This window comes from Burkholderia metallica (assembly GCF_001718555.1).
Classification (GTDB): Bacteria; Pseudomonadota; Gammaproteobacteria; order Burkholderiales; family Burkholderiaceae; genus Burkholderia; species Burkholderia metallica.
In genome coordinates this window covers 57,672-284,920 of record NZ_CP013401.1, presented here as the reverse complement: position 1 = coordinate 284,920, position 227,249 = coordinate 57,672, and the positions used below count along the sequence as shown (strand labels likewise).

Here is a 227,249-nt window from a genome sequence, read left to right as displayed (position 1 = left end):
TGCGCCTCGCGGACAACGCGCTGATTCTCGGTCAGCGCAACGCCGAATGGTGCGGCCACGGCCCGATCCTCGAGGAAGACATCGCCCTCACCAACATGAGCCTCGACCTCATCGGCCAGGCGCGCATGCTGTATTCCCATGCCGCCGAACTCGAGCGCCGGGTGAACGGCGCGGCGAAGACCGAGGACGACTACGCGTACTTCCGCACCGAGCGCGAGTTCGCGAACTTCACGCTCGCCGAGCTGCCGCACTATGGCCCGGTCGCCGGCACCGCGCATGCGGACAAGGACTACGCGGTGACGATCGTGCGCAACTTCCTGTACTCGGCGCTAATGCTGCATGTCTGGACCGCGCTCGAGACGTCGGCCGACCCGCAGCTCGCCGCGATCGCCGCGAAATCGGTGAAGGAAACCCGCTATCACGTGCAGCACGCACGCGAGTGGCTCGTTCGCCTCGGCGACGGCACCGACGAATCGCACCGTCGCGCGCAAGACGCGCTCGACTACCTGACGCCGTACACACGCGAATTCTTCGCCGCCGATGCGATCGACGACGCGGTCGCCGCCGAGGGGATCGCACCCGCACCGGCCACGCTCGAAGCGGCGTGGCGGGCGGACGTCGACGACGCGCTCGCAGAAGCGACGCTCACGCTGCCGGCCCCCGTGCAGCACGTAACCACCGGCAAGCAAGGCGAGCACTCGGAGCACATGGGCTACCTGCTCGCCGAAATGCAGAGCCTCGCGCGCCAGCACCCCGGCGCGACCTGGTAACCGGCCCACGCCACGGAGCCCGACGATGTCCGTCCAGACCGCCGCCCCCGCCCACGCCGCGCCCGCCGCGCACCGCGACGATCCGCTGCTCGCCCGTGCCTGGGACGTGCTCGAAGCCGTGCCCGATCCCGAGATTCCGGTCGTGTCGATCCGCGAGCTCGGCATCCTGCGCGACGTCCGTCGCGCGGACGACGGCCTGCTCGAAGTCGTGATCACGCCGACCTACTCGGGCTGCCCGGCGATGTCGCAGATCGCGGAAGACATCGCCGCCGCGCTGCAGTCGGCCGACCTGCCGCCGCACCGGATCGAGACGGTGCTCGCCCCCGCGTGGACAACCGACTGGATCACGCAGGAGGCGCGCGACAAGCTGCGCGCATACGGCATCGCGCCGCCGGTCGGCCAGTGCGGCAGCGCCGCACCGCAGGAAAACGTCGTGCGCTTCGTACCGCGGCCGGTCGCCGCACCCGCGTGCCCGCGCTGCGGCTCCGCCCGTACCGAACGCCTCGCGCAATTCGCGTCCACGGCCTGCAAGGCGCTGTATCGCTGCGTCGACTGCCGCGAACCCTTCGACTACTTCAAACCCTATTAATCGATATGGCGACCCCGCAATTTCATCCGCTGCGTATCCGTGACGTGCGGCCCGAGACCGCCGACGCCGTGACCGTCTCCTTCGACGTGCCGCCCGAGTTGCGCGACGCGTACCGTTTCACGCAGGGCCAGTTCGTCACGCTGAAGACCCACATCGACGGCGAGGAGACGCGCCGCTCGTATTCGATCTGCGTCGGCACGACGGACTACGACCGTGACGGCGAACTGCGCATCGGCATCAAGCGCGTGCGCGGCGGCCGCTTCTCGAACTTCGCGTTCGATACGCTGAAGCCCGGCCACACGATCGACGTGATGACGCCGGACGGCCGCTTCTTCACGCACCTGAACGCCGACCACGGCAAGCAGTACGTCGCGTTTTCCGGCGGCTCGGGGATCACGCCGGTGCTCGCGATCGTGAAGACGACGCTCGAACTGGAGCCGCGCAGCACGTTCACGCTGATCTACGGCAATCGCAGCGTCGACGCGATCATGTTCGCGGAAGAGCTCGAGGACCTGAAGAACCGCTACATGAACCGCTTCGTCCTGTATCACGTGCTGTCGGACGACCTGCAGGACGTCGAGCTGTTCAATGGTGTGCTCGACCAGGCGAAATGCGCGGAATTCCTCGACACGCTGACGCCGGCCGACGCGATCGACGAGGCGTTCATCTGCGGCCCCGCGCCGATGATGGACGCGGCCGAAGCCGCGCTGAAAGCGGCCGGCGTGCCGCAGGCGAAGGTGCACGTCGAGCGCTTCGGCACGCCGCTGCCGCAAGCCGGCGCGCCGGTCGTCGAAATCACCGACCGGACGCCGGCCGCCGACCTCGAAATCGTGCTCGACGGCAAGAAGCGCAAGCTGCGGCTGCCGTACGAAGGCGTGAGCCTGCTCGACATCGGGCTGCGCGCGGGCCTCGCGCTGCCGTACGCGTGCAAGGGCGGCGTGTGCTGCACGTGCCGCGCGAAGGTGCTCGAAGGCGAAGTCCGGATGGAGAAGAACTACACGCTGGAAGAACACGAAGTGAAGGACGGCTTCGTGCTCACGTGCCAGTGCCACCCGGTCAGCGACAAGGTCGTCGTGAGTTTCGACGAGCGTTGAGCGACGTCGCGTCGCGGCGCCGGACGGTTTCTCGCCGTCACACATCTCGCTTACACTAGGGGCCGCCGGCCGGCTGGACATCGCAACGTCCGCCCGGCCGGCGGTTTTCTTTTGTTGACGACAGGCCGATGAGCACCATTCATGTGATTCAGGGCGGCACCGCCGCCGCGTCGCTGCGCGAAGCGCTTGCGCAAGCCGGACGCCACGACGAGCACGTCGTCGGATTGCTCGACGACCTCGGCTTCGGGCCGCTCAAGGGCGCCGACGAGACGCCCGACACGCGCGCCGCCTTCTGGCGACGCGTGCTCGGCGACCAGATTCCCGACTGGAACGCGGAAATCGAAGGCGAGTTCGCGCGCCTCGACCAGCTTGCGATGGATACCGGGCAGGTGGTCGTGTGGCACGCACCGAGCGTCGGCGACAAGCTGCTGCTGCGGCGCGTCGCCTATCACCTGCGCAACGTCCCGCAACGCCTGAACGAAGTGCGGCTGTCGGCCGCCGATTTCGACCCGGCGCAGCGCGCGTCGCTGTCGCGCACCGACCAGGCATGCGCGACCGGGATGTTCTCGCCCGCCGAACTGGCGCGCAAGCGCCCCGTGGCCGCGCCGATCTCGGTGCTGCGCATCGGGCGCCTCGCGCTCGAATGGCAGGAGGCGAAGCACCTGAACGCCGAGCTGCGCTACTGGGTCAGCAACACGATCAAGAGCGGCCACTACGAGGATCTCGACGCGCTGATTCTCGCTCGTGCGCAAGCCGACTGGCTGCCCGCCCGGCGCCTCGTCGGTGGCATCATGGCCGATGCAGACCGCGGCGGGCTGTTCGTCAGCGACGCGATCGCCTGGTGGCGCTGCCGCGAGCTCGCAGCCGCCGGCCGGCTCGAGCTGCAGGACGACACGCCGGACGCCCTCTCTTTCACGCAGGTGCGCACGGCCCGCACGGCCACCCCGCACCGCTAATCTTCCCCATTCGACCATGGCCCGAACCCGAGCGCCCGACCACGAATCCCAGCGCGAGCAGATCCTCGATCTGGCCGCCGAGAAATTCGCGCAGACGAGCTACCCGAGCACGTCGATGTCCGATCTCGCGACCGCGAGCGGCACGTCGAAGGCGCGGCTTTATCACTATTACGAGAGCAAGGAAGCGATCCTGTTCGACCTGCTCGACCGCTACACGAAACGGCTGATGCTGATCATCGCCGAGGTCGAGGGCGCGAGCCAGCGGCGCGGCCTCAGCGAGCGCGACGCGTTTGCCGAGCTCGTGCGCGCGTTCCTGGCCGAATACGAGACGTCGCACAGCCGCCACGTCGCGCTGCTCAACGACGTGAAGTATCTCGAGGACGCGCAGCGCGAAATCGTGCTCGACCGCCAGCGCGACATCGTCGCGGCGTTCACGCGGCAGCTCGCGCGCGCGTACCCGGACCGCATCTCGAAGGAAAACCAGACGTCCGTGACGATGATGGTGTTCGGGATGATCAACTGGACCTTCACGTGGCTGAAGCCGGGCGGGCGCCTCGGCTACCGCGACTTCGCCGAACAGGTGATCGACCTGATCGAGCGCGGGCTGTCGACGGGCGCCTGATTGCCGCGCAGCAGCATGCGTTGCGCGACGGGCACAGTGCGACCGCCCGCCGCGCATTTCATATGACGAACTTTAAATCCGTTTAAAATCATATAGATAGAGAATGAACTAAGCGGATTTAGAATTCCTCCTCAGCACAAACAACGTCAAATGCGGGTTTTCCCCAACCCCGCTCGGGTAAAATGCTGTTGCATTGCACAACCGACTTGTGCACCCACACTGAGGAACCCACGATGAACACGCAATTCAACGGCCGTGCCGATGCTGTCGGCAACGCCGGTAGTGCGCCGGTTCTCGTCAGGGAACTGGCTTCCAAAGACCGTGAGCAAATGCTCACCCACTTTCTCTCGCTCGACGAAGAGGACCGCCTGCTGCGCTTCGGCCAGATGGTGCCCGACCACGTGATCGAGAACTATGTCCGCACGATCGACTTCGGTCGCGATACCGTGTTCGGCGTGTTCGACCACGACCTCGAACTGATCGGCGTCGGCCACCTCGCCTATCTGCCGGCCGACGGCGACAAGCGCACGGCCGAATTCGGCGTGTCGGTGCTCGAAAGCGCACGCGGCCGCGGCGTCGGCTCGAAGCTGTTCGAGCGCGCGGCGATCCGCAGCCGCAACACGCACGTGACGACGCTGTACATGCACTGCCTGTCACGGAACGCGACGATGATGCATATCGCGAAGAAGTCAGGGATGCGGATCGAGTACGCGTACGGTGAAGCGGATGCATACCTGTCGCTGCCGCCGGCCGACCACTCGACGATCATCGCCGAGATGCTGCAGGAACAGGCCGCGGTGTTCGACTACGCGATGAAGCGCCAGGCGCGCCGCACCACGAAGTTCATCGAATCGCTGATGCCCGCCGCGCTGACGGCGTAACGTCGGCCCGCCGGGCCGCGCCCGCCGCGCGCCCGGCCCCCTCTTCCCTTCTGCCCACCACCGGCCCGCTAGCGCACCGACCGAATCGGCAACGCGGTCGTCTCCTTGAAGCAGTCGAGCGAGAAGCTCGTCTTCACGTCGATCACCGACGGGTGATGCAGCAGATGCTCCTGCACGAAGCGGGAGAAATGCGCCATGTCCTCGACCTGCACGCGCAGCAGGTAATCCATGTCCCCCGTCATCGCGTGGCATGCGACCACTTCCGGCCACGCCTGCACGGCCGCGCGGAACAGTTCCGCGTGGGTTGCGCCCGCGCGCGCCGACGTCTCGTCGACCCGCACCGGCGCGAGGCCGCCGCGCTTCTCCAGCCGCACGCTCACGTACGCGAGCAGGTCGAGCCCGAGCTTCTGCGGATTCAGCAGCGCGACGTAGCCGGTGATCACGCCGATCTCCTCGAGCCGCCGGATCCGCCGCAGGCACGGGCTCGGCGACAGGTTCACGCGCTCGGCGATCTCCTGGTTCGACAGGCGCCCGTTCTCCTGAAGAATCGCCAGAATCCGCCGGTCGATGGCATCCAATTCGGCTTGCGCCATCTTCTGCCCTCCATTGATTATTTCGAGACTGGAAATTGCGCCATCGTAGGGTCAGGCGATCAAGTTCGCAAGTTTCCGCTCGCGGCTGCCCGCTACACTTTGTCGCACGTACCGATTCGTCGCGCACGCGCCGCGTGCGCCACGTTCGACATCGAACCAGGCCGGGCATGCGCACGTCGCTCCGGCCGATCGCCCCCACTGGAGACACGCCATGCAGATCCCGAACTGGGACAACCCCGTCGGCACCGACGGCTTCGAATTCATCGAATACACGGCACCGGACCCGAAAGCGCTCGGACAATTGTTCGAACGGATGGGTTTCACCGCGATCGCGCGCCATCGCCACAAGGACGTGACGGTCTACCGCCAGGGCGACATCAACTTCATCATCAACGCGGAACCCGACTCGTTCGCGCAGCGCTTCGCGCGCCTGCACGGCCCGTCGATCTGCGCGATCGCGTTCCGCGTGCAGGACGCCGCGAAGGCGTACAAGCGCGCGCTGGAACTCGGCGCATGGGGCTTCGACAACAAGACGGGCCCGATGGAGCTGAACATCCCGGCGATCAAGGGCATCGGCGATTCGCTGATCTACTTCGTCGACCGCTGGCGCGGCAAGAACGGCGCGCAGCCGGGCGCGATCGGCGACATCAGCATCTACGACGTCGACTTCGAGCCGATCGCCGGCGCGAACCCGAACCCGGTCGGCCACGGCCTGACGTACATCGACCATCTGACGCACAACGTGCACCGCGGCCGCATGCAGGAATGGGCCGAGTTCTACGAGCGCCTGTTCAACTTCCGCGAAGTGCGCTACTTCGACATCGAAGGCAAGGTGACGGGCGTGAAGTCGAAGGCGATGACGTCACCGTGCGGCAAGATCCGCATCCCGATCAACGAGGAAGGCTCCGACACGGCCGGCCAGATCCAGGAATACCTCGACGCGTATCACGGCGAAGGCATCCAGCACATCGCACTCGGCGCGAGCGACATCTACCAGGCAGTCGACGGCCTGCGCAGCAAGGAAGTGAAGCTGCTCGACACGATCGACACGTATTACGAACTGGTCGACCGCCGCGTGCCGAACCACGGCGAATCGCTGGAAGAGCTGAAGAAGCGCAAGATCCTGATCGACGGCGCGCGCGACGACCTGCTGCTGCAGATCTTCACCGAGAACCAGATCGGGCCGATCTTCTTCGAGATCATCCAGCGCAAGGGCAACCAGGGCTTCGGTGAAGGCAACTTCAAGGCGCTGTTCGAATCGATCGAGCTCGACCAGATCCGCCGCGGCGTCGTGCAGGACAAGGCCTGACGCAGCTGGCGCGCGGCTGCCCGGGGCAACCCGGCAGCCCGCACGATCCGGCGGCACAAAGAAAAAGGGCGGGAATCCGAGGATTCCCGCCCTTTTTGCATTCCGGCGCGGCCCGCTGGCCGCGCGACCGGATCAACGCGCGTTCGCCTTCGACTCGACGGCGCGCTCGGCCGACGGCTGCGCGACAGCGTCCTGGGCCGGCACGATCTGCTGCATCTGCGCGCCGGCTGCCGCCAGTGCGCTCGCGCCTTGCGCGCGCACCGGGCCGGTCATCGAGAAAAACGCGGCGGACACGATCAGGAAACTTTGAATATGACGTGTGTTCATTGCACCTCCTTTAAAACTGCCGGCGCCTCCCCGATTGCGTCGAAACGACCCCACGCGACCGGGCACCTCCGGCAGGCCGACAAGATTAACGGCATTTGCTCGCAGATGAACGCGGCTTTACATGCTTTTACATGATGTAACGCATCATCGCGCCCTCTTTTCTGCCGCGCCACCGCCATTCGATCCGTATCCCGCCCCATGGGCGGCGGGTTTGCCCCAGTGCTACCATCACTTAAAACCGGCCAATATGCCGGCCACTGCAGACGCATCCACAAGATGGCCGACGCATTCGAGTTTTGGTGATCCCAAACTGGGTGGAGGAGACAGTTAATGAATGCCCCGCTAGACGCAGACCAACGCGCGTCGCTGGAAGCCGCGCTGAAGTCCGTCACGCTTGACGACAAATACACGCTGGAACGCGGTCGCGCGTACATGAGCGGCATCCAGGCGCTCGTGCGCCTGCCGATGCTCCAGCAGGAACGCGACCGCGCCGCCGGTCTCAATACGGCCGGTTTCATCTCCGGCTACCGCGGCTCGCCGCTCGGCGGCCTCGATCTGTCGCTCTGGAAAGCCAAGCAGCACCTGGCGGCCCACCAGATCGTCTTTCAGCCCGGCCTCAACGAAGATCTCGCCGCCACCGCCGTGTGGGGCTCGCAGCAGGTGAACCTGTACCCCGGCGCGAAGTACGACGGCGTGTTCGGCATGTGGTACGGCAAGGGCCCGGGCGTCGACCGTACCGGCGACGTCTTCAAGCACGCGAATTCGGCCGGCTCGTCGCAGCACGGCGGCGTGCTGGTGCTCGCCGGCGACGATCACGCGGCGAAATCGTCGACGCTCGCGCACCAGTCCGAACACATCTTCAAGGCTTGCGGGCTGCCCGTGCTGTTCCCGTCCAACGTGCAGGAATATCTCGATTTCGGCCTGCACGGCTGGGCGATGAGCCGCTACTCGGGCCTGTGGGTCGCGCTCAAGTGCGTGACGGACGTCGTCGAATCGTCGGCCTCGGTCGACATCGACCCGCATCGCACCGAGATCGTGCTGCCGACGGATTTCATCCTGCCGGAAGGCGGGCTGAACATCCGCTGGCCCGACCCGCCGCTCGTGCAGGAAGCGCGGCTGCTCGACTACAAGTGGTACGCGGCGCTAGCCTATGTGCGCGCGAACAAGCTCGACCGGATCGAGATCGACTCGCCGAACGCGCGCTTCGGGATCATGACCGGCGGCAAGGCCTACCTCGACGTGCGCCAGGCGCTGACCGACCTCGGCCTCGACGACGAAACCTGCGCGCGGATCGGCATCCGGCTCTACAAGGTCGGCTGCGTATGGCCGCTCGAAGCGCAGGGTGCGCAGGCGTTCGCGCGCGGACTCGACGAAATCCTCGTCGTCGAGGAAAAGCGCCAGATCCTCGAATACGCGATCAAGGAAGAGCTGTACAACTGGCCCGACGGCCAGCGCCCGCGCGTGTTCGGCAAGTTCGACGAGAAGGACGGCGCCGGCGGCGAATGGTCGGTACCGATGGGCAACTGGCTGCTGCCCGCGCACTACGAACTGTCGCCCGCGATCATCGCGAAGGCGATCGCGACGCGCCTCGAGAAGTTCGAGCTGCCGTCCGACGTGCGCGCGCGCATCGCCGCGCGGCTCGCGGTGATCAACGCGAAGGAAATGGCGCTCGCGAAGCCGCACGTGCAGACGGAGCGCAAGCCGTGGTTCTGCTCGGGCTGTCCGCACAACACGTCGACCAACGTGCCGGAAGGCTCGCGCGCGATCGCCGGCATCGGCTGCCACTACATGACCGTGTGGATGGACCGCAGTACGAGCACCTTCAGCCAGATGGGCGGCGAGGGCGTGCCGTGGATCGGCCAGGCGCCATTCACGGACGAGAAGCACGTGTTCGCGAACCTCGGCGACGGCACCTACTTCCACTCGGGCCTGCTGGCCGTGCGCGCGGCGATTTCGTCGAAGGCGAACATCACGTACAAGATCCTGTACAACGACGCGGTCGCGATGACGGGCGGCCAGCCGGTCGACGGCGTGCTGACGGTGCCGCAGATCACGCACCAGCTCGCGTCCGAAGGCGCGAAGAAGATCGTGATCGTCACCGACGAGCCGGAGAAGTACGACAGCCAGAAGGCGCTGCTCGCGCCGGGCGTGACGATCCATCACCGCGACCAGCTCGACGACGTGCAGCGCGAGCTGCGCGAGATCGAAGGCACGACGATCCTGATCTACGACCAGACCTGCGCGACCGAGAAGCGCCGCCGCCGCAAACGCGGCACGTATCCGGACCCGGCCAAGCGCGTCGTGATCAACGACGCGGTGTGCGAAGGCTGCGGCGACTGCTCGGTGCAGTCGAACTGCCTGTCGGTCGAGCCGCTGGAAACCGAATTCGGCACGAAGCGCCAGATCAACCAGTCGAGCTGCAACAAGGATTTCTCGTGCGTGAAGGGCTTTTGTCCGAGCTTCGTCACGGTCGAGGGCGGCCAGTTGAAGAAGCCGAAGGCCGTGTCGGTCGACGGCAGCGCGCTGCCGCCGATCCCTGAACCGACGCTGCCCGACATCGACCGCGCGTACGGCGTGCTCGTCACGGGCGTCGGCGGCACGGGCGTCGTCACGATCGGCGCGCTGCTCGGGATGGCCGCGCACCTGGAAAACAAGGGCGTGACCGTGCTCGACGTCACCGGCCTCGCGCAGAAAGGCGGCGCCGTGATGAGCCACGTGCAGATTTCGCACGCGCCGACCGACATCCACGCGACGCGGATCGCGATGGGCGAAGCCGACCTCGTGATCGGCTGCGACGCGATCGTCACGGCCGGCGACGAATGCACGTCGCGCATGCGCCATGACGCGACGCGCGTGGTGGTCAATAGCGCGCAGACGCCGACCGCCGAGTTCATCAAGAACCCGAACTGGGCGTTCCCGGGCCTGTCCGCCGAGAACGACATCCGCGCGGCGGCGGGTGACGCCGTCGACTTCATCGACGCGAACCGTTTCGCGGTCGCGCTGCTCGGCGACGCGATCTACACGAACCCGTTTGTGCTCGGCTACGCGTGGCAGAAAGGCTGGCTGCCGCTCACGCTCGCGTCGCTCGAACGCGCGATCGAGCTGAATGCGGTGTCGGTCGAGAAGAACCGCGCGGCCTTCGACTGGGGCCGCCGCGCCGCGCACGACCTGGCGAGCGTGAAGCAGGCCGCGGCCGGCGACGCACGCCCCGCGCAGGGCGCCACGGTGATCGCGCTGCACACGAAGAAAGCGGTCGATGCGCTGATCGCGAAGCGCGTGGAATTCCTCACCGCGTACCAGAATGCCGCGTACGCAGCCCGCTATGCGGCGTTCGTCGACAAGGTGCGCGCCGCCGAACGTGCGCTGGCGGACGGCGACACGATGCAGGAGCCGCTGACCGAAGCGGTCGCCCGCAACTTGTTCAAGCTGATGGCGTACAAGGACGAATACGAGGTCGCGCGGCTGCAATCCGATCCGGCGTTCCTCGCCCGCCTGACCGCACAGTTCGAAGGCGACTGGAAGCTGAAATTCCACCTCGCGCCGCCGCTGTTCGCGAAGACGGACGCGCACGGCCATCTCGTGAAGAAGGCGTACGGCCCGTGGATGATGTCGGCGTTCCGGCTGCTCGCGAAGGCGAAGTTCCTGCGCGGCACGGGGCTCGATCCGTTCGGCCGGACCGAGGAGCGTCGCACCGAGCGCGCGCTGATCGGCGAGTACGAAGCGCTGATCGACGAAGTGACGGCCAGGCTGAACGCGGCCAACCGCCCGCTCGCACTCGAGCTCGCGGCGCTGCCGGACGGCATTCGCGGCTACGGCCACGTGAAGGAGAACAACCTGCGGGCGGTGCGCCAGAAGTGGGACACGCTGCTCGCGAAGTGGCGTTCGCCGGCAGGCCAGTCGCACCAGCAGGTCGCGTAACGGCGCGCGCGTCGGGCATTCGCGGTCCGGATGCCCGACGCGCGAGCGGCAACCGGCTCACGTCACGATAAAAAAACGCCACGGAACGCAGGTTCCGTGGCGTTTTTCATGGCGCCGCGCGTGAAGCGCGGCACACGCGGGCGTGAACTTACTTCGTGTTCACGTTCGCGGCGGCAACGGCCGTCATGTTGATGATCCGGCGCACGGTCGCAGCCGGCGTCAGGATGTGGACCGGCTTTGCCGCGCCGAGCAGGAACGGCCCGACCGTCACGCCTTCGCCGCCGACCATCTTCAGCAGGTTGTACGCGATGTTCGCCGCTTCGACGTTCGGCATGATCAGCAGGTTCGCTTCGCCCGACAGCGTCGTGCCGGGGAACGCCTGCTTGCGGATCAGTTCCGACAGCGCCGCGTCGCCGTGCATTTCCCCGTCGACTTCCAGGTTCGGCGCCCGTTCGACGATCAGCTTGCGGGCCTCGCCCATCCGGCGCGACGACGCCGACGGCGCGCTGCCGAAGTTCGAGTTCGACAGCAGCGCGGCCTTCGGCACGATGCCGAAGCGCTCGATCTCGGCCGCGGCCTGAATCGTCATGTCGGCGAGCTGTTCGGCGCTCGGCAGCTCGTTCACGTACGTGTCGCACACGAACAGGTTGCGGCCCGGCAGCATCAGCAGGTTCATCGCGGCGAAGTGCTCGGCGCCCTTCGCGCGGCCCAGCACCTGCTCGATGAACTTCAGGTGGCTGTGGAACGTGTCGATCATCCCGCAGATCATCCCGTCCGCGTCACCCAGGTGCACGAGCATCGCGCCGATCAGCGTATTGAACTTGCGCATCGCGGCCTTCGCGACTTCCGGCGTCACGCCGTCGCGCGCGCCGATCTCCTGATACGCCTGCCAGTAGCGGTGGTAGCGCGCATCGTCTTCCGGATCGACGATTTCGAAATCGGTGCCGGCCTTCAGCTTCGAGCCGATCTTCGCGAGACGCATGTCGATGACCGACGGGCGGCCGACGAGGATCGGCTTCGCGATCTTTTCCTGCAGCACGAACTGCGCGGCGCGCAGCACGCGCTCGTCCTCGCCCTCGGCGAACACGATGCGGGCCTGCTTCTGCTTCGCGGTCGCGAACACCGGGCGCATCACCATGCCGGTGCGGTAGACGGTCGCGCCGAGCTGCTCGCGGTACGCGTCCATGTCCTGGATCGGGCGCGTGGCGACGCCCGAATCCATCGCGGCCTGCGCGACGGCCGGCGCGATCTTGATGATCAGGCGCGGGTCGAACGGCTTCGGAATCAGGTAGTCCGGCCCGAATTCGAGCGAGTGGCCTTCATACGCCTTCGCGACTTCCTCGCTCTGGTCGGTTTCCTGCGCCAGCTCGGCGATCGCGCGCACGCACGCGAGCTTCATTTCTTCCGTGATCGTCGTCGCGCCGACGTCGAGCGCGCCGCGGAAGATGAACGGGAAGCACAGCACGTTGTTGACCTGGTTCGGGTAGTCCGAACGGCCGGTCGCGACGATCGCGTCCGGGCGCACGGCCTTCGCGTCTTCCGGGCGGATTTCCGGTTCCGGGTTCGCGAGCGCCAGGATCAGCGGCTTGTCGCCCATCGTCTTGACCATGTCCTGCTTCAGCACGCCCGCGCTCGAGCAGCCGAGGAACACGTCGGCGCCGACGATCGCGTCGGCGAGCGTGCGCGCGTCGGTGGTCGCCGCATAGCGCTGCTTCGACGGATCGAGGTTGCCGCGCCCTTCGTAGATCACGCCCTTCGAATCGGTGACGAGGATGTTCGACTTCGTGAGGCCGAGGTTCACCAGCAGGTCCAGACACGCGATCGCCGCCGCGCCCGCGCCCGAACACACGAGCTTCACTTCGGACAGCTGCTTGCCGACGACCTTCAGGCCGTTCAGGATCGCGGCCGAGGCGATGATCGCGGTGCCGTGCTGGTCATCGTGGAAGACGGGGATCTTCATGCGCTCGCGCAGCTTCTGCTCGATGTAGAAGCATTCCGGCGCCTTGATGTCCTCGAGGTTGATGCCGCCGAGCGTCGGCTCGAGCATCGCGATCGCCTCGACGAGCTTGTCGGGGTCGGACTCCGACAGTTCGATGTCGAACACGTCGATGCCCGCGAATTTCTTGAAGAGGCAGCCCTTGCCTTCCATCACCGGCTTCGCCGCGAGCGGGCCGATGTTGCCGAGACCGAGCACCGCCGTGCCGTTCGTGATGACGCCGACGAGGTTGCCGCGCGACGTGTACTTCTGCGCGTCGAGCGGATCGGCGTGGATCGCCTCGCACGCGGCGGCGACGCCCGGCGAATACGCGAGCGACAGATCGAGCTGATTCGACAGCGGCTTGGTCGGGGTGACCGAAATCTTGCCGGGTTTCGGGTTCAGGTGATAAGCGAGTGCGGCCTGCTTCAGTTGTTCGTCCATGATTGACCTGCGAGAGACATGCGAAATATTGACGGTTCAGTACGCAGCACCTTCGGCCGCGTCTGCTTGAATCGAGGGGATGATCGACTGCGAGACGGCACGCGACGCGCCGGGTCGGCACGCCATCGAACCTTGGCGGGTGGCAAGAGGAAAGTACAAAGTACTGAACGATTTCTAAGGGCCGCCTAGTGTACACCCCCTAAATGACGTCCGTTGGTGCAGCGCCGCATCCCCGGCATCAGCAGCGCGCCCGGCGGCCCCCGCTTGTTTCGCCGGTGGTGAGCCGCGCGGCGAACCCGCGCGAATTCCGCCGAAAACCGCCCTGAATCGGGTAAAATAGCCGGCTACGCGCGCAGCGATGCGATTGGCCCTCCGATCGCGCCCCGGCCCTTCGGGCCGGTTCCCCTTGCTGCGCCACCGGGCCCGCGCCCGCTCTTCGCTCATCACCCAAGGAACGCCCATGACAGGCTACGATCGTCAGTCGATCTCGGATACGACCGCCAAAATCCTGCTCGAAGTACAGGCAGTGCACTTCAACGCAGAAAAACCGTTCATCTTCACGTCCGGCTGGGCGAGCCCCGTCTATATCGACTGCCGCAAGCTGATTTCGTATCCGCGCGTGCGCCGCGCGCTGATGGAAATGGCTGAAACGACGATCACGCGCGACATCGGCTTCGAACAGATCGACGCGGTGGCGGGCGGCGAGACGGCAGGCATTCCGTTCGCGGCCTGGATCGCGGACCGGATGATGGTGCCGATGCAGTACGTGCGCAAGAAGCCGAAGGGTTTCGGCCGCAACGCGCAGATCGAAGGCCATCTGGAAGAAGGCTCGCGCGTGCTGCTGGTCGAAGACCTGACGACCGACAGCCGCAGCAAGATCAACTTCGTCAACGCGCTGCGCACCGCCGGCGCGACGGTGAACCACTGCTTCGTGCTGTTCCACTACGACATCTTCAAGGAAAGCGTGTCGGTCCTGAAGGACATCGACGTCGACCTGCACGCGCTCGCCACGTGGTGGGACGTGCTGCGCGTCGCGAAGGCATCGGGCTACTTCGAGACGAAGACGCTCGACGAAGTCGAGAAATTCCTGCACGCACCGGCCGAATGGTCGGCGGCGCACGGCGGCGCGACGGCTCCGAAGGAATGACGCCATGCCGGCGCACGCGCCGGCACGCTAGCTGAACAAGCCGCCCGCTTCATCGCGGGCGGTTTTTTTTCGTCCGTCGATTCGCGCGATGACCGATCGCAATTGCGCGCGCCGGCGTGCATCGCTCATCGAACCCTAATGCTAGACTTGATCCATCGTCGCCATCAGCTGCGCAGCAACGCACAACGCCAACAATGCCGGGCGCGTCGGTCCGGCCCACGTGACGGGAGAAGCGCCATATGCGTGTGGATCGCCGGATCACTCCGCCTGCGCCATCGGGTCGCCCTTCTCCGTTTCGCCTCTCCGCCCTTCTGTGCGCCGCCGTTTTCGCGACGCTGCCCGCGCATGCGGAAGGCCCGTTCACCGTGACGAGCGACGACCTGACGCCGGGCGCCCGCGTGCGGCTCGCGAACGTGTTCGACCGCGGCGACTGCAAGGGCGGCAACCATTCGCCGCAGCTTGCGTGGCACAACCCGCCGCCCGGCACGCGCGGCTACGCGGTCACGATCTTCGATCCCGACGCGCCCGGGCACGGCTGGTGGCACTGGGCCGTCGCGGGCATCCCCGCGACCGTCACGAGCCTGCCAACCGACGCGAGCGCGTCCGGCTTCCTGCGGCGCATCGGCGCGAGCGAGGCGCGCAACGACTTCGGGATCGACGGCTATGGCGGCCCGTGCCCGCCGCCCGGCAAGCCGCACCGCTACGTGATCACCGTCTACGCGCTGAAAGGCACCGACCTGCGCATCTCGCAGGGCCGCCCCGCGCCGATGTTCGAGCACGAGATCGGCACGCTCGCGATCGGCACCGCGCAATTCACGGTCACTTACGGGCAGTAAGCGCTCGCGCGCCGCCCGTCGCCCGTCGCGATTGCCCGCGCCCGCGAATTTCCGCGCGCGGCCTGCGCGCCTGTTTCCCGTCATTTCGACTTGCTAGACTCCGTTGCACCGGTCGCGGCATTCCGCCGCGCATCCGTCGCGCCGCCCGAGTGCGGCGCGTGACACGGCGAGCCAGCGGTCCGCCGTTCCCGTCCCTTTCCGGAGAACGCTTCATGTCGAACATCGTCATCGTCTATCACAGCGGCTACGGGCACACGCAGAAACTGGCCGAAGCCGTGCACGCGGGTGCGCAGGATGCCGGCGCGAACGTGCGCCTGCTCGCCGTCGGCGACCTCGACGACGCGGGCTGGGCCGCGCTCGACGCGGCCGACGCGATCGTCTTCGGCGCGCCGACCTACATGGGCGGCCCGTCCGCGCAGTTCAAGCAGTTCGCCGATGCGACGTCGAAAGCGTGGTTCACGCAGAAATGGAAGGACAAGATCGCCGCGGGCTTCACGAACTCCGCGACGATGAACGGCGACAAGTTCTCGACGATTCAATATTTCGTCACGCTGTCGATGCAGCATGGGATGGTGTGGGTCGGCACGAGCCTGATGCCGGCCAACTCGAAGGCGGCCACGCGCAACGACATCAACTACCTCGGCGGTTCGACGGGCCTGCTCGCGCAATCGCCGGCGGATGCGACGCCCGACGAGGGCCCGCTGCCGGGCGACCTCGAAACCGGCAAGGCGTTCGGCCGGCGGGTCGCCGAAGCGACTGCCCGGTGGGTCGCCGGCCGCGATTGAGCCTCGCGCCGGCTGACGCCAAAGGGACACAAGACGGCCAGCCGGCCGTCTTTTTTCACCCCGCGCGGTGCAGGCCCGTCGAATGACGTCTTAAAATGGCGGTTTCAGGGCGCGGGCCCGCGTTTCATCCAGTGAGAGCGAAATGAGCACCAAAGTTTTTGTCGACGGCCAGGAAGGCACGACCGGCCTCAAGATCTTCGAATACCTGTCGGCACGCAGCGACATCGAGATCCTGCGTATCGAAGAAGCGAAGCGCAAGGACGTCGACGAGCGCCGCCGCCTGATCAACGCATCGGACGTCACGTTCCTGTGCCTGCCGGACGTCGCGTCGCGCGAATCCGCGTCGCTCGTCGAGAACCCGAACACCACGCTGATCGATGCGAGCACCGCGTTCCGCACGAATGCCGACTGGGCCTACGGCCTGCCCGAGCTGACCCGCGCGCAGCGCGAGAAGATTCGCACATCGAAGCGCATCGCGGTGCCGGGCTGCCACGCATCGGCGTTCGTGCTCGCGATGCGTCCGCTCGTCGATGCGGGCATCGTCGCGCCGACGTTCGCCGCGCACAGCTACTCGATCACCGGCTACAGCGGCGGCGGCAAGTCGATGATCGCCGACTACGAGAACGCGGCGCCGGGCGGCAAGCTCGCGAGCCCGCGCCCGTATGCGCTCGGCCTCACGCACAAGCACCTGCCGGAAATGGCCGCGCACACGGGGCTCGAGAACCCGCCGATCTTCACGCCGATCGTCGGCCCGTTCCTGAAGGGGCTCGCGGTGACGACCTACTTCACGCCCGATCAGCTCGCGAAGCGCGCGACGCCGCAGGACGTGCAGCGCGTGTTCGCCGAGTACTACGCGGACGAAGCGTTCGTGCGCGTCGCGCCGTTCAATGCGGACGCGAACCTCGACGGCGGCTTCTTCGACGTGCAGGCGAACAACGACACGAACCGGGTCGACCTGTTCGTGTTCGGCAACGAAGAGCGCTTCGTCACCGTCGCGCGCCTCGACAACCTCGGCAAAGGCGCGTCGGGCGCGGCGATCCAGTGCATGAACCTGAACATCGGCGCGGCCGAGGACGCCGGTCTCAAACGCTGATTCCGCATCGCACGCAATGCAAAGCCGGCCACTGGCCGGCTTTTTATTTATCCGCATCGCGCAATAATTAAAAAATTCCGGCTCGCGCATTTACAAATATTTACAAGCTTTCCATTGCGCGATTACCAGTGAATTAATCCCACCCGTTCTTTATCCAGTCAATCCCGAATAGGGATAAACCGGATACCGCCGCTTCAAACGCTGCCGTTATACGCAGGAAGGCTCGCCGCCGACCCGCCCGGCGTCGTACATTCCCCACTCCGCCCGCTTTCGGCCGCCTGTCTCACGTTTTAATTCTTACCGAATGCCATGCCGGACAAGGATTCAAAACACGCTTCCCGTTTCAATCGCCTTTTTTAGACGGGTTCATCAATTGACAGCAAAAATCCAGGCGGCGACATTAGCTCGCACAATTAAACGATTGGAGACAGCGGCATGTCGCACGCCTTAACGAAGGGGGTGGCAACGGCCTTTGCCATTGCCCCTTTCCTGGTTGCATGTGGTGGGGGGGACTCCGGCGGCGCACTCGCGCCGATCGATGCGCCCCAATGTTCAGGTTCCAGCTGCGGCACGCAAGGGCCGCCGCCGTCGCAGCCCGTCAACGGCGCGCTGTGCCCGGCCACCGCGGACATCGTGAAGAGCACGTACCTCGGCGGCGCCGGTAGCGGCGAGATCGTCAGCGTCAACATCGACGCCGTGGCGATGACCTACACGCTCAAGTGGCTCGAATCGCCGATTCCGCTCGCGACCGGCACCGTTACGCCGAGCCGCGCCGGCACGACGATCACCGGCAAGGTCGTCCATCCGCCGGCCGGCACGCTGCCGACCGCCGAACAAACGCGCTGCGCATTCGTCCTCACACCGGGCACCGGCACCGCGCCGAACGGCTCGACCTATTCGACGGCCGCCGACTTCAACCAGGCGAACCCGCCGATGCTGCTGGTCGGCATGGGCGTCGCGGGCGGCGGCATTCCGGGCGCGACGATCCAGTACGACGGGCTGACGATCATCCCGGGCATCGTGCAAAACGTCGGCCAGGTGCCCAATCGCCACTTCGATTTCTATCCGTTCCTCGGCTTCGCGAGCACGACGACGGACATCTCGAAGCTGCCGGGCACGTACAACGCACTGATCTACCACCTCGTGCCGTCGGGCAACTACGCGACGAAGGGGACGAACTCGAGCGAGACGTTCGATGCGAACGGCGCGTGCACGTCGACAGGTTCGGGCGGCTGCCAGACGACCGGCAACCCATGGACCGTGAACACCGCGAACGGCGGCTACTTCGACAGCACGAAGGCGCCGCAGACGCTGCCGCAAACGTCGCTGCCGATCGTCGGCGCGACCGGCAAGTCGGCGACCGCGCACATGGTGATCGGCCAACTCAACGGCGCGACGGTGCCGGTGATCGTGCGCACGGGCAACGTGAACCTCGGCACGCCGCCGCTGCACACCGACGCGCAGGTCGACGACGAATCGGGCATCGCGGTGCTCGGCAGTGCCACCGCGATCCAGTCGGGCGCGATCGACGGCGGCTACGCGGGCGCGGACTCGAACTTCAAGTACACGGCTGCGCTGATCCGCGGCAGCAACGCATCGTTCATCAATCCGAGTACGCAGGCCGAGGAAGACGGCTTCACGCTCGACTACGGCCAGACGACGCCGGGGCTGCTCAACGCGACGACGATTCCGAAGAGCGGTAGCGCCGCGTCGGGCGTGGTGATCGCAACGGGCGGGCTGTACGCGGCGCTGATCCAGGGCACGGTGAATGGCGGCGTCACGTCGACGTCAGCGAATTCGACGACGTCGTCGACCCCGTACTTCGGCGTGGGCGCGCAGATCAGCAAGTAACGAGGACGCGGCGGCGGCCGGCCCGCCGCCGCGTGATGCAGGGAAGGCACGAAAGCGCTCGGCACGGCGCAAGCAGGACGAGCACAAGCAACAGAAGCGGCCGACAGGGAGCTGGCCGCCGTACAAGACAAATCTGGAGGAGCAACATGAAGCGCAACCTCATTCTGGCGGCGGCCCTTGCCGCCCCCCTTCTTTCCGCATGCGGCGGCGGCAGCGACAATCCGCCTCCGCTCGTCGAAGACCGGCTCTGCCCTGCCACGCTCGACTACAACACCGTGTTTACGGGCGGCGCGGGCAGCGGCGAACTCGCGAAGGTCCAGCTCGACACGACCAAGATGACCTGGCAGATCACCTATGTCGAATCGGCGGTGCCGCAAAAGACCGGCACCGTCGTGCCGACCCGCGCGGGCACGGTCGACAGCGGCACGCTCACGCAGGAAACGCTGCTGCCGACCAACAAGCTGAACCAGTGCGCGTTCCGGCTGAACGGCGCGAGCCTCGATGCGTCGCGTCCGGCGCGCATCTTCGTCGGCTTCGGCGTCGCGGGCGGCACGATTCCCGGCAAGGAGATCCAGTTCGACGGCGTGCTCGGCCAGGCCGCGGTGCCAGACACGAAATTCCCGTACTACCCGTTCATCGGCTTCTCGTCGATCGAAACCGACATCACGAAGGTCGCGGGCACGTACAGCCACATCGGCTTCGGCGAAGTGCCGTCGCAGAAATTCGCGCCCGCGTCGATCGACGCGAAGGTGACGATCAACGCGGACGGCACGTGGACCAAGTGCGACACGACCGGCCAGTTCGCCGGCGGCGCGTGCACGCAGCAAGGCACGAACTTCGTGCAGTCGGCCGACGGCAGCGGCGCGTTCCAGTCGAACAACTACGCGAGCCAGCTGAAGCCGACGCTGTCGGCGACGCCGCAGGGCAAGGGCTTCATGATCGTCGGCAAGCTGCGCAACCAGTTGGTGCCGATCCTCGTGCGCACGGGTGTCGCGAACCCGAACCCGACGCCGGACAGCAACGGCGTGCCGGGCCTGACCGCCGACGACGAATCGAGCATCTCGATCCTTGCGCCGCAGACGGCAGTGGCAGTCGGTTCGCAGAACGGCGAATACATCGGCGTCGACAGCCAGTTCGATTACCGGACAACCGCGCTGACCGACAAGCAGGCGACGCTGCTCGATCCGTTCCAGCCGTCGCAGGCGTCGCTCGCGACCGCGCTCGATCTCGACTACACGCAGAAGGTGCCGGGCACGGTCACGACGATCCACACGGGTTCGGGCAGCACGTCGCCGACCGGCAAGTTCATCTTCACGGGTGGCGTGTTCGGTTTCCTCGACAACGCGGGATCGACGCCGTATTTCACGATCGGCGCATTCGTCCAGTAAGCGGAGGGTGAGGCCGTGATCAAGAAAACCCTTCTCTGCGCGGCAGCCGGCGCCGCCGTCGCGGTGCCGTTCGCGGCGCACGCGCAGAGCGCCGGCAGCAACGTCGTCACGCTGGGCTGGTTCCACATCATGCCGCAGCAGAGCAGCACGCCGATGACGACCAACGTCGCGCCGACGCCGATCAACACGCCGCTGCGGCTGCCGCCGTCGTTCACGTCGCCGGGCACCGGGCTGCACACCAGCGGCGCGGATACGGTCGGCCTGACGGTCAGTCACTTCCTGACCGACCACATCGCGGTCACGTCGGTGGCCGGCGTGCCGCCGGTGTTCAAGGTGTCCGGCCAGGGCACGATCAAGCCGCCCGGCCCGGCCGGCGCGCTGGGCACGCAGAACATCGCGCTCGCGTCGGTCAACCCGATCGTGAAGAGCGTGCGGCAGTGGAGCCCGGCGATGATCCTGCAGTACTACTTCGGGCAGGCAAACGCGAAGTTCCGGCCGTTCCTCGGCCTCGGCGTGTCGTACAACTGGTTCAGCGACCTGCAGCTCAACACGAACTTCATCAAGCAGACGCAGGACAACCTCGGCGCGGTGCTCGCGGCGGGCGCGGGCAAGCCGGGTACGACGTCGGTGGAGGCGAAGGCGTCGTCGTCGTGGCAGCCGGTGTTCAACGCGGGCCTGCAGTACAACATGACGGAACACTTCGGGCTGGTCGCGTCGGTCACCTACATCCCGCTGAAGACGACGTCGACGGTGACGATCAAGGCGGCCGACGGCACGGTGCTCTCGGAGTCGAAATCGGACCTGAAGGCGGACCCGATCATCAGCTACGTCGGGATGACGTACAAGTTCTGAGCGCGGCGAGCGCCGGCGAATGGAACGCTGCGACACAATCGCAGGCAAAAAAAAGCCCGCCTAAGAGGCGGGCTGAATCCATATCAGAGGAGACATGGAGGAGACAGGTACAACTATAGCGAATCGATTTCTGCATTGCAACATTTCCGTAGAGAAAATAAGGATTTTCCCTCGAATGTCGCCTCTAGATCGCTAGTCCGAACCCGACCCCTTCAGGATCTCCCGCTCGAGCACCGCGCCGAGCGCATCGCGCAGCAGCGCGACGGGCCGCACCAGCCGGCCCGGCAGCGCGCCGTGCACGATCCACACGTTGATCCGCGTCTCCAGCCCCACCGTTTCCACCACCCTCAGCGCATCGCGCTGCGCGCCAGCGCGCTCGGCGCGGCGCTGGCGGGCAGCGCGTGGGCCTCGGGCGGGTGGAGCGCGGTGTGCGGCGTCGGCTTCGCGTTCGCCGGCGCGGCTGCCGTATTCGGGCTCGCGGCCGGGCACCGGGCCGGCGCGGCGACATCGACGGGCCCGAGCACGTAACGTCCGCGCCGCGAAGCAGCCGCCCAAAGCCGAACGCCCCGCCCTCTGGCGAGGGACGGGGCGTTCGATACGCGGGATTCAGCGTGAAATCAGTGACGGACCAGCGCCATCATCGCGCCGAAGCCGACGAACAGCCCGCCCGTCAGCCGGTTGAAGATCTTCGCGACGCTCTGGCTCTTCAGCGTCGCGCCGATGCGCGTGCCGAACGACGCGTAGACGAGATACCAGCTCACCTCGATCACCGCGAACGTGACCACGAGGACGCCGAACTGCGGCAGCGTCGGCTCGGCCGCGTTGATGAACTGCGGCAGCAGCGCGGCCGCGAACAGGATCGCCTTCGGGTTGCTGCCCGCGACCAGGAAACCGTTGCGGAACAGCGTCCCGCGAGACGCCGGCGCGGCCTGGCGCGACACGGTGTCGACGTCGGCGGCGGGCTGCTCGTCGTCGACGCGCGCGCGCCACGCCTTCACGCCGAGGTAGATCAGGTAGGCCGCGCCCGCGAAGCGCAGCGTGTTGAACATCGCCGGCCACGCCTCGAGCACCGCGCCGAGGCCCGCCGCGGACACCGACAGCATCAGCACCAGCGCGGTGAGGCAGCCGGCCATCGTCCACATGGAGCGGCGCAGCCCGTGCCGTGCGCCGTGCGTCATCACGAGCAGCATGTTCGGGCCCGGAATCGCCGACACGACGAACACCGTCGCCACGAAAAGCCACCACGTATGCAAGTTCATGACCGCCTCTGCCTCGATGAAAGGAAAAACGAAACGTCGATTATGCCGATGCGCCGGACTTCTGTCGCGCGCGGATCAGCGGCCCGCGCGGCGCAGCGCGACTTCGCCGAGCACCGCGAAATCCTGGTCGCCGCCGCCGTGCGCGAGCGCGTCGAGCAGGTTGTCGCGCACGACGCTCGCCACCGGCAGCGGCACCGACACGGCGTCGCCGGCTTCCAGCGCGAGGCGCACGTCCTTCAGCCCGAGGCGCGCCTTGAAGCGCGCGGGCTCGTAGCGCCGCTCGGCAATCATGCCGCCGTAGCCTTCGTAGACGGGGCCCGGAAACACGCTGCCGGTGATCACGTCGAGGAAGTCGCGCATCGCGACGCCGTGCGCGCCGAGCAGCGCGGACGCTTCGCCGAGCGTCTCGATCGCCGACGCGAGCGTGAAGTTCGCGGCGATCTTCGCGACGTTCGCGTGCTGCGGCAGCGAACCGAACCGCCAGGTCTTCTGGCCGATCGCGTCGAACAGCGGCTGCACGCGGTCGATCGCCTCGGCCGGTCCGCCGGCCATGATCGTCAGCCGCGCGGCGGCCGCGACGTCGGGCCGGCCCATCACCGGCGCGGCGACGTAATGGATGCCGCGCGACGCATGCGCGTGCGCGAGCGATTCGGCCAGCGCGACCGACACCGTCGCCATGTTCACGTGAATCAGGCCGCGCGGCGCCTGCGCGAGCAGCGCGTCGTCGAAGATCGCGCGCGCGGCGGCGTCGTCGGCCAGCATCGAGAACACCGCGTCGCCGCGAAACGCGTCGGCCGGCGTATCGACGATCTGCGCGCCGAGCGCGGCGAGCGGCTCGGCGCGCTCGCGCGACCGGTTCCAGACCCGCACCGTGTGTCCGGCTTTCAGCAGGTTCGTCGCGATTGCCTGCCCCATTTCACCCAGCCCGATAAACCCGAGATCCATTTCCCGCTCCTTCGCTCCGTGAAGCGGGGAGTTAAACACAGATGCGACGCGTCTGCAGGCCGCGCGGCCGGCCATGCGCGGTGCGATACTGCGCGCATGGCGACCGCGACCTTCCGCTTCCACGGCGAACTGAACGCCTTTCTGCCGCGCGCGCAGCGCGACCGCGCGTTCGGGCACGCGTGTGCGCGCGACGCGACGCTGAAGCACGCGATCGAGGCGCTCGGCGTCCCGCACACGGAAATCGGCCGGCTCTGCGTGAACGACGCGCCGGCCGTGCTCGACCGGCCGCTCGCCGACGGCGACCGCGTCGAAGCCTTTCCCGAGCGCGCGCAACCGGCGGCGAGCGGCGCCGCGATGCCGCCGCCGGCGCCATGGCGCTTCGTCGCCGACGCGCATCTCGGCGGCCTCGCGCAACTGCTGCGTCTCGCCGGCTTCGACACCTGCTACGACAACCACTACCGCGACGACGAACTCGCGGCGCTTGCCGCCCGGGAGGGCAGGATCGTGCTGACCCGCGACCGCGAGCTGCTCAAGCGGCGCGCGGTTGAGCGCGGCTGCTACTTGCATACGCTGCAGCCGGCCGACCAGTTGCGCGAACTGTTCGAGAGGCTCGATCTCGCGCCGCACATGCGGCCGTTCCGGCTGTGCCTGCGCTGCAATGCGCCGCTGCATCCGCTCGACGCGGCGGCGGCCGCGCCGCGCGTGCCGGCCGGCGTCCGGCAGCGGCACCGGCGCTTCGCCGCGTGCGACGTGTGCCGGCGCGTGTTCTGGGAAGGTTCGCACTGGCGGCGCATGCGCACGGTGGTCGACGCGATGCGCATGCCGCCGCCCGTGCGGCTGGACAAACCGGGCGAATCCGGCGAATCCGGCGAATCCGGCGCCTGAAAAAACAAAACCCCGCATGCCGGAGCATGCGGGGTCGGCCGACCGATGACCGGCAACGCCGGCCGTGGCGGCGAACCGCTTCTTAGTTCTGCGTACCTGCGTCGTTCGTGCCGGCGGCCGATGCGGCTGCAGCCTTCGCCTGGCCCTTCTTCGAACCGTGGTGCTTCAGCTGGTGCTTCGGCTTGCTGTGATCCTTCTTCATCGGTGCGGAAGCGGGTGCCATCGCGCCCGCCGGAGCCGATGCCGTCTCCTGTGCGAATGCCGAAACCGATGCGAGTGCGAATGCTGCGGTCATGATCGAAGCGAGCGTCTTCTTCATTGTTCTTCCTTTAGCGGAGAAAAAATCCAACGTACCGGTAGTCAAAGATGCGAGGCATTCGCATCGGAGCCCCAGGCCGCGCGGCCGGCTTTCGCCGTTCCGCCGCGATGAAACCTGACGCACTGGTTCCATAACGCACCGCGTTCGCGGCAAGTTGACACGTTGCTTGCATCCTCGGGTTTCCCCGGGGGCGAGCGCGCCGGCCTGCGCCGGCAGGCCGGACAGGCCACCGCCCCACGGCCCCGCAAACCGGCTCGCGCGCCGTCGGGGCCACGCTTATACTGGCGTCCATCCGTCCCTTTCCCCGGAAACCGGATCGCGGCCGGTCGCCAGACCGCCGCCGTCTCGAGGCGCTCAAATTGCCCGATCACAATCTGGACAAACTGAAAATCGACCGGCGTCCGATCGCACCGGTGCCCCGCCGGCGCCGGTGGATCCGCTATGCGGCCGCCGCCGCGTTCGTCGTCGTCGCAATCGTCGCCGGCCTCGCGCTCACCGGCCGGCCGACCGTCGAGACCACCTCCGTCACGTCCGCCTACCCGTACCAGAACGACACGCAGCTCAATGCGACCGGCTACGTCGTGCCGCAGCGCAAGGCCGCGGTCGCGTCGAAGGGTCAGGGGCGCGTCGAATGGCTCGGCGTACTGGAAGGCACGCGCGTGAAGAAGGACGACATCATCGCGCGCCTCGAAAGCCGCGACGTCGAGGCGTCGCTGGCGCAGGCGCTCGCGCAGGTGAAGGTCGCCCGCGCGAACCTGGGCGTCCAGCAGGCCGAGCTGAAGGACGCCGAGATCGCGTTGCGCCGCACCTCGGTGCTCGCGCCCAAGGGCGCCGTGCCGGCCGCGCAGCTCGACACCGACACGGCCCGCGTGAACAAGGCGCGCGCGTCGGTCAACAGCGACCAGGCCGCGATCGCGTCCGCCGAGGCCAACGCGCTGGCCGCGCAGGTCGCGGTCGACCAGACGGTGATCCGCGCGCCGTTCGACGGCATCGTGCTCGCGAAGCACGCGAACGTCGGCGACAACATCACGCCGTTCTCGTCCGCGTCGGACAGCAAGGGCGCGGTCGTGACGATCGCCGACATGGACACGCTCGAGGTCGAGGCCGACGTCGCCGAATCGAATATCGCGAAGATCCGCGCCGAGCAGCCGTGCGAGATCCAGCTCGACGCGCTGCCCGACATGCGCTTCGCGGGCCGCGTGTCGCGCATCGTGCCGACCGTCGACCGCTCGAAGGCCACCGTGCTCGTGAAGGTGCGCTTCGTCGAGCGCGACGAGCGCGTGCTGCCCGACATGAGCGCGAAGATCGCGTTCCTGTCGAAACCGGTGACGCCGCAGGACCGCCAGCCGGTGACGGCCGTGCAGGCGAGCGCGGTGGTCGAGCGCGACGGCCGGCCGGTCGTGTTCGTCGTGAAGGACGACACCGTGCGCGCGGTGGCCGTCACGCGCGGGATGCGGATCGGCGAACTCGTCTCGATCCGCGGCGTGCAGGCCGGCGACACGGTCGTGCTCGCGCCCGGCGCGAAGCTGAAGGACGGTGCGAAAGTGACCGTCGCGAAGAAGTAGCGCACGCGTGAACGACGCCCCGCCGCCCCTCGTCGAGATCAGCCACGTCGCGAAGTCGTACCGGCGCGGCAACCAGATCGTGCCCGTACTGACCGACATCACGCTCGACATCGGCGAAGGCGACTTCGTCGCGCTGATGGGGCCGTCGGGCTCCGGCAAGAGCACGCTGCTGAACCTCGTGGCCGGCATCGACCGACCCGACAGCGGCGAGCTGCGCGTGGGCGGCCTCGACATCTCGCTGCTCGCGGAGGCGCAACTGGCCGAATGGCGCGCGGCGAACGTCGGCTTCATCTTCCAGTTCTACAACCTGATGCCGGTGCTCACCGCGTTCGAGAACGTCGAGCTGCCGCTGATGCTCACGCACCTGTCGCGCCGCGAGCGGCGCGAGCGCGTCGAACTCGTGCTCGACATGGTGAACCTCGGCGACCGGACGAGCCATTATCCGTCCGAGCTGTCGGGCGGCCAGCAGCAGCGCGTCGCGATCGCGCGCGCGCTGATCACCGATCCGGTGCTGATCGTCGCCGACGAGCCGACCGGCGACCTCGACCGCGCGTCGGCCACCGACGTGCTCGCGATGCTGCAGCGGATGAACGCCGAACTCGGCAAGACGATCATCATGGTGACCCACGACGCGCACGCGGCCGGCGCCGCGCGCTCGCTCGTGCATCTGGAAAAAGGGGAGCTGATCGATGGGCACGCCGGCTGACCGGCGGCGGGAGCGCGCGCGATGTACGTGCTGAAGCTGATCGCGCGCAACGCGCTGCGGCACCGGCTGCGCACGCTGCTGACCGTGCTCGGGCTGACCATCGCCGTGCTCGCGTTCGGGCTGCTGCACACCGTGGTCGACGCGTGGTACGCGGGCGCGGCCGCCGCTTCGAGCGGGCGACTCGTCACGCGCAACGCAATCTCACTCGTGTTTCCGCTGCCCGTGAGCTACGAGAACCGGATTCGCGGCGTCGACGGCGTGACGGCCGTGGTCCGCTCGAACTGGTTCGGCGGCATCTACCGCGACCCGAAGAACTTCTTCGCGAGCTTCGCGGTGTCGGACAACTATCTCGACCTGTATCCGGAATTCATCCTCCCCGCGCAGCAGCGCGCCGACTACGACCGCGACCGCCGCGGCTGCCTCGTCGGCCGCCAACTCGCGACACAGTTCGGCTTCAAGGTCGGCGACGTGATTCCGCTCAAGGGCACGATCTACCCCGGCACGTGGGATTTCGTCGTACGCGGGATTCTCGACGGCCGCGACGATTCGACGATCACGCGCCAACTGGTGTTCCACTGGGACTACCTGAACGAGACGGTGCGAAAGCGCACGCCGAAGCAGGCCGACCAGGTCGGCGTATTCGTGCTCGGCGTCGCGAACCCCGACGACGGCCCCTCGATCGCGCGCCACGTCGACGCGGTGTTCAAGAACTCGCTCGCCGAGACGCTGACCGAGACCGAACAGGCGTTCCAGCTCGGCTTCGTCGCGATGTCGAACCAGATCATCGCGGCGATCCGCGTCGTGTCTTACGTCGTGATCCTGATCATCATGGCCGTGATGGCCAACGCGATGGCGATGAGCGCGCGCGAACGCACGGCCGAATACGCGACGCTGAAGGCGCTCGGCTTCGGCCCCGGCTTCCTCGCGCTGATCGTGTTCGGCGAATCGGTCGTGATCGCGGTGGCCGGCGGCGGGCTCGGGATCCTCGCGACACCGCCCGCCGCGAGCCTGTTCAAGCAGGCGGCCGGCGGCATCTTCCCGGTGTTCAAGGTGTCGAGCGAGACGATCGCGCTCCAGGCCGCGTGCTCGGTCGCGGTCGGCTTCGCGGCGGCGATCGTGCCGGCATGGCAGGCGGCGCGCGTGCGCGTCGTCGAAGGGCTGAGGGCGATCGGCTAGGCCATGGCGATTCCGCTCAACTACATCGCGCGCAACCTGTGGACCCGCCGGCTCACCACCGCGCTGACCGCCGGCGGGATGGCGCTCGTGATCTTCGTGTTCGCGACGGTGCAGATGCTCGACGCGGGGCTCACGAAGACGCTCGTGTCGACCGGCGAACCCGACAACGCGGTGGTGATCCGCAAGGGCGCCGAAACCGAGATCCAGAGTTCGATCGACCATCAGCAGGCCAACGCGCTCGAGATGCACCCGGCCGTCGCGCTCGGCGCCGACGGCCGGCCGCTCGTGTCGAAGGAAGCGGTCGTGCTGATTTCGCTCGTGAAGACGTCGACCGGCAAACCGTCGAACGTCGTGATCCGCGGCGTGTCGCCGGCCGGGCTCGCGCTGCGCCCGCACGTGAAGCTCGTCGCCGGGCGCCCGTTCGCGCCGGGCTCGTCGGAGATCGTCGTCGGCAGCGCGATCGCGAAAGGCTTCAGCGGCACGCAGCTCGGCGACAGCCTGCATTTCGCGCAGCGCGACTGGACCATCGTCGGCGTCTTCGACGCGGGCGGCAGCGGCTTCGATTCGGAAATCTGGGGCGACGTCGACCAGTTGATGCAGTCGTTCCGGCGCACCAGCTATTCGTCGATGGTGCTGCGCATCCCGAGCGCCGACGGCTTCGCGCGCTTCAAGGCCGACATCGACGTCGACCCGCGGCTGACCGACGAGGCGAAACGCGAACAGACCTTCTACGGCGACCAGTCGAAGGCGCTGTCGACGTTCATCAACATCCTCGGCATCACGCTGTCGACGATCTTCTCGATCGCCGCGATGATCGGCGCGATGATCACGATGTATGCGTCGGTCGCGAACCGTGTGGCCGAGATCGGCACGCTGCGCGCGCTCGGCTTCAAGCGCACGAACGTGCTCGCCGCGTTCCTGCTGGAAGCGCTGCTGCTCGGCTTCGTCGGCGGCGTCGCGGGGCTCGCGTGCGCGTCGCTGATGCAGTTCGCGTCGTTCTCGACCACCAACTTCCAGACCTTCGCGGACCTGTCGTTCCGCTTCGTGCTGACACCCGCGATCGTCGTGAAGACGCTGCTGTTCTCGCTGGTGATGGGGCTCGTCGGCGGGTTCCTGCCGGCGATGCGCGCCGCGCGGCTGAAGATCGTCGACGCGCTGCGCGCGCAGTGACGCGCCACCGCGCCGCTCACTGCTCGCGCGGCACCCATGCACCGTGGAAGCCGGCCGGCACGCGGCGCGGCAGGTGCACGGTCGCGACCGGCCCCGCGTCGATCGCGCGCGCATCGAGGATCACGACGTCGCTCGTATCCGTCGCCGCGCGGTACACCAGCACCAGCAGCCAGCCGTCGTCCTCGTCGGTGCCGCCCGGGCGCGGCACGAACACCGGCTCGCTGTTCTGGTCGCCGGCCGGCACCGCGTAACGCGTCGTCGTGCCGCTCGCCTGGTCGAAGCGCGTCACGCCGCGCATTTCCGCGGGGTTCGGCTGCTCGACCGCATACAGGTAGCGATAGCGGCGCCCCGTGCGGCTTTCGTTGATGCGCGGCAGCTCGATGCCGCCGTCGGCGAGCGGCCCTTCGTCGATCAGCCCGTTCGCCGTGTCGATCACGTAGCGCCACAGCTCGCCGACCGGGTTGTCGGCGAAGCGGCCCGTGCGCGGATCGAGCCGCAGGAACGACGGATAGCGCACCGCATCGAGCACGATGCACGACGCGTCGCAGTCGTACGCGTTCACGACGTGCATGATGAAACACGGCTCGACCTCGAACCAGCGCACCGCGCCGCCGTGACGCGCGATCACGCCGATGCGCGCGGGCCGGTCGTCGTGCCAGCGCAGCGGCATCCGGTGGCCCTGCTTGAGCAGCGAGAAGTCGTAGCCGACGTTCAGGTCGAGCAGCAGGCTGCGGGTTTCGGTGATCGCGAGGTCGTGCATCATCGACGGCGCGCGCAGGTCGATCTCGATGTCGACACGCTGCACGCCCTGCGCGTCGGCGACGCCGTAGCGCAGCCACGGCGCGCGCCAGTCCGCGCGGAATGCGATCAGCTCGCCGGTTACCGGGTCGACCTTCGGATGCGCGGTCATCCCGCCGCCAAGGCCCGTGTGCCGCGCCGGCACGCCGAGCGAATCGAGCGCGGCCGTGATCGCGAACGGCGCGCCGCCCTCCGACAGCGCGAGCAATTCACCCGCGTGCCGCAACACGCTCACGTTCGGATTGGTGTCGGGCAGTTGCGGCGCCTCGTGCGGCGCATGCACGGCGGCCCAGCGCTGCGTGCGCGCCCAGCGGTTCCGGTAGCCGGTCGCCCGCCCGCCTTCGAACGCGATCGCGTGCAGCATCGCGGCTTCCGGCCACCACGACAGCATGTCGTTGCCTGCGAAGCGGCCGCCCGGCGGATTCGGGCCGTTGCGCAGCAACGTGCCCGCGAGTTCGGGCGGAACGGTGCCGGTCACGCGCAGGTCGACGAGGTCGACTTCGTCGGCGACCGGCGCGGTCGCGCCGCGGTTCAGGTCGAATACGGTCATCGCGTTCGCTCCGCGTCTCAGCAGTCTTCGGCGGACGGCGGCAGGTCGCCGCGCGCGAGCGCGAGCGCATGGTCGCGCACGTCGTCCGGCCAGCCGGCGACGAGCTCGGCGAGCCGCGCCGGATCGTTCGCATACAGCGCGCGCGCGGCTTCCTCGAAGCCGGGCAGGTCGCCCGCCATCGCCGACATGAAGTGGTAGGCGCGGGTTTGCGCGTCGCGGAGACGATCGGCCGCCGCATGCGTGCGCCGCGCGTCCTCGACGAGCTTGCGCAGCGCGACCGACGCACCACCCGGCTGCGCGGCCAGCCATTCCCAGTGACGCGGCAGCAGCGTGACCTCGCGCGACACGACGCCGAGCTTCGGCCGGCCGCGGCCGCGTTGTTCGCCCGCGCCGGCCGGCTCGCCGGCGGCCGCCAACGCGTCGCCCGACGGCGGCGCGTAGCGCGCGCGGATGTCGTCCGCCGTGCCGCGCAGGTCGAGGTCGATCGAGCGCCCCGTCGCATCGTCGAAGATCAGGATCGTGGCGGACATCGCATCGCCGGCAGCCTGCCGGACCGCGAGCGCGACCGTCGCGAGCGGGCCCGACGCGAGCCGCCGGTGGCCGTCGAAGGCCGTGTAGGAAGGAACAAGCGTGGAAGTCGTCATGGGAGTCGCCCGCGGGCAGGAATCGGAATGACGCCATTTTTACCCGGGTGTAAATTGGATGTCAATATCACCCGGGTAAAATTTAATGGCAGACTCCGCTTGCTCGGGCGACCCCGATGCCGGTCAGCGGTCAGATCGCACGGGCCGGAACCGCGAGGACGCGCGTGCTGGCCAGCGCGTCGTCGAGCGACACATGCCCTTCGAAGGCCGACGAGGCCGGCAGCGACAGGTTTTCCTCGATCGCATGCGCGAACTGCACGCCGGCGTCGTCGGCGAGCCGCGCACGCAACGCGGCGATGCGCGGGAACGCAGCGCGCTCGAACACCGCGTGATAGTCGGCCCAGCGCGCGATCCCGGCGAAGTACGCATCGGCCAGCGTGCGCCGCGCGCCCAAGAGCCACGGGCCTTCGCCGCGCTCGAGCAGCGCTTCCAGTTGCCGGTGCGCCTTCAGCACCTTGCCGCGGCCGTACGCCTGCAGCGCCGCTTTCTCGTCGCCTTCGGTGTCGTGCTCGTACACGTACCAGAGCGCGCCGAACGCGCTGAAGAACGTCGTGTTCAGCCACGCCAGCATTCGGTTCAGCCGGTCGAAATCCGCGCTGCCCTGGCGGAACGCCAGGCCGCCGTCGAGCGCCTGCGCGCCGATGTGGCCGAGGATCGCGACGCTTTCGGTCAGCACGTCGCCGTTCGCGGTGACGAACGCCGGCGTCTCGGCGACGGGGTTCAGCGCGAGAAAGGCGTCGCTCGTCACGGCGCCCGGCATCGTGATGCGCGACAGCCGGTATGGGCGGCCGGCCCATTCGAGCGCGACGATCGAGCCGAACGAGCAGCCGGCGGGAACGCCGTAGAGAAGGATCGGAGACATCGGGAAATTCCGAGAAAGTTGAACGAGCGATCATGCTCCCATGACGAACGATGGCGCAGTAGCCGCTAAAATCGAAACCCGTCGTTTCTTCATGTGGACGCTGAAAGTGAATCTGAACGACCTTTACCTGTTCGTGCAGGCGGTCGACGCCGGCAGCATGTCGGCCGCCGCGCGCCGCCTCGACCTGCCGAAATCGACGGTCAGCAAGCGCGTGGCCGAGCTCGAGCGCACGCTCGGCGCGCGGCTCGTGCATCGCACGTCGCGCAGCTTCCGGCTCACGCCGGTCGGCGCCGAATTCTTCGAGCATGCGCGTGCGGCCGTGATCGAGGCGGAAAGCGCGCGCGATGCGGTGCTGCGGCAGGCCGCCGAGCCGGCCGGCGTCGTGCGGATCACGAGTTCGGTGCCGGTCGCCCAGCACATCCTCGCGCCGTGCCTGCCGGCGCTTGCGATCGCGCATCCGAAGCTGCTGCTGCAGATTCATGCGAGCGACCGCCTCGTCGACATCGCGCAGGAAGGCTTCGACATCGCCGTGCGCAGTCATTTCGCACCGCTGCCCGACTCCGCGCTCGTGCAACGGCCGCTCGCGGCATCGCCGATCGTCGCCGTGGCGTCGCCGGCCTATCTCGCGCGGGCGGGTGTGCCGGACGAGCCCGCCGATCTCGCCCGGCACGACGGACTCCATCCGGGCCCGCAAGCGTGGCGGCTGCAGCGCGGCGGCGACACCGTCGACGTGACGCCGCGCCTGCGCCTGCAGGCCGACGAATCGACGCTGCTGCTGCAGGCCGCGACGGCCGGGCTCGGCATCGCGTGCCTGCCCGACTGGATCGCCGGCGCGGCGCTCGCGTCCGGCGCACTCGTGCGCGTGCTGCCCTGCTGGCGCGCCGGCACCGTCACGACGACGCTGCTGATGCCGCACCGGCGCGGTCAGTTGCCCGGCGTGCGCGCCGCCGTCGAGTTTCTCGCGCAGCATGTGGCGCGGCATCATCGCGCAAGCGCCGACGACGCGCGCGCCTGACCGGTTCGCGCCCGAACGATCGATTCAAATGCTGAATCGATCAAGTCAGCAATTGGCATGAAAGCGCAAATTTCGACATGACAGAATGGCCCGGGCGCCCTGCCTGCATCGGCGCTCGGGGCCGGCCCGAACCGGCGGCACCCACACACATCACGCGCGCATCGACGCGCCTGCCGCACGACGGCACCTTCCGCCCTTCGGAGGAGACAAGTCATGAATCCGCTTCACGCGCTGCCGGCGTCCGCATCGGCAACGGCCCGGCGCACCCGCGTGCGCTGGCTCGTGCTGGCCGTCCTGTTCGCGGTCACGACGATCAACTACGCGGATCGCGCGGCGATCGCGATCGCCGGCCCGAGCCTCGCCCGCGCAATGCACCTGAGCCACGTGCAGATCGGCTTCATCTTCTCCGCGTTCGGCTGGTCGTACGTGCTCGCGCAACTGCCGGGCGGCTGGCTGCTCGACCGCTACGGTTCGCGCATCGTCTACGCGTTCAGCATCTTCTTCTGGTCGCTCTTCACGCTGCTGCAGGGTTCGATCGGCTTCTTCGGCGGCGCGGCCGCGTTCGCGCTGCTGTTCGGGCTGCGCTTCCTGGTCGGCGCGGCCGAGGCGCCGTCGTTCCCGGCCAACAGCCGGATCGTGTCCGCGTGGTTCCCGGCCGCCGAGCGCGGCACCGCGTCGGCGATCTTCAACGCCGCGCAGTACGCGGCGACCGTCGTGTTCGCGCCGCTGATGGGCTGGCTCGTGCACGCGTTCGGCTGGCAGTCGGTGTTCGCGGTGATGGGCGTGCTCGGCTTCGCGTTCGTCCTCGTGTGGAACCGCACGATGTACGACCCGAAGGATCATCCGAACATCAATCGCGCGGAGCTCGACTACCTCGCCGAAGGCGGCGCGCTCGTCAACATCGACCAGGCGACCGGCGAACGCGCCGGCGGCCCGTCGCTGCGCCACGTGAAGGCGCTGCTGCGCAACCGGATGCTGGTGGGCGTATACGTCGCACAATACTGCATCAACGCGCTCACCTATTTCTTCATCACGTGGTTTCCCGTCTATCTCGTGCAGGCGCGCGGGATGTCGATCCTCAACGCGGGGCTCGTCGCGTCGATCCCGGCCGTGTGCGGGTTCCTCGGCGGGATACTCGGCGGCGTCGTGTCCGACGGGCTGCTCAAGCAGGGCCGCTCGCTGTCGGTCGCGCGCAAGGTGCCGATCGTGGTCGGCATGCTGCTGTCGATGTCGATGATCGTCTGCAACTACACCGATTCGCACGTGCTCGTCGTGCTGTTCATGGCGCTGTCGTTCTTCGGCAAGGGACTCGGCGCGCTCGGCTGGGCCGTCAACGCCGACACCGCGCCGCGCCAGATTGCGGGCCTGAGCGGTGCGCTGCTCAACACGTGCGGCAACCTCTCCAGCATCACGACGCCGATCGCGATCGGCTACATCGTCGAGCGCAGCGGCTCGTTCAACGGCGCGCTCGTCTACGTCGTCGCGCACGCGCTCGTCGCCGTGATCTGCTACCTGTTCGTCGTCGGCGAGATCCGCCGCGTCGAGCTTCAATGAACGGCGCGGGCCGCGCCGGCGCAGCCGGCCGCCCGCGCGTCACCGGAATCAGGAGCGAACCGATGCCAGAATCCCGCCGTGCCGGCACCCCGCGCGTCACGCGCATGCAGGTGATTCCCGTCGCCGGCCGCGACAGCATGCTGCTCAACCTGTGCGGCGCGCACGCGCCGTACTTCACGCGCAACCTCGTGATTCTCGACGACAGCAGCGGACACACCGGGGTCGGCGAAGTGCCGGGCGGCGAAGGCATCCGCCACGCACTCGAACGCATGACGGATCTCGTGGTCGGCCAGTCGATCGGACGCTACCAGGCAACGCTCAACGCCGTGCGCGCGGCGCTCTCCGGCGCGCAGGCCGGCGCGGGCCGCACGATCCGGCACGAAGTGACGTCGGCCGGCGAGGCGGCCGTGCTGCGCCAGCCGCACGAGATCAACCTGCGGCTCGACAACGTGATCACCGCGATCGAGGCGGCGCTGCTCGACCTGCTCGGCCAGCATCTCGACGTGCCGGTCGCCGCGCTGCTCGGCGAAGGACAGCAGCGCGACGCGGTGCCGATGCTCGCCTATCTGTTCTACGTCGGCGACCGGCGCCGCACCGATCTGCCGTATCGCGACGAGATGCACGCCGCGCATGCGTGGTTCCGGCTGCGCAACGAGGAAGCGCTCACGCCGGCCGCGATCGCACGGCAGGCCGAGGCTGCGGTCGAGCGCTACGGCTTCGCCGATTTCAAGCTGAAGGGGGGCGTGATGGCCGGCGCCGACGAGATGGAGGCGATCGCGGCGATCAAGGCGCGCTTCCCCGACGCGCGCGCGACGCTCGACCCGAACGGCGCGTGGTCGCTCGACGAAGCCGTTGCGCTGTGCCGCGGACAAGGCCACCTGCTCGCGTATGCGGAAGATCCGTGCGGGCCGGAAGGCGGGTATTCGGGCCGCGAGGTGATGGCCGAATTCCGTCGCGCGACGGGCATCCCGACCGCGACCAACATGATCGCGACCGACTGGCGGCAGATGGATCATGCGGTGCGGCTGCAGGCGGTCGACATCCCGCTCGCCGATCCGCATTTCTGGACGATGCAGGGCTCGGTGCGGCTCGCGCAGCTGTGCCGCGACTGGGGGCTCACGTGGGGCTCGCATTCGAACAACCATTTCGACGTGTCGCTCGCGATGTTCACGCATGCGGCGGCCGCCGCGCCCGGCACGATCACCGCGATCGACACGCACTGGATCTGGCAGGAAGGCGATGCGCGGCTCACGCGCGAGCCCCTCGAGATCGTCGGCGGCAAGGTGGCCGTGCCGGAGCGGCCGGGGCTCGGGATCGAACTCGACATCGCGCAGGTCGAGGCCGCGCATGCGCTTTACCGGGAAGTCGGCGGCACCGCGCGCGACGATGCGGCCGCGATGCGCTATCTCGTGCCGGGGTGGACGTACGATCCGAAGCGGCCGAGTTTCGGGCGGGGGTGAAAGGAGGTGGCGGGGGGTGTCAAATGTCGAAAACGGCTGCGTCCCGCCGGCGGCCCGGATCGTCGGCCATCACAGCGGCATTCGCCGGGCGGCTGGCGGTGCCGATATTCAAGCTCGTGCATGAACGGATGACCTGACCGGTTGCCGGTCGCCGCTCGCGCCATGACGAGCGCGGCGCGCGGACGGGACCGTCATCGCCGAACCGCAAAAACAAAAAGGGCTCGGTCTGACGACCGAGCCCTTCGAATCCCGTTGGTGGAGCGGAGGAGGATCGAACTCCCGACCTTCGCATTGCGAACGCGACGCTCTCCCAGCTGAGCTACCGCCCCAACAGTCAACTATCATACACACGCATTTCTGCGCTTGGCAATAGGGGTTGAGTCGCCCCCAAAGCGTTACTTCGACGGCGCGCCCGCCAGCACCCATTCGACCACCGAACGGACATCGGCGTCGCTCATGCGCGGGTGTGCGGGCATCGGAATCGCGCCCCAGGCGCCGGAGCCGCCGTCCTTCACCTTCTTCGACAGCTTCGCGACGGCCTGCGGATCGGACTTGTAGCGGGCGGCGATATCCTTGAACGACGGGCCGACGAGCTTGCGATCGACCGCGTGACAGCCCATGCATGCGTTACCGCGCGCCACCTTCAGGCCGTCGCCAACGTCCGCTTGCGCGGCGCCCAGCGTCCCCGCCACGAGCGCCGCGGCTGCGGCGCCCCGCACCATCCACCGTTTCATCTGCTTCATCTGCACGCTCTTCATTGCGCGGGCGCCTTCGGGTTGCCCGGGTGCACGCTCGACGAATTCGAGATCGGCGCGGGCGGCTGCAGCGGCGTGGACTGCACCGACGCATCGGGCACCGCGCCCACCGTCGCGCTGTCCGCCGGCACCGCGGCGGCCTGCGCACCGGACGCGCCGCTCGCGGGCGATGCGTTCTGCAGCGCCTGCGCGTCCTGCGGCTTCACGTACTGAAACACCTTCACGACCTTCTCGACGCCCGGCACCTGGCTCGCGGCTTCCGCGCCGCGATTGCCTTCGTCCACCGTCACGAGCCCCATCAGGTAAACGTTGCCGCGCTCGCTGACGACCTTGTAGTAGTTCGCCGAGATGCCCTTCGTCGCGATCAGCTCGGACTTCACGCGCCCTTCGAGGTACGAGTCGTTCGCACGCGACGACAGCGACGACGCCGGCTCGACGGACAGCTCGTTGACGATGCCGTTCACGTTGTTGATGCCGCGCACGATTTCCTCGGCGCGCTGCTTCGATGCATCGTTCGGCACTTCGCCCGTCAGCAGCACGCGGCGGTTGAACACCGTCACGTTCACGTGCGACTGGTCAGGCAATCCGTTGTTGATCTGCGTGAGCGACTTGACCTGGATCTCGCGATCCTCCGTCTGCGCACCGAGCGTCCGGCGATCGGTCGCGATCAGCGCGCCGCCGCCGGCCGCGGCGCCCACGACGCCAAGCACACATCCCTGCAGCGACACGGCGAGGCCCGCCGTCAGTGCAGCGAGCAGCGTGGTTCTGACGAGCGTCTGTTTGACGCGGCTTTGATTCATCGACGGCTCTCCTTCGTTCAATCCTCACCCAGCAGCATCGCGTCGATGCCGTCGCACAGGCAGTGGATGGTCAGCAGATGGACTTCGTGGATGCGTGCCGCGCGAACGGCGGGCACGCTGATCGGAATATCGGTGTCGGACAGCGCGGCGGCGATCGCATGGCCGTCGCCGCCCGTCAGCGCGACGACGGTCATCTCGCGCTCATGCGCTTCGTCGATCGCGGCCAGCACGCGCGGCGACGCGCCGCCCGGGTCGAGCACCAGCAGGATGTCGCCGGTCTGGCCGAGCACGCGTACCTGCTGCGCGAACAGTTGCTCCGGGGCGGCCGCGCCCGCGAGGCCGCCTTGCGACGCATCGGTCGCCAGCGCGATCGCGGGCAGCCCCGGGCGTTCGCGCTCGAAGCCGCCGACGAGCGACACGGCGAGGTAATGCGCGGCGGCGGCCGACGGGCCGTCACCGCACGCGACGATCTTGTTGCCGTTCGCCAGCGCGGCGAACATTGCATCGACCGCGGCTGCGATCGGCAGCGACAGCGCGTCGGCCGCTTCGGCGTGAAGCGCGGCGCTGTCGCGAAAATGTTGCTGAATACGTTCGACTGACATCGATTCCTGGTGAACTGGGCGCGTGGCACGCATCGCGCGACATCGTGGGTGCGGCGAGTTTACCGTACTCCGGCACCCTCTCCCGCGGTCCGGCAAGAACTCTTTACATCTCGTCACAGCTCGCCGCTACGCATCGTCGGCACGAAATGCGTCGCGCAGCCACGCGAGCCGCCCGGCCTCGAACGCGACGACGTCGAAGCGGCACGCGGCACCGGCGCCATGCCGCGCCCAGAACTGGAGCGCGGCCGCCACCACGCGCCGCCGCTTGCGCCAGCCGACGCTCGCGGCCGCGCCGCCATGCCGGACGCTGCGCCGCGCGCGTACCTCGACGAACACGAGCAGGCCGTCGGGCTCGCGCATCACGAGATCGAGCTCGCCGCCGCGCATCGTCACGTTCGCCGCGACGAACGCGAGGCCGCGACGTTCGAGGAACTGCCGCGCACGTTGCTCGAACGCCGCGCCGACCGGTTTGGATCGCGCCGCGCCGGAAAAGTTGTCGCCCGCGCGCGGCAAACCGCGCCCGTCGCCCGGCCGGGCCGGCGCCGCGTGGCACAATGCCGTCCTTGTTCCGCTTGCGCCGCGATTGCGTGCATTGCCTGCCATGACTGCCCTCCTCGAACTCGCGCACACGCAGCACTACCCGGACGCCGCGCTCTACGTGGTCGCCACGCCGATCGGCAACACCGCCGACATCACGCTGCGCGCGCTGCATGTACTCGGCCTGGCCGACCGCATCGCGGCCGAAGACACCCGCAACACGGGCCAGCTGCTCGCCCGCTACGGGATCTCGAAGCCGCTCGTCGCCGTGCACGAGCACAACGAACGCGAAGCCGCGCAGCGCGTGATCGAACTGCTGCGTGGCGGCGACCGCGTGGCCTACGTGTCGGACGCCGGCACGCCCGGCATCTCGGACCCCGGCGCGCGGCTCGTCGACGCGGTGCGCGCCGCCGGCTTCGCAGTGATCCCGCTGCCGGGCGCGAGCGCGGCCGTGACCGCGCTGAGCGTGGCCGGCGACTGGGCCGGCGCGTTCACGTTCGCGGGCTTCCTGCCACCGAAGGCGAAGCAGCGCGCGAGCGCGCTGCAGGCGCTGGTGTCGCACCCGTACGCACTGGTGTTCTACGAGGCACCGCACCGGATCGCCGACACCGTCGCCGCGCTCGCCGACGCGTTCGGCCCCGCGCGCCGGCTGCTGATCGCGCGCGAGCTCACCAAGCTACACGAGCAGTTGTTCCAGGGCACCCTGGCCGAAGGACAGAGCTGGCTCGCCGGCGATGCGAACCGGCAGCGCGGCGAATTCGTGCTGGTCGTCGAAGGCGCGCCCGCGACGAGCGGCGAAGCCGACGACACCGCGCACGACGCGCTGCTCAGGCTGCTGCTGGAAGAGGTGCCCGTGAAGAGCGCGGCCAGGCTCGCGACCGCCCTGACGGGCGCGTCGCGCAACACGCTGTATGCGCGTGCGCTTGCGCTGAAGGAAGAGAACTGACGCGCGGCCCGACCGGCCCGGGAAACCGGCGCCGGCTGCGCGGTGCGGAAAAGACGAAGGGCTGCCCGCGGGCAGCCCTTTTGCATCGGCGGTCGATCCGCCGCGTGGTTACTTAGCCGAGATCGACGCGAACATTTCGTCGCGTGCCTCGCGCGCTTCCTGCGGCGACAGCCCTTCGATCTTCACGCGGCCCGTGCCGGCATGCACGAGGCCGATCACCTTGGCGGCGGCATACGACAGGTCGAGCACGCGGCCACGCTTGAACGGCCCGCGATCGTTGACCTTCACGACGACCCACTTGCCGGTCGATGCGTTCGTCACCTTGATGTACGACGACAGCGGCAGCGTACGGTGCGCGGCGGTGAACGCGTTCATGTTGAAGCGCTCGCCGTTCGCGGTGCGGCGGCCGTGGAAATCCCGCCCGTACCACGATGCGCGGCCCGTCTGGCGGAAGTCGGATACATCCTTGCCGTCGATCGGCTCGGCGTCGGCCAGCGACGACTTCTTCGCGTCCTTGCTGTCGGCGGCCGGCAGCGACGCCAGCGCGGAATCAAAACTGAGTTGCTGCTTGTCGTCGTCCGCTTTCGCGGCAGCGGCCGTCTTGTCGACCGCCTTCTTCTGGTTCGCGCCGCTGGTGGTCTGGCTGGGTGGCACCGCACAGCCCGTCAGCGCGAAAAACAATGCAATGGTTCCGAATCGGCTCGGAAAACGTAAATTCATCGACGTGTCGCCTTCTGGTTCGGGCCGCACCGATACAACGCTGCGTCACAACGCAAACATGCGGCCCGGACGGCAAATGCGTGCACGCCCCGCTCGAATACGAGCAGGCGGCTAGCATGGGCGCGGCTTTCTCTATGCCGCAACCGTCCTGATTAGCTTTCACGTCTGGCGCAACCTGTCCCCAACAGCCTGACCAGACCCCACATGCCGCCATCGAACATGGTTTCACGTTCGCGCGCGTCGAAACGACCAACGCACGGGAACGGCGGCACAGGCCTCATCCGGCGGCGCGGCAGCAGGGCCGCAGGCGGGCGCGCAGCACCCGGCCGGACAAGACGTGAGCACCGACTACGCGGTGCTGGATACACCGCCGGACTCCCCGGCGGCTGATGCTTGACGGTGCTTCCGGTGCCCTCGTTTAACGGGGCCGAAACACCAGCGAATGGCGTGAAATTCACGCGCAATGGGGCGCATTATACATAAGTCAAAACGCTGTCTCGAAAAGTGCCCGCGGCAGACCATTGATTCTCGCTATGGCGGTAACAATCGGCATGCTCCGGGAATGCCCTCATCCGCGCGCCGCGGCGCGCATCGCACGCGCGGCAGGCCGTGCGCGCGACCGGTACAATCGCTCCTTTTAGCCGCCGGTGCCCCCATGAAAGTCACGCTCATTCCGGTCACGCCGTTCCAGCAGAACTGCTCGCTGCTCGTCTGCGAGAAAACGGGCCGCGCCGCCGTCGTCGATCCGGGCGGCGATCTCGACCGGATCCAACAGGAAGTCGCGCGGCAGAACGTGCAGGTCGAGAAGGTGCTGCTCACGCATGGGCACATCGATCACTGCGCGGGCGCGAAGACGCTCGCGACGCACTACGGCGTGCCGATCGAGGGGCCGCAGGAAGAAGAGCGCTTCTGGATCGAGAAGCTGCCGATGCAAAGCGAGCGCTTCGGCTTTCCGGCCGCCGAAACGTTCGAGCCGGACCACTGGCTGAACGACGGCGACACCGTGCGATTCGGCGACGAGACGCTCGAGGTCTATCACTGCCCGGGTCACACGCCCGGCCACGTCGTGTTCTTCAGCCGCGAACATCGCGTCGCGATCGTCGGCGACGTGCTGTTCGCAGGCTCGATCGGCCGCACCGATTTCCCGCGCGGCAATCACGCGGACCTCGTCAAGTCGATCAAGGAGAAGCTGTGGCCGCTCGGCGACGACGTGACGTTCGTGCCGGGCCACGGCCCCGTGTCGACCTTCGGCGACGAGCGCCGCACGAACCCGTTCGTGTCCGACAAGGTATTTGGATGAACCAGACCGCCATCCCGGAAATCTACGTCAGCACCGATGTCGAGGCCGACGGCCCGATTCCCGGCCCGCACTCGATGCTGAGCTTCGCGTCGGCCGCCTATACCGAGGACAAGCAACTGATCGCGACGTTCTCGGCCAATCTCGAAACGCTGCCGGGCGCCCATGCGCACCCGGTGCAGGAAGCGTGGTGGAAGACCGAGCCCGAAGCATGGGCCGCGTGCCGCAAGGATCTGCAGGCGCCCGAGGCGGCGCTCGTCGCGTACGTCGACTGGGTCGAGGCGCTGCCCGGCAAGCCGGTGTTCGTCGCGATGCCGGCCGGCTTCGACTTCACGTTCATGTTCTGGTACATGATGCGCTTCGCCGGACGCTGCCCGTTCTCGTGGTCGGCGCTCGACATCAAGACGCTCGCGTTCGCGATGACGGGCCTGCCGTACCGCAAGGCGATCAAGCCGCGTTTTCCGAAGCACTGGTTCGACGACCATCCGCACACGCATGTCGCGCTCGACGACGCGATCGAGCAAGGCGCGCTGTTCTGCAACATGCTTGCCGACCTGCGCCGCCAGCAGGCCGCGCTCGCGGGCCTCGCGGTGGCCGGCACCGATCGGTCGGACAGCGCGGGGGCGGGACAAAATCCCACGGATCCGCGAGCAAATTAGCGAATCTCGCTCAACAGCGCGTCGCCAGATTGCCTTTCCTTTCCCGGCCCTCTAACATTCAGCGTGTTGTAGCTGCCGCATGGAGGCGCAGGTGACGCTCGATTCCTTTTCGCAAAAAATCCTTCGCCTGTTGCAGCTCGACGCGCGCCGTTCCGTTCAGGAAATCTCCGACCAGGTCGGCCTGTCGAGCACGCCGTGCTGGCGCCGCATCAAGGACATGGAACAGTCGGGCGTGATCCAGCGCTATACGGCGCTGCTCGATCGCGAGAAACTCGGCCTGCACGTCTGCGCGCTCGCGCACGTGCATCTGACCCGCCACAACGAAGGCGGCGTCGAGCAGTTCGAGCGCGAGATCGCGACCTGCCCGGAAGTGACCGAGTGCTACAGCACGACCGGCGAAGCCGATTACATCCTCAAGATCGTCGCGCCGGACATCAAGGCCTACGACGTGTTCCTGCACGAACGCATCTTCAAGATCCCCGCCGTGTCGCAGGTGCGCACGAGCGTCGTGCTGCGCGAAATCAAGTTCGATACGCAACTGCCGCTGTGACGCGCACGCACGCCCAGCAGGCCCGCCGGCGGCGGGTCAGGCCTGCGCGGGCATCGTGCGCGTGAAGCCGATCCGGCGCGCGCCGAACTCGCGCTTCAGCGTGTCGGCATCGAGCCGGCCGGCCAGCGCCGCATCGGTGTCGTGCGGATCGCACGCGAGCGTCACGTCGATCTCGAGCCCCGTACTCAGGTAATGCAGGTTGATGGCCGCCGCCCGCAGCCCGCGCTGCGCGAGCGCGGCCTCGATCCGTGCCGCGATCTCGCTGCGCGGCGGCAACGCGAGCGCCGGGCGGCGCGCCGCGTCGTTCTCCGGGTCGACGTGGATCAGCGCGTCGAGCACGCGCGAGTCGGTCAGCACGCGCGCACGCGCGGTCTCGGCGATGTAGTGCCCTTCGGACACGGAGATTTTCGGGTCGACGAGGATGTGCGCGTCGACGAGCGCGGCATCGCCCATCTTGCGCGTGCGCAGATCGTGCACGTCGCGCACGCCGGGTGTCGCCGCGAGCAGCGCGCGGATGTCGGCCGTGTCGCTCGTATCGAGCGCGCGGTCGGAGAGGTCCTGCAGCGCGTCATAGCCGAACATCCAGCCCATGCGCGCGACCATGAAGCCGACGATCGCCGCCGCGATCGGGTCGAGCAGCCGCACGCCGGCCAGGCTGCCGACGATACCGATTGCGACCACGAGCGACGATGCGGCATCCGAACGCGCATGCCATGCGTTCGCGACGAGCATCGCCGAGCGCACGCGCCGCGCTTCGCGCAGCATGTAGCGAAACAGCGCCTCTTTCGACACGAGCACCGTCAGCGCGACGATCAGCGCGGAAAAATGGACTGCCGGAATGTTTTCGAGATTAACGAGACGGTCGCCGGCCCGCCAGAGCATGCCGACGCCGACCGCAATCAAGATTGCACCGAGAAACAGCGAAGCGACGGTCTCGTAGCGGCTGTGCCCGTAATTGTGGTCGGCGTCCGGCGATGCGCCGCTATGCCGATTCGCAACCAGCACGACAAAATCCGAGATCAAATCGGAAATCGAATGCACGCCGTCAGCAATCAATGCCTGCGAATGCGCAATCACGCCAACGGCGATCTGAAATGTCGCGAGGACGACATTCAGCACAATACTGACGAACGTGCTCTTGCGCGCAACGGTGTGCTTATCTGCGCTCTGCGCGTCGCCGGAAAACGTGGACATGAAATATGAGATATCGGTGTGCGATACCCGATTCTATCAAGCGCGGCCGGCGAACTCCGCCAATACCCACAAATTTCTTATTTAAATCAACCGCTTATGCGAACAGGTCGCATTTCCATTCGCACCGGATCATTACATTTTCATGACAGCGGCATGCGCGGCGACCGCTGGAAACAAAAAAGCCGCGCTCCTTCACGGACACGCGGCTTTTTTGAAGCGCAGGCAACTTAAACAAACGTTTAAATCGCAAACTGTTCACGGTTCTTGCCCGCGATCCAGCGCGGCGGCTTGCCGCGGCCCGACCACGTCGCGCCCGTTTCCGGATCGCGGTATTTCGCGGCGACGCCGGCGCGCGGACGGCCAACCTTGCCTGCCTTCGCGCGGCTGAGGCCGAGTTCGGCGAGCGAAAAGCCGTAGTCGGCAATTTTCTGCTTCACGTCATTCAGCACTTCAGCGTATTCACGCGACTTCGCTTCTTCGATTTGCTTCTCCAGCTTCTCCCGCTGGGCCAGCAGGTCCTTGTAAGAAGACATAGTTTCCCTTTCTATCTGACTAATGGCGCCGGTCTGAGCCAGCTCACCATTCATGAAATATATGTGCCTCGGATTTTCGAAGGCAGAGATTAGCACAAAAAAGATTTGATAGAAGCGAGATTCATGAAAATCCCGAGGTGAATTGAAATTCACTCGTGTCATTTTGACCGGTCGCGGCCTTTTCTCAAATTTTTACGTTCTTACACAGAGATCAGGACATTAGCCATTGGCTATTCGGTCTATCAACATACGCAATTACCCGCATTCGGAAAAATCGAAGCTTTCATCGGACGACAACTTTACGAAAATCGGATGGCGCGGTTCGGTAAACGGACAAAACGCGGACGAGTCGCTACCCGCGACGTCACGTCACATCTCGCGCGCAGGCGATCAGCCGTTCGCGCAACGCGCCCGCGTCGGCCGATGGCATCTCGAACGGTGACCGCACGCGGCGGCCTTCGTATCGCCAGTCGGCGCCGTGGCGATCGACGCCGAGCAGTTCGAGCCCGTCGCGGCGGCCCTCGCCGGTTTCGTATGCGTCCCACAACGCCTGTTCCTCGTCGAAAGCCAGCGGCGGCAGCGCATCGAGATGCGTGCCGTCGACCCAGCCCATGCGCCCGAAGCCGCCGATATAGCGCAGCCGCTCGACATCGAGCGCCCAGAACGTGAAATCGCCGAGCGCGAGATAGCGCGCGGCGTCCGGCTCGTAGCGAAGGTAGCGCGCGGTGACGTGCGGATCGTCGCCGAGCGGCACGAACCGGCCGAGCAGCGTCGCACGCTCGGCGTTCAGCACGTCGCCGCCGGGGGCGTCGACGACGAGGAAGCCCGCGCGCGGATCGCAGACCAGATTGCGCGTGTGCTCCGCCAGGCCGCTCACGAGGATCACGGGGCGATGGCTTGCATCGGGCGCAAACGGGACGACCGTCGGATACGGGAAGCCCTGCGGATCGCGCGCATGGGTGGCGAGCGTGCCGAGTGCGCAGCGGTGCAGCAGATGCAGGGCGAGAGCGGGATCGATGTTCAAGGGGACTCCTGCGGTCGAAGGGCGGCGCGCCGGGCACGCCATGCGCTTCGATGTTACCCGCGGGCGCGGGGTGTCGCGCATCGGTCGAACGGCCGACGGGGGCGAACACGGGCGACGGGTCGCAGCGCTGCCGCGCCACCCGGTCTCCACCCACCGCCCCCTCCACCAAACGGCCATCGCCCGGCACGATCGTAAGCGGTTCGATAGAATCGGACAGGTCCGACGGGCGCCGCGTGCGTCCGCGCATTCCTTTTGACGAGCCTTTCCGTGTCCGAATCCTCTTCCCCCGAATCGTCGTCCCCGTTCGCCGCGCCGCCCGACGCGCACCACGTGCTGTCGCTGCCGGCCCGCCAGCGCGCGCGCACCGCGTCGATGGCGCTGTTCTTCGTCGCCGGCATGATGTACGCGTCGTGGGGCGTGCACGTGCCGACCGTGCGCGACAAGTTCGCGCTGAGCCCCGGCCTGCTGTCGATCGCGCTGTTCGCGGTCGCCGGCGGCTCGATCGCCGCGATGCTGACCATCGCGCGCTGGATCGCACGCGTCGGCTCGCGCACCGCGTGCCTCGTCGGCGGGCTCGTGATGTCCGCGTGCGCGGCGCTGATCCTCGTCGTGCCCGACTACTGGATGCTGCTCGGGGTGCTCGCGCTGTTCGGCTTCTCGATGGCGACGCTCGACGTCGCGATGAACGCCGAGGCCAGCGCGGTCGAGATCGCGCTCGGCAAGCCGATCATGTCGTCGCTGCACGGGATGTTCAGCATCGGCGGGATGTCGGGCGCGGCGGCCGGCGGCGCGCTGCTGTCGGCCGGCATGGCGCCGGCCGCGCATCTCGCGCTCGCGGCGGCGGTGAGCGCCGCGGTGCTGGTGGCGGCGAGTCCGGCCGTGCTGCCGCATGTGCCACATCACGAACAGGCGCACGGCGGCGGCAACCGCTGGCGCTCGCCCGCGTTGTGGATGCTCGGCGGCATCGCGCTGATCGCGTTGATCGCCGAAGGCGCGATGTACGACTGGGCGACGGTCTACATGCGCGACGTCGTCGCAGCGAGCCCCGCGCTCGCGAGCGCCGCGTATGCGGCGTTCTCGGGCGGGATGGCCGCCGCGCGCTTCGCGGGCGACGCCGTGCGCGCGCGCTTCGGCGCGCCGCAGCTCGTATTCGCGAGCGCGTCGCTCGCGTGCGCGGGGATGATCGGCGCGCTGCTGCTGCCGAATCCGGCGGCCGTGCTGATCGGCTTCACGATGATGGGCCTCGGCCTGGCCAACATGATGCCCGTGCTGTTCGCGGCCGCCGCGCGCGTGAAAGGCATCCACGCGGCCGAAGGGCTCGCGCATGTGGCCGGGCTCGCGTATTTCGGACTGCTGTTCGGTCCGGTCGTGATCGGCGCGGTCGCGCAGGCCGCGAACCTGACGATCGGCCTGTCGGTCGTCGCGCTGTGCGCGGCGCTCGTCGCGATCATCGCGCCGAAGGTGCTCGCCCACCTGAAGATCTGACGGCGCGGCGGCCTCCGCCGGCCCAAAAGAAAGCGCGCATGAGTTACCGCATGCGCGCTTTCACCCCTCCTGCGACCGCTTGTTGCGTTACATCTTCACTTCGTCGAGCAGCGACTTCTTGCCGCCCTTGTAGTTGTACAGCGAGATCACGCCGTGCTGCAGGTCGCCCTTCGAGTCGAAGGTCGTCGTGCCGATCACGCCCGTGTAGTTCGTCGCCGGCATCGCCGCGAGGATCTTCGCCGGGTCCGTCGAGTTCGCGCGCTTCATCGCGTCGGCGATGATGTACACGGCGTCATACGTGAACGGTGCGTAGATCTGGATCGGCTGGCCGAAACGCTTCTCGTACTTCGCCTTGAACGCGCCGCCGCCCGGCATCTTCTCGAGCGACGCACCGGCTTCCGAGCACACCACGTTGTCGGTCGCGTCGCCGGCCAGGTCGGCCAGCTTTTCCGTGCACACGCCGTCGCCCGCGAAGATCTTCGCGCGCAGGCCGAGCTGCTTCGCCTGTTTCGCGAACGGGCCGCCGGTGGCGTCCATGCCGCCGTACATGATCGCGTCCGGGTTCTCGCCCTTGATCTTGGTGAGAATCGCGCGGAAGTCGACCGCCTTGTCGTTCGTCGCGTCGTGCGACATCACCTTCAGGCCGAGCGCCTTCGCCTTCTTCTCGAACTCGTTCGCGAGACCCTGGCCGTACGCGGTCGAATCGTCGACCACGGCCACGCTCTTGATGCCCTTCGAGTGCGCGTAGTTCGCGAGTGCCGGGCCCTGCTGCGCATCGGTGGCCACCACGCGGTACGTGGTCTTGAAGCCCTGCTGCGTGTAGGCCGGGTTGGTCGCCGACGGCGAGATCTGCACGATGCCCGCATCGCTGTAGATCTTCGAGGCCGGGATCGACGTGCCCGAGTTCAGGTGGCCGACCACCGCGACGACCTTGTCGTCGACGAGCTTCTGCGCAACCTGCGTAGCCTGCCGCGGGTCGGCCGCGTCATCCTGCGGGTCGAGTTGCAGCGTGATTTTCTGGCCGCCGATCGTGAGACCCTTCGCGTTGATCTCCTCGACTGCGAGACGCGCACCGTTTTCGTTGTCCTTGCCCAGGTGTGCAATGCCGCCCGTCAAAGGCGCGACGTGACCGATCTTCACGACTTGATCGGCGGCCGCGTTGCCTGCAGCTGCAACGCACAGCATCGCCGCTGCGGTGATCGGCAACAGCTTCTGCATTTTGATATTCATGTAAGTCTCCAGTTTCGGTCCCAATAAACGCCATCGCCCGGTGCCCCGTTGCCATCCCTGTGCTTGCATTCACTGGACGATTCGCCGGTTGCATCGTTCATGCACTTGGCCTCAAGCACGTGAAAACAGCCGCTTTTAGCAGCCGCCCGTCCGTACTTGCGCGCAAGTGTAGGTGATCAAATTAATTTGTGGGACTTTTTTGGGGTAGTGGTAACACTACCGATACGCGCACTTTGGAACGACTCCTCGAATATCCCTGCGAGGCCCGCCGGATAAGGGTTTCCGCTAATTCCAGGCGACTCGATGAAAGGTCGTTTTAAAACATTCCCGCGGCATTTCGATTCGGTATTTTGTGCCCGGGATCATTGAATGAAACGCGCGTGACAACGCGCGTTTCGTCGTCCGATATGAACGATTCAGGCCACCGCCGCGCGCCATTCGGCATCGAGCGCGGCCACGAGCTGCGACGTCGTCGGCGCATCGCCGCGCCGCCGCGCGAGCGGTGCGCCCTGCCCGGCCCACAGCGACAGGTAGTCGCCGTCGTTCGCGCGTGCGGCGGCCTGGCGCAGCGGCTGCGTCAGCGCGTTCTGCACCGGATACGGCGCGACGTCGGCCAAGCGTTCGCCGAGCCGGGCCATCAGCGCGTTGCGCAGCCCGCGCGCGTGGCGGCCGGTGATCGCGCGCGTGACCTGCGTCGACGTATCGGTGCTCGCGAGCAGGCGCGCCTTCCAGTCCGGCGCGATCGCGCTTTCCGCGCAGGTGAGGAACGCGGTGCCGAGCTGCGCGCCCTGCGCGCCGAGCGCGAGCGCGGCCGCGATCCCGCGCCCGTCCATGATGCCGCCGGCGGCCAGCACCGGCAGGCCGGTCGCATCGACCAGTTGCGGCACGAGCGCGAACGTGCCGATCAGCGCGTCGGCGGCCGAACCGATGAACGTGCCGCGATGCCCGCCCGCCTCGGCGCCCTGCGCGGACAGCGCATCGGCGCCGGCCGCCTGCCACGCGAGCCCTTCGGCCACGTGCGTCGCCGTCCCGATCACGTAGGTGCCGGCGGCCTTCAGGCGCGCGACGTCGGCCGCATCGAGCACGCCGAACGTGAAGCTCGCCACCGGCACGCGCAGCGCGACGAGCGCGTCGAGCTGCGCGCGGAAGTCGGGCGCGTAGCGGGCGGGCGCGGTGCCCGGCGGCAAGCCGAGCGTCGCGTTCAGCGGGTCGATCGCGGCCAGTGCGCGCGCGACGGTCGCCGCATCGGGCGCGGTGTCCGGCAGCACGAACAGGTTGATCGCGAACGGGCGATCGGTCGCCGCGCGGATCGCGTCGACTTCGGCCGCGATGCGCTCGGGCGCGAATGCGCCGGCGCCGAGGCTGCCGAGCGCGCCGGCATTCGATGCGGCGACGACCATCGCGGTCGTGGTCGACCCGACCATCGGCGCCTGCACGAGCGGCAGGCGCAGGCCGAAGCGTTCGGAAAAGGGGGTGGAGAGCAGACGGGCGGACATGGCGAATCCTTCGATGACGATGCGCGAAAGCGCTTTGTAAAGGCCGGCACATCGACTCTATCGAAGCGGCCCAGCGCCGAAAAATGAATAATCGAGATTGAAACGATCGCTGCGCGAGAAGCGCTCGCGTGCCCTGCACCGACTCACGATCGGTGGCACACTAGGCCGCCCTATTCCACCCCGGGGCGCGCACCGCGCACCCCGTTCGCCAGGAGTTCAGAACGTGACTGCCCAATGGATCGACATCCCGACCGGTAACGACAGCTTCGGCGGCTATCTCGCGCTGCCCAAGCGCGGCAAAGGCCCCGCCGTCATCATCATCCAGGAGATCTTCGGCGTGAACTCGCACATCCGCGCGGTCGCCGACCAGTACGCGTCCGACGGCTTCGTCGCGCTCGCGCCGGACGTGTTCTGGCGCACGCAGCCGCGCGTCGAGCTGACCTACGAAGGCGCGGATCGCGACAAAGGCATCGAGCTGATGAAAAAGACCGACGTGGGCCTCGCGGTCGCGGACATCGGCGCAGCGGCCGACGCGCTGCGCGCACGCCCGGAAGTGGACGGCAAGGTCGCCGCGATCGGCTACTGCTTCGGCGGCCAGCTCGCCTACCGCGCGGCCGCGACCGGCAAGATCGACGCGGCCGTCGCGTACTACGGCGGCGGCATCCAGAACGCACTCGACCTCGCCGGCAAGATCACGCAGCCGATCCTGTTCCACTACGCGGAAAACGACCACGGCATCCCGCTCACGGCGGTCGACCAAGTGAAGGCCGCGTTCGCCGGCCACGGCCATGCGTCGTTCCACGTGTATCCGGGCGCCGAGCACGGCTTCAACTGCACGGACCGCGCGTCGTACCATCAGCGCGCGTCGGCGCTCGCGCACGGCCGCACGCTGACCTTCCTCGCCGAGCACCTCTAAAAACGGCCGTTCGCGGGTCCGCGCAGCGGGCCCGCGTTATGCTGCCGACATCGCCACGAGTCACAACGGGGGTGACAGCGATGCACTCGGACTATCTCGCGCACGACGCGATCGGCCTCGCCGCACTGGTGCGCGAACGCAAGGCGAGCCCGCGCGAGCTGCTCGACGCCGCGATCGGCCAGGCCGAAGCGGTCAACGGCGCGATCAACGCGATCGTGCTGCAGGACTATGAAGCCGCGCGCCAGCGCGCGGCGGCCGCGCCCGACGGCGGCGCCGGCGCGCCGTTCGCCGGCGTGCCGTATCTCGTGAAGGATCTCGGCGCGGCGGTCGCCGGGCTGCCGTTGTCGATGGGCAGCCGGCACTACCGCTATTTCGTGCCCGCCGACGATTCGCCGGTGATCGCGCGCAGCCGTGCGGCCGGTCTCAACGTGTTCGGCAAGACCAACACGTCGGAGATGGGCCAGATGCCGTACACCGAACCCGAGCTGTTCGGCGCGTGCCGCAATCCGTGGAATCTCGATCACACGCCCGGCGGCTCGAGCGGCGGCGCGGCCGCGGCCGTCGCGGCCGGCATCGTGCCGCTCGCGCACGCGTCCGACGGCGGCGGCTCGATCCGCATTCCGGCGTCGTGCTGCGGGCTGTTCGGCCTGAAGCCGAGCCGCAACCCGGTACTCGTCGACCTGCCGTCGAACGGCGAGCTGGTGGTCCAGCACGCGGTCACGCGCAGCGTGCGCGACAGCGCGCTGCTGCTCGACGTGACGACGGGCCAGACCTTGCCGAGCGGCGCGCCCGGCACGTTCCTCGGCGAACTCGACACGCCGCCCGGCCCGCTGCGGATCGGCCTCGTGCTCGACCCGATGCTCGCGCCGGCGCTCGCCGACGACACGCGCGCCGCGCTCGACGACGCCGCGGCGCTGCTCGAATCGCTCGGCCACCACGTCGAGCCGGCGACGCTGCACGTCGACTACGCGCGCGCGGCCGAAACCTTCCTCACGCTCTGGGCGACGATCGCCGAGGAGATGGTGCTCGGCGCGCGTGCGCTGACCGGCCGCACGCCGAAGCGCGGCGAATTCGAAGCGGCGACGTGGGCGATGGCCGTGGTCGGCCGGCGCCTCGCGCGCACGCGGCTGCCGGACGTGCTCGAATGGCAGCGCCAGCTCACCGTGCAGGTGTCCGGCCTCGTGTCGCGCTACGACGCGATCCTGTGCGCGTCGCTCGCGGGCCCGCCGGTGAAGATCGGCGAGCTGCAGCCGACGCCGTACGAGACCACGCAGATGAAGGTGCTCGCGGCGCTCCCGGTGAAGCCGCTGTTGAAGGAAATGCTCGCGAGGTCGTCGGAAAAGGCGTTCACGTGGGCCGGCTGCACCGAGCTGTTCAACCTGACCGGCCAGCCGGCGATGTCGGTGCCGCTCTACTGGAACGCGCGCGGGCTGCCGATCGGCGTGCAGTTCGCCGCGCGTCACACCGACGATGGATTGCTGCTCAGGCTCGCGCGGCAGCTCGAACAGGCTCGGCCGTGGTTCGACCGCCGCCCGCCGCTGATGCAGGCGCAGCGCTGACGCACGCGGCCCCGCCGCGCAGGCGGGCCGAAAAAAAAAGCCCCGCCGGCACGAACCGGCGGGGCTTTCACGCAGGCAGCGCGTGAGCGCGCTTACCCGTCGAGCCGTTCGCAGATCGTCCGCGTCGCGGCCGCCGCGTTCAGCGTATAGAAGTGCAGCCCGGGCACGCCCGCGTCGATCAGGCGCTGGCACAGGCCGGTGACGACGTCCGCGCCGAACGCGCGGATCGATTCGCGATCGTCGCCGAAGCTCTCGAGCCGGCGCGCCACCCAGCGCGGCACTTCGGCGCCGCACATCTCGGAAAAGCGCATCAGCTGCGAGAAGTTCGTGATCGGCATGATGCCCGGCACGATCGGCACGTCCACACCCAGCTTGCGCGCATCGTCGACGAAGCGGAAATACGCGTCGGCGTTGAAGAAATACTGCGTGATCGCGGAATTCGCGCCGGCTTTCACCTTGCGCGCGAAATTCTCGAGATCGGCCTTCGGCGAGCGCGCCTGCGGGTGGTACTCCGGATAGCCGGCCACCTCGATGTGGAACCAGTCGCCATGCTCGGCGCGGATGAAGCTGACGAGCTCGGACGCGTAGCGCAGCTCGCCGACCGCGCCCATCCCGGACGGCAGGTCGCCGCGCAGCGCGACGATGTGCCGGATGCCGTACGAGCGGTACTGGTCGAGGATCGCACGCAGGCTGTCGCGCGACGAGCCGATGCACGACAGGTGCGGCGCGGCCTCGAGGCCGTCCTTCTGCATGTCGAGCACGGTATCGAGCGTGCCCTGCTGCGTCGAGCCGCCGGCGCCGAACGTCACGGAGACGAATTTCGGCTTCAGCGGCAACAGCTGCGCACGCGTGGCGCGCAGCTTCTCGACGCCTTCCGCCGTCTTCGGCGGGAAGAATTCAAACGAGAGTTCGATCGGTTTCATGATTCGGTGGGAACACGCCCATGCTCAGCCGATGTCGCGCTGACCGAAGATCAGTGCGGACAACAGCCACGACACGATGCTGTACAGGATCGAACCGAAGAACGCGGACCAGAACCCCGACACCTCGAAGCCCTTCAGCAGCGACGACGCGAACCAGAAGCACAACGCGTTCACGACGAGGATGAACACCCCGAGCGTGACGATCGTGACGGGCAGCGTGAGCAGGATCAGCACCGGACGGATCACCGTGTTGATCAGGCCGAGCACGACCGCGACGATCAGTGCCGTGCCGAAGCTCTTGATGTGGATCGACGGCACGAGGTACGTGATGATCAGCAGCGCGAGCGCGTTGATGACCCAGGTGAGGATGACGCTCATGGAGTGCTCCGGTTCGGTTGTCGATCGGTACGATCAGTGGCCGCCGCCGGCCGCCGCAAGCGCCCGAAGGCGCACCGCGGCAGCCGGCGGCGCATCGGATCAGTAGCGGTAGTGGTTCGGCTTGAACGGGCCGTCCTTCTGCACGCCGATGTACGCGGCCTGCTCGTCCGACAGCACGGACAGGTTCGCGCCGATGCGCGCGAGGTGCAGGCGCGCGACCTTTTCATCGAGGTGCTTCGGCAGGACGTACACCTTGTTCTCGTACTCGCTGCCGCGCACGAACAGCTCGATCTGCGCGAGCGTCTGGTTCGCGAACGAGTTCGACATCACGAACGACGGGTGGCCGGTCGCGCAGCCGAGGTTCACGAGGCGGCCTTCCGCCAGCAGGATCACGCGCTTGCCGTCCGGGAAGATGATGTGGTCGACCTGCGGCTTGATGTTTTCCCACTGGTACTGGCGCGTCGACGCAACGTCGATTTCCGAGTCGAAGTGGCCGATGTTGCAGACGATCGCGTTGTGGCGCATCGCCTTCATGTGATCGTGGTTGATCACGTGGTAGTTGCCGGTCGCCGTCACGAAGATGTCGGCCTTGTCGGCCGCGTATTCCATCGTCACGACGCGGTAGCCTTCCATCGCCGCCTGCAGCGCGCAGATCGGGTCGATTTCGGTGACCCACACGGTCGCGCCCAGGCCGCGCAGCGACTGCGCGCAGCCCTTGCCCACGTCGCCGTAGCCCGCGACGACCGCGACCTTGCCCGCGATCATCACGTCGGTCGCGCGCTTGATGCCGTCGACCAGCGATTCACGGCAGCCGTACAGGTTGTCGAACTTCGACTTCGTGACCGAATCGTTCACGTTGAATGCCGGGAACGGCAGGCGGCCGTCCTTTTCCATCTGGTACAGGCGGTGCACGCCGGTCGTGGTTTCTTCGGTCACGCCCTTGATGTGCGCGAGGCGCGTCGAGTACCAGGTCGGGTCCGCGTCGAGGTGCTTCGCGATCGACTTGTACAGCGCCACTTCTTCCTCGTTGGTCGGCTTCGCGATCACCGAACGGTCCTTCTCGGCCTTCGCGCCGAGGATCAGCAGCAGCGTGGCGTCGCCGCCGTCGTCCAGGATCATGTTCGCGAATTCGCCGTTCGGCCATTCGAAGATGCGGTGCGAGAACTCCCAGTATTCGTCGAGCGATTCGCCCTTGAACGCGAACACCGGCGTGCCGGCTTCGACGATCGCGGCAGCCGCGTGGTCCTGCGTCGAGAAGATGTTGCACGACGCCCAGCGCACGTCCGCGCCGAGCGCCTTCAGCGTCTCGATCAGCACGCCCGTCTGGATCGTCATGTGCAGCGAGCCGGCAATGCGCGCGCCCTTCAGCGGCTGCTGCGCCTTGTATTCGTCGCGGATCTGCACGAGGCCCGGCATTTCGGTCTCGGCGATGTTCAGTTCCTTGCGGCCCCAGCCGGCCAGCGCCATGTCGGCGACGACGTAATCCTGGGAAGCCTTGGAATCGATAATGGCGTTCATCACGCCCTCCTTTCTAAAAAGTTTCTAGATTGGTGACGTGAGCGCCGTTCAGGAAGCGGAGCCGGCGCGGTTGTGCCGCACGACTGCTTGGTGAAGCCTTCCGAGCCTGGCGGACACAGGAGGTCCGTCGCAACGCTCCTCGGAAAACGGAGGGGATTGTAGCAAATCGGCGCGCGAAATGCGCATGCGCCGCGCGGCAGCGGCGCGCGCGGGCGTCAAGAAAGGGTCAGGACTCCGCGCCGACCCACGCCTGTTCGCGCAGCCGCGCGCGCAGGCGCGCGACGGCCTGGCTGTGCAGCTGGCACACGCGCGACTCGCTCACTTCGAGCACCGCGCCGATCTCGCGCAGATTCAGACCCCGTTCGTAGTACAGCGACATCAGCAGCTTCTCGCGCTCCGGCAGCCGCTCGATCGCCTCGACGAGCGCTTCGCGCAGGTGCTCGTCGAGCAGCGCCGACAGCGGATCGGCGTGATCGACACGGTAGCGGTCGAGAAACGGCTCGTCGTCGGCCGCGCGGTCGAAATCCTCGTAGTAGATGAGCTGGCTGCCGTGCAGGTCCTGCAGCATCCCCTGATACTCGTCGAGCGGCATGTTCAGGTGCTGCGCGATCTCGGTCTCGGTTGCCGAGCGGCCCAGATGCTGTTCGATCTGGTGCACCGCGTGCTCGACTTCGCGCGACGTCTTGCGCAGGCTGCGCGGCAGCCAGTCGTTGCTGCGCAGCTCGTCGAGCATCGCGCCGCGGATGCGCTGCGTCGCGTAGGTCTCGAACTGCGCGCCCTGGTCCTCCTTGTAGCGGCCGGCCGCGTCCATCAGGCCGATCATGCCGGCCTGGATCAGATCGTCGAGGTCGACGCTCGCCGGCATCTTCGCGACGAGCTGCAGCCCCAGGCGCCGTACGAGCGGCGCATATTGCGCGAGCACGTCGGCCTGGGACATCTTTCCTTGAGCGTTGTACATCATGGCCCCTCTCCTTCCGATGGCGCTCACGCGGCGTGTGCCGCGCCCGCCTCATACGACGGCTTGCCGCCCGCGTGCACGGCGCGGCCCGCGCCCGAGCGCGGGCGCATCGGCCAGTACAGCAGGTCGGCGGCAATCTGCCGGTAGTCGCGCGCGGCGGCCGACGACGGGAACGCGTCGACCGCGGCACGCATCAGCTCGCGCGCATGTTCGACGAGCGGATCGGCGCTCACGCAGCCCGCATCGGCGATCGATACCGCCAGGTAGCGGCTCGCGACGCCCGCGAGATTGTCGAACGCGACCTTCGCGTCCGCGGGGCTGCCGACGTGATTGGTCAGCACGCGGAACTGCGCGACCGCATGGGCGTAATGAAGCCGCTTCATGCACGCGTACGCCTCGGTGATCGCCTGCGCGGCGACCCGCGTGACGACCAGCACGTCGTGCGCTTCGCGCGCGAGCGCCGAGAACGATCCGTCGGCGCCGAGCTGCGCGTCGACGAGCACGATGTCGGACGGCCCGTCGATGAAGTCGCTCAATTGCGCGCCGGTGTAGCCGGCCCGCGCGAGCCGCGCGGCCGCGCACAGGCCGAAGCCGGCCGCGACCCGCGTGCGCTCGCCGTCGCGCAGCCATGCGCCCGCGAGCGTCGCGCTGGCCGAATGCACGTCGGCGCGCTCGTCGACGACGAGCACGTCCTTGCCGAGCGACGCGAGCGCCGCCGCCAGGTTCACGACGGTGGACGTGCAGCCGACACTCGCCGGCCCGCCCGTCACCGCGACGATGCGCGACGCGCGCCCGGCCAGCAGGCGCCGCAGCCCTTCGGCCTGGTCGATGGTTCGTTTATCCAAATCGCACCTCGTGCAGCTCGGCGGTGGAACGTGCGGTCAGTGCGGAAAGCAGCGTCGGCATGTCGTCGTCTTGCGGCACGAAGGGCGAGCCGTCGCGCGGTACACAGAACGCGCTCTTCAGCAGGAAACGGGTCGATGCGACGTACAGGTTCTCCGGCACCTTCTGGCCGGTCGACACGTAGTGGACCGGCAGCTTGTAGCGGATCACCGTGTCGAGCACGCCGCCGAGGTGGGTCGCCTCGTCGAGCTTCGTGAGAATGCAGCCGGCGAGGTCCGGATGCTCGCCCGCGCTGCGATACGCCTGCACGACTTCGTTGAGCGTGTCGCCGTGGCTCGTTGCGTTCAGCAGCAGCAGGCGCTGCACCGGCGCGTTCGCGCCGTGCAGCATCGCGATCTGGTCGGACACCGCGCGGTCGCGCTGGCTCATGCCGATCGTGTCGATCAGCACGATGTGCTTGTTGCGCAGCTCGGACAGAGCGAGCGCGAGATCGCCCGCGTCCTTCACCGCGTGCACGGGCACGCCGAGGATCTTGCCGAAGATGCGCAGTTGTTCGTGGCCGCCGATCCGGTAGCTGTCGGTGGTCAGCAGCGCGACCTTGCTCGCGCCGAAGCGCATCACGCAGCGTGCGGCCAGCTTCGCGGTGGTGGTGGTCTTGCCGACGCCGGTCGGCCCCATCAGCGCGAACACGCCGCCGCGCTCCATCAGCGCGTCCTCGCTGTCGAGCACCGGCAGGTTCGACGCGAGCACCGACTGCGCCCAGTCGACGGCCTGCTCGAAGGTCTGCGCGCCGTCGCCCGCCGGCAGGTTGTCGACCAGCATCCGCACGAGCTGCGCGGAGAAGCCGGCGGCGAACAGGTGCTTCGTCAGCGCGCCATGCACGGCGCTGCGACGCTGGCGGTCGTGCCACATCAGGTTGTCGAACTGCGCTTCCATCATCCCGCGCAACTCGCCCAGCTCCTGCATCACCGTATCGTTGACGATCCGCTCGATGCGCGACTTCACCGCATCGGCGACCGCGGCGGCCGCATCGGCGGACAGGCGCGTGCGTTCGGCCGCCTTCGCGGCGTGCGTCGCACCCGGGTCGGGCGTGCGCACGGCCGCGGCCGGCATCCGGCGCTCGGCGTCGCGCACGATGTCGCGTGCCCAGTCGGGCGGCGTCGCGCTCGCGGCGGCCGGCGCGGCCGGCGCGCTCGCCTGCGGCACGGCGGGCGCCGCGTGCGCCCGGGCAATCAGCGCGTCGCGCTGGTGCGTCAGGCGCTTCGCGTGCTCGACCAGCCACGGCGCGGGTTCGGAGGTCGCGGCCGGCGCACCGGCGGCAGGCGCGGCGACCGACGGCATGTCCGCGGGCGCCGCCGCGTCGATCGAAGGCGGCGCGACCGGGTCGTGCGCATCGTGCGCATCGGCGCTGGCGCCGAATACCGACGAGAACACGTCCGGCAACCCGCCTTCGCCTGCCGCATACGGATTGGCGACCACCGGGCGGGCCGGCGTCGCACCCGGGCGCGCGACGATGCCCGGCACCGCGGCGGCCGGCACGGATTCCGGCGCGCGCGACGCGGCGATGCGCGGGCGCGCCGCGGCCGGCGGCGTCACGGCGGCCAGGTCCGAATCGGCGAGTGCGACGATTTCCACGCTGCCGTCATCGAGCGTGCGGTTCGACAGCACGACCGCGTCGGCGCCGAGCGCCTCGCGCACGAGACGAAGTGCGTCGCGGCTCGTTGCGCCGGTGAATTTGCGAATGTTCAAGCGGAACCCCCGATGACGTTAACGACCTTGATCGTGCGTGTGTCCGGCACTTCGGCATACGACAGCACTTTCAATTGCGGCAGGCTGCGGCGCAGGAAACGCGCGAGCATCGCGCGCAGCGCGTGCTGCACGAGCAGCACGGGCGGCAGCCCGAGATTCTGTTGACGCAGCATCGCCTGTTGCGTGCCGGTCAGAAGGTTGTGCGCGAGGCCGGGTTCGAGGCCCGGGTTCGCGCCGGTGGCGAGCGCCTGCGACAGCACGCGCTCCAGATTCGAGTCGAGGCCCATCACCTGCATTTCGCCGGCGCCCGGATACCACTGCTGCGTGATCGCGCGGCCGAGCGCGAGACGCACCGCGGCCGTGATCTCGAACGCGTCGCCGCGGCCCGCATGCTCGGACACGGCCTCGAGGATCGTGCGCATGTCGCGGATCGGCACGCCTTCCTCGAGCAGGTTCTGCAGCACCTTCTGCAGCGTCGTCAGCGAGATCGTCTTCGGCACGAGGTCCTCGACGAGCGACGGCGCATCCTTGCCGGTGCGCTCGACGAGCGCCTGCACTTCCTGGCGGCCGAGCAGCTCGGCCGCGTGCTGGACGACCAGATGGTTCAGGTGCGTCGCGACGACCGTGCTCGCGTCGACCACCGTGTACCCGTACACCTGCGCCTGCTCGCGCATCGCGACGTCGATCCACACGGCCGGCAGCCCGAACGCCGGGTCCTGCGTGGCGGCGCCCGGCAGCGCGGCCGTCACCTGGCCGGGGTTGATCGCGAGCCACTGGCCGGGGAACACTTCGCCGACGCCGATCTCGACGCCCTTCAGCGCGATCCGGTACGCGTTCGGCCGCAGTTCGAGGTTGTCGCGGATATGGATCACCGGCGGCAGGAAGCCGATTTCCTGCGCGAATTTCTTGCGGATGCTCTTGATGCGCTTGAGCAGCTCGCCGTCGCTGTTCTTGTCGACGAGCGGGATCAGCCGGTAGCCGACTTCCAGCCCGAGCGGGTCGATCAGCTGCACGTCGTCCCAGGTCGCCTCGTGGCTGTCCGACGGCAGCACGGCGGGCGGCGCGATGTCGGTCAGGTCGCCGGCCGCCTTGCGGGCCGCCGCGCGCCGGGTCTGCGTGCGCGCCAGCCAGATCGCGCCGGCGCCGAGCGCGAGGAACGCGAAGTGCGGCATCCCGGGGATCAGCCCCATCAGCACGATGATCGCGCCGGTGATGTTCAGCACGCGCGGGTTCGTGAACAGCTGGCCGGTGATCTGCGTGCCGATGTCCTCGTCGGTCGCGACGCGCGACACGATCACGCCGGCCGCGGTCGAGATCACGAGCGACGGGATCTGCGCAACGAGGCCGTCGCCGATCGTCAGCAGCGTGTAGTTGGTGCCGGCGGCGGCGAACGTCATGTCGTGCTGGACCATCCCGACGATCAGCCCGCCGATCACGTTGATCGCCATGATGATCAGACCGGCGATCGCATCGCCGCGCACGAACTTCGACGCGCCGTCCATCGACCCGTAGAACTCGGCTTCCTGCGATACGGCGAGACGCCGCTTGCGCGCCTGTTCCTCGTTGATGAGGCCGGCGTTCAGGTCGGCGTCGATCGCCATCTGCTTGCCGGGCATCGCGTCGAGCGTGAAGCGCGCGGACACTTCGGCGATCCGCCCCGCGCCCTTCGTGATCACCATGAAGTTGATGATCATCAGGATCACGAACACCACGATGCCGACCGCAAAGTTGCCGCCGACGAGGAAGTGGCCGAACGCCTCGATCACCTGGCCGGCCGCGTCCGGGCCCGTGTGGCCCTCGAGCAGCACGACACGCGTCGACGCGACGTTCAGCGACAGGCGCAGCAGCGTCGAGAACAGCAGCACGCTCGGGAACGCCGCGAAATCGAGCGGCTTCATCGTGTACATGCTGACGAGCAGCACCATCACCGACAGCGCGATGTTGAACGTGAACAGCAGATCCAGCAGCAGCGGAGGCAGCGGCAGGATCATCATCCCCAGGATCATGCAGATGAGGATCGGGCCCGCGAGCGCGCGCAGGTTGGTGCCCGCGAACGGGTTCGCGCGTTTGGCGAACAGGCCGGTGGTCGGGGTGCTCATGCTGCGTTCCCCGGCTGGCCGAGCGTGTCGTCGGCTTCTTCGCGCTCGTCGGCGGCGGACACCGACGCGCCCTTGTCGAGTTCGGCCGGCACGTCGAGATCGACCGGCACCGCCGGGAACGCGCCGCCCTCCGAACGGAAGCGCTTCAACTGGTAGACCCACGCGAGCACTTCGGCGACGGCCGAGTACAGCGAGCCGGGGATCTCGCGTTCGAGTTCGACGTTGTGGTACAGCGCACGCGCGAGCGGCGGCGCTTCGAGCAGCGGCACGTTGTGTTCGGCCGCGAGTTCGCGGATGCGCGCGGCGACGAGGTTCACGCCTTTCGCGACGACCTTCGGCGCGCGCATCTCGCCGTCCGTGTACTGCAGCGCGACGGCGAAGTGCGTCGGGTTCGTGACGACCACATCGGCCTTCGGCACGGCCGCCATCATCCGGCGGCGCGCGATCGCGCGCTGCTGCTGGCGGATGCGCCCCTTCACGTGCGGATCGCCTTCGTTCTCGCGATGCTCGCGCTTCACTTCTTCCTTCGTCATGCGCAACTTCTTGTTGTACTGCCAGATTTGGTAAGGCACGTCGAGCCCGGCGACCACCAGCATCCCGGCGACCGTCGTACCGCAGCACACGGCGACCAGGTGCAGCGCATCGGGCAGCGCGACGCCGAGCGGCTGCGTCGCGAGGCCGAGCAGTTCGTCCTTGCTGCGCCAGATCGCGATGCCGCCGATCCCGCCGACCACCAGCGTCTTCGCGACCGACATCCCGAGCTGGATCGGCCCCTGGATCGAGAAGATCCGGCCGAGGCCCGAGATCGGGTTGAGGCGGTCGAACTTCAGCTCGAACGTCTTCTGCGAGATCAGCCAGCCGCCGAGCGCCATCGGCGCGAGCAGCGCGGCGACGCCGGTGAGCGCGAGGATCGGCAGCAGCGCGGCGAAGCCTTCGAGGCTCGCGCTGCCGGCTGCCGACAGCATCCGGCGGGTGTCGAACGCGGTCGCGCGATCGAACGTGAACGCGCCGCGCAGCATCGCCTGCAGATGCCCGCCCGACGGGCCCGCGAGCAGCCACGCACCGTAGAATCCGGCCGAGAGCAGCGCGAACGAAGCCAGTTCGCGCGAACGCGCGACCTGCCCCTCCTCGCGCGCCTTCTCGCGGCGCCTGGGAGTGGCGGCTTCGGTCTTGTCGAGATCGCTCTCGTCTGCCACGGGGCCTCCAGTCGGGTACGGCGGAATGCCGCTTTCCAGTGACACCGATTATTCATGGACGCGTCAAACGCCGATCGGTCGAGCAAAGCCGGGAAAGGGGGGTATTTCGGGGAATCGGGCGGGCCCGGTGCGAACCCGGCCGGACGGGGGATGCGGCCGCGTGCGGCGCGGCGGAAAGACGTGTCGCCGGAGGCGCCGGCGGGGGCCGGTTCCGGACGCGGCGGCGGCCAGTGAAGCGGGGAAAACGCGCGGAAACGGGGAATGGCGGGGCACGCCCGCGAGGCGGGGGGTATGCCGGTCGTCGAGATCGAGTCGGTGGCGGTCGATGCCGCCGGCTGCGCCGGCCGACGCGATCCGGATCGAACACCGCGTACAGGGCCGCCCATCGCCTCCTCGACCCTCCGCGCGGTGCGCGAAGGCCGGCCACCGCTCCAGCGTCCGTACCCGCCGGTCACGGGCGCCCGCGGCGCCCGGAGCCCGTTCTCACACGCGGCAGCCGGCGCGCGCCCCCTAGCCTGCCGCCGCTCGCCGCAGCACGCCGAGATCGAGCTTCTTCATCGTCATCACCTGCGCCATCACGCGCTCCGTGCGCGCCGGATCGCCCGTCATCAGCTCGGTCATCTCGACCGGCACGACCTGCCACGACACGCCGAAGCGGTCGCGCAGCCAGCCGCACTGCTGCGCGCGTTCGTCGCCGCCTTCGGACAGGCGCGCCCAGTAGCGGTCGATTTCGTCCTGGTCGCGGCAGTTGACGACGAACGACACGGCCGGCGTGATCTGGAACGCGGGGCCGCCGTTCAGCGCGACGAACGCCTGTCCGTCGAGCTCGAACGCGACGGTCATCACCGCACCCTCCGCGCTGCCGGACGCGTGCGCGCCGGCCTTGCCGTAGCGCGCGACGTGCACGATGCGCGCGTGATCGAACACCGATACGTACAAACCGGCGGCCGCCTCGGCGTCGCGGTCGAACCACAGGAATGGCGTGATGCGTTGTATGCGCGGGCTCATGGCGCTGCCTCCTCGATGTCGTGCCGGCACGGGTGCCGGTATTACATCGTAGGCGCCAGGTCCGTACCCGGCAGCGCGCCGGTCCGCCCCGTCGTGCCGCACGCGGCGCGCGGATAAAAAAGGGGGCGATCGCTCGCCCCCTTCATCCTGCGTCCGGCCGCGCCGCGTCAGAACGCGACGAAAGGCTGCGCGCCGCCGCTCGCGGTCTTGTCCATCCCGAAGTAGATCGTCTTGCCGTAGAAGTGCGGCATGCCGATGTCGAGCCAGCTGGACGAACCGAACGGGCCCGCGATGTCGTTGAACGCGAACGTCGACGGGTTCGCGAACAGCGAATCCGCGTTCGTGACGGGCATCGATACCGCGCCGGCTGCGCCGTTCTGTCCGCTCAGCGTCGCCGAATAGGTGGTGGCCGCCGCCGGGCAGTAGAACTGCGTGTTCTTCGAACAGACCGTCTGCGACGAATCGTTGAAGAAGTACGCGTTCGAACCGGTATCGAAGAACGCGGTCACGTTGCGCCCGAGGAACGACGCACTGACGTCGCCCGTCGTGGTGGACGTCAGTACGGTCTTCCCGCTCAGGTCGGGCAGGCCGAACGTCAGCGTCCCGGTCGCGCTCGCCTGGCCGTTGTTCGAGATGGCCGGCATCGCCACGCTCACGCCGCTGCTGTCGGCGAAACGATGCACCGGGTTGGCCACCTGCTGCGCGATCGGCACGAGCGCGACCGTGCAGCTCGCGTTGTCGCCGTTCGGGCACGCGTAGTAGTTGTTGTTCGTCGACGTCGACGTCGCGCAGGTGGTGCCGCAGTCGACCGGCGCCGGCCCGATGCCGAGGATCCCGTTCGCGCCGAGCGCGCTCGCCGAATTGGCCGATGTGCCGCCGTTCGTGCACGAGCTGGGCACGTTCGTCGTGCCGAGATCGCCGATGATCTGCACGGGCAGCGAGCCCGCCTGCTCGGAGCCGATCGACAGGTCGACCGTGCGCACCGACCCCCACGTATAGCTCGACACGAACTTGCCGCACTCGGCCACCGGCGCGCCGCCGCTCGTCACCTGCGGGAGACTGCCGAGCACGCCCGACACCGCGCTGCCGACGAGCCGCAGCCCGTAGGACGCGGTATCGACGAGCACGTTGTTGACCACCTGGCAGTTCGACGTACCCGGCGCACAGACCTTCAGGCTGATGGTCGGGATGTTGATCACGTTCGCGACACCGGTGTTGACGGTGATGACGGCCGTGTTGCCGGAGTTGCCGTCGGAGCCGCCCGAACCGCCGTTGCCACCGTTGCCGCCGTTGCCCGCACTGCTGCCGCCGCCACCACCGTCGCCGCCGCCGCACGCCGTCACGAGGACGGCCGTCGCCGCCGCGAGGCCCAGCACGCGCAGCCAGCGCTTGAATGTACGAGGAATTCTCAAGATCGCTCTCCCGCTGTCACTGGATGTCGGTGCCGGCCAGGCCGGCAGGCAGCGCCGCCGGCAGCCATGCCTGGCCCGAGAAGGCGCCCATGTGGCCGCCGGTGCGGATCACGAGGCCGCTCGTGTCGACGGACACCGGCGCGCGCCAGCCGCGCGCCTTGTGCGCCGCCTGGACGCCGGCGGTGTACTGCGGGAAATAGCTGCCGAGCAGCGACGCGAGATCGGGCATCGTCGGCCCCTGCCACGCGAGGCCGAACACGCTGCCCGCGGCCGACGTGTATTCGTGGATGACGGTGCCCGATCCGAGCGTGATCTCGCGGACGGTATAAGCGGCCGTGCTCGTCTGCACGCCGTCTGCCGACCGCATCGCGCGCTGCAGCGCACGCACGGTCGCGGCCTGATCGTCCGACGGCGGCGACATCGGCGCGCCGCCCAGTTCCGCGTGTGCGTGGACGCTCCACAGCACACCCACTGCAGCCGTCGCATGCGCGACGGTCCAGCCCAAACGTTTCAGCTTCACGTTCCCCCCCAGGGACTGGCTTCGTAGCCGGCGGCACGGCCATCGGGCCCGCGCCGCCTGCCAACATATGAAATCGTACGAATGACGCTCCGTTGCTGCTGACGCGTAGTATGCCTGCTGCGTGTGTCGAAGTGTCAATTTGACGCAGGACGCACCGGGCTGCGCGGCACCGAGGGGGCGGGAACGCGGGGCGGGGAACGCGGGGCGCATGCACCGGGCGGCGCCGTCACAGGCGGCGCGCCGATGCATGCGGCCGGGTCAGAAGCCGAGGCTGGCGAGCAGGTCGTCCACCTGCCCCTGGTCCTGGACCACGTCGGATTTGCCTTCCGGCGCGATCTGCGGGCCGTTCAGCAGCGACTCGGGGCTGCCGGTCGAGCTCATCTGCTCGGCCGCGAACGCGGCCGCGGTGGCCGCGAACTGCTCGCGCCGCTCGGGCGCGATGTTCTCGACGAGCACGGTGAGGAGCTGCTGCTCGATCAGGTAGACCATGTCCATGATCTTCTTGATCACCTGCCCGGTCAGGTCCTGGAAGTCCTGCGCGAGCATGATTTCGAGCAGTTGCGCGCGGGTCGCCGCCGTCGATTCGGGCAGCGTGCGCAGGAACGCGCGCGTATCGTCCATCAGCTCGCGCACTTCCGCGTGCTCGATCGGCGCCGCGTACCACTGCGCCCAGCGCGTGTCGAGCGCCTCGGCCTCGTTCTGGATGCGCTCCTGCATCGGCTTCGCGACCTCGATCGCATTCAGCACGCGCTCGGCGGCCTGCTCGGTCATCGTCGCGACGTAGCGCAGCCGGTCGCGCGCGTCGGGCACGGCTTCCGCCGCCCGCTCGACGTGCTTGTCGAGCCCCAGCTCGCGCATCGAATCGCGCAGCGTGCGTGTGACGTGGCCGATGCGCGCGAGGATGCGGTCGCTCGCGAAATCGGCGCCTTCGGCCTGGCCGTCGGCGCTGAACCCGGCGCCCGTCAGCGCGGCATGGATCGGCTCGTTCACGTCAGCTCCCGGCCTTCGCCATCTTGTCGATGATCTTGTTCAGCTTCTCGTCGAGCGTCGCGGCCGTAAACGGTTTCACGACGTAGCCGCTCGCCCCCGCCTGCGCGGCCGCGATGATGTTCTCCTTCTTCGACTCGGCCGTGACCATCAGCACCGGCAGGTGCGTGAGCGTCGCGTCCGCGCGGATTTCCTTCAGCATCGCGAGACCGTCGAGGTTCGGCATGTTCCAGTCGGAAATCACGAAATCGAAACCGCCGCCGCGCAGCCGCGCGAGGCCGGCCGCACCGTCCTCGGCCTCGTCGACGTTCGAATAGCCCAGTTCCTTGAGCAGGTTGCGGACGATCCGGCGCATCGTCGGGAAATCGTCCACCACCAGGATTTTCATGCTCTTGTCCATCGTCGTTCCTTTCCAGATTCGTTTCCGTCGGGACGCGTATCGTGGCACGCGCCCCGTGACATTCCATTCAGACGCGCTGTACGCGCTCACCCATCGTCGCGAGACGCGCCATCACGCGGCGGCTCATCTCGGCGAGCGGCACGATCTCGTCCGCGCCGCCGAGCGCGATCGCCTCGCGCGGCATCCCGAACACGATGCAGCTGGCTTCGTCCTGCGCGAACGTGTGGGCGCCCGCGCGTTTCATCTCCAGCAGGCCGGCCGCGCCATCTCGGCCCATCCCGGTCAGGATCACCCCGATCGCGTTCTTGCCCGCGTGCGTCGCCGCCGAGCGGAACAGCACGTCGACCGACGGGCGGTGCCGGTTCACCGGCGGCTCGTCCGACAGCTGCGCAATATAGTTCGCCCCGCTTCTCGCGAGCAACAGATGCGCGTGGCCCGGCGCGATATACGCGTGGCCCGGCAGCACGCGCTCGCCGTGCTCGGCTTCCTTCACCGCGATCCGGCACAGGCCGTTCAGCCGCTGCGCGAACGATTTCGTGAAGCCGGGCGGCATGTGCTGCGCGATCAGCACGGCCGGCGCATCCGGCGGCAGCGGCGTGAGCACTTCGCGAATCGCCTCGGTGCCGCCCGTCGACGCGCCGATGATGATCAGCTTCTCGGTACTGACGAGCGGGTTGTTGATCATCGGCGCGGCCGCGGCGCTGTCCGCCGCGCGCGCGACGGCCTGCGGCTGCGGCGCCTGGCGCACGCGCGCACGCGACGCCGCGCGGATCTTGTCGGCGAGCTTTTCCGCGTAGTCGAGCATCCCGTCGCGAATCCCGACGCGCGGCTTCGTGACGAAGTCGACCGCGCCGAGTTCGAGCGCGCGCAGCGTGATCTCCGAGCCGCGCTCGGTCAGCGACGACACCATCACGACCGGCATCGGCCGCAGGCGCATCAGCTTCTCGAGGAAGTCGAGCCCGTCCATGCGCGGCATTTCGACGTCGAGCGTGAGCACGTCCGGGTTGTGCTGCTTGATGAGCTCGCGCGCGACGAGCGGATCGGGCGCGGTCGCGCACACCGTCATGTCGGGCTGGCTGTTGATGATCTCGGTCATCAGGCTGCGGATCAGCGCCGAATCGTCGACGCACAACACTTTGATCTTCTGCACTGCGGTCATGCCTCCTGCTTTCTTGATAGGTTCGCCGCCCGCACGCCGCCGGCCGGCGCCGCGCCGCGCGCGCCGAACAGCTCGATGCGCGGCCGCGCCGGCTGCGGCGGAGCCGCACGCTTCGCCGCGAACAGCTCGACCTGCGGACGCGCCCGGGCCGCGCCGGCGCGCTCGGCCTCGCGGGCGAGCGCCGCTTCGCGCTCGGTCACGCCCGGCACCTGCAGCCGCAGCTTCTTCACCATCGCGCGCCCGTCGTGCGGCATGAACGCGACCTTGCGCGGATGGACGCCCTGCAGGTCTTCCGCCGTGATGCGGATGCGCTCCAGCGCCAGGTAGCGGCGCACGAAATCCGCGTTGCGGTCGCCGATGTTGATCGTCGTCATCCCGGCCAGCACGGCCGCCCCGCCGAACACCTTCGCCTCGAAGCGTTCGCGGCGCCCGCCGGCCTTGATCATCTCGTTGATCAGCACTTCCATCGCATACGCGCCGTAGCGCATCGATTCCGACGCGGCCGCGCCCGGATCGGCGCCGTCGTCCGGCAGCATGAAGTGGTTCATCCCGCCGATGCCCGCATACGGGTCGTGCAGGCACGCGGCGACGCACGAGCCGAGCACGGTCATCAGCACCATGTCCTCGGACGTCGTGTAGAACTCGTTCGGCAGCAGCTTCACGCCGGGACGGCCGAAGTGGTTGTCGAAGTAGCGATTGGTCGCGATCGGCAGGGCGCTCATCCACGCGCTCCAGATGCCGCCGCGGCGCCGGCGGCAGCGCGCGCGGCGGACGGCATCGCCGGCGCCGGCGCGCCGCGCGAGCGCAGGCCCGGTGCGGCATCGCGGGTCAGTTCGTACACGGTCTGCCCGCGCAACCGGAACGCCTGCGTCACGTACGTGAAGTTTTCCGAATGGCCGGCAAACAGCAGCCCGCCCGGCTTCACGAGCGGCTCGAAGCGCGACAGCACCTGCCCCTGCGTCGGCTTGTCGAAATAGATCATCACGTTGCGGCAGAAGATCGCGTCGAACGGCTTCGCGATCCCGTAGTCCGCATCGGTCAGGTTCAACTGCTCGAAGCGGATCATCGCGCGCAGCTCCGGGCGCACCTTCACGCGGCCGGCCTGCGCGCCGGTGCCCTTCAGGAAGAAGCGCTTGAGCCGCTCGGGCGCAAGGTGCTTGACCTGGTCGTACGTGTAGATGCCGGCCTCGGCCTTCGCGAGCACCTGCGTGTCGAGATCGGTTGCGAGGATCGACGCGCCGCGCGCGGCCGATTCGCCGAGCGCCTCGATCAGCGTGATCGCGATCGAATAAGGCTCCTCGCCGGTCGACGCGGCCGAGCACCAGACCGATACCGGCGCCGGCCGCCCCTTCACGAAATCCGACAGGATCGGGAAATGGTGTGCCTCGCGGAAGAACGCGGTCAGGTTCGTCGTCAGCGCATTGGTGAACGCTTCCCACTCGAGCGGATCGTCTTCCTGTTCGAGCAGGTCGAGGTAGTCGCGAAACGTGTCGAGGCCGCGCGCCCGCAAGCGCCGCGCGAGACGGCTGTACGCCATGTCGCGCTTGTGCTCGGACAGCGAGATCCCCGCGCGTTGGTGAATCAGCGCGCGAATGCGCGCGAAATCCGCGCCGGTGAACGCGAAGTCGCGCCCCGGCTCGCCCGCGCGAGGCGAGGCGTCCGGTGCATCGGGTCGAAACGGCGCGCGCGCGTGCGGCATGGTTTAGAAGGTCTCCCAGTCGTCGTCGGACGCGCCGGCCGTGGCCGCCGCCGGCTTCTCGCCGTTCAGCGCCGGGCGCACGAGCGCGGGCTTCGCGGCCGGCGCGGCGGTTTTCGCGAGACGCGGCCCGTAGCCGCCCGCGGCCGTGCCGCCGGCCCCCGGTGCATCCTTCTGCGCGTGCGCGCCGGCATCGGCCGCGCGCTTCGGTTCGCGACCCGCGCCCGCCGCAGCCGCAGCGGCGCCACGCGGCGCCGGCGCGGCGCGCCGTGCCGGTTGCGCGGCGCCCGACGGGGCCGGCAGCGCGGCGACCGGCGCCGCGTCGAAACGCGGCTCGGACGTGAGCGCCGGCGCGGGCGCCGGTTCATGCGCGAGCGGCCGCGCAACGCCGCGCGACGGGGCGAGCACGATGCCGCCCGACACGCGCCAGCCCGACACGATCGCCTTCATCTGGCGCGTCTGCTCCTCGAGCGACGCGGCCGCGGCCGCCGCCTGCTCGACGAGCGCCGCGTTCTGCTGCGTGACCGAATCCATCTGGCCCACCGCGCGGTTGACCTGCTCGATGCCGGTCGACTGCTCGTCCGACGCGGCGCTGATCTCGCCCATGATGTCGGTCACGCGGCGCACGGCCTGCACGATCTCGTCCATCGTCGAGCCGGCGCGCGACACGAGCGCCGATCCGCTTTCGACCTTCTCGGCCGAATCGCCGATCAACTGCTTGATTTCCTTCGCCGCGCTCGCGCTGCGCTGCGCGAGCGAGCGCACCTCGCCCGCGACCACCGCGAAGCCGCGGCCCTGTTCGCCCGCGCGCGCGGCTTCGACCGCCGCGTTCAGCGCGAGGATGTTGGTCTGGAACGCGATGCCTTCGATCGTGCCGATGATGTCGACGACCTTGCCCGAGCTCGCCGCGATGTCCTGCATCGTCGCTACGACCTGGCCGACCACGTCGCCGCCCCGCGTCGCGATGTCCGACGCGTTCACCGCGAGCTGGCTGGCCTGCCGCGCGTTCTCCGCGTTCTGCCTCACGGTGCCCGTCAGTTGCTCCATGCTCGACGCCGTTTCCTGCAGCGATGCGGCCTGCTCCTCGGTGCGCTGCGACAGGTCGGTGTTGCCGGTCGCGATCTCGCGCGCGCCGACGTCGATCGACTCGGTGCCGCGATGCACGGCCTGCACCATCGTCGTGACGGCGTCCTGCATCCGCTTGATGCCGCCGAACAGGCGCCCGATCTCGTTCGTGCTGAACACGTCGACCGGCTGCGTGAGGTCGCCGCCGGCGATGCGCTCGAAGTGCGCGATCGCGTCCTCGAGCGGCTTCACGATCAGCCCGCGCAGCGCGAAGCGGATCGCGATCACGACGACGAACGCGATCGCGATGCCGGCCGCAATCAGCGCGATCATCAGCGAGATCTGCGATTGCGTCGCGGCCTGGCGATCTTCCGCGCGCCGCTGCAGCGACGCGATCACGGCCGATGCAGCCTGGTCGTACGCGACGAACATCGGGCTGATCTTGGTATCGGCGACCGCGTGGTACGCGGCCATGTCGCCCGCGCGCGCGGCCGCGAATTCGGGCTCGACGCCTTCCTTCACGATCGTCGTGTAGCGCGCGGTCAGTTCGTCGACGAGCGCCTGTTCGACGCCGAGTTTCGGCGTCGACTGGAACGCCTGCCAGTTCTGGTTCGACTTCGCGTACAGCTCCTGCGCGCGGTCGAGCACCTTGGCCGCTTCGGCCGCGTTGCCGGCTTCCGTCAGCGACCGGAAGCGGTCGAGCGACACGCGCGCGCGCAGCAGGTACGACGACGTATCGTCGAGCGTGTGGATCGCCGGCAGGTCGACGTGCGCGATCTCGTCGAGCGAGCGGCTCGCGTGATTCAGCGCGTAGAGGCCGAGCCCGCCGACGGCGGCGGCCAGCGCCACGAGGATGAGTCCGACCGCCGTGAGCGTCGTGCGGATCGACCAGTTATGCAACATTGCAGATTCTCCCGAAATTCCTGCGCGCGCGGCGCGCTTATGCGCCGAGCGTCTCGATCAGCGCCATTTCACGGCTCGACATCAGCTTCTCGATGTCCATCAGGATCAGCATCCGGCCGTCGACCGTGCCGAGGCCCGTCAGGTACTCGGTCGTCAGCGTCGCGCCGAATTCCGGCGCCGGCATGATCTGGTCGGTCTGCAGCGTCAGCACGTCCGACACGCCGTCCACCACCATCCCGACCACGCGATGCGCGACGTTCAGGATGATCACCACCGTCTGGTGGTCGTACTCGACGCGGCCCAGATGGAACTTGATCCGCATGTCGACGATCGGCACGATGATCCCGCGCAGGTTGATCACGCCCTTGATGAACTCGGGCGCGTTCGCGATGCGCGTGACGCTGTCGTAGCCGCGGATTTCCTGCACCTTCAGGATGTCGATCCCGTATTCCTCGTCGCCGAGCGTGAACACGAGGAATTCCTGGCCCGTCGCGTCGCCATGTTCCGCGTCGCGGCGGCTGGTTGCCGCGTTCGCCGCGGCCGGATTGATCATTTGGACTTCAGCAGACACGTTTGCCCCCAATCGGTTGTATGGCGAGAGACATCAGAACATCGCGAGCTCGGCGCCCGCGCGGGCGCCGTGCATCGCACGGGTTTCGCGGTTCAGCGCCGCGACGTCGACGATCAGCGCGACGCTGCCGTCGCCGAGGATGGTCGCCGCCGAGATGCCGTGCACCTTGCGGTAATTGGTTTCGAGGTTCTTCACGACCACCTGCTGCTGGCCGACCAGTTCGTCGATCAGCATCGCGAAGCGGCGCCCCTCGGTTTCCATGATCGTGACGATCCCTTGCGTCGGATCGGTGCGCGCGTCCTCGACCGAGAACACCTCGTGCAGCGCGACGAGCGGCAGGTATTCGCCGCGCACCCGCACCACGCGCTCGCCGTTGCCGACCGTGTAGATGTCGTCGTTCGACGGCTGCAGCGACTCCATCACGAAGTTCAGCGGCAGGATGAAGATCTCGTTGCCGACCTTCACCGACATCCCGTCGAGGATCGCGAGCGTGAGCGGCAGCACGATCCGCGTGGTCGTGCCGCGGCCGGCCTGCGACGAGATCTCGACGTGGCCGCCCATCGACTGGATGTTGCGTTTCACGACGTCCATCCCGACGCCGCGGCCCGACACGTCGGTCACCGTTTCGGCCGTCGAGAAGCCCGGCGCGAAGATCAGTTGCCAGACTTCGTCGTCGCTGATGTTGTCGGACACCTGCATGCCCTGCTTCGCGGCCTTCGCGAGAATCCGTTCGCGGTTCAGGCCCGCGCCGTCGTCGCTCACCTCGATCACGATGTTGCCGCCGTGGTGCGCGGCCGACAGCACGAGCTGGCCGACCGCGTCCTTGCCGGCGGCGACGCGCTTGTCGACCGTCTCGATCCCGTGGTCGAGGCTGTTGCGCACGAGGTGCGTGAGCGGATCGATGATCCGTTCGATCAGGCTCTTGTCGAGTTCGGTCGCCTGGCCGAACGTGACCAGTTCGACCTGCTTGCCGAGCTTGCCGGCGAGGTCGCGCACGAGCCGCGGGAAGCGGCTGAACACGTAGTCCATCGGCATCATGCGGATCGACATCACGGCTTCCTGCAGGTCGCGCGCGTTGCGCTCGAGCTGCGCCATCCCGTTGAACAGGCGGTCGTGCAGCGCCGGATCGAACGCGCTCGCGGTTTCCGCGAGCATCGCCTGCGTGATCACGAGCTCGCCGACGAGGTTGATCAGCTGGTCGACCTTCTCGACGCCGACGCGAATCGAGCTGCCTTCGGCGCCCGATGCGGCCGCGGCGGCCGGGCGCGCGCGCTTGTCGTCGTGATGCGCGGCGGCGTGCGACGCGAGGTCGGCGTGTGCTTGCTGGGCCGGTTGCGGCGTCTGGGCCTGCGCTTGCGCGGCCGGCTCCACGGCTGCCTGCGCCGGTGCGGCCGGCTGCGGGGCCGCGGCCTGCGGCGCGAACATCTCCACGCGCGCCGGTGACGCGGCGGCGGCCGGTTCCGCCCCCGGTGCCGCTGCGTCCTGCGCGGCAGCCGGCGCGGCCGGCGCCGTACCGTGCCCGACGCGGATCTGGCTTTCGTCGATCACGAAGCAGCACACGGCGACGATGTCGTCGGACGGCACGTCCGATTCGACCCACAGCGTCAGGTCGGCGCCGGCTTCTTCACGGCCGACGATCCGGCCGAGATTGCCGAGTTCCTCGGTGAGCAGTTCGCGATCCTTCGCGTCGACGCCCACGAGCGTGATCTTCAGGTGCGGGCCGCTCTCGCCCGCTTCGGCGTCGGCCGCCGGATGCGCGGCCGCGACGGCCTGCTCGACCACGTGGTCGGGCGCGCGGTCGCCGCCGGCGGCCGGTTCCGCAATCGGCGCGGCGGGAGCGGCGGCGGCGACCGGTGCAGCAGCCGGCGCACCCGCGCCGCTTTCGGCCTGCAGGCGTTCGAGCTTCGCGCAGATCGCCGCGGCGGCGGCCGCGTCCGGTTCGGCGCTCGCGCGGTAGTCGACCAGTTGGTCGGACAGCACGTCCTTGGTCTCGAGGAACGCGTCGACCATGTCCTTGGTCAGCGTCAGCTCGTGATTGCGCGCGCGATCGAGCAGCGATTCGAGGATGTGCGTCGTATCGGTCAGCGCGGAAAAGCCGAACGTCGCCGCGCCGCCCTTGATCGAATGCGCGGCGCGGAAGATCGCGGCCAGATCCTCGGGGTCGGGCGCGCCGACGTCGAGGTTCAGCAGCAACTGCTCCATCTGCGCGAGCAGTTCGTCCGCTTCGTCGAAAAATGTCTGATAGAACTGAGTGATGTCGAGAGTCATGCCCGGTCCCGGGTTGAATGCGTCGCGTGAATGTCAGGAAGCGGCCGGTTCGGACAGCGTCGCGACCAGGTCGATCAGCACGGCGGGGTCGATCGGCTTCTCGATCCAGCCGGTCGCGCCCGCATCGCGTGCGGCGTCCTTGAACGCGTCGCTGCCTTCCGTCGTCAGCACGAGGATCGGCGTTTCCGTATAGGCGGTCAGCTTGCGCAGCGCGGCGATCACTTCGAGCCCGCTCTTGCGCGGCATGTTCTGGTCGGTCAGCACCAGGTCGTACGGCACGGTGGCCGCCAGGTCGAAGCCGGCCTCGCCGTCCGGCGCCACCGTCACGTCGTAGCCGGCCTGCGCCAGCGTCGCCTGGAGCAGCGCACGCATGGTCGCGGAGTCGTCGATGGCGAGAATGGTTCGGATCATGTCTGTCTCGGAATCGTGTAAGCGTTATGGTTTCGGCACGGCGAGCGCGGACGCCGCGAGCGCCGGGCGCGCGGCCGGCGCCGCGCCGCCGAGCTGCTGCGCGAGCGCGTGCGAGCCGGCCGCATCGGCCGACAGCGTCGTGGTCGTCGCATCGTCGCGCATCAGCGCCTCTTCGGATTTGCGGTTCAGCACGATCACGCTGATCCGGCGGTTTTCCGGATCGAGCGGGTCGGCCTTGTTCAGGTTCTGCGTCGACGCGAGGCCGAGCACGCGCAGCACTTTCGCCTCGTCCATGCCGCCGGCGATCAGCTCGCGGCGCGACGCGTTCGCGCGGTCGGCCGACAGCTCCCAGTTGCTGTAGCCGCGCTCGCCGCCCGCGTACGGCACGGCGTCGGTGTGGCCCTGCACGATGATCCGGTTCGGCACGTCGTTCAGCGTCTTGCCGATCTCGCGCAGGATGTCGCGCATGTACGGCTCGACGTTATCGCTCGACATCGCGAACATCGGCCGCTTCTGCGTATCGACGATCTCGATGCGCAGTCCCATCAGCGTCGAATCGATGCGGATCTGCTGCTTGAACTGGCGCAGCGTCGGATTGGCCTCGATCGCGGCCATCAGCTTGATCTGCAGGTCGTGCAGGCGCGCCTGCTCGAGCCGGTCCTGCGCGCCCTGCGCCTGCGACCGGGATTGCTCGTCGCCCAGCTTCGCGAAGCGTTCGGCGAGCTGCGTCGTGCCGTCGGTGCGGCGCAGCGTGCCGGCGTCGACGCTCGACAGGTCGCGGCCGCCGCCGTTGATGATGCTGGAATCCTGCGAGCTGCGATCGCCGCTGCCGAACAGCGCGGCCTTCAGCGGCGTGTTGAAGTATTCGGCGATCCCCTTCAGCTGCACCGGCGTGACCGAGCTCAGCAGCCACATCAGCAGGAAGAACGCCATCATCGCGGTCATGAAGTCCGCGTACGCGAGCTTCCAGGCGCCGCCGTGGTGGCCCTTCTTCGCCGGGGCCACCCGCTTGACGACGATTGCGCGATCCTTGCTCTTGCTCATCGGGCGCTCCGCGTCACTTCGCCTTCACGCGGCGCACGTGCTCTTCGAGCTCCGAGAACGACGGACGCTCGGTCGAGAACAGCACCTTGCGGCCGAACTCGACCGCAATCGCCGGCGCATAGCCGTTCAGCGTCGCGAGGATCGTCACCTTGATGCACTGGAACATCTTGGTCGACTCGGCGACGCGCTGCTCCGCGAGGCTCGCGAGCGGCCCGATCAGCCCGTACGACAGCAGGATCCCGAGGAACGTGCCGACCAGCGCCTGCGCGATCATCGCGCCGAGCACCGCGGGCGGCTTGTCGGCCGACGCCATCGTATGCACGACGCCCATCACGGCCGCGACGATGCCGAACGCCGGCATCGCGTCGCCGACGCGCATCAGCGCGTGCGCCGGGCCTTCGCCTTCCGCGTGGTGCGTCTCGATCTCCTCGTCCATCAGGCTCTCGATCTCGAACGCGTTCATGTTGCCGCCCACCATCAGGCGCAGGTAGTCGGTCAGGAACTCGACGATGTGACGATCGGCGAGGATCTTCGGGTATTGCGTGAAGATCGGGCTCTTTTCCGGATCGTCGATGTCGGCCTCGAGCGTGAGCGTGCCTTCCTTGCGTGCCTTCGCGAGCAGCACGTAGAGCAGCGCCATCAGCTCCATGTAGACGTCTTTCGTGTATTTCGAACCCTTGAAGAGCGTCGGCAGCACGCGCAGCGTGGCCTTGATGGTCTTGCCGCCGTTGCCGAGGATGAACGCGCCGACGCCCGCGCCCGCGATCATCAGGATCTCGACGGGCTGGATCAATGCGCCCAGATGCCCGCCTGCCAGCGCATAACCGCCGAAGACGGACAACAGCGTCACGAGTGTTCCCACGATAATCAGCACTGCCTGTCCCTCACGAATGACCGGCGGGGAGACCGCCGTTAAACAGGTTTACGGCAGTCGGCAGGAAAACTTTCGCGGCCGCCCGGCGGCGGCCCGACGGTGTTTACCAGCAATTCGCGGACGCTTCGCAGGCGATTCGCGCCGCCCGTGGCGGCCCGAGCGCCCCGCCCGGCCGGCGCTCAGGCCGCGGCGGCGGCCATCTCGGCGCGTGCGGCAGCGGCCTTGCGGGTCTTGCCCGCGCGCGACGGCGGCTGGCAGAGGCCGCAGACGAAACCTTGATGCGGATCATGCGCATGCGCGACGAAATGGCCGCCGCAGCGCGTGCACGGGGTCATCTGCAACATCCCCGAATCGAAGAAGCGCACGAGCGTCCATGCGCGCGTGAGGCTCAGCACGGCTTCGTCGCCGGACAGGTTCACGTGCTCCTGATAGAGCCGGTACGCCTTCACGATCGACTGGATCGGCTCGCAGCGGCCGTGGTCCTGCATGAACCGGTAGATGTTGTAGAACAGCGACGAGTGGATGTTCGGCTGCCACGTCATGAACCAGTCGGTCGAGAACGGCAGCATCCCCTTCGGCGGCGACACGCCCTTCAGTTCCTTGTACAGCTTGATCAGACGGTCCCGCGACAGGCTCGTCTCCGCTTCCAGCAGTTGCAGCCGGGCGCCCAGTTCGATCAGTTCGATGGCGAGGGTGATTTCCTTCACCTCGATCACGACGCTTTTGCTTGCCATGGTGATAACCGTCCGCTTGACGTTATTCGATGGATGGCCAATACGCTGCCCGCCGGCGCGGCGCGCCGGGACATACGCAAGGCGGGATGGATCAGCGGACGCCTTCGACCTGCTGCCCGGCCATCAGGATGGCCGAGTGGGCGTGCGCGACGACGTCGCTGCGGCCCTTGTCGGCGAGCGACGACAGCAGCGCGTGATCATCGAAGCGGAAGCGGCACAGCATCTGGTTCGACGCGGCGAGCTTCACGGTCTGGGCGAGCGTGAGGTTCGCGAGCACGTCGGCGAGTTCCTGGGAAATGCCCATGCGGAACATGCCCATCGCTTTATCTTCCCGCAGCAGGCGTTGCGCGAGGAGGAGGTACGACAGATTGACCTCTTTGATCTCACTGAGCATTTCGCTGGTAGCGCTCATGATTCCCCCGTTAAAGAGCTTTGCTTTGGCCATTTCGTGTTATGAAAACGTTTGCTCGATCAGAGCGCTCTTGGCGCGCAGTCGGCTCGTTTATAGTCTTACAGGCCGAATTTTGGCCAAACGGCATTTATGTCGGTATCAGCGAAGTGGCGTATGCCATGCAGGATTTGTCTGTAAACCGTGTAGGAATTTTTCCGACAAGGCGAATTGAAAGGCGCAATCGGGAAAACGGGTGGCAGCGCAAATTGGGCTGCGATGGGAGGCCGACGGCCGCCGCATGGCGCGGAAGGCTTGCCGGCAGGGCTGCCGACAATCGGATCGGTAAAAATTATAGTGCTTTTTCACGCCAGTGCAACAATAGTTGCATCTATCTCCATTCCTGATTCCGTGCCCTTTTTATCGGGGTTTTCGCGTATTTCAGCGTGTAACAAGCCTTAAGTGTTTGAAAAAACACTCGAACCCCTCGGGGCGATATCGATAATGGACTCCAATGGGCGGCGGCGCGAGCCGTGCCGGCCCGCCCCGCAGCTTGCCGTCCGGCGCCCCGCACACCCCGCCCAGGGCACGGCCACGTACCGCCAACCGCGTGCGTCGGCAAGTTCCGCAACCCTCGTACGGGGTCCGTACCGGCGCCGAAGCGCCCACGCGGATCGACACAGGAGAACATCCATGCGAATTGCCCAGATCGCGCCGCTTTACGAAGCCGTTCCGCCGAAACTCTACGGCGGCACCGAGCGCGTCGTGTCCTACCTCACCGAGGCGCTCGTCGAACTCGGCCATGACGTGACGCTGTTCGCCAGCGGCGACTCCGTCACGTCGGCCCGCCTCGAACCGGCCTGGCCGCGCGCGCTGCGACTCGATCCGTCGATCCGCGATTCGATGGCACCCCATATGCGCCTGATCGAACAGGTCGCGCGGGTCGCGCACGAATTCGACGTGCTGCACTTTCACCTCGACTACCTGCCGTTCGCGCTGATGTCGCGCCTCGACACGCCGTACGTGACGACGCTGCACGGCCGTCTCGACCTGCCGGAACTGCAGCCGGTGTTCGACGCGTTCCCCGATTCGCCGGTCGTGTCGATCTCGAACAACCAGCGCAAGCCGCTGCCGCAGGCCGCGTGGGCCGGCACCGTATATCACGGGCTGCCGGACACGCTGCTCACGCCGCAGCCGGGCGTGAAGCCCGAATACCTCGCGTTCCTCGGCCGGATCTGTCCGGAAAAGCGCGTCGACACCGCGATCCGGATCGCCGCGCAAAGCGGGCTGCCGCTGAAGATCGCCGCGAAGGTCGACAAGGCCGACGCCGACTATTTCAAGGAAGTGATCGAGCCGCTGCTCGACCAGGCGCACGTCGAATTCATCGGCGAGATCAACGAGGCGCAGAAGCCGGCGTTCCTGTCCGGCGCGAAGGCGCTGCTGTTCCCGATCGACTGGCCGGAGCCGTTCGGCCTGGTGATGATCGAGGCGATGGCCTGCGGCACGCCGGTCGTCGCGTTCAACCGCGGCTCGGTGCCGGAAGTGATCGAGGACGGCGTAACGGGCTTCATCGTCGAGGACGTACAAGGCGCGGTCGGCGCGCTGCACCGGATCGACAGCCTGTCGCGCACCGCCATTCGCGAACGTTTCGACACGCGTTTCAGCTCGAAGGCGATGGCGCAGCGTTATGTCGAAACTTACGAATCGCTTTGCACGGGCACCCGTCACCCGGCATTGCGCCGCGTCGCCGGCGCCTGACACGGAAATCCGCAAGGAAATATTCCGTAATCCAATCCGCGCCGAAATCGGCGCGCCAAACAAAAGAGCCGCATCTCGATGCGGCTTTTTTGTTTGGACTTTCGGTCATTCGATCAGGAAACGATCGCGGTTTTTACCGACGATCCAATTCGGCGGCTTGCCGCGCCCGCTCCACGTCGCGCCCGACTTCGGATCGCGGTATTTCGGGGGCAGCGGCGCCTTTTTCGGCGGACGCCCGCGCTTCGCTCGCTCCGCGAAGCCCAGATCCTGGGCGGTCAGCCCGTATTCGGCAATCTTTTGCTGGACTTCGGCAATCACCGCCGCCACTTCCTGGCGGCGCACATCGTCCGCCTGCGCCTGCAGATCCGCGATCTGCGCCTTGAGTTTCGCGTATTGAGACATTTTTCGACTCCCTTTTCGATGATGCGGCCCCGGCGAATCCGGCCGGGACACCAACATCCGTTACGCCATCCGCACTGCCGCCCTACCCCTTCGAAATTAATGCTGCCATCTTTAACCGATTCGGCTATATCGAGAATGCGGACTTATTCTAATAAAGGCATTCGTCAGCCATTCAAATTTAACAATCGTTGACCCTCCAACGCCCGATTCATTTCCTATAATCCAGACCAATTCCGGATGACGGTTTAAATCTGTCGAGTCGTCCGGTTGTAGTCAATCCACTTGAACGAGGTCCTTACATGAATCTTTCTCAGCGTCTCGCTGCAGAGGTATTCGGCACGTTCTGGCTGGTGCTCGGCGGGTGCGGAAGCGCCGTGCTGGCCGCCGCCTTTCCGGGCCTCGGCATCGGCTTTGCCGGCGTCGCACTTGCCTTCGGCCTGACCGTGCTGACGATGGCATTCGCAATCGGCCATATTTCGGGCTGCCACCTGAACCCGGCGGTGAGCGTCGGCCTGACGGTCGCCGGCCGCTTCCCGGCGCGCGATCTCGTGCCGTACATCGTCGCGCAGGTTGTCGGCGCGACGCTCGGCGCGTTCGTGCTGTACCTGATCGCGACCGGCAAGCCGGGCTTCGACGTGGTCGGCAGCGGCTTTGCGACGAACGGCTTCGGCGAGCGCTCGCCCGGCCACTACTCGCTCACCGCGTCGTTCATCTGCGAAGTCGTGATGACGGGTTTCTTCCTGTTCGTGATCCTCGGCGCGACCGACAAGCGCGGCGTGCCGGCCGGCTTCGCGCCGATCGCGATCGGGCTGTGCCTGACGCTGATTCACCTGATCTCGATCCCGGTCACCAACACGTCGGTGAACCCGGCGCGCTCGACCGGCCCGGCGCTGTTCGTGGGCGGCGATGCGATCGGCCAGCTGTGGCTGTTCTGGGTCGCACCGCTGATCGGTGCGGCGCTCGCAGGGATCATCTACCCGCTGGTCGCCGGGCGTGACGACGCCGTCGACCTGCTGCCGGCATCCGCTCGCACAAGCGAATAAAACACTACGGGGTCAAGCGAGCAGAGCAGCGAGCCTCACGCTGTCGAAGAACATCGAGGCAGGCAATTTCGACGGGCGCCCCTGGCGCCCGTTTTTCATTTCCGCGCGGCGATACCGCCCGGAAACACGCTCAGGAGGCGGGGACGTCGCTTTCCAGCGAGAACAGCGTGCGCAGGTGGCGGGCGACGCCCGCGTCGAAGTTGTTGCCGATGCGCGGGATGTGCGGCAGGCGCGCGATCAGGTCGGGATTCGCGTTGTTCATCATGAACGCGTGACCGGCGGTTTCGAGCAGGTCGATGTCGTTCATGTTGTCGCCGAACGCGATGCAGTGGCCGGTGTCGACGCCGAGCCGCGCGAGCACCGAGCGCAGCGCGCGGCCCTTCGACACGTTCGCGGTCATCACTTCGAGGCAGTCGGGCAGCGAGTACGTGACGTACAGCGCATCGCCATAGCGCACGCGCATCTGCTCGGCGACGACCGCCAGATCGGCCGGCTCGCCGATGTACAGCACCTTCGCGATATCCGCGCCGTCGTGCGCGACCATGTCGATCACGTCGTAGCGAAAGCCCGAATCCTGGTGGAATTCGAGCAGGTGCGGCGCCTCGCGGTCGATCAGCCAGCCCTGGTCGGTGAACAGGTTGACGATCACGCGGCCGTGCGCGCCGACGACGTCCGGCTGCACGAGGCCGCGGACGATCGCCGGATCGATGTCCTGCGCGTGGATCGTCGTGTCGTCCGGCGCGTGTACGCGCGCCCCGTTCGACGTGATCAGGTACGGCCGGATGCCCAGCACGTCGCGAATGCCGGCGACGTCCGCATAATGGCGCCCGGTGGCGATCACGAACTGCAGGCCGTCGCGATCGAGCCGGCGGACGGTGTCGATCGTATACGGATCGAGCTGGTGGTCGCTGTTCAGCAGGGTGCCGTCGAGATCGGTGGCGATGACTTTGTACATGGGGCGGAAGAATGGCGCTCAGGGCTCTGCGGAACGGCCATTTTAACGTCGCGCCCGGTTGGCCGCCGGACGGTTCGACGCGAGCCGCCGCCGGCCCGACTTCGACGTGCGCTCGACCACCGCTTGCCGGTGTTCGCCGTCACACGCGCTCAGCCGCCTTCCGCCGCCCGCAGCGCCAGCAGCGCGAGCCGCAGCGCGCCATGCGCCGAATCGTCGAGCGGCGCGCGCAGCCGCGCGGCGTGGCGCGCCGGCACGGCGGGCGCGAGCGCGTCGGCCAGCCCACCGCACAGCGCGACCGGCAGCGCCTGCTGCGGATCGAGCGCGTCGATCATCTTGCCGATCTCGTCGCCCGCCTGCGCGATCAGCGCGAGCGCGACCGGATGCGAACGGTGCGCGAACACGATAGGCGCGAGCCGCGCGTAGATCGTCTGATTCGCATCGCACGACCACTGGACGAGCGCGTCGCGATCCTGCGCGCCCGTTTCCGCGAGCAGCGCGTCGGCGAACGCGTCGCGCGGCACGCGGCCGTCGAGCGCCTGCTGCGCATATGCGAGCGCGCGCACGCCGAGCCATGCGCCGCTCGCCTCGTCGCCGGACGGAAAGCCGAAACCGCCCGCGATCCGGCACACGCCGCCCGCATCGAGCGCCGCCGCGATGCTGCCGGTGCCGAGCGCGACGATCAGCCCCGGCGCGCCGCCGTGCGCGCCGACGACGGTCGTATATGCGTCGCTCTCGACCGCGAGCGCGCCGAGCGGCGCTTGCGCGCGAAATGCCGCGAGCCACGCCGCGTTGTTGACGCCCGCGAGCCCGCAGCCGAGTGCGCACTGCGACCAGTCGAACGCGAAGCCGGCCTGCGTGAACGCGCTCGCGCAGGCCGCGCCGATCGACGCCCATGCCTGCTCGATGCCGAGCCCGAGCCCCGACGGGCCGCCGCGCCCCTGCGCGAGCTCGCGCCCGTGCCGGTCGGCCAGCACCGCGCGTGTGCCGGTGCCGCCGCCGTCGATGCCGATCGCAAAAAGTAATGCCGCCATGCCTTCATCCCGCTGATTCGAACAGGCGCCAAGCTTAACCGGATCGGCGCCGCGCGCCCATCTGCCGTTCGGCCGGCTGTTCCGCGAAAACGGCTTCCGCTATGCTGGCGCGATCGAATCGATACGGAAAGCGAGGCAGACGATGTCGCAGCGGTGCAACTGGGTGAAGACGGAAGCGGATGCTCACTATCACGATACCGAGTGGGGCGTGCCGTCGCGCGACGATCGCCACCTGTTCGAAATGCTGATCCTGGAAGGCGCGCAGGCCGGGCTGTCGTGGTCGACGATCCTGAACAAGCGTGCGGGCTACCGCGAAGCCTTCGCCGATTTCGACGTCGATGCGGTCGCGCGCTTCACGCCGACGCGCATCGAGAAGCTGCTGGAGAATCCCGACATCGTGCGCAACCGGGCGAAGGTCGAATCGGCGGTCACCAATGCGCGGGCCGTGCAGCGCATTCGCGACGAGCATGGGTCGCTCGCCGCGTTCATGTGGTCGTTCGTGGGCAACACGCCGGTCCAGAACGCGTGGCAGTCGTATCGCGACGCCCCCGCGTCGACCGAACAGTCCGACGCGCTCAGCAAGGCGCTGAAGGCGTACGGCTGCAAGTTCGTCGGTTCGACGATCTGCTATGCGCTGATGCAGGCCACCGGGATGGTCAACGATCACGAGGTCGGCTGCCCGTGCCACGCGCAATGCAAGGCGCTCGCCGGCAAGCAGCCGGCTCGCCGGCGCAACGCGGGCTGACGGCGCGCAAGCGCGCCGCAACCGCGGCGGCCCCGGGGTTTTCCCGGGCCCAAAAGCAAAACGGCGGAGCGGCTTCTTTCGAAGCACGCTCCGCCGTTTCGCGGCGAACCGTCAGACGCTCTTAGTGGAGCTTCTTCGGCAGCATCTGGCTGCGCAGACGCTTGTGCAGGCGCTTGACGGCTGCTGCCTTCTTGCGCTTGCGGACTGCGGTCGGCTTTTCGTAGGACTGGCGTTCGCGCAGTTCAGCGATCAGGCCATTTTTTTCGATAGCACGGCGAAAGCGGCGAATCGCCACTTCGAACGGCTCGTTTTCTTTCAGAAGAATCGTCGTCATGTCGTTCCTAAATTGCTTAAACGGTCAAAAACGTAGCGGCCAAGCGCCACGCACCGGCCAACCGAGCGTCCCCACGAACAGGCGAAACGAGCGGAAATACGGCCTCGGAGGCCGGAAAAGAGAGGCGGAAAGCACCGCGAGTACGCTTCACAACCGCGTGCAGCGCCGCGTTTGACTGCCAGCAGACATGCCGAAAACGGCAGAGGCGTGACAGAAATCTCAATTCAGCCCGCCATCATAGCAGGGAATCACAGATAAAACTACCCTTTTGCGTCCCCCGGTTCGTCGCTCCGCGTGACGCGGCCGATCGCCCCGTCGAACGGGGCCGGGTGCCGCGCCTCCCCGCGGCCCGGCCGGCCAAGCCGGGCGTGCCTTTCGGCCGACAACCATCCTTCCGTCCCGAATTTACCCAAACATCCCTCTAAAGTTTTCGCCGGGTGTCGCCGTCAACCAGGAAAGGCGGGCAGCGCCAGTCGCGATAAAGCGCAACGCCGAAATCAGAACCTGTCTGTATCCCAGGCATTTTCCAAAACGAGGAAGCAAATGCTGAACATCAACACCAACATCCTTTCGCTGACGACGCAGACGAATCTGTCGGGCTCGCAAAGCGCACTGTCGCAAGCAATCAACCGCCTGTCGTCGGGCAAGCGCATCAACACCGCTGCTGACGATGCAGCAGGCCTCGCGATCTCGACGTCGCAAACGGCGGCAATCAATGCGCTGACGCAAGGTGTTGCAAACGCGAACAACGGCATCTCGATGATCCAGACCGCCAACGGCGCGCTGCAATCGACGGTCGACAACCTGCAGCGTATCCGTACGCTGGCGCAACAAGCGGGCGACGGCTCGCTGGATTCGAGCGCTCGCGCGAACCTGCAAGCTGAAGTGACGACGCGTCTCGGCGAAATCGACCGTGTCGCATCGCAAACGACGTTCAACAGCCAGACCATCCTGGGCGGCGCCGGCAGCGTCACGTTCCAGATCGGCGCAGCAGCGAACCAGGTCGTTACCGTCGACTTCGGCACGGCGAACTGGAACAGCACGGGCATGAGCGTGAACTCGCTGAGCGTCGCCACCCAGTCGGGCGCGCAATCGGCGATCACGGCGATCGACGCGGCACTGAAGCAAGTCAACACGTTCCAGGCAACGCTGGGCGCAGCACAGAACACGTTCCAGGCTGCGATCTCGACGACGCAAACCCAGGCAACCAACATGACCGCCGCTCGCTCGCAGATCACCGACGCGGACTTCGCGACGGAAACGGCGAACCTGAGCAAGGCGCAAGTGCTGCAACAAGCTGGTATCTCGGTTCTGGCGCAAGCGAACTCGCTGCCGCAGCAAGTCCTGAAGCTCCTCGGCTAATCGAGCAGCACCCGCGGCGGGCCGCGCGCCCGCCCGCCTCCGGGCCCGGCGGCGTCGCCATGCGACGGCCGCCGAAACAACCCGGATCGGAATTCTCCAGGGAGGCACGCCTCCCTCTTTGCATTGAACCGCGGCGCCCCGCCGCATCGCGCACGTTGGTTGCGCGGACGACCGGAGCAACGGCATGGCCACCACGACCCCCGTCAGCAGCACAGACATCAGCACCCTCCTGTCGCAGGCCGGACAGTCGATCATCAGCGGCGCGACCAATTCGTCGCTCGACGTCAATACGCTCGTCACGACGCTGGTGAACGCGAAGACGGCCGGGCAATTGCAGACCCTGCAGACCCGCCAGACGAACGACAATACGCAGCTGTCCGCGATCGGCCAGTTGAAGGGTGCGCTGTCCGCGCTGCAGACCGCGCTCACCGGCCTCTCGAACGGCACCACGCTCGGCAGCCTGGCCGCGACGGCGAGCGGCAGCGGCATCGCGACGACGGTCACGAGCGGCAGCGGCGCGGTGGCCGGTTCGTATTCGGTCAATGTCACGCAACTCGCGACCGCCAACAAGCTGTCGTCGGCCGGCGTGACGTCGGCGGACACGATCTCGGCCGGCTCGCTGAGCATCACCTTCGGCAGCAACCCCGCGTTCAACGTCAGCGTGGCGGCCGGCGCGTCGCTGTCCGACATCGCGTCGTCGATCAATTCGGCATCCGGCAATGCCGGCGTCACCGCATCGGTCATCACCGGTTCGGACGGCCAGCATCTCGTGATGCAGTCGAACGCCACCGGCGCGGCCAACACGATTTCGATCACGGGTACGGGCGTCAATTCGAAACTGACGTCGGGGTACACGACGGTCACGCCGGCCGCCGACGCGAAGCTGACGATCGACGGCACGCCGGTGTCGAGCGCGTCGAACAACGTGTCGGGCGCGCTGACGGGCGTCACGCTGGCGCTGTCGCAGGCCGCCGTCGGCACGACGCAAACCGTCACGCTGTCGCAGGACACGGCCGCGGCGACGACCGCGATCAACAATTTCGCGACCGCATACAGCAACTTCGTGAGCACGGCGAAATCGCTGTCGTCCTACGACCCGACGGCGAATACCGCCGGCCCGCTGCTCGGCGACGCGATGCTGAACACGATCAGGAACACGCTCGCGACGACGCTCAGCAGCGGCGTCACGACGGGCGGCACGACCTATGCGCTCGGCAGCATCGGCATCAACGTGGACTCGACCGGCGCGATGTCGGTCGACACCGCCGCGCTGACCACCGCGCTCAAGTCGAACGGTTCCGCGGTGGCGGCGATCTTCAACCAGACGAACGGCATCGCCCAGGCGCTCAATGCGAACATCAACTCGTACACGCAGACGTCCGGCCTGATCGACCAGCGCACCACCGCGATCAATGCCGATCTGACGAGCGTGCAGAATCAGGCCACGCAACTGCAGACCTACTCGAACCAGCTGACCACGCAATACACCGCGCAGTTCACCGCGCTGAACACGCTGATGGCGCAGATGGCGAACAACACCCGCTACCTGACCCAGCTGTTCGGCGGCCAGAACAGCGCGGGCGCGATGGCCACCAACAAGTAAGTCGCAACCGCACCGAACGGACCTGACCATGACGAACGACACCCTGTCCCGCGCCTTCGACCTGACCCGCGCGATGCAGTCGGCAGCCGACGCACGCGACTGGGTGCGCGTCGCGGCCCTCGTCGACGAACGCTCGCCGCTGCTGATGAACCTGTCCGGCGAGCAGACGCCAGACGCGCTGGACCAGGTGCGGCAGATCATGGCGATCGACGCGTCGATCACGGAGCATGCGCAGACCGACCGTGACCGCCTGGCTGCGGAATTTGCGCAGTCCCAGGAGCGGATCAAGGCCGCGAGCCAGTACCAGAAGGCCGGCATGCTGTGACCGGCCGGGCGTCTCGCCCGCCGCGCATTTCGAATTAAAAGACGCCGCCAGTCGAGCGGTCCGTTGTCGCCGTACCGTCGAGCCGCTTCCATGCGGCTTTTTTTTCGCCTGCAGGCGGGAGCGCGAGCCGGATCGCGCCGGCTACGCCCGCATCGCCCGCGTCGCCCGCTCGACGGCCGCGCCGATCATCTCGGGCGGCCGGCCCAACGATGCGCGAGCGCGGCTGCCAGCCGAGGCGCGCCCCGCTCGTCACGCGTCCGGGGTCGCCGTCTCGCCGGACGCGTAGCAGGCCCACATGCCGTGCAGCGCGTCCTCCAGGTTGCGCGCGAAGCGCGACGCGTCGCACAGCGGCGACGCGAGCAATTGCGCGCGCAGCGTTGCCCGCAACGTCGCCAGCCGGTCACGATCGCGTGCGAACGCGACGGCCTTCGTCAGGTACGCCTCCTCGTCCGTCGCGATCCACTCGCCCATGCCCGCCGCGTGCAGCACGCTTTCGCAAATGTGCGTGACGAACCGGCCGCCCTTCATCCCGAGCACCGGCACGCCCATCCACAGCGCTTCGGCCGTGGTCGTGCCGCCCGGGTACGGGAATGGGCTCAGCGCGATGTCGATGCGGTTATACGCGGCAAAGTATTCTGCACGCGGCGACCCGCCTTCGAGGATCAGCCGATCCGCGCCGATGCCGTGCCGCGCGAAGCGGTCGAGCGTCGCCTGGTTCACGTCGTCGGCGCCGAGCTCATGAGCCTTCAGCAGCAGGCGCGCGTCCGGCAGCGCGTGCAGGATGTGCGACCACAGCGCGACGACCTCGTCGCTGATCTTGACCAGCTTGCCGAAGCAGCCGAACGTGACGCCGCCATGAGCCACCATCGGCAGCGGGCCGACCGCGACATCGTACGGTGGCGGCGTGAAGCACAGGTAGCTGTCCGGCAGCCGCCACGGCCGCTCGGTGAAGTGATGCGCCTCGTCGGCGGGTAGCGTATGCGCATCGCCGATGAAATAGTCGATCGCGCGGCAACCGGTCGTCGCGAAGAAACCGAGCCAGCTCGCCTGCACCGGTGCGGGCTTGTGTCCGAAGATCGGCAGGCCGCTCCAGTCGGTATGGCCTGCCATATCGATCAGGATGTCGATGCCGTCGTCGCGAATCAGTTTCGCGGCCTCCTCGCGGCCCAGGCTGACCACCTTCTTCCAGCTCGCGAAGTTCGGCTTGAGCCGCGCGGTCACGTCGTCCTCGCCGATGAACGTCACATACGCATGTGGCTCGATGCGCGACCGGTCGATCCGCGCCAGCACGCTTTCCAGAAAAATGCCGACCGGGTGCTGCCGCAGGTCGCCCGACACGAAGCCGACGCGTAGCGGCCGCCCCTGTACCTGCGCGACGCGCTGCGCGCGGTCGTGCTCGAACGGAAGCGCATCGCGCTCGAGATGTTCGCCGTAGCGGCGCGCTTCAGCGACCCACTCCTGCGGCTCGAACGCGGGCGAACTCGACATGTTGAACAGCATCCGCGAGTACGCGCGATGCAGGTCGTAGCGGATTGCCGTGCGGAATGCGTCCAGCGCGCCGGCGAGATCGCCTTTCGCCCAGAGGATGTCGCCGAGCGTCATCTGGAGCTTCAGCGGATCGATGCCGAGTTCCCGCGCGATCTCCGTGTGCTTCATCGCCTCGTCGAACTTCTCGAGCCGAAACAGCGCGGCGGCGAGGTTCTGATGGGCGTCGGCATCGTCGGGGTTCAGGTCGATCGCGTGCCGGTAGCTCAGTTCCGCCGCCGCCAGCCGGTTGAGGTTGTGATACGCGTAGCCGAGGAAATTGTACGCATCGGCCAGTTCGGGATCGAGCTCGATCGCGTGCCGGCACGCCTGCACAGCCTCCCCGTATTCGCCCTGCTGGTTGCGCAAATCGCCGAGCCACGCCCATGCCTGTGCATGCGCGGGGTCGATCGCGACCGCCTGCTCGAGCAGTTCGAGCGCCTTGTCGAAATCGCCGATACGCTGCAGCAGCCTTGCCAGTACGCAGTGCGCGTCCGCGTCGCCTGGATCGAGTCCCTCGCGCGCATGGTCGACCGCACCCCGCAGATCACCTGCCGCGCGCAGCGTCTCGCTCAGTCCCTGGTGCGCGACACGGAAGCCCGGTTGCAGCGCGATGGCGCGACGATAGGCATCCGCAGCATCGTCGAATTTCTCCTGCGCATGCAGCGCGTTGCCGAGATTGCAGTACGCATCCGCGTATTGCGGCTGGTGCGCGACCGCCTTGGCGTAGCTCGCCGCCGCCGCCTCGTGCTCGCCCAGATCCCGCAGCGCGTTGCCGAGGTTGTTGTACGCCTGCGCATAGCCGGGGCGTAGCTCGATCGCCCGCGCGCAGCTCTCCATCGCGGCCGTCGGCTCGCGCGCGTCGCGCAGCGCGTTGCCGAGGTTGTTGTGCGCTTCCGGAAAGTCCGGCCGCAGCGCCACCGCGCGCCGGTAGTGCACGATCGCGTCGTCGAGCCGGCCGCTTTCGCGCAGCATGTTGCCCAGGTTGTTGAAGTACGACGCGTCCGGCCGCTCGACGAGCGATTGCTCCATCAGTGCGAGCCCCGCGTCGTACTGCTTCAGCTGGCACGCGAGCAGCCCGAGGAAATGCAGCGCATCCGGCTGGCCCGGCTGCGCGGCGAGGATCGCGTCGTACAGCGCCTTCGCTTCCGCGAGACGCCCCGCCTGATGATGCGCCAGCGCGGACTGCAGCGTGTCGTGGATATCGTTCATGCTTCCTGCTCCGAGTTCGTATAGCGTTGCCACATGGCGAGGAACGCCGCTTCGAGATGCGCGGCGAACCGCCGCGCGTCGCACAACGGCGATGCGAGCAGCTGCGCGCGCAGCCCGGCGCGCAGCGCCGCGAGCTGCTCGCGATCGCGCACCGCCGCGATCGCCTTCGCGACATAGGTGTCCTCGCCGTCAGCGACCCATTCGCCCATGCCCGCCGCGTGCAGCACGCTTTCGCAAATGTGCGTGACGAAGCGGCTGCCCTTCATCCCGAGCACCGGCACGCCCATCCACAGCGCTTCGGCCGTGGTCGTGCCGCCCGGGTACGGAAACGGGCTCAGCGCGACGTCGATGCGGTGATACGCGGCAAAGTATTCCGCGCGCGGCGAACCGCTCTCGAGGATCAGCCGGTCCGCGTCGATGCCATGCCGCGCGAAGCGCGCGGCGGTCGCGTCGCGCACGCCCTCGCGGCCGAGTTCATGCGCCTTGAGCAGCAGGCGCGCGTCCGGCAGTGTGTGCAGGATGCGCGACCACGCGCGCACGACGTCGTCGCCGATCTTCACGAGCTGGCCGAAGCAACCGAACGTCGGATGGCCGCTCGCCGCCATCGGCAGCGGGCCGACCTCGACGTCGCAGGCCGGCGGCGTGAAGCACAGGAAGCTGTCGGGCAGCCGCCACGGCTTCTCGACGAAGTGATGCGCTTCGGCGTCCGGCAGCGTGTAGCGGTCGCCGATGAAGTAGTCGATCGCATCGCAGCCGGTCGACGCGAAGAAGCCGAGCCAGCTCGCCTGCACCGGCGCGGGTTTCCAGCCGAACACGGGAAGCCCGCTCGACTGCGTATGGCCCGCGAGGTCGACGAGGACGTCGATTTCGTCGTCGTGAATCATTCGCGCGGCCGCCTCCGGACCCAGCGCGGCGATCGAGCGCCAGCCGTTCGCGTGCGGCTTCAGTTTCGCGGTGATCGCGTCCTCCTCGTCCGTGGTCGCGTACACGCGCAGGTCGATGCGCGTGCGCTCGAGGTGCGCCAGCACGCTTTCCAGGAAGATGCCGACCGGATGCAGGCGCAGGTCGCCGGACACGAAGCCGACGCGCAGCGGCCGCCCTTGTGCGCGCGCGTCCCGCTCGCGCGGGTCGTGCGCATAGCGCGTCGAACGCGCGGCCAGGTGCCGGCCGTAGCGCCGCGCGTCGGCCAGGTAGTCGGCGGGGTTCACGCAAGCGGACGCCGCCGCGCTGAACAGCAGCCGGTTCAGCACGGTCGCCGCGACGTCGTCGGCGTCGTCGCGCACCAGCGCCAGCGCATCGCGATACGCGTGGACCGCGGCATCGACGTTGCCCTGCGCGCGCAGGATGTCGCCGAGATTGACGTGCATCAACACGGCCGGCGGGCCGGCCTGCAACGCCTGCCGGCAATACACGAGCGCCTCGTCGAGCCGCTGCAGCTTCAGCAGCACGACGGACAGGTTGTGGCACGCGCCGGCGTCCACCGGATTCAGCGTGACAGCCGTGCGATGGCTGGCCTGCGCCGCGTCGAGCCGGTCCAGTCCGTGATACGCGTTGCCCGCGTGGTTGTGCGCTTCGGCGAGGTTCGGCGCGAGCCGGATCGCGTCCTGCGCATGCGCGAGCGCCTCCGCGCAGCGCAGCTGCCGGTGACGCACGGCGCTCAAGTTCGCGTGGGCCATCGCCATCGACGGGTCCAGCTCGATCGCGCGACCGTAGTGCGACGCGGCGCGATCAAGGTCGCCCAGATCCTGCAACGCGTTGCCGAGGTTGTTGTACGCCTGCGCATAGCCGGGGCGCAGCTCGATCGCCCGCGCGCAGCTCTCCATCGCGGCCGCCGGCTCGCGCGCGTCGCGCAGCGCGTTGCCGAGGTTGTTGTGCGCTTCCGGATAGTCCGGCCGCAGCGCCACCGCGCGCCGATAGTGCGCGATCGCGTCGTCGAGCCGGCCGCTTTCGCGCAGCATGTTGCCCAGGTTGTTGAAGTACGACGCGTCCGGCCGCTCGACGAGCGATTGCTCCATCAGCGCGAGTCCCGCGTCGTACTGCTTCAGCTGGCACGCCAGCAGCCCGAGAAAATGCAGCGCATCCGGCTGGCCCGGCTGCGCGGTGAGGATCGCGTCGTACAGCGTCTTCGCTTCCGCGAGACGCCCCGCCTGATGATGCTCGAGCGCCGCCTGCAATGCCTGTGCTGTTCCGTCCATCTCGTCTGCTCTGCTCAATAGGGATGCGGTTCGCGTCCGAAGTCGATCCGCCTGCCGCCGTGCCCGATCATCACGGCCGACGCCGCAATCTCGTCGCGTGCCGTCCCGACTACGGTGTCGCGCACGCGCTACCGGTCGGAACGACGATCACGTCGGCCGGCGAGGTGTTCGGCGCGAGGAGCGCCATGTTCCGCTTGCCGCTGGCGTGGAAATGCCCACGCACGTCACGTCGCGAGCGGCCTCACACGGATGCGCCCGGCGCGGCTTCGACGTGCTGCGCCCACATACCGTGCAGTGCGTCCTCGAAGTGGCGCGCGAAGCGGGGCGCGTCGCACAGCGGCGACGCGAGCACCTGTGCGCGCAGCGTCGTGCGCAGCGCCGCCAGCCCGGCGGGCGAGCCGACCTGCGCGACGGCCTTCGCGACATACGCGTCGTCGTCGTCCGCGATCCACTCGGGCAGCCGCGCCGAATGCAGCAGGCTCTCGGCGATGTGCGACAGGAAGCGCTCGCCGCGCCGGCACAGAACGGGCACACCCATCCACAGCGCTTCGGCGGTCGTCGTGCCGCCCGGATACGGGAACGGGCTCAGCATCAGGTCGACGCGCCGGTATGCGGCCAGGTATTCGGCGCGTGGCGAGCGGCCGTCGAGGATCAGGCGCTGCGCGTCGATGCCGTGCGCCGCGAAGCGCGCGGCAAGCGCCTGCTGCTCGCGCGGATCGTCGAGATGCTCCGCCTTCACGAACAGCTTCGCGCCCGCGACCGATTGCAGCACGCGCGACCAGACCGCGACGACGCGATCGGTGATCTTCGCGAGCTTGCCGAAATAGCCGAAGGTCGGATGGCCGTTCGCGAGCATCGGCAGCGCGCCGACGTCGACAGGCTCGGCCGGCGGCGTGAAGCACAGATAGCTGTCCGGCAGATGCCACGGCCGCTCGGTGAAATGCGCGGCCTCGGCGGGCGGCAGCACATGACGGTCGCCGATCACGTAGTCGATCGCGCGCACGCCGGTGCTCGCGAAATAACCGGGCCAGCTCGCCTGCAGCGGCGCGGGCTTCCACGCGAACAGCGGCAGGCGGTTGTAGACCGTGTGGCCCGCCGCGTCGAGCAGCACGTCGATGCGGTCCGCGCGGACACGCGCGGCCGCCGCCTCGTCGCTCAGACCGGCAATGCAGGTCCACGTCGCGAAGGCCGGCTTGATGCGGGCGGTCACGTCGTCCTCGACGTCGCGCGTCGGGTACGCATGCATCTCGATCCGGTTCGCGTCGAGATGCTTCAGCATGCTCTCGATGAAATAGCCGACCGGATGCGCTTTCAGGTCCCCCGACACGATGCCGACCTTGAGCGGCCGCCCGGCGCGGGCGGTCAGGTCGACGAGCCAGTCCGTCCACGGCGTCGCGCACCGCGTGACGACTTCGTCGTAGCGCGCGGCCTCGGCGAGATAGGCGTCGTGGTCGAACGCTTCGCTGCAGTGGCTCGCGAACAGCAGGTTGCTGCGCGGCTCCGGCAGTTCGGGGCGCAGCGCGATCGCGTGCCGGTAAGCCTCGAGCGCGGCCGGAATCTCGTTCAGGTCGAACAGCGCATTCGCAAGGTTGTTGTAGGCCTGGCCATTGTCCGGCTTCAGCGAGATGGCCTGGCAGAACGCATCGACGGCCGCGCGGGCATCGCCGGCGAGCCGAAGCGCGTTGCCGAGGTTGTTGTACGCATCGACGTAGTCGGGTCGCAGTTCGATTGCGAGACGGAAGCATTCGGCGGCGGCGGCGTGACGGTTGTCCGCCTGCATCACGTTGCCGAGGTTGTAGTAGTACATCGCGTCCGGCCTGATCTCGATCGCCGCCATGATCAGGTCGGATGCCTCCTGATAGCGCCCGTACTGATGGCCGACCAGGCCGAGGAGGTGAAGCGCGTCCGCGTGCCGGGGATCGGTGTCGAGGATCTGCCGGTACAGCGTCTCGGCCTCTTCCAGCCGGTCGGCCTGATGGTGCGCCAGCGCCTGTTCGATCGTGGCGGCGGCGGGGGAGGTGGGCATCATGAGCTATGTCGTCCTGGTAGCCAATACGGGATTCGAATCGCGGCCGGCTCCGCTGCGTCGGCGCACGCCTTCGCCTGCGGACGCGCGCACCGACGGTCTCCGACGTGTCCGAATTCTCCTCGCGCACGCCGCGTTCCAATTTGGCGAGCAGGTGCTGGAATTGGTCGCTATTCCCGCTACTGCAAGCCGCCCCCGCGGGGGGCCCGAATTCGCACCGGACCACCCGCGAATCCATCGAAATGCGGGGTGAAACCACCCGCTAATCCGACATTCGATCCTGGCGGCGCTCGCTAGACTTGATCGCAGAAAGATGTCCGACTTGCGACGTTCGGACGGTTGCGCATTCCGATGCCACCGCGCCGACACGCGCTCGTCCGGTCACACCCTTTGTGCCTGGAGCCCTGTGTATGCACGAATCAGCGATCATCACCAACGCAGATGGCGATCAGCTCGCGGCGCGCCGCGAACTGTTCGACCTGATGCAGACCTACCCCGCGACGCGCGAGGAACTGGAACGGTCGCTCGGCCTGTTCGTGCGCGGCTCGCTCCTCGCACGCATTCTCGCGACCTTTGAGATCTATCAAAAAATCGTGCCGCTGCCGGGCGCGATCCTCGATCTCGGCACGTGGCGCGGGCAGACCGCCGTGCTGTGCGAGAACTTCCGCGCGATTCTCGAGCCGCTGAACTTCCAGCGCCGCATCCACGCATTCGATACGTTCACGGGCTACACGGGCTTCGCCGAGCACGACACGCGCGACCGCAAGCTGTTCTCCGACGGCACGTACTCGCTGTCCGGCGAGTACGCCGACCTGCTGCGCAAGCTGCTGAACCTGCACGAGCGCAGCAACGCGATGGGGCACGTGCATGACAAGCACCACGTATGGGAAGGCGACTGCCGCGACACGCTGGCGGCGTTCGACGAAGCGCATCCCGGCGAGATGGTCGCACTTGCGTGGTTCGACCTGAACGTGATCGAGCCGACCCGGCACGCGTTCGACGCGGTGATGGAGCGGCTGGTGCCCGGCGGCGTCGTTGCGTTCTGGCAGCTCACCCGCGGCGGCCAGCTGCCCGCGGAAGGCGTCCATTACCTGCGCGACCTGCTCGGCAACCGTCCGCACCAGATCCACAAGGCGGCGGCCTATCCGTCGCTGTGCTACCTGTCATTCCCCGAGGGTGGAGGCGCACGCAAATGAAAATCGCCATCCTCGGCAACGGCATTCTCGGCCTGATGACGGCCCGCGCATGGCAGCGGGCGGACCCGGGCGTCGAGCTCGTGATCGTCGGCCACGCGCATCGGCCCGGCTCGGCCACGCGCGCGGCGGCGGCGATGCTCAATTCGTTCACCGAGCTGGAAGGCGATTCGCTCGGCGCGCCGATCGACCGCTTCAAGTTCGAGCTGAGCCGCGGCGCGACGGCGGCCTGGCCCGCCGTATTCGCTGAAATCTGCACGCCGGAGCGCGCGATCGCGCACGGCTTCGGCACCTTCGTGCTGAACAACGCGGCGACCGACGCGCTCGACGACGAGAACTTCGCGGCCATGCAGCGGTTCTGCCGCGAATTCGAGGAGCCCTGCGAGGCGGTCGATCCGTCAGGGATCCCGAACTATCATCCGGACCCGCGCTATCGCGCGCTGAAGGCGGTCTTCCTGAAGCGCGAAGGCTGGGTCAATCCGAAACAGTTTCTCGATGCGCTGACCGAGTCGGTCGCGCAAGCCGGCAACGTGCGCTTCATCGACGCCGAGGTCGAGCGGCTCGACACCGCGGCCGGACGCGTCACCGGGGCGCGCCTGTCCGATGGCAGCATGCTCGGCGCGGACCGCTTCATCCTCTGCAACGGCGCCAACGTGACGCGCGTGCTGCAGGCGAGCCTGCCCGAACTGCCGGTGCAGCGGATGTTCTACGGCGTCGGCATGTCGGTTGAACTGCAGAGCGCGGAGAACGTGCACACGCACTGCGTGCGCACGACCAACCGCGGCCTCGCGTGCGGTGTGTATTCGGCGCCGCACGGGCCTGACCGGACCCTCGTCGGCGCCAGCAACTACATCAGCCCGGTGCCGCACGAGCACGGCCACGCCGGCAGCGCGTACACGCTGCTCAAGTCCGCGATGGACCAGATCAACACCCGCTTCTCGCGCGCGAGCCTGGTCAACGTCAACGTCGGCTGGCGGCCGACGACGTCCGACCTGTATCCGCTGTTCGGCGAAACCAGCGTGCGCGACCTGTGGATTCTCGGCGGCACCAAGCGCGACGGCTTCCACCTGTCGCCGGTGCTGAGCCGCGATCTCGTCGCGGCGATGCGCGGCGAACCGATCGATCCGCGCTACGCGGAACTCGCGCCCGAACGCCCGCTGATCCGCAACATGACGCGCGAGGCCGCGATCGCGAAGACGGTACGCCATCAGATCAATGCCGCGTACCAGCACGACTTCGTGCCGGCGCGCAACCGCATGGTCGAGCAGCTCCAGAACGCGATCCGCGCGGACCTGGAGGCGCTGCACGACAAGCTGGGCGCAACGGACTGGGGCATTCCGCCCGAGCTCGTCGACATGTACCGGTACGGCCACATTCCGGCATGAGCGGTGCGACCATGAACCGCGACGCGAAGCGGGTGGCGATCGTCCAGTCCAACTACATTCCGTGGAAGGGCTACTTCGACCTGATCGCCGCCAGCGACGAGTTCATCCTCTACGATGACGCGCAGTACACGCGCCGCGACTGGCGCAACCGCAACCAGATCAAGACGCCGCAGGGCGTGCAATGGCTGAGCGTGCCGGTGAAGGTGAAGGGCAAGTATCACCAGTCGATCCGCGAAACCGAGATCGACGGCGCCGACTGGGCGCCGCTGCACTGGAAGGCCCTGCAGCAGAACTACGCGCGCGCGCCGCACTTCGCGCGCTATGCGGACGAGCTCGAAGCGCTCTACACCGGTCGCACCTACGGGATGCTGAGCGAGCTGAATTTCGCGATGCTGACGTGGGTCCTCCGGCAACTGGAGATCGGCACGCGCGTGTCGTCGACGTCGGACTATGCGCTGCACGGCGACCGCACCGAGAAGCTGCTGAACCTGTGCGTGCAGGCGGGCGCGACCGAGTACCTGTCCGGCCCGGCCGCGCGCAGCTACCTCGACGAGAACCTGTTCGCCGATGCCGGCGTCGCGGTGCGCTGGTTCGACTATCCGACCTATCCCGAGTATCCGCAGCAGTGGGGCGACTTCGTCCACGGCGTGACGGTGCTCGACGTGCTGTTCAACTGCGGTCCCGAAGCGCGCCGGTACGCGCTGACCTCGAAAGACTGAGGTGATGTCCATGAGCGAATCCCGGCATGCGAGCCTGCTGGAAGAAGTGGCCGCGTACTACAGCGCGCGGCTGGCGGAGCACGGCGCGACCGCGCGCGGCGTCGACTGGAACGGCGAAACCGGCCAGTTCCTGCGCTTCGAACAACTGACGAAGATCCTGCCCGCGTCCGGCGGCCACTCGGTGAACGACATCGGCTGCGGCTACGGCGCGCTGGTCGATTTCCTGAAGGCGCGCGCGCTGCCGGACGGCTTCGCATATGCGGGCTACGACATCTCGTCCGACATGGTCGACGCCGCGCGGCAGCGCTACCGTGACGACGCGAACGTCGCGTTTCATGTCGGCGCGGTGCCACAGGCCGCGTCGGACTACGGGATCGCATCGGGCATCTTCAACGTCAGGCGCGGTCACGGCGACGACGCGTGGCTCGACTACATCCACGCGACGCTCGACACGCTGCACGCGACGAGCCGGCTGGGCTTCGCGTTCAACTGCCTGACGTCGTATTCCGATCCGCCGTTCATGCGCCCGGACCTCCTGTACTACGCGGACCCATGCGTGCTGTTCGATCGCTGCAAGCGCCGCTATTCGCGCCACGTCGCGCTGCTGCACGACTACGGCCTGTACGAATTCACGATTCTCGTCCGCAAGGACATCTGAGCGGCGCCGCGCGCGAGCCGCGCGGCCAAACGTCCCCCTTACCGCGGAGCCTGACCATGTTCGGCCCACCCAATCTCGACTGCATTCCGTTCGGCCGCCCGTTCGTGGTCGGCAAGGAGCTCTACTACATCGCGAAAGCGGTCGAGCAGGGCGGCCTCGCCGGCGACCAGGCGTTCACGAAGCTCTGCCACCGCTGGCTGGAAGCGCGCGTCGGCTGCCAGCGCGCGCTGCTCACGCACTCGTGCACGGCCGCGCTCGAGATGGCCGCGATCCTCGCCGACGTGCAGCCCGGCGACGAAGTGATCATGCCGTCCTACACGTTCGTGTCGACCGCCAACGCGTTCGTGCTGCGCGGCGCGACGCCGGTGTTCGTCGACATCCGCCGCGACACGCTGAACCTTGACGAGACGCAGATCGCCGCCGCGATCACCCAGCGCACGCGCGCGATCGTGCCGGTGCACTACGCGGGCGTCGCATGCGACATGGACGTGATCGGGCAGCTCGCGGCGGACCACGACCTGTGGGTGATCGAGGACGCCGCCCAGGCGCTGCAGTCGACGTGGAACGGCAAGCCGCTCGGCAGCCTCGGCCACCTCGCGTGCCTCAGCTTCCACGAGACCAAGAACGTGATCTCGGGCGAAGGCGGCGCGCTGCTGGTCAACGACCCGCGCCTCGTCGAGCGCGCGGAGATCATCCGCGAGAAGGGCACCAACCGCAGCCAGTTCTTCCGCGGGCAGGTGGACAAGTACACCTGGGTGGACGTCGGCTCGTCGTTCCTGCCGGGCGAGCTGATCGCGGCGTTCCTGTACGCGCAGTTCGAGCACGCGGATGTGATCACCGCGCAGCGGCGCGCGACCGTGCAGCGCTACCAGGACGCGCTGCAGCCGCTGCACGCGGACGGGCTGATCGAGCTGCCCGCGATTTCGCTCGCCGAGCGCGGCAACGGCCACATGTTCTATTTCCTCGCACGCGACCTCGCCGAACGCACCGAGCTGCTGCAGCAGATCCGCGCGGTGGGCGTGAACGCGGTGTTCCACTACGTGCCGCTGCACAGTTCGCCGGCCGGCCAGCGCTACGGGCGCTGCGGGTCCGGCATGGCGGTGACGGACCTCGTCGCCGACCGGCTCGTCCGGCTGCCGCTGTACCACGACATGACCGAAGCCGAACAGGATCGCATCCTCGACGTGGTCTTCAATTTCTACCGCACCCGATAACGATGACGACTCCCCAACCTGGCTTGGCGCACGGCGGTTCGCGCATCTTTACGCGACTCGACCACCCGTACTACATACACGCGCCGAATTTCCGGCAAACCTCCGGCGGGATCCGCGCGATGCACTACCTGTGCCACGTGCTGAACCTGCTCGGCCACGAAGCGTACGTCTGCACGCCGGTCGTGCATCCTGAGCTGCGCACGCCGCCGCTGACCAACGACATCGTGCAGGCGCACGCCCGCGCGAATCGCAGCCCGATCGTCGTCTATCCGGACGTCGTCGCCGGCAATCCGTTCAACGCGCGCTGCGTCGTGCGCTACCTGCTGGCCGAGCCCGGCCGCATCAACGGCGAACCGATCAGCCTGCAACCGAACGACCTCATCTTCACGTTCGGGCCGTCGCTGGTGCCCGAAGATTGGAAGGCGGACCTGCTGCGCATGCCGCTGGTCGACACGCGTATCTTCAACAGCGACGGTGTCGACGATGCCCGCCGCAACGGCACGGCCGTCTTCATCAATCGCCACCTGCGGCGCGGCGGCACGCTGCATCCGGTCACCGCCGAGTCGATCGAAATCTCGACCCGCGTGCCGGAACGTTCGGCGCACGAACTCGCGGCGCTGTTCCGACAGGTCGAGTGCGTGTACACGTACGAATGGTCCACCGCCGTGTTCGAAGCGCTGCTGTGCGGCTGCCCGGTCGTGTGCATCATGAATGACGCGTCGCTGTCGGAGCCGACCCGGTGGGTGATGGACGGCAAGGGCATCGCGTGGGGGCTCGACGAACACGAGATCGCCCACGCGAAGGCCACCGTTCACGAAGCGCGCAGCGTCTACCTGAAGGAAGAGGAGACGTTCTGGCAGCAGTTGCGGAACTTCGTCGAGCGGACCCAGGCCCACGCGGACAAGCTGGATGCGCAGGCTGTCGCGACGGGCGCCGCCGCCCAGGGGCAGCCCGCGTCCGCGCCGCGCTCGTGCATCGCGGTCGTCACCGCCGAACCGGCCGGCCACGCGCGCGCCAGCCTGCGCTTCGCGCAGCCGTTCGCGCGGCTGGACCGCGAATGGGCGCTGACTTTCCCCGTCACGCCAGCCGGCATCGATCCCGACGCGCTGCAGCGCGCGGACCTGATCGTGCTGCAGGGCGACACGCCGGGCCTGCTGTCCGCCGCCACGCTGGAGCACCTGTTCTCGCTCGGCAAGCCGGTCGTCCTCGACATCGACGTGCCGCTCGACACGCTGCTCGCCGACCTCCCCGGCGCGGCCGACAACGCGCGCCGCAAGGCGGGCATCCGCAGCGCCGTGCAGCGCGCGCATGCGCTCGTCGTGCCGTCGGAAGCGCTGGTGCGGCAGTACCGTCATGTCAACGCAGCGGTCCACGTGCTGCCGACCGGCGTCGATCTCGAGCGTCTGCACCGCACGGCCCCCGGCGTGCGCGACCACGTGAACCTCGCGGTTTCCGGCACCGATCTCGACGACGCGCGTCTCGAGCAGGTCCGCCACGCGCTGGCCGAGCTCCGCCGCCGGTTTCCGGGGAAGCTCCGGGTGTCGTTCGTCGGCGCGGCGCTGCCGGCCGGCTGGGACCGCGAACCGGACGTCACGCTGATCGCGCAGCCTGCCCCTTACGACAGCTACGCCGACGCGCTGAAGCGCGCGGACCTCGACATCGCGCTGGTCGCGGCGCCGGTCACGTTGCACGACGATGCGCCGCCGCGCACATGGCTCGAATGCTCGGCGGCCGGCGCGGCCACGGTGCTCGTCGCCACGCCGGCGGAAGGCTGCTCGGTCGTCCACGGCCTCACGGGCTGGCTCGTCGCCGACACCGCCGACGCGTGGGTCGACGCGATCGCGCACCTGATCGAGCATCCGCAAACCCGCGCGCAACTCGCCGCGGCCGCGCAGGATGCGATCCGCGCGCAGCACGACATCGGCCGCAACGCCGCGCGCCACGGTGCGCTGTACGCGCGGCTGCTGGCGGAGAACCGGACGCTGGCGCCCGTCGCCGCGACTGCGGACGCCGCACCGCGCCGCAAGCGTCTGATCGTGTATTCGATCGATCCGGACACATGCGCGTCGTCGCGAATTCGCCTCACGCTGCCGTTCGGTCTGCTGAACGACGAATGGGAACTCGTCCCGGGCATCCGGGACGGCCAGATCGACAGCAGCGTGCTGGCCACGGCCGACGCCATCCTGCTGCACCGGCTGACGCCCGGCCTGCTGACGGGCAACGACCTGTACACGATCTTCAAGCATGAAAAGCCGGTGATCTACGAGACCGACGACCTGCTGACCGACCTGCCGCCCGCGCATCCGCTCGCCGCGCAAGGCGGGATGGCCCGCGCGGGGATCGAGCTCATGCTGCGCAACGCAGACGCCGTGATCGTATCCACGCCGTTCATCGCCAGCCGCTACCGGCTGTCGCACCCGCGCGTTCACGTGCTGCCCGACAGCGTGGACTTCGACCGGTTCTACCGCCCCGTGACGGCGCGCGGCGGCGACTGCGTGACGATCGGCATCGCCGGCGCGTCGCTGCGCGCCGACAACTTCGCGCTCGTCGACGCGGCGCTGCAGGCGATCTGCGCGCGCCATCCCGGCAAGGTCAGGGTGAGTTTCGTCGGCGCGGACGTCCCGCCGGGCTGGGCCGGCCATCCGGCCGCCGGGTGCGAGCCCGAGCTTCACGACTACGACGCGCACGCACAACGCCTGCCGGAACGGCGCTGGGACATCGCGCTGCTGCCGCTCGCCGACCACGACTACAACGCCGGCACGAGCACGATCCAGTGGCAGGAATACGCGGCGGCCGGCATCCCCTCGATCGTCAGCGACCGGCCAGCCTATCGCTTCGCGCTGCACGACGGCTGCGACGGCCTGCTGGTCCCGGATGCGCCGCAGGCCTGGGTCGACGCGCTCGACCGGCTGATCGCGAACCCGGCGCTGCGCCGCGGGCTCGCGCGCACGGCGCAGGCGAAGGTCCGCAAGCATCACGCGCTGCAGCAGGCGCTGCCGCGCTATCGCCATGTGTATCAGCAGTGCATCGACAAAGGCGCTGTCGGCAACCAGCCCGGCCGGCCGGATGCGCCGATCCCCGGCGCGCTGATCCTGGACGCCGAGGGCGACCTCGACAAGGTCCGGCTGAGCCTGCAGGAAATCGCAAGGCGGCCGGAACAGGATCTGCTGGCGGTCGTGCTGACCACGTCGCAGGCACCGCTGCCCGAATGGACCGACACGGTGCGCTACCTGCACGCGCCCGCTCACGAGTACACGGCCACCGTCGAGCAGCTCTGCGCACTGCCGGCGTTCGACTGGACGCTGATCGTCGAGGCGGGCGACGGGCGTGCTGCGCAGGCACGAACGCCCGCCGATGCCGCGATCGCGTAGTTCGGCGCGCGCCGTGCCGCTTGCCTGACGCTGGCGGCCGGCGCGCTATCCTGGCAGCGCGCCCTGTGCTCAGTTGCTCGAACAGCCGCCGCAACTGCTCGAGCTGCATGAGCTCGACGAACTGCACGAACTCGACGCTCCGCACGAACTCGAACTGCTGCTGTCCCCGGCGCCCGAGTCGGACGAACCGCTCGACCCGCCGGTTTTCACGGCGACGGGCGGCGGCGCCATCAGCACTGTCGAATGCGCGGCCCACACGGTGCCGGCGAGCGCGCCGGCGCCGAACAGCGCGGCCGTCCACAAGAGCCCGTCCGGAGTCGCGCACTCGCCCCGGCGTTCGTCGCGGTGCGCGTCGAGCGCCGCCTCGCCGCCGCGCGTCATGCCGCCGCGCCCCAAGCCGGGCAGGCGTCCGACCATGAAGTGGTACGCGACCATGAACGCCGTCATGAAAATCAGCAGCAGCAGCACCGGCCGGCCGCGGGTCAGGCCGACCGCGAGCTTCGCCGCGCCCGCGCCGAGCACGAGCAGCAGGATTGCGCGCGCGGCCATCCGCGTCGCCCGCATCTCGCCCGGCGCCCAGAGCCAGCCTTTGCGCTGCAACGCTGCGGCACAGTCGGCTTCGCGCCACGCGAGACGCTGACGAAACGCGTGGCAGCTCGTCTCGCCGCCGGGTTGCCTCTTCAGCCATTCCCAGTCGGCGCCATAAGCGCCTGCGTGTCGCGGATCGTCGATCCGCACCCGCGCGCCGTGAACCTTGCTCATCCGCAGCTCGATCGCACCGGCATGCGCGAGCGACAGCATCGCGACCTGCGCCATGCGCGCACCGCCGCCCGCGAGATACGCCGCTTCCTCCGCGCTCAGGTCGGGCGACGATTCGGGGGCGCGCGCTCCCCACGCGCGGTGGCGGTATTCGATCCACTGCAGGCCGGCGATCAGCAGCAGCGCGGCGATGCAGAGCGGCACGTAGAACAACCCGAGAAAGTCCGGCCCCGAGAAGTCCAGCACGTTGAAATCGCTCGCGCTCGCGCAGGTCGCCGCGACGCTGATCGCCGCCGTCGGCCACGCGAACTTCGCGAAGCGCCGCCAGCGTCGCGGGCGCGCGGCGGCCTCGCTCGACGGGCCGTCGCGCAGTTCTGCGCGCTGCATCGGGGCGTCGGCGGGCACGGCCGGCTCGGCCACAGGGGGCGGCCAGATCGCTTCGGGCGGCTCGCAGCCGAACAGCCTGCGGTAGCTGTCGAGCGTCTGCCGGTAGTGCCGCGCGTACTGCGCGGCCTCGTCGGGCGCGCCCGCGCCGGGCACGTGATGCAGCGGCGCGCGCAGCACGTCGGCGCAGAACACGTCCCAGTATTCGCGCGTGTATTGCAGGTGCAGGTGCCAGGCGGCATCGACCGCGACCGACGGCGTGACCGGGTGCCCGGCCGCCTGCGCGAGAAACGCGAAGCGCTTGTATTCGTCGATCACCGCCAGCGCGTGCACATGCGACCAGCCTTCGGCTTCGGCAAGGCGCCGGCTGTACGGCAGCGGCGCGTTCGGGTCGTCGGGGGAATACGCGTGCAGACGCGCGAGCAGCGCCTGCCGCGCATCGTTATCGTTCGGCGCGCGGGCATCGACCGCGGTCGACGTAGACGGAATGGCAGCCATCGGGAGTCGGCGCGATGCGCGGACGGCCGCCGCGATCGTCGCTTGGAGTTGTCGTTGCGGGCGATTCTCGCATAGCGGCGACGGCACCGGCACGTCCGGTCCGCGCCGCCGCGCGGCAGCGACACCGGCTTTCCCCGGACGCAAAAATCCCGCAACGCCTTATCCAGTGTGGCTTTTCAGGATTTCAGGGGATGACCGCGGAAATAGGCTTGGCGCGCCCGGCTGGGATCGAACCAGCAACCCCTGCCTTCGGAGGGCAGTACTCTATCCATTGAGCTACGGGCGCGTGAGACAGTGAAGCGACCCCAATATACAGGCCGCCCACAATTGGCAAGACGGCAAGGATACCCGGTTTCCCATGACGCGTCCACCTTGCCCGACGAATCCCCGCCGGGCCACGCTGCGTGCGGGTAAACACGCGCCTTCGCGCCGCTCGCCGTGATGTAAACGTTCCGTCTATAATCGACCGGGCTTCATTGGACTGCCATTTGCCGTTGCACCGCGCTCACAATTCCTAATCACGGAGACGAGGCAAGCATGAGCGAAGCACCCCACGAATCTCCCGTCAAAACCCCCGGGCAGCTGATTGCCGTCATCATCGCGTCGTTCGCGATACCGATCATCCTGATCGTCCTGTTCGCCAACTACGCGAACCATGCGTTCCGTTCCGGCGCCGGCACGGACGCGCTATCCGACGAACAGGTCGCCGCGCGCATCGCGCCACTTGCGCAGGTCGACGTGAAGGACGCCAACGCGCCCCGCACGTACAAGACCGGCGAGGAAGTCTACAAGGCCGTCTGCGTGACCTGCCACGGCACGGGCGCCGCCGGCGCGCCGAAGTTCGGCAACAAGGACGATTGGGCGCCGCGCATCTCGCAAGGCTTCGACACGCTGCTGAAGACGGCTCTCGCCGGCAAGGGCGCGATGCCGCCGCGCGGCGGCACGAGCCCCGACGACGTCAGCGACTATGAAATCGCCCGTGCGATCGTCTACATGGCGAACAACGACGGCGCGAACTTCCCCGAACCGGCCGCACCGGCCGCCAACGCGGCGCAGCCCGCCACCGGCGCGGCCGCATCGGGCGCCGACGCGTCGAACGCGCAGGCCGCCGCCGCGATGGCGGCGATCGCCGCGATCCCGAAGGCTGGCGAAAAGCCCGCCGCCGCGGCTGCCCCGGCCGGCGCCGACGCCGGCAAGGCGCTGTACACGTCGACCTGCCAGGCCTGCCACGCGGCGGGCGTGCTCGGCGCACCGAAGTTCGGCAGCAAGGAAGACTGGGCGCCGCGCCTGAAGGACTCGATGGATACGGTCTACAACTACGCGTTGCACGGCAAGGGCGCGATGCCGCCGAAGGGCGGGTCGAACGCGTCGGATGCCGACGTGAAGGCCGCCGTCGACTACATGGTCAACTCCGCGAAGTAACCTCGCCCCGCCGTCAGTAAAAAACCCCCGCGACGCACACGCATCGCGGGGGTTTTGTTTTGCCGGCGGCGCTCGGGATCGCCGGGCCGCAGAAAGCGCCGCGCACCCGGCGCCGCCGCGTCACTTCTGCAGCAGCGCCTTCAGGCTCGCGAGCCGGTCCTTCGGCGACATCGGCGCCTCTTCCGGCGTGGGCGGCGGCGCTTCGTCGAGGCCCATCTCCGGGATGAACCGCGACGGTTCGCACACGACCGTCTCGCGCGCCCGCTTGCGCTTCTTGCACCAGTTCAGGTGCAGGCTGCGCTGCGCGCGCGTGATCGCGACGTACATCAGCCGGCGCTCCTCCTCGATCCGCTCGTTGTCGATCGGGCCGTCGTCGTCGCTGCCGCCGCGGTGCGGCATGATGCCTTCCTCGACGCCGACCAGGAACACGTGCGGATACTCGAGCCCCTTCGACGCATGGACGGTCGACAGCCGCACGGCGTCCGGATCTTCGTCCTTGCCTTCGAGCATCGACATCAGCGCGACGGTCTGGATCAGGCCGAGCAGGTTCTTGCCCGTATCGGCGAGCCCGTCCGCGTTGTGGAAGCCTTCCGCCTCGCCGTCGACGGCCTCCGTTTCGGGCTTTGTGCCCTTGCGCTTCAGCCATTCGAGGAATTCGAGCACGTTCTGCCACTTCGACTGCGCCTGCCGCTCGTCGAACGCGTCGTACAGGTACGCCTCGTAGTGGATCGCCTCCATCATGTCGTCGAGCACGACGGTCGCGGGCTCCTTGTCCGCGCGATCGGTCAGGCGCTGGATGAAGTCGCAGAACATCCGCAGCGGTTCGACCTGCCGCGCGGACAGCCGCGCCTCGATCCCGCCCATGTACACGGCCTCGAACAGCGACACCTTCGCCTGCCCCGCGAACGAACCGAGCGCTTCGAGCGTCGTGTTGCCGATCCCGCGGCGCGGCGTCGTGACCGCGCGGATGAACGCGGGATCGTCGTCGGCGTTCGCGATCAGCCGCAGGTACGCGCACAGATCCTTGATCTCGGCCTTGTCGAAGAACGACTGGCCGCCCGACAGCACATACGGAATCCGCTCGCGCCGCAGCACCTGCTCGAAGATGCGCGCCTGGAAGTTGCCGCGGTACAGGATCGCGTAGTCGCGAAACTGCGCGCGCCGCTCGAACTTGTGCGCGGACAGCCGGAACACGACCGATTCGGCCTCGTGCTCCTCGTCGTTGCAAGCGGTGACGGTGATCGAATCGCCCATCCCGTGCTCGGACCACAGCTTCTTCTCGAACAGTTTCGGATTGTTCGCGATCACGTTGTTCGCGGCGGTGAGGATGCGCACCGTCGACCGGTAGTTCTGCTCGAGCTTGATCACGTGCAGCTTCGGGAAATCCTTGCCGAGCTGCGCGAGGTTCTCGAGCGTCGCACCGCGCCAGCCGTAGATCGCCTGGTCGTCGTCGCCGACCGCCGTGAAGGCGGCGCGCGGGCCCGCGAGCAGCTTCAGCAGCTCGTACTGGCACGCGTTGGTGTCCTGGTACTCGTCGATCAGCAGGTAGCGCAGCTTGTTCTGCCAGCGGTCGCGCACCTGCTCGTTCTTCGCGAACAGCTCGGCGGGCAGGCGGATCAGGTCGTCGAAGTCGACCGCCTGGTACGCATGCAGCGTCGCGACGTAGTTGCGGTAGACCAGCGCGGCCTGGTGCTCGTCCTCGTTGGCCGCGATCGCCATCGCCTCGTCGGGCATGATCAGGCCGTTCTTCCACAGCGAGATGATGCTCTGGATCTTGCGGATCAACCCCTTGTCGGTCGTGCCGAGCTGCTCCTGGATCATCCCGAAGCAGTCGTCCGAATCCATGATCGAGAACTGCGGCTTCAACCCGACGTGCTCGGCCTCCTGGCGCAGGATCTGCACGCCCAGCGAGTGGAACGTGCAGACGGTGAGCTGGTTGACGGGCACCTTGCGGCCTTCCTTCCCGGGCGTGGTGAGCGTCTTGCCCTCAAGCAGCTTCGACACGCGCTCGCGCATTTCGGCGGCCGCCTTGTTCGTGAACGTGACGGCGGCGATGTGGCGCGGCTCGAAGCCTTTCGCTTCGATCAGGTGCGCGATCTTCTGCGTGATCACGCGGGTCTTGCCGCTGCCCGCGCCGGCGAGCACGAGACAGGGACCGTCGAGGTAGCGCACCGCTTCGTTCTGGGCGGGATTGAGGCCTGCGGACATGATGGCGGATGGTGTTGCGGTTGACGGCGGAACGCCGGGAGGATGCCGTGCGCGGCAGGCTGGCGAAGCAGGCGGACACGCGGGCAGGACGCGCATGTTAACACGTCGGCGGCGCGCTTTTTAGGGCGCGCCGCCGGACGGGGCCGCGCGAGCCGACCGGCCGGGCGCGCGCTGTCCGTTCGGCCAATCCGGCCCCGTTCGCGCGTCGATCGGCCACACTATGCGTACGCTGGCGCCGGCGCTACGCCGGGCCGCCTGAATCGCCAAAATCACCTGAATCGCCACCGGATCGACATCATGGGATACCCGTTCGCCACCGCCACCCTCGGCCCGCTGCTGTTCGCGCAGGGGCACTACGTGCGCCGCGTCACGCCGCGGCTGCCCGAGGCGGCCGGCCCGCGCGACGGCGTCGCGGGCGACGGCCCGCCGCTGCGGGTGCTGGTGGTCGGCGATTCGGCCGCCGCGGGCGTCGGCGTCGCGACGCAGCGCGACGCGCTGTCCGGGCAACTGGCGAACGCGCTCGCGGCCACGCACCGCGTGAGCTGGAAGCTGCTCGCGCGCACGGGCCTGACCACGCGGGAGCTGGTCGACTGGCTCGCCGCCGAGCCGGCCGAGCCGTTCGACGTGGCCGTCACGTCGCTCGGCGTCAACGACGTGACGGGCGGCGTGCCGCCGGAGCGCTGGCAGGCGCAGCAGGCCGAGCTCGTCCGGCTGCTCGCCGCGCGCTTCCGGGTCGGGCACACGATCCTGTCGGCGGTGCCGCCGATGGAGCGCTTTCCGGCGCTGCCGCAACCGCTCGCGTGGTATCTCGGGCTGCGCGCGAAGCGGCTGAACACGGCGCTCGCCGGGTGGGCTGCCACGCAGCCGCACTGCACGTTCCTGCGGGTCGAGTTGCCGCTCGAGCGCCACCTGATGGCCGCCGACGGCTTTCACCCCGGCGCAACCGCGTGCGCCGTGTGGGCCGCGCAGGTCGCCGCCGCCGTGCAACGGCGCGTCGTTGCATGACTCGGCACAGCGCCCGCGCGCCTGCCGTTCATTGCGGCAGGCGGCCGGCCGGCAATCCGGTGCGGGCGGCATCGGGGCTCGTGCAAATCGGGGCGCGCGCAAAATGCCGGCTTTCCTTGCGCAAGCGCCGCATCCCGTCGCGCGTCTGGCCCGAACGCGTCTGTGCAAGCGGCGGCGCCATGCCAAAATAGCCGGTCGTCTTCGCGCCGTCCCGGCGCGCCATCCTTTAATTTCCTTCGCAGCCAGGAATTGCCATGTCGTCATTGCTCAGGATTGGTTTGATGGGTTTCGGTTTCGCCGGCGCGACGTTTCACGCGCCGGTGATCGCCACGAGCGGCCGCACTGAAGTCGCCGCGATCGCGACGGGTCAGCCCGATCGCGCGCAGGCCGCATATCCGGGCGCACGGGTCGTCCCCGATCTCGACACGCTGCTGGCCCTCGACGACATCGAGTGCGTGGTGATCGCCACGCCGAACGACACGCACTTCGCGCTCGCGCGCCAGGTACTCGAAGCCGGCCGCCACGTGGTCGTCGACAAGCCCGTCACGCTCACCGCCGACGAGGCGCTCGCGCTCGCGCGGCTCGCGAACGCGCGCAGCCGGCTGTTCGCGCCGTTCCACAACCGCCGCTGGGACGGCGATTTCCTCACCGTGCGCGACATCGTCAAGTCGGGCGAGCTCGGCCGCCTCACGTACTTCGCGTCGCACTTCGACCGCTTCCGGCCGACGCCGCGCACGCGCTGGCGCGAGGAGCCCGCCCGCGGCGGCGGCCTGCTGCTCGATCTCGGCCCGCACCTGATCGACCAGGCACTCGCGCTGTTCGGCCTGCCGCAAACGGTGAGCGCGACCATCAAGACGCGCCGCGACAACGGCACGGCGCCCGATTTCGTGCATCTGCTGCTCGGCTATCCGGACAAGGACGTCGCGCTGCACGCGAGCGCGCTGTCGGCGATCGAACCCGCGCGCTTCACGCTGCACGGCACGCGCGGCAGCTATCAGAAGTTCGGGCTCGACACGCAGGAGGACCAGCTCAAGGCCGGCCTCACCGCGGACGACGTCGAATTCGGCGGCGGCAACCCGCCCGGGCTGTTGCGCGTGCTCGACGGCGAGATCGAGGTCGAGCGCCCGGTGCCGACGCTCGACGGCCAGTACGCGGAGTTCTACCGCGCGCTCGCCGCATCGATCCGCGACGGCGCGCCGTTCCCCGTCACCGCGCAGGACGCCGTCGACGTGATGACGATCATCGAGCTTGCCGCGCAAAGCGAGCACGACGGCCGCCGGCTGCCGTTCGTCCGCCGCACAATCTGACACCGTGCGGGGGCCGGCGCTGGCCGGCCCCCGCACGCGCATCCCGCTCAGCCGGAACATTCGGTTACAAATGCCGGGGGAACGAAAGTCAGCGTTCGACCGGTCTGACGCGTTTCTCAAAAAAGTCGATCCGACACCAATCCGTCTGGAGAATGTGATGCAACGGTTGATTCGCGCAGCGGCATGCTGCGTCCTGGTTTCCTCGCTCGCGGCCTGTATCGTGCAGCCGCAGCGGCCGGTCCGACAGGCGCCCCCGCCCCCGGCGCGACCGAATCCGCAGGTCGTCGCGAACGACCGCATGCAGGAGGTCCAGGGGCGGATCGACAACCTGCACCGCCGCATCGATGCGCGCGTGAACGGCGGCTACTACCCGCCGCCGTACGGCGCGCAGCTTCACCACCGCCTCGACGTGATCCGCCAGGAATCGAACGACATGGCCGCGCAGCACGGCGGCGGCCTGTCCGGCGACGAGCAGCGCGTGCTGAACCAGGAACTCGACACGGCCGCGCGCGCGATCGGCGAGTAACGCGCCGGCGCCCCGGCGCGGGGAAAAGCGGCGGCGCCGGTTGTCGGCACGTGCCGCCGCTTGTCGCGAAGCGACATTCTTTTGCTCAAATTGACAAGGCCCACCCGCTCGCGTACAGTCGCCCGCACGCGTCGGGAGAGCGTGTGACCGTGCTGTTTCAGCCCGGTTGCGCCGCCGAAGGGGCATACCCGCAAACTCTCAGGCAAAAGGACCGACCGCGTCGGGGAATCCCGTCCGCGCATCGCGCGGGCCGCACTCTCCCCGCACTCTGGAGAGCGGCAGTAGCCCGCAGCGCCTAGGCTGCGCGGGCAGGCTGCCCACCGAAGGGGCGCGCGTTCGCCAGGCTTCGCCGGCAGCGCAATCTCTCAGGTATCGAGGACAGAGGGGCATGTACCGGATCGCTCGCAGGCCGTCGGCCGCGGTGGTCGGCACATGGCCGTTCTGATCCGCGCGCAAGCGCCTTGCCTGAGGCCTCGATGACTGCACTGAATCACACCCCGCTCAACGCCGCGCACCGCGCGCTCAATGCCCGCATGGTCGATTTCGGCGGCTGGGACATGCCCGTCAACTACGGCTCGCAGATCGAAGAACACGAAGCCGTGCGCACCGACGCCGGCATGTTCGACGTATCGCACATGTGCGTCGTCGATTTCACCGGCAGCCGCGTGCGCGCGTTCTTCGAGCACGCGATCGCGAACAACGTCGGCAAGCTCAAGACGCCCGGCAAGGCCCTCTACTCGTGCCTGCTCAATCCGCAGGGCGGCGTCATCGACGACCTGATCGTCTACTACTTCACCGAAGAATTCTTCCGCGTCGTCGTCAACGCCGGCACGGCCGAGAAAGACATCGCATGGTTCAACCAGCTGAACGAGCAAGGCGGCTTCGGCGTCACGATCGCGCCGCGCCGCGATTTCGCGATCGTCGCCGTACAGGGCCCGAACGCCCGCGAAAAAACCTGGACGACCGTGCCCGCCGCGCGCGCCGCGACGAGCGAGCTGAAGCCGTTCAATGCCGCGCAAGTCGCCGGCACGCCGTTCGGCGACCTCACCATCGCGCGCACCGGCTATACCGGTGAAGACGGTTTCGAAGTGATCGTCCCGGCCGTGCACGTCGAAGCGCTGTGGAACGCGCTGCAGCAAAACGGCGTGCGCCCGTGCGGGCTCGGCGCGCGCGACACGCTGCGCCTCGAGGCCGGCATGAACCTGTACGGCCAGGACATGGACGACACCGTGTCGCCGCTCGACGCGGGCCTCGCGTGGACGGTCGACCTCACCGCGCCGCGCGACTTCGTCGGCCGCGCCGCGCTGGAAGCCAACGGCACCCGCGCCGCGTTCGTCGGCCTGATCCTGCAGAAGGAAAACGGCAAGGCCGGCGGCGTGCTGCGTGCGCACCAGAAGGTCGTCACGCCGCACGGCGAAGGCGAGATCACGAGCGGCACGTTCTCGCCGTCGATGCAGGAATCGATCGCGTTCGCGCGCGTGCCGCCGGCCGTCCAGATCGGCGACCTGGTCCACGTGCAAATTCGAGACAAGAATCTTCCCGCGCGCGTGGTAAAACTGCCGTTCGTGCGCAACGGCAAGGTCCTCGCTGCGTAACGGCCGGGAGGCGCGCCTCCCGGGAAGCCGGGAGATGGCGCCCGGCGCAAACCACATCCGGCGCGCCCCGGCGGCGCGCCAGCAGAACGAATCACACCCTTTTATCCAGGAGCATCCGATGAGCAACGTCCCGGCCGATCTGAAATACACCGACGAACACGAGTGGATCCGCACCGAGGCAGACGGCACGCTGACGGTCGGCATCACCGATCACGCGCAGAGCACGCTCGGCGACATCGTCTTCCTCGAACTGCCGGAAGTCGGCAAGTCGGTGGCGGCGGGCGACGCCGTCGGCGTCGTCGAATCGGTGAAGGCGGCATCCGACATCTACTCGCCGGTGTCCGGCGAGATCGTCGAAGTCAACGGCGCGATCGTCGACGCGCCGGATCAGGTCAACAGCGACGCGTACGCAAGCTGGCTCTTCAAGATCAAGCTCGCGGCCGGCGCATCGACCGACAAGCTGATCGACGCTGACGCCTACTCCAAGCTGATCGACTAATTTCCCTACCCGAACCGCGCGGGGCCGGCGAGCCGCCCCGTCCCGCGCGGGACCAGAGTCACGCCATGAAGCTCGAACACCCGGACCGCCTGATGAACCGCACGCCCCTCTCGCTCGCCGCGCTCGAAACGCACGACGCGTTCGCCGAACGCCATATCGGCCCCGACGCCGCCAGCCAGCAGGCCATGCTCGACACGCTCGGCTTCGCGTCGCGCGCCGCCCTGATCGACGCCGTGATCCCGGCCTCGATCCGCCGCGCCGAACCGCTGCCGCTCGGCCCGTTCGCGCAGCCGAAGAGCGAGGCCGAAGCCCTCGCCGCACTGCGGGTTCTCGCAGACAAGAACCAGGTGTTCCGCTCGTATATCGGTCAGGGTTACCACGACACGCACACGCCGGCCGTCATCCTGCGCAACGTGCTCGAAAACCCGGCGTGGTACACGGCCTACACGCCGTACCAGCCCGAAATTTCCCAGGGGCGCCTCGAGGCGCTGCTGAACTTCCAGCAGATGGTGGCCGACCTCACCGGCCTCGCGATCTCGAACGCGTCGCTGCTCGACGAAGCCACCGCCGCTGCCGAAGCGATGACGCTGCTGCAGCGCACCGGCAAGCCGAAGTCGAACGTGTTCTACGTCGCCGACGACGTGCTGCCGCAGACGCTCGAAGTGATCCGCACGCGCGCGCTGCCGGTCGGCATCGAAGTGAAGACCGGCCCGGCCGCCGATGCCGCGCAAGCGAACGCGTTCGGTGTGCTGCTGCAGTACCCGGGCGTGAACGGCGACGTGCGCGACTACCGTGCGCTCACCGAAGCGATCCACGCGGCCGGCGGCCACGTGGTCGTCGCGGCCGACCTGCTCGCGCTGACCCTGCTCACGCCGCCCGGCGAATGGGGCGCGGACGTCGCGATCGGCAACACGCAGCGCTTCGGCGTGCCGATGGGCTTCGGCGGCCCGCACGCCGCGTATCTCGCGGTGCGCGACGAATTCAAGCGCCAGATGCCGGGCCGCCTCGTCGGCGTGACGGTCGACGCGCAGGGCAAGCCCGCGCTGCGCCTCGCGCTGCAGACGCGCGAACAGCACATCCGCCGCGAGAAAGCGACGTCGAACGTGTGTACCGCGCAGGCGCTGCTCGCGATCATGGCCAGCATGTACGCGGTCTACCACGGCCCGCACGGCCTGAAGACGATCGCGCTGCGCGTGAACCGCATCGCGGCACTGCTCGCCGCGGGCGTGAAACAGCTCGGCTTCGCGACCGTCAACGACACGTTCTTCGACACGCTGACGATCGACACCGGCGCGCGCACCGCGCAGGTTCACGAATTCGCGAAGGCGAAGCGCATCAACCTGCGCCGCGTGAGCGACACGCAAGTCGGCGTATCGGTCGACGAAACGACGACGCGCGACGACCTCGCCGATCTGCTCGCCGTGTTCGCGCAGGCCGCGGGCGGCACCGCACCGGCCGTCGACGCGCTGGACGCGGGCCTGGCCGGCGTCGCCGCGCTGCCGGCAGGCCTCGAACGCACGAGCGCGTACCTCACGCACCACGTGTTCAACCGCCACCATTCCGAAACCGAGATGCTGCGCTACCTGCGCAGCCTGTCGGACAAGGATCTGGCGCTCGACCGCTCGATGATCCCGCTCGGTTCGTGCACGATGAAGCTGAACGCGACGTCGGAAATGCTGCCCGTCACGTGGCCCGAATTCGGCCGCATCCATCCGTTCGCGCCGGCCGAGCAGACCGTCGGCTACCGCGAGATGATCGACCAGCTCGAGCAGATGCTCGTCGCGGCCACCGGCTACGCGGCCGTGTCGCTGCAACCGAACGCGGGCTCGCAGGGCGAGTACGCGGGGCTGCTGATCATCCACGCTTACCACGCATCGCGCGGCGAAGCCCATCGCGACGTGTGCCTGATCCCGGCATCGGCGCACGGCACGAACCCGGCGTCCGCGCACATGGCCGGCATGAAGGTCGTGGTCGTCGCGTGCGACGCGCAGGGCAACGTCGACATCGCCGACCTGAAGGCGAAGGCCGAACAGCACTCGAAGGACCTCGCGGCGATCATGATCACGTATCCGTCGACGCACGGCGTGTTCGAGCAGAACGTCCGCGAAATCTGCGACATCGTGCATGCGCACGGCGGCCAGGTGTACGTCGACGGCGCGAACATGAACGCGATGGTCGGCCTGACCGCGCCGGGCCAGTTCGGCGGCGACGTGTCGCACCTGAACCTGCACAAGACCTTCTGCATCCCGCACGGCGGCGGCGGCCCGGGCGTCGGCCCGGTCGCGGTCGGCGCGCACCTCGCGAAGTTCCTGCCGAACCAGCGTTCGACCGGCTACACGCGCGAGGAAGACGGCATCGGCGCGGTATCGGCCGCGCCGTACGGCTCGGCGTCGATCCTGCCGATCTCGTGGATGTACATCGCGATGATGGGCGCGAAGAACCTCACCGCCGCGACGGAAACCGCGATCCTCAACGCGAACTACATCGCGAAGCGCCTCGCGCCGCACTACCCGGTGCTGTATTCGGGCCCGGGCGGCCTGGTCGCGCACGAGTGCATTCTCGACCTGCGTCCGATCAAGGAATCGAGCGGCATCAGCGTCGACGACGTCGCGAAGCGCCTGATGGACTACGGCTTTCATGCACCGACGATGAGCTTCCCGGTGCCGGGCACGCTGATGGTCGAGCCGACCGAATCGGAATCGCAGGAAGAACTCGACCGCTTCATCGCCGCGATGATCGCGATCCGCGACGAAATCCGCGCAGTCGAGGAAGGCCGCGCCGACCGCGAGGACAACCCGCTGCGTCATGCGCCGCACACGGCGGCCGTCGTCACCGCGAACGAATGGCCGCACGCGTACTCGCGCGAGCAGGCCGCGTACCCGGTCGCGTCGCTCGGCACGAACAAGTACTGGCCGCCGGTCGGCCGCGCGGACAACGTCTACGGCGACCGCAACCTGTTCTGCTCGTGCGTACCGATGTCGGAATACGCATAACGCGCACGAGGCCAGGAGCCGTCCGATGGTGACCGCACCGCACGCAACCCGGGGGTTGCGTGCGGTTTTTCGTTCGCCGCCCGATCCGGTTCACGTTCATCCGCCAATCCGGCTAACATCACACGCGATCCAGCCAATGAAGGAGTTCCGCATGGTGCGTCCGATGTTTCCGGGCCATGGTGCAATGCAAGGGCGGCCGCACGCGCGCCGCTTCGTGCCGATGCTCGTCGCGTCGCTGTCGTTGGCCGCCGCCGGCCTCGGGGTGTCCGGCAGCGCGCGCGCGGCGATGAATTTCTGCGCGGCGCCGGCGCTGCAGGCGAGCGAGACGACCCAGGCCGAGCCGGGCGTCCAGGCGCTGATTCGCAGCGTCGATGCACGCATCGGCGAGCAGCCGAAGGCGATGGCGCGCGTGCACACCGAAGGCACGCTGCCGCACGAAGGTATCTACGACCAGAGCGTCGACGCGCTGAAGGACATGGACCTGATGCGCGACGCGGCGCTCGCGTGGCGCGTGACGAACGCGCCGCGCTACCTGCAGCTCGTCGACCGCTTCCTGTCCGCGTGGGTGTCGACCTACCAGCCGAGCTTCAACCCGATCGACGAGACGCGCTTCGACAGCCTGATCGTCGCGTACGACATGACCGCGAGCGCGCTGCCGGTGAAGACCCGCAACGCGACGGCCGCGTTCATCGCGAAGCTCGGCGCCGGCTATGTCGCGCAGATCGACGCGCAGAAGCGCCCGCTTGCCGGCACGTGGCGCAACAACTGGCAGAGCCACCGGATCAAGCTGATCGCGCTGTCCGCGTTCACGCTCGGCGATCGCAAGATGATGAACGCCGCCCAGCGGCTGTTCGTCGAGCATCTCGCCGACAACGTCGGCCCGGACGGCAAGACCTGGGACTTCGAGGAACGCGATGCGCTGCACTACGCGGTCTACGATCTGCAGCCGCTGGTGACGGCCGCGCTCGCCGCGCGCCGCTTCAACCGCAACTGGCTGCGCGAGCGCGGCGCGAACGGCGCGACGCTCGCGGCCGCGCTCGACTGGCTCGTGCCGTACGCGCTCGGCGAAAAAACGCACGAGGAATTCGTGAATTCGCCGGTGCCGTTCGACGCGAAGCGCCGCGAGGCCGGCTTGCCGGGCTACACGGGGCAGTGGGACCCGAAAAACGCCACCGAACTCTTTCATCTGGCCGCGCGGCTCGACGGGCGCTACGCCCGCGTCGCGCAGCAGCTTTCCCCAACGCCGCCCGCATGGCTCGCCGCGTGCCTGCCATTGCAGGCGCGCTAGCATTACTCTCATCGCAAGGCAGGAATCAACATGGCAGTCAGCGTCTTTGACCTCTTCAAGATCGGTATCGGCCCGTCCAGTTCGCATACGGTCGGACCGATGCGCGCGGCGCTGATGTTCGTCCAGGGCCTCGAGCGCGACGGGCTGCTCGCGGCCACGGCTCACGTGAAGGTCGAGCTGTACGGCTCGCTCGGCGCGACCGGCAAGGGCCACGGCACCGACCGCGGCGTGATGCTCGGCCTGCTCGGCGATGCGCCCGACACCGTCGATCCCGACACGATCGACGCGCGGCTGGAAGACGTCCGCAAATCGAAACAGCTCGCGCTGCTCGGCACGCATCCGGTGCCGTTCGTGCTGAAGGAGAACATCGCGTTCTACCGGCAGGCGCTGCCCGAGCATCCGAACGGGATGAAATTGCGCGCGAGCGACGCGAACGGCGACGTGCTGGTCGAGCGCACCTACCTGTCGGTCGGCGGCGGCTTCGTCGTGACGGCCGGCGCGCCGAACACCAAGGTGCTGAGCGCGGCCGAGCAGATGACGCACCCGTTCCGCACCGGCGCCGAGCTGCTCGCGCTGACCGAGTCGACCGGCAAGTCGATCGCGCAGCTGATGTGGGAAAACGAGCGCGCGTGGCACACCGAGGAAGAGACGCGCGACGGCCTGCTGAAGATCTGGGCCGTGATGCAGTCGTGCGTGTCGCGCGGCTGCGGGATCGGCAACCCGGAGGCCGACGGCAACCTGCCCGGCCCGTTCCAGGTCAAGCGCCGCGCGCCGCAGCTGTACCGCACGCTGACGGGCAGCCCGGAGCGGGCGCTGCAGGACCCGCTGTCGATGATCGACTGGATCAACCTGTACGCGATCGCGGTCAACGAGGAAAACGCGGCGGGCGGGCGCGTCGTCACCGCGCCGACCAACGGCGCGGCCGGCATCATCCCGGCGGTGCTGCACTACTACACGCGCTTCACGCCCGGCGCGAACGAACAGGGCGTGATCGACTTCCTGCTGACGGCCGCCGCGATCGGCATTCTTTACAAGCTCAACGCGTCGATCTCCGGCGCGGAAGTCGGCTGCCAGGGCGAAGTGGGCGTCGCGTGCTCGATGGCGGCCGGTGCGCTCGCGGCCGTGCTCGGCGGCACCCCGCAGCAGGTCGAGAACGCGGCCGAGATCGGGATGGAGCACAACCTCGGCCTGACCTGCGACCCGGTGGGCGGGATGGTGCAGATCCCATGCATCGAGCGCAATGCGATGGCGTCGGTGAAGGCCGTCAACGCGGCGCGCATGGCGCTGCGCGGCGACGGCTCGCACTACGTGTCGCTCGACTCCGTGATCAAGACGATGCGCGAGACGGGTGCCGACATGAAGACCAAGTACAAGGAAACGTCGCGCGGCGGGCTGGCGGTGAACATCGTCGAGTGTTGAACGCCCCCGGGCCCATCGCTTCGCGTCAGGCCCCCGAGGGGCCTATTCCCCGAAGGGCCTCACTTCGAGGCCGAAAACCTGGAGCGCCCCCGCTTTTTCTTGAGAGCGCCGCGCATCACGGCCACTGCCGCCGCGCATGCAAGACGCGGAGAATCTCCACGATGTTGTCGGCCGGCCGGATCCGATATACGAGCACGTAGTTCGGTGCGACCACCAGCTCGCGCGTGCCCGCCACGCGCCCTTGCCGATACAGTTCGGCGCGCGCGGGCAACGCCGCGGCGCGCTCCTCCAGCCGCTCCTCCAGCCGCTCGTCCAGCTCGAGCGCGGCCAGCGGGTCATGCCGGCCGATGTAGTCCATGATCGCGGCGCGATCCTCGCACGCCTTCGGATGCCAATGCAGCGCGAGGGTCAAACAGCATTACCCCGCTTGCCCGCGATCCGTTGACGCAGCGCGGCACGGCGCGACGCAAACTCTGCGCTGACCTCGGCATCGGGAATCGACGGGCGCGGATCGTCCAGCGCCTGCTGCACCTGCTCGCGAAACCAGCGGTCGTGGACAGCCGCTTCATGGGCCGCCTTCAGCGCGGCCGCGCGATCGGGCCGGGTCGCCCGGCCGGCTGCATCCGGGTCGAAATCCGACGTGTCAACATCGAACCGGCTGATGCCGATCTCGCGCAGAAACCCGACCAGCGTTTCAAAACGACGGAACACGCGCACGTCGCCGCGCTTGGCCGACAGGAGCCGTTCGCTTGCGCCGCAACGGGCCGACACGGCCCAGCCGTTGCCGCAGCCGATCACCCGCGCGGCGCGCACCGCACCGGCCTCGACGAGCTGGACGAGGGTCTTTTGATCAATCGTTTCGGTTGCCATGACGGATCCTCGATCCCGTTAGTCATTCCGGGAAATTTTACTATTAAACGGGCTTCCGTTTTATTATTATTTGGGAGGCACGACATCGATAATCGAGACCCGTATTCGTCTCGACATCCGTAGCCCTCAATTCTCCCCGTCGAGCGATCACGCACAAGCTGGCCTTTCGGCCAACCGCAACCAGCGAACGGGGGCGATGCACCGTCCGAATCACTCCGCGTTCCGACACTTTTCAGCGCCCCGCCAACGGGCGTAAGCTGTACGTCCCGCTACCCAGGGAGACGGCAGCCCATGTCGCATTCCAAGGATCTCGAGCAGCCCGCCACCACCGGCGCGCGCCTGCTCGTCGATGCGTTGCTCGCCAATCACGTCGAACGCGCGTTCTGCGTGCCGGGCGAGAGCTTCCTCGCCGTACTCGATGCGCTGGCGGACGACACCGCGCGCATCCAGACGGTCGTCTGCCGCCACGAGGCGGCCGCCGCGAACATGGCCGAAGCGGTCGGCAAGCTGACCGGCCGCCCCGGCATCGCATTCGTCACGCGCGGGCCCGGCGCGACCCATGCGTCGATCGGCGTGCACACCGCGTTCCAGGATTCGACGCCGATGATCCTGTTCGTCGGCCAGTGCGCGCGCGAGCACCTCGACCGCGAAGCCTTCCAGGAAATCGACTACCGGCGGATGTTCGGCCAGATGGCCAAATGGGTCGCGCAGATCGACGATCCGCGCCGCATTCCCGAATACCTGAGCCATGCGTTCCACGTCGCGACGTCCGGCCGGCCCGGCCCGGTCGTGCTCGCGCTGCCGGAGGACGTGCTGTCCGACGCGTGCGCGCCGCAGCCCGTCGTGCCGGCCGCGAAGCGCATCGCGGCCGCGCCGTCGGCCGCGCAACTCGACGAGCTGCGCGAGCGGCTCGCGCGCGCGGAACGGCCGTTCGCGATCGTCGGCGGCAGCGGCTGGACGCCGGACGCGTGCGCGAACCTGCGCACCTTCGTCGAGCGCTGGCAGTTGCCGGTGGCGTGCGCATTCCGCTACCAGGACACGATCGACAACGCGCACCCGAACTACGCGGGCGACGTCGGGCTCGGGATCAATCCCGCGCTCGCGAAGCGCATCCGCGACGCCGACCTCCTGCTCGTGATCGGGCCGCGCCTCGGCGAAGCGACGACCGGCGGCTACACGCTGCTCGACATCCCGAAGACGCGCCAGACGCTGATTCACGTGCACCAGGGCGCGGACGAGCTCGGCCGTGTGTATGCAGCCGACCTGCCGATCGTGTCGGGCATGCCCGAGATCGCCGCGCCGCTCGCCGCGCTCGAACCGCCGGCGCGCCCCGCGTGGGCCGGCACGGCCGCCGACGCGCATCGCGCGTATCGCGAATGGCATGCGCCGCTGCCGATGCCCGGCGACGTCCAGCTCGGCGACGTGATGGTGCAGTTGCGCGAGCGCCTGCCGCACGACGCGATCCTCACCAACGGCGCCGGCAACTATGCGATCTGGCTGCATCGCCACTTTGCGTACCGGCACTTCCGCTCGCAGCTCGCGCCGACGAGCGGCGCGATGGGCTACGGCGTGCCCGCCGCGCTTGCCGCGAAGTCGCTGTATCCGTCGCGCGCGGTCGTCGCGCTCGCGGGCGACGGCTGCTTCATGATGGCCGGCAACGAGCTCGCGACCGCGATGCAATACGGGCTGAACATCATCGTGATCGTAGTCAACAACGGGCATTTCGGCACGATCCGCATGCATCAGGAGCGCAACTATCCGGGGCGTGTACATGGCACCGGGCTCACGAATCCCGATTTCGCCGCGTATGCACGCGCATTCGGAGCGCATGGCGAGACGGTCCGACGCACCGACGAATTCGCGCCCGCGCTCGAACGCGCGCTGACCTGCGGGCTGCCCGCGCTGATCGAGATCCGCATCCCGCAGGACGCCAGCACACCGGCCGCGACGCTCGAGCAGATCCGCGAACAGGGCCGCCGCGCGCGCGGCGGATGACGGTGAACCCGCACGCCGCACCGCGCGCCGCCGCACTGTCGCACGACGACGCGCTCGCACTCCCCGGCACGCTGCTCGCACCAGACGGCACGCTCGTCGCGCCTTACGACCTCGAGCACGGCGGCGCGCGTGCCATCGGCCACGTGCCGGCCGCGCCCGCACGCGGCCTGCTGCACGCCGCGCACCGGCCGTTCCGGCTCGACTACGACCGCGCCCGGCATGTGCACGTGATCAACGGGATGGGCGTCACGCTCGGCGATTCGGTGATCGGGCTCGCCGCGCTCGCCGCACTGCGCGCCGCCCACCCAGGCCTGTGCTTCACGCTGTACCGGCCGGCCCGCGCGCCACGCTACGTCGACGCGCTGTATGCGCTCGCGGCCGACATCGTCGCGCCGTCGCGCGCGCTGCCGTACGCCGCCGACGCGCTGCCGGCACACGCGCCGTGCATCGACGTCGGCAATCACCTGTACTGGCCTGCGTTCGCGCAGTTGCCGATGATCGATTTCTTCCTCGATGCGCTCGGCGCGGACCCCGCGTCGGTGCCGCCGTCGGCCAAGCGCAACCGCTGGCTCGCGAAGCTGCCGCTGCCGGCGTTGCCCGCACAGTGGCAACGCCCGTACGTGCTGTTCTGCCCGAGCGCGAGCACCGCATTGCGCAGCGTGCCGCCCGCGCTGCACGCCATGTTCGTCGAGCAGCTCGCGCAGCGCTACGGCTTGCCGGTGGCCGGGTTCGGGCCCGTCGCGCATCCCGCGTACGTCGACGTGAGCGCCGACGCGGCCGGCGATACGGCCCGGTTCATCGCGTGGGTCAAGGGCGCCAGCCTGCTGTTTGCACCCGACACGGCCGCGCTGCATCTCGCCGACGGTTTCGACGTACCGACGCTCGCGTGCTTCACGACGATCGGGCCGGCGCTGCGCGTGCGCGACTATCCGCATTGCGTGCCGGTCGCGCTCGACGTGCCCGCCGAATTGCATGGACTGCACCGCAGCGAGCGGCCTGACGATCTTGCGGCCGTCGAGGCCGCCTATCGCGCGTTCGACTGGGATGCGCTCGCGTGGCCCGCGCCGCGCGAAGCGGCGGCGACGGCCGAATAGGGAAACCGGGTGCGGCAGTGCGCTGCGAAGCCGGGAGCGAGGCTGCATGGACGCGCCGCCGGAGCGTGAGCCTGAACCGCTTCGACGCCTGCTGCCCCGCACTCAACCTGCCGCCACCCTCACCGCGCGATCGCGCAGCGTCTCCGACGGCCGCTTGCCGAACAGCCGGCGGTAGTCGGTCGCGAACTGGCTGAGATGCCAGAAACCCCACGCCTCCGCGACGTCCTGCACCGAACCGGCCGCGCACCCGCACAGATCGCGCCGCGCGCCGTTCAGCCGCAGCGTGCGCAGGTAGGTCGCGGGCGCCATGCCGAGCACGTCCTGGAAGCAGTACTGCAGCGTGCGGCGGCTCACGTGCAACTGCTCGCACAGCTCCGGCACGCCGACCGGACGCGTGCGGTGCGCGAGCACGTAGTCGCGCGCCTGCTCGACGATCCAGCGGCGCATCGACGGCGCGCGGCCGGCATCGTCGTCGGCCGGTTGCGCACACACGTCGAACAGCGCGGCCAGCACCTCGGCCTGCAGGTCGTCGCGCTGGGCATCGGGCAGCGGGCCGGCCATCGCCACCGCGCCGTCGAGCCGGCGACCAAGCAGCGCGCACAGGCGCGCGAGCCGTGCATCGCCGACCTGCATCACGCGCTGCGTGAAGAGCCGCTCGTCGAGTGCGCGGCGCTCCACGTCCTCCGCATAGCGGCGCAGCACGTCGCCGCGCACGACGATGCCGTAGATCGAGAACTGCGCGGGCGTCACCAGCTCGAATTCGACGTTGCCGGGCCGGAACGCTAGCGCGCCGGACCCGATACGGCACGCATCGACGCGCGCGGTGCCGTCGCACACGAGCGGGATGCCGAACCAGTACGCATCGCCGCGCACCTCGCACGCCTGGCGCAGCTGGTGGCTCGTCGATTCGCGAAACAGCTTCATCGTGTCGAGCGGCAGCTCGGTCAGCGTGCCGACGAAGCGGCCGGCCGCGAGCTGATCGTAGGTCTGCCGCCAGCCGACCAGGTTGCGCGCCTGCTCGTCCGCGTCATGCGCGACGCTGACGACCGCCTGCCCGGCCAGCGCATCGTCGCCCTGCGCATTGCGTCGCGTGTCTTCCGCCGTCGGTTCTTCGCTGCACGCCACGTGTTGGTCCATCATGTCCTCCTTCACCTGCCCGGCACCGCGCCTGTCACGCAAGTCCCGTGCCGAACCGCGCGGTTCGGCGCACGGCCCGTCATTGCACGTTGCACGGCCGGCGCGCGCCATCCGGGCGCACCCGAACGCAGCGCGCCGCGCACGCCGCCGGTGCGATCCGCGCGGCGACCGCGCATGCCGAACGCCTCGCAGTCGCCGGCTACCCGGCCGGCTTGAGCCGCACGACCCGCGTACCGCAGTTGCCGTACGCGTGCACGATCGCCAGCTCGACGATCGCGCTGCCGGCCGGCCAGGGCGCGGCATCCGCATCCGGCAGACCGGCGCGCAGCGTCGCGCGACCGTTGATCCGGTAGCGCATGCCGCGCACGAAGTCGACGAACAGCAACCCGATGCCGCTGCCGTCGCAGGCCGCCGCGTCGATCCGGCCGCCGTCGCCGGGCGCGGGCAACGCGAACCGCAGCGTCTTCGTGTCGATCACGCGCACGACCGGCAGCCGGTCACCGTTCGCATCACGCAGGCCCTGCACGATGTCGCAGGTCACGGACGCATGCGATCCGGATGCGATGCCGACGAACATGAACGGCTGCGACTCGATGAACTGCCGCACGCCGATGCTCATGCGCGTCGTCACCACGTCGCTCATCCGCTCGGCTTCGTCGGCCACGCCGAAGCGCTGGTGCGCATCGAGTTCGCCCGCGTGGAACACGGGGTGGCGCGGAAAGGTTCGGGGCGGTTCTGCCATGCCGGGATCTGTCGTTTGCATCGGCGCGGCAGCCGCCGCAAGCGTGCGGCTGCCGGTATCGTTTTCCGGCGCGGGATGCGACGATGCGCGGCCCGCGCCGGGTGTCGAATGTCGAAATCGAAAATGGCGAAGCGCCGGACGCCCGGCGTCGGCGCATCGCATCCACGCGCGCACCGCGCCCGCCGTCGCCGGCAACCGGGAACCGGTCACCGGCAAACCGGTCCGGCCGGCGTCGGGCTGCCGACCGGCCGGGACCGTCACGTCGCCACCGCTGCGGCGCTCAGAAGAACCCGAGCGCCTCGGCCTGATAGCTCACCAGCAGGCACTTCGTCTGCTGATAGTTCGACAGCGCCATCTTGTGCGTCTCGCGACCGATCCCCGACTGCTTGTAGCCGCCGAACGCCGCGTGCGCCGGATACAGGTGATAGCAGTTGGTCCACACGCGGCCGGCCTCGACCTCGCGGCCCATCCGGTACGCACGCGTGCCGTTGCGCGTCCACACGCCCGCACCGAGCCCGTAGAACGTGTCGTTCGCGAGTTCGATCGCTTCCTGCTCGTCCTTGAACGTCATCACCGACGCGACCGGCCCGAAGATCTCTTCCTGGAACACGCGCATCTTGTTGTTGCCGAGCAGCATCGTCGGCTTCACGTAGTAGCCCGTGCCGAGTTCGGCCGCCGGCGCCGTGCGCTCGCCGCCCGTCAGGCATTGCGCGCCCTCGCCGCGGCCGATGTCGATGTAGGACAGGATCTTGTCGAGCTGCTGCTGCGAAGCCTGCGCGCCGATCATCGTCTGCAGGTCGAGCGGGTGGCCGCCCTTGATGCGCTCGACGCGCGCGACGGCCTTCTCGATGAACTTCTCGTAGATCGACTCCTGGATCAGAATCCGCGACGGGCACGTGCATACTTCGCCCTGGTTCAGCGCGAACATCGCGAGCCCTTCGAGCGCCTTGTCGAGAAACGCGTCGTCCTGGTCGAGCACGTCGGCGAAGAAGATGTTCGGGCTCTTGCCGCCCAGTTCGACCGTCGACGGAATCAGGCTGTCGGCCGCCGCGCGCAGGATGTGCTTGCCGACCGGCGTCGATCCGGTGAACGCGATCTTCGCGATGCGCTTGCTGGTCGCGAGCGCCTCGCCCGCTTCCTTGCCGAAGCCGTTCACGATGTTGATCGTGCCGGCCGGGAACAGGTCGCCGATCAGCTCCATCAGCACCAGCACCGACGCGGGCGTCTGCTCGGCCGGCTTCATCACCACGCAGCATCCGGCCGCGAGCGCTGGCGCGAGCTTCCACGCGGCCATCAGCAGCGGGAAGTTCCACGGGATGATCTGGCCGACCACGCCGAGCGGCTCGTGGAAGTGATACGCGACGGTGTTGTCGTCGATTTCGGAAATGCCGCCTTCCTGTGCGCGGATGCAGCCCGCGAAGTAGCGGAAGTGGTCGATCGCGAGCGGCAGGTCGGCCGCCATCGTCTCGCGCAGCGGCTTGCCGTTGTCGATGGTCTCGGCCACCGCCAGCAGCTTCAGGTTCTTTTCCATCCGGTCGGCGGCCGCGAGCAACAGGTTCGCGCGCTCCGCGACGGACGTCTTGCCCCACTTGCGGCGCGCGGCATGCGCGGCGTCGAGCGCCAGCTCGATATCGTCGGCGCCCGAGCGCGGAATACGGCAGAACGGCTGGCCGTTGATCGGCGATACGTTCTCGAAATACTCGCTCTTCACCGGCGGAACCCACTTGCCGCCGATGTAGTTGTCGTACTGCTGACGGTACGGGTATTCGACGTCGAGGCCCAGTTGCTTCAGGTCAAACGGGTTCATACATGTCTCCTGTTCATCGTGCTTGTACGAGTAAAGCGCCGGTTGGATTGCGCTGCATCGATTACGCAACATGCGTGCCAAACACGACGAATATGAGACGCCCCCGGCACGCCCGCGTACGCACCGTGCGGTGTTCACCCGCGCAGCACGGCGGGTGTGCCGATTCTGAACAGTGCGACTGTGCAGCGCGCCGGACCGGTGTTCGAAATTCCCACAGTGCGCCACGGCGCGCGGCATGCGGATGCGGGCCGCGACGTGTGGCATGTCGCTTGCGTGCGCATCATGGAATCCCACGCAATGGCCTGCACGCACACTCCCACCATGAACGACCACGGCCCCCTGACCGACGACGCCATCGCGTTCATCCGCGAGCAGGCGTTCCTGATCGTCGCGACCGCCGACGCGGCAGGCAACGGCGACTGCTCGTACCGCGGCCGCCAGCCGCGCGCCGACGGCTCGTTCGAGCCGCTCGTCGACATGCCCGACCGCTGCACGCTCGTGCTGCCGGATTTCGCTGGCAACAACCTGTTCAACACGATCGGCAACCTGCTCGTGAATCCGGCGATCGCGCTGCTGTTCGTCGATTTCGTGCGGCAGACGACCTGGCTCGTGCAGGGCCGCGCGACGATCGACGCGCACACGGAAAGCCGCGCGCACCTGTGGCCCGATGCGCGGCGCCATGTGGTCGTTGAAGTCGAGCGCGCACAGGCACGGGCGGATGCGACGCTGCCGTCGCTGGTGCTGGCGTGATGGGCATGATGCGCGTGACGTGAGCGCGCGAATGAAGCGATGACGCAATGCGAAGGCGCGCCGGCCGCCGTGGCTTGCGCGCCCGTACGCGCCCATGCGCAACGACGCGGCGCTCAACGCCCGTGCGTCTGCGCAGCAGCCGCTTCGATCCGGCCCGGCGCCGGCCGGTCGGCGTGCGCGAGCGCGGCGGTGCCGTCACCCGCTTCGTCCGCCACCCGCCGCCCGAGAAACGCAAACACCACACCCGCACACAGCACGGTCACCACCGCCAGCCCGATCAACAATCGATCGAACGCATGCGCGTAGCTCGCCAGCAGCGCCGCATGCCCGACACCCGGCAGCGCCGCCGCTGCGCCCGCCAGATCGCCGGTCGCGAGCCGCGCGGCCGCGCGCAGCGTCGCGTCGGGCGTACCGTCGGCGCCCGCGGCCTGCGTCAGCCCCGCTCGCGCGAGCCCGGCCAGCACGGCACCCACGATCGCGAGCGCGATCCCTTCGCCGGCCACCCGCGTCGTGCTGAAGATCCCGGTCGCCATCCCGGCACGCTCCTTCGGCACGACGCTCACCGACAGCCCGTCCATCAGCCCCCACGGCATGCCGGCGCCGACGCCGATCGCCAGCATCGGCGCGATCGCCGCCGGCCCCGCGCCGCCGCGCAGCGCGATGCCCAGCCACACGAGCCCGGCTGCCGCGACAAGCAGCCCAAGCCCCGAGATCACGCCGGCCGACAGCCAGCGCGTGAGCGTCGCCGCGACGAGCGGCACGACGAGCATCGGCGCGGAAATCGCGAGCATCAGCCAGCCGGCGCCGATCTCGCTGAAGCCGTCGATGCCGATGAAGCGCAGCGGCAGCACGACCAGCAGCACGATGTAGCAACAGCAGGTCGACACCGGCAGCACCTGCACGCCGACGAAGCGCGCGATGCGAAACAGCGACAGGTCGAGCATCGGCCGCGCGACGCGCGTCTCGATCGCGACGAACGCGCAGGCGCCGAGCGCCGCGCCGGCCAGCAGCGCGATAACGAGCGCGCTCGACCAGCCCCGCGCGGGCGCCTCGATCACGCCGAACGTGAACAGCGTCAGCGCGGTGGTGAACGCGGCCGTGCCGGGCCAGTCGAGCCCCGTCGCGTGCGGGTCGCGCGATTCGTGCATGCGCGGCAGCCCGACGCCGAGCGACAGCACGCCGGCCACCGCGCTCGTCACGAAGATCGCGCGCCAGCCGTAATGCCCGATCAGCGCGCCGGCGAGCACGGGCCCGAACGCGAGCCCGATCCCGAAGGTCGTGCCGAGCAGGCTGAATGCGCGCGTGCGCGCCGCGCCGTCGAATTCCTGCGCGAGCGCGGCGGTGCCGCCCGCGAGCGCCGCGGCCGCCGCGAGCCCCTGTGCGCCGCGCAGCAGGTCGACCGCGAGCATCGACGGCGCGAACGCGAGCGCGCCCGACATCAGCGTGAAGCCGCCGACGCCGATCGCGAACAGGCGCTTGCGGCCGAACTGGTCGGCCAGCGCGCCGGCGGCCATCAGGAAGCTGCCGAACGCGAGCATGAACGCGTTGGTGATCCAGTTCATCGCGACCGTCCCGCCGTGCAGGTCGCGGCCGATCGCGGGCGTCGCGACCGCGCCGCCCGAAAACGACAGCGGCAGCGCGACGGCGGCCAGGCAGACGGCGGCCAGCACCCATGCACGCCGGCGTGCCGACACGGCTGAATCGGCTGAAAAAGGGAGATCCATCATCGCTCCTCGAAAAGCCGGCGCGGATGCGCCGCCAGAGCGACAGAAGATAAATCCGATTCAATCCGTGAAAAACCATGCGAAGGTTCACATATAACGGACTAAAATTCCGCAATTCACTCGACCATGGACGCGTGTCCACCCACGCCCTTCGACCCGATGGAAAACCTGACCGGCATCGTCGCGTTCGTCCGCACCGCCGAAGCGCTGAGCTTCGTCGCGGCGGGCCGCGCGCTCGGCATCTCGGCATCGGCGGTCGGCAAGACGATCGCGAAGCTCGAGCAATCGCTCGGCGTGCGCCTGTTCAACCGCACCACGCGGCGCGTCACGCTCACCGAAGAGGGGCGGCACTTCTACGAACGCTGCCAGCGCATCCTCGAGGATTTCCGCGATGCGGAAGCGACGGTGACGGCGTCCGCACAGCGCCCGCGCGGCAGGTTGCGCGTGAGCCTGCCGGTGATCGGCTACCGGTTCCTGCTGCCGGTGCTGCCCGAATTCCGGCAGCGCTACCCGGACGTCGAGCTCGATCTCGATTTCAACGACCGGATGGTGGATGTCGTCGAAGGCGGCTTCGACGCGGTGATTCGCAGCGGCCCGCTGTCGGATTCGAGCCTGATGTCGCGGCGGCTCGGCCCGTTCGCGTTCGTGCTGTGCGCGACGCCCGCGTATCTCGCGCAGGCCGGCACGCCGCGCACGCCGCGCGATCTCGAAGGGCACGAATGCGTGCGCTACTGCTTCCCGACCACCGGCAAGCTGCAGGACTGGGCGCTCGCGGCCGACGACGGCACGCCGCTGCAGCTGCGCACCGCGCTGACCTGCAACAACATGGAAGCGCTGCGCGGCACCGTGCTCGCGGGGCTCGGCATCGGCTACATGCCCGACTTCCTCGCGCGCGACGCGCTCGAACACGGCGCGCTCGTCACCGTGCTCGACGACTACCGGATCGCGCCGGGGCAATTCTCGATCGTGTGGCCGTCGAGCCGGCAGTTGTCGCCGAAGCTGCGCGTGTTCGTCGATTTTCTGTGCGAGCGGCTGTTCAGGTAGCCGGTGACGGAAGCCTCGGACGCTAACGCTCGCACCGCTCGAACGGCACGCCTGCCGTCAGGCCCGCGGCTTCTCAGTCCGCCCCGATCCGATCCGCTTCCGCCTGCGGCAGCAGCGCATCGCTGTCGTCCTTCAGACCGACGCCCGTCAGCCCGAGCCGGCGCGCGTGCGTCATCAGGTAATGCAGCTTGTGCGCGGCCCCCGCATACGGCAGCCCTTCGGGCCGCACGTTCGAGATGCAGTTGCGCAGCGCGTCGTGGCAGCCGACCTTCGGCGCCCACGTCAGGTACACGCCGAGGCTGTCCGGCGAGCTGAGCCCCGGCCGTTCGCCGATCAGCATCGCGACGACCTTCGCGCGCAGCAGCTCGCCGATCTCGTCGCCAAGCGCGACGCGTGCCTGGGTCGCGACCACCACCGGGCCGATCTGCCAGCCGTCCGCGTCGAGCCGCGGCCGCACGGCCTGCAGCAGCGGCAGCGCCTGTTTCGCGGCCGCGAACGCCGACAGCCCGTCGCCGACCACGAACACGACGTCGGGCCCGTCGCCGCTCACCGTGTCGCCGTACGCGGCCAGCAGCACGCGCCCTTCATCCGACAGCTTGCGGCCCAGGTCGGGCCGGCGCAGATAATGCTGACGATCGGGCGCGGCACTCTGCACGCCGAGCGTCGCGAAGCCGGCCGCGTGGAGTTCGCGCCGCAGCGCGTCCGCGTCGAGCGGCTGGTGCACCGCGTCGCGCGCCTGCGCGTGCGACAGGTTGAACGCGAGCAGCGGCGCGGTCGGCAGGCTGTTGCCCGCGCGGCCGAGCGCGATCCGCGCATTCGTGAACGACTTCAGCTGCGCCCACGGGTTCTTTTCGACGGCGTCGCTCATGCCGAAATCCCCATCCAGTCGTTCGCGCCCGCGAGCAGCGGCACGCGCGACGTCGCCGCGCGCAATGCGCCGTGCGCGTCGGCGATCTCCATCGTCTCCAGCCATTCCTCGAATTCCGGCGCGCGGCGCAGGCCGAGCACCTCGCGCACGTAGAGCTGGTCGTGAAACGACGTGCTTTGATAGTTCAGCATCACGTCGTCCGCGCCCGGAATCCCCATGATGAAGTTGATGCCGGCCGCGCCCAGCAGCGTCAGCAGCGTGTCCATGTCGTCCTGGTCGGCTTCGGCGTGGTTCGTGTAGCAGATGTCGCAGCCCATCGGCACGCCGAGCAGCTTCCCGCAGAAGTGATCCTCGAGCCCCGCGCGGATGATCTGCTTGCCGTCGTACAGGTATTCGGGCCCGATGAAGCCGACCACCGTGTTCACGAGGAACGGCTCGAACTTGCGCGCGACCGCATACGCGCGCACTTCGCAGGTCTGCTGGTCGACGCCGAAATGCGCGTTCGCCGACAGCGCGCTGCCCTGCCCCGTCTCGAAGTACATAAGGTTGTTGCCGACGGTGCCGCGCTGCAGCGACAACGCGGCCTCGCGCGCTTCGCCGAGCAGCGCGAGCGAGATCCCGAAGCTCGCGTTCGCCTTCTCGGTGCCCGCGATCGACTGGAACACGAGATCGACCGGCGCGCCCTTGTCGATCGCCGCGATCGTGTTGGTCACGTGCGTGAGCACGCACGACTGCGTCGGCACGCCGTAGCGCTCGCGGAACCCGTCGATCATCGCGAGCAGCTTCACGATCGCCGCGAGGCTGTCGGTGGCCGGGTTGATGCCGATCATCGCGTCGCCGCAGCCGTACATCAGCCCGTCGAGCATCGACGCGGCAATGCCCTTCACGTCGTCGGTCGGATGGTTCGGCTGCAGCCGCACCGACATCCGGCCCGCGAGCCCGACCGTGTTGCGAAAGCGCGTGACGACGCGGCGCTTGCGCGCGGCCGCGATCAGGTCCTGGTTGCGCATCAGCTTCGACACGGCCGCGACCATCTCGGGCGTGAGGCCCGGTGCGATCCGTTCGAGCGCCGCGCCGTCGGCCGCCGGCGACAGCAGCCAGTTGCGGAAATCGCCGACGGTGAGGTGCGAGATTTCCGCGAACGCGGCCGCGTCGTGGTCGTCGACGATCAGCCGCGTGACCTCGTCGTCTTCGTACGGGATCACCGCTTCGTTCAGGAATGCCTTCAGCGGCACGCCCGCGAGCGCGATCTTCGCGGCGACGCGCTCCTCCTCGCTCGCCGCCGCGACGCCGGCGAGCTGGTCGCCGGAACGCAGCGGGCTCGCCTTCGCGAGCAGCGTCCTCAAGTCCGCGAAGCGGTATGTGCGCGGACCGATCGTCTCCGTGTAGGACATCGTGCGAGCCTCCTTGCCCCTCTTCGGGCCCGTCATCAGCGCGAACGGGCCCCGATCAAAAACCGACGGCGCGCCCGTCGGACGGGGCGCGCCGGTTGCCGTCAGGAACGGCCGTTCGCCTTCACCCGGCTCATTCCTCCAGCAGCGCGTCGCCGGGTGCGCTTGCCCGCTGCGAACGCGTCGCGAGGAAGTAAGCGTAGCCGAGCGCGAGGAAACCGATGAACACCAGCGCGACCAGCCCGTTGAAGTACACCATCGTGCCGAGACAGACGAGCGCCGCCAGGATCGCGAACGCCGGGAAGACCGGGTACAGCGGCGCGCGGAACGGCCGCGCCATGTTCGGATGCGAGCGGCGCAGCTTGAACAGCGACGCCATGCTCACGATATACATCACGATCGCACCGAACACCGACATCGTCACGATATTCGCGGTCAGCGTCTGCCCGCCGAACTGGATCAGCTCGTCGCTGTAGATCGCCGCGATGCCGACCACGCCGCCCGCGAGGATCGCGCGGTAAGGCGTCTTGAAGCGCGGATGCACCTTCGCGAGCCATTCGGGCAGGTAGCCTTCGCGGGCCAGCGCGAAGATCTGGCGCGAATAGCCGAGGATGATCCCGTGGAACGACGCGACGAGCCCGAACAGCCCGAGCCACACGAGCATGTGCATCCAGCCGCTGTTCGCGCCGACGATGTACTTCATCGCCTGCGGCAGCGGATCGTTGATGTTCGCGAGCTTGGTCCAGTCGCCCGCGCCGCCGGCGAACACCATCACGCCGATCGCGAGCGCCACGAGGGTCAGAATGCCGGCCACGTACGCGATCGGGATCGAGCGCTTCGGGTTCTTCGCTTCCTCTGCGGCCATCGCGACGCCTTCGATCGCGAGGAAGAACCAGATCGCGAACGGGATCGCCGCGAACATCCCGTGGAATGCGCCGACGCTGAAATGATCGGCGCCCGACCAGCCGCCCTTCGTGAAATTGCTCCACGCGAAGCCCGGCGACACGACGCCCATGAACACCAGCAGCTCGAAGATCGCAAGCAGCGTGACAACGAGCTCGAACGTCGCGGCGATCTGCACGCCGACGATGTTCAGCGCCATGAACACGAGATACGCGCCCATCGCCGCGTGCTTCGGCTCGAGGCCCGGGAACTGCACGTGCAGGTAAGCGCCGATCGCGAGCGCGATCGCGGGCGGCGCGAACACGAACTCGACGAGCGTCGCGGCGCCGGCGAGATAGCCGCCGGTCGGGCCGAACGCACGGCGCGCATACGCGAACGGGCCGCCCGCGTGCGGGATCGACGTCGTCAGCTCGGTGAAACTGAAGATGAAGGTGGTGTACATCGCCGCGACGAACAGCGCGGTGATGACGAAGCCCAGCGTGCCGGCGCTCGCCCAGCCGTAGCTCCAGCCGAAGTATTCGCCGGAAATCACGAGGCCGACCGCGATGCCCCACAGTTGCCAGGTCCCGAGCGTCTGCTGCAGCGCGGGCTGGCCGGACGACTTGGCGCCGGCGGCGGGCCGGCCATTCGACTCTGCTTTCATCGGACTCTCTCCTCAAAGGGCGGGCCTGCCGGCCTGCGCGACTGAGAATCGATGCTAGAGAGTCATTAAACGACGTGTTATCGAAATTCGGCAAAGATCGAGGCTGACATTTCGCTGACGGAAATGCTGATGCGGTGCGTGGGTTGGAGCTTGGGACTGCGGCTGTGGCCTAGGGCGGGAGCCGATGTCGATGTCGATGCGGAAACCCGAGCCGGAGCCGATCAGCAACGTCCCAGCGTTCATCCGGACACGCCGCTGCGCCCTTAGCCCGCGCCCGCGCATCTGTCGCACGCACACGGTGACGCACGACCGGACGCCGCCGCCGGCCGTTCGCGCGTCACGAATACAGGCGATGAAGCGCGCGGTACCCGTCCAGCCGCGCAACGCAGCGCGGCCGACCGGATACGCAAGCGCAGCGTTACTGCCCGCCGCCGCGCTGGTTGAACCAGCGATCGAGCAGCTTGCCGGCCGCCTCGCGGCCGCCGAGGCCGAACGACAGCGCCACCGCCACCGCGATCGCGCCGAGCACGAGGCCGAACGCGAGCTGGACGATCTCGTTCGCGATACCCATCGCGCGCAGCCCCATCGCGAACACGAGCCCGAGGATCGCGAATTGCGCGATGCGCGCAAACAGCACGCTGTGTTCGCGGTCGGCCTGCTCGATCACGCGGCGCGCGAGGCCCGCGAGCCACACGCCGATCACGAGGATCACGCCGCCCATCAGCACGTGCCCGCCGAATTCGATGAACAGCGTGACGACGTCGCGCACCTGCGAGAAGCCGAGCCGGTTCGCGGCCTCGACCGACGCGAACAGCATCGCGAAGAACACGATCAGCCGCGCGACCAGCACCGACGGCTGCAGGATGCCCGAGAACACGCGTTCGACGCCGAGCACGGCCGGCAGCCCGTCGACGCCCGCGGCTTCCAGCAGCTTCTGCGCGAGCGACGCGACGAAGCGCGCGAAATAGTACGTCACCAGCACGATCACGATCGCCGCGACGATGTCCGGCACCGCGCCGAGGAACTGGTTCAGCATGTTGGTCGCGGGAATCGAGATCGCGTCGATCTTCAGCGCGTCGAGCGCGGAGATCAGCGTCGGCACGAACACGAACACGTAGACGATCGTGCCGATCAGGCTCGACACGCGCACGGGCGTCGGGCTGTCGATGCCCTGCGTGAGCCGGTCGGCGCCGGCGGCCACCAGCAGGTTCGTCACGAGGCCGCGCAGCACGCGCGCGACGACCCAGCCGACGAAGCCGATCGCCGCGGCCGCGAACAGGTTCGGCACGATCGCGAGCAGCTTGTCGACCATCCCCTGCACCGGCGACAGCAGCCCCGACAGCGCGAACGACGCGAGGATCGCCGGCAGGAACATCAGGATCACGAGCCAGAACAGCACGTCGCCGAGATAACCGCTCATCGGCTGCATGCCGGCGCCTTCGGACAGCGTGCTGTCGATCTTGCTCGCCTTCAGCGCGCGGTTCGCGAGGCTGCGCAGCAGCGATGCGATGAGCCACGCGATCAGCGTCAGCGCCGCGCCGCCGATCAGGTTCGGCAGGTAGTTGACGATGTGCGTGACGAGTAGCGAGAACGGATTGGAGACCGCGTACAGGTTGAGCACGTTGAAGATGCCCACCGCGGTGACGAGCAGCACGAGCCAGAACAGCCCGCCGGCGATGATGCGCTCGACGCAGGCGCCCTGGCCGGTGCTTTCGGTGATCCGCTGATCGACCTTCAGCGCACTGAGCAGGCGCATCGCGCCGGCCCGCGCCACGACGGCGATCAGCCAGCCGATCACCAGGATGCCGATCGCGCCGGCGATCTTGGGCAGATACCCCCCTAGCGTGGTCTGCAGCGACGTGATGAAGCTGGAAGCATCCATTTCTTCTTCTCCCGAAAACGTGGTGTGGCGATGGAACATCGACGAACGACCTGCGTACTTCGAAAAACGTGCTGCCCCGACGAAGCAACTTACCCGAGAAAAATGACGCGATCACCCGATTTCACCGTCTTTAACTTTAGTCATCAATCTCGGAGGGGCAAGACCCCATTTCGTCAAAATAAAAAGGGGCGCGATTCGTCGGCGTCCTACGCATTTCCGCACGATTTGTCCGTTCGACGCGTGCTACCGTGACGTCGGTTTCCGCCCGCGCAGTACCGGCGCGCAGGCAGCCGCCGGCCCATCTATCCGCTACAGCAAGGAGAAAAAAACATGTTCAAGCATGAAGTCGAGATCCGGCGGCTGCCGGAACTGCACGGCTATGCGGTGGCGCACACCGGGTCGTACCTGAAGGTCGGCGAAGCGTTCGCGCGCATCGGTGCGTGGGTCGGGCAGCACGGGCTGATCGGTCCGGGCGCGAAGATGATCGGCATTTTCTGCGACGATCCGGACACGACGCCCGAAGCGCAGTTGCGCGCGAAGGCCTGCTTCATGCCGGCCGACGGGGCGCCGGACGTCGAACCGGTGCCGCCGGTGGAGCGCGTGACGATAGCAGGCGGCGAATACGCGGTGCTGCTGCATACGGGACCGTATGCAGACCTGAAGACCGCCTACCAATGGCTGTACGGCGACTGGCTGCGTCACGCCGGCCGCGAAGCCGCCGACGTGCCGCCGTTCGAGCTTTACCTCAATACGCCGATGGACGCGGCGCCGGCCGACCTGCGGACCGAGATCTACCTGCCGCTACGCTGAGTGAAGAGCCGGTGCGTGAGCGCCGGCCGTGAAACGAAACGCGCCGGCCGGCATTTCCGCCCGACCGGCGCGAACGTGCGAACGTGCGAACGTGCGAACGTGCGACCGTGCGACCGTGCGACCGTGCGACCGGGTGACCGGGTGACCGGCTTACGCGGCCTGAGCGCCGCACCCGGGACAGAAACGCGCGTCAGTCGCCAACGCCGCGTGACAGCGGCTGCAGGCCTTGCTGCGTTGCGCCGCGCCGCATTGCACGCAGAACCGCGCGTCGACCGCATTGAGCGCGCCGCAGCCCGCGCATGCGAGCTGGCTCAGCGGGACGTTGCCGCCCGGGCCGCCTGGCCCGCCGCCGGCGTCGGCCGACGCCTGCCAGCCCCAGCCGTGGCGATCGCGGCCGCGCGCATCGTGACCGCCGTGCTGGTCGCGGCGCTGTCCGCCGTGATGGCCGCCGCTACCGCCGTTTCCGCCGCTGCCGTGCCCGCTGCCATGGCCACCGCCGAGGCCGCCCAGGATCCGTTTCAGAAAGCTCATCGCCCGCTCCTCAACGCGCGGCCTGCGCGCCGCCGAACGCCCCGGAGGACGACAGCAGCCGCAAACCGTTGGCCACGACGATCAGGCTCGCGCCCGCGTCGGCGAAGACTGCCATCCACATCGTGCCGAGCCCCGCGACCGTGAGGCCGAGGAACACGATCTTCACGCCGAGCGCGAAGCCGATGTTCTGCACCAGCACGCGGTGCGTCGCGCGCGACAGCCGCACGAACGCGGGAATCTTGCGCAGATCGTCGTCCATCAGCGCGACGTCGGCCGTCTCGATCGCCGTGTCGGTGCCCATCGCGCCCATCGCGAAACCGATATCGGCACGCGCGAGCGCCGGCGCATCGTTGATCCCGTCGCCGACCATCCCGACCGCGCCCGCGCCGCCGGCCGACAGTTCCTCGACCGCCGCGAGCTTGTCTTCCGGCAACTGGTTGCCGCGCGCATCGTCGATGCCCGCCTGCTGCGCGATCGCCTGCGCGGTATGCGGGTTGTCGCCCGTCAGCATCGCCGTGCGAATGCCGAGCGCGTGCAGATCGGCGATCGCTTCACGGCTCGTGTCCTTGATCGTGTCGGCCACCGCGAAGATGCCCAGCACGCGCACTTCGTCGACCAGCACTACGACGCTCTTGCCCTGCCGTTCGAGCACGTCGAGCTTCGCTTCGAGCGCCGTCGAGCAACGCTCGAGCTCCTCGACGAGCCGGTGATTGCCGAGCCAGTAGCGCGTGCCGTCGATCGTGCCGCGCACGCCGCGCCCGACGATCGCTTCGAACTCCTTGACATCGGCGAAGGCCGTCGTGCCGGCGTCGCGCGCCGCAGTGGCAAGCGCCTGCGACACCGGGTGATCGGAGCGCGCCGCGAGGCTCGCGCCGAGATACCGGACACGCGCGTCGTCGGCGTCGTCCGCATGCAGGTCGAAGTCGGTCTGCACCGGCTTGCCGTGCGTGATCGTGCCGGTCTTGTCGAGCGCGAGCCACGCGAGCTTGCGCCCTTCTTCCAGATAGACGCCGCCCTTCACCAGAATCCCGCGTCGCGCCGCGGCCGCGAGCCCCGACACGATCGTCACCGGCGTCGAGATCACCAGCGCGCACGGGCACGCGATCACGAGCAGCACCAGCGCGCGATAGATCCAGTCTTGCCATGCACCGCCCGTGACGAGCGGCGGCACCACCGCCACCAGCAGCGCGACCGCGAACACGATCGGCGTATAGACGCGCGCGAACTGGTCGACGAAGCGCTGCGTCGGCGCCTTCGCGCCCTGCGCTTCCTCGACCGCGTGGATGATCCGCGCGAGCGTCGAGTTGGCCGCGACCGCCGTCACGCGATAGTCGAACGAACCCGATTCGTTGATCGTGCCCGCGTATACGGCGTCGCCGGTCGTCTTGTCGACCGGCAGGCTCTCGCCGGTGATCGGCGCCTGGTTGACCGTCGAACGGCCTGCGACGACTTCGCCGTCCAGCCCGATCCGTTCGCCCGGCTTCACGCGCACGACCGCGCCGAGCGGCACCTGCGCGGCCTCGATCGTGCGCCACGACCCGTCGGCGTCCTGCACGGTCGCGGTGTCCGGCGCGAGCTGCATCAGGCCCTGAATCGCATTGCGCGCCCGGTCCAGCGACTTCGCCTCGATCAGCTCGGCAATCGTGAACAGCACCATTACCATCGCGGCTTCCGGCCACTGGCCGATCGCCATCGCCCCCGTCACCGCGATGCTCATCAGCGCGTTGATGTTCAGGTTGCCGTTGCGGATCGCGATCCAGCCTTTCTTGTACGTGGTGAGCCCGCACGCGAGCACCGCCGCGAGCGCGAGCGCCGCCGACAGCCAGACGGGCAGGCCGGCCCACGTCGCACCCTCGGACGCGATCGCGGCGACGCCGGCCAGCGCCAGCGGCCACCACGGCTTCGCGGGCGCGTCGGCGACGCGCGGCGCCGGTGCGCCCGCCGTTGCCGCCTCGGGCGTCATCCCGAGCGTGCGGATCGCACTTTCGATCGCCGGCTGGGCGCCCGGCACGTGCTCGACGGTCAGCATCCGCTGCATCAGGTTGAATTCGAGCGCCGACACTTCGCTCATCCCGCCGAGCTTCTTGCGGATCAGCGTTTCCTCGGTCGGGCAGTCCATCTGCATGATCCGGAACGCGGAGCGCACGTGGCCCGACGCGGTCGCCTGCGCGACCGGCAGCGGCGCGAGCGTCAGCGCGGCAGGCGCGCAGCAGTCGCCGGCTGCGTGGTCGTGGTCGTGGTCGTGGTCGTGGTCGTGGTCGTGGTCGTGACCGGCATGGTCGTGCGCGGCGTGATCGTGGCCCGCTTCGCCATGCGCGGCATGCCCGTGCGAGCACGACGCTCCGTGCGCATGCGTTTCGTCGTGCGTATGGCCGTAATCGTGGTCATGGTCGTGGCCGCGCGATGCGGCCTTGCCGTGCGCGTGCTCGCCGGCCGCCGGCGCCGCATCGGCAACGGTCGCCAGTTGCGTGTCGCCCTCATCGGCGCAGCATGCATCGGCGCCGCCGGCATGACGGTGTCGTGGGTCGGGGGTACGCTGGGCGTCGGTCATGACAACCTCCTTTGTGGCTTGACGGTGTAGAGTTAACACCCTGAAGCCACTACAAGGTCAACCCTTACACCGGAGAAAGGTCATGAAGATTGGCGAACTGGCCAAAGCGGCCCGCTGCACGCCCGAGACGATCCGTTTCTACGAGAAAGAGGGGCTGATGCCGGATGCGGAGCGCACCGATTCGAACTACCGCAGCTACACCGACGTGCACGTCGAACGGCTGCGCTTCATCCGCAACTGCCGCGCGCTGGACATGGCGCACGACGAGATCCGCTCGCTGCTGCGGCTTACCGACGCGCCGGCCGATCCGTGCGATTCGATCAATGCGCTGCTCGACGAACACATCGGGCACGTCGACGCGCGCCTCGCGGAACTCACGCACCTGCGCAACCAGCTCTCCGAATTGCGCCGCCAGTGCGTTGGCGAGCACTCGGTCGAGGATTGCGGCATCGTGCACGGTCTTGCGACGATGGAAACCGCCGCACCGGCCGCGAAGCGTTCGCACCTCGGCTGAAACCCTTGTAAAACAAGATAGTCTGATAGAGAATAGTTATATTATAACTAGGTATATGATAACTATTCATGTCTACTAGTCGACCGTCCCCGCTCGCGCTGGCCGTCCTCGCGACGCTCACCGAAACGCCGATGCATCCGTACGGGATGCTGCAGCAACTGAAGGCTCGCGGGTACGACGAAGTCGTCAACGTGCGGCAGCGCACGAGCCTCTACCAGACGATCGACCGGCTGCTGCGCGACGGGCTGATCGCCGTGCACGACACCGAGCGCGACGGCGCGTTTCCGGAGCGCACGCTGTATGCGTTGACCGAGGCCGGGCACACGGCCGGGCAGGCGTGGCTGCATGCGCTGCTCGCGGAGCCCGCGCGCGAATTCCCGGCGTTCGGCGCCGGCCTCGCATTCCTGCCGCTGCTCGACGCCGAAGATGCACGCCATCAGCTCGAGCTTCGGATCGCCCGGCTCGATGCCGAGCGCGAACGTCTCGAAACGCTGCGCGCCACCGCACAGGCCGACCAAGTGCCGCGCCTGTTCCTGCTGCAGAACGAGCATGCGCTCGTGCTGCTCAACGCCGAACTCGAATGGGCGCGCAGCGTCGTCGAACACCTGAAGATCGGCGCGCTGCGCTGGGTGGACGGCTGACGCGTCGCACCGGCCAGCATCCGCCGGCAACGGGCATCGTCGCGATCAGAGCACCTTGCCGGGATTCAGGATGCCGAGCGGGTCCAGCGCGGCCTTCAGGCGGCGCATCAGGCCGATTTCCGCGTCGCTGCGCGTATGCGCGAGATAGGGGCGCTTGAGCACGCCGATCCCGTGCTCGGCCGACACCGAACCGCCCATGTCCCGCACCACCGCGTACACGCCGTGATCGAGCGCATCGAGGTCCGCGTCGGTCATTCCCGCCAGCGATACGCCGATATGCACGTTGCCGTCACCCACATGGCCGAAGAACAGGCACGTCGCATCCGGCCAGCGTGCGCGCAACGCCGCGTCGCAACGCTCGGCGAATGCGCCGAGTTCGCCGGTCGGCAAGCTCACGTCGAAGTTGACCAGATGCGGCAGCGCATCGATCGCGAGACCTTCGCGCAACGTCCACAGGTCGCGCGCCTGCCGCTCCGACGTCGCGAGCACCGCGTCCTCCACGAGCCCTGCGTCGAACCCGGCCGCCAGAGCGGTTTCCAGCGCATGGTGCGCATCGCCGCCCGGCGCGCTCGTCGCGCATTCGATCAGCACCGCGAAGCCGTCGTCGCCGACAAACGGCGCCGAGACGCCCGGCGTATGACGCGCGACGTAGTCGTAGAACGCCGGCCACATCGCCTCGAAGCTGACGACTTCCGGCTGCATGCGCATGCTGTTCCACAGCGCGAGCACCGCATCGTAGTCGCGCACGCGGCAGAGCGCCGTGGCCGGCGCGGCGAGCAACGGATGCAGCCGCAGCACCGCGCGCATGACGACGCCGAGCGTCCCCTCGCTGCCGATGAACAGCTGCTTCAGGTCGTAGCCCGCATTGTTCTTCAGCATCCGGTTCATCGACGACACGACCGTGCCGTCCGCGAGCACGGCCTCGAGCCCGAGCACCTGCTCGCGCATCATCCCGTAGCGGATCGCGCGCGTGCCGCCCGCGTTGGTCGCGAGCATGCCGCCGATCTGGCACGAGCCGCGCGCGCCGAGATCGACACCGAACGTGAAGCCCGCCGCTTGCGCGGCTTCCTGCACCGTCTGCAACGGCGTCCCGGCGCGCACGGTGATCGTGCCGGCCGCCGCGTCGAGCGCCTCGATGCCCGCGAAACGCTCCATCGACAGCACGACCTCGCCGCCGAGCGCGACCGCGCCGCGCACGAGCCCCGTCAGGCCGCCTTGCGGCACGACCGGCTGGCCGAGCCGCGCGCACAGCGCGAGCGTGCGCGACACGTCGTCGACGCTGCGCGGGCGCACCAGCGCGCGCGGCCGCACGCCAGCCGGCTCGTTGTACGCGGTGAAGTAACGCGGGTCGATGTCGGCCGCTCGCGTAACGAGCGCCTCGCCCAGCTCGGCGACGAGCACGGCTTCGAGCGCGTCGCCCGACAGCGGCACGGCCGCCGGTTCGCCGCTCGCGGCGGCCGTGTTCCGGTTCTGCATCGCGCGCGGCTGCACTTACTTCGCCGAGATGTCGATATCGCCGAAATACTTCAGCCCGAGCGACTTCACCGTGCCGTCCGCCTTCAGCTTGTCGATCGCCGCATCGAGTTTCGCCTTCAGCGCGCTGTCGCCCTTGCGCAGCCCGAATGCGATGCCGCTGCCGAGGATCTTGTCGTCGTGCACCGGCTGGCCGACGAACGCGAAGCCCTTGCCGTCCGGACGCGACAGGAAGCCGCGCTGGCCCGACGGTGCGAGCACGAGCGTCGCGTCGAGACGGCCCGCGACCAGATCCGCATACGCCTGGTTCTGGTCCTGGTACGCGACGATCGCGACGCCGGCCGGCTCCCAGTGCGCCTTCGCGAAGGTTTCCTGGATCGATGCCTGCAGCACGCCGACGCGCTTGCCCTTCAGCGATTCGGGCGTCGGCAGCAGGCCGCTGCCGGTGCGCGCGATCAGCTGGGTCGGCACGCGATAGATGATCGTCGTGAAATCGATCGCCTGGCGGCGCTGCTCGGTCGCATTCATCGCCGAGTTGATCGCGTCGAACTTGCGCCCCTTCAGCGCGGGAATCAGCCCGTCGAACGACGTCTCGACCCATTTGCACGACAGCTTCGCCGTCTGGCAGACGGTATTGCCGACGTCGATGTCGAAGCCCTGCAGGTCGCCGTTCGGCGCTTTCGATTCGAACGGCGGGTATTGCGCTTCAAGGCCGAAACGCAGCGTCTGCGCGTCGGCGAGCGCCGCGCCCGAGCCGATTGCGCACGCGAGTGCGAACGCGAGTTTCAGGGTGGTCGTGTGCTTCATCGTGATCTCCTGTGTCTGGTCGATGCGACGCGCCCGTCGCCGGATGCCCGTCGCCGGTTTTCATACGGGCCTACAGCGAACGCAGCCGCCGCGCGCCTTCGACCAGCGTCGCGTCGTCCTTCGAAAAGCTGAGCCGGATCACGCCGGCGTCGGTGCCGTCGGTATAGAACGCCGACAGCGGAATCGTCGCGACGCGCGCGTCGCGGATCAGGCGCAGCACGAAATCGCTGTCGCTTTCGTCCGAGAAGTGGCGAAAGCGCGCGAGCATGAAGAACGAGCCTTCGCTCGGCAGCAGCTCGAAACGGGAATCGGCCAACTCGCGCGCGAGCAGGTCGCGCTTGGCCTGATAGAACGCCGACAGGCCGAGATAGCTGTCCGGCCGCGCGAGGATCTCCGCGAACGCGACCTGCATCGGCGTATCGGCCGCGAACACCATGAACTGGTGCACCTTGCGGATCTCGTCCATCAGCTCGGCCGGCGCGAGGCAGTAGCCGACGCGCCAGCCGGTCACGTGGAACGACTTGCCGAACGACGACACGATCACGCTGCGCTCCGCCAGCTCGCGATGGCGCGCCATGCTCTGGTGCTGCGCGCCGTCGAACACGACGTGTTCGTAGACTTCGTCGGACAACACCACGATGCCCGTGTCGCGCGTGAGTTGCGCGAGCCGCGCCAGATCGTCGGCCGAGAATACCGTCGCGGTCGGGTTGTGCGGCGTGTTGACGATGATCATCCGCGTGCGCGGCGTGATGGCTGCGGCCACTTCGTCCCAGTTCACGCGGAAGTGCTCGGGCGACAGCTTGATCGCCACCGGCGTCGCGCCCTGCAGCCGCACGATCGGCGCATAGCTGTCGAACGACGGCTCGAAGTAGATCACCTCGTCGCCCGGATGCACGAGCGCGCTGATCGCCGCGTAGAGCCCTTCGCTCGCGCTCGCGATCACCGTGATCTCGGTGGCCGGGTCGTAGCGCGCGCCGTACAGCGCTTCGGTCTTTTCGGCGAGCCGTTCACGCAGCGCCGTGACGCCGGCCATTGGCGCGTACTGGTTGTGCCCGTCGCGCATCGCGCGGGCGACGCCTTCGACGAGCGCCGGATCGGGCGCGAAATTCGGCGCGCCTTGCGACAGGTTCAATGCATCGTGTCGAGCCGCCAGTTGGCCGATCACCGTGAAGATCGTCGTCCCGACGTCGGGCAGTTTCGAACGGGGCGCGGTGGCGCTTCGCATGACTCCTCCTTCTGATGTCCTTCAGGCGGCCCCGCGCGACGCACGCGGCCTGCTTCCACCGCATGATTTAGCCCGAGCCAATATCGGCGGACAATCGAAAGTTCGTCATGGCGGCCATGCATTTTTCTCATGGCTCTTGGAAAGCGGCACGCAGCAACAAGGCTCGCCTGCCGGGGTGGTATGCGAATCAGGCATTACCCCTAGGAGGCTTCACGGGCCGGCCGCCGCCAGGTAGGCGAGCAGCACGGTCCGCAGTTCGTCGCGCAGCGCGGCGATGTCGAACGCGGGCCCGAGCGTCAGCAACGCCTGCGACAGCCCGCCGTAACAGAGCGTGTGCGCCATCCGCGCGAGCCCGTCGAGCCGCGCAGCCGGCGGCGGATCGGCCGCATGCGCGAGCGCGTCGCGCCACAGCGCGACATACGCGTCGTAGTGCCGGCGATACGCGGTGAGCGGCGACACCTGCCGTTCCAGCGCGAAGAGCGCGGCCCACAGCGCCGCGTCGGCGCCGATCGCATCGGCCTGGAGATCGACCAGCGCGACGGCGAGTTCGGCCCGCGGCGCGCCGCGCCGCTGCGCCACGACTTCGCGCAGCCGGTCGGCCAGCGCCTGCACGTACCGGTGGATGCAGAGCGCCGCGAGGCTCTGCTTGTCGCCGAAATACTCGTAGAAGGTGCCGATGCTCACGCCCGCGACGGCCGCGATCTCGCGGATCGTCGCCTGCGCGTAGCCGCGTTCGAGCAAAAGCTGAACGAACGCCTGCTGCAGCGCGTCGGAACTCGCCTGCGCGCGCGACTGGCGCGGCCGGCGGCGCAACGCGGGCGCGGGTTGCGCCGCCGGCTGGCCGGGCGGCGCCGGAACCTGAACATGTCGCGGCGGCATATTTGCTACTCTGAATTCAGCAGGGAATGCGTTTACCGGGCGCCGGAACCCGCGCCGAAGCGCGATCCGGGCGGCACCGCGCCGGCTGCCCGCGAAGCATGAGACCGGAGACAACCTCGATGACCGAAGCGACTCACGCCGTCACGAACCAGTTCGACGAACTGGTCGACTATAACCTCTTCGCGACGGACATCGCGCTGCGCGACGCGCTTGCCCGCGCGGGCGCCGACTGGGCCGTGCCGCAGCTCGACGCATACGGCGCGCGGCTCGGCAGCGCCGACAACGCCCGGCTCGCCGACGAAGCGAACCGCCATCCGCCGGAACTGAGCGCGTTCGACCGGCGCGGCCGGCGCATCGACCGCGTCGACTTCCACCCGGCGTGGCACGCGCTGCTCGGCCAGTACCGCCGCGAGGGCTTCGTGTCGCTCGCGTTCCGCGATACGCGCCGCGGCCGCTGGGCCGCGACGGCCGCCGGCTTTTACCTGCATGGCCAGATCGAGGCCGGCACGCTGTGCCCGGCGACGATGACGCAGGCGGCGATCCCCGTGCTGCAGAAGGAACCGGCACTGTGGGATCTGCTGCGCGACAAGCTCTACAGCGACGACTACGACCCGCGCGACGTGCCGGTCGCCGACAAGCGCGCGATCTGGTTCGGCATGGGCATGACCGAGAAACAGGGCGGCTCCGACGTGCGCGCGAACACGACGCTCGCGACCGCCGTCGGCGCCGGCGGACGCGGCGGCGAATACCAACTGCGCGGCCACAAGTGGTTCTTCTCCGCGCCGATGTGCGACGCGCACCTCGTCGTCGCGCGCACCGAAGCCGGCGGCCCGTCGTGCTTCTACGTGCCGCGCTGGCGGCCGGACGGCACGAAGAACGCGGTCGAGATCCAGCGGCTGAAGGACAAGGTCGGCAACCGCAGCAACTCGAGCAGCGAGGTCGAGCTGAACGACGCGTGGGGCATCATGCTCGGCGACGAAGGCCGCGGCATTCCGACCATCATCGAGATGGCCACCTACACGCGGCTGAACTGCGTGCTCGGCAGCGCGGCAATGCTGCGCCAGGGCGTCGTGCAGGCGATCGCCTACACGCGCCAGCGCCACGCGTTCGGCCGCGCGCTCGCCGACCAGCCGCTGATGCGCACCGTGCTCGCTGATCTCGCGCTCGAAAGCGAAGCCGCGCTCTCGCTTGCGATGCGCCTTGCCGACGCGTTCGAGCGCGACGACTCGCCGCGCGAACGCGCGTGGAAGCGAATCGTCACGCCCGCCGCGAAATTCTGGGTGTGCAAGCGCGCGGTCGAGCTGACCGGCGAAGTGATGGAGGTGTTCGGCGGCAACGGCTACGTCGACGACGGTCCGATCGCGCGGCTGTTTCGCGAAGCGCCCGTCAACTCGATCTGGGAAGGCTCGGGCAACGTGATGTGCCTCGACGTGCTGCGCGCGGTGTCGCGCGAGCCCGACGCGGCCGCCGCGCTGTTCGCCGAACTCGCCGACCTCGGCGCGGGCGAACCGCGCATTCGCGCGGCGCTCGACACGCTGCGCGCGATGCTGGCGGCGCCGGCCGACATGCTGGAGGCGTCGGCGCGTCTGTTCGCGCAGCGGCTCGCGCTGGTCGCGCAGGCGTGCCTGCTGCGGCGCGAGGCGCCGGCGGCGGTGTCGGACGCGTTCATTGCGACGCGGCTCGGCGAATCGTCCTGGGGAAGGATTGCGGGCGGTTTCGATCCGCGGGCGATCGATGTCGGGGCGTTGCTCGGGCGGGCGTATCCGGGCTGATGGGGCGCTTCACCGCGCGATTCGGTCGGGGGCTACCAATGGTATCTCGCTTGCAGGTGTGATCGCGCCGGTGTTTGCGCCGGAGAGCGCACGTGCAGGTGATCGAGCGACCTGGGTGATGTCATCGCAAGCCGGTTGGGTCGGCGTCCAGGTCGTTCCAATTTACAGTTTGTGAACCTTGCGTCCGCCGACAAGCCGCGCCGGCTCAGAGATTCGCCCCGTCACCGCCAATCTCGAAAAATATCCATTCAATCAATGTATTAACTTCGTTGCCTTGAAGGCACCGTTATTCAACGGAATGCCTTTCTATATTGTCACGTCGTATCTGATCAATTGAAAATGAACGCTCAGGAATATCCTCGACTTTTCACCATTTAGGGTCATATCTAGGGCAGGATTCGGACCTCTGGGGAAATACCTTCGACGAAATCATCACATGCTACAAAAACGAAAGCACGCGAGCGGAAGCACTCGAATTGCTGCACGAAATAGAGTCATTTCAGCAGCGTTTTAGTTCCGATCTGGATGAAGTGTTCCTGGAAGCCTACGGGCATGATTTCAATCCCAAACTGCGGGGATTCACCACTGCGTCCTTTTTCGACGCTCTGCAGAAAAACCTGCAATAGCAGCCATCAAATTCGCGGCGCGGAACTGCTCGGCGAGTAAAAAACAAACCTGCCGCATGCGTGGCCTATACGATAGAAAAAATAGAACTAGTAATATAAATTAGCAATACTTAATCATACTTGTCCGATTGATCGATGTTTCTTATCTGGAATAGCGTCTCTAGGCTGTCGTTCCATTTACTGAAACGGGGAATCCGGATGAATAACGAACACAAAGCACCGACCTATCTTTTCGCTACCGTTGGCGTACTCACGGACCGCGGCGGACGCGTCACCACCGCAACCAGCAGCCTGACGTTGGCCGGACTGGAAGTGGCCTGCGTGGGGGACGTGGTGACCTACGACGACGGTAGCGAAGCCGCGATCATCGACGGTGCGGGAAACAACCATAGCGGGGGCAACCCGTTCGCGTTGGTCGGCAGCCGATTGAGCAATGGCGACCGCATTATCGAAACGCTGCGCACCTCATGGGGCATTCACGTGCCCAATGGGCAAAGCGTTGAGGGGTTGTTCGATCCGACCTACGTACCGCCGTCCTCAGCGCCTGCCTACAGGCTGGCAGTACGTGGCGCGACAACAGCGCGCGGCGGCGCATTGCGCGAACCGTCCAGCACATGGGAAGTCGCACCACACTTGGGCAAGGCTGCTGTATTGGGCGATCTGGTCCACTATCCGGACGGCTCAACCGCGCGCGTCATAAGCGGTCTGGGTTTGGCCGACAGGCCCGACTTTGCACCACTCGCATTCGTCGGCAGTGAACTCGATAACGGCGACACGATCACCGATAGTCCGGAACGACAGGGCGCGGCAGCGTCCGTTGCATTTAGTGTCGTCACCCGCCCGCCCATGTCTCACTGAGGCAGTTCCCATGATCCGCTACTTTCTTGCCAAAGGCGACCGCGCCGGGAATGCGGTGATTATCGAAGGCCTCGACACCGTGACCTGTTCCAATCCGCCGCCCAGCGTCCCTATCGCCACGCTCGACATGAAGACCTACTGCTCGGCTTGCAAGCGCGAAGGATACATCGCACCGCAAGGACCGCGCTGGCCTGGTACCGGCCCGAACGGCAAACAATGGGCGTTAAGCGGGGATATCAATGTTTGCGGATGCAATCCACCGCCGATCTTCCATGCCGAACGCGGCATGCGGATGATTTTCACTGCGGGAGAGGCTGCGATGCTAAATAGGCGCAATCCCGATGCAACCGGCCGCTCGTTTGCTCGATCGGTTGCCGTACATGACCAGCAATTCACCTTGCTCGATGACACCCGCCTCCCGCTCGCGAACATCCGCTATCGAATCGTTACCGACACCGGGCAGATCTTCTCAGGCACGACCGATACGGCCGGGCAGACGCGGCGAATCGTTACCGATGCGTCGGCATCCCTGAAAATCTATACGACGGAACATTAAAGTAATGAAGAATTTTGATATAAATGATGGCGGGGAATGGTTCCTCGTACACTCGGGTGCAATCACCAACACCAATCCCGGGTCGATGGTGGAAGTCACGATCAATACCGAAAGAATATGTCAAAACATGACAAACAAGGAGTTCCGAGAAATGGTATTGAGCAAGCGCGATCATGCCGTTTCTTTCGTGGATAAAAGAATCAAGGATTTGCAGCGCTGGTCCGATGCTGATAGAGCACGCGTACTACAGTGGTTCGGCAAAACAGACGAAGACACCCGCATGACGCTATTAAGAGGGTTGACTGCAATTTCCCGAGTGCTGAAAACACTCACTGGCTACAATTTTACGCGATGGGATAGCGAGCGCTTCAAGCATATTGGGTGCGTTCCAAACCCGAATAAGTCCGGGGTCGCCGCATCAGTGTGCTCGCCGGATACCGTGACCCACACAATCGCAATACATCCCGATTTTTGTACGATGCGCGATTTTTCATGGGAAAAGGATTCCGTAGTTTCCACTCTAATTCATGAGGTGAGTCACTTTGACGACACAATGGGAACCCGGGATCATCGATACTTTATGGAGGAGTGCTTGACGCTCGGAGCCGAAAGTCCGAATCAAGCAATCAACAATGCCGACAGTATTGCGGGATACGTAATTTACAATGCTTAAGTTTACTCTTACCCTGAGCCTTCTCACCTCCAATCCAGCATTTTCATGCATCGCCAGCGAGAATTTTGACATCTACTTCTCGAGAGATAGCTCGAGCATATCGAATGCCGAGATCGCCCGTATTGCAAAATGGACGGCCGATCAAAAAATCAGTTACGCAAATCACTTCGCCAAAGAAACGACGCTGATCAGCGGTCATGCGGAGGAAAGTGAACAGAGAGCACCGGCCCTTGCGCAATCAAGAATGCAGGCCGCGTATGCGCTGCTGGAGCAACTGGATTTTTTACGCGGAACCATCAAGACGAGCGCTCGCGTCTATTCGCATGGCGACGTAGACGATGGGCGGCGTGTGGAAATTTCCTTCCTGCCCGATTGCCCCAACAAGTGCTGTGACGGCAAGTAACGTCATGCCGTCGCCAGTCACGGCGATAACTGCTTCACCAAAGAAAAAGCCACCCGGCCCAACGGCCCGGTGGCTTTTTCGCATGATCGGCGTGGCAGCGGCATGCGCCGCCGCCCGCATCACATCACTGGCGGCTTACTTCCCGCCGATGCTCTTCAGCGGCTTCCACTCGCCCTTCTCGACCTTGTACATCGTGATGCCGCCGTTCTTCAGGTCGCCCTTCGCGTCATACGCGACGTGCGTCGACGTGACGCCCGCCATGTCGCTCTTCGCGAGCACCGGCAGGTACTTCGCCGGATCGGTCGAATCGGCCTTCTTCATCGCGTTCAGCATCGCCATCGCGCCGTCGTACGCGTACGGCGAATAGGTCTGCACTTCTTCGCCGAAACGCTTCTTGTACTTGTCGGCGTAGGTCTTCCCGCCCGGCATCTCCTCGAGCGGGAGGCCAGCCAGCGAAGCAATCGTGCCTTCCGCCGCGTTGCCCGCGATCTTCAGGAACGTCGGCGTCTTCACCATTTCGCCGCTCATCAGCGGAGCGCTGATGCCGAGCGTCTTCATCTGCTTGACCATCGGCGCTGCCTGCGAATCCGCGCCGCCGTAGTAGACGAGGTCCGGCTTCGTCGCCTTGATCTTGGTCAGGATCGCCTTGAAGTCGACTGCCTTGTCGTTCGTGAATTCACGGTCGACGATCGTCGCGCCGCCGGCCTTCGCGGCCTTCTCGAACTGGTCGGCGAGACCCTGGCCGTACGCCGTACGGTCGTCGACGATCGCGATCTTCTTCAGGCCGAGATCCTTCGACGCGAACGTGCCCGCCACCGAGCCCTGCTGCGTGTCGGACGTCATCATGCGGAAGGTCGTCTTGTAGCCTTGCTGCGTGTATTCCGGCGCCGTCGCCATCGCGATTTCCGGAATGCCGGCGTTCGCGTAGATGCGCGATGCGGGGATCGTCGTGCCCGAGTTGAAGTGGCCCAGCATGCCCTTGATGCCGTCGTCGACGAGCTTCTGCGCGACCGTCGTGCCCGTGCGCGGGTCGGCCTGGTCGTCCTGCGTGCTCAGCACGAACTTCACGGGCTTGCCGCCGATCTTCGGGTTCGTCGCGTTGAAATCTTCCAGCGCGAGCACGATCCCGTTCTGCATATCCTTGCCGTAGTGCGCCTGCGCGCCCGTCATCGGCCCTGCGTAACCGATCTTCACGTCATCCGCATGGGCCGTCCCCGCCAGCGACATGACCGCGACGAACGTCGCGCCTGCCACCTTTTTCATCGTGTGTTGCATAGCATCTCCTTGGTACCAGGGTAAATGGAGCGGCTTCGGGATCGCCTTGCCGCTTCCTTTGTTTGATCCGAACGGCAAGGATGGTCAGCCGATCGTCATCAAATTTGCATTGCCGCCGGCCGCCGCCGTATTCACGCTCACCGAGCGCTCCGTCAGCAGCCGTTCCAGCGCGTAATCTTCCGCATCGCCGTTCTCGAACGCGCCCACCGATACGCCCTGCACCGATACGATCGGGCCCGGCCGCTGCGCGACGTCCTTCACGAGCGTCTGCAGTTCGTCGCTGTCGCCTTCGAACAGCACCGCGTCGAACGGCGCGTCGGCCTGCTTGCGCACCGCCGCGTGCGCCTTCAGCGACGCGGGCAGCGCGGCGACCAGCGCCTCGCCGGCAGCACCGGCGAACAGCGCGCGGTTGCCGGTGGCCAGCACCGCGGCGAACTGCGCACGCGCGCCGCCCGGCGTCGCCGCGACACACAGCACCGTGCCGCGCGGGCCGAGTGTATACGTGTTTCGCTCGCCCGTCGGCCCGGTCAGCACGGCAGTCGCGCCGGCCGGCACCTGCGCGAGATAGCCGTCGCACCGTGCGGCCAGCGCCGGTTCGCGCTGCTCGATCAGCCAGTCGCGCAGCGTCGTGAGCGCTGCCGCCGGGTTGCCGCGTGCATCGCCTTCGACCGCGCCGTCCGCGATCAGCATCTGCGCGAGCGAGCGCGGCAGGCCCGACGGACGCGTCGCGAGCAGGCGCTGCAGGTACAGCGCGCCGCCGGCCTTCGGGCCGGTGCCCGACAGCCCTTCGCCGCCGAACGGCTGCACGCCGACCACCGCGCCGATCACGTTGCGGTTCACGTAGATGTTGCCGACGTGCGCGTTCGAGATCACGTGCGCGATCGTCTCGTCGATCCGCGTGTGGATGCCCAGCGTCAGCCCGTAACCGGTCGCGCGGATCTGTTCGAGCAGCTTGTCGAGCTGGCTGCGGCGATAGCGCACCACGTGCAGCACGGGGCCGAACACTTCGCGCTTCAACTCGTCGATGCTGCCGATCTCGATCAGCGTCGGCGGCACGAACGTGCCGTGCGCGCATGCATCGGGCATCGGCAGTTGCGTGACCGCGTGGCCCTTGTCCTTCATCGCCGCGACGTGCGCGTCGATCGTCTGCTTCGCTTCACCGTCGATCACCGGGCCGACGTCCGTCGACAGCCGGTCCGGGTTGCCGAGCGCCAGCTCGTGCATCGCGCCCTTGAGCATCGTCAGCGTGCGGTCCGCAACGTCGTCCTGCAGACACAGAACGCGCAGCGCCGAGCACCGTTGACCGGCCGAGTCGAACGACGACTGCATCACGTCCGCGACGACCTGCTCCGCGAGCGCCGACGAGTCGACGATCATCGCGTTCTGGCCGCCCGTTTCGGCGATCAGCGGGATTGGCTTGCCGTCCGGGTCGAGGCGCGCGGCGAGCGTCTTGTTGATCAGGCGCGCGACTTCGGTCGAGCCGGTGAACATCACCGCGCGCGTACGCGGATCGGCTACCAGCGCCGCGCCGACGGTCTCGCCCGTGCCCGGCAGCAGCTGCACCGCGCCGGCCGGCACACCGGCCTCGCGCAGCAGGCGCACGGCCTGCGCGGCGATCAGCGGCGTCTGTTCGGCCGGTTTCGCGAGCACCGTGTTGCCGGCGGCGAGCGCCGCGGCGACCTGGCCCATGAAGATCGCGAGCGGGAAGTTCCACGGGCTGATACAGACGACCGGGCCCAGCGGACGGTGCGTGTCGTTCGAGAATTCGTCGCGGATCTGCGCGGCGTAGTAGCGCAGGAAGTCGACCGCTTCGCGGATCTCCGCGATCGCGTTCGGCAGCGACTTGCCGGCTTCGCGCACGATCAGGCCCATCAGCGTGTGCATCTGCGCTTCGAGCAGGTCGGCCGCGCGCACCAGGCAATCGGCGCGCGCGTCGACCGGCGTCGCCTGCCAGATCGGCGCGGCGGCCACCGCGTGCGCGAGCGCCGCGCTCACGTGTTCGGCCGTCGCTTCGCTGACCGTGCCGACCAGGTCGCGCTGGTCGGCCGGATTGCGCACGTCGCGGGCCGGTGCGTCGGCGAGCGTGTCGTCGGCGAGCATCGGCGCCGCGCGCCACGGGAAATGCGCGCTCGCGAGCAGCGCGGACGACAGCGACGCGAGACGGTGTTCGTTCGACAGATCGAGGCCCATCGAGTTGGGACGCTCGTCGCCGTACAGGTTGCGCGGCAGCGGGATCTTCGCGTGCGGCGCGCCGAGCGGCACGACCTTCGACGCTTCGTCGACCGGATCGGCGACCAGTTCCTTCACCGACACGGTTTTATCCGCGATGCGGTTCACGAACGACGTGTTCGCGCCGTTCTCGAGCAGGCGGCGCACCAGGTACGCGAGCAGCGTCTCGTGCGTGCCGACCGGCGCGTACACGCGGCACGGACGGTTCAGCTTGTCGCGGCCGGTGACTTCCTCGTACAGCGGCTCGCCCATCCCGTGCAGGCACTGGAATTCGTACTGGCCCGGGTAGTAGTTCTGGCCCGCGAGATGGTAGATCGCGGCCAGCGTGTACGCGTTGTGCGTCGCGAACTGCGGATACACGGCATCCGGCGCCGCGAGCAGCTTCTTCGCGCATGCGAGGTACGACACGTCGGTGTAGATCTTGCGCGTGTAGACCGGATAGCCTTCGAGGCCGTCGACCTGCGCGCGCTTGATCTCGGTATCCCAGTACGCGCCCTTCACGAGCCGGATCATCAGGCGGTGACGGCTGCGGCGCGCGAGATCGATCAGGTAGTCGATCACGAACGGGCAGCGCTTCTGGTAGCCCTGCACGACGAAGCCGATGCCGTTCCAGCCCGCGAGATCCGGGTCGAAGCACAGCGCCTCGAGCAGATCGAGCGACAGCTCGAGCCGGTCGGCTTCTTCCGCGTCGATGTTCAGGCCGATGTCGTAGCGGCGAGCGAGCAGCGCGAGTGCGCGCACGCGCGGCAGCAGCTCGCTCATCGTGCGGTCCTGCTGCGAGCGCGAGTAGCGCGCATGCAGCGCCGACAGCTTGATCGAGATGCCCGGGCCTTCGTAGATGCCGCGGCCGCCGGCCGCCTTGCCGATCGCGTGGATCGCCTGTTCGTACGACGCGTAATAGCGCTGCGCGTCCTCTTCGGTCGTCGCCGCTTCGCCGAGCATGTCGTACGAGTAGCGAAAGCCGCGCGCTTCGTACTTGCGGCTGTTCGCGAGCGCTTCGGAAATCGTCTCGCCGGTGACGAACTGCTCGCCCATCAGGCGCATCGCCATGTCGACGCCCTTGCGGATCAGCGGCTCGCCGCCGCGGCCGATCAGGCGCGTGAGCGCCGACGACAGCCCGGCTTCGCTGTTGGTCGTCACGAGCTTGCCGGTGATCATCAGCCCCCAGGTCGCCGCGTTCACGAACAGCGACGGCGCGTGGCCGACGTGCGAGCGCCAGTCGCCCTTGCTGATCTTGTCGCGGATCAGCGCATCGCGCGTCGCCCGGTCCGGAATGCGCAGCAGCGCTTCGGCGAGACACATCAGCGCGACGCCTTCCTGGCTCGACAGCGAGAACTCGTGGATCAGCCCTTCGACGCCGCCGCCCGAGCTTTTCTCGCGCAGCGCCTCGACGAGCTTCGTCGCGAGCGCCTGCACGTCCGCCTGCAGGTTCGCGGGCAGACGCGCCTGGCCGAGCAGGAACGGCACGCATTCCGGCTCGGGCCGGCGGTACGCGGCCGTGATCGCCGCGCGCAGCACCGATTGCGGCTGCACGTTCTGCGCGAACTCGAGGAACGGATGCGGCGAGTTGTCGTCGTCGCCGTCCGCCGCCTGACCGTCGGCAAGCTCCGTCACGCCGCTGTGCCCCGACAGCTCGGGCGGCAGCTGGCCGTGCTCGATCCGCTCGAGATACGCGAAGATCGCCTGCTTGATCAGCCAGTGGGGGGTGCGCTCGAGACGCGCGGCGGCGTCCTTGAGGCGCGAGCGGAGAAGGTCGTCGACTTTGACGCCGAGAGTCGTGCTTGCCATGGTGGGTTCGTGCGCCGGTGCGAGCCCGGCAATGTGGTGTGAGAGGATGCGCGAAATCCTACGGCACGCAATAAAAAGGTGCAACCAAATTGCGAGGCAGGTTGCACCCATGAGTTAGCCAATATAATCAGCCACTTATGTGGTTGCAACCTAGGAGTTGCCCGTGGTCGGAGGATCGGTGTTTTCCCTGAGCGGCCCGGTTCGGCACACGTGCGCCGCCTTCCGCGCCGGTGGCGGCGGTCGAAAACGGGTTGCACTGGGGTGACGGCGGGTGCGGCGCTCGGGTGCGCCCGGGCGGCGTGAGACGATTCGACGGCGCCCGGCCCGGCGGCCGGGGCGTCCATGCGGCAGCGCGAAAGCGCGGCGCTCGCGCGAGCGCCGCTCAGATATCCAGCGGATCGACCTCGACGCTCCACCGCTGCACGCCCTTCAGTGCACGCAGCGCCGGCTGCCATGCGCGCAGCGCATGCTGCAGCGCCGCCCGCGATGCGCTTTCGAGGAGCAACTGCGCGCGGTGGACGTTCGCGACCTTGACGATCGTCATCGGCACCGCGTCGTAAACGGTCACGCGATCGGCGCCCGGCAGCCCCGGCAGCGCGGCCGCCGCTTGCAGCAGGAACGCGAGCGCCGCATCGAGCGTGCGCCCTTCGGCGCGCAGCAGCGCCTGGTAGACGAACGGCGGCAGGTGCGCGTCGCGGCGCTCGCCGAGCGTCGAATTCGCGAAGCCGACGTAGTCCTGGCGCCCGAGCGCGTGGTACAGCGCGTGGCGCGGGTAGCGCGTCTGCACGAGCACCTCGCCCGGCAGCCCGGCGCGGCCCGCGCGGCCGCTCACCTGCATCAGCTGCGCGAACAGCCGTTCGCTCGCACGGAAGTCGTGCGAGAACAGCGCGGTGTCGGCGTTGAGCACGCCGACGAGCGACACGCGCTGGAAATCGTGCCCCTTCGCGATCATCTGCGTGCCGACCAGGATGTCGACCTCGCCCGCGTGCACATCGGAAAAGAGCGCCTGCGCGCTGCCCTTGCGCCGCGTGCTGTCCGCGTCGATGCGCAGCACGCGCGCACCCGGCACGGCCTCGGCGAGCGCCTCCTCGATGCGCTGCGTGCCGCGCCCAAGCGGCGCGATGTCGACGTTCCCGCACTCGGGGCACGACCGCGGAATGCGCGCCTCCCAGCCGCAATGGTGGCAGCGCAGCGCGTGCTCGGGCTTGTGCAGCACGACGTACGCGCTGCAGCGCGGGCAGCCCGCAACCCAGCCGCATGCATCGCACGCGAGTTGCGGCGCGTAGCCGCGCCGGTTCAGGAAGACGAGGCTCTGTTCGCCGCGCTCGAGCCGCGACTTCAGCGCCGCGACGAGCGGCCCCGACAGCCCGCCCATCGACGCGCGTCCGCGCCGCCGCTCCTCTTCGAGGTCGATCAGCCGCACGGAAGGCAGCGTCGCGTCGGCCACCGCGCGGCGCGACAGCGTGAGCCGCGTGTAGCGGCCCTGCTCGGCCTGCCACCAGCTTTCGAGCGACGGCGTCGCCGAGCCGAGCACGACCGTGATGCCGAGCTGCTTCGCGCGCCACACGGCGAGATCGCGCGCCGAATAGCGCAGCCCTTCCTGCTGCTTGTATGCGGGTTCGTGCTCCTCGTCGACGACGACCAGCGCGAGCGTCGGCATCGACGCGAGCACCGCGAGGCGCGTGCCGAGCACGATCCGCGCGCGGCCCGTGTGCGCCGCGAGCCAGTTGCGCGCCCGCTCGCCTTCGGCGAGCCCGCTGTGCAGCGTGACGATCGCATCGTCGGCGAGTGCGCCCGCGAAGCGCGCGCGAAACGCGGCTTCGAACTGCGGCGTCAGGTTGATTTCGGGGACGAGCACGAGCGCCTGCGCGTCCGGCCGCGCATCGAGCAGCGACGCGAGCGCGTGCAGATAGACCTCGGTCTTGCCGCTGCCCGTCACGCCGTGCAGCAGGAACGGCGCGAAACCCTGCGCGGCGCGGATCGCGTCGAGCGCCTCGGCCTGCTGGTCCGTGAGCGCCGGCGGCACGGTTCGTCCACCGGCTGCCAACAGGTTATCCACAGCTTTGGGCACAGGCGCGTCGGCCCAGCCGATTTCCTCGACGTCGACCCAGCCGCGCGCCGCCCAGTCGTCGAGCGTCGCGGCCGCCTTCGGATGCAGCGCGCGCGCGTCGGGCAGCGCCAGCGAGCCGATGTCGACCAGCGCCTGCGCGAGCCGCCGCAGCGCGGCGCCGCGCGCGGGCAACGCATCGGGCAGCGCCGCGCGGCCGGCCTCCGTCGGCCGGTAGCGCACCTCCGGCGCGAGCAGCCGCCCCCAGCGCCCGGCATCGCGCAGCGCCTGCGGCAGCGCCGGCAGCGCGACTTCGCCGCGCCCGCGCTGGTAGTAATCGGCGGCGAACGATACGAGCGCGAGCCACTCCGCCGACAACGGCGGCAAGTCGGCGCAGATCGCGTCGACCGCGCGCAGTCGCGACGGCGGCACGTCGGTGTGAGTCGTCACTTCGCAGACGAGGCCAACCGCCTGCCGCTTGCCGAACGGCACCTGCACGAGCGTGCCCGGCACGGGCGCCGGTTGCGCGTCGCAGCGGTAGTCGAACAGGGTGGCGAGCGGATGATCGAGCGCGACGCGCAGATAGGTACCGCTCATCGCGGCGCTCCGGCGGCATGCGCCGCACGCGTGTGGACGGCCGGGAGCCTCGCCCGCGGCGAGGCGGCGAACTTAAAGTAAAACTTCAGATTCCGCGCTAAGTTTTGGATTCGCATTAGGAATCGCCGTATACCCTGCCCAGCCTGTGGATAACTTTGTTGAGAACTCGACGCTCGCCGGCCGCAACGCGCGCGGGGCCGCGCTTTCCGCTGATTTTGGCCGCGTGTTGCGGCGCCCCGCGGAGCCTTATTCCATAAGGCTGCTATTCAAATGACCGAACCATAGCAAGACGAATTGACCGATACGGGGCTCTACCGCGCTGCAACGTGGAAAATGTGTATAAGTCAAGTCTTGACAAGCACTGAAGCGGCGACCGGTGCGGGGTTGCGCCCTGTTTAGTTGCAGCAACGAAACGTCGTCACGCCGCAGCGCAACATGACGGCGCCGCGATCAGCCCGCAGCACCCCGCCGGATCGCGCGGCTGTGGCTGTGCACTTCGTCGACGAGTTCCGCGACGTGATCGGGCGACGTGAATTGCGAAATGCCGTGCCCGAGGTTGAATACGTGGCCCGGATGGTTGCCGTAGCTGTCGAGCACCGCGCGCGCCTGTTCGCGCACCGCGGCGGGCGGCGCAAACAGGATCGTCGGATCGAGGTTGCCCTGCAGCGCGACGCGCCCGGCGACGCGCTCGCGCGCCGTGCCGAGATTCACCGTCCAGTCGAGCCCGACCGCGTCGACGCCGGTCGCCGCGATTTCCTCGAGCCACAGCCCGCCGCCCTTCGTGAACGTGATCACCGGCACGCGCTCGCCGTCGTGCTCGCGCTTGAGCTGCGACACCACGCGGCGAATGTAGTCGAGCGAGAAACGCTGGTACGCGCCGTCCGCCAGCGCGCCGCCCCACGTATCGAAGATCATCACGGCCTGCGCGCCGGCTTCGATCTGCGCGTTCAGGTACGCGGCCACCGCCTGCGCGTTCACGTCGAGGATCCGGTGCATCAGGTCGGGGCGCGAATACGCCATCGACTTCACCGTGCGGAAATCGTCCGACCCGCCGCCTTCGACCATGTAGCACGCGAGCGTCCACGGGCTGCCCGAGAAACCGATCAGCGGCACGCGCTGGCGGCCCTGGCCATCGGTCAGCGCGCGGCGGATCTCGCGCACGGCGCCCGTCACGTAGCCGAGCGTTTCCTCGATGTCCGGCACCGCGAGCTTCGCGACGTCGGCCTCGGTGCGCACCGGATGCGCGAACTTCGGCCCTTCGCCGACCTGGAAGTCGAGGCCGAGGCCCATCGCGTCGGGGATCGTCAGGATGTCCGAGAACAGGATCGCGGCGTCGAGCGGAAAGCGCTCGAGCGGCTGCAGCGTCACTTCGGTCGCGTAGTCGGGCTGCTTCGCGAGACCGAGGAAGCTGCCGGCGCGCGCGCGCGTCGCGTTGTATTCGGGCAGGTAGCGGCCGGCCTGGCGCATCAGCCAGATCGGCGTGTAGTCGGTCGGCTCGCGCAGAAGCGCACGCAGGAAGGTGTCGTTGAGCAGGGTATGGGCCACGGTAGGAGCGACGATGCGAGGGCAAAGCGGCATTTTACCGGACAGCCGCCGCCAGGCCGCGCATGCCGACGCAATGGCGGCCATATGACGCGCGCGATGGCTCCGTTATGATCGGACGCTCATATCGAACGCAACGAAGGAGGAGACCGATGAAGCCATTCGCCACACTCGCCGCGACCGCATTGCTTTGCTGCGCCGCCGCGCACGCGCAGACCGGCGCGGGCGCCGCCGCACCCGCTTCCGCGGCGGCCGCTTCCACGGCGGCCGGCGCGTCGCGGCTCGACGACGTCATCGCGCGCGGCACGCTGCGCGTGTGCACGACGGGCGACTACAAGCCGTATTCGTACTATCGTGCGGACGGCCGCTTCGAGGGCATCGACATCGACATGGCCGAATCGCTCGCGAAGTCGCTCGGCGTGAAGACCGACTTCGTGAAGACGAGCTGGCCGAGCCTCACCGGCGACTTCGTTGCGAAATGCGACATCGCGGTGGGCGGCGTCTCGACGACGCTCGAGCGCCAGAAGCGCGCGTTCTTCACGCAGCCGTACGTCGTGGACGGCAAGACACCGATCGTGCGCTGCGCGGATGCCGACAAATACCAGACCGTCGCGCAGATCGACCGGCCCGAAACGCGCGTGATCGTGAACCCGGGCGGCACCAACGAGCGGTTCGCGAAGCAGTTCTTCACGCACGCCACGCTGTCCGTCTATCCGGACAACGTAACGATCTTCAAGCAGATCCTCGCAGGCAAGGCGGACGTGATGGTGACGGATGCGTCCGAGACGCTGCTGCAGCAAAAGCTGAATCCGGGCCTGTGCTCGGTGCATCCGGACAAGCCGTTCCAGTTCGGCGAGAAGGCGTACATGGTGCCGCGCGGCGACGTCGTGTTCCAGCAGTACGTCGACCAGTGGCTGCATCTCGCGCTGTCGACCGGCGAATACCGGGCGGTTTCGGACAAGTGGCTGAAGTGAGCGGGTTCGCGCGCGGCGGTCGGTAACGGGCACCGACCCCGCCGCCGCCCCGCGAAAGTCGCTGCGCGGCGGCGGCCGAAGGGCCGCCGTTACACTTCGACGCGGTGCGCCGGCGCCGCCAAACCGGCCCGAAGCCGCCGAATCGGCCGAACGGCCGACTTTCGCGGCCGCCGATCACGTTTCAAAATCTTTCCGACGAATGAATCGTCATGCGCGATATCGGCCGAACCGCGCATTTTGTCGCGTGCAAATCGGCAGTTCGTCGAGCCGGATACGCATGAAAAACGCATCGCGTGCATGCGCTGAAAACGCTGCGGAAAATATGGGTAAAAATGACTCTTTTCGCGCCCTCAAAAACAGCAAAAAATCCCGGAAAGCCTTATCTGGCGGGCGTTACAACCTGAAACACTTTGTTACCGCGACAGGTCATTAATTCGCCCACAATGGCCTCAACGGTTTCAACACGGATGCGGTCTCGTGTGCCAAGTGTGAGCGGACGCGAAGCGCTGCGAGCCAGTCGGTCACGTACCGAAGCCCTTCCGGGGGGCATCCCTGTTGGAGTCGTTTCCGGCCCCCCGCCGGATTCGGTTTCATCTTTGGTCTCCTCGCGCTAACCCCGTAGCGTGTGGTTTTTAGCGGGCTAATAAGCCCGCTTTTTTTCGTCCATCGAAAGCGCAACGGCCCGCAGGCCGCCGCGTTTTCCCGCCTGCATGCCGCGCTATGCGGTCTTCTGCACGTCGAGCTTCAGCTCCTCGATCATCCGGTCGCGCATCACGAACTTCTGCACCTTGCCCGTCACCGTCATCGGCAGCTCGTCGACGAAGCGGATGTAGCGCGGAATCTTGTAGTGCGCGATCTGCCCGGTGCAGAACGCGCGCACGTCGTCCTCGGTCATCTGCTCGTCGGCGCGCAGCACGATCCACGCGCACAGCTCCTCGCCGTATTTCGCATCGGGCACGCCGAACACCTGCGCGCTCTGGATCTTCGGATGCCTGAACAGGAATTCCTCGATCTCGCGCGGATACACGTTCTCGCCGCCGCGAATCACCATGTCCTTCAGCCGGCCGACGATATTGCAGTAGCCGTGCGCATCGAGCGTCGCGAGGTCGCCCGTATGCATCCAGCCGTCCACCAGCACCTCGCGCGTCTTCGCGTCGTCGTCCCAGTAGCCGAGCATCACCGAATAGCCCTTCGTGCACAGCTCGCCCGTCGCGCCGACCGGCACGATGTCGCCGCTCGGATCGATGATCTTCACTTCCAGATGCGGCTGGATTCGCCCGACCGTCGTCGTGCGCTTCTCCAGCGGATCGTCGGTCGAGCTCTGGAACGACACGGGGCTCGTCTCCGTCATCCCGTACGCGATCGTGATTTCCGACAGGTGCATCTGCGATACCACACGCTTCATCGTCTCGATCGGGCACGGCGAGCCGGCCATGATCCCGGTGCGCAGCGTCGACAGGTCGAATTTCGCGAACTCGGGATGATCGAGCTCCGCGATGAACATCGTCGGCACGCCGTGCAGCGCGGTGCAGCGTTCGTCGGCCACCGCCGCGAGCGTCGCGACCGGGTCGAACGCTTCGCCGGGGAACACCATCGTCGCGCCCGTCGACACGCATGCGAGCACCGCGAGCACCATCCCGAAGCAGTGATACAGCGGCACCGGGATGCACAGCGAATCCTGCTCGGTAAAGCGCATCGCCATCGCGATGAAGCGCGCGTTGTTGACGACGTTGCGATGCGTGAGCGTCGCGCCCTTCGGGCTGCCCGTCGTGCCGCTCGTGAACTGGATGTTGATCGGCTCGCCGGCCGCGAGCGTCGCGCCGATCGCATCGAGCAACGCGGGATCGACGGCCTGACGGCCGCGCGCCATCACGTCCGTGAAGCGGAACATGCCGGCCGGCGCAACGTCGCCCATCGACACGATCGTGCGCAGGCTCGGCACGCGCGCCGCGTGCAGGTCGCCCGGTGTCGCGGTCGCGAGCTCCGGCGCGAGGGTCTGCAGCATCTCGACGTACGCCGACGTCTTGAAGCGCTCGGCAGCGATCACCGCCTTGCAGCCGACCTTGTTCAGCGCGTATTCGAGTTCCGACAACCGGTACGCAGGATTGATGTTGACGAGCACCGCGCCGATCCGCGCGGTCGCGAACTGCGTGAGCAGCCATTCGCTGCGGTTCGGCGACCAGATGCCGACACGATCGCCCTTCACGATGCCGAGCGCGGCGAGGCCCGCCGCGAGCACGTCGACCTCGTTCGCGAACGCGCGCCAGGTCCAGCGCACCTGCTGCTCGCGGAACACGACGGCCGGACGTTCGGGAAAGCGGCCCGCCGTGTCGAGCAGGAACCGGCTGATCGTCGCTTCGGAGAGCGGCACGTCGGTTGCGCCGCGCACGTACGACAAGCCGTTTTCGGGCGCGATCAGCGCCCCCACGCCAAGGTCTGCTGCCATGAATGTCTCCGTCCTTTTTGTCTGATCGGGCTGCGTGCGCGTACCGCACCCACGTCCGCCGCCTGGGTCGCAACGGACCGCCCTCACCGCGGAGATGATGCCGCGCTCCGCTGACGACACTCTGACATCAATTCGCGGCGGACGGATGAAATAGCACGACCGGACGGAATGATCCGGCCCGCAAAAAACCGACGAAACCGACGGGCGAAAAAAAAGCAGCCCGAAGGCTGCTTTCTTTCGCGGGATACGCGGCGCGGCTCAGTGCCGGCTGCGGATCTTCGCCAGACGCTGGATCGCCTCGAGCTGCGCCATGGCGGTCGCGAGCTCCGATTGCGCCTTTGCGAGGTCGAGGTCCGACTTCGCGTTCTGCAGCGTTTCCTCGGCACGCTTGCGCGCTTCCTCGGCTTTCGCCGCGTCGAGGTCCTTGCCGCGGATCGCGGTATCGGCGAGCACCGTCACGGCGCCCGGCTGCACTTCGAGAATGCCGCCTGCGACGAACACGAATTCGTCGTTGCCGCCCTCGACTTCGATGCGCACCGCACCCGGACGAATCCGGGTGATGAGCGGCGTGTGGCCCGGCAGAATGCCCAGCTCACCCGTTTCGCCCGGCAGCGCGACGAATTTCGCCTCGCCCGAGAAGATCTGCTCTTCCGCGCTGACGACGTCTACTTTGATGGTTGCCATATCGACTCCAATCTCATCCACGGGTTGAGCGTTTTGCGGCCGGCGCGCTCGGCCGGGATATACAGTCGGACTGTTAATCCCGGCCGGCACGCGCCGGCGTGCGACTCACTCAAGCCGTTACTGGATCTTCTTGGCCTTTTCGAAGGCTTCGTCGATCGTGCCGACCATGTAGAACGCCTGTTCCGGCAGGTGGTCGCACTCGCCGTCGACGATCATCTTGAAGCCGCGGATCGTTTCCTTCAGCGGCACGTACTTGCCCGGCGAGCCCGTGAACACTTCAGCAACGTGGAACGGCTGCGACAGGAAACGCTGGATCTTACGCGCACGTGCGACCGACAGCTTGTCTTCCGGCGACAGTTCGTCCATGCCCAGAATCGCGATGATGTCGCGCAGTTCCTTGTAGCGCTGCAGCGTCTGCTGAACGCGACGCGTGATCGAGTAGTGCTCTTCACCGATCACGTTCGGGTCGATCTGGCGCGACGTCGAGTCGAGCGGGTCGACCGCCGGGTAGATACCCAGCGAAGCGATGTCACGCGACAGAACGACGGTTGCGTCCAGGTGGCCGAAGGTCGTCGCCGGCGACGGGTCGGTCAAGTCGTCCGCAGGGACGTACACGGCCTGAACCGACGTAATCGAGCCCTTCTTGGTCGACGTGATGCGCTCTTGCAGCTTGCCCATTTCTTCAGCCAGCGTCGGCTGATAGCCCACTGCCGACGGCATACGGCCGAGCAGTGCCGACACTTCGGTACCGGCCAGCGTGAAACGGTAGATGTTGTCGACGAAGAACAGCACGTCGAGGCCTTCGTCACGGAAGTGCTCGGCCATCGTCAGGCCGGTCAGCGCGACGCGCAGACGGTTGCCCGGCGGCTCGTTCATCTGGCCGTACACCAGCGCGACCTTGTCGAGAACGTTCGAGTCCTTCATTTCGTGGTAGAAGTCGTTCCCTTCACGGGTACGCTCGCCCACGCCCGCGAACACGGAGTAACCGCCGTGTTCCTTCGCGATGTTGTTGATGAGCTCCATCATGTTGACGGTCTTGCCCACGCCGGCACCGCCAAACAGGCCAACCTTGCCGCCCTTTGCGAACGGGCAGATCAGGTCGATGACCTTGATACCCGTTTCGAGCAGCTCGGTCGACGGCGACAGTTCGTCGAACGCCGGAGCCTTCTGGTGGATCGAACGCGTATGTTCGCTTTCGATCGGGCCGGCTTCGTCGATCGGACGGCCGAGCACGTCCATGATCCGGCCGAGGGTCGGCTTGCCGACCGGCACCGAGATCGGCTTGGCCGTGTTCTTCACGGTCAGGCCGCGGCGCAGGCCGTCGGATGCACCCAGACAGATGGTGCGGACCACGCCGTCGCCCAGCTGCTGCTGGACTTCGAGCGTCAGTTCCGAGCCATCGAGAATAAGCGCGTCGTAGATCTTCGGCATGCTGTCGCGCGGGAATTCCACGTCGATAACGGCGCCGATGCACTGTACGATCTTGCCTTCTACCAAAGCAGCAGTACTCATCGCTTTTCCTTTAAATACCTGATTCTTTACTCGCGCAAAGGCGCAGTTGTCGTCCCGGGCGCGCGCTTAAACAGCGGCTGCGCCGCCGACGATCTCCGACAGTTCTTTCGTGATCGCGGCCTGACGGCTCTTGTTGTATACGAGCTGCAGTTCGCTGATCACCGTCTTCGCGTTGTCGGACGCGGCCTTCATCGCAACCATGCGCGCCGATTGCTCGGACGCCATGTTTTCCGCGACGGCCTGGTACACCAGCGCCTCGACGTAACGCACGAGCAGTTCGTCGACGACTGCCTGCGCGTCCGGCTCGTAGATGTAGTCCCACGACGTGGCCGGCGTACCGTCATCGGCTTCGAAGTGTTCCGACGACAGCGGCAGCAGCTGCTCGATCACGGCTTCCTGCTTCATCGTGTTGACGAAGCGCGTGTACGCGATATAAACGGCCGACAGCTTGCCTTCCGAGTACAGGTCGAGCTGCGTCTTCACCGCGCCGATCAGCTTGTCCAGATGCGGGGTGTCGCCGAGGTGCACGACCTGCGACATCACCTTCGCGCCGAAGCGGTTCAGGAACCCGAGGCCCTTGCCGCCGATTGCGGTGGCTTCGACCTTCTGGCCCTTCTCTTCCAGCTCCTTGAACTTCTGCACCGTCGCACGCAGCACGTTGGTGTTCAGACCGCCGCACAGCCCCTTGTCCGTCGTGACGAGGATGATGCCGGCCGTCTGCGCGCCTTCGTTCGCCACCATGAACGGGTGGCGGTACTCCGGGTTCGCACGGCTCATGTGCGCGGCGATGGCACGGACCTTGTCCGCATACGGACGAGCGGCGCGCATGCGTTCCTGCGCGCGACGCATCTTCGATGCGGCCACCATCTCCATCGCCTTCGTGATCTTGCGCGTGTTCTGCACGCTCTTGATCTTGCCGCGAATTTCCTTCATTCCAGCCATAGCTTGCTCCTTTGCGCCCCGAGTTAGCGCTTTGGCGCTTTACTCGGGGCTCATGCATCGCTCACCGAAGCGGCACGGGCGCGTCAGCACCCGCGCGGCCTCGGTGTGTCACTCGCGGATCAATAGGCACCGGACTTCTTGAAGGATTCGATCGCCGAGCGCAGTGCGCCTTCGTCGTCCTTCGAGAGATCCTTGGTGTCTTCGATGCGCTTGATGAGGTCAGCGTGGCTGGTCTTCAGGTTTTCGCGCAGGCCCTTCTCGAACGGCAGCACTTGCTTGACATCGAGGTCGTCGAGGTAGCCGTTGTTCGCGGCGTACAGCGACACGGCCAGTTCCCACACCTGCAGCGGCTGGTACTGCGGCTGCTTCAGCAGTTCCGTCACGCGGCGGCCGCGCTCGAGCTGCTTGCGGGTCGCTTCGTCGAGGTCCGATGCGAACTGCGCGAATGCGGCCAGTTCACGGTACTGTGCGAGGTCGGTACGGATACCGCCCGACAGCTTCTTCACGACCTTCGTCTGAGCGGCGCCACCGACGCGCGACACCGACACGCCGGCGTTGATTGCCGGGCGGATGCCTGCGTTGAACAGGTCGGTTTCCAGGAAGATCTGGCCGTCGGTAATCGAGATCACGTTCGTCGGAACGAACGCGGTCACGTCGCCAGCCTGCGTTTCGATGACCGGCAGTGCCGTCAGCGAGCCGCTCTTGCCCTTCACTTCGCCGTTCGTGAACTTCTCGACGTACTCTTCCGACACGCGAGCAGCACGCTCCAGCAGACGCGAATGGAGATAGAACACGTCGCCCGGGTACGCTTCACGGCCCGGCGGGCGGCGCAGCAGCAGCGAGATCTGACGGTATGCCCACGCTTGCTTGGTCAAGTCGTCATAGATGATCAGCGCGTCCTGGCCACGGTCGCGGAAGTATTCGCCCATCGTGCAGCCGGCGTACGGTGCGAGGTACTGCATCGCTGCCGAATCCGAAGCCGAAGCGGCGACGACGATCGTGTATTCCATCGCGCCCGTTTCTTCGAGCTTGCGAACCACGTTCATGATCGACGAAGCCTTCTGGCCGATCGCGACGTAGATACAGATCAGGTCCTTGCCCTTCTGGTTGATGATCGCGTCGAGCGCCACCGCGGTCTTGCCGCACTGACGGTCGCCGATGATCAGCTCACGCTGGCCACGGCCGATCGGCACCATTGCGTCGATCGACTTGATGCCCGTCTGCACCGGCTGCGACACCGACTTACGCCAGATCACGCCCGGGGCGATCTTTTCGATCGCATCGGTCAGCTTCGCGTTGACCGGGCCCTTGCCGTCGATCGGGTTGCCGAGCGCGTCGACCACGCGGCCGACGAGTTCCGGACCGACCGGGACTTCGAGAATGCGGCCCGTCGTCTTGACGACGTCGCCTTCCGAGATGTGTTCGTATTCGCCGAGAATCACCGCGCCGACCGAGTCGCGCTCGAGGTTCAGCGCGAGGCCGAACGTGTTGCCCGGAAACTCGAGCATTTCGCCCTGCATCACGTCCGACAGGCCGTGGATACGCACGATACCGTCGGTCACGGAGATCACGGTGCCCTGGTTGCGAACGTCTGCGCTCGCTTCAAGGCCCTGGATCCGGCTCTTGATCAGCTCGCTGATCTCAGAGGGATTGAGTTGCATTATTCGCTCCTGATAGTCAATTCTGTTGCGTGCCGGCGTGGCGCTCAGGCGGTCAACGCAGCCTGCATCGATGCAAGGCGCGCGCGAACCGAGGTGTCGAGCACTTCGTCGCCGACCGTCACGCGTACGCCGCCGATCAGCGACGAATCGACTTCGACCGTCGGTTTCAGCTTGCGCTTGAACTTGCGTTCGAGGCCCGAGACGAGACTGTCGAGATCCGCGCCGTTCAGCGGGAACGCGCTCACGATCTCGGCGTCGGCGGCACCTTCACGTTCGTTCTTGAGCGCCTCGAACTGCTCGGCAATTTCCGGCAGCAGCGCGATGCGATGATTGTCGACCAGCATCTGCACGAAGTTCTTCGCTTCCGCACCGGCCGCGAGCGGCGACTTGACCGCGGCAAGCAGCAACTCGGCTACTTGCGTGCGCGTCACCTTCGGGCTCGACGCGACCGACAGGACTTCCGGCAGACGCGCAACCTGGGCCAGCTCTTGCACGAGCGTGGACCAGGCGGCGATGTCACCGCCCTCGGCCACGCGGAACAGCGCTTCTGCGTAAGGGCGGGCGATGGTTGCAAGTTCGGCCATGATCAGAGCTCGGCTTTCAGTTGATTCAGCAGTTGGGCGTGGGCCGTTTGATCGACTTCGCGCTTCAGGATCTGCTCGGCGCCCTTCACGGCCAGCGTAGCGACTTCGCCACGCAGCGCTTCGCGCGCCTTCACGATTTGCTGTTCTGCTTCCGCCTTCGCCTGGGCGACGATGCGGGCGGCTTCAGCCTGGGCGTTGGCCTTGATTTCCTCGGCGACCGCCTGTGCACGCTTTTCAGCGTCGGCGATGCGCTGCTGGCCGTCGTTGCGGGCCTGCGCGAGTTCCTGGTCCACGCGCTTGTGCGCTGCGTCGAGTTCCGCCTTGCCCTTTTCGGCGGCGGCGAGGCCGTCGGCGATCTTCTTCGAACGTTCGTCGAGGGCGTTGATCAACGGCGGCCACACGAATTTCATCGTGAACCACGCGAGGACCAGGAACACGACCATTTGCGCAAACAGAGTTGCGTTGAGATTCACGGTGTTTCCTTATCTGCTATTCCGGAAAAATGAAACGGTAAGGCGCTCATCGAGTTGCATTCGATCAGCGCCCCAAGTCTCCGTTCCGCCCTGCGCCGGCTCACGCCGGACGCATATTTCCGAGGAACCTTAGCCTGCGAGCTTCGACAGGAGCGGGTTCGCGAACGCGAACAGCATTGCAACACCCACGCCGATCAGGAATGCCGCGTCGATCAGACCAGCCAGCAGGAACATCTTCGTTTGCAGCGGGTTGATGAGTTCCGGCTGACGTGCGCAGGCTTCGATGTACTTACCACCCATCAGCGCGATACCGATACAGGCGCCGATTGCACCCAGGCCGATGATGATGCCGATACCGATGGCGGTCAGACCCTGGATGTTGGCGATGTAAGCTTGCATGATCACTCCTTTGTGAAAAGACTTGGAACTGAGATTTAAAAAACTAAAACGGAAACTCTTTCTTGCACGCCGCGCTTAGTGCTTGTCGTGCGCCTGGCCGAGATACACCAGCGTCAGCATCATGAAAATGAATGCCTGCAACAGAACAATCAGGATGTGGAAGATTGCCCAGACGCTACCCGCGATCACATGACCAACGAAGCCGAGGAACGTTGCGTCGCCACCGAAGCTCCACATGCTGCCGAGCAGGGCGATCAACAGGAACAACAGCTCACCCGCGTACATGTTGCCGAACAGCCGCATGCCGAGCGAAACGGTCTTCGCAACGTATTCGACAATGTTGAGCGCGAGGTTCGGGATCCACAGCAGCGGGTGGCCGCCGAACGGGGCCGACAGCAGCTCATGCGCAAAGCCGCCCGCGCCCTTGATCTTGATGCTGTAGTAGATCATCAGGACGAACACGCCGAGCGCGATGCCGAGCGTGCCGTTCAGGTCGGCCGTCGGGACGATGCGATGGTGGGAAATCACGTCCGACAGACCGAGCAGGCCGATCACGCGGCCCGGCAGGTCGACCGGGAGGAAGTCGAGGGAGTTCATCAGCGCGACCCACACGAACACCGTGAGCGCGAGCGGAGCGATGAAGGTACGATTGCCGTGAACGATGGCCTTCGATTGGTCTTCGACCATCTCGACGAGCATCTCGATCGCGCACTGGAAGCGGCCCGGCACGCCCGACGTCGCCTTGCGGGCGGCCAGGCGCAGCAGGACGATCGTCACGATGCCGCAAACGATCGACCAGAACAGCGTGTCGAGATTCCAGACGTGGATGTCGAAAATCGACGTCTGATGCGAGGTGGAGAAGTTCTGCAAGTGGTGCGCAATGTACTCGGACGGATCCGGACCGCGCGTGCCTTCGCTAGCTGCCATATCGTTAATGCCACCCAAATTGTCGAAAATCGTTTTGCCCGTTCCGCAACACGCTATTGCGGGAACGGGCCGGTGCGGTTCGTTGTCGAAGCCGCACGCTGCTTGTTTCTTACCGCCAGGCCAGCGCGATCCAGTACGTCTTCAGCACGACGAGGTACGTGACGAGGAACGGCACCCAGTGCACGCCGGCCCAGCCGAACGCCACTGCAGTGAACATCCCGATCGTCAGAGCGAGCTTCAGGGCTTCGCCCATCACCCAGCTCATCACGGTGGCCGAGCCACCTGCCTTCAGTCGTGCCACGAATACCGCACTGGGCACCCAGCCAATCGCTCCGCCCAAGAACGCGGATTGCGCAGCGGCGCCCGGCGACTTCGAAAACAGCCACCACGCCAGCGTTGCAACCAGGGACAGAACCACTTGCGCGAGTACCACCTTATAGGGCGTCACGCGCGAGGGCTTGCTCACGTCCGGGCCGAACAGCGTTTCGGCTTCTGCCCGTGTGAGCGGAACGATGTTGTTATCTTGCTGCTCGGCATCCCAGTCATCATCGAATTCGCGCCGCTCGCCGGCCGCTGAAGCGGTGCGTTGCGTGCGCTGATCGTCGTGCCTGTCGTCCGGCGCCTGACCCGCCATCGCAATCTTCCGCAAAATCCTTGAACCCGGCCCCAAGCTTTCTGAAAGCTTTCAGGGGTGCCTAGCTAACAAATCCGGGCGATTGTAAGCGATAGTTGCAAGTGATTCAAGGCTTTAGACGCGACAAAAACCTGCGTAAAACGACGCCTCATCATGTGAAAAAAGCCGCGATTCGACGACGTACGATGACAGTTGTAAGGTCGCCTTTTCGCGCCGGTATTTCTTGCCCAAAAAAGTCCGGCGACGACGAAATAGCGAGGAAACGATGCCCGATGCGGGCGCTGGAGAGGCGGCACAATCGCCGCTGAAAATTCACTGTGGCGCGGTTCGCGGGCTCGCGCTGCGCGCGAAGCGCCGGGCAGGCAAAACCGGGGGATCGACAGTCGTGCCGAATGCGCGAAATCCGGACCGACGCCGGAGCGTCGAATCATCCAATCAGTTGTCATGCCGCCACAGTCGATCGACTGTGGATTGCGGCACTTATCAACAGCCCCGTCACCCGCGCGAATGCCGTGCGCCCCGTACCCACTTTCGCCCCGCTCAACCGAGCGCGAGCAGCCACGCGCCAAGTGCGGCGCTCGCGAACGCGAACGGAATCGAGACCAGGTGGAACGGCAGCCACATGCGCGGCTCCTTCGCGAGACGCACAGCGATCAGGTTCGCAAGCGAACCGATCGCAAAGCCGAAACCGCCGACCGAGACACCGAATGCGAGCGCGCGCCAGTCATGCGTGAACTCCGACAACAAGATCGCCGCCGGCACGTTGCTGATGCCCTGCGACAGTACGGCACCGGCCGCGAATACACGCAGCGGCGAATCGAGACTCGCATGCGCGATCGCATCGTGGATGACCGGCAGCGCAGCCGCGCTGCGCAGCACGATGAACATCAGCACGAAGATCAGCAACAGCAGCCAGTCGATCTTCAGGACTGCATCACGTTTGACGGCGAGCAGGACGACGGCGACACCGACGAGCCCCGGCAGCGGATGATGTGCATCCGCGAGCAGCACGAACGCCGCGAACAGCACGGCCGCGATCAGCGCGTGCACGCGTTGCACGGGAACCGTGGCGGCATCTCCGGACAGGTCGAGCGGCTTCGCGCGAAACATGCAGGCGGTCACTACGAGCAGCAATGCCATCAGCGCAATCGCGAGCGGCCCGAGCGTGACCACGAAGCGGCCGAACGACACGCCGCTCAATTGCCACAGGAAAAGATTCTGGGGATTGCCGAGCGGTGTCGCGACGGACCCCGCGTTGACGGCCAGCGCAACGACGATCACGAGGCGCCGGAACGGCAGCGGCGTCAGCGCACGCAGCGACACCATCAACGGCACGACGACGAACAGGGCGACGTCGTTGGTGAGCCACATCGACAGCACTGCGGCGAATCCGACCAGCAGCATCGCGAGCCCGCGCTCGGAATGCACGTGATGCACGATGCGGTGCGCGAGCCACATCAGGCAACCGGACAACTCGAGTGCCTTGGTCAGCATCAGCAGGCCCGCGAGCGTTGCGACGGTCTGCCAGTCGACGCGATCGGCCAACACGGAAAATGGTTGCGGGCGCAACCATTGCAGCAGGATCAGGCCCAGCGCGAGCACCGACAGCACGGGCTCCTGCGCAAGCCATCCCAACCACCGGCGCGGCACCGACGTGCTCGTCTCCCCCATGTGCGGCCCGTTACTCTTCAGCCGCGACGTTGCCGCGCAGCCGCGCGAGAATGCCCTCGAGCGCATCGAGATTGCCGAAGTCGATCGTCACCTGCCCTCGCCCGCGGCGGCCGAGCTTGATCTTCACGGTCGACGCGAGCAGGTCGGACAACTCCTCCTCGAGACGGCGCGTATCGCGGCCGCCGTCGTCCTTCGCCCGCGCCTTCACGGCCGGCGCTTCCTTCGTCGTATGCGCGACGAGTTTCTCGGTTTCGCGCACCGACATGCGCTTGTTGACGACCTGATGGGCGAGCGTGATCTGCGTGGCCGCATCGACGGCGAGCAGCGCGCGCGCGTGCCCCATGTCGAGATCGCCGGCGAGCAGCATCGTCTGCACCGGCGCTGCCAGGTTCAGCAGGCGCAGCAGGTTCGACACCGCGCTGCGCGAACGGCCGACCGATTCGGCCGCCTGTTCGTGCGTGAAACCGAACTCGTCGAGCAAGCGCTGGATACCGTGCGCTTCTTCAAGCGGGTTCAGATCCTCGCGCTGGATGTTCTCGATCAGCGCCATCGCAGCGGCGGCCTGATCCGACACATCCTTCACGAGCACCGGCACTTCATCGAGGCCCGCGAGGCGCGCCGCGCGGAAACGGCGCTCGCCTGCGATGATCTCGTATTTGTCTGACGAAATGGGCCGTACCAGGATCGGCTGCATCACGCCCTGCGCGCGAATGCTCGCCGCGAGCTCCTGCAGGCTGCCTTCGTCCATCCGCGTGCGCGGCTGGTATTTGCCGGCCTGCAGCTTGCCGAGCGTGAGCGTGTTCGGCGCCCCTTCGATCTTCACCGCTTCGGTGATATCGGCACTGCCGCCGAGCAGCGCTTCGAGGCCACGTCCCAAGCCCTTCTTCTTTGGTACCGCGTTCATGTCTTTCTTCCTCGCTTCGCTCATATCCGGATCACGACACTTCGAACGCACGGACGCGGTCGATCATCTCGGCACCGAACTGGAGATACGCTTGCGCACCGCGCGAGCTGCGGTCGAACACGACGCCCGGCAGCCCGTAACTCGGCGCTTCCGCCAGGCGTACGTTGCGCGGAATCACCGCGTCGAACACCTTGTCGCCGAAGTGCGCTTTCAATTGATCGGAGACCTGCTGCTGCAACGTGATACGCGGGTCGAACATCACGCGCAGCAAGCCGATGATCTTCAGGTCGCGGTTCATGTTCGCGTGAACCTGCTTGATCGTGTTGACGAGGTCCGACAGCCCTTCCAGCGCGAAGTATTCACACTGCATCGGGATCACGACGCCATGCGCCGCGCACAGCCCGTTCAGCGTCAGCAGCGACAGCGTCGGCGGGCAGTCGATCAGCACGAAATCGTAGTCGTCGGCCACGCGCTCGAGCGCCGCCTTCAGCCGGCGCTCGCGGTTGTCGATGCCGATCAGTTCGATCTCGGCGCCGGACAGCTCGCGGTTCGCGGGCAGCACGTCGTAGGTCACGCCTTCCGGACGCACGCGCGCATCGCTCACCGACACGCCGTCGACCAGCACTTCGTACACGGTCGATTCGCACGCGGCCTTGTCGATCCCGCTGCCCATCGTCGCGTTGCCCTGCGGGTCGAGATCGATCAGCAGGACTCGTTGCTCCTGCGCTGCAAGGCTTGCGGCGAGATTGACCGATGTCGTCGTCTTGCCGACGCCCCCCTTCTGGTTCGCAACGCAGAAGATCTTTGCCATCGTTGGTGTGTTCCCTTTACCTTCAAACAAACAGCGCGCTAACGCGCGCCTTCAATCCGCCTCGTCGACGGCCACTTCGAACAGATGCCGTTCGGCATCGAGCATCGGCACCGCCAGCCGGATCGTCTGCTTCACGCGGCTGCCTTCCGGCAATCGTGCAATCTCGTCGTCCGGGTGAACGCCCTTCATTGCCCAGATCGATCCACCCGGCGCGACCAGATGTCGAGCAAGTTTAACGAAGTCGGACAGATCAGCGAAGGCGCGGGAGACGATCATGTCGAATTTTTCCGGCACTTCGACACCCGGCTGCAGCGATTCGACCCGCCCGGTGACCACCGCCAGATTCGCGAGCTTCAGCTCCGCGCGCATCTGGGTCTGGAATGCAGACTTCTTCTGCACGATATCGTTCAGTGTGACCTGCCAGTCCGGCTCGACGATCGCCAGCACGATGCCCGGCAACCCACCGCCCGAGCCGACGTCGAGCACGCGGGCCGAGGCACGGCCACGCAGATGCGGGACGATGGAAAGCGAATCGAGGATGTGCTGAATCAGCATCTGCTTCGGGTCGCGGATCGCGGTCAGGTTGTAGACCGCGTTCCACTTGCCGAGCAGCCCGACGTAGTCGAGCAACTGGTTGCGTTGGGCATCCGTCAGTGCGAGGTCGAGCGCCGTCGTGCCTTCGACGAGCATCTGTTCCAGTACGTCCCGATTAACCGCCGGCGCGCGACGCGCCGTCATTGTTGCGTCGGGACGGTACCGTCCCCCTGCTCCGTTGCCGCTTCGGCAGTGCCAGGACGGCGGCCCAGGCCGCGGCGCTTCAGGTGCACCATCAGCAGCGAGATCGCCGCCGGCGTGACACCCGAGATGCGCGATGCCTGCCCGATCGTCTCCGGCCGGAATTCGTTGAGCTTCTGGCTCACCTCGAACGACAGGCCGCGGACTTCGCGGTAATCGATACCGTCCGGCAGGCGCGTGTTCTCGTTCGCATCGTTGCGTTCGATCTCCGAAGCCTGGCGCTCGATGTAGCCCTGATACTTGATGCCGATCTCGACCTGCTCCTTGATCTGTTCGAGCAGCACCGGATCGTCGGCCAATGGTTCTGCGGGGCCACATTCGCCGCCCTTCAGGCCGCACACGCCGTCATAGCTGATACCCGGACGGCGCAGCAGCTCCGCGAGACTGTATTCGTGATCGATCGCCTTGCCGAGCAACGCGGTCGCCTCTTCCGGCGGCAACGTCTTCGGCGTCACCCACGTCGACTTCAGGCGTTCGGTTTCACGTGAAACAGCGTCGCGCTTCCGGCTGAACGCATCCCAGCGCGCGTCGTCGACGAGGCCCAGTTCGCGGCCGATCTCGGTCAGGCGCATGTCGGCATTGTCTTCACGCAGGCTGAGGCGATACTCGGCGCGGCTCGTGAACATCCGGTACGGCTCGGCCACACCCCGCGTCACGAGATCGTCGACCAGCACGCCAAGGTAGGCCTGGTCTCGGCGCGGGCACCATGCGTCCTTCTCCTGCACATAGCGCCCTGCATTGAGGCCGGCCAGCAAACCCTGGGCGGCCGCCTCTTCATAGCCGGTCGTCCCGTTGATCTGGCCCGCAAAGAACAGCCCGTTAATCGCCTTCGTTTCCAGCGACGCCTTCAGCGCGCGCGGGTCGAAGTAGTCGTACTCGATCGCGTAGCCGGGGCGCAGGATATGCGCGTTCTCGAGGCCGCGCATCGAGTGCACGAGTTCGAGCTGAACGTCGAACGGCAGGCTCGTCGAGATCCCGTTGGGATAGAACTCGTTGGTCGTCAGCCCTTCCGGCTCCAGGAAGATCTGGTGCGATTCCTTCGATGCGAACCGGTGGATCTTGTCCTCGATCGACGGACAATAGCGCGGGCCGACGCCTTCGATCACGCCTGTATACATCGGCGATCGGTCGAGGCCGCCGCGGATGATGTCGTGCGTGCGCTCGTTCGTGTGCGTGACCCAGCACGGCAGTTGCTGCGGATGCTGCTCCGCGCGGCCCAGGAACGAGAACACGGGGATCGGATCAAGATCGCCCGGTTGTTCGTCCAGCTTCGAGAAATCGATCGAACGGCCATCGATACGCGGCGGCGTACCGGTCTTCAGGCGGCCCTGCGGCAGCTTCAGTTCCTTCAGGCGCGACGACAGCGACACGGCCGCCGGATCACCCGCGCGGCCGCCCGTGTAGTTGTTCAGGCCGACGTGGATCTTGCCGTCGAGGAACGTGCCGGCGGTCAGCACGACCGCACGGGCGCGGAAGCGGATGCCGATCTGCGTGACGGCACCCACCACGCGGTCGCCTTCGACCATCAGGTCGTCGACGGCCTGCTGGAACAGCCAGAGGTTCGGCTGATTCTCGAGCCGGTGGCGGATCGCCGCTTTGTACAGGATGCGATCGGCCTGCGCACGCGTCGCGCGCACGGCCGGCCCTTTCGACGAGTTCAAAATCCGGAACTGGATGCCGCTTTCGTCGGTTGCGGCGGCCATCGCGCCACCCAGCGCATCAACTTCCTTGACCAGATGGCCCTTGCCAATGCCGCCGATCGACGGATTGCAGCTCATCTGCCCGAGCGTTTCGATGTTGTGAGTCAGCAGCAGTGTCTTTGCGCCCATGCGGGCAGACGCCAGCGCAGCTTCCGTGCCGGCGTGACCGCCACCGACGACGATGACGTCAAATTCTGTGGGAAAAAGCATGGTGGATTCCGTGCGCAGGACGGCGCACGAACCTATCTGAGAAATGTATGGGCCGAATTATAGCGGGTTCGCTTTTCAACCGAATGCCGTCCGAATGGTAGGGTCTGTGCATTTCGGCGATTTTCGGCGACGGGCCGAGGAATCTGTGGCCCGGAACCCGCGCCGGCAGTGCGTCCGGTCTTGCCGGCCACACCTCGCGGGGCGCCTGTGCAAAGAGCCGATTGCCGGGAAGACTTTCGTGGAACACGCGGTCTATTCGATGCCTGTGACCAATACAACACCCCGAACGAACCACCCTGTGCGACCGCACCACCCTCGTCCCCACAGAATTTTCGTCGATTCACCCGGCATTTATCCCCTGTGACCCGGCACCCCATCGATCTGTGGAACACTCGGCAACCCGCCGAACGGCATATGGAATACGCCATCTCTACGACCGGCCCCTCTTCCGGCTCCGCTGCACAGAACTTCCGACTGCTTTCCTGATACTTATCCCCGGGCTGCGACCCGCTAACGCATCGGCATCACACCCCACCCCGAAAACAAAAACGGCGTGTTTCACGTGAAACACGCCGCCCGTTTCCCGCCACCTGCGCCATCGATCAGGCCGTCTTCTTCGCCAACCCAAGGTAGGTTTCGATCACACGCGGATTCTGCGCGAGTTCGGCCGCGGGCCCTTCGAGCGCAAACTCGCCCGTCTCCAGCACATAGCCGTAATCGGAGATCTGCAGCGCCGCCCGCGCATTCTGCTCGATCAGCAGCGTCGCGACGCCCGTACCGCGCAACGCGCTGATGATATGAAAGATCTCCTTGACGATCAGCGGCGCCAGCCCGAGGCTCGGCTCGTCGAGCATCAGCAAGTCGGGCTTGCCCATCAGCGCGCGGCCCACCGCAAGCATCTGCCGCTCGCCGCCGGACAGCGTGCCGGCAGCCTGCTTGCGTCGCTCCTTCAGCCGCGGAAACAGCGCAAACACGTGATCGAGCTGGTCGAGGAAGTTCGCTTCACCGGCCTGCTTGCGCCGATACGCGCCCAGCACGAGGTTGTCTTCGACCGTCATCGTGCCGAACAGCTCGCGCTTTTCCGGCACGAGGCACATCCCGCGCGCGACGCGCTGCTCGACCGGCAATGCACCGACGTCGTGGCCGCGATACACGACCGCGCCCGACGCATGTCCTGTCACCGGCAGCGCGCCCATGATCGCGTTCAGCAGCGTCGATTTGCCGGCCCCGTTCGGGCCGATCACGCTGACAATCTGCCCGGCCCCCACCTTGATCGCCGCGCCGTGCAGCGCCTCCACCTTCCCGTACCGGACCGCCAGCCCGCGTACTTCGAGAATCGGCATCGTCGTGTCCGTCATCACTCCACCCCGCCCAGATATGCTTCGAGCACCGCCGGATCCTGCTGCACGTCCTGCGGCAGCCCTTCCGCGATCCGCGTGCCGAATTCCATCACCACCAGCCGGTCGGTGAGATTCATCACGAAATCCATGTCGTGTTCGACGAGCAGCACGCTCATCCCTTCGGCCTTCAGCCGCCGCAGCAGGTCGGCAAGTTGCTGCTTCTCCTGGTAACGCAGCCCGGCGGCCGGTTCGTCGAGCAGCAGCAGCGTCGGATCGCAGCACAGCGCCCGCGCGATTTCGAGAATCCGCTGCTGGCCCAGCGCGAGGCTCCCCGCTTCGTCGTACATGTGCTTTTCGAGCCCGACGCGGCGGATCTGGCGCGCGGCCTCGGCCAGCAACTGCGCTTCCTCACGGGCATTGAGCCGCGCCACGCTGCGCCACACGCCCGTGTGGCCGCGCAGGTGCGCACCGATCGCGACGTTCTCGAGCACCGTCATCGCCGGCAGCAGCTTCACGTGCTGGAACGTCCGGCCGATGCCGCGGCGGACGATCTGGCGCGATGTGAGCCCGTCGATGCGTTCGCCACGGAACGTGATCGTGCCGCCCGTCGGCTTCAGCACGCCCGTCACGAGGTTGAACGTGGTCGACTTGCCGGCGCCGTTCGGGCCGATCAGCCCGATAATCTGCCCCGCTTTCACGTCGAAGCTGACGTCGTTGACGGCCACGAGCCCGCCGAACTGCTTGCGCGCGTTGTCGACGACGAGCAGCGGCTCCCCGGCCGCCGGCTTCGCGCGCTGCGGCAACGGATCGGCGTGCTCGGGCACATGCGCACGCGGCCCGCGCGGGAACAGCCTCGCGACGAACGGCCACACGCCCTGGCGCGCGTACTGCAGCAGCAGCACCATCAGCACGCCGAACACGATGATCTCGAAGTTGCCTTCCGAGCCGAGCAGTTTCGGCAGCAGCGTCTGCAGGTAGTCCTGCAGCACGGTCAGGATCGCCGCGCCGAGCACCGCGCCCCACACGTGCGACACACCGCCGACCACGGCCATGAACAGGAACTCGATCCCGTGGTTCAGCCCGAACGGCGTCGGGTTCACCGCGCGCTGCAGGTGCGCGTACAGGAAACCCGACACGGCCGCGAGCACGGCCGCATAGACGAAGATCACGACGCGCATCCACGCGGTGTTCACGCCCATCGCCTCGGCCATCACGCCGCCGCCGCGCAGCGCGCGGATCGCGCGGCCCGGGCGGCTGTTCAGCAGGTTCTGCACCGACACGATCGCGGCCAGCACGACGGCCCAGATCAGGAAGTACAGGCTGCGGCCGCTTTCGAGCGCGATGCCGAACAGGTTCAGCGCCGGAATCCCGTTGATCCCGTCGTACTTGCCGAGCAGTTCGAGGTTGCCGAACAGGTAGAACAGCGCGAGGCCCCACGCGATCGTGCCGAGCGGCAGGAAGTGGCCGGACAGCCGCATCGTCACGGCGCCGAGCACGAGCGCGACGAGCGCCGTCAGCACGACGCCGACGATCAGCGCAAGCCATGGCGACACGCCGTACCGCGTCGTCAGGAACGCGGTCGCGTACGCGCCGATGCCGACGAACGCGGCCTGCCCGAAGCTCGTCATCCCGCCGACACCCGTCAGCAGCACGAGCCCGATCGCGACGATCGCGTACAGGCCGATGTAGTTCAGCAGCGTGATCCAGTATTCGGGCACCTGCAGCGCGCCGGGCAGCACCGGCAGCGCGAACAGCACCACGAGAAACACCCAGAAGGTCTTGTTGCGCACCATCGTCTTCATCGTGTCACTCCTCTTCTTCTTCCGCGTGCGGCGTGGCGAAGCTGCGCCACAGCAGCACCGGAATGATCAGCGTGAACACGATCACCTCCTTGTACGCGCTCGCCCAGAACGACGAATACGATTCGAGCACGCCGACGAGCAGTGAGCCGGCGGCCGCGAGCGGATAGCTGACGAGCCCGCCGACGATCGCGCCGACGAACCCCTTCAGGCCGATCAGGAAGCCCGAGTCGTAGTAGATCGTCGTCAGCGGGCCGACGAGAATCCCGGACAGCACGCCGAGCCCCGCCGCGAACGTGAACGCGAGCCGCCCCGCGTCGGTCGTGCCGATGCCGACGAGCCGCGCGCCGAGCCGGTTCACCGACGTCGCGCGCAGCGCCTTGCCGGCGATCGTGCGGCCGAAGTACACGTAGAGCGCACCGATCAGCACGAGCGCCGTCACGACGACGAGGATGCTCTGCACCGACACGGTCATGCTGGCGATCGCGAGCGATGCGTCCGAGAAGCCGTTGGTGCGCGAGCCTTCCGCGCCGAACATCACGAGCCCGAGGCCGACCATCGCGAAGTGGACGGCGACCGACACGATCAGCAACAGCAGCGTCGTGCCTTCGGCGATCGGCTGGTACACGAGCCGGTAGACGAACGGCCCCATCGGCACGACGATCGCGAGCGTCAGCGCGATCTGCGCGAGCATCGGCATCGGCTGCGCGGCGAAACTGCGCGTGATCGCGAACACCGCGAGCGGCAGCAACACGTAGCGGCTGCCGAGCGTCGCCAGCGTGCGGCCGAGCTGATGGCGGCGCTCACGATGCCGGATCAGGCCGCCGACTTCGAGCAGGAAGCACGCGATCCCCATCACGAACAGCAGCCAGCAGGTGGCGGGAAATTTCTGCGCCTGCAACGCGGCAAGCGTCAGCGCGCCATAGGCGACGAATTCGCCCTGGGGAATGAAGATCACCCGCGTGACGGAAAACACCAGTACGAGCGCCAGCGACAGCAATGCATAAATGGCGCCGGTCGTGATGCCGTCTTGCGCGAGGATCGCTGCAATCGAGAGATCCATACGTTTCGTGTATCGAGAAGGCTGCGGGGAAACGAAAGACGGGAACGGCCGGGGCGCGGGCGGCATGGTCGGCGCGATGGGCGCCATGCCGGCGGCCCCGGCGGTTCCGGGCGACACGGGCGCGGCGCGTCAGGCCCGCCGCCCTGCCGACGGCGCGCACGACGCCATTCGCGCCGCGCACGCCGGTTTCACGTGATGCTTACTCGGCCTGCAGCTTCCACTTGCCGTCGACGATCTGCACCATCACGCGCGCACGCGTGTCGAAGCCGTTGTGGTCGGTCGGCGTCATGTTGATCACGCCGTGCGACACGGGCAGATCCTTCACGCTCTCGATCGACGCGCGCAGCGCTTCGCGGAACGCCTCGGTGCCCGGCTGGCCCTTCTTCAGCGCGTCCGGAATCGCACGCTGCAACAGCAGCCCGGCATCCCACGCATGGCCGCCGAACGTCGCCAGCGAACCCGCGCCGTATGCCTTCTCGTACGCGGCCTTGTAGCCGAGCGCCGGCTTCTTCACCGGGTTCGAATCGGGCAGCTGGTCGGTCACGAGCACCGGGCCGGCCGGCAGGATCTCGCCTTCGCAATCCTTGCCGCACACGCGCAGGAAATCGTTGTTCGCGACGCCGTGCGTCTGGTACACCTTGCCCTTGTAGCCGCGCTCCTTCAGCGTCTTCGCCGGCAGCGCCGCCGGCGTGCCCGAGCCGGCGATCAGTACCGCATCCGGATTCGAGCCCATCAGCTTCAGCACCTGCCCCATCACCGACGCGTCGGTGCGGTTGTAGCGCTCGTTCGATACGACCTTCAGGCCATTCTTCGCGGCCGCCGCGTTGAACGTGTTGTACCAGCTGTCGCCGTACGCATCGGCGAAGCCGATGAAGCCGACCGTCTTCACGCCGTGTTTCGCCATGTAGCCGGCGATCGCGTCGGCCATCAGCTGGTCGTTCTGCGGCACCTTGAACATCCATGCGCGCTTCGCGTCCATCGGCGAGATGATCTGCGCGCTCGCCGCGAGCGAGATCGTCGGCGTCTTGCCCTGCGACACGGGATCGAGCATCGCGAGCGAGTTCGGCGTGACGGACGAGCCGATGATCGCGTCGACGTGATCTTCATCGATCAGCTTGCGCACGTTCTGCACCGCGCGGCTCGTGTCGGATGCGTCGTCGAGCACGATGTACTGCACGCTCTTGCCGGCGATTTCCTTCGGCAGCAGCGCGATCGTGTTCTTTTCCGGAATCCCGAGCGACGCGGCCGGCCCGGTGGCCGACAGCGTCACGCCGATCTTCACCTGCGCCGACGCCGTGGCCGCCGCGCACACGAGGCCCGCGGCAAGCACGGCCTCCATCCATCGATTCATCTTCATATACGTTGTCTCCAAACGCTGCTCGAAAAAGCCACGGGTCGCTCGGGCGGCTCCCGGTCCCCAAAACAAGTTAATAATTTAACTATCTCGCCTTGGCGCGCCTACGCTCGTTTTCCCGTGAAACACCTCACCTTCAACTGCGCCCGGACGACACCGCGCGCGGGCGCACTGGCCGGCGGTCGAAACGGTTGTTCGACCGTCACGATGCGCAGCAGCGGTGTCGTCTGGATGAAGAACGCGGAGAAATGCGCAATCGCGCGGGCAATCGATGTGCGTGCAACGATCAAGGAAAGGCACGTCGATCTGGCCTGATACGGCCTGGCGCGCGAGCGGCACATGATCGGGAAGCCGGCCGCTCATGCGAATGCAGATGCGGATATCGATACGGATGCGCACGCAACGACCGGCGATGGCGCCGGAACGCGCCTACAGGCCGCAGAACGGCTCGGGAAGGCCTTCGCGACATCTGGCCAACCCCACGACGAACGAACGGCGCCAGCCGCCCTTCCTGCCCCGATCCATCGTCCCGCGCTGCTCATCCAACCGTACTCCCTCTTCTGCATTCTGCTTGTAGGAGAACTGCCGACCGATTTTCCCGACCGCACGGTCGGCAAAAGCTGAGTGTAACGGACGCGTTTTGCGCACGCCAACCGGGTTAGCCCGAACGGCCGGCGCACGGCTGCGCATCGTTTGCGAAGGAATCGCGGGAAAGCGGAAAACGGGAGGACGCGGCGAAGCGCGGAAGAGGCGCGGTGCGAACACAAGCGCGGAACAAGGTCACTGCGCACGCCGATGCACCATCAGCGGAAATCCGTGCACGCAAATGAAAAAGCGCTGTTGGATTCCGTCCAACAGCGCTTTGGGGTCCGGGCACTTTGTGCCTCGATTGTCTCCTCGTTCTCCACCTGCAAATTCGTTTCGCGGTGCATCAGAACTAGAGTGAATCTTAAAGAGGCTTAAGCACCACGGCAACTTAGCATTTACCCCTATGGTGCATCGCCGCACGAAAATGGGGCACCAGTGTGCCGCGCAGCACCGACTTGAGCCCGCTGCGACGCCCTTTCGCAGCGCACCGGATGGTGCTTCGCATCAACGTGCCGCGACGCGCGCGGCACGCGCTCAGGACGCCCTGAGCGGCTTGATCCGCGCGACCATCTCGCCGACGATGCCGCGCCGGAACGCGAGCACGCACGCAATGAAGATCAGCCCCGTGACGATCGTCGCCGATTCGCCGAGCGAGTGGAACCACGCGACGCCCGTCGCCGACGCGAGCCATTCGCCGATGTCGCCGAGCCGGTCTTCGAGCGCGACGATCAGCGCCGCGCCCAGGAGCGGCCCGAACAGCGTGCCCATCCCGCCGACGAGCGTCATCAGCACGACGAGGCCCGACATCGTCCAGTACGCGTCCGACAGCGTCTCGAAGCCGAGCACGAGCACCTTCAGCGAGCCGGCCAGCCCCGCGATGCCGGCCGACAGGATGAACGCGAGCAGCTTGAAGCGGTCGGTGTCGTAGCCGAGCGAGATCGCGCGCGCTTCGTTCTCCTTGATCGCGACGAGCACCTGGCCGAACGGCGAATGCACGACCCGCACGATGAACGCGCACGCGGCCACGACCACCGCGAGCACGACGTAGTACAGCGCGACGTCGTTCGACAGGTCGAGCAGCCCGAACAGGCGGCCGCGCGGCACGCCCTGCAGCCCGTCCTCGCCGTGCGTGAACGGCGCCTGCAGGTAGATGAAGTAGACCATCTGCGCGAACGCGAGCGTGATCATCGCGAAGTAGATGCCCTGCCGGCGGATCGCGAACAGCCCGACGACGAGCCCGAGCAGCGTCGCGGCGACGGTGCCCGCGAGCACGCCGAGCTCCGGCGTGAAACCGAGCGTCTGCATCGAATAGCCGGTCGCGTAGCCGGCCGTCGCGAGGAACATCGCATGGCCGAACGACAGCAGCCCCGTATAGCCGATCAGCAGATTGAACGCGGCCGCGAACAGCGCGAACGTGAGCACCTTCATCACGAACACCGGATACGCGCCGATGAACGGCGCGGCGAGCAGTGCGGCGAGCAGCACGCCGTAGAGCACTTTTCTCTGCATCATTTTTCCTTGCCGAAGAGGCCTGCCGGGCGGAACAGCAGCACGATCGCCATGATCACGAACACGACGGTGGCCGACGCTTCGGGGTAGAACACGCGCGTGAAGCCCTCGATCACGCCGAGCAGCAGGCCCGTGACGATCGAGCCGAGAATCGAGCCCATCCCGCCGATCACGACCACCGCGAACACGGTGATGATCATCGGCTGGCCCATCAGCGGCGACACCTGGATCACCGGCGCGGCCAGCACGCCCGCGAACGCGGCGAGCGCCACGCCGAAGCCGTAGGTGAGCGTGATCATCATCGGCACGTTCACGCCGAACGCCTCGACGAGCTTCGGGTTCTCGGTGCCCGCGCGCAGGTACGCGCCCAGGCGCGTCTTCTCGATCACGAACCATGTCGCGAGGCACACCGCGAGCGACGCGACGACCACCCACGCGCGGTAGTTCGGCAGGAACATGAAGCCGAGGTTGGTCGCGCCGGACAGCTGCGACGGAACGTCGTACGGCTGGCCGGACGAGCCGTAGATCGACCGGAACACGCCTTCGACGACCAGCGTGAGGCCGAACGTGAGCAGCAGCCCGTACAGGTGATCGAGCTTGTACAGCCAGCGCAGCATCGAGCGTTCGATCAGGATGCCGAACGCCCCGACGACGAGCGGCGCGATCGCGAGCATCGCCCAGTACGGCAACCCGAAATACGACAGCCCCATCCACGCGAGCATCGCGCCCAGCATGAACAGCGCGCCGTGCGCGAAGTTGATCACGTTGAGCAGCCCGAAGATCACCGCGAGCCCGAGGCTCAGGATCGCGTAGAACGAGCCGTTGACGAGCCCGAGCAGCAACTGGCTCAGCATCGCCGGCAACGGAATGCCAAAGATTTCCATCGACTTAGCCGTCAGAATGAGTTTCGTTGCGCACGCAACCTTCCGGCATCGCGTACGCGGGCGGCGCAGCGGGCACATCGCTGCGGCCGCCACCGTGCGGCGCGCGCGTCGCGCGCCGCTACGCCCCGCTTACTTCCATAGCGCGCAGCGCGATTCCTGCTTGGTCGCGAACGCCTGTTCGCCCGGAATTGTCGCGAGCACCTTGTAGTAATCCCAAGGCTCCTTCGATTCCGACGGCTTCTTCACTTCCATCAGGTACATGTCGTGGATCATGCTGCCGTCCGTGCGGATGTAGCCCTTCGCGTAGAAGTCGTTGATCTTGATCTTCTTCAGCTCGGCCATCACCTTGTCGGAGTCGGTCGTGCCGGCGGCCTGCACGGCCTTCAGGTAGGTCGTCACCGACGAGTAGTCGGCCGCCTGCAGGCTCGACGGCATCTTCTTCATCTTGCCGAAGTAGCGCTGCGCCCACTGGCGCGACGCCGCATCGCGGTTCCAGTACCAGCTGTCGGTCAGCACGAGGCCCTGCGTCGTCTCGAGGCCGAGGCTGTGCACGTCGTCGATGAACATCAGCAGCGCGGCGAGCTTCATCGTCTTCGTGATGCCGAATTCCTTCGCGGCCTTGATCGAGTTGATCGTGTCGCCGCCCGCATTCGCGAGGCCGAGGATCTGCGCCTTCGACGCCTGCGCCTGCAGCAGGAACGACGAGAAATCCGACGCGGACAGCGGGTGACGCACCGCGCCGAGCACCTGGCCGCCGTTCGCCTTCACGACGTCCGACGTGTTCTTCTCGAGCGCCTTGCCGAATGCATAGTCGGCGGTCAGGAAGAACCAGCTCTTGCCACCCTGCTTCACGACGGCCGAACCGGTGCCCTTCGCGAGCGCCATCGTGTCGTACGCGTAGTGGACCGTGTACGGCGTGCACTGCTCGTTGGTCAGCGTGTCGGCGCCCGCGCCGATGTTGATGTAGACCTTCTTCTTCTCGGCCGCGACCTGGTTCATCGACAACGCGGTGGCCGAGTTCGTGCCGCCGACCAGCAGGTCGAGCCCGCCGCGGTCCATCCATTCGCGCGCCTTCGACGCGGCGATGTCGGCCTTGTTCTGGTGGTCGGCATAGACGACCTCGATCGGCTTGCCGAGCACCTTGCCGCCGAAGTCGGCGACCGCCATGCGGATCGCTTCGAGGCCGCCCTGCCCGTCGATGTCCGCGTAAAGCCCCGACATGTCGGTGATGAAGCCGATCTTCACGGTATCCGCGGCCTGCGCGGCGCCGGCAGTGAACGCGGCAGTCGCGAGCGCGAGACAGGCGTGTGCGAGGGTCTTCATTTTCATTGACGTCTCCTGTTGTTCTGATGCGTTGTGGTTGTTCGATGTCCGCCACGGCCAGCGGCAAGGGAAACGGGGCGGCGTCACACCCCGAGCAGGTCGTGCAGGGTCGGCATCTTGCTTTCCAGTTCGGCCGCCTGGAAATGTTCGACGATGCTGCCGTGCTCCATCACGTAGAACCGGTCGGCGAGCGGCGCGGCGAAGCGGAAATTCTGCTCGACCATCACGATCGTGTAGCCGCGCGCCTTCAGCGCGACGATCATCCGCGCGAGCGCCTGCACGATCACCGGTGCGAGGCCTTCCGAAATCTCGTCGAGCAGCAGCAAGTTCGCGCCGGTGCGCAGGATCCGCGCGACCGCGAGCATCTGCTGTTCGCCGCCGGACAGCCGCGTGCCCTGGCTCTGCCGGCGCGACGCGAGGTTCGGGAACATCGCGTAGATCTCGTCGATCGGCATCGCGTGTTCGCGCGGCCCGATCAGCGGCGGCAGCATCAGGTTCTCCTCGCACGACAGGCTCGAGAAGATGCCGCGCTCCTCCGGGCAGTAACCGATGCCGAAATGCGCGATGCGGTGCGTCGCGAGACCGATCGTCTCGTTGCCCGCGACCTTGATCGATCCGCTGCGGCGGCCCGTGAGGCCCATGATCGCGCGCAGCGTCGTCGTGCGGCCCGCGCCGTTGCGGCCGAGCAGCGTGACGACCTCGCCGCGATGCACGGTCAGGTCGACCCCGTGCAGGATGTGGGACTCTCCGTACCAGGCCTCCAGGCCCGTGATCTCCAGCGCGGGCGTACCGCTTTCGACGCCGCTCAATTCGCGTTCCTCCCGTTCGCTGTGCTTCATGCGTGCGCCCCCGCGAGCGCCGCGTCGGCGCTGCCCATGTAGGCTTCGATGACGAGCGGATTCTTCGACACTTCCGCATACGAGCCTTCGGCCAGCACCTCGCCGCGTTGCAGGACGGTGATCGTGTCGGAGATGCCCGCGATCACGTTCATGTTGTGCTCGACCATCAGGATCGTGCGGCCGCTCGCGACCTTCTTGATCAGCGCGGTCACGCGATCGACGTCCTCATGGCCCATCCCCTGCGTGGGCTCGTCGAGCAGCATCAGTTCGGGCTCCATCGCGAGCGTGGTCGCGATCTCCAGCGCGCGCTTGCGGCCGTACGCGAGCTCGACGGTCGGCACCTGCGCGAAATCGGTGAGGCCCACCTGCGTGAGCAGGTCCATCGCGTGATCGTCGAGCCGCCGCAGCGTGCGTTCGCTGCGCCAGAAATGGAATTCGGTGCCGAGCGCGCGCTGCAGGCCGATGCGCACGTTCTGCAGTGCGGTCAGGTGCGGAAACACGGCCGAGATCTGGAACGAGCGGATGATGCCGCGCCGTGCGACCTGCGCGGGCCGCTCGTCGGTGATGTCGATGCCGTTGAAGACGATCTGGCCGGCCGTCGGCGTCAGGAATTTGGTAAGGAGGTTGAAGCAGGTCGTCTTGCCCGCGCCGTTCGGTCCGATCAACGCGTGGATCGCACCGCGCCGCACACGCAGGTTCACGCCGTTGACGGCCGTGAAACCCCTGAACTCCTTGGTCAGTCCGCGTGTTTCCAGAATCGTGTCGCCGAGAATCATGTTCCCTTCCGTACGAAGTCAGGCGAAGCACCGGGAAAATTCGCGAGAAGCGGCCGCGAAACAAGTCGGCGGATAAGCAGGCTGCCCCGGGCGCCGTGTGACGCCTCGAGGATGGTCTCCCGCGCCGACGCGTATGCACACTGCGCCACATTGTCTCGCCGTTGGTGCAGTGCAATCATCGGGATTTGCACTTATAGGGCCGACCGCCATGTCGCACGCGGCTATGCACGGTTTTTTCACCGCGTTTTTTTGACACGTGCATCATCGACCGTTGCCCTTTCGCACGAGCCGGCAAGCAAGCAACAAGCCGTGCGGCTGCACGGCTTGCATGGAACTTGCCAGCGACGCGGGACCATCGGCGCGATCGGCACGCGGGTGGCATCGGCCGCTTGTTTCGCATATCGAATCAGCGGGCGGCGCAACGACGGCCCGCTGTCGTGCGGGTCGGCGTTCCGTCACGCAGCCGTCATCGTGGGCTCCGTGCGCACCGGCGTCGCTTCGCGTGCCGCGCGGCGATCGGCGCGGATCATGTCGCTCGCGCGCTCGGCGATCATCAGCGTCGGCGAATTGGTGTTGCCCGACGTAATGAAGGGCATCACCGATGCATCGACGATCCGCAGCCCGGCGATGCCGCGCACGCGCAACCGGCTGTCGACCACCGCACGCTCGTCGTCGGCGCGCCCCATCCGGCAGGTGCCGACCGGATGGAAGATCGTCGTGCCGACCGCGCCGGCCGCATCGATCAACTCCGCTTCGCTCCGGTATTGCGTGCCCGGCAGGATTTCTTCCGGCCGGTAGCGTGCGAGTGCCGGCGCGGACGCGATCCGGCGCGTGAGGCGCAGCGCGTTCGCGGCGACGTGACGATCGTGGTCGGTCGACAGATAGTTCGGCGCGATCGCGGGTGCGACACCCGGATCGGCGCTCGCGATATGCACGCTGCCGCGCGACGTCGGCCGCAGATGGCACACCGACGCCGTAAATGCGTTGAAGCCGTGCAGCGGCTCGCCGAAGCGTTCGAGCGAGAGCGGCTGCACGTGATATTCGAGATCGGGGCGCGTGAGTGCCGGATCGTCTGGATCGGATTTTGCGAACGCACCGAGCTGCGACGGCGCCATCGACATCGGGCCGCGCTGCAGCAGCGCATATTCGGCGCCGATCATCAGCTTGCCCCACCAGTGCGCGGACAGCGTGTTGAGCGTGCGCACGCCTTCCACGCGAAACGCCATCCGCAACTGCAGGTGATCCTGCAGGTTTTCGCCGACGCCCGGCAGGTCCTGCACGACGTCGATGCCGAGCGCCTGCAGCCGCCGGCCGTCGCCGATGCCCGACAGTTCGAGCAGCGGCGGCGAATTCACCGCGCCGGACGTCAGCAGCACCTCCGCGCGCGACCGTGCCACGTAATCGGTGCCGCCGCCGCGATACTCGACGCCGACCGCGCGCCGCCCGTCGAAGATCACGCGTTGCGCCTGCGCGCCGGTGATCACGGTCAGGTTCGGGCGCGCCATCGCGGGCCGCAGGAACGCCTTCGACGTATTCCAGCGCACGCCGCGCTTCTGGTTCACCTCGAAATAGCCGACCCCGGAATTGTCGCCGCGGTTGAAATCGTCGGTGGCCGGGATGCCGGTCTGCTGCGCGGCCTGCGCGAACGATTCGAGGATCTCCCAGCGCAGCCGCTGCTTCTCGACGCGCCAGTAGCCGCCCGCGCCGTGCGCGTCGCTCGCGCCCGCATGGTGATCCTCGCTGCGCTTGAAGATCGGCAGCACGCTGTCCCACGACCAGCCGGCGTCGCCGGTTGCCTGCGCCCAGCCGTCGTAGTCCTCGCGCTGCCCGCGCATGTAGATCATCCCGTTGATCGACGAGCAGCCGCCGAGCACGCGGCCGCGCGGATACGACAGCACCCGCCCGTTGAGCGCCGCTTCGGGCTGCGTCTTGTACAGCCAGTCGGTGCGCGGGTTGCCGATGCAATACAGATAGCCGACCGGGATGTGGATCCAGTGATAGTCGTCCTTGCCGCCCGCTTCGAGCAGCAGCACGTGGATGTCGGGATCTTCGGACAGGCGGTTCGCGAGCACGCAGCCCGCGGTGCCGGCGCCGACGATCACGTAATCGAATTCGCCTTCCAGCGTGCATTGAGTGCTCACGGCGTGTCCCCTTCTGCGTTGTTGTGCGCCGCGCGGCGCGATGCCGCGCGTCATTTCCAGCATAGTGCGTCGCGAGCCGCGCTTGCGGCCCCGCACCACGACGATGAAGCGTACTCCGGCGGCCGGTGGCCGATCCAATGAGTTATGCTGAAATGCGTTATAAGCAGTGCTCATATCACGACGATGGATCTCACCCTGCTCCGTGCGTTCGCGACGGTCGCGCGCGAAGGCAACCTGACGCGCGCCGCCGCGCAGCTGCACCTGACGCAGCCGGCCGTCAGCCTGCAGATCAAGCATCTGCAGGAAACGCTCGGCGTCACGCTGTTCACGCGCACGTCGCGCGGGCTCGCGCTCACGCGCGACGGCCAGACGCTGCTGCCGCATGCGGAACGCGCGCTCGCCGCCGCCGCCGACGTGCAGCGCGCCGCTGCTGCGTTGCGGCACGAGGTGCGCGGCCGGCTGCGGATCGGCACGATCCTCGATCCGGGCTTCCTGCGCCTCGGCGGCTTCCTGCGCGCGCTCGTCGAAACCCATCCGCAGATCGAGACCGCGCTGCGGCACGGCATGTCGGGCTGGGTGATCGAGCAAGTGCGCACGCAGGCGCTCGACGTCGGCTACTACATCGGCCGGCCGGGCGACGACGATCCGCTCGACGGTGCGCAGTTCCACACCGTCACGCTCACGCATTTCGAATACCGCGTGCTCGCGCCGGCCGGCTGGAAGGAGCGCGTGCAGCGCGCGCACGACTGGCGCGCGCTCGCCGCGCTGCCGTGGATCTGGACGCCGCCGGCGTCCGCGCACCACCGGCTGCTGTCGCGGCGCTTCGCGGAGGCCGGCGCGCAACCGGTCAAGGTGGCCGAGGTCGACCAGGAGCAGTCGATGCTCGATCTCGTCAAATCGGGGATCGGCCTGACGCTCGCGCGCGATTCGACCGCGCTGGCCGAGGCGCACGCGCATGCGCTGACGATCGTCGACCGCGTGACGGTGCCGACCGAACTGACGTTCGTGACGCTCGCCGAGCGGCGCGACGAGCCGGCGATCGCGGCCGCGCTGCGGCTGATCGAAGCGCAGTGGGCGATATGAGCGCGGCTGATGACGACATGGCGTGGCCCGCGCGCGTCATCTCGCCACGCCCCGGCCCGTCGTCACGCCACCATCGCGGGCTTTTTGCTAGATTGTGCGTTCGCACACCGCGAGACCCCGATTGAAGGAGACCCGCATGGCCCGCAACATCGAGATCAAAGCCCGCGCCCGCGAATTCGAGCACCTGCGCGAACAGGCGGCCAGGCTCGCGACCGAAGCGCCGCTGTTCTATCGCCAGCAGGATTTCTTCTATGACGTGCCGCGCGGCCGGCTGAAGCTGCGCCGCTTCGAGGACGGCACACCGGCCGAACTGATCTTCTACCAGCGCGACGACCGCGACGGCCCGAAAGCGTCGTACTACACGCGCAGCCCGGTGACGAATCCCGACGCGATGCATTCGCTGCTCGCGACCGCGCTGACCACGCGCGGGATCGTCACGAAGGAACGGCACGTGTATCTCGTCGGGCGCACGCGTATCCACCTCGACCGCGTCGACGGCCTCGGCGACTTCATCGAACTGGAAGTCGTGCTCGGCCCCGACGACGACGAAGCCGGCGGCGAAGCCGAAGCGCACGACGTGTTCGCGAAGCTCGGCGTGTCGCAGGACGATCTCGTCGCGGTCGCGTACGTCGACCTGCTGAACGCCGACACGCGGCACGAAGCGGCCTGATCCGGCCCTGCCACGCGCCGCCTTCGACGCTGCCGCCGCGTCATGCGGCGCCGGGCGCCAGATGCGCGAGCGGCAGTGCGCCGTTGCGCTTGAAGGTCGTCAGCACGATGTTCGAGCGCACGCTGTCGACGCCCGGCACCCGCATCAGCTTCTTCATCACGAACTGCGACAGCGCGTTCAGGTCGGGCGCGACGATCCGCAGCAGGTAGTCGGCGTCGCCCACCACCGCATGGCACTCGAGCACTTCGGGCAGTACGTCGATCTGCTGCTGGAACTGCTCGATGATCGAATCGCCGTGGTGCTTGAGCTTCAGGCTCGTGAAAGCGGTGACGCCGAGCCCGAGCTTTTCGGGGCGCAACATCACGCGGTAGCCTTCGATCACGCCGGCCGCCTCGAGCCGCTGCAGCCGCCGGCCGATCTGCGACGGCGACAGCGGCACCTCTTCGCCGAGCTGCTGGTGCGTCGCGCGGCCGAAGCGCTGCAGCACGTCCAGCAGCGCGAGATCGAAGTGATCGAGTTCCAGCATGAGCATTCTCCGCATTGAATTGTGATTTGATGCGCGATTATCGCATCATCCAACGAATCAACGCCGATATTGCGCCCATTCCGCGCGCAGCCCGCTCTACACTTGCATGGTTCCCTACCGCCACGTGCAGAGCCAGATCATGTCCACCGTCGTCACCGCGAAACTGCAGGAGCAGTTCAATGCGGGCCTCGAAACCCGCGCCGATTTCACCATCGACCAGCCGCTCGCGCGCTACGGCCAGGTCGACCACGCGGTGTGGACGCAGCTCTATGCACGCCAGTCGGCGCTGCTGCGCGGTCGCGCATGCGACGCGTTCGTCGCGGGGCTCGGCAAGATCGACCTGCCGGCCGATCGCGTGCCGTCGTTCGCCGACGTGAACCGCCAGTTGAAGCCGGCAACGGGGTGGGAAATCGTCGCGGTGCCGGGCCTCGTGCCCGATCGCGTGTTCTTCGAGCACCTGGCGAACCGGCGCTTTCCGGTCACCTGGTGGATGCGCCGCCCCGATCAGCTCGACTACCTGCAGGAACCCGACTGCTTCCACGACCTGTTCGGCCACATACCGCTGCTGATCGACCCCGTATTCGCCGACTACATGCAGGCGTATGGCCGCACCGCGCTCGCGGTCGCCGACGACGCAGCGGCGCTGGCGCGGCTCGCGCGGCTCTACTGGTATACGGTGGAATTCGGGCTGATCCGCGACCCGCGCGGCACGAACGGGCTGTCGATCTACGGCGCCGGCATCGTGTCGAGCAAGGGCGAAAGCCTGTACAGCCTCGAAAGCGCGGCGCCGAACCGGCTCGGTTTCGACCTCGAGCGCGTGATGCGCACGAAGTACCGGATCGACACGTTCCAGAAGACCTACTTCGTGATCGACGATTTCGCGCAGCTGTTCGCGCTCGCCGACGTCGACGGCCGCGCGCTGGCCGACCGGCTGGCGGCGCTGCCCGAGTTCGCGGCCGGCGCGGTGCTCGACACCGATCGCGTGCTGCATCGCGGCACGGGCGAAGGCTGGCGCGACGACGCCGACGCGTGACGCGCGCGGGCGCCCGGACGCGCCGCGGCCGGTCTCCCGATCGCGTTCCCCGGCTGCCTGTTGCCGGCTGCCCGTCTCCGGATGGCCTTCCCGCAACTATGAAACAATGAACGATGCCGGCTTCGCCGCGCGGCGCAGCCGCACGCGAGCGCCGCTATCGAACGAGAGGTGCAAGATGATCCACAAGCTCACATCAGAAGAACGCAAGACCCGGCTCGAAGGCCTGCCACTCTGGACGGCCGTCCCGGGCCGCGACGCGATCCAGCGCAGCCTGCGCTTCGCCGATTTCAACGAAGCGTTCGGCTTCATGACGCGCGTCGCGATCAAGGCGCAGGAAATGAACCACCATCCGGAATGGTTCAACGTGTACAACCGTGTCGACGTCACGCTGTCGACCCACGACGCCGACGGTCTGACCGAGCGCGACATCGAACTCGCGCTGTTCATCGACCGTGCGGGCGCGCACGCGCACCCGGCCGCCTGAAGGGTTCCTCTACCGCCGCGCGTCTTTCGGCGCGCGGCGCGTCAACTTTTCATTTCGATGAACGTTTTCTAGGATGTAGTCAGCGGAAGCCTTCAGCTTTCCAAGCCATCCTTAAGGCGCACGTAAGTCTCGTACGCATTCCGTGCCTTGGGGTCCAAACCTTCCAGTTGCAGCGCGCTTTCGCGCTGTACAATCAGCAGCGCATACGGCTTGGAGAGCGCGCTGGCCTCTTCGCAGAGTTTGAGTTCGTCGCCGCTCGACGGCGAGCGGGCGCGCCAGAAATTGATCGCGGCTTCTAGGTCGTTGATCGAAATATCGGACATGATTGGATTTAATCGTTCGCTGGCCGCCATGCTTGATGTCAGGCTAAGCGGCGCCCCTGTGGAAACGGCGTCGTGCTGTCCGCGTGCCTGAACCGCCAACCCATTGTACTTGAGCGAACTTCATGCGACTCCTTCTGATCGAAGACGACCGCCCCATCGCACGCGGTATCCAGAGCAGCCTCGAGCAGGCTGGCTTCACCGTCGACATGGTGCATGACGGCATCTTTGCCGAACAGGCGCTGGCACAGAACCGCCACGAACTCGTGATCCTCGACCTCGGCCTGCCGGGCATCGACGGGATGACGCTGCTCACGCGTTTCCGCCAGACCAACCGCCACACGCCCGTCATCGTGCTGACCGCACGCGACGAGCTGAACGACCGGATCCAGGGCCTGAACTCCGGCGCCGACGATTACATGCTCAAGCCGTTCGAGCCGGCCGAGCTCGAAGCGCGCATCCGCGCGGTGATGCGCCGCAGCGGCCCGCACAGCGACATGCCGCGTCCGGAAGTGTCGCTCGGCGGCGTCCGCCTGTCGGGCGTCGACCGCCGGATCTTCAACGACGACAAGCCGCTCGAACTGTCGCCGCGCGAATTCGCGGTGCTCGAGATGCTGCTGCTGCGCCACGGCCGCGTGGTCAGCAAGGCCCAGCTGCAGGATCACCTCACGCACTTCGGCGGCGATCTCGGCGACACCGCGATCGAAGTCTACGTGCACCGCGTGCGCAAGAAACTCGAACAGTGCCGTGTCGAAATCGTCACGGTGCGCGGCTTCGGCTATCTGCTGCAGGAAATCCGCCAGACGGCGAGCGTCTGAGCGGCGCCGCGCGCGTCGGCCGGCCGCGGGCCGCCGGCGTGTGCGCGTCCTGCTCCGCGTCATCGCCCGGCGTACGACCGCGCCGCTCCCCGTGAGCGGCGCTTATCCATTTGCCCGTCGAAATGTCTCCTGATCCGGCTGTGACCACCAGCCTGCGCCGCTCGCTGCTTCGGCGCCTCGCCGCCCCGCTGTCGATGCTCGCGCTGATGAGCGGCCTGATCGCCTACTGGCTCGCGTGGCAATACACGCAGCACGTGATCGACCGCTCGCTCGCCGATCTCGCGACCGCCATCTCCAAACAGATCCAGATCGCCGGCCCCGACGCGCCGTTCACGGTGCCGCCGCTCGCGCAGGCGATGTTCTCCGATCCCGCCGAAGCGCTGATCTACCGGATCAGCGACGGCGAACAGGAACTCGCCGGCGATCCGAAGCTGCCGCTGCAGGGCATCAACGTACGCCGCATGCATCATGCGTACGTGTTCGAGGCCGAATACGACAACCGTGCGGTGCGCGTCGCGCAGGTGCGCGTCGACAACGTCGAAGGCGGCAAGCCGATGGTCGTCGAGGTTGCGCAGCCGGTGCGGCACCGCTACCGGATCGCGGCCGAATTCCTCGTCGCGATCATGATGCCGCTGCTGCTGCTGTTGCTCGCGGGCTGGGGCATCGTGTGGCGCGTCGTGAACCAGCAGCTCGGCCCGCTCACGCATCTGGCCGATTCGCTGAACCGGCAGACCCACACGTCGCTGGAACCCGTCGACGAAACCGAGGTGCCGCTGGAAATCCGGCCGCTGACGAGCGCGATGAACGCACTGCTCGGCCGCCTGAAGACCGCGCTCGACGCGCAGCGCAAGTTCATCGCCGATGCCGCGCACCAGTTGCGCACGCCGCTCACCGCAGTGAAGCTGCACGCCGAGCAGGCGGCCGTCGCGCGCGATCCGCACCAGACCTTCGCCGCGGTGCGCGAACTGCGCGCGGCCGCCGACCGCGCGGTGCGGCTGTCGAACCAGTTGCTGTCGCTCGCCCGTGCGGAACCGGGCGAACAGGCTGCGCGGTTCGTCGACGTCGACCTCGCGGCGATGGCGTTCGAGACGGGTGCCGAATGGGTGCCGCGCGCGCTTGCGTCGCACGTCGACCTCGGGTTCCAGCGCACCGACGATCCCGGTGACGACGAGAAGCTGGTCGTGCGCGGCAACCCCGTGCTGTTGCGCGAGGTGATCGCGAACCTGCTCGACAATGCGCTGAAGTACGTGCCGCTCGCACGGCCGGTCGGCGCGCGGATCACGGTGAACGTCGCGCGCAGCGCGCTCGAGGACGGCCAGCCGGCCGCGGAGATCGTCGTCGAAGACAACGGCCCCGGCGTACCCGCCAACCAGCAGGCCGACCTGTTCAAGCGCTTCTTCCGCGGCGACGCGCAAAGCGGCAACGGCGTCGAGACGGGTGCCGGGCTCGGTCTCGCGATCGTGCACGACATCATCGCGATGCACGGCGGCGCCGTGTCGTACGAGGATGCACCGGAAGGCGGCTCGCGCTTCGTGGTGAAGGTGCCGCTGATCGCGCACACCGGGCAGCCGGCCAGCGAAACGCCGGCGGCCGCGTCGACGCACTGAGCCGAGCGATTCGCGGCGGGCCGTCGTCGGCCCGCCGGCCAGCGAACGCGGTAAAAACGGTTGCGACGCGGCAACCGTCCGCCGCAGTGACAGCAGCGGCGCATGATGCGCCGCCCGTATTACTTCCTGCTTTTCTTGTCCTTCGACCGGGACTCGGACTTGCCGTCCTTCTTGTCCTTCTTCTTTTTCTTCTTCCCGCCTTCGTCCGACGTCGCGAGCAGCGTACCGCGGCACGACTCCGCACCGCAATGGCACGCGTATTCGCGCTTGAGCTTCTTCGTCAGCTTCGCGTCGATCACGAGGCCGTAGTCGTAGAACAGCTCCTCCTCCGGCCCGATGTCGCGCAGCGCGTGGATGTACACGCGGCCTTTGACTTCCTCGGCTTCGCAGTTCGGCGCGCACGAGTGGTTGATCCAGCGCGCACTGTTGCCGTCGATCTTGCCGTCGATCACGCCGCCTTCGTCGAGTGCGAAGTAGAACGTATGGTTCGGTTCGCTCGGGTCGTGCGGATGGCGGCGCAGCGCTTCCTTCCAGGAAATCCGCTCGCCCTTGTATTCCACTACGCGCTCGCCGGCCTTGATCGGCGCCACGGCGAACACGCCCTTGCCGTGTACTCCCGAGCGGCGCACCGCGATCCTGCGTGAACTCATCGAACGAATCCTTGTGAAGACGACTTGAATGGAAGCGGCCGCAAGCGCGGCTTGGCGTCGCGCCAAACGAAAACGCGGCACCGGTCGGTGCCGCGTCGGGGCATGCGGCGAATCACCCGCATCCTACACGTTCACGATTGCTTCGTTCAACATCATGCGCAATATTGCGCGCCCGGCGCTCAACGCTGGCCGAACGCGACGTCGCCGAACAACGCCTTGTGCTCGCGCGGCTGCGAGCGCCAGTATTGCGGCGGCGCCGTGACCTGCGCGCCGAGCTCGGCCGCCGCGTGCCACGGCCAGCGCGGGTCGTACAGCATCGCACGCGCCATCGCGACGAGATCCGCATCGCCGGCCTCGATCAGCCGGTTCGCATGCGCGGGCTCGTCGATCAGGCCGACCGCGATCGTCGGCATGCCGACCGCGCGCTTCACGGCCTGCGCGAACGGCACCTGGTAGCCGGGCGACAGCGGAATCTTCTGCAGCGGCGACACGCCGCCGGACGACACGTCGATCCAGTCGCAGCCGCGGCGCTTCAGTTCGTGCGCGAACGCGATCGTATCGTCGAGCTCCCAGCCGCCTTCGACCCAGTCGGTCGCGGATACGCGCACGCCGACCGGCCGGTCTTCGGGAAACGCCGCGCGCACGATCTCGAAGATCTCGAGCGGAAAACGCATCCGGTTTTCGAGCGAGCCTCCGTATTCGTCGGTGCGCCGGTTCGCGAGCGGCGACAGGAACTGATGCAGCAGATAACCGTGCGCCGCATGCACTTCGATCGCGTCGATGCCGAGCCGCGCGGCACGCCTGGCCGCGGCCGCGAACGCTTCGCGGATCCGGTTCAGGCCCGCGGCGTCGAGGGCAAGCGGCGGCGTCTCGCCGTCCTTGTGCGGCACGGCGGACGGCCCGTGCGGCAACCAGCCGCCGTCGGCGACCGACACGAGCTGGCCACCCTGCCACGGCACCGCGCTCGACGCCTTGCGCCCCGCATGCGACAACTGCATCGCGACGCGGATCGGCGAATGCTTGCGGATCGCGGCCAGCACCGGCTTCAACGCGGCTTCGGTCACGTCGTCCCACAGGCCGAGGTCGCCCTGCGTGATGCGCCCGTCGGGTTCCACGGCGGTCGCTTCGATGCAGAGGAGCCCCGCGCCCGACAGCGCGAGATGGCCGAGGTGAATCATGTGCCAGTCGGTCGCTTCACCGCGTTCGGCCGAATACTGGCACATCGGGGAAATCACGATCCGGTTCGGAAGGGTCACGCCGCGCAGCGTGAACGGGGAAAACAGCACAGTCATGGAAGCCGCTCGCCTGGAAGGGAAAGAGCGAACGAGCGTAGCACGCAGGCGGCAAGCGTGCTGGCGGGGCGCGCGGCAGTAAGCGGATGGTCAGGTACGGCGCGCGGCGGGTGGCCGGCAATGCGGGAACGCGGGCGAACGCCGCGCGGACGGCGATGCGCGGGCCGGCAACGGATACGGACGGGCAAGCCGTTCGCGGCTACGGGCGCGCCGCTTGCGGAGTCAGAGCCCGACGCTGTCGAGCCACTCCGCGAACATGCGTCGCGCGGCCGCCTCGAGCGCGGGGCCGTGCTGCGCGGTATCGGCGCGCAGCTGGCGCGCATCGATGCCGGGCGTCGCCGCGATTTCGCCGGCGTTCGCGATCAGCCACGGTTCGAAGCGCTCGGTGCGGATTTCCGGATGACATTGCAGCGCCAGCACGTGCTGCCCCCACGCGAATGCCTGGTGGCGGCATGCCGGCGTCGACGCGAGATGGATCGCCCCACCCGGCAGGTCGAACGTGTCGCCATGCCAGTGCAGCATCGACGTCGCGGCAGCGTCGAAATGACGCAGCGGCGATGCGCGGCCGGCGTCGGTGAGCGTCAGCGGCGCCCAGCCGAGTTCGTGCTGCGCGGCCGGATAAACACGTGCGCCGAGCGCCCGGGCGACGAACTGTGCGCCGAGGCAGATGCCGAGGATCGGCAGCCCGGCGTCGATGCGCTGGCGCACGAGCGCCAGCAGCGGCGCGATCGTCGGATACTGCGCGTCGTCGTACACGCTGAGCGGCCCGCCGAGCACGACGAGCAACGACGGCTCGAGTACGTCGAGCACTTCGACCCGCGACGAACCGACGTCGACATAGCGCACCCGGCGACCGCGTTCGCCGAGCACCTGCTCGAAGCTCCCGAGATCCTCGAAATGCACGTGGCGGATCGCCACGACCTCAGCGTTCATCATCGGCCTCCCGGTCGATCGACGGACGTCAGCCGGCGAAAATCTTCCAGGTCTTCTTCTGCGTCGCCGCGTCGGCTTCTTCCTGCACCGAGCAGTCGAGACGCAGGTCGCTGTCGGACATCGAGATGTCGAGCGCCGCGCAGTGATGCACGGTCTTCTTCGACAGCTTGCCCGGCTGGAAGTGGGCGCACGTCAAGCACATGCGCTGCGGCGGCGTCGCACCGGCCACCTGCAGCTCGCGCAGCGTCTTCAGCAGTGCGCGATACAGGGCGCCCTGCTCGTCCGCGCCGAGCTTGCCGACGGCTTTCGTCAGGAATTCCGGCCATTGCAGCGCCTTCTTCGCGGCCGTACGGCCACGGGCCGACAGGCGCACGGCCAGCGCGCGGCCGTCGTCCAGCGCGCGGCGCTTCTCGACGAGCCCCTTCGTCTCGAGCGTGCTGACGGCATCGCTCGTGGTCGCCGCGGTCAGCTGCGTCTCGCGGGCGATCTCGCCGAGCCGCATCGGGCCCTTGCGCTGCAGCAGCAGCACGAGAATCTCGCCCTGCGTCGGCGTGAGGCCAGCGCCTTCCGCCCAATCCCATGCCTGGCTTCGCATGGCCGTACTCAACCGCAGCAGGCTGTGGGTCACACGTCCCGAAGCCTGATTCCCGTAAACGCCTTCGCTCATAGTCTTTTCGCTTTGCCGCCGCCCGGTTTGCCGAGCAGCCGTAGTGTGGAGATCGAATGTCTATCTCAAAACAGACACGCTCTTGCGAGGGTGTCAGCACGGCCGTCGCGAGGGCACACGCGGCGGTCGCGTTCGCGGCGACCGGTAAGACACGCATCGTTCCGGTGTCCGCAAAGCCGACATTCTAAGCGAGAGCGGAAAATCGCACAGCTAAGTTATCCCCTTCATTCTGTGGAAAATCGCTGGATAACCATAACTTTTCGTTGTGCCTGCAATGTCGAACGCCCGCCGAACCGTGCGTACGCGCATTTTCCTGTTCGGATCGGCCATCGGGCCGACTCCCCTGATCCACCGGGTTATCCCGTGCACAGATCGTTGACTTTGCAGCGGAATATCCAGTTATCCACAGATTTTCAGGACAACCGGCAACGATTTCGGCGCCGATCGGGGCTGCCGGTCGTTCAGCGAATCGCGACGCGGTCGAGCCCGTAATCTGCAAAACATTTTTTCACTCGCGCCAACGTAAGCACTGCTGGCGGACCGTCTCGTTGAGCGATTTTTCCTGCTTGAAAACGGTTCTCAGCCACGACGCGTCGTTCACGCGCGCCTTGGCGAGCGCGCCGATCTCGTCGAGCGCCGCGCGCGAACCGAGCGCGGCAGCATGCGGCGCGATCCGGTCGAGCGTGTCGAGGATGTCCTCGGCGATCGTGCGGCGCTCACCCGTCTGAGGATTCACGCAGGTGCCCTCGAGCCCGAAGCGGCACGCCTCGAAGCGGTTGAACGTGTAGACGAGGTAGTCGTCCTCCGACAGTTTCAGCGGCCGGTCGGTCAGCAGGTAGCGCGCGAGCGTCTGGATGTAGCACGCGATCGCCGCCGCGCGGTCGACCGACAGCGGCGTGTCCATCACGCGCACCTCGATCGTGCCGTAGCCGGGCTTCGGCCGGATGTCCCAGTAGAAGTCCTTCATCGAATTGACGACGCCGGTGTTCACCATCTTCGTGAAGTACTCCTCGAAGCTGTCCCAGGTCAGCACGAACGGCGCGCGGCCCGACAGCGGAAACGCGAACACCGAATTCAGGCGTGCCGAATGGAAACCGGTGTCGACGTTCTGCACGAACGGCGACGACGCCGACAGCGCGATGAAGTGCGGAATGAAGCGCGACATCGAGTGCAGCAGGAACAGCGCGCTGTCCGGATCGGGGCAGCCGATGTGCACGTGCTGGCCGAACACGGTGAACTGTTTCGCGAGATAGCCGTACAGCTCGGAGATGTACTGGAAGCGCGGCGCATCGTAGATCTGCCGGTCGCTCCATTGCTGGAACGCATGCGTGCCGCCGCCGGCCAGCCCGACGTTGAGCTGGTCGGCCGCCTTCACGAGCACGTCGCGGATCGCGTGCAGCTCGCTCACCGCCTGCTCGTGCGAATGGCAGATGCCGGTCGACAGTTCGATCATGCTTTCGGTGATTTCCGGCGTGATGTTGCCCGGAAAGGTCTCGCCTTGAATCAGCCGCATCAGGTCGGACGCCGCTTTGGTCAGGTCGTAGTTGTGCGTGTTGACGACCTGGATCTCCAGTTCGACGCCGAACGTGAACGGCTCGGAATTGACGAAGGTTTCGAGTGCCATGGCAGGTTCCGGAATCAGTTGCTGTCGCTGCGTTCACCGACCGCCGACAGACAGCGGTACACAATGAACGGGCTGACGAGCTGCAGGACCACGATCGTGCACATCACGATCGCGCGCAGGTGCGGGTCGAAATTCGGATAGAGCTGGTAGGTGTCGTCGACGAGCAGGTACGACAGCGCGGACATCGGCGTGAGCGCGATGCCGAGCGCGACGCCCTGCTTCATCCCGATGCCGCTCGGCTTCGCGAATGCGATGACGCCGGCCAGTTTCGCGACGAGGCGCGTAACGATCAGCACGATCGCGAGCAGCCCGCCGAGCGCGATGTCGCCCCAGGTGAACGACGTGAGCGTGAGCACGAACAGGATCACCGTCAGCAGCCAGCCGGCCGTGCCGAAATGCTCGGGCCACAGCTGCGGGCGCGCCTCGAGGTTTTTCACGATGATGCCGGCGAGCAGCAGCGTGAGCAGCGTCGACAGCTTCAACGCCTGGGCGACCGCGATCGCAAGCATCACGAGCCCGAACAGCGCGACGAACGAATGCTCGTCGCGCATCGTCGAGGTCATGTGGCGGAACAGGTAGTTGCACGAACGCGCGACGACGTACGCGACGAGGAACGAACCGGCGATCAGGTAGAGCGGTTGCAGGATCGTCGCGAAAACGTTGCCGTACGCTTCCTGGTGAAGCCAGCTCGTCACGAGCTTGGTCAGCACGATCGCATAGACGCTGTTGAGCGCGGTAAGCGTGATGAGGCGTTGCGACACCTGCCCTTCCGCGCGCAGTTCGGTCTTCAGCTGGATCACCATCGACGGCGACGTGGCGATCGCGATCGCCGACAGCACGAGCGCGACCATCCCCGATACGCCGAGCGCGAGCATCACGAACAGCACGAGCACGAACGTGAGCGTGGCTTCGGCGAGGCTCGATGCGATGAGCCACGGATTGCGCCGGATCCAGCGCAGGTCGAGGCGGCTGCCGAGTTCGAACAGCAGCAGGCCGAGCGCGACGTCGATCAGCAGCCGGGAAGTTTCGTCGGTGCTGGCGTCGATCACGCCGAATCCGAACGACCCGGCGATGAGACCGATCACCGCGTAACCGGTAATGCGAGGCAGACGCCATGCGCGATAGCAAAGCTCGCCACACAGGCCGGCCGCGAACAGCGCGAGCCCGGCCCAGAACACGGCATCCGGCGTGAGCGGCCAGTTGGGCAGGAATGAGAACGCCGACTTCATCGTGGTGACTTCTCCTTTGGAAGCAACCGCCAGCGACGCGGGGTCAAGCGTCAAAAAATGGATGCGCGCCGGCTGGGTATCGCCCCGAATGTGATTGTTGTGTTCGACGACGGCGGGACATGGGATCCGCCTTTTCCGCCACTCGGCGGAAAGTCGCTCAGGTTGCCGATCTGGATTGTCGGCCTGGTGTGTGAACGGACTGCGCAGTCTCGAAGATTCAGATTCGAAATCGTGCCGACCGTTCCATTGAAGCATGTCCGGCGCCAGGCCGGATGAACGCGAAGGAAACCGATTGTGCCACAGCTTTTTCGTTCCGGAACCGATTGAATCGACTCGCGGCGCTGTGCGGCACCCCAGGTCTTTGGTTTCAAAGGTTTACTTGTATATATACGTAGTAGAAGTTAACAAAGGCCCCACAGTTCTGTGGATAACTTCGGTTTTCGCTGATGGATCAATGCGTTGGCGAAACCATAACCGGATGCACAGGCTGTTTGCTCACAGTCGTTTGAGTTGAGCAACTTTTGGGCCGCGTCACAGCTGTGCCGAGTTGCCCAGTTTACGTCCACTGTGATTGCACACGAAGTACGCGCGGATTCCGCGCGGTTATCCACAGCGTCGCGTGGATAACTTCGCGCGAAAAAGTCCGGAAACTGTGAGCGGCTCGGGCGAACGATCAGCCGGCCGGGCCGACGCGGCGTGCGCGCAGCGCGCGGATCAGGAAGCGTGCGGGGTCGACGGCATCGGCGAGCTCGCGCTCGAGCGGCCACGGTTCGCCTTCGAGTTGCGATGCGATCAGCTCGGCGCCGAGTGCGGCCCAGACGAGGCCGCGCGAGCCGAAACCGAACGCGCCGTAGAGTCCGGGCACGCGCGGCAGCTCGCGCGCCTGCGCACCGCTCAGCGCGCGCGCATTCGCGATGGCGCCCGCTTCGTCCGCGAGCGGGCCGATCAGCGGCAGGCGGTCGCCGACGACCCAGCGGAACGCGACGCGGCCTTCCAGTGTGTCGGGATCCGGCAGGTCGCGAAGCAGGCCCGGCAGCAGATGCCGCACGCGGTCGATGTTTTCGCGATGCCCGGCCGCGCGCAGCGCGGGATCGACGTCGTCGGGTTCGAACGTCGCGCCGATCAGCAGCGTGCCGTCGTCGAGCGGTACCGCGTAACCGTCGCCGATCGCCGGGCACGGCAGCGGTGCCGTGGTGCCGGGCGGCAGCAACGTCAGCTGGCCGCGCACCGGCTGCAGCGAGACATGCTGCAGCCCGGCCAGACGCGCGGCGTCGCCGGCATTCGCGAGCACGACGACGGGCGCGTCGGCCAGCGTGCGGCCCGCATCGTCGAGTGCGTGCCATGCGTCGCCCCGCCGTTCGAGTCGCGCAACGGTGGTGGACGCGAGCAGGCGCACGCGCTCGCCGGCCGCCGCGCATTGGGCCGCGCACAGGCCGGCCGGCCAGACGGCGCCGCCGTGCGGGAACAGCAGGCCGCCCTGCGCGACCGGCAGGTTCAGGTGTGCGCGCGCGGCATCGGCATCGAGCAGCGAGACATAGTCCGACGGCGCGCCGAACGCGTCGAACGCGTCGCGCATCCGTGCGAAGTCGTCGGCCGATTCGGCGAGATGGATCATCCCGTGCGTGCTGCGCGCGAACGCATGGCCCGCGCATTCGAGTGCGCGCCAGCGGGTCAGTGCGTGAAGAAAGCCGCTGCGCGTGAGCCGGCTCGCGATGTTGTCGTCGCGTGTCATCAGCGGATGGAAGACGCCGGCCGGATTGCCCGACGCGTCGCTCGCGATCCGGTCGTGCCGCTCGATCAGCGTGACCGCCCAGCCGCGCGCGGCCAGGCGTTCGACGACCGCGCAGCCGGCCAGGCCCGCGCCGATCACGATCGCGCGACGCTCGGCAACGGGCAGCGCGCTCGGCGGTTCGTGACGGCGCGTGCGCCAGCGCGGCGCATATTCGCCGACGAGCATCGCGAACTTGCCGGCGAATCCGTCGCGCTTGCGATACGTGAAACCTGCATCGGTGAGCGCCTGTTTCACGGCGCCCGCACTCGAATACGTCGCGAAGGTCGCGCGCTCGGCCGCGATGCGCGCGAGTGCGCGAAACACGTCGGGCGACCAGAGTTCCGGGTTCTTCGCCGGCGCGAAACCGTCCAGATAGAACGTATCGGCGCGCGCGACGAGTTTCGGCAGCAGCGCGAGCGCGTCGCCGAACGCAAGCGTGAGCACGACCCGGCCTTCGTCGAATTCGAGTCGATGCACACCCGGCACGAGCGTCGGCCACGCATCGGCCAGCAGTCCTGCGTCCGCCGATATGGTTGTGTTCGCAACGATATGGGAAAGCGCGCGGCGCAGGTCGTCGCGCGAGAACGGATGCTTCTCGACCGACACGAAATGCAGCCGTTCGCAGCGCGCGGGGTCGTCGCGCCACGCGGCCCAGGTCGCGAGGAAGCTGGCGCCCACGCCGAAGCCCGTCTCGACGATCGTGAACGTGCGGCGGCCCTGCCAGCGCGCCGGCAACCCGTTGCCCGCGACGAACACGTAGTTCGCCTGAGCGAGCGCACCCGCGACGTTGTGATAGATGTCGCCGTACTGGGGCGAGACGAGCGTGCCGTCGTCGCGGATGGCGAGCGTGGCGGGAATGAGTCGGTCTGTCATGCGAAACAAAAAACGTGGCAGCCAAGCCTGGCAAGGGATTGCGCGGGGTCGTCCGCCCGTCCGTTGGAAAACGGCAACGGGCCGGCGCCCGGGCGGACCGCGCTGCGTATCCTGTCCGGTTGGCGCAGATCAAAAACCGGGCAGTCGGCGATTCATTCGGCGAAATACCGATGAAAATCTTTGAAACCCTTGTCGTTATTGGGTTTGCGCTGCGCTATCATAGCAACGCCGTACCGCGGGGTGGCCGCCGGCTCACCGGAGGGCGCGTCGCGCGGGCCAGGATTCGGCGCTGTGTCGTCGGAGTCTGACTCTCGACGGCACGGTTCGCGCACGTATAATCGGCGCGTTCGCGCTGTTCGTGTCAACCTAACCTGATAAAGGAACCTTAATGAACAAACAGGAACTGATCGACGCCGTCGCCGCCCAAACGGGCGCCAGCAAGGCTCAAACCGGCGAAACGCTGGACACGCTGCTCGAAGTCATCAAGAAGGCCGTGTCGAAGGGTGATGCGGTTCAGCTGATCGGCTTCGGCAGCTTCGGTTCGGGCAAGCGCGCAGCACGTACGGGCCGCAACCCGAAGACCGGCGAAACCATCAAGATCCCGGCAGCCAAGACGGTCAAGTTCACGGCTGGCAAGGCGTTCAAGGACGCCGTCAACAAGCGTTAAACCAGCGCCTGTTCCAGGAAAAACCCGCCTTTCGGCGGGTTTTTTGTTGGGCGCGCGCGGCATTTTCGCCACAGTCCGCGCCCCTCTTGCAAGATTTAACGGTTGTTTTTACAACGCGTTACGCATGCACGATCTGCGTGTCGCCGGGGTCGTCGTCGTGCGAATCGATATCCCACACCGGGAACGGATCGTCGAGCGCGTGCCATCCCGCCGCGCCGAGCGCGAATTCCGCCTCGGTCAGCAGGCATGCGTCGAGTTTCGCGCGCCATGCGTGCGCGTCGAGCGCGATGCCGATCAGCACGAGTTCCTGCCGGCGATCGCCCACGGTGCGATCGTCGAGATCGCCGTGCCATTCGGCACGGATATCCGCGAGCAACTCGTCGTCGTCCGGCCATTCCGCACGATCCTGCGCGGCCCACCAGAGACCCGCCGGGCCATGCCGGCACACACCGCCCGCCTGCGACAGCGAACCCGCGATGTCGTTGCGCGTCGCGAGCCAGAAAAAGCCCTTGCTGCGCAGCACGCCCGGCCACTCCTGATGCAGCAGCGCCCAGAGTCGCGCCGGGTGAAACGGCCGGCGCGCGCGGTAAACGAAATTGCCGATCCCGTATTCGTCGGCTTCGCCGTGCACGTGCGCATGCTGTTCGTCGTCGTGATGCGTGCGATCGTGATCGAGCGACGCGAGCCAGCCCGGCGCATTCGCGGCCTCGTCGAAATCGAAGCGGCCGGTGTTCAGCACTTCGTCGAGCGGCACGTTGCCGAACGTCGACACGACCTGGTGCGCGCGCGGATTGAGTCGCGCGAGGATGTGCTGCAGACGCGCGAGGTCGTCGGCGCCGACGAGGTCGGCCTTGTTGATCACCAGCACGTCGCAGAACTCGATCTGCTCGATCAGCAGCTCGACGAGCGTGCGGTCGTCGTCTTCCGACGCGGCGATGCCGCGCGTCGCGAGCGCGTCGTCCGACCCGTAATCGCGCAGGAAGTTGTACGCGTCGACCACGGTGACGAGCGTGTCGAGCCGCGCGACGGCCGACAGCGACGTGCCTTCGTCGTCGACGAACGTGAAGGTCTCGGCGATCGGCATCGGCTCCGCGATCCCGGTCGATTCGATCACGATCGCGTCGAAGCGGCCTTCGGCCGCGAGCGTGCGGATCTCGACGAGCAGGTCGTCGCGCAGCGTGCAGCAGATGCAGCCGTTCGACATCTCGACGAGGCGCTCCTCGACGTGCGACAGCGCCTGCGCGTCGCGCACGAGCGAAGCGTCGATGTTGACCGCCGCGAGATCGTTGACGATCACGGCCACTTTCAGGCCCGCGCGGTTCGCGAGGATGTGATTGAGCAGCGTGGTCTTGCCGGCGCCGAGGAAGCCGGACAGCACGGTGACGGGCAACGGCTGGTTCATTGCCGGATTCATAGCGATATGCACCAACGGAAAAATTGAGAAAGCGGCCGCGGCGCCCTTCCGGGGCGCGATCGGCGCGCGGACGGGCGAAATTGCGGCGTGAGATCCGCATTGTGCATCAAACGCGCGCCGGCCGGCCGGTGTCGCGTCAGCCCGCGCCGCGGCGCCGCGTCACGGTGCGGGCGGCAGCAGCTTCCACTGGGTCAGGATGCCGGCGATCTGCCGCGCGTACTTGTCGCGCAGCGACGGCGTTTCCGAATGATAGGCGCCGACGGCCTGCCACGTGTTGCCGTAGCGGTTCATCTTCTGCTTCAGATGCCACGCGGCGATGTACACGTTCTTGCACGGTTCCATCAGCGTGTCGCGACCGATCCCGTAGCGCGACAGCGTCGGCAGGTGGATTGAATTGATCTGCATCAGGCCGTAATCGACCGAGCCGTTCGTATTCTTGTTCAGCGCATCGGGCCGGTTGCGCGACTCCTGCCACGCGATCGCGCGCAGGATCAGCGGATTGACCTGCTGATATTTGGCCGCCTCGTCGAAACAGTCCGCGCGAGCGTTCGCGCTGGCGCAACACGCGCCGGCGGCGATCAACGCGATCGAAGCGAACCGTCTGTTCATGGTGCGGAATCGATGGAAATTGCGCAGGGGTCGGGAAAACCCGTGCCTGTTATTCGTGCGACGAGAAACGTGCCGCCCGTATCATACCGACAGTCCGTCAGCTTGTGACATGCGGGAATACGGCCGCCCCGTTATACCGCATTGTCGTGTCGGCTCATCGCGAAATGCGGACGATGGCCGGCATGCCGAGCGTAGTGCAGAATCTTACATCTTGCATACGCTTCGCCGAACAGATGTCGTATGTGAGACAGTCCTCGGATCAATGTGATATTTCGGACATGAAAAACTGCTAATGTCGCCTCTTTCGGACTTGGATTCCAGCACTACCGCCGGAAGTGGCCTGAGCCGGCATCGACCCATTCATCCATGACAAGAAATCGCTTCGTTATGCGGCGTGTCGCCACGACCCTGGTCGTCGCCGGCATCATCGTTTCGCAGGCCGCCTACGCTCAGGTCACGCTCAATTTCGTGAATGCGGATATCGACCAGGTCGCGAAGGCGATCGGCGCCGCAACCGGCAAGACCATCATCGTCGACCCCCGCGTGAAGGGGCAGCTCAACCTCGTGGCCGAACGCGCGGTGCCGGAAGACCAGGCACTGAAGACGTTGCAGTCGGCGCTGCGCATGCAGGGCTTCGCGCTCGTGCAGGATCACGGCGTGCTGAAGGTCGTGCCGGAGGCCGACGCGAAGCTGCAGGGCGTGCCGACCTACATCGGCAATGCGCCGCAGGCGCGCGGCGACCAGGTGATCACGCAGGTGTTCGAGCTGCACAACGAATCGGCGAACAACCTGCTGCCCGTACTGCGGCCGCTGATCTCGCCGAACAACACGGTCACCGCCTACCCGGCGAACAACTCGATCGTCGTGACCGACTACGCGGACAACGTGCGGCGCATCGCGCAGATCATCGCGGGCGTCGACAGCGCCGCGGGCGCGCAGGTGCAGGTCGTGCCGCTGCGCAACGCGAACGCGATCGACCTCGCCGCGCAGTTGCAGAAAATGCTCGACCCGGGCGCGATCGGCAACAGCGATGCCACGCTGAAAGTGTCGGTCACGGCCGACCCGCGCACCAATTCGCTGTTGCTGCGCGCATCGAACGGGTCGCGCCTCGCGGCCGCGAAGCGCCTCGTGCAGCAGCTCGACGCGCCGAGCGCGGTGCCCGGCAACATGCACGTCGTGCCGCTGCGCAACGCCGATGCGGTGAAGCTCGCGAAGACGCTGCGCGGGATGCTCGGCAAAGGTAGCGGCAACGACAGCGGCTCGTCGGCGTCGTCCAACGATGCGAACAGCTTCAACCAGAACGGCGGCTCGTCGTCGAGCGGCAACTTCTCGACCGGCACGTCGGGCACTCCGCCGCTGCCGTCGGGCGGCCTGGGCGGGTCGTCGTCTTCGTCGGCGTATGGCGGTTCGTCCGGCGGCGGCGGACTTGGCACGGGCGGCCTGCTCGGCGGCGACAAGGACAAGAGCGGTGACGACAACCAGCCGGGCGGGATGATCCAGGCCGACTCGGCCACCAACTCGCTGATCATCACCGCGTCCGATCCGGTTTACCGGAACCTGCGCTCGGTGATCGACCAGCTCGACGCGAGGCGGGCGCAGGTCTACATCGAAGCGCTGATCGTCGAGCTGAACTCGACGACGCAGGGTAACCTCGGCATCCAGTGGCAGGTCGCGAGCGGCCAGTTCCTTGGCGGCACGAACCTTAACCCCGGGCTGGGCCTCGGCAACAGCATCATCAACCTGACGGCCGGCGGCCTGACCAATGCCGCAGGCGGGATCACCGGCGGCGGCCTCGCCTCCAACCTCGGGCAGTTGTCCCAGGGGCTCAACATCGGCTGGCTGCACAACATGTTCGGCGTGCAGGGGCTCGGCGCGCTGCTGCAGTACTTTGCGGGCGTGAGCGACGCGAACGTGCTGTCGACGCCGAACCTGATCACGCTCGACAACGAGGAAGCGAAGATCGTCGTCGGCCAGAACGTGCCGATCGCGACCGGCTCGTATTCGAACCTGACGAGCGGCACGACGAGCAATGCGTTCAATACCTACGACCGTCGCGACGTCGGCCTGACGCTGCACGTGAAGCCGCAGATCACTGACGGCGGCATCCTGAAGCTGCAGCTCTATACCGAGGATTCGGCGGTCGTCAGCGGCACCACCAACGCGCAGACCGGCCCGACCTTCACGAAGCGCTCGATCCAGTCGACGATCCTGGCCGACAACGGCGAGATCATCGTGCTCGGCGGCTTGATGCAGGACAACTACCAGGTGTCGAACAGCAAGGTGCCGCTGCTTGGCGACATCCCGTGGATCGGCCAGCTGTTCCGTTCCGAATCGAAGGTGCGCGCGAAAACCAACCTGATGGTATTCCTGCGCCCGGTGATCATCACCGATCGCAACGTCGCGCAGGAAGTCACGGCCAACCGCTACGACTACATCCAGGGCGTGACGGGTGCGTACAAGTCCGACAACAACGTGATGCGCGACAAGGACGATCCGGTCGTCCCGCCGATGCCGATCGGCCCGAGCCAGGGCGGCACGCCCGCGGGCAACCTGTTCGATCTCGACAAGATGCGTCGCCAGCAGTTGCAGCGCCAGGTGGCGCCGGTGCCGGCCCAGCCGTTGCCGGAGGCGACGCCCGCGCAGCCGCAGAGCGTGCCGCAGCAGGCGGTGCCGCAACAGCCGCTGACGGCCGCGCCGGGAGCCTCGCAGTGAGCGACGTGCTCGCGTCTTCCTCCCACGACGGCGCGCCGGGCGAACGGCAGCCGCCGTCGCCGCTCGCCGCGCGCCTGTTGCCGTACGGCTTCGCGAAGAGCGGCCAGGTGCTGATCGCGCACCAGCTCGACGACACGCTCGAGGTGTGGATCAGCGAACGCACGAGCGATGCCGCGCTCGCGGAAATCGCGCGCAACTTCGGCTCGATTTCCGTGCATCGCGTGCCGGCCGACGAGCTCGCGCAGGCGATCAACCATGCCTACGCACGCCAGGACGGCAGCGCCGCGCAGGTGGTCGGCGAGGTCGAAGGCGAAGTCGATCTGTCGCGGCTGATGCAGGACATCCCCGAAGTCGAGGATCTGCTCGAATCGGAAGACGATGCGCCGATCATCCGGATGATCAACGCGCTGCTCACGCAGGCGGCACGCGAACAGGCGTCGGACATCCACATCGAACCGTTCGAGAACGCGTCGGTCGTGCGCTTTCGCGTGGACGGCACGCTGCGCGACGTCGTGCGGCCGAAGAAGGCGCTGCACGGCGCGCTGATCTCGCGGATCAAGATCATGGCGCAGCTCGACATCGCGGAGAAGCGCCTGCCGCAGGACGGCCGCATCACGCTGCGCGTCGGCGGCCGGCCGGTCGACGTGCGGGTGTCGACGCTGCCGACCGGGCACGGCGAGCGCGCGGTGCTGCGTCTGCTGGAAAAGGATGCGCAGCGCCTGAACCTCGAAGCGCTCGGGATGGGCCGCGACACGCTCGTGCAATTCGACAAGCTGATCGCGCGCCCGCACGGCATCGTGCTCGTCACGGGCCCGACCGGGTCGGGCAAGACGACCACGCTGTATGCGTCGATGTCGCGGCTCGAAACCGCGACGACCAACATCATGACCGTCGAGGACCCGATCGAATACGACCTCGGCGGGATCGGCCAGACGCAGGTGAACGAGCGGATCGGGATGACCTTTGCCCGCGCGCTGCGCTCGATCCTGCGTCAGGACCCGGACGTGATCATGATCGGCGAAATCCGCGACCTCGAAACCGCGCAGATCGCGGTGCAGGCGTCGCTCACTGGCCACCTCGTGCTCGCGACGCTGCACACGAACGATGCGGCGTCCGCCGTCACGCGTCTGACCGACATGGGCGTCGAGCCGTACCTGCTCGCGTCGTCGCTGCTCGGCGTGCTCGCGCAGCGCCTCGTGCGCCAGCTCTGCCCGGTCTGCAAGGAAGAGCGGCACGAGGACGGCCGTACCGTGTGGCATCCGGTCGGCTGCGACAAGTGCGGGCATTCGGGCTACTCGGGCCGGCGCGGCGTGTACGAACTGCTGCTGGTCGACGACTCGATCCGCGCGCTGATCCACCGCAACGCGGCCGACGCGGAGATTCTCGCCGCCGGCCGTGCGGAAGGGATGCGCACGCTGCGCGACGACGCCGAGCGCTGGCTCGCGTCGGGCGCGACGTCGCTCGAGGAAGTGCTGCGCGTGACGGGAGGCGCATAGCGCGATGCCGGCATTCCGTTTCGAGGCAATCGATTCGGCGGGACGCGCGCAGAAAGGCGTGATCGATGCCGACAGCGCGCGGGCCGCGCGCGGCCAGCTGCGCACGCAGGGGCTCACGCCGCTCGTCGTCGAGCCGGCCGCCAGCGCGACGCGCGGGGCGCGCTCGCAGCGGCTCGCGTTCGGCCGCAAGCTGTCGCAGCGCGAACAGGCGATCCTCACGCGCCAGCTCGCGAGCCTGCTGATCGCGGGGCTGCCGCTCGACGAGGCGCTCGGCGTGCTGACCGAGCAGGCCGAGCGCGACTACATCCGCGAACTGATGGCCGCAATCCGCGCCGAGGTGCTCGGCGGCCATTCGCTCGCGAATGCGCTGGGCCAGCATCCGCGCGATTTCCCCGAGATCTACCGCGCGCTCGTCGCGGCGGGCGAGCACACCGGCAAGCTCGGCATCGTGCTGTCGCGTCTGGCCGACTACATCGAGCAGAGCAACGCGCTGAAGCAGAAGATCCTGCTGGCGTTCACGTATCCGGGGATCGTCACGCTGATCGCGTTCGGCATCGTCACGTTTTTGCTGAGCTACGTCGTGCCGCAGGTCGTCAACGTGTTCGCGAGCACGAAGCAGCAACTGCCCGTGCTGACGATCGTGATGATGGCGCTGTCGGATTTCGTGCGGCACTGGTGGTGGGCGATCCTGATCGCGGTCGGGCTCGTCGTGTGGTTCGTGAAGGCGACGCTGTCGCGCGCCGGGCCCCGGCTCGCGTTCGACCGCTGGGTGCTGACCGCGCCGCTCGCGGGCAAGCTCGTGCGCGGCTACAACACGGTGCGCTTCGCGAGCACGCTCGGGATCCTCACCGCGGCCGGCGTGCCGATCCTGCGCGCGTTGCAGGCGGCCGGCGAGACGCTGTCGAACCGCGCGATGCGCGCGAACATCGACGACGCGATCGTGCGCGTGCGCGAAGGCTCCGCGCTGTCGCGCGCGCTGAACAACGTGAAGACGTTTCCGCCGGTGCTCGTGCACCTGATCCGTTCGGGCGAAGCGACGGGCGACGTGACGACGATGCTGGATCGCGCGGCAGAAGGCGAAGCGCGCGAGCTCGAGCGCCGCACGATGTTCTTGACGAGCCTGCTGGAGCCGCTGCTGATCCTGGCGATGGGCGGCATCGTGCTCGTGATCGTGCTGGCCGTGATGCTGCCGATCATCGAGCTGAACAACATGGTGCAGTGACGGCCTGAGCGTCGGCCCGGCCGCCCGCTGCGGCTTCAGCGCATGTAGATCGCCGGGGACGGCGTGTTGGCGGGGAGCTGGATTTCGGCGCGGGCGCCGTTGCGCTCGACGATGATCGAGCGGGGGCGCACTTCGGCGAGCTTCGCGCCGGACGTGACGTCTGCGCCGAGCGACACGGCACGCGGCGGTTCGCCGCCGACGCCGACGATCGCGGCGCCGCCGTGGTCGAGCGCGAGGATGCCGAACAGGTGGATGTCCTGCACGGGATTCTTGTCGAGCTGACCGCCGAAGAGCGCCGCGGCGTCCTCGGTGCGGATCGGCAGCCGCGCGGCGGCGGCGGGCAGCGGCGCTTCGCGGGCCGACAGCGTGACGACCCAGTAGGTGGCCGTCGCGCACAAACCCGCGAAGAGGGCTAGGGAGAGGATCCGGATCGAGAGCGCGTTCATGCGCGCTATTGTACGGATGTATGTGAAATTTGCGTTGGGTGAAAGCCCTCGGCAATGCGCGTCTTACAATGCGTGCTCCGCGCCCGCGGGTCCGGAAGGTTGCCGTCAGGCAATCGTCCGGAGCGCCGGGTGCGTTACTCAACCGACGACATTTTTTGGAAAGAGGTAGTCAGTCATGCAAACGTGGATCACTCGCCGCAACGCGGCCGTGCGTCGTCAGCGCGGTTTCACGCTGATCGAGATCATGGTGGTGGTCGCGATCCTCGGGATCCTGGCGGCGCTGATCGTGCCGAAGATCATGAGCCGCCCGGACGAGGCGCGCCGCATCGCCGCGAAGCAGGACATCGGCACGATCATGCAGGCGCTCAAGCTGTACCGTCTCGACAACGGCCGTTACCCGACGCAGGACCAGGGCCTGAACGCACTGATCCAGAAGCCGACCACCGATCCGATCCCGAACAACTGGAAGGACGGCGGCTATCTCGAGCGCCTGCCGAACGATCCGTGGGGTAACGGCTACAAGTACCTGAACCCGGGCGTGCACGGCGAGATCGACGTGTTCAGCTACGGCGCCGACGGCAAGGAAGGCGGCGAAGGCAACGACACCGACATCGGTTCGTGGCAGTAAACGCGCGCTGACCGTCCCGGCGCTTCCGCCCCGTTCTTCATGCTCGCCACTCGCACGACCTTCCGCTGCGGCCGCGATCGCCGTGTGCGTCGCGGCGCGGCGTCGTCCGTGCCGGCGCGTGCCGACAGTGGCCCGGCGTCGCACGGGGCGCGGCGTCACCGCGCGCGCGGCTTCACGCTGCTCGAAATGCTGGTCGTGCTCGTGATCGCGGGGCTGCTCGTATCGCTCGCATCGCTGTCGCTCACGCGCAATCCGCGCACCGACCTGCGCGAAGAAGCGCAGCGCGTCGCGCTGCTGTTCGAGAGCGCCGGCGACGAAGCGCAGGTGCGCGCGCGGCCGATCGCGTGGCAGCCGACCGCGCACGGCTTTCGCTTCGACGTGAGCTCGCCCGACGGCTGGCGCACGCTGCGCGACGACCTGCTGCGCCCGCGCGACTGGGACGGCGGCGTCACGGGCGCCGACATCGACTATCCGGGGTCCGACACGCGCGCGAGCCGCGTCGTGTTCGGCACCGAAAGCATCGACACGCCGGTGCGCGTGACGCTGCATTCGGCCGCCGGCAGCGCGACGATCGTCGGCACCGGCAACGGCCGCTACGAGGTGCAATGACGATGCGTCGTCGCCTGCCCTTTCCCGGCACTTCATCCCGCGGCTTCACGATGATCGAAGTGCTGGTCGCGCTCGCGATCATCGCGGTCGCGCTCGCCGCGTCGATCCGCGCGGTCGGCACGATGGCGACCAATGCGTCCGACCTGCACCACCGGCTGCTGGCCGGCTGGAGCGCCGACAACGCGCTCGCGCAACTGCGGCTCACGCACGCATGGCCCGAGGTGGGCGAGCAGAGCTTCGACTGCTCGCAAGGCAACGTGCAGCTCGTCTGCACGCAGCGCGTGAGCACGACGCCCAACCCGGTGTTCCGGCGCGTGCGGATTTCGGTGAGCATGCCTGGCCGCGCCGGCGTGCTCGCGCAGATGGTGACGGTGGTCGCGAATGAAACCAGTCGTCCGCTCTGACAAACCGATGCGACGCCCGCTCGCCCGCCCCGCCCGCGGCTTCACGCTGATCGAGCTGATGATCGCGATCGCGATCCTCGCGGTGGTCGCGATCCTCGCGTGGCGCGGGCTCGACCAGATCATGCGCGGTCGCGACAAGGTCGCGGCCGCGATGGAAGACGAACGCGTGTTCGCGCAAATGTTCGACCAGATGCGCATCGACGCGCGGCTCGCCGCGACCGACGACGAGGCCGGCCAGCCGGCGATCGGCGTCGCCGGCAATACGCTGCAGATCGTCCGCGAACTCGACGTGCCGGGCGCCGCGCCGCGGCTGCAGGTGGTCCGCTACCGGATCGCCGGCGGACGCGTCGTGCGCTATGCGTCGCCGCCGATCGACGACGCGAACCGGCTGCGCACGATGCTGAAGGACAGCAGCGTCGAAGGCTGGAGCTGGGTCGCGCTGATGGGCGGCGTCGGCGCGATCGACGCGAAGCTGTACGTGCCGCGCGTGGGCTGGACCACCAACCTGCAGACGGCCGACGAAGCGCTCGCGCAGAACAACGACGCGCTCAAGGTGCCGCAGATCGGCAACGCGCCGCCTGCGCGGGCGGTGACCGGGCTGCAGGTCAGCATCGGCGCGACGTCGCTGCGCGTGCCGGTCACGCGCATCTTCCTCGTCGGGGAATGACGATGCGTGCTCGCCCTGCCCGTCGATCCGCGTTCAACCGTGCGTCCGCACGCAGGCTGGCACGCGCGCGCCAGCGCGGCGCGGCGATCATCACCGCGCTGCTCGTCGTCGCGCTGTCGGCGATCCTGGTCTCGGGGATGCTGTGGCGCCAGCAGGTGCAGATTCGCCGCATCGAGAACCAGCGCGTGCTCGCGCAGGCGCAGTGGGTCGCGCGCGGCGCGCTCGACTGGACGCGGATGATCCTGCGCTCGGAAGGCGACACGGCGCCCGGCATCACGTATCTCGGCGGGATCTGGGGCGTACCGATCGCGAAGACGAAACTGTCGGACTTCCTCGGCCGGATCGGCGCGCCGAACGACACCGGCGGCGAAGACACCTATATCTCCGGCTCGATCGAGGACGCGCAGGCGAAGTTCAACCTGCGCAATCTGGTAGCGTCGCCGGCGCCCGGCGTGCTGCAGTTGAACGTCACGCAGGTCCAGGCGTTCCAGCGCCTGCTGACGACGCTCGGCTACGACGGCGCGTTCGCGAAGCGCATCGCGCTGCAGGTGCGCGCGGGCCTGCTGCATTCGGCGACGCGGTTCCAGATGCCGACGCTGCCGGGTGGCGGCACCGCGCCGCCGGTCACCGCGCCGGTGACGACCGATCAACAAGGCGGCGGCGGCTTCACCGACGATCCCGGCATGACGGGCGGCGACCGCGGGCCCGCGCCGCTGATGATGACGGGCGTCGACAGCCTGCTCGACGTCGACGGCGTGACACCCGAGATGGTCGCGCGGCTGCGCCCGTTCGTCACCGTGCTGCCGACCACGACGCCCGTGAACATGAACACCGCGCCGGCCGAGGTGATCGCGGCGCTGATGCCGGGGATGAGCGTGTCGTCCGCGCAGGCGCTCGTGTCGCGCCGCGAGACCGTGTTTTTCCGTAACGTCGGCGACGTGCAGCTCGCGCTGCGCGGCGCCGGCGCACCGAACGTGACGCTCGACTCGAGCCTCGTCGACGTCAATTCGAGCTATTTCATCGTGCATGGCCGGATCCAGCACGAACGCGCGGAGGTCGATCGCACCTCGCTCGTGTATCGTGATCCGACCACGCATTCGACACGGGTCGTGCGCATCCGCGACCAGCTATAACGACGCCAATCGGGAGAGGAGCTCTTGTGAGCACGTTGATTGTTTCTTTGCCGCCGCGCGAGCCGGCCGTGCCGCTGCAGGAATGGCAGTGGCCCGAGCTGCCGTTCACGCTCGTCGACAAGGCCGGCCACGTGCAGCGCGCCGGCCGCGCCGCGCTCGCGCTGCTGCCGCGCGCGAATGCGACGGTGCTGATCGTCGCCGCGCGCGACGTGCTGCTGCTGGCCGCGACCGTGCCGCCGCTGAAAGGGCCGAAGCTGCGCCAGGCGCTGCCCAACATCGTCGAGGATCAGCTGATCCAGGATCCGCTCGGCTGCCATATCGCGCTCGATCCGGACGCGCTGCCCGACGGGCGCCGCGTGCTGGCCGTCATCGATCGCGCGTGGTTCCGCACGATCTGCGACGCGTTCACGGCGGCCGGCCACCGGCACCTGAGCGCGGTGCCCGCGACCCGCTGCTTGCCGGCGCCGCACGTATCCGCCGCGCCGGCCGGCAGCGAAATCGACGTCGCCGCGGTGGCAGCGGACGCCGTCGAAGCGCCGCCGGCGCGCCCGGCGACGGTGGCCGCGGTGCTCGGGCTCGCGGCATCGGTCGAACAAGTGCTCGTCGAGGCCGGCGCGCAGCCGGCCGCGGCCGGTGCGCCGCGCCTCGAACTCGCGGTCGCGCGTGGCGCGCTCGGCGAAGGCTTCGCGGCGCCTGCGTCGCGCGCGGCCGGCACGCTGGCTGCGCTGGCAGGCGGCGGCGACGTCGAACTGTACGAACTCGGCGAACCGGGCGCGGAGCCTCGCCTGGCATCGGTCGGACACAGCGACGGCGGCCCGCTGCTGCCGGGCGCCGCACCGCTGTCGTTCGACGCGTTCGCGCGGCGCGCGCTGACCGAGAAGTTCGATCTGTGCCAGTTCGAATTCGAATCGCAGCCGTGGCGTTTCGACCGCGCGACGCTGAAGCGCCTGCGCGTGCCGATCGCGCTCGCCGCGGCGACGCTCGGCGTCGCGGTGATCGGGATGAACCTGCACTGGTGGAAGCTGTCGCGCGAGCGCGATGCGCTGTCCGCGCAGATCACCGAGACGCTCTTGTCCGCGTTCCCGAAGACGACGACGGTGCTCGATCCGCCCGCGCAGATGCAGCGCCAGCTCGACCAGTTGCGCGTTGCGGCCGGCGAGCTGTCGCCGAACGATTTCCTCGCGCTGTCGAGCGGGCTGTCGCGCTCGATGGGCGCGCTGCCGCTGAACGGCATCGCGTCGCTCGACTATCACGACCGGCGGCTCGACGTCGGCTTCAAGCCGGAGGTGAAGGTCGATCCCGATTTCACGCAGCGCCTCGCACGTAACGGACTGTCCGGCGAAGTCGACAGCAACACGGGCAAATGGACGATCCGGAGCCGCTCATGAAGACTGAACAACTGAACCAGACGCTGGCCCAGTTCTGGGGCGAGCGCTCGCCGCGCGAAAAGACGCTGCTCGGCTGGGGCGGCGCCGTGCTGGCGGTCGCGATCGCGTATTCGGTGCTGTGGTCGCCCGCGCAGGAAGGCCGCGCACGGATCCAGCGCGAACTGCCGACGATGCGCCGCGAGCTTGCGCAGATGACCGCGCAGGCGAACGAGGCGAAGTCGCTGACGGCCGCCGCGCAGGGCGTGGCGCCGACCGGCCTCGCGCTGAAGGATGCGCTGACCGCGTCGCTGTCCGATCACGGGATGCAGGGCGCGCAGGTGCAGATCGTCGGCAACGGCGTGCAGATCCAGATGAAGAACGTGTCGTTCCCCGCGTGGACGCAGTGGCTCGACGATGCGCGCCGGCAGTTCAAGGTGCAGGTCGGCGAGGCGCATGCAACGGCGCTGAAGGACGACGGCCAGGTCGACCTGACGGCCGTGATGCAACCGTCTACGCAGAAATGACGCAGTGGATGACGCAAGTGGAAGGCGGCCGATGAGGCCGGGACTCAGGCGGCTCACCGCCGCATTGCCGTGGGTACTGGCGGGCGGGCTGGCGACGGCGGTGACGCTCGTCGCGCTCGCGCCGGCCGCATGGATCGCGCCGCAGTTCGCGCGGGCGACCGGCGGCCACGTGAATCTCGTCGATCCGGACGGGTCGCTGTGGCGCGGCTCGGGCACGCTGATGCTCGCGCCGGGGGCCGACCAGAGCGCGGCGACGCTGCTGCCGGGCCGGGTCGAATGGACCACGGGCTTCTGGCCGCTGCTGACCGGGCGCGTGCGGATGCGCATGCGTCAGACCGAGGCGATGCCCGATGCGGTCACGCTCGATGCGACGTGGCGCGGCGCGGTGCTGTCGGCGGGCACGATGGCCGTGCCCGCGTCGCTGCTCGCGGGGCTCGGCACGCCGTTCAACACGCTCGACCTGCAGGGCGACGTGCGGCTCGGCTGGAGCGACTGGCGGCTGATCGGCAACAACGCGTTCGGCCAGCTGACGGTGACGATCGATTCGATGAGTTCGCGCGTCTCGCGCGTGAAGCCGCTCGGGTCGTACCGCGCGGTGCTGCAGGCGAAGGGGGCCGGCGCCGATCTCGACCTGTCGACGACGCAGGGCCCGCTGTTCCTCGATGGCCACGGCAGTTTCGGCCCGGGCCAGGGATCGTTCCGCGGCACCGCGCATGCGGCGCCCGAGCAGCAGGCGAACCTCGCGGGGCTGCTGAACCTGCTCGGCCACCCGATCGGGAACAACGAGGTATCGCTGATCTTCGGCGACGCGCAGCGCTGACGCGCGCGTCGCCCTTTCCTGCCTACTGCTGCGCGAGCGGCGCGGCGACCGACGGTGCGGCGGCCGCACCGGATGCCGGCACGGGCGCCGGCGCCGCCATGTCGCCGTTCTCGCGCGCCATCTCCGACACATTCCAGCCGCCGCCGAGCGCCTTCACGAGCCCGACCGACGACGTCATCCGCTGGCCGGCGATCGTCGCGAGCTTCTGCTGCGCGGTGAAGGCGGTGGTCTGCGCGGTCAGCACGTTCAGGTACGCGACCGTGCCGGCCTTGTACTGGTTCGTGACGATCGCGAGCGCATGCTCGGCGCTGTCGACGGCCTGCCGCTGCACGTCGATTTCCTGCGCCAGAATGCGTTGCGACGCGAGGTTGTCCTCGACGTCCTGGAATGCGGTGAGCACCGCGAGGCGGTACGCGGCGACGTCCTGGTCGTAGGTCGCGCGCGCGGCGTCGGTCTGCGCGGCGCGCAGCCCTGCGTCGAACAGCGTGGCCGCGAGTTGCGGGCCGACCGTCCAGAAGCGCGCCGGCAGCGTGAACAGCTGCGACCACACCGAACTCTGGAAGCCGCCGCTCGCCGACAGCGTGAGGGTCGGGAAGAACGCGGAAATCGCGACGCCGATCTGCTCGTTCGCGGCCGCCGCGCGGCGCTCGGCCGCCGCGACGTCGGGCCGGCGCTCGAGGATCGCGGACGGCACGTCGACCGGCGTGATCGGCGGCTCGGCCGTGAGCGGATTCGGCGGCAGCGAGAACGCCGACGCCGGTTGGCCGATCAGCGTCGCGATCGCATGCTCGTACTGCGCGCGCGCGACGCCGTTGTCGATCGATGCGGCCTGCGCGCTCTGCAGCTGCGTCTGCGCCTGGATCACGTCCGCGCGCGCGGCGACGCCCTGCGCGTACTGGTTCTGCGTGAGTTTCAGCGACTGTTCGTACGCTTTCACGGTGTCGTCGAGCAGCTTCTGCAGCGAGTCGGACGTGCGCAGCTGGAAATAGGTCTGCGCAAGCAGCGCCTGCTGCGACAGCCGCGCGTTCGCGAGGTCGGCCGCGGCGGCCGCCTCGCCGGCGCGCTGCGCGCCGACGGTGCGGCTCACCTTGCCCCACAGGTCGGGTTCCCAGCTCGCGTCGAGGCCGACGCTGTAGCTGTTGCTGATCGACGAATTGCCGCCGAAACTCGATGAAGAACCCGACGACACCGACGTGCGCGGCGTGCGGGCGCGTGAGCCCGATGCGGTCAGCCCGACGGTCGGGAAGTATGCGGCACGCGCCTCGGCCACGAGCGCACGCGCCTGCCGGTACGCGGCCGCCGATTGCGCGATGGTCTGGTTCGACGTGTTGAGCTTGTCGATCAGCGCATCGAGCTGCGGATCGTTGTAGACCGTCCACCACGGGCCGCGGTCGGTGCGGTCGGCGGGCTGCGCGACCTTCCAGCCGGCCGGCGCTTCCTTGTAGGCGGCGGGGATCGACGTGTCGGGCCGGTGATAGTCGGGCCCGACGGCGCAGCCGGCGAGCAGCACGGCCGTCGCGACGGCGACGGCGGCGCTCAGCGGGCGAAAGGCGCGCGGGAAGGGGGCGTACGGCATGGTGATATTCCTGTCTGGGCGGGACGTCCGGCGAGCGGCGTCGCGCGATGCGGTCGTCGTGCCGCTGGCGGACAAATGGTAACTGACGGCGGGAAAGCTGCGCAGCCCCAAGGGTACGGTGCGCGGCGACAGGAATGTGTTACCGGCGCGGGCGGCCGGTTTACCGGGGATTACGACCTGGCGGGAAGACGGGCAGGCGACGCCGGCCGTACGGGGCACGGCCGGCGCTCAGCCGGCCGAGCGGTCGTGAAGGCGGCAGACGCGCGGCGTCAGTGGCAGCGCGCGGGCAGCGGGAGCGGTTCGGCGGCGGACCGCCATGTCGACGGCTCCGTCGCGACCGGCTGGCCCGTGCGGCGCACGCCGTCTTTCGCGTTGCGCTGCCGGCGATGATCGAACCATGCGAACCCGATCGCCGCGAGCGAGCCGCCCGGCACCACCAGCATCGTCACGTACAGCGCGATCTTCCAGCCGCGGTGCGGCCCGGAAAACACATGATGAGCGGTATCGGTCAGGTTGCGGCGCAGCGCGCCGGCGGCATTTTTCAGGAACAGCATCGCGAACATCCTCGGGTGCCCGGCAGCGCGGGCGATTCGGTCAGAACATAGTCTCCGGCAGTGCAACATGCACGTCGTAACTGGTTGCCTTAAATAATATTGACTAAGCAATCATTTTTCAAGATACTGGGCGCGTTCAAATCCGAAACGCACTATTGCTGCGCGCGCAATCGCATGACCGGCGGCCTCTACGATCCCGAGAACATCGAGCTGGAAAAGAGCCTCGGCTACTACCTGTCGAAGGCGAAGCAGGCGCTCGTCGAGCGGATGGACCGTGCGCTCGAGCCGCTCGACCTCACCGCGCAGCAGATCGGCGTGATCCTGCTGCTGTCGCGCGGCTATGCGCGCACGCCGTTCGAGCTGTCCCGCAAGATGTCGTACGACAGCGGTTCAATGACGCGGATGCTCGACCGGCTCGAACGCAAGGGGCTCGTCGCCCGCTCGCGCAGCGAGCAGGATCGCCGGATGATCGAGCTGACGCTGACCGAGCGCGGCGCCGAAGCTGCGCGGGCGTTGCCGTCGCTGATCGCGACCGCGCTCAACGCGCAGCTCGACGGGTTCTCGGCCGACGAGCTCGCGACGCTCACCGGTCTGCTGCAGCGCTTCATCGCCAACGGGCCCGGCCCGGCCGGCTGCCCGGCACCCGACGACGAAGCGGGCGGCTGACGTGCGCGGCGGCCCGATGTCTAGGTTAAGCACTCGCTTATTTGTCTGTCTGGGCAGAAGATGACCGTGCACGCGCTCTCCGTTTCCCTTTATCCGTTCCACCCGGCCGGGTTGCGCTGCGGCGCACACCCGTGCGTTGTGCCGGCGCGCCGCGCGCGCCGCGTCTAGGAGATTCCGATGTCCGCCACCCCGGCATCCGCCGCCTCCCCTGCCGCCGAGCCCGCGCCGCTGTCCGGCGGCGCACTCGCGCTGCTCACCGTCGGGCTCGCGCTCGGCACGTTCATGGAAGTGCTCGATACGTCGATCGCGAACGTCGCGGTGCCGACCATTTCGGGCAGCCTCGGCGTCGCGACGAGCGAAGGCACCTGGGTGATCTCGTCGTACTCGGTCGCGTCCGCGATCGCCGTGCCGCTCACCGGCTGGCTCGCGCGGCGGGTCGGCGAGGTGCGCCTGTTCACGCTGTCGGTGCTCGCGTTCACGATCGCGTCGGCGCTGTGCGGCCTCGCGACCAACTTCGAGACGCTGATCGCGTTCCGGCTGCTGCAGGGCCTCGTGTCGGGGCCGATGGTGCCGCTGTCGCAGACGATCCTGATGCGCAGCTATCCACCCGCGAAGCGCGGGCTCGCGCTGGGGCTATGGGCGATGACGGTGATCGTCGCGCCGATCTTCGGCCCGCTGCTGGGCGGCTGGATCAGCGACAACTACACGTGGCCGTGGATCTTCTACATCAACCTGCCGATCGGCATCTTCTCGGCGACCTGCGCGTATTTCCTGCTGCGCGGCCGCGAGACGAAGACGACGAAGCAGCGGATCGACGCGATCGGCCTCGCGCTGCTCGTGATCGGCGTGTCGTGCCTGCAGATGATGCTCGATCTCGGCAAGGACCGCGACTGGTTCAACTCGTCGTTCATCGTCGCGCTGGCGCTGATCGCGGTCGTGTCGCTCGCGTTCATGCTCGTGTGGGAGGCCACCGAGAAGGACCCGGTGGTCGACCTGTCGCTCTTCAAGGACCGCAACTTCGCGCTCGGCGCGATGATCATCTCGTTCGGCTTCATGGCGTTCTTCGGCTCGGTCGTGATCTTCCCGCTGTGGCTGCAGACGGTGATGGGCTACACGGCCGGCAAGGCCGGCCTCGCGACCGCGCCGGTCGGGCTGCTCGCGCTCGTGCTGTCGCCGCTGATCGGCCGCAACATGCACCGGCTCGACCTGCGGATGGTCGCGAGCTTCGCGTTCATCGTGTTCGCCGGCGTGTCGATCTGGAATTCGACGTTCACGCTCGACGTGCCGTTCAACCACGTGATCCTGCCGCGACTCGTACAGGGGATCGGCGTCGCATGCTTCTTCGTGCCGATGACGACGATCACGCTGTCGAGCATCCCGGACGAGCGGCTCGCGAGCGCGTCCGGGCTGTCGAACTTCTTGCGCACGCTGTCGGGCGCGATCGGCACCGCGGCCAGCTCGACGTTCTGGGAGAACGACGCGATCTACCATCACGCGCGGCTGTCGGAATCGGTGAGCGTGTATGCGCAGGGCACGACCGACTACCAGGGCGCGCTGTCGCAGCTCGGCATCGTCGGCCAGACGGCCAATGCGCAGCTCAACCAGCTCGTCACGCAGCAGGGCTTCATGATGGCGACCAACGACTTCTTCCTGCTGTCGGCATTCATGTTCGGCGCGCTCGCGGCGCTCGTGTGGATCACGAAGCCGAGGAAGGGCGCGGGGCCGGCGATGGGACATTGAGCACGCGCGGCGACGTGTCCTGCGCGTCGCGGACTGTCGGGGCGGCCAAGGCTGGCAAGCCGCTGGTCAAGGTGGTACCGATCGATGCGCCCGAAGTCGCTGCGCCGTCCCGGATCGGCTTCATGAAGGGGCAGATTCGGGTCCCGGACGACTTCGACACGATGGGGGACGATGCCGTCCGGAAGCTGTTCGAGGGTGACGCGTGAAACTGTTGCTCGACACCCACTGGTCACGCACGACCTGACCGTTGCCCGGTACCCGGGGCCGATCCAGCACGTCTGATCGTCGGGTAGCGCAGCCGTCACTCCCGCGCGCGCAATCCGCCGAACGCCAGATCGTCGACGGGCGCGACCGGCAGCGTCGCCCGCGCCACGTCGAGCCACGCCCGCGCCGCGTGCGACAGATACCCCTTCTTCAGCCAGCCGAGCGCGATCGCCCACGTGATCTCCGGCTCGACGATCGGCCGGCACGTGAACTGGCCCGCGTCGAGCCGCCGGCAATACGGCTCGGGCAGCAGCGCGATGCCGACGCCCGCATGCACGAGCGCGGCCATGAAATCCCAGTGGCCGCTGCGGCTCACGATCGACGGCGTAAAGCCGACCTGCCGGCATGCGTCGAGCACCGCGTCGTGCAGCGCGAGACTTTCCGCGTAGAACACGAACGACTCGCGCGCGAGATCCGCGAGCGGCACGGCCGCATGCTCCTCCCAGCGCGACTCGCGCGGCGCGACGAGCCACAGCGGCGCGCGCACCATCGGCAGCCGCTCGAAGGTGCCGGGGTCGACCGGCTCCAGCAGCCCGCCCAGCTCCAGCTCGCCCGACATCAGCGCGGCCTCGATCATCCGCGCGCCCTGCTCGAACAGCTTCAGCTCGATGTTCGGATAGCGCTGCTTGTAGGCGGCGATGATCGGCGTGAACAGCGAGCCGCCGAGCGGCGGGATCCCGATCGTCAGCTCGCCGCGCCCGAGCGTGCCGAGATCGTTCAGCTCCGACTGCAGCTGCGCCTGCGCGGCGAGCACGTCCTGACCGCGCTGGAACACGATCCGCCCGGCGTCGGTCAGCACCATCTGCCGGCCGTCGCGCAGCAGCAGCGGCGAACCGATCTCGTCCTCCAGCGCCTTCACCATCTTGCTGATGGTCGGCTGGGTCACGAACAGTTTGTCGGCGGCCGCCGTGAAGCTCTGCTGGCGGACCACCTCGACGAAGTACCGCAGTGCGCGCAATTCCATCGATGACTCCCCAAAGTGGTGCGGCGATCCCAAAGCGAATTCCTAAATGGAATGATAAGGATAGAGACAAGTCATTTTATTTATGGTTAGGGGAAACCCTATACTCACACCATCAACGGAATCATCCGCAGGGAGCCCGCCATGACCAAGCCGACCGCCGCACTCGCCAACCGCCCCGCCGCTTCGGGCGGCATCGCACGCACGGGCCGGATCGTGCTGCAGGCCGCCGCGCTCGGCGCGCTGTGGATGGCGGTCGACTGGGCCGTGCGCAAGGTCGGGCTGCCGATCCCGTCCGGCGTGATCGGCCTCGCGGTACTGCTCGTGCTGCTGTTCTCGGGCCGCGTCGCACCCGCGTGGGTGAAGGACGGCGCGAACTGGCTGCTGTCCGACATGCTGCTGTTCTTCGTGCCGGCCGCCGTCGCGGCCGTGCAGTACGGCGGACTGTTCCGCGAGGACGGCTGGCGCATCGCGCTGGTGATGCTCGCCGGTACCGCGTTCGTAATGGTCGCGGTGGCCGTCGCGGTCGATCTCGCCGCGAAGCTCGAGCGCCGGCTCGCCGCGCAGCGCGTGTTCGCCGAACGCCGCCGCGCACGGCTGAGCGCCGTGTCCGCGCACTGAGCCGGAGCCCGCGATGCTGGCCGCATTGTCGAACCTGTCCGCCGAAAACGCGAACACCGCGATCTCGTTCGGCTGCTTCGTGCTGACGGTCGCACTGTATTTCGCGTCGAAGCGGCTCTACGCGTTCAAGAAGACGCTGCTGTTCTCGCCGCTCGTGTTCGTGCCGGGCGTGCTGGTGCTGCTCGTGCTGCTGACCGGCATCCCGTATTCGGTCTACTTCCACGACACGCGCTGGCTGATGTGGCTGCTCGGCCCGGCGACGATCGCGTTCGCGGT

At 67.6% G+C, this 227,249-nt stretch carries 202 protein-coding genes, 2 tRNA genes, 2 pseudogenes and 3 riboswitches (2 of these 209 cut by a window edge); of the genes and pseudogenes, 90 read left to right on the top strand and 116 right to left on the bottom strand.

Translation table 11 applies throughout. The features are described from left to right. From paaC to WJ16_RS01205, 6 genes are all read left to right on the top strand, one after another. Positions 1-770: the 3' portion of a 1,2-phenylacetyl-CoA epoxidase subunit PaaC gene (paaC, locus tag WJ16_RS01230; protein ID WP_069255524.1), read on the top strand. It extends 34 nt beyond the left edge of the window; the window shows 770 of its 804 coding nt (coding positions 35-804); its start codon lies beyond the left edge, outside the window; its stop codon occupies positions 768-770. Between the two features lie 25 nt (positions 771-795). Beyond that, positions 796-1,359 (top strand): 1,2-phenylacetyl-CoA epoxidase subunit PaaD, encoded by a 564-nt coding sequence (paaD, locus tag WJ16_RS01225; RefSeq protein WP_069255523.1) that lies wholly within the window; start codon positions 796-798, stop codon positions 1,357-1,359. Positions 1,360-1,364: 5 nt separating this feature from the next. Continuing rightward, the gene (paaE, locus tag WJ16_RS01220; RefSeq protein WP_069255522.1) at positions 1,365-2,453 is read left to right on the top strand and encodes a 1,2-phenylacetyl-CoA epoxidase subunit PaaE; all 1,089 of its coding nucleotides are present in this window, start codon (positions 1,365-1,367) and stop codon (positions 2,451-2,453) included. A 128-nt stretch (positions 2,454-2,581) separates the two neighbouring features. Then, positions 2,582-3,409, top strand: coding sequence for a DUF1835 domain-containing protein (locus WJ16_RS01215; RefSeq protein ID WP_069255521.1), 828 nt, complete (start codon positions 2,582-2,584; stop codon positions 3,407-3,409). 16 nt (positions 3,410-3,425) lie between these two features. Continuing rightward, positions 3,426-4,031 carry a TetR/AcrR family transcriptional regulator gene (locus WJ16_RS01210; RefSeq protein ID WP_069255520.1) on the top strand — a complete coding sequence of 202 codons (606 nt, stop codon included), beginning with the start codon at positions 3,426-3,428 and terminating at the stop codon, positions 4,029-4,031. 233 nt (positions 4,032-4,264) lie between these two features. Then, complete coding sequence (locus WJ16_RS01205; protein WP_069255519.1) at positions 4,265-4,912, top strand: GNAT family N-acetyltransferase; 648 nt, start codon at positions 4,265-4,267, stop codon at positions 4,910-4,912. Positions 4,913-4,980: 68 nt separating this feature from the next. Here WJ16_RS01205 and WJ16_RS01200 read toward each other — a convergent pair whose 3' ends face one another. Then, positions 4,981-5,505, bottom strand: a complete 525-nt coding sequence (locus WJ16_RS01200; RefSeq protein WP_069255518.1) for an Lrp/AsnC family transcriptional regulator — start codon at positions 5,503-5,505, stop codon at positions 4,981-4,983. Positions 5,506-5,716: 211 nt separating this feature from the next. On the opposite strand from WJ16_RS01200, the gene hppD reads away from it, so the two are divergent. Next, a complete protein-coding gene (hppD, locus tag WJ16_RS01195) occupies positions 5,717-6,814 on the top strand; it encodes a 4-hydroxyphenylpyruvate dioxygenase (protein ID WP_059528292.1) in 1,098 nt (365 codons plus the stop codon). Between the two features lie 132 nt (positions 6,815-6,946). On the opposite strand, the gene WJ16_RS01190 is transcribed toward hppD, so the two are convergent. Continuing rightward, positions 6,947-7,141: a hypothetical protein gene (locus WJ16_RS01190; protein ID WP_069255517.1), complete on the bottom strand. Its 195-nt coding sequence runs from the start codon at positions 7,139-7,141 to the stop codon at positions 6,947-6,949. A gap of 330 nt (positions 7,142-7,471) precedes the next feature. Between WJ16_RS01190 and WJ16_RS01185 the strand changes: the two genes are divergently transcribed. Further along, on the top strand, positions 7,472-11,059 hold the full coding sequence (locus tag WJ16_RS01185) for an indolepyruvate ferredoxin oxidoreductase family protein (protein ID WP_069255516.1): 3,588 nt from the start codon (positions 7,472-7,474) through the stop codon (positions 11,057-11,059). A gap of 148 nt (positions 11,060-11,207) precedes the next feature. Here the strand turns inward: WJ16_RS01185 and WJ16_RS01180 are convergent, their stop codons facing one another. Next, complete coding sequence (locus tag WJ16_RS01180; protein WP_069255515.1) at positions 11,208-13,478, bottom strand: NADP-dependent malic enzyme; 2,271 nt, start codon at positions 13,476-13,478, stop codon at positions 11,208-11,210. A 460-nt stretch (positions 13,479-13,938) separates the two neighbouring features. Here WJ16_RS01180 and WJ16_RS01175 point away from each other — a divergent pair, with 460 nt between their 5' ends. The 7 genes from WJ16_RS01175 (at position 13,939) to WJ16_RS01145 (ending at position 21,430) form a co-directional block, all read left to right on the top strand. After that, positions 13,939-14,625, top strand: a complete 687-nt coding sequence (locus tag WJ16_RS01175) for an orotate phosphoribosyltransferase (protein WP_011546659.1) — start codon at positions 13,939-13,941, stop codon at positions 14,623-14,625. A 239-nt stretch (positions 14,626-14,864) separates the two neighbouring features. Continuing rightward, entirely contained in the window at positions 14,865-15,461 is a 597-nt protein-coding gene (locus tag WJ16_RS01170; protein ID WP_069255514.1) for a YbhB/YbcL family Raf kinase inhibitor-like protein, read from the top strand. A 212-nt stretch (positions 15,462-15,673) separates the two neighbouring features. Next, positions 15,674-16,246, top strand: coding sequence for a flavodoxin family protein (locus tag WJ16_RS01165; protein WP_069255513.1), 573 nt, complete (start codon positions 15,674-15,676; stop codon positions 16,244-16,246). A gap of 142 nt (positions 16,247-16,388) precedes the next feature. Next, the gene (gene argC, locus WJ16_RS01160) at positions 16,389-17,339 is read left to right on the top strand and encodes an N-acetyl-gamma-glutamyl-phosphate reductase (RefSeq protein ID WP_069255512.1); all 951 of its coding nucleotides are present in this window, start codon (positions 16,389-16,391) and stop codon (positions 17,337-17,339) included. Positions 17,340-17,774: 435 nt separating this feature from the next. Next, positions 17,775-19,190: a DUF2957 domain-containing protein gene (locus tag WJ16_RS01155; protein WP_069255511.1), complete on the top strand. Its 1,416-nt coding sequence runs from the start codon at positions 17,775-17,777 to the stop codon at positions 19,188-19,190. A gap of 146 nt (positions 19,191-19,336) precedes the next feature. Beyond that, complete coding sequence (locus WJ16_RS01150) at positions 19,337-20,578, top strand: DUF2957 domain-containing protein (RefSeq protein WP_069255510.1); 1,242 nt, start codon at positions 19,337-19,339, stop codon at positions 20,576-20,578. An 18-nt stretch (positions 20,579-20,596) separates the two neighbouring features. Continuing rightward, positions 20,597-21,430 (top strand): OmpW/AlkL family protein, encoded by an 834-nt coding sequence (locus WJ16_RS01145; protein WP_069257921.1) that lies wholly within the window; start codon positions 20,597-20,599, stop codon positions 21,428-21,430. Positions 21,431-21,622: 192 nt separating this feature from the next. On the opposite strand, the pseudogene WJ16_RS32660 reads toward WJ16_RS01145, so the two are convergent. The 4 genes and pseudogenes from WJ16_RS32660 to WJ16_RS01135 form a co-directional block, all read right to left on the bottom strand. Beyond that, positions 21,623-21,796, bottom strand: a pseudogene (locus tag WJ16_RS32660) (LysR family transcriptional regulator); the annotation flags it as partial. Continuing rightward, complete coding sequence (locus WJ16_RS35805; RefSeq protein WP_208607002.1) at positions 21,778-21,954, bottom strand: hypothetical protein; 177 nt, start codon at positions 21,952-21,954, stop codon at positions 21,778-21,780. The gene WJ16_RS35805 and the pseudogene WJ16_RS32660, both read right to left, overlap by 19 nt. 93 nt (positions 21,955-22,047) lie before the next feature. Further along, entirely contained in the window at positions 22,048-22,689 is a 642-nt protein-coding gene (locus WJ16_RS01140) for a LysE family translocator (protein ID WP_069255509.1), read from the bottom strand. Positions 22,690-22,764: 75 nt separating this feature from the next. Then, positions 22,765-23,634 carry an NAD(P)-dependent oxidoreductase gene (locus tag WJ16_RS01135; protein ID WP_069255508.1) on the bottom strand — a complete coding sequence of 290 codons (870 nt, stop codon included), beginning with the start codon at positions 23,632-23,634 and terminating at the stop codon, positions 22,765-22,767. A gap of 96 nt (positions 23,635-23,730) precedes the next feature. On the opposite strand from WJ16_RS01135, the gene WJ16_RS01130 reads away from it, so the two are divergent. Continuing rightward, the gene (locus WJ16_RS01130; RefSeq protein WP_069255507.1) at positions 23,731-24,519 is read left to right on the top strand and encodes a Mut7-C RNAse domain-containing protein; all 789 of its coding nucleotides are present in this window, start codon (positions 23,731-23,733) and stop codon (positions 24,517-24,519) included. A gap of 82 nt (positions 24,520-24,601) precedes the next feature. On the opposite strand, the gene WJ16_RS01125 is transcribed toward WJ16_RS01130, so the two are convergent. Then, positions 24,602-24,838, bottom strand: coding sequence for a hypothetical protein (locus WJ16_RS01125; protein ID WP_069255506.1), 237 nt, complete (start codon positions 24,836-24,838; stop codon positions 24,602-24,604). Positions 24,839-25,197: 359 nt separating this feature from the next. Between WJ16_RS01125 and WJ16_RS01120 the strand changes: the two genes are divergently transcribed. From WJ16_RS01120 to WJ16_RS01105, 4 genes are read left to right on the top strand one after another with little or no spacing between them, the layout of a single operon-like run. Beyond that, positions 25,198-26,403, top strand: coding sequence for an efflux RND transporter periplasmic adaptor subunit (locus WJ16_RS01120; RefSeq protein WP_069255505.1), 1,206 nt, complete (start codon positions 25,198-25,200; stop codon positions 26,401-26,403). A 7-nt stretch (positions 26,404-26,410) separates the two neighbouring features. Then, positions 26,411-27,109, top strand: coding sequence for an ABC transporter ATP-binding protein (locus tag WJ16_RS01115; RefSeq protein ID WP_011350637.1), 699 nt, complete (start codon positions 26,411-26,413; stop codon positions 27,107-27,109). 21 nt (positions 27,110-27,130) lie between these two features. After that, the gene (locus WJ16_RS01110; protein ID WP_069255504.1) at positions 27,131-28,285 is read left to right on the top strand and encodes an ABC transporter permease; all 1,155 of its coding nucleotides are present in this window, start codon (positions 27,131-27,133) and stop codon (positions 28,283-28,285) included. A 3-nt stretch (positions 28,286-28,288) separates the two neighbouring features. After that, positions 28,289-29,455, top strand: coding sequence for an ABC transporter permease (locus WJ16_RS01105; protein ID WP_069255503.1), 1,167 nt, complete (start codon positions 28,289-28,291; stop codon positions 29,453-29,455). A 16-nt stretch (positions 29,456-29,471) separates the two neighbouring features. On the opposite strand, the gene WJ16_RS01100 is transcribed toward WJ16_RS01105, so the two are convergent. From WJ16_RS01100 to WJ16_RS01090, 3 genes are all read right to left on the bottom strand, one after another. Then, the gene (locus WJ16_RS01100; RefSeq protein WP_069255502.1) at positions 29,472-30,803 is read right to left on the bottom strand and encodes a carotenoid oxygenase family protein; all 1,332 of its coding nucleotides are present in this window, start codon (positions 30,801-30,803) and stop codon (positions 29,472-29,474) included. A 17-nt stretch (positions 30,804-30,820) separates the two neighbouring features. Then, positions 30,821-31,447, bottom strand: coding sequence for a DUF2239 family protein (locus WJ16_RS01095; protein WP_069255501.1), 627 nt, complete (start codon positions 31,445-31,447; stop codon positions 30,821-30,823). 130 nt (positions 31,448-31,577) lie between these two features. Next, on the bottom strand, positions 31,578-32,309 hold the full coding sequence (locus tag WJ16_RS01090) for a glutathione S-transferase family protein (RefSeq protein WP_069255500.1): 732 nt from the start codon (positions 32,307-32,309) through the stop codon (positions 31,578-31,580). A gap of 40 nt (positions 32,310-32,349) precedes the next feature. Between WJ16_RS01090 and WJ16_RS01085 the strand changes: the two genes are divergently transcribed. From WJ16_RS01085 to WJ16_RS01075, 3 genes are all read left to right on the top strand, one after another. Next, a complete protein-coding gene (locus tag WJ16_RS01085; RefSeq protein ID WP_069255499.1) occupies positions 32,350-33,324 on the top strand; it encodes a LysR substrate-binding domain-containing protein in 975 nt (324 codons plus the stop codon). Positions 33,325-33,537: 213 nt separating this feature from the next. Beyond that, the gene (locus tag WJ16_RS01080) at positions 33,538-34,878 is read left to right on the top strand and encodes an MFS transporter (RefSeq protein ID WP_069255498.1); all 1,341 of its coding nucleotides are present in this window, start codon (positions 33,538-33,540) and stop codon (positions 34,876-34,878) included. Positions 34,879-34,940: 62 nt separating this feature from the next. Next, complete coding sequence (locus tag WJ16_RS01075; RefSeq protein WP_069257920.1) at positions 34,941-36,338, top strand: enolase C-terminal domain-like protein; 1,398 nt, start codon at positions 34,941-34,943, stop codon at positions 36,336-36,338. A gap of 253 nt (positions 36,339-36,591) precedes the next feature. Here WJ16_RS01075 and WJ16_RS01070 read toward each other — a convergent pair. The 5 genes from WJ16_RS01070 to WJ16_RS01050 form a co-directional block, all read right to left on the bottom strand. After that, positions 36,592-36,667, bottom strand: a tRNA-Ala gene (locus tag WJ16_RS01070). A 66-nt stretch (positions 36,668-36,733) separates the two neighbouring features. After that, a complete protein-coding gene (locus WJ16_RS01065) occupies positions 36,734-37,096 on the bottom strand; it encodes a c-type cytochrome (protein WP_069255497.1) in 363 nt (120 codons plus the stop codon). Further along, positions 37,093-37,893, bottom strand: coding sequence for a BON domain-containing protein (locus tag WJ16_RS01060; RefSeq protein WP_069257919.1), 801 nt, complete (start codon positions 37,891-37,893; stop codon positions 37,093-37,095). The genes WJ16_RS01065 and WJ16_RS01060 overlap by 4 nt, the downstream gene beginning before the upstream one ends. Before the next feature lie 17 nt (positions 37,894-37,910). Further along, the gene (locus WJ16_RS01055) at positions 37,911-38,495 is read right to left on the bottom strand and encodes an SIS domain-containing protein (protein ID WP_069255496.1); all 585 of its coding nucleotides are present in this window, start codon (positions 38,493-38,495) and stop codon (positions 37,911-37,913) included. Positions 38,496-38,621: 126 nt separating this feature from the next. After that, positions 38,622-39,050, bottom strand: a complete 429-nt coding sequence (locus WJ16_RS01050) for a YraN family protein (protein WP_208606996.1) — start codon at positions 39,048-39,050, stop codon at positions 38,622-38,624. Positions 39,051-39,096: 46 nt separating this feature from the next. Here WJ16_RS01050 and rsmI point away from each other — a divergent pair, with 46 nt between their 5' ends. Continuing rightward, the gene (gene rsmI / locus WJ16_RS01045) at positions 39,097-39,978 is read left to right on the top strand and encodes a 16S rRNA (cytidine(1402)-2'-O)-methyltransferase (protein WP_069255494.1); all 882 of its coding nucleotides are present in this window, start codon (positions 39,097-39,099) and stop codon (positions 39,976-39,978) included. A 108-nt stretch (positions 39,979-40,086) separates the two neighbouring features. Here rsmI and WJ16_RS01040 read toward each other — a convergent pair whose 3' ends face one another. Further along, entirely contained in the window at positions 40,087-40,698 is a 612-nt protein-coding gene (locus tag WJ16_RS01040; RefSeq protein WP_069255493.1) for a septal ring lytic transglycosylase RlpA family protein, read from the bottom strand. A 655-nt stretch (positions 40,699-41,353) separates the two neighbouring features. Here WJ16_RS01040 and WJ16_RS01035 point away from each other — a divergent pair. The 3 genes from WJ16_RS01035 to WJ16_RS01025 all read left to right on the top strand — a co-directional run bounded on the left by WJ16_RS01035 (position 41,354) and on the right by WJ16_RS01025 (position 43,204). Beyond that, a complete protein-coding gene (locus WJ16_RS01035; RefSeq protein ID WP_069255492.1) occupies positions 41,354-41,998 on the top strand; it encodes an MBL fold metallo-hydrolase in 645 nt (214 codons plus the stop codon). After that, a complete protein-coding gene (locus WJ16_RS01030; RefSeq protein WP_069255491.1) occupies positions 41,995-42,654 on the top strand; it encodes a 3'-5' exonuclease family protein in 660 nt (219 codons plus the stop codon). Before WJ16_RS01035 ends, WJ16_RS01030 begins: the two co-directional genes overlap by 4 nt. A 79-nt stretch (positions 42,655-42,733) precedes the next feature. After that, positions 42,734-43,204 carry an Lrp/AsnC family transcriptional regulator gene (locus tag WJ16_RS01025; RefSeq protein WP_006477376.1) on the top strand — a complete coding sequence of 157 codons (471 nt, stop codon included), beginning with the start codon at positions 42,734-42,736 and terminating at the stop codon, positions 43,202-43,204. A gap of 36 nt (positions 43,205-43,240) precedes the next feature. Here the strand turns inward: WJ16_RS01025 and WJ16_RS01020 are convergent, their stop codons facing one another. The 3 genes from WJ16_RS01020 to WJ16_RS01010 form a co-directional block, all read right to left on the bottom strand. Next, a complete protein-coding gene (locus WJ16_RS01020; RefSeq protein ID WP_069255490.1) occupies positions 43,241-44,398 on the bottom strand; it encodes a cation diffusion facilitator family transporter in 1,158 nt (385 codons plus the stop codon). A 239-nt stretch (positions 44,399-44,637) separates the two neighbouring features. Next, positions 44,638-44,931 (bottom strand): H-NS histone family protein, encoded by a 294-nt coding sequence (locus WJ16_RS01015; protein ID WP_006491875.1) that lies wholly within the window; start codon positions 44,929-44,931, stop codon positions 44,638-44,640. Between the two features lie 364 nt (positions 44,932-45,295). Beyond that, a complete protein-coding gene (locus WJ16_RS01010) occupies positions 45,296-45,955 on the bottom strand; it encodes a HugZ family pyridoxamine 5'-phosphate oxidase (RefSeq protein WP_069255489.1) in 660 nt (219 codons plus the stop codon). A gap of 267 nt (positions 45,956-46,222) precedes the next feature. On the opposite strand from WJ16_RS01010, the gene WJ16_RS01005 reads away from it, so the two are divergent. Continuing rightward, positions 46,223-47,440, top strand: a complete 1,218-nt coding sequence (locus WJ16_RS01005; RefSeq protein WP_069255488.1) for an MFS transporter — start codon at positions 46,223-46,225, stop codon at positions 47,438-47,440. An 87-nt stretch (positions 47,441-47,527) separates the two neighbouring features. On the opposite strand, the gene WJ16_RS01000 is transcribed toward WJ16_RS01005, so the two are convergent. Further along, positions 47,528-48,670: a branched-chain amino acid ABC transporter substrate-binding protein gene (locus tag WJ16_RS01000; protein WP_069255487.1), complete on the bottom strand. Its 1,143-nt coding sequence runs from the start codon at positions 48,668-48,670 to the stop codon at positions 47,528-47,530. A 416-nt stretch (positions 48,671-49,086) separates the two neighbouring features. Beyond that, positions 49,087-50,166, bottom strand: coding sequence for an NAD(P)H-dependent flavin oxidoreductase (locus WJ16_RS00995; protein WP_069255486.1), 1,080 nt, complete (start codon positions 50,164-50,166; stop codon positions 49,087-49,089). A gap of 223 nt (positions 50,167-50,389) precedes the next feature. Here WJ16_RS00995 and WJ16_RS00990 point away from each other — a divergent pair, with 223 nt between their 5' ends. Then, on the top strand, positions 50,390-51,082 hold the full coding sequence (locus WJ16_RS00990; protein ID WP_069255485.1) for a dienelactone hydrolase family protein: 693 nt from the start codon (positions 50,390-50,392) through the stop codon (positions 51,080-51,082). Between the two features lie 80 nt (positions 51,083-51,162). Beyond that, entirely contained in the window at positions 51,163-52,641 is a 1,479-nt protein-coding gene (locus WJ16_RS00985; protein ID WP_069255484.1) for an amidase, read from the top strand. Positions 52,642-52,733: 92 nt separating this feature from the next. Here WJ16_RS00985 and metF read toward each other — a convergent pair whose 3' ends face one another. The 24 genes from metF to flhD form a co-directional block, all read right to left on the bottom strand. Continuing rightward, positions 52,734-53,564 carry a methylenetetrahydrofolate reductase [NAD(P)H] gene (gene metF / locus WJ16_RS00980; protein WP_069255483.1) on the bottom strand — a complete coding sequence of 277 codons (831 nt, stop codon included), beginning with the start codon at positions 53,562-53,564 and terminating at the stop codon, positions 52,734-52,736. Between the two features lie 24 nt (positions 53,565-53,588). After that, positions 53,589-53,942 (bottom strand): phage holin family protein, encoded by a 354-nt coding sequence (locus WJ16_RS00975; RefSeq protein WP_011882923.1) that lies wholly within the window; start codon positions 53,940-53,942, stop codon positions 53,589-53,591. 99 nt (positions 53,943-54,041) lie between these two features. After that, positions 54,042-55,460: an adenosylhomocysteinase gene (ahcY, locus tag WJ16_RS00970; protein ID WP_069255482.1), complete on the bottom strand. Its 1,419-nt coding sequence runs from the start codon at positions 55,458-55,460 to the stop codon at positions 54,042-54,044. A 32-nt stretch (positions 55,461-55,492) separates the two neighbouring features. Continuing rightward, a riboswitch (S-adenosyl-L-homocysteine riboswitch) is annotated at positions 55,493-55,607 on the bottom strand. A 79-nt stretch (positions 55,608-55,686) separates the two neighbouring features. Further along, positions 55,687-56,421, bottom strand: a complete 735-nt coding sequence (locus tag WJ16_RS00965; RefSeq protein WP_069255481.1) for an RNA polymerase sigma factor FliA — start codon at positions 56,419-56,421, stop codon at positions 55,687-55,689. A 23-nt stretch (positions 56,422-56,444) separates the two neighbouring features. Then, positions 56,445-57,263, bottom strand: coding sequence for a P-loop NTPase family protein (locus WJ16_RS00960; protein ID WP_069255480.1), 819 nt, complete (start codon positions 57,261-57,263; stop codon positions 56,445-56,447). Further along, complete coding sequence (flhF, locus tag WJ16_RS00955) at positions 57,256-59,010, bottom strand: flagellar biosynthesis protein FlhF (protein ID WP_069255479.1); 1,755 nt, start codon at positions 59,008-59,010, stop codon at positions 57,256-57,258. The genes WJ16_RS00960 and flhF overlap by 8 nt, the downstream gene beginning before the upstream one ends. After that, positions 59,007-61,109, bottom strand: a complete 2,103-nt coding sequence (gene flhA, locus WJ16_RS00950) for a flagellar biosynthesis protein FlhA (protein WP_069255478.1) — start codon at positions 61,107-61,109, stop codon at positions 59,007-59,009. The genes flhF and flhA overlap by 4 nt, the downstream gene beginning before the upstream one ends. After that, positions 61,106-62,305 (bottom strand): flagellar biosynthesis protein FlhB, encoded by a 1,200-nt coding sequence (flhB, locus tag WJ16_RS00945; RefSeq protein ID WP_069255477.1) that lies wholly within the window; start codon positions 62,303-62,305, stop codon positions 61,106-61,108. The genes flhA and flhB overlap by 4 nt, the downstream gene beginning before the upstream one ends. 510 nt (positions 62,306-62,815) lie before the next feature. Beyond that, on the bottom strand, positions 62,816-63,313 hold the full coding sequence (locus tag WJ16_RS00940) for a VOC family protein (protein WP_069255476.1): 498 nt from the start codon (positions 63,311-63,313) through the stop codon (positions 62,816-62,818). Between the two features lie 167 nt (positions 63,314-63,480). Beyond that, complete coding sequence (locus WJ16_RS00935) at positions 63,481-64,725, bottom strand: DUF3443 family protein (RefSeq protein ID WP_069255475.1); 1,245 nt, start codon at positions 64,723-64,725, stop codon at positions 63,481-63,483. 16 nt (positions 64,726-64,741) lie between these two features. Beyond that, positions 64,742-65,245 carry a DUF2844 domain-containing protein gene (locus WJ16_RS00930; RefSeq protein WP_069255474.1) on the bottom strand — a complete coding sequence of 168 codons (504 nt, stop codon included), beginning with the start codon at positions 65,243-65,245 and terminating at the stop codon, positions 64,742-64,744. 258 nt (positions 65,246-65,503) lie between these two features. Further along, the gene (cheZ, locus tag WJ16_RS00925; protein ID WP_069255473.1) at positions 65,504-66,235 is read right to left on the bottom strand and encodes a protein phosphatase CheZ; all 732 of its coding nucleotides are present in this window, start codon (positions 66,233-66,235) and stop codon (positions 65,504-65,506) included. A gap of 1 nt (position 66,236) precedes the next feature. Continuing rightward, positions 66,237-66,632 carry a chemotaxis response regulator CheY gene (cheY, locus tag WJ16_RS00920; RefSeq protein WP_011350601.1) on the bottom strand — a complete coding sequence of 132 codons (396 nt, stop codon included), beginning with the start codon at positions 66,630-66,632 and terminating at the stop codon, positions 66,237-66,239. 67 nt (positions 66,633-66,699) lie between these two features. After that, on the bottom strand, positions 66,700-67,791 hold the full coding sequence (locus WJ16_RS00915; RefSeq protein ID WP_069255472.1) for a protein-glutamate methylesterase/protein-glutamine glutaminase: 1,092 nt from the start codon (positions 67,789-67,791) through the stop codon (positions 66,700-66,702). Continuing rightward, positions 67,788-68,513 (bottom strand): chemoreceptor glutamine deamidase CheD, encoded by a 726-nt coding sequence (gene cheD, locus WJ16_RS00910; protein ID WP_069255471.1) that lies wholly within the window; start codon positions 68,511-68,513, stop codon positions 67,788-67,790. The genes WJ16_RS00915 and cheD overlap by 4 nt, the downstream gene beginning before the upstream one ends. Further along, a complete protein-coding gene (locus WJ16_RS00905; RefSeq protein ID WP_069255470.1) occupies positions 68,510-69,490 on the bottom strand; it encodes a CheR family methyltransferase in 981 nt (326 codons plus the stop codon). The genes cheD and WJ16_RS00905 overlap by 4 nt, the downstream gene beginning before the upstream one ends. Before the next feature lie 3 nt (positions 69,491-69,493). Further along, the gene (locus WJ16_RS00900) at positions 69,494-71,455 is read right to left on the bottom strand and encodes a methyl-accepting chemotaxis protein (RefSeq protein ID WP_069255469.1); all 1,962 of its coding nucleotides are present in this window, start codon (positions 71,453-71,455) and stop codon (positions 69,494-69,496) included. Positions 71,456-71,492: 37 nt separating this feature from the next. Continuing rightward, positions 71,493-72,008: a chemotaxis protein CheW gene (cheW, locus tag WJ16_RS00895; RefSeq protein ID WP_069255468.1), complete on the bottom strand. Its 516-nt coding sequence runs from the start codon at positions 72,006-72,008 to the stop codon at positions 71,493-71,495. A gap of 51 nt (positions 72,009-72,059) precedes the next feature. Continuing rightward, positions 72,060-74,294: a chemotaxis protein CheA gene (gene cheA, locus WJ16_RS00890; RefSeq protein ID WP_069255467.1), complete on the bottom strand. Its 2,235-nt coding sequence runs from the start codon at positions 74,292-74,294 to the stop codon at positions 72,060-72,062. 33 nt (positions 74,295-74,327) lie between these two features. Beyond that, positions 74,328-74,705, bottom strand: a complete 378-nt coding sequence (locus WJ16_RS00885; RefSeq protein WP_069255466.1) for a response regulator — start codon at positions 74,703-74,705, stop codon at positions 74,328-74,330. A gap of 24 nt (positions 74,706-74,729) precedes the next feature. Further along, the gene (gene motB, locus WJ16_RS00880; protein WP_069255465.1) at positions 74,730-75,749 is read right to left on the bottom strand and encodes a flagellar motor protein MotB; all 1,020 of its coding nucleotides are present in this window, start codon (positions 75,747-75,749) and stop codon (positions 74,730-74,732) included. A 13-nt stretch (positions 75,750-75,762) separates the two neighbouring features. Then, positions 75,763-76,623 (bottom strand): flagellar motor stator protein MotA, encoded by an 861-nt coding sequence (gene motA, locus WJ16_RS00875; RefSeq protein ID WP_069255464.1) that lies wholly within the window; start codon positions 76,621-76,623, stop codon positions 75,763-75,765. 179 nt (positions 76,624-76,802) lie between these two features. Next, entirely contained in the window at positions 76,803-77,357 is a 555-nt protein-coding gene (gene flhC / locus WJ16_RS00870; RefSeq protein ID WP_069255463.1) for a flagellar transcriptional regulator FlhC, read from the bottom strand. Positions 77,358-77,448: 91 nt separating this feature from the next. Beyond that, on the bottom strand, positions 77,449-77,769 hold the full coding sequence (gene flhD, locus WJ16_RS00865; RefSeq protein ID WP_011350590.1) for a flagellar transcriptional regulator FlhD: 321 nt from the start codon (positions 77,767-77,769) through the stop codon (positions 77,449-77,451). A 669-nt stretch (positions 77,770-78,438) separates the two neighbouring features. On the opposite strand from flhD, the gene WJ16_RS00860 reads away from it, so the two are divergent. Further along, positions 78,439-79,503: a glycosyltransferase family 4 protein gene (locus WJ16_RS00860; RefSeq protein ID WP_069255462.1), complete on the top strand. Its 1,065-nt coding sequence runs from the start codon at positions 78,439-78,441 to the stop codon at positions 79,501-79,503. Positions 79,504-79,608: 105 nt separating this feature from the next. Here the strand turns inward: WJ16_RS00860 and WJ16_RS00855 are convergent, their stop codons facing one another. After that, positions 79,609-79,905, bottom strand: a complete 297-nt coding sequence (locus tag WJ16_RS00855) for an H-NS histone family protein (RefSeq protein WP_021162849.1) — start codon at positions 79,903-79,905, stop codon at positions 79,609-79,611. 299 nt (positions 79,906-80,204) lie between these two features. Between WJ16_RS00855 and aqpZ the strand changes: the two genes are divergently transcribed. Next, positions 80,205-80,948: an aquaporin Z gene (gene aqpZ, locus WJ16_RS00850; protein WP_069255461.1), complete on the top strand. Its 744-nt coding sequence runs from the start codon at positions 80,205-80,207 to the stop codon at positions 80,946-80,948. Positions 80,949-81,078: 130 nt separating this feature from the next. Here the strand turns inward: aqpZ and WJ16_RS00845 are convergent, their stop codons facing one another. Further along, a complete protein-coding gene (locus WJ16_RS00845) occupies positions 81,079-81,903 on the bottom strand; it encodes a Cof-type HAD-IIB family hydrolase (RefSeq protein WP_069255460.1) in 825 nt (274 codons plus the stop codon). Positions 81,904-82,052: 149 nt separating this feature from the next. Continuing rightward, positions 82,053-82,934 (bottom strand): glucosamine kinase nucleotide-binding domain-containing protein, encoded by an 882-nt coding sequence (locus tag WJ16_RS00840; protein ID WP_069255459.1) that lies wholly within the window; start codon positions 82,932-82,934, stop codon positions 82,053-82,055. 142 nt (positions 82,935-83,076) lie between these two features. On the opposite strand from WJ16_RS00840, the gene WJ16_RS00835 reads away from it, so the two are divergent. Next, on the top strand, positions 83,077-83,679 hold the full coding sequence (locus tag WJ16_RS00835) for a DNA-3-methyladenine glycosylase I (RefSeq protein ID WP_069255458.1): 603 nt from the start codon (positions 83,077-83,079) through the stop codon (positions 83,677-83,679). A 121-nt stretch (positions 83,680-83,800) separates the two neighbouring features. Here the strand turns inward: WJ16_RS00835 and rpsU are convergent, their stop codons facing one another. After that, positions 83,801-84,013 carry a 30S ribosomal protein S21 gene (gene rpsU / locus WJ16_RS00830; RefSeq protein WP_006401410.1) on the bottom strand — a complete coding sequence of 71 codons (213 nt, stop codon included), beginning with the start codon at positions 84,011-84,013 and terminating at the stop codon, positions 83,801-83,803. Between the two features lie 543 nt (positions 84,014-84,556). Here rpsU and WJ16_RS00825 point away from each other — a divergent pair. From WJ16_RS00825 to WJ16_RS00815, 3 genes are all read left to right on the top strand, one after another. Next, complete coding sequence (locus WJ16_RS00825) at positions 84,557-85,375, top strand: flagellin domain-containing protein (RefSeq protein WP_069255457.1); 819 nt, start codon at positions 84,557-84,559, stop codon at positions 85,373-85,375. Positions 85,376-85,559: 184 nt separating this feature from the next. Continuing rightward, the gene (gene fliD / locus WJ16_RS00820; RefSeq protein ID WP_069255456.1) at positions 85,560-86,978 is read left to right on the top strand and encodes a flagellar filament capping protein FliD; all 1,419 of its coding nucleotides are present in this window, start codon (positions 85,560-85,562) and stop codon (positions 86,976-86,978) included. 28 nt (positions 86,979-87,006) lie between these two features. Then, positions 87,007-87,303 (top strand): flagellar protein FliT, encoded by a 297-nt coding sequence (locus WJ16_RS00815; protein ID WP_011350579.1) that lies wholly within the window; start codon positions 87,007-87,009, stop codon positions 87,301-87,303. 249 nt (positions 87,304-87,552) lie between these two features. On the opposite strand, the gene WJ16_RS00810 is transcribed toward WJ16_RS00815, so the two are convergent. The 3 genes from WJ16_RS00810 to WJ16_RS00800 all read right to left on the bottom strand — a co-directional run bounded on the left by WJ16_RS00810 (position 87,553) and on the right by WJ16_RS00800 (position 94,263). After that, positions 87,553-90,039 carry a tetratricopeptide repeat protein gene (locus WJ16_RS00810; RefSeq protein WP_069255455.1) on the bottom strand — a complete coding sequence of 829 codons (2,487 nt, stop codon included), beginning with the start codon at positions 90,037-90,039 and terminating at the stop codon, positions 87,553-87,555. Beyond that, positions 90,036-92,234 (bottom strand): tetratricopeptide repeat protein, encoded by a 2,199-nt coding sequence (locus tag WJ16_RS00805; protein ID WP_069255454.1) that lies wholly within the window; start codon positions 92,232-92,234, stop codon positions 90,036-90,038. Before WJ16_RS00805 ends, WJ16_RS00810 begins: the two co-directional genes overlap by 4 nt. Positions 92,235-92,475: 241 nt before the next feature. Further along, on the bottom strand, positions 92,476-94,263 hold the full coding sequence (locus WJ16_RS00800) for an O-linked N-acetylglucosamine transferase, SPINDLY family protein (protein ID WP_069255453.1): 1,788 nt from the start codon (positions 94,261-94,263) through the stop codon (positions 92,476-92,478). Positions 94,264-94,670: 407 nt separating this feature from the next. On the opposite strand from WJ16_RS00800, the gene WJ16_RS00795 reads away from it, so the two are divergent. Genes WJ16_RS00795 through WJ16_RS00770 form a run of 6 tightly spaced genes read left to right on the top strand, consistent with a single transcriptional unit; the run spans position 94,671 to position 102,800 of the window. Next, positions 94,671-95,456 (top strand): class I SAM-dependent methyltransferase, encoded by a 786-nt coding sequence (locus WJ16_RS00795; protein ID WP_069246845.1) that lies wholly within the window; start codon positions 94,671-94,673, stop codon positions 95,454-95,456. Then, positions 95,453-96,838 (top strand): NAD(P)/FAD-dependent oxidoreductase, encoded by a 1,386-nt coding sequence (locus WJ16_RS00790; protein ID WP_069255452.1) that lies wholly within the window; start codon positions 95,453-95,455, stop codon positions 96,836-96,838. Before WJ16_RS00795 ends, WJ16_RS00790 begins: the two co-directional genes overlap by 4 nt. Beyond that, positions 96,835-97,557, top strand: a complete 723-nt coding sequence (locus WJ16_RS00785) for a WbqC family protein (protein WP_157126703.1) — start codon at positions 96,835-96,837, stop codon at positions 97,555-97,557. Before WJ16_RS00790 ends, WJ16_RS00785 begins: the two co-directional genes overlap by 4 nt. Before the next feature lie 10 nt (positions 97,558-97,567). Beyond that, a complete protein-coding gene (locus tag WJ16_RS00780; protein WP_069255451.1) occupies positions 97,568-98,215 on the top strand; it encodes a class I SAM-dependent methyltransferase in 648 nt (215 codons plus the stop codon). Between the two features lie 56 nt (positions 98,216-98,271). Beyond that, the gene (gene rffA / locus WJ16_RS00775; protein ID WP_069246841.1) at positions 98,272-99,429 is read left to right on the top strand and encodes a dTDP-4-amino-4,6-dideoxygalactose transaminase; all 1,158 of its coding nucleotides are present in this window, start codon (positions 98,272-98,274) and stop codon (positions 99,427-99,429) included. A gap of 2 nt (positions 99,430-99,431) precedes the next feature. Next, the gene (locus WJ16_RS00770; protein WP_069255450.1) at positions 99,432-102,800 is read left to right on the top strand and encodes a glycosyltransferase; all 3,369 of its coding nucleotides are present in this window, start codon (positions 99,432-99,434) and stop codon (positions 102,798-102,800) included. Positions 102,801-102,869: 69 nt separating this feature from the next. On the opposite strand, the gene WJ16_RS00765 is transcribed toward WJ16_RS00770, so the two are convergent. Both WJ16_RS00765 and WJ16_RS00760 read right to left on the bottom strand, forming a co-directional pair. After that, complete coding sequence (locus WJ16_RS00765; RefSeq protein WP_069255449.1) at positions 102,870-104,441, bottom strand: TIGR04222 domain-containing membrane protein; 1,572 nt, start codon at positions 104,439-104,441, stop codon at positions 102,870-102,872. A 210-nt stretch (positions 104,442-104,651) separates the two neighbouring features. Continuing rightward, positions 104,652-104,727 (bottom strand) — tRNA-Arg (locus tag WJ16_RS00760). A 251-nt stretch (positions 104,728-104,978) separates the two neighbouring features. Here WJ16_RS00760 and WJ16_RS00755 point away from each other — a divergent pair. Continuing rightward, positions 104,979-105,863: a c-type cytochrome gene (locus WJ16_RS00755; protein ID WP_069255448.1), complete on the top strand. Its 885-nt coding sequence runs from the start codon at positions 104,979-104,981 to the stop codon at positions 105,861-105,863. A 120-nt stretch (positions 105,864-105,983) separates the two neighbouring features. Here WJ16_RS00755 and WJ16_RS00750 read toward each other — a convergent pair whose 3' ends face one another. Continuing rightward, positions 105,984-108,071: a UvrD-helicase domain-containing protein gene (locus tag WJ16_RS00750; RefSeq protein ID WP_069255447.1), complete on the bottom strand. Its 2,088-nt coding sequence runs from the start codon at positions 108,069-108,071 to the stop codon at positions 105,984-105,986. Between the two features lie 297 nt (positions 108,072-108,368). Between WJ16_RS00750 and WJ16_RS00745 the strand changes: the two genes are divergently transcribed. The 8 genes from WJ16_RS00745 to WJ16_RS00705 all read left to right on the top strand — a co-directional run bounded on the left by WJ16_RS00745 (position 108,369) and on the right by WJ16_RS00705 (position 118,703). After that, positions 108,369-109,076 (top strand): SGNH/GDSL hydrolase family protein, encoded by a 708-nt coding sequence (locus WJ16_RS00745; protein ID WP_069255446.1) that lies wholly within the window; start codon positions 108,369-108,371, stop codon positions 109,074-109,076. A 254-nt stretch (positions 109,077-109,330) separates the two neighbouring features. Then, positions 109,331-110,383 carry an oxidoreductase gene (locus WJ16_RS00735; RefSeq protein ID WP_069255444.1) on the top strand — a complete coding sequence of 351 codons (1,053 nt, stop codon included), beginning with the start codon at positions 109,331-109,333 and terminating at the stop codon, positions 110,381-110,383. Between the two features lie 157 nt (positions 110,384-110,540). Further along, the gene (locus WJ16_RS00730; protein ID WP_069255443.1) at positions 110,541-110,909 is read left to right on the top strand and encodes a hypothetical protein; all 369 of its coding nucleotides are present in this window, start codon (positions 110,541-110,543) and stop codon (positions 110,907-110,909) included. Positions 110,910-111,031: 122 nt separating this feature from the next. Further along, positions 111,032-111,133: riboswitch (glycine riboswitch) on the top strand. A 34-nt stretch (positions 111,134-111,167) separates the two neighbouring features. Next, positions 111,168-111,301: riboswitch (glycine riboswitch) on the top strand. Between the two features lie 84 nt (positions 111,302-111,385). Beyond that, the gene (gene gcvT / locus WJ16_RS00725; protein ID WP_069255442.1) at positions 111,386-112,504 is read left to right on the top strand and encodes a glycine cleavage system aminomethyltransferase GcvT; all 1,119 of its coding nucleotides are present in this window, start codon (positions 111,386-111,388) and stop codon (positions 112,502-112,504) included. Positions 112,505-112,622: 118 nt separating this feature from the next. Continuing rightward, entirely contained in the window at positions 112,623-113,003 is a 381-nt protein-coding gene (gene gcvH, locus WJ16_RS00720; protein ID WP_069255441.1) for a glycine cleavage system protein GcvH, read from the top strand. A gap of 65 nt (positions 113,004-113,068) precedes the next feature. Continuing rightward, positions 113,069-115,996, top strand: coding sequence for an aminomethyl-transferring glycine dehydrogenase (gene gcvP, locus WJ16_RS00715; protein ID WP_069255440.1), 2,928 nt, complete (start codon positions 113,069-113,071; stop codon positions 115,994-115,996). Between the two features lie 151 nt (positions 115,997-116,147). Then, on the top strand, positions 116,148-117,284 hold the full coding sequence (locus WJ16_RS00710) for an alginate lyase family protein (protein WP_069257917.1): 1,137 nt from the start codon (positions 116,148-116,150) through the stop codon (positions 117,282-117,284). Between the two features lie 30 nt (positions 117,285-117,314). Continuing rightward, a complete protein-coding gene (locus WJ16_RS00705; RefSeq protein WP_069255439.1) occupies positions 117,315-118,703 on the top strand; it encodes an L-serine ammonia-lyase in 1,389 nt (462 codons plus the stop codon). A gap of 115 nt (positions 118,704-118,818) precedes the next feature. Here WJ16_RS00705 and WJ16_RS00700 read toward each other — a convergent pair whose 3' ends face one another. Both WJ16_RS00700 and WJ16_RS00695 read right to left on the bottom strand, forming a co-directional pair. Then, positions 118,819-119,115: a type II toxin-antitoxin system RelE/ParE family toxin gene (locus WJ16_RS00700; protein WP_069255438.1), complete on the bottom strand. Its 297-nt coding sequence runs from the start codon at positions 119,113-119,115 to the stop codon at positions 118,819-118,821. Beyond that, on the bottom strand, positions 119,112-119,573 hold the full coding sequence (locus WJ16_RS00695) for an antitoxin PaaA2 family protein (RefSeq protein ID WP_069255437.1): 462 nt from the start codon (positions 119,571-119,573) through the stop codon (positions 119,112-119,114). Before WJ16_RS00695 ends, WJ16_RS00700 begins: the two co-directional genes overlap by 4 nt. Positions 119,574-119,864: 291 nt before the next feature. On the opposite strand from WJ16_RS00695, the gene WJ16_RS00690 reads away from it, so the two are divergent. Together WJ16_RS00690 and WJ16_RS00685 are read left to right on the top strand one after the other, a co-directional pair. Further along, on the top strand, positions 119,865-121,568 hold the full coding sequence (locus WJ16_RS00690; protein WP_069255436.1) for a thiamine pyrophosphate-binding protein: 1,704 nt from the start codon (positions 119,865-119,867) through the stop codon (positions 121,566-121,568). Beyond that, a complete protein-coding gene (locus tag WJ16_RS00685) occupies positions 121,565-122,662 on the top strand; it encodes a glycosyltransferase family protein (RefSeq protein ID WP_069255435.1) in 1,098 nt (365 codons plus the stop codon). Before WJ16_RS00690 ends, WJ16_RS00685 begins: the two co-directional genes overlap by 4 nt. A gap of 102 nt (positions 122,663-122,764) precedes the next feature. On the opposite strand, the gene WJ16_RS00680 is transcribed toward WJ16_RS00685, so the two are convergent. The 3 genes from WJ16_RS00680 to exaC form a co-directional block, all read right to left on the bottom strand. Next, positions 122,765-123,799, bottom strand: coding sequence for a helix-turn-helix domain-containing protein (locus WJ16_RS00680; protein ID WP_069257916.1), 1,035 nt, complete (start codon positions 123,797-123,799; stop codon positions 122,765-122,767). A 199-nt stretch (positions 123,800-123,998) separates the two neighbouring features. After that, positions 123,999-124,541: a hypothetical protein gene (locus WJ16_RS00675; protein WP_069257915.1), complete on the bottom strand. Its 543-nt coding sequence runs from the start codon at positions 124,539-124,541 to the stop codon at positions 123,999-124,001. A gap of 280 nt (positions 124,542-124,821) precedes the next feature. Next, positions 124,822-126,348, bottom strand: coding sequence for an acetaldehyde dehydrogenase ExaC (exaC, locus tag WJ16_RS00670; protein WP_069255434.1), 1,527 nt, complete (start codon positions 126,346-126,348; stop codon positions 124,822-124,824). Positions 126,349-126,669: 321 nt separating this feature from the next. Between exaC and WJ16_RS00665 the strand changes: the two genes are divergently transcribed. After that, the gene (locus WJ16_RS00665) at positions 126,670-127,098 is read left to right on the top strand and encodes a pyridoxamine 5'-phosphate oxidase family protein (protein WP_069255433.1); all 429 of its coding nucleotides are present in this window, start codon (positions 126,670-126,672) and stop codon (positions 127,096-127,098) included. 113 nt (positions 127,099-127,211) lie between these two features. Here the strand turns inward: WJ16_RS00665 and WJ16_RS00660 are convergent, their stop codons facing one another. Continuing rightward, positions 127,212-128,822: an MFS transporter gene (locus WJ16_RS00660; protein ID WP_069257914.1), complete on the bottom strand. Its 1,611-nt coding sequence runs from the start codon at positions 128,820-128,822 to the stop codon at positions 127,212-127,214. Between the two features lie 159 nt (positions 128,823-128,981). Between WJ16_RS00660 and WJ16_RS00655 the strand changes: the two genes are divergently transcribed. After that, entirely contained in the window at positions 128,982-129,866 is an 885-nt protein-coding gene (locus tag WJ16_RS00655; protein ID WP_069255432.1) for a LysR family transcriptional regulator, read from the top strand. 73 nt (positions 129,867-129,939) lie between these two features. Here WJ16_RS00655 and eutC read toward each other — a convergent pair whose 3' ends face one another. From eutC to WJ16_RS00635, 4 genes are all read right to left on the bottom strand, one after another. Beyond that, a complete protein-coding gene (gene eutC / locus WJ16_RS00650) occupies positions 129,940-130,734 on the bottom strand; it encodes an ethanolamine ammonia-lyase subunit EutC (protein ID WP_069255431.1) in 795 nt (264 codons plus the stop codon). Beyond that, complete coding sequence (locus tag WJ16_RS00645; protein ID WP_069257913.1) at positions 130,731-132,128, bottom strand: ethanolamine ammonia-lyase subunit EutB; 1,398 nt, start codon at positions 132,126-132,128, stop codon at positions 130,731-130,733. Before WJ16_RS00645 ends, eutC begins: the two co-directional genes overlap by 4 nt. Before the next feature lie 130 nt (positions 132,129-132,258). Next, positions 132,259-133,671, bottom strand: coding sequence for an ethanolamine permease (gene eat, locus WJ16_RS00640; protein WP_069255430.1), 1,413 nt, complete (start codon positions 133,669-133,671; stop codon positions 132,259-132,261). 418 nt (positions 133,672-134,089) lie between these two features. Further along, positions 134,090-135,553 (bottom strand): mechanosensitive ion channel, encoded by a 1,464-nt coding sequence (locus WJ16_RS00635; protein ID WP_069255429.1) that lies wholly within the window; start codon positions 135,551-135,553, stop codon positions 134,090-134,092. Positions 135,554-135,817: 264 nt separating this feature from the next. Between WJ16_RS00635 and WJ16_RS00630 the strand changes: the two are divergent. Continuing rightward, positions 135,818-136,363, top strand: a pseudogene (locus WJ16_RS00630) (AraC family transcriptional regulator); the annotation flags it as partial. Between the two features lie 150 nt (positions 136,364-136,513). Here WJ16_RS00630 and WJ16_RS00625 read toward each other — a convergent pair. Continuing rightward, complete coding sequence (locus tag WJ16_RS00625) at positions 136,514-136,894, bottom strand: zinc ribbon domain-containing protein (protein WP_069255428.1); 381 nt, start codon at positions 136,892-136,894, stop codon at positions 136,514-136,516. A gap of 10 nt (positions 136,895-136,904) precedes the next feature. Then, positions 136,905-139,445, bottom strand: a complete 2,541-nt coding sequence (locus WJ16_RS00620; RefSeq protein WP_069255427.1) for a heavy metal translocating P-type ATPase — start codon at positions 139,443-139,445, stop codon at positions 136,905-136,907. Positions 139,446-139,527: 82 nt separating this feature from the next. Between WJ16_RS00620 and cadR the strand changes: the two genes are divergently transcribed. Both cadR and WJ16_RS00610 read left to right on the top strand, forming a co-directional pair. Then, a complete protein-coding gene (gene cadR / locus WJ16_RS00615) occupies positions 139,528-139,959 on the top strand; it encodes a Cd(II)/Pb(II)-responsive transcriptional regulator (RefSeq protein WP_069255426.1) in 432 nt (143 codons plus the stop codon). A 68-nt stretch (positions 139,960-140,027) separates the two neighbouring features. After that, complete coding sequence (locus WJ16_RS00610) at positions 140,028-140,600, top strand: PadR family transcriptional regulator (protein WP_069255425.1); 573 nt, start codon at positions 140,028-140,030, stop codon at positions 140,598-140,600. 45 nt (positions 140,601-140,645) lie between these two features. On the opposite strand, the gene WJ16_RS00605 is transcribed toward WJ16_RS00610, so the two are convergent. From WJ16_RS00605 to WJ16_RS00590, 4 genes are all read right to left on the bottom strand, one after another. Continuing rightward, entirely contained in the window at positions 140,646-142,076 is a 1,431-nt protein-coding gene (locus WJ16_RS00605; protein ID WP_069257912.1) for an FAD-binding oxidoreductase, read from the bottom strand. 15 nt (positions 142,077-142,091) lie between these two features. Further along, a complete protein-coding gene (locus WJ16_RS00600; protein WP_069255424.1) occupies positions 142,092-142,880 on the bottom strand; it encodes an ABC transporter substrate-binding protein in 789 nt (262 codons plus the stop codon). A 70-nt stretch (positions 142,881-142,950) separates the two neighbouring features. After that, positions 142,951-144,105, bottom strand: coding sequence for a pyridoxal phosphate-dependent aminotransferase (locus WJ16_RS00595; RefSeq protein ID WP_069255423.1), 1,155 nt, complete (start codon positions 144,103-144,105; stop codon positions 142,951-142,953). A 210-nt stretch (positions 144,106-144,315) separates the two neighbouring features. After that, on the bottom strand, positions 144,316-144,984 hold the full coding sequence (locus WJ16_RS00590) for a TetR/AcrR family transcriptional regulator (RefSeq protein ID WP_069255422.1): 669 nt from the start codon (positions 144,982-144,984) through the stop codon (positions 144,316-144,318). A gap of 119 nt (positions 144,985-145,103) precedes the next feature. Here WJ16_RS00590 and WJ16_RS00585 point away from each other — a divergent pair, with 119 nt between their 5' ends. The 6 genes from WJ16_RS00585 (at position 145,104) to WJ16_RS00570 (ending at position 149,872) form a co-directional block, all read left to right on the top strand. Continuing rightward, positions 145,104-146,756: an acyl-CoA dehydrogenase family protein gene (locus WJ16_RS00585; RefSeq protein ID WP_069255421.1), complete on the top strand. Its 1,653-nt coding sequence runs from the start codon at positions 145,104-145,106 to the stop codon at positions 146,754-146,756. Positions 146,757-147,088: 332 nt separating this feature from the next. Next, on the top strand, positions 147,089-147,382 hold the full coding sequence (locus WJ16_RS35195; protein WP_167375375.1) for a contact-dependent growth inhibition system immunity protein: 294 nt from the start codon (positions 147,089-147,091) through the stop codon (positions 147,380-147,382). 198 nt (positions 147,383-147,580) lie between these two features. Next, entirely contained in the window at positions 147,581-148,240 is a 660-nt protein-coding gene (locus WJ16_RS00580) for a PAAR domain-containing protein (RefSeq protein WP_069255420.1), read from the top strand. Positions 148,241-148,250: 10 nt separating this feature from the next. Then, entirely contained in the window at positions 148,251-148,796 is a 546-nt protein-coding gene (locus tag WJ16_RS00575; RefSeq protein WP_076605848.1) for a PAAR domain-containing protein, read from the top strand. Between the two features lie 4 nt (positions 148,797-148,800). Further along, complete coding sequence (locus WJ16_RS32645) at positions 148,801-149,469, top strand: M35 family metalloendopeptidase (protein ID WP_076605847.1); 669 nt, start codon at positions 148,801-148,803, stop codon at positions 149,467-149,469. Continuing rightward, positions 149,462-149,872 carry an OmpA family protein gene (locus WJ16_RS00570; RefSeq protein WP_069255419.1) on the top strand — a complete coding sequence of 137 codons (411 nt, stop codon included), beginning with the start codon at positions 149,462-149,464 and terminating at the stop codon, positions 149,870-149,872. The genes WJ16_RS32645 and WJ16_RS00570 overlap by 8 nt, the downstream gene beginning before the upstream one ends. 135 nt (positions 149,873-150,007) lie before the next feature. Here WJ16_RS00570 and WJ16_RS00565 read toward each other — a convergent pair whose 3' ends face one another. The 4 genes from WJ16_RS00565 to hemE all read right to left on the bottom strand — a co-directional run bounded on the left by WJ16_RS00565 (position 150,008) and on the right by hemE (position 159,353). Next, positions 150,008-151,147: a branched-chain amino acid ABC transporter substrate-binding protein gene (locus WJ16_RS00565; RefSeq protein ID WP_069255418.1), complete on the bottom strand. Its 1,140-nt coding sequence runs from the start codon at positions 151,145-151,147 to the stop codon at positions 150,008-150,010. Positions 151,148-151,231: 84 nt separating this feature from the next. Continuing rightward, positions 151,232-155,164 (bottom strand): trifunctional transcriptional regulator/proline dehydrogenase/L-glutamate gamma-semialdehyde dehydrogenase, encoded by a 3,933-nt coding sequence (gene putA / locus WJ16_RS00560; protein ID WP_069255417.1) that lies wholly within the window; start codon positions 155,162-155,164, stop codon positions 151,232-151,234. Between the two features lie 382 nt (positions 155,165-155,546). After that, positions 155,547-157,808, bottom strand: coding sequence for a primosomal protein N' (locus WJ16_RS00555; protein ID WP_069255416.1), 2,262 nt, complete (start codon positions 157,806-157,808; stop codon positions 155,547-155,549). A 450-nt stretch (positions 157,809-158,258) separates the two neighbouring features. After that, positions 158,259-159,353, bottom strand: coding sequence for a uroporphyrinogen decarboxylase (gene hemE, locus WJ16_RS00550; protein ID WP_279610525.1), 1,095 nt, complete (start codon positions 159,351-159,353; stop codon positions 158,259-158,261). A gap of 149 nt (positions 159,354-159,502) precedes the next feature. On the opposite strand from hemE, the gene WJ16_RS00545 reads away from it, so the two are divergent. Both WJ16_RS00545 and WJ16_RS35190 read left to right on the top strand, forming a co-directional pair. Then, positions 159,503-160,324: a transporter substrate-binding domain-containing protein gene (locus WJ16_RS00545; protein ID WP_069255415.1), complete on the top strand. Its 822-nt coding sequence runs from the start codon at positions 159,503-159,505 to the stop codon at positions 160,322-160,324. Between the two features lie 277 nt (positions 160,325-160,601). Next, positions 160,602-160,757, top strand: a complete 156-nt coding sequence (locus tag WJ16_RS35190; protein ID WP_167375360.1) for a hypothetical protein — start codon at positions 160,602-160,604, stop codon at positions 160,755-160,757. A 285-nt stretch (positions 160,758-161,042) separates the two neighbouring features. On the opposite strand, the gene WJ16_RS00535 is transcribed toward WJ16_RS35190, so the two are convergent. The 19 genes from WJ16_RS00535 to WJ16_RS00445 form a co-directional block, all read right to left on the bottom strand. Then, positions 161,043-162,770 carry an AMP-binding protein gene (locus WJ16_RS00535; RefSeq protein ID WP_069255413.1) on the bottom strand — a complete coding sequence of 576 codons (1,728 nt, stop codon included), beginning with the start codon at positions 162,768-162,770 and terminating at the stop codon, positions 161,043-161,045. A 258-nt stretch (positions 162,771-163,028) separates the two neighbouring features. Next, the gene (locus WJ16_RS00530) at positions 163,029-163,454 is read right to left on the bottom strand and encodes a F0F1 ATP synthase subunit epsilon (RefSeq protein ID WP_006477288.1); all 426 of its coding nucleotides are present in this window, start codon (positions 163,452-163,454) and stop codon (positions 163,029-163,031) included. A gap of 117 nt (positions 163,455-163,571) precedes the next feature. After that, positions 163,572-164,966 (bottom strand): F0F1 ATP synthase subunit beta, encoded by a 1,395-nt coding sequence (atpD, locus tag WJ16_RS00525; protein ID WP_034188169.1) that lies wholly within the window; start codon positions 164,964-164,966, stop codon positions 163,572-163,574. A gap of 66 nt (positions 164,967-165,032) precedes the next feature. After that, positions 165,033-165,908, bottom strand: a complete 876-nt coding sequence (atpG, locus tag WJ16_RS00520; RefSeq protein WP_069255412.1) for a F0F1 ATP synthase subunit gamma — start codon at positions 165,906-165,908, stop codon at positions 165,033-165,035. A gap of 119 nt (positions 165,909-166,027) precedes the next feature. Continuing rightward, a complete protein-coding gene (gene atpA, locus WJ16_RS00515; RefSeq protein ID WP_069255411.1) occupies positions 166,028-167,569 on the bottom strand; it encodes a F0F1 ATP synthase subunit alpha in 1,542 nt (513 codons plus the stop codon). Between the two features lie 44 nt (positions 167,570-167,613). Further along, the gene (locus WJ16_RS00510) at positions 167,614-168,153 is read right to left on the bottom strand and encodes a F0F1 ATP synthase subunit delta (RefSeq protein ID WP_034188172.1); all 540 of its coding nucleotides are present in this window, start codon (positions 168,151-168,153) and stop codon (positions 167,614-167,616) included. 2 nt (positions 168,154-168,155) lie between these two features. Continuing rightward, complete coding sequence (locus WJ16_RS00505) at positions 168,156-168,626, bottom strand: F0F1 ATP synthase subunit B (protein WP_021160443.1); 471 nt, start codon at positions 168,624-168,626, stop codon at positions 168,156-168,158. 129 nt (positions 168,627-168,755) lie between these two features. Next, a complete protein-coding gene (gene atpE / locus WJ16_RS00500) occupies positions 168,756-169,025 on the bottom strand; it encodes a F0F1 ATP synthase subunit C (RefSeq protein WP_006482730.1) in 270 nt (89 codons plus the stop codon). Between the two features lie 75 nt (positions 169,026-169,100). Beyond that, positions 169,101-169,952, bottom strand: a complete 852-nt coding sequence (atpB, locus tag WJ16_RS00495) for a F0F1 ATP synthase subunit A (protein ID WP_069255410.1) — start codon at positions 169,950-169,952, stop codon at positions 169,101-169,103. Between the two features lie 109 nt (positions 169,953-170,061). Further along, positions 170,062-170,586, bottom strand: coding sequence for an ATP synthase subunit I (locus tag WJ16_RS00490; protein WP_069255409.1), 525 nt, complete (start codon positions 170,584-170,586; stop codon positions 170,062-170,064). Positions 170,587-171,126: 540 nt separating this feature from the next. Then, positions 171,127-172,257, bottom strand: a complete 1,131-nt coding sequence (locus WJ16_RS00485; protein ID WP_069255408.1) for an SLC13 family permease — start codon at positions 172,255-172,257, stop codon at positions 171,127-171,129. Between the two features lie 10 nt (positions 172,258-172,267). Further along, positions 172,268-173,161, bottom strand: coding sequence for a ParB/RepB/Spo0J family partition protein (locus WJ16_RS00480; protein ID WP_069257909.1), 894 nt, complete (start codon positions 173,159-173,161; stop codon positions 172,268-172,270). Positions 173,162-173,192: 31 nt separating this feature from the next. Continuing rightward, on the bottom strand, positions 173,193-173,972 hold the full coding sequence (locus tag WJ16_RS00475) for a ParA family protein (RefSeq protein WP_069255407.1): 780 nt from the start codon (positions 173,970-173,972) through the stop codon (positions 173,193-173,195). Positions 173,973-174,023: 51 nt separating this feature from the next. Further along, a complete protein-coding gene (gene rsmG / locus WJ16_RS00470) occupies positions 174,024-174,710 on the bottom strand; it encodes a 16S rRNA (guanine(527)-N(7))-methyltransferase RsmG (RefSeq protein WP_069255406.1) in 687 nt (228 codons plus the stop codon). Continuing rightward, positions 174,707-176,677: a tRNA uridine-5-carboxymethylaminomethyl(34) synthesis enzyme MnmG gene (mnmG, locus tag WJ16_RS00465; RefSeq protein WP_069255405.1), complete on the bottom strand. Its 1,971-nt coding sequence runs from the start codon at positions 176,675-176,677 to the stop codon at positions 174,707-174,709. The genes rsmG and mnmG overlap by 4 nt, the downstream gene beginning before the upstream one ends. Before the next feature lie 602 nt (positions 176,678-177,279). After that, complete coding sequence (locus WJ16_RS00460) at positions 177,280-178,035, bottom strand: ABC transporter ATP-binding protein (RefSeq protein ID WP_069255404.1); 756 nt, start codon at positions 178,033-178,035, stop codon at positions 177,280-177,282. Continuing rightward, positions 178,035-179,819 (bottom strand): branched-chain amino acid ABC transporter ATP-binding protein/permease, encoded by a 1,785-nt coding sequence (locus WJ16_RS00455; RefSeq protein ID WP_069255403.1) that lies wholly within the window; start codon positions 179,817-179,819, stop codon positions 178,035-178,037. The genes WJ16_RS00460 and WJ16_RS00455 overlap by 1 nt, the downstream gene beginning before the upstream one ends. Before the next feature lie 4 nt (positions 179,820-179,823). Beyond that, on the bottom strand, positions 179,824-180,879 hold the full coding sequence (locus WJ16_RS00450; RefSeq protein ID WP_069255402.1) for a branched-chain amino acid ABC transporter permease: 1,056 nt from the start codon (positions 180,877-180,879) through the stop codon (positions 179,824-179,826). Between the two features lie 199 nt (positions 180,880-181,078). Beyond that, positions 181,079-182,236: an ABC transporter substrate-binding protein gene (locus WJ16_RS00445; RefSeq protein WP_069255401.1), complete on the bottom strand. Its 1,158-nt coding sequence runs from the start codon at positions 182,234-182,236 to the stop codon at positions 181,079-181,081. A gap of 336 nt (positions 182,237-182,572) precedes the next feature. Between WJ16_RS00445 and WJ16_RS32630 the strand changes: the two genes are divergently transcribed. After that, a complete protein-coding gene (locus WJ16_RS32630; RefSeq protein ID WP_076605845.1) occupies positions 182,573-182,857 on the top strand; it encodes a hypothetical protein in 285 nt (94 codons plus the stop codon). A gap of 498 nt (positions 182,858-183,355) precedes the next feature. On the opposite strand, the gene WJ16_RS00440 is transcribed toward WJ16_RS32630, so the two are convergent. The 6 genes from WJ16_RS00440 to WJ16_RS00415 all read right to left on the bottom strand — a co-directional run bounded on the left by WJ16_RS00440 (position 183,356) and on the right by WJ16_RS00415 (position 190,293). After that, a complete protein-coding gene (locus WJ16_RS00440) occupies positions 183,356-184,330 on the bottom strand; it encodes a branched-chain amino acid ABC transporter permease (protein WP_069257908.1) in 975 nt (324 codons plus the stop codon). After that, a complete protein-coding gene (locus WJ16_RS00435; protein ID WP_069255400.1) occupies positions 184,330-185,214 on the bottom strand; it encodes a branched-chain amino acid ABC transporter permease in 885 nt (294 codons plus the stop codon). Before WJ16_RS00435 ends, WJ16_RS00440 begins: the two co-directional genes overlap by 1 nt. A 129-nt stretch (positions 185,215-185,343) precedes the next feature. Continuing rightward, the gene (locus tag WJ16_RS00430; RefSeq protein WP_069255399.1) at positions 185,344-186,543 is read right to left on the bottom strand and encodes an ABC transporter substrate-binding protein; all 1,200 of its coding nucleotides are present in this window, start codon (positions 186,541-186,543) and stop codon (positions 185,344-185,346) included. 77 nt (positions 186,544-186,620) lie between these two features. Continuing rightward, positions 186,621-187,376, bottom strand: a complete 756-nt coding sequence (locus tag WJ16_RS00425) for an ABC transporter ATP-binding protein (RefSeq protein ID WP_069255398.1) — start codon at positions 187,374-187,376, stop codon at positions 186,621-186,623. Beyond that, a complete protein-coding gene (locus WJ16_RS00420; RefSeq protein ID WP_069255397.1) occupies positions 187,373-188,152 on the bottom strand; it encodes an ABC transporter ATP-binding protein in 780 nt (259 codons plus the stop codon). The genes WJ16_RS00425 and WJ16_RS00420 overlap by 4 nt, the downstream gene beginning before the upstream one ends. A gap of 455 nt (positions 188,153-188,607) precedes the next feature. Then, complete coding sequence (locus tag WJ16_RS00415) at positions 188,608-190,293, bottom strand: GMC family oxidoreductase (RefSeq protein WP_069255396.1); 1,686 nt, start codon at positions 190,291-190,293, stop codon at positions 188,608-188,610. A gap of 183 nt (positions 190,294-190,476) precedes the next feature. Between WJ16_RS00415 and WJ16_RS00410 the strand changes: the two genes are divergently transcribed. Together WJ16_RS00410 and WJ16_RS00405 are read left to right on the top strand one after the other, a co-directional pair. Continuing rightward, positions 190,477-191,376: a LysR family transcriptional regulator gene (locus WJ16_RS00410; protein WP_069255395.1), complete on the top strand. Its 900-nt coding sequence runs from the start codon at positions 190,477-190,479 to the stop codon at positions 191,374-191,376. A 136-nt stretch (positions 191,377-191,512) separates the two neighbouring features. After that, on the top strand, positions 191,513-192,046 hold the full coding sequence (locus tag WJ16_RS00405; RefSeq protein ID WP_069255394.1) for a class IV adenylate cyclase: 534 nt from the start codon (positions 191,513-191,515) through the stop codon (positions 192,044-192,046). Positions 192,047-192,086: 40 nt separating this feature from the next. Here the strand turns inward: WJ16_RS00405 and WJ16_RS00400 are convergent, their stop codons facing one another. Then, entirely contained in the window at positions 192,087-192,572 is a 486-nt protein-coding gene (locus tag WJ16_RS00400; RefSeq protein WP_006408082.1) for an Lrp/AsnC family transcriptional regulator, read from the bottom strand. Between the two features lie 139 nt (positions 192,573-192,711). Between WJ16_RS00400 and phhA the strand changes: the two genes are divergently transcribed. Both phhA and WJ16_RS00390 read left to right on the top strand, forming a co-directional pair. Then, positions 192,712-193,605 (top strand): phenylalanine 4-monooxygenase, encoded by an 894-nt coding sequence (phhA, locus tag WJ16_RS00395; RefSeq protein ID WP_069257907.1) that lies wholly within the window; start codon positions 192,712-192,714, stop codon positions 193,603-193,605. A gap of 175 nt (positions 193,606-193,780) precedes the next feature. Continuing rightward, the gene (locus WJ16_RS00390) at positions 193,781-194,089 is read left to right on the top strand and encodes a 4a-hydroxytetrahydrobiopterin dehydratase (protein WP_048247945.1); all 309 of its coding nucleotides are present in this window, start codon (positions 193,781-193,783) and stop codon (positions 194,087-194,089) included. A 92-nt stretch (positions 194,090-194,181) separates the two neighbouring features. Here WJ16_RS00390 and WJ16_RS00385 read toward each other — a convergent pair whose 3' ends face one another. Further along, positions 194,182-194,412 (bottom strand): DUF3717 domain-containing protein, encoded by a 231-nt coding sequence (locus WJ16_RS00385; protein ID WP_039351485.1) that lies wholly within the window; start codon positions 194,410-194,412, stop codon positions 194,182-194,184. Between the two features lie 122 nt (positions 194,413-194,534). On the opposite strand from WJ16_RS00385, the gene WJ16_RS00380 reads away from it, so the two are divergent. Next, on the top strand, positions 194,535-195,227 hold the full coding sequence (locus WJ16_RS00380) for a response regulator (RefSeq protein ID WP_006401494.1): 693 nt from the start codon (positions 194,535-194,537) through the stop codon (positions 195,225-195,227). Positions 195,228-195,349: 122 nt separating this feature from the next. Then, positions 195,350-196,834, top strand: coding sequence for a sensor histidine kinase (locus WJ16_RS00375; RefSeq protein WP_069255393.1), 1,485 nt, complete (start codon positions 195,350-195,352; stop codon positions 196,832-196,834). Between the two features lie 119 nt (positions 196,835-196,953). On the opposite strand, the gene WJ16_RS00370 is transcribed toward WJ16_RS00375, so the two are convergent. The 7 genes from WJ16_RS00370 to mnmC all read right to left on the bottom strand — a co-directional run bounded on the left by WJ16_RS00370 (position 196,954) and on the right by mnmC (position 205,873). Beyond that, positions 196,954-197,484, bottom strand: a complete 531-nt coding sequence (locus tag WJ16_RS00370; RefSeq protein ID WP_069255392.1) for an SET domain-containing protein — start codon at positions 197,482-197,484, stop codon at positions 196,954-196,956. Positions 197,485-197,663: 179 nt separating this feature from the next. Next, positions 197,664-198,776, bottom strand: coding sequence for an NADH:flavin oxidoreductase/NADH oxidase (locus tag WJ16_RS00365; protein WP_069255391.1), 1,113 nt, complete (start codon positions 198,774-198,776; stop codon positions 197,664-197,666). Positions 198,777-198,998: 222 nt separating this feature from the next. Beyond that, the gene (locus tag WJ16_RS00360; protein ID WP_069257906.1) at positions 198,999-199,709 is read right to left on the bottom strand and encodes a glutamine amidotransferase; all 711 of its coding nucleotides are present in this window, start codon (positions 199,707-199,709) and stop codon (positions 198,999-199,001) included. A gap of 28 nt (positions 199,710-199,737) precedes the next feature. After that, positions 199,738-200,376 (bottom strand): MarR family winged helix-turn-helix transcriptional regulator, encoded by a 639-nt coding sequence (locus WJ16_RS00355; protein ID WP_027788730.1) that lies wholly within the window; start codon positions 200,374-200,376, stop codon positions 199,738-199,740. A gap of 508 nt (positions 200,377-200,884) precedes the next feature. Beyond that, on the bottom strand, positions 200,885-202,000 hold the full coding sequence (locus WJ16_RS00350) for a YbdK family carboxylate-amine ligase (RefSeq protein ID WP_006490006.1): 1,116 nt from the start codon (positions 201,998-202,000) through the stop codon (positions 200,885-200,887). A gap of 14 nt (positions 202,001-202,014) precedes the next feature. Next, entirely contained in the window at positions 202,015-203,229 is a 1,215-nt protein-coding gene (locus WJ16_RS00345) for a cation:proton antiporter (RefSeq protein WP_069255390.1), read from the bottom strand. Positions 203,230-203,902: 673 nt separating this feature from the next. After that, positions 203,903-205,873: a bifunctional tRNA (5-methylaminomethyl-2-thiouridine)(34)-methyltransferase MnmC2/FAD-dependent 5-carboxymethylaminomethyl-2-thiouridine(34) oxidoreductase MnmC1 gene (gene mnmC, locus WJ16_RS00340; protein ID WP_069255389.1), complete on the bottom strand. Its 1,971-nt coding sequence runs from the start codon at positions 205,871-205,873 to the stop codon at positions 203,903-203,905. A 388-nt stretch (positions 205,874-206,261) separates the two neighbouring features. Between mnmC and WJ16_RS00335 the strand changes: the two genes are divergently transcribed. After that, positions 206,262-206,540 carry an HU family DNA-binding protein gene (locus WJ16_RS00335; protein ID WP_006401505.1) on the top strand — a complete coding sequence of 93 codons (279 nt, stop codon included), beginning with the start codon at positions 206,262-206,264 and terminating at the stop codon, positions 206,538-206,540. Positions 206,541-206,658: 118 nt separating this feature from the next. Here WJ16_RS00335 and WJ16_RS00330 read toward each other — a convergent pair whose 3' ends face one another. Together WJ16_RS00330 and WJ16_RS00325 are read right to left on the bottom strand one after the other, a co-directional pair. Further along, positions 206,659-207,954 carry a GTP-binding protein gene (locus WJ16_RS00330; RefSeq protein WP_069255388.1) on the bottom strand — a complete coding sequence of 432 codons (1,296 nt, stop codon included), beginning with the start codon at positions 207,952-207,954 and terminating at the stop codon, positions 206,659-206,661. A 159-nt stretch (positions 207,955-208,113) separates the two neighbouring features. After that, positions 208,114-208,563, bottom strand: coding sequence for a lytic transglycosylase domain-containing protein (locus tag WJ16_RS00325; RefSeq protein ID WP_069255387.1), 450 nt, complete (start codon positions 208,561-208,563; stop codon positions 208,114-208,116). A 366-nt stretch (positions 208,564-208,929) separates the two neighbouring features. On the opposite strand from WJ16_RS00325, the gene gspD reads away from it, so the two are divergent. From gspD to gspF, 3 genes are read left to right on the top strand one after another with little or no spacing between them, the layout of a single operon-like run. Beyond that, entirely contained in the window at positions 208,930-211,275 is a 2,346-nt protein-coding gene (gene gspD, locus WJ16_RS00320; RefSeq protein ID WP_069255386.1) for a type II secretion system secretin GspD, read from the top strand. Further along, a complete protein-coding gene (gene gspE / locus WJ16_RS00315) occupies positions 211,272-212,771 on the top strand; it encodes a type II secretion system ATPase GspE (protein WP_069255385.1) in 1,500 nt (499 codons plus the stop codon). Before gspD ends, gspE begins: the two co-directional genes overlap by 4 nt. A gap of 4 nt (positions 212,772-212,775) precedes the next feature. Then, positions 212,776-213,993, top strand: coding sequence for a type II secretion system inner membrane protein GspF (gspF, locus tag WJ16_RS00310; protein WP_069255384.1), 1,218 nt, complete (start codon positions 212,776-212,778; stop codon positions 213,991-213,993). A gap of 35 nt (positions 213,994-214,028) precedes the next feature. Here gspF and WJ16_RS00305 read toward each other — a convergent pair whose 3' ends face one another. Beyond that, a complete protein-coding gene (locus WJ16_RS00305) occupies positions 214,029-214,439 on the bottom strand; it encodes a type II secretion system protein N (protein WP_069255383.1) in 411 nt (136 codons plus the stop codon). 175 nt (positions 214,440-214,614) lie between these two features. Here WJ16_RS00305 and gspG point away from each other — a divergent pair, with 175 nt between their 5' ends. Genes gspG through WJ16_RS00265 form a run of 8 tightly spaced genes read left to right on the top strand, consistent with a single transcriptional unit; the run spans position 214,615 to position 220,591 of the window. Further along, entirely contained in the window at positions 214,615-215,067 is a 453-nt protein-coding gene (gene gspG, locus WJ16_RS00300; protein ID WP_039351904.1) for a type II secretion system major pseudopilin GspG, read from the top strand. A gap of 39 nt (positions 215,068-215,106) precedes the next feature. Continuing rightward, a complete protein-coding gene (locus WJ16_RS00295) occupies positions 215,107-215,676 on the top strand; it encodes a GspH/FimT family pseudopilin (protein WP_069255382.1) in 570 nt (189 codons plus the stop codon). A 2-nt stretch (positions 215,677-215,678) separates the two neighbouring features. Next, complete coding sequence (gene gspI, locus WJ16_RS00290) at positions 215,679-216,080, top strand: type II secretion system minor pseudopilin GspI (protein ID WP_069257905.1); 402 nt, start codon at positions 215,679-215,681, stop codon at positions 216,078-216,080. A gap of 7 nt (positions 216,081-216,087) precedes the next feature. After that, positions 216,088-216,747, top strand: coding sequence for a PulJ/GspJ family protein (locus WJ16_RS00285; RefSeq protein WP_069255381.1), 660 nt, complete (start codon positions 216,088-216,090; stop codon positions 216,745-216,747). Between the two features lie 2 nt (positions 216,748-216,749). Next, positions 216,750-217,880, top strand: a complete 1,131-nt coding sequence (gene gspK, locus WJ16_RS00280; RefSeq protein WP_069257904.1) for a type II secretion system minor pseudopilin GspK — start codon at positions 216,750-216,752, stop codon at positions 217,878-217,880. Positions 217,881-217,906: 26 nt separating this feature from the next. Continuing rightward, positions 217,907-219,268 (top strand): type II secretion system protein GspL, encoded by a 1,362-nt coding sequence (gene gspL / locus WJ16_RS00275; protein WP_069255380.1) that lies wholly within the window; start codon positions 217,907-217,909, stop codon positions 219,266-219,268. Continuing rightward, the gene (gene gspM, locus WJ16_RS00270; protein ID WP_069257903.1) at positions 219,265-219,771 is read left to right on the top strand and encodes a type II secretion system protein GspM; all 507 of its coding nucleotides are present in this window, start codon (positions 219,265-219,267) and stop codon (positions 219,769-219,771) included. Before gspL ends, gspM begins: the two co-directional genes overlap by 4 nt. 31 nt (positions 219,772-219,802) lie before the next feature. Beyond that, entirely contained in the window at positions 219,803-220,591 is a 789-nt protein-coding gene (locus tag WJ16_RS00265; RefSeq protein ID WP_069255379.1) for a type II secretion system protein N, read from the top strand. 22 nt (positions 220,592-220,613) lie between these two features. Here WJ16_RS00265 and WJ16_RS00260 read toward each other — a convergent pair whose 3' ends face one another. Then, positions 220,614-222,167: an efflux transporter outer membrane subunit gene (locus tag WJ16_RS00260; RefSeq protein WP_069255378.1), complete on the bottom strand. Its 1,554-nt coding sequence runs from the start codon at positions 222,165-222,167 to the stop codon at positions 220,614-220,616. 269 nt (positions 222,168-222,436) lie between these two features. Next, positions 222,437-222,721, bottom strand: a complete 285-nt coding sequence (locus WJ16_RS00255) for a multidrug ABC transporter ATPase (protein WP_084636031.1) — start codon at positions 222,719-222,721, stop codon at positions 222,437-222,439. Between the two features lie 174 nt (positions 222,722-222,895). On the opposite strand from WJ16_RS00255, the gene WJ16_RS00250 reads away from it, so the two are divergent. The 3 genes from WJ16_RS00250 to WJ16_RS00240 all read left to right on the top strand — a co-directional run bounded on the left by WJ16_RS00250 (position 222,896) and on the right by WJ16_RS00240 (position 225,333). Further along, complete coding sequence (locus tag WJ16_RS00250; RefSeq protein ID WP_069255376.1) at positions 222,896-223,387, top strand: MarR family winged helix-turn-helix transcriptional regulator; 492 nt, start codon at positions 222,896-222,898, stop codon at positions 223,385-223,387. A 177-nt stretch (positions 223,388-223,564) separates the two neighbouring features. Continuing rightward, on the top strand, positions 223,565-225,127 hold the full coding sequence (locus tag WJ16_RS00245; protein WP_069255375.1) for a DHA2 family efflux MFS transporter permease subunit: 1,563 nt from the start codon (positions 223,565-223,567) through the stop codon (positions 225,125-225,127). Continuing rightward, the gene (locus WJ16_RS00240; RefSeq protein WP_069257902.1) at positions 225,124-225,333 is read left to right on the top strand and encodes a hypothetical protein; all 210 of its coding nucleotides are present in this window, start codon (positions 225,124-225,126) and stop codon (positions 225,331-225,333) included. Before WJ16_RS00245 ends, WJ16_RS00240 begins: the two co-directional genes overlap by 4 nt. 95 nt (positions 225,334-225,428) lie before the next feature. On the opposite strand, the gene WJ16_RS00235 is transcribed toward WJ16_RS00240, so the two are convergent. After that, positions 225,429-226,355: a LysR family transcriptional regulator gene (locus WJ16_RS00235; RefSeq protein WP_069255374.1), complete on the bottom strand. Its 927-nt coding sequence runs from the start codon at positions 226,353-226,355 to the stop codon at positions 225,429-225,431. A 141-nt stretch (positions 226,356-226,496) separates the two neighbouring features. Between WJ16_RS00235 and WJ16_RS00230 the strand changes: the two genes are divergently transcribed. After that, the gene (locus tag WJ16_RS00230; protein ID WP_069255373.1) at positions 226,497-226,973 is read left to right on the top strand and encodes a CidA/LrgA family protein; all 477 of its coding nucleotides are present in this window, start codon (positions 226,497-226,499) and stop codon (positions 226,971-226,973) included. A 13-nt stretch (positions 226,974-226,986) separates the two neighbouring features. Next, on the top strand, positions 226,987-227,249 hold the 5' end (the start) of the coding sequence (locus tag WJ16_RS00225) for an LrgB family protein (RefSeq protein WP_069255372.1). 460 nt of this gene lie beyond the right edge of the window; the window shows 263 of its 723 coding nt (coding positions 1-263); its start codon is at positions 226,987-226,989; its stop codon lies beyond the right edge, outside the window.

Bases quoted from the DNA above. Each gene is read 5' to 3' on its own strand.
- WJ16_RS01075 (WP_069257920.1), top strand. From the start codon at position 34,941: ATGCCAGAATCCCGCCGTGCCGGCACCCCGCGCGTCACGCGCATGCAG.
- gspF (WP_069255384.1), top strand. From the start codon at position 212,776: ATGCCGGCATTCCGTTTCGAGGCAATCGATTCGGCGGGACGCGCGCAG.
- phhA (WP_069257907.1), top strand. From the start codon at position 192,712: ATGTCCACCGTCGTCACCGCGAAACTGCAGGAGCAGTTCAATGCGGGC.
- WJ16_RS00745 (WP_069255446.1), top strand. From the start codon at position 108,369: ATGGGATACCCGTTCGCCACCGCCACCCTCGGCCCGCTGCTGTTCGCG.
- WJ16_RS00570 (WP_069255419.1), top strand. From the start codon at position 149,462: ATGCTTAAGTTTACTCTTACCCTGAGCCTTCTCACCTCCAATCCAGCA.
- WJ16_RS00255 (WP_084636031.1), bottom strand. From the start codon at position 222,721: ATGCTGTTCCTGAAAAATGCCGCCGGCGCGCTGCGCCGCAACCTGACC.
- WJ16_RS00805 (WP_069255454.1), bottom strand. From the start codon at position 92,234: ATGGACGGAACAGCACAGGCATTGCAGGCGGCGCTCGAGCATCATCAG.
- WJ16_RS01200 (WP_069255518.1), bottom strand. From the start codon at position 5,505: ATGGCGCAAGCCGAATTGGATGCCATCGACCGGCGGATTCTGGCGATT.
- WJ16_RS00780 (WP_069255451.1), top strand. From the start codon at position 97,568: ATGAGCGAATCCCGGCATGCGAGCCTGCTGGAAGAAGTGGCCGCGTAC.
- WJ16_RS01135 (WP_069255508.1), bottom strand. From the start codon at position 23,634: ATGGATCTCGGGTTTATCGGGCTGGGTGAAATGGGGCAGGCAATCGCG.
- WJ16_RS00245 (WP_069255375.1), top strand. From the start codon at position 223,565: ATGTCCGCCACCCCGGCATCCGCCGCCTCCCCTGCCGCCGAGCCCGCG.
- WJ16_RS00475 (WP_069255407.1), bottom strand. From the start codon at position 173,972: ATGGCAAAGATCTTCTGCGTTGCGAACCAGAAGGGGGGCGTCGGCAAG.
- cheW (WP_069255468.1), bottom strand. From the start codon at position 72,008: ATGATCAATCCGGCCGCGGCGAACGCGGCAACCAGCCGCCGCGACGCG.
- WJ16_RS01085 (WP_069255499.1), top strand. From the start codon at position 32,350: ATGACGAACGATGGCGCAGTAGCCGCTAAAATCGAAACCCGTCGTTTC.
- cheD (WP_069255471.1), bottom strand. From the start codon at position 68,513: ATGAGCGCCCTGCCGATCGCGACCAATCGCTACTTCGACAACCACTTC.
- WJ16_RS00250 (WP_069255376.1), top strand. From the start codon at position 222,896: ATGACCGGCGGCCTCTACGATCCCGAGAACATCGAGCTGGAAAAGAGC.
- WJ16_RS35190 (WP_167375360.1), top strand. From the start codon at position 160,602: ATGAAAAACGCATCGCGTGCATGCGCTGAAAACGCTGCGGAAAATATG.
- WJ16_RS01140 (WP_069255509.1), bottom strand. From the start codon at position 22,689: ATGAACTTGCATACGTGGTGGCTTTTCGTGGCGACGGTGTTCGTCGTG.
- WJ16_RS00410 (WP_069255395.1), top strand. From the start codon at position 190,477: ATGGATCTCACCCTGCTCCGTGCGTTCGCGACGGTCGCGCGCGAAGGC.
- WJ16_RS00735 (WP_069255444.1), top strand. From the start codon at position 109,331: ATGTCGTCATTGCTCAGGATTGGTTTGATGGGTTTCGGTTTCGCCGGC.
- WJ16_RS00675 (WP_069257915.1), bottom strand. From the start codon at position 124,541: ATGGCAGAACCGCCCCGAACCTTTCCGCGCCACCCCGTGTTCCACGCG.
- gcvH (WP_069255441.1), top strand. From the start codon at position 112,623: ATGAGCAACGTCCCGGCCGATCTGAAATACACCGACGAACACGAGTGG.
- WJ16_RS01080 (WP_069255498.1), top strand. From the start codon at position 33,538: ATGAATCCGCTTCACGCGCTGCCGGCGTCCGCATCGGCAACGGCCCGG.
- flhC (WP_069255463.1), bottom strand. From the start codon at position 77,357: ATGGCAAGCAAAAGCGTCGTGATCGAGGTGAAGGAAATCACCCTCGCC.
- cadR (WP_069255426.1), top strand. From the start codon at position 139,528: ATGAAGATTGGCGAACTGGCCAAAGCGGCCCGCTGCACGCCCGAGACG.
- WJ16_RS00360 (WP_069257906.1), bottom strand. From the start codon at position 199,709: ATGAACGCTGAGGTCGTGGCGATCCGCCACGTGCATTTCGAGGATCTC.
- WJ16_RS01065 (WP_069255497.1), bottom strand. From the start codon at position 37,096: ATGAAGAGCGTGCAGATGAAGCAGATGAAACGGTGGATGGTGCGGGGC.
- WJ16_RS00625 (WP_069255428.1), bottom strand. From the start codon at position 136,894: ATGAGCTTTCTGAAACGGATCCTGGGCGGCCTCGGCGGTGGCCATGGC.
- rsmG (WP_069255406.1), bottom strand. From the start codon at position 174,710: ATGACGGCGCGTCGCGCGCCGGCGGTTAATCGGGACGTACTGGAACAG.
- WJ16_RS00815 (WP_011350579.1), top strand. From the start codon at position 87,007: ATGACGAACGACACCCTGTCCCGCGCCTTCGACCTGACCCGCGCGATG.
- fliD (WP_069255456.1), top strand. From the start codon at position 85,560: ATGGCCACCACGACCCCCGTCAGCAGCACAGACATCAGCACCCTCCTG.
- atpB (WP_069255410.1), bottom strand. From the start codon at position 169,952: ATGGCAGCTAGCGAAGGCACGCGCGGTCCGGATCCGTCCGAGTACATT.
- WJ16_RS00885 (WP_069255466.1), bottom strand. From the start codon at position 74,705: ATGATCCGAACCATTCTCGCCATCGACGACTCCGCGACCATGCGTGCG.
- WJ16_RS00460 (WP_069255404.1), bottom strand. From the start codon at position 178,035: ATGACGGACACGACGATGCCGATTCTCGAAGTACGCGGGCTGGCGGTC.
- WJ16_RS01110 (WP_069255504.1), top strand. From the start codon at position 27,131: ATGTACGTGCTGAAGCTGATCGCGCGCAACGCGCTGCGGCACCGGCTG.
- WJ16_RS00905 (WP_069255470.1), bottom strand. From the start codon at position 69,490: ATGCCGCACGCGCGCGCGCCGTTTCGACCCGATGCACCGGACGCCTCG.
- gspM (WP_069257903.1), top strand. From the start codon at position 219,265: ATGAAGACTGAACAACTGAACCAGACGCTGGCCCAGTTCTGGGGCGAG.
- WJ16_RS00580 (WP_069255420.1), top strand. From the start codon at position 147,581: ATGAATAACGAACACAAAGCACCGACCTATCTTTTCGCTACCGTTGGC.
- WJ16_RS01025 (WP_006477376.1), top strand. From the start codon at position 42,734: ATGGAGGCGCAGGTGACGCTCGATTCCTTTTCGCAAAAAATCCTTCGC.
- WJ16_RS00995 (WP_069255486.1), bottom strand. From the start codon at position 50,166: ATGTCCGCCCGTCTGCTCTCCACCCCCTTTTCCGAACGCTTCGGCCTG.
- argC (WP_069255512.1), top strand. From the start codon at position 16,389: ATGAGCACCAAAGTTTTTGTCGACGGCCAGGAAGGCACGACCGGCCTC.
- rsmI (WP_069255494.1), top strand. From the start codon at position 39,097: ATGACTGCCCTCCTCGAACTCGCGCACACGCAGCACTACCCGGACGCC.
- atpE (WP_006482730.1), bottom strand. From the start codon at position 169,025: ATGCAAGCTTACATCGCCAACATCCAGGGTCTGACCGCCATCGGTATC.
- hppD (WP_059528292.1), top strand. From the start codon at position 5,717: ATGCAGATCCCGAACTGGGACAACCCCGTCGGCACCGACGGCTTCGAA.
- paaE (WP_069255522.1), top strand. From the start codon at position 1,365: ATGGCGACCCCGCAATTTCATCCGCTGCGTATCCGTGACGTGCGGCCC.
- WJ16_RS00480 (WP_069257909.1), bottom strand. From the start codon at position 173,161: ATGAACGCGGTACCAAAGAAGAAGGGCTTGGGACGTGGCCTCGAAGCG.
- WJ16_RS00455 (WP_069255403.1), bottom strand. From the start codon at position 179,819: ATGAAGACGATGGTGCGCAACAAGACCTTCTGGGTGTTTCTCGTGGTG.
- WJ16_RS00535 (WP_069255413.1), bottom strand. From the start codon at position 162,770: ATGGCAGCAGACCTTGGCGTGGGGGCGCTGATCGCGCCCGAAAACGGC.
- WJ16_RS01205 (WP_069255519.1), top strand. From the start codon at position 4,265: ATGAACACGCAATTCAACGGCCGTGCCGATGCTGTCGGCAACGCCGGT.
- WJ16_RS00600 (WP_069255424.1), bottom strand. From the start codon at position 142,880: ATGAAGCACACGACCACCCTGAAACTCGCGTTCGCACTCGCGTGCGCA.
- WJ16_RS00900 (WP_069255469.1), bottom strand. From the start codon at position 71,455: ATGTTGCATAACTGGTCGATCCGCACGACGCTCACGGCGGTCGGACTC.
- rpsU (WP_006401410.1), bottom strand. From the start codon at position 84,013: ATGACGACGATTCTTCTGAAAGAAAACGAGCCGTTCGAAGTGGCGATT.
- atpG (WP_069255412.1), bottom strand. From the start codon at position 165,908: ATGGCTGGAATGAAGGAAATTCGCGGCAAGATCAAGAGCGTGCAGAAC.
- WJ16_RS00835 (WP_069255458.1), top strand. From the start codon at position 83,077: ATGTCGCAGCGGTGCAACTGGGTGAAGACGGAAGCGGATGCTCACTAT.
- WJ16_RS00445 (WP_069255401.1), bottom strand. From the start codon at position 182,236: ATGAAGATGAATCGATGGATGGAGGCCGTGCTTGCCGCGGGCCTCGTG.
- WJ16_RS00705 (WP_069255439.1), top strand. From the start codon at position 117,315: ATGGCAGTCAGCGTCTTTGACCTCTTCAAGATCGGTATCGGCCCGTCC.
- WJ16_RS01000 (WP_069255487.1), bottom strand. From the start codon at position 48,670: ATGAATATCAAAATGCAGAAGCTGTTGCCGATCACCGCAGCGGCGATG.
- flhD (WP_011350590.1), bottom strand. From the start codon at position 77,769: ATGAGCGCTACCAGCGAAATGCTCAGTGAGATCAAAGAGGTCAATCTG.
- gspI (WP_069257905.1), top strand. From the start codon at position 215,679: ATGCGTCGTCGCCTGCCCTTTCCCGGCACTTCATCCCGCGGCTTCACG.
- atpA (WP_069255411.1), bottom strand. From the start codon at position 167,569: ATGCAACTCAATCCCTCTGAGATCAGCGAGCTGATCAAGAGCCGGATC.
- WJ16_RS00845 (WP_069255460.1), bottom strand. From the start codon at position 81,903: ATGTACAAAGTCATCGCCACCGATCTCGACGGCACCCTGCTGAACAGC.
- WJ16_RS01125 (WP_069255506.1), bottom strand. From the start codon at position 24,838: ATGAAGAAGACGCTCGCTTCGATCATGACCGCAGCATTCGCACTCGCA.
- WJ16_RS00370 (WP_069255392.1), bottom strand. From the start codon at position 197,484: ATGAGTTCACGCAGGATCGCGGTGCGCCGCTCGGGAGTACACGGCAAG.
- WJ16_RS00620 (WP_069255427.1), bottom strand. From the start codon at position 139,445: ATGACCGACGCCCAGCGTACCCCCGACCCACGACACCGTCATGCCGGC.
- putA (WP_069255417.1), bottom strand. From the start codon at position 155,164: ATGGCAAGCACGACTCTCGGCGTCAAAGTCGACGACCTTCTCCGCTCG.
- WJ16_RS00230 (WP_069255373.1), top strand. From the start codon at position 226,497: ATGACCAAGCCGACCGCCGCACTCGCCAACCGCCCCGCCGCTTCGGGC.
- WJ16_RS01210 (WP_069255520.1), top strand. From the start codon at position 3,426: ATGGCCCGAACCCGAGCGCCCGACCACGAATCCCAGCGCGAGCAGATC.
- cheY (WP_011350601.1), bottom strand. From the start codon at position 66,632: ATGGACAAGAGCATGAAAATCCTGGTGGTGGACGATTTCCCGACGATG.
- WJ16_RS00585 (WP_069255421.1), top strand. From the start codon at position 145,104: ATGACCGAAGCGACTCACGCCGTCACGAACCAGTTCGACGAACTGGTC.
- WJ16_RS01015 (WP_006491875.1), bottom strand. From the start codon at position 44,931: ATGTCTTCTTACAAGGACCTGCTGGCCCAGCGGGAGAAGCTGGAGAAG.
- cheA (WP_069255467.1), bottom strand. From the start codon at position 74,294: ATGACTCTCGACATCACTCAGTTCTATCAGACATTTTTCGACGAAGCG.
- exaC (WP_069255434.1), bottom strand. From the start codon at position 126,348: ATGAACCCGTTTGACCTGAAGCAACTGGGCCTCGACGTCGAATACCCG.
- WJ16_RS00680 (WP_069257916.1), bottom strand. From the start codon at position 123,799: ATGGACCAACACGTGGCGTGCAGCGAAGAACCGACGGCGGAAGACACG.
- WJ16_RS00690 (WP_069255436.1), top strand. From the start codon at position 119,865: ATGTCGCATTCCAAGGATCTCGAGCAGCCCGCCACCACCGGCGCGCGC.
- WJ16_RS00385 (WP_039351485.1), bottom strand. From the start codon at position 194,412: ATGTCCGATATTTCGATCAACGACCTAGAAGCCGCGATCAATTTCTGG.
- WJ16_RS00545 (WP_069255415.1), top strand. From the start codon at position 159,503: ATGAAGCCATTCGCCACACTCGCCGCGACCGCATTGCTTTGCTGCGCC.
- WJ16_RS00335 (WP_006401505.1), top strand. From the start codon at position 206,262: ATGAACAAACAGGAACTGATCGACGCCGTCGCCGCCCAAACGGGCGCC.
- WJ16_RS00485 (WP_069255408.1), bottom strand. From the start codon at position 172,257: ATGGGGGAGACGAGCACGTCGGTGCCGCGCCGGTGGTTGGGATGGCTT.
- WJ16_RS00355 (WP_027788730.1), bottom strand. From the start codon at position 200,376: ATGAGCGAAGGCGTTTACGGGAATCAGGCTTCGGGACGTGTGACCCAC.
- aqpZ (WP_069255461.1), top strand. From the start codon at position 80,205: ATGAATCTTTCTCAGCGTCTCGCTGCAGAGGTATTCGGCACGTTCTGG.
- WJ16_RS00530 (WP_006477288.1), bottom strand. From the start codon at position 163,454: ATGGCAACCATCAAAGTAGACGTCGTCAGCGCGGAAGAGCAGATCTTC.
- WJ16_RS00345 (WP_069255390.1), bottom strand. From the start codon at position 203,229: ATGAAGTCGGCGTTCTCATTCCTGCCCAACTGGCCGCTCACGCCGGAT.
- WJ16_RS00940 (WP_069255476.1), bottom strand. From the start codon at position 63,313: ATGAGCCCGCGCATACAACGCATCACGCCATTCCTGTGGTTCGACCGC.
- WJ16_RS00235 (WP_069255374.1), bottom strand. From the start codon at position 226,355: ATGGAATTGCGCGCACTGCGGTACTTCGTCGAGGTGGTCCGCCAGCAG.
- WJ16_RS01095 (WP_069255501.1), bottom strand. From the start codon at position 31,447: ATGACGACTTCCACGCTTGTTCCTTCCTACACGGCCTTCGACGGCCAC.
- WJ16_RS00730 (WP_069255443.1), top strand. From the start codon at position 110,541: ATGCAACGGTTGATTCGCGCAGCGGCATGCTGCGTCCTGGTTTCCTCG.
- paaD (WP_069255523.1), top strand. From the start codon at position 796: ATGTCCGTCCAGACCGCCGCCCCCGCCCACGCCGCGCCCGCCGCGCAC.
- WJ16_RS00810 (WP_069255455.1), bottom strand. From the start codon at position 90,039: ATGAACGATATCCACGACACGCTGCAGTCCGCGCTGGCGCATCATCAG.
- WJ16_RS01130 (WP_069255507.1), top strand. From the start codon at position 23,731: ATGGCGACCGCGACCTTCCGCTTCCACGGCGAACTGAACGCCTTTCTG.
- WJ16_RS00840 (WP_069255459.1), bottom strand. From the start codon at position 82,934: ATGGCGGCATTACTTTTTGCGATCGGCATCGACGGCGGCGGCACCGGC.
- WJ16_RS00435 (WP_069255400.1), bottom strand. From the start codon at position 185,214: ATGGAAATCTTTGGCATTCCGTTGCCGGCGATGCTGAGCCAGTTGCTG.
- WJ16_RS01040 (WP_069255493.1), bottom strand. From the start codon at position 40,698: ATGAATTTACGTTTTCCGAGCCGATTCGGAACCATTGCATTGTTTTTC.
- WJ16_RS01175 (WP_011546659.1), top strand. From the start codon at position 13,939: ATGACAGGCTACGATCGTCAGTCGATCTCGGATACGACCGCCAAAATC.
- eutC (WP_069255431.1), bottom strand. From the start codon at position 130,734: ATGAGCGACGCCGTCGAAAAGAACCCGTGGGCGCAGCTGAAGTCGTTC.
- gspD (WP_069255386.1), top strand. From the start codon at position 208,930: ATGACAAGAAATCGCTTCGTTATGCGGCGTGTCGCCACGACCCTGGTC.
- WJ16_RS00965 (WP_069255481.1), bottom strand. From the start codon at position 56,421: ATGATGTACAACGCTCAAGGAAAGATGTCCCAGGCCGACGTGCTCGCG.
- WJ16_RS00915 (WP_069255472.1), bottom strand. From the start codon at position 67,791: ATGACCGCAGTGCAGAAGATCAAAGTGTTGTGCGTCGACGATTCGGCG.
- ahcY (WP_069255482.1), bottom strand. From the start codon at position 55,460: ATGAACGCCATTATCGATTCCAAGGCTTCCCAGGATTACGTCGTCGCC.
- WJ16_RS01170 (WP_069255514.1), top strand. From the start codon at position 14,865: ATGCGTGTGGATCGCCGGATCACTCCGCCTGCGCCATCGGGTCGCCCT.
- WJ16_RS00790 (WP_069255452.1), top strand. From the start codon at position 95,453: ATGAAAATCGCCATCCTCGGCAACGGCATTCTCGGCCTGATGACGGCC.
- WJ16_RS00325 (WP_069255387.1), bottom strand. From the start codon at position 208,563: ATGAACAGACGGTTCGCTTCGATCGCGTTGATCGCCGCCGGCGCGTGT.
- WJ16_RS00590 (WP_069255422.1), bottom strand. From the start codon at position 144,984: ATGCCGCCGCGACATGTTCAGGTTCCGGCGCCGCCCGGCCAGCCGGCG.
- WJ16_RS00685 (WP_069255435.1), top strand. From the start codon at position 121,565: ATGACGGTGAACCCGCACGCCGCACCGCGCGCCGCCGCACTGTCGCAC.
- WJ16_RS00695 (WP_069255437.1), bottom strand. From the start codon at position 119,573: ATGGCAACCGAAACGATTGATCAAAAGACCCTCGTCCAGCTCGTCGAG.
- motB (WP_069255465.1), bottom strand. From the start codon at position 75,749: ATGAGCAAGAGCAAGGATCGCGCAATCGTCGTCAAGCGGGTGGCCCCG.
- WJ16_RS00800 (WP_069255453.1), bottom strand. From the start codon at position 94,263: ATGATGCCCACCTCCCCCGCCGCCGCCACGATCGAACAGGCGCTGGCG.
- WJ16_RS00710 (WP_069257917.1), top strand. From the start codon at position 116,148: ATGGTGCGTCCGATGTTTCCGGGCCATGGTGCAATGCAAGGGCGGCCG.
- WJ16_RS00305 (WP_069255383.1), bottom strand. From the start codon at position 214,439: ATGAACGCGCTCTCGATCCGGATCCTCTCCCTAGCCCTCTTCGCGGGT.
- WJ16_RS00375 (WP_069255393.1), top strand. From the start codon at position 195,350: ATGTCTCCTGATCCGGCTGTGACCACCAGCCTGCGCCGCTCGCTGCTT.
- WJ16_RS01180 (WP_069255515.1), bottom strand. From the start codon at position 13,478: ATGGACGAACAACTGAAGCAGGCCGCACTCGCTTATCACCTGAACCCG.
- WJ16_RS00490 (WP_069255409.1), bottom strand. From the start codon at position 170,586: ATGGCGGGTCAGGCGCCGGACGACAGGCACGACGATCAGCGCACGCAA.
- WJ16_RS01100 (WP_069255502.1), bottom strand. From the start codon at position 30,803: ATGACCGTATTCGACCTGAACCGCGGCGCGACCGCGCCGGTCGCCGAC.
- WJ16_RS00665 (WP_069255433.1), top strand. From the start codon at position 126,670: ATGAACGACCACGGCCCCCTGACCGACGACGCCATCGCGTTCATCCGC.
- mnmG (WP_069255405.1), bottom strand. From the start codon at position 176,677: ATGCTTTTTCCCACAGAATTTGACGTCATCGTCGTCGGTGGCGGTCAC.
- metF (WP_069255483.1), bottom strand. From the start codon at position 53,564: ATGAAACCGATCGAACTCTCGTTTGAATTCTTCCCGCCGAAGACGGCG.
- WJ16_RS00575 (WP_076605848.1), top strand. From the start codon at position 148,251: ATGATCCGCTACTTTCTTGCCAAAGGCGACCGCGCCGGGAATGCGGTG.
- gcvT (WP_069255442.1), top strand. From the start codon at position 111,386: ATGACTGCACTGAATCACACCCCGCTCAACGCCGCGCACCGCGCGCTC.
- WJ16_RS00380 (WP_006401494.1), top strand. From the start codon at position 194,535: ATGCGACTCCTTCTGATCGAAGACGACCGCCCCATCGCACGCGGTATC.
- WJ16_RS00975 (WP_011882923.1), bottom strand. From the start codon at position 53,942: ATGAGCGTCATCCTCACCTGGGTCATCAACGCGCTCGCGCTGCTGATC.
- WJ16_RS00770 (WP_069255450.1), top strand. From the start codon at position 99,432: ATGACGACTCCCCAACCTGGCTTGGCGCACGGCGGTTCGCGCATCTTT.
- gcvP (WP_069255440.1), top strand. From the start codon at position 113,069: ATGAAGCTCGAACACCCGGACCGCCTGATGAACCGCACGCCCCTCTCG.
- WJ16_RS00555 (WP_069255416.1), bottom strand. From the start codon at position 157,808: ATGAGCGGTACCTATCTGCGCGTCGCGCTCGATCATCCGCTCGCCACC.
- WJ16_RS01185 (WP_069255516.1), top strand. From the start codon at position 7,472: ATGAATGCCCCGCTAGACGCAGACCAACGCGCGTCGCTGGAAGCCGCG.
- WJ16_RS00510 (WP_034188172.1), bottom strand. From the start codon at position 168,153: ATGGCCGAACTTGCAACCATCGCCCGCCCTTACGCAGAAGCGCTGTTC.
- WJ16_RS00750 (WP_069255447.1), bottom strand. From the start codon at position 108,071: ATGTCCGCAGGCCTCAATCCCGCCCAGAACGAAGCGGTGCGCTACCTC.
- eat (WP_069255430.1), bottom strand. From the start codon at position 133,671: ATGAAAGCAGAGTCGAATGGCCGGCCCGCCGCCGGCGCCAAGTCGTCC.
- WJ16_RS00400 (WP_006408082.1), bottom strand. From the start codon at position 192,572: ATGCTGGAACTCGATCACTTCGATCTCGCGCTGCTGGACGTGCTGCAG.
- WJ16_RS01165 (WP_069255513.1), top strand. From the start codon at position 15,674: ATGTCGAACATCGTCATCGTCTATCACAGCGGCTACGGGCACACGCAG.
- WJ16_RS01020 (WP_069255490.1), bottom strand. From the start codon at position 44,398: ATGTCCACGTTTTCCGGCGACGCGCAGAGCGCAGATAAGCACACCGTT.
- WJ16_RS01215 (WP_069255521.1), top strand. From the start codon at position 2,582: ATGAGCACCATTCATGTGATTCAGGGCGGCACCGCCGCCGCGTCGCTG.
- rffA (WP_069246841.1), top strand. From the start codon at position 98,272: ATGTTCGGCCCACCCAATCTCGACTGCATTCCGTTCGGCCGCCCGTTC.
- WJ16_RS32645 (WP_076605847.1), top strand. From the start codon at position 148,801: ATGAAGAATTTTGATATAAATGATGGCGGGGAATGGTTCCTCGTACAC.
- gspG (WP_039351904.1), top strand. From the start codon at position 214,615: ATGCAAACGTGGATCACTCGCCGCAACGCGGCCGTGCGTCGTCAGCGC.
- WJ16_RS01090 (WP_069255500.1), bottom strand. From the start codon at position 32,309: ATGTCTCCGATCCTTCTCTACGGCGTTCCCGCCGGCTGCTCGTTCGGC.
- WJ16_RS00825 (WP_069255457.1), top strand. From the start codon at position 84,557: ATGCTGAACATCAACACCAACATCCTTTCGCTGACGACGCAGACGAAT.
- WJ16_RS00755 (WP_069255448.1), top strand. From the start codon at position 104,979: ATGAGCGAAGCACCCCACGAATCTCCCGTCAAAACCCCCGGGCAGCTG.
- WJ16_RS00295 (WP_069255382.1), top strand. From the start codon at position 215,107: ATGCTCGCCACTCGCACGACCTTCCGCTGCGGCCGCGATCGCCGTGTG.
- WJ16_RS00420 (WP_069255397.1), bottom strand. From the start codon at position 188,152: ATGATTCTCGGCGACACGATTCTGGAAACACGCGGACTGACCAAGGAG.
- gspK (WP_069257904.1), top strand. From the start codon at position 216,750: ATGCGTGCTCGCCCTGCCCGTCGATCCGCGTTCAACCGTGCGTCCGCA.
- WJ16_RS01035 (WP_069255492.1), top strand. From the start codon at position 41,354: ATGAAAGTCACGCTCATTCCGGTCACGCCGTTCCAGCAGAACTGCTCG.
- WJ16_RS00260 (WP_069255378.1), bottom strand. From the start codon at position 222,167: ATGCCGTACGCCCCCTTCCCGCGCGCCTTTCGCCCGCTGAGCGCCGCC.
- WJ16_RS01190 (WP_069255517.1), bottom strand. From the start codon at position 7,141: ATGAACACACGTCATATTCAAAGTTTCCTGATCGTGTCCGCCGCGTTT.
- WJ16_RS00765 (WP_069255449.1), bottom strand. From the start codon at position 104,441: ATGGCTGCCATTCCGTCTACGTCGACCGCGGTCGATGCCCGCGCGCCG.
- WJ16_RS01105 (WP_069255503.1), top strand. From the start codon at position 28,289: ATGGCGATTCCGCTCAACTACATCGCGCGCAACCTGTGGACCCGCCGG.
- WJ16_RS00860 (WP_069255462.1), top strand. From the start codon at position 78,439: ATGCGAATTGCCCAGATCGCGCCGCTTTACGAAGCCGTTCCGCCGAAA.
- WJ16_RS00365 (WP_069255391.1), bottom strand. From the start codon at position 198,776: ATGACTGTGCTGTTTTCCCCGTTCACGCTGCGCGGCGTGACCCTTCCG.
- mnmC (WP_069255389.1), bottom strand. From the start codon at position 205,873: ATGACAGACCGACTCATTCCCGCCACGCTCGCCATCCGCGACGACGGC.
- WJ16_RS01055 (WP_069255496.1), bottom strand. From the start codon at position 38,495: ATGTCAGTCGAACGTATTCAGCAACATTTTCGCGACAGCGCCGCGCTT.
- WJ16_RS00605 (WP_069257912.1), bottom strand. From the start codon at position 142,076: ATGCAGAACCGGAACACGGCCGCCGCGAGCGGCGAACCGGCGGCCGTG.
- WJ16_RS00985 (WP_069255484.1), top strand. From the start codon at position 51,163: ATGCACTCGGACTATCTCGCGCACGACGCGATCGGCCTCGCCGCACTG.
- WJ16_RS01030 (WP_069255491.1), top strand. From the start codon at position 41,995: ATGAACCAGACCGCCATCCCGGAAATCTACGTCAGCACCGATGTCGAG.
- atpD (WP_034188169.1), bottom strand. From the start codon at position 164,966: ATGAGTACTGCTGCTTTGGTAGAAGGCAAGATCGTACAGTGCATCGGC.
- WJ16_RS00440 (WP_069257908.1), bottom strand. From the start codon at position 184,330: ATGCAGAGAAAAGTGCTCTACGGCGTGCTGCTCGCCGCACTGCTCGCC.
- WJ16_RS00635 (WP_069255429.1), bottom strand. From the start codon at position 135,553: ATGGATGCTTCCAGCTTCATCACGTCGCTGCAGACCACGCTAGGGGGG.
- WJ16_RS00350 (WP_006490006.1), bottom strand. From the start codon at position 202,000: ATGGCACTCGAAACCTTCGTCAATTCCGAGCCGTTCACGTTCGGCGTC.
- WJ16_RS00405 (WP_069255394.1), top strand. From the start codon at position 191,513: ATGGCCCGCAACATCGAGATCAAAGCCCGCGCCCGCGAATTCGAGCAC.
- WJ16_RS01155 (WP_069255511.1), top strand. From the start codon at position 17,775: ATGTCGCACGCCTTAACGAAGGGGGTGGCAACGGCCTTTGCCATTGCC.
- WJ16_RS00285 (WP_069255381.1), top strand. From the start codon at position 216,088: ATGCGACGCCCGCTCGCCCGCCCCGCCCGCGGCTTCACGCTGATCGAG.
- WJ16_RS00565 (WP_069255418.1), bottom strand. From the start codon at position 151,147: ATGCAACACACGATGAAAAAGGTGGCAGGCGCGACGTTCGTCGCGGTC.
- WJ16_RS00450 (WP_069255402.1), bottom strand. From the start codon at position 180,879: ATGGATCTCTCGATTGCAGCGATCCTCGCGCAAGACGGCATCACGACC.
- flhA (WP_069255478.1), bottom strand. From the start codon at position 61,109: ATGAGCACCCCGACCACCGGCCTGTTCGCCAAACGCGCGAACCCGTTC.
- WJ16_RS32630 (WP_076605845.1), top strand. From the start codon at position 182,573: ATGATCGGGAAGCCGGCCGCTCATGCGAATGCAGATGCGGATATCGAT.
- WJ16_RS01060 (WP_069257919.1), bottom strand. From the start codon at position 37,893: ATGAATCAAAGCCGCGTCAAACAGACGCTCGTCAGAACCACGCTGCTC.
- WJ16_RS00430 (WP_069255399.1), bottom strand. From the start codon at position 186,543: ATGAAAATGAAGACCCTCGCACACGCCTGTCTCGCGCTCGCGACTGCC.
- WJ16_RS00265 (WP_069255379.1), top strand. From the start codon at position 219,803: ATGAGGCCGGGACTCAGGCGGCTCACCGCCGCATTGCCGTGGGTACTG.
- WJ16_RS00660 (WP_069257914.1), bottom strand. From the start codon at position 128,822: ATGGATCTCCCTTTTTCAGCCGATTCAGCCGTGTCGGCACGCCGGCGT.
- WJ16_RS00795 (WP_069246845.1), top strand. From the start codon at position 94,671: ATGCACGAATCAGCGATCATCACCAACGCAGATGGCGATCAGCTCGCG.
- WJ16_RS00595 (WP_069255423.1), bottom strand. From the start codon at position 144,105: ATGCGAAGCGCCACCGCGCCCCGTTCGAAACTGCCCGACGTCGGGACG.
- WJ16_RS00425 (WP_069255398.1), bottom strand. From the start codon at position 187,376: ATGAAGCACAGCGAACGGGAGGAACGCGAATTGAGCGGCGTCGAAAGC.
- WJ16_RS00855 (WP_021162849.1), bottom strand. From the start codon at position 79,905: ATGTCTCAATACGCGAAACTCAAGGCGCAGATCGCGGATCTGCAGGCG.
- WJ16_RS00655 (WP_069255432.1), top strand. From the start codon at position 128,982: ATGGAAAACCTGACCGGCATCGTCGCGTTCGTCCGCACCGCCGAAGCG.
- WJ16_RS00645 (WP_069257913.1), bottom strand. From the start codon at position 132,128: ATGTCCTACACGGAGACGATCGGTCCGCGCACATACCGCTTCGCGGAC.
- WJ16_RS00390 (WP_048247945.1), top strand. From the start codon at position 193,781: ATGATCCACAAGCTCACATCAGAAGAACGCAAGACCCGGCTCGAAGGC.
- WJ16_RS00785 (WP_157126703.1), top strand. From the start codon at position 96,835: ATGAGCGGTGCGACCATGAACCGCGACGCGAAGCGGGTGGCGATCGTC.
- WJ16_RS01150 (WP_069255510.1), top strand. From the start codon at position 19,337: ATGAAGCGCAACCTCATTCTGGCGGCGGCCCTTGCCGCCCCCCTTCTT.
- WJ16_RS00610 (WP_069255425.1), top strand. From the start codon at position 140,028: ATGTCTACTAGTCGACCGTCCCCGCTCGCGCTGGCCGTCCTCGCGACG.
- WJ16_RS00330 (WP_069255388.1), bottom strand. From the start codon at position 207,954: ATGAATCCGGCAATGAACCAGCCGTTGCCCGTCACCGTGCTGTCCGGC.